The sequence below is a fragment of the Glycomyces sp. NPDC021274 genome (assembly GCF_040641195.1).
Classification (GTDB): domain Bacteria; phylum Actinomycetota; class Actinomycetes; order Mycobacteriales; family Micromonosporaceae; genus Glycomyces.
Window position 1 is genome coordinate 170,609 of sequence record NZ_JBFADC010000003.1, and the last position, 220,390, is coordinate 390,998.

186 protein-coding genes, 4 tRNA genes, 2 pseudogenes and 1 riboswitch (1 of these 193 only partly in view) are annotated in these 220,390 nt (G+C 70.4%); of the genes and pseudogenes, 84 read left to right on the plus strand and 108 right to left on the minus strand.

What is annotated here, in order from left to right; translation table 11 throughout:
• The 3 genes from AB0I03_RS08390 to AB0I03_RS08400 all read left to right on the plus strand — a co-directional run.
• Positions 1-359, plus strand: partial view of a hypothetical protein gene (locus AB0I03_RS08390; RefSeq protein ID WP_360408559.1) — the 3' end only. 682 nt of this gene lie to the left of the window's left edge; 359 of the gene's 1,041 nt are visible here — the last part of the coding sequence; the start codon falls outside the window, past its left edge; the stop codon is at positions 357-359.
• 92 nt (positions 360-451) lie between these two features.
• Positions 452-1,555, plus strand: a complete 1,104-nt coding sequence (locus AB0I03_RS08395; protein ID WP_360408562.1) for an LCP family protein — start codon at positions 452-454, stop codon at positions 1,553-1,555.
• Between the two features lie 85 nt (positions 1,556-1,640).
• Positions 1,641-2,747, plus strand: a complete 1,107-nt coding sequence (locus AB0I03_RS08400) for an LCP family protein (RefSeq protein ID WP_360408565.1) — start codon at positions 1,641-1,643, stop codon at positions 2,745-2,747.
• An 87-nt stretch (positions 2,748-2,834) separates the two neighbouring features.
• On the opposite strand, the gene AB0I03_RS08405 is transcribed toward AB0I03_RS08400, so the two are convergent.
• From AB0I03_RS08405 to AB0I03_RS08415, 3 genes are all read right to left on the minus strand, one after another.
• Positions 2,835-3,698, minus strand: a complete 864-nt coding sequence (locus AB0I03_RS08405) for a siderophore-interacting protein (RefSeq protein WP_360408568.1) — start codon at positions 3,696-3,698, stop codon at positions 2,835-2,837.
• 197 nt (positions 3,699-3,895) lie between these two features.
• Positions 3,896-5,863, minus strand: a complete 1,968-nt coding sequence (locus tag AB0I03_RS08410) for an FtsX-like permease family protein (protein WP_360408571.1) — start codon at positions 5,861-5,863, stop codon at positions 3,896-3,898.
• Complete coding sequence (locus AB0I03_RS08415; RefSeq protein WP_360408574.1) at positions 5,860-7,143, minus strand: ABC transporter ATP-binding protein; 1,284 nt, start codon at positions 7,141-7,143, stop codon at positions 5,860-5,862. The genes AB0I03_RS08410 and AB0I03_RS08415 overlap by 4 nt, the downstream gene beginning before the upstream one ends.
• Positions 7,144-7,366: 223 nt before the next feature.
• Between AB0I03_RS08415 and AB0I03_RS08420 the strand changes: the two genes are divergently transcribed.
• Positions 7,367-8,578 carry a histidine kinase gene (locus tag AB0I03_RS08420; protein WP_360408577.1) on the plus strand — a complete coding sequence of 404 codons (1,212 nt, stop codon included), beginning with the start codon at positions 7,367-7,369 and terminating at the stop codon, positions 8,576-8,578.
• A gap of 79 nt (positions 8,579-8,657) precedes the next feature.
• Here the strand turns inward: AB0I03_RS08420 and AB0I03_RS08425 are convergent.
• Positions 8,658-8,742 (minus strand) — tRNA-Tyr (locus AB0I03_RS08425).
• Between the two features lie 199 nt (positions 8,743-8,941).
• On the opposite strand from AB0I03_RS08425, the gene AB0I03_RS08430 reads away from it, so the two are divergent.
• Both AB0I03_RS08430 and AB0I03_RS08435 read left to right on the plus strand, forming a co-directional pair.
• A complete protein-coding gene (locus AB0I03_RS08430; RefSeq protein WP_360408580.1) occupies positions 8,942-9,433 on the plus strand; it encodes a YajQ family cyclic di-GMP-binding protein in 492 nt (163 codons plus the stop codon).
• Between the two features lie 10 nt (positions 9,434-9,443).
• Positions 9,444-9,581 carry a hypothetical protein gene (locus AB0I03_RS08435; protein WP_360408583.1) on the plus strand — a complete coding sequence of 46 codons (138 nt, stop codon included), beginning with the start codon at positions 9,444-9,446 and terminating at the stop codon, positions 9,579-9,581.
• A 1-nt stretch (position 9,582) separates the two neighbouring features.
• Here the strand turns inward: AB0I03_RS08435 and AB0I03_RS08440 are convergent, their stop codons facing one another.
• On the minus strand, positions 9,583-11,805 hold the full coding sequence (locus tag AB0I03_RS08440) for an ATP-dependent RecD-like DNA helicase (RefSeq protein ID WP_360408586.1): 2,223 nt from the start codon (positions 11,803-11,805) through the stop codon (positions 9,583-9,585).
• Between the two features lie 25 nt (positions 11,806-11,830).
• Positions 11,831-13,402 carry a sodium:alanine symporter family protein gene (locus tag AB0I03_RS08445; protein ID WP_360408589.1) on the minus strand — a complete coding sequence of 524 codons (1,572 nt, stop codon included), beginning with the start codon at positions 13,400-13,402 and terminating at the stop codon, positions 11,831-11,833.
• A 107-nt stretch (positions 13,403-13,509) separates the two neighbouring features.
• Here AB0I03_RS08445 and AB0I03_RS08450 point away from each other — a divergent pair, with 107 nt between their 5' ends.
• Positions 13,510-14,202, plus strand: coding sequence for an exonuclease domain-containing protein (locus AB0I03_RS08450; RefSeq protein ID WP_360408592.1), 693 nt, complete (start codon positions 13,510-13,512; stop codon positions 14,200-14,202).
• 211 nt (positions 14,203-14,413) lie between these two features.
• On the opposite strand, the gene AB0I03_RS08455 is transcribed toward AB0I03_RS08450, so the two are convergent.
• Complete coding sequence (locus AB0I03_RS08455) at positions 14,414-15,127, minus strand: hypothetical protein (protein ID WP_360408595.1); 714 nt, start codon at positions 15,125-15,127, stop codon at positions 14,414-14,416.
• Positions 15,128-15,544: 417 nt separating this feature from the next.
• Between AB0I03_RS08455 and AB0I03_RS08460 the strand changes: the two genes are divergently transcribed.
• The 4 genes from AB0I03_RS08460 (at position 15,545) to AB0I03_RS08475 (ending at position 18,624) form a co-directional block, all read left to right on the plus strand.
• Positions 15,545-16,042: a CarD family transcriptional regulator gene (locus AB0I03_RS08460; RefSeq protein ID WP_270118284.1), complete on the plus strand. Its 498-nt coding sequence runs from the start codon at positions 15,545-15,547 to the stop codon at positions 16,040-16,042.
• Between the two features lie 100 nt (positions 16,043-16,142).
• Complete coding sequence (ispF, locus tag AB0I03_RS08465; protein ID WP_360409954.1) at positions 16,143-16,601, plus strand: 2-C-methyl-D-erythritol 2,4-cyclodiphosphate synthase; 459 nt, start codon at positions 16,143-16,145, stop codon at positions 16,599-16,601.
• Positions 16,602-16,622: 21 nt separating this feature from the next.
• The gene (locus AB0I03_RS08470; RefSeq protein ID WP_360408599.1) at positions 16,623-17,474 is read left to right on the plus strand and encodes a tetratricopeptide repeat protein; all 852 of its coding nucleotides are present in this window, start codon (positions 16,623-16,625) and stop codon (positions 17,472-17,474) included.
• Between the two features lie 55 nt (positions 17,475-17,529).
• Entirely contained in the window at positions 17,530-18,624 is a 1,095-nt protein-coding gene (locus AB0I03_RS08475) for a fumarylacetoacetate hydrolase family protein (protein WP_360408602.1), read from the plus strand.
• Positions 18,625-18,715: 91 nt separating this feature from the next.
• On the opposite strand, the gene AB0I03_RS08480 is transcribed toward AB0I03_RS08475, so the two are convergent.
• Both AB0I03_RS08480 and AB0I03_RS08485 read right to left on the minus strand, forming a co-directional pair.
• A complete protein-coding gene (locus AB0I03_RS08480; protein ID WP_360408605.1) occupies positions 18,716-19,198 on the minus strand; it encodes a RidA family protein in 483 nt (160 codons plus the stop codon).
• Between the two features lie 2 nt (positions 19,199-19,200).
• Positions 19,201-19,359: a hypothetical protein gene (locus AB0I03_RS08485; protein WP_205325936.1), complete on the minus strand. Its 159-nt coding sequence runs from the start codon at positions 19,357-19,359 to the stop codon at positions 19,201-19,203.
• A gap of 122 nt (positions 19,360-19,481) precedes the next feature.
• On the opposite strand from AB0I03_RS08485, the gene AB0I03_RS08490 reads away from it, so the two are divergent.
• Genes AB0I03_RS08490 through AB0I03_RS08500 form a run of 3 tightly spaced genes read left to right on the plus strand, consistent with a single transcriptional unit; the run spans position 19,482 to position 22,163 of the window.
• Complete coding sequence (locus AB0I03_RS08490) at positions 19,482-20,063, plus strand: hypothetical protein (protein ID WP_360408609.1); 582 nt, start codon at positions 19,482-19,484, stop codon at positions 20,061-20,063.
• A 14-nt stretch (positions 20,064-20,077) separates the two neighbouring features.
• Positions 20,078-21,046 carry an ArsA-related P-loop ATPase gene (locus AB0I03_RS08495; RefSeq protein ID WP_360408612.1) on the plus strand — a complete coding sequence of 323 codons (969 nt, stop codon included), beginning with the start codon at positions 20,078-20,080 and terminating at the stop codon, positions 21,044-21,046.
• A complete protein-coding gene (locus AB0I03_RS08500; protein WP_360408615.1) occupies positions 21,039-22,163 on the plus strand; it encodes an ArsA-related P-loop ATPase in 1,125 nt (374 codons plus the stop codon). The genes AB0I03_RS08495 and AB0I03_RS08500 overlap by 8 nt, the downstream gene beginning before the upstream one ends.
• 660 nt (positions 22,164-22,823) lie before the next feature.
• Here the strand turns inward: AB0I03_RS08500 and AB0I03_RS08505 are convergent.
• Positions 22,824-23,090, minus strand: a pseudogene (locus AB0I03_RS08505) (WhiB family transcriptional regulator); the annotation flags it as partial.
• 343 nt (positions 23,091-23,433) lie between these two features.
• Between AB0I03_RS08505 and AB0I03_RS08510 the strand changes: the two are divergent.
• The gene (locus tag AB0I03_RS08510; protein WP_360408618.1) at positions 23,434-25,875 is read left to right on the plus strand and encodes a transglycosylase domain-containing protein; all 2,442 of its coding nucleotides are present in this window, start codon (positions 23,434-23,436) and stop codon (positions 25,873-25,875) included.
• Positions 25,876-25,966: 91 nt separating this feature from the next.
• Here AB0I03_RS08510 and AB0I03_RS08515 read toward each other — a convergent pair whose 3' ends face one another.
• The 4 genes from AB0I03_RS08515 to AB0I03_RS08530 form a co-directional block, all read right to left on the minus strand.
• The gene (locus AB0I03_RS08515; protein ID WP_360409957.1) at positions 25,967-26,686 is read right to left on the minus strand and encodes an ABC transporter ATP-binding protein; all 720 of its coding nucleotides are present in this window, start codon (positions 26,684-26,686) and stop codon (positions 25,967-25,969) included.
• A 225-nt stretch (positions 26,687-26,911) separates the two neighbouring features.
• On the minus strand, positions 26,912-27,850 hold the full coding sequence (locus AB0I03_RS08520) for an endonuclease/exonuclease/phosphatase family protein (RefSeq protein ID WP_360408621.1): 939 nt from the start codon (positions 27,848-27,850) through the stop codon (positions 26,912-26,914).
• A gap of 210 nt (positions 27,851-28,060) precedes the next feature.
• Complete coding sequence (locus tag AB0I03_RS08525) at positions 28,061-28,693, minus strand: dihydrofolate reductase family protein (RefSeq protein ID WP_360408624.1); 633 nt, start codon at positions 28,691-28,693, stop codon at positions 28,061-28,063.
• A 164-nt stretch (positions 28,694-28,857) separates the two neighbouring features.
• A tRNA-Ser gene (locus AB0I03_RS08530) sits at positions 28,858-28,948 on the minus strand.
• 107 nt (positions 28,949-29,055) lie between these two features.
• Between AB0I03_RS08530 and deoD the strand changes: the two genes are divergently transcribed.
• Entirely contained in the window at positions 29,056-29,763 is a 708-nt protein-coding gene (deoD, locus tag AB0I03_RS08535; protein ID WP_360408627.1) for a purine-nucleoside phosphorylase, read from the plus strand.
• Positions 29,764-29,805: 42 nt separating this feature from the next.
• Here deoD and AB0I03_RS08540 read toward each other — a convergent pair whose 3' ends face one another.
• Entirely contained in the window at positions 29,806-31,911 is a 2,106-nt protein-coding gene (locus AB0I03_RS08540) for an acyltransferase family protein (protein ID WP_360408630.1), read from the minus strand.
• A gap of 491 nt (positions 31,912-32,402) precedes the next feature.
• Between AB0I03_RS08540 and AB0I03_RS08545 the strand changes: the two genes are divergently transcribed.
• The 3 genes from AB0I03_RS08545 (at position 32,403) to AB0I03_RS08555 (ending at position 35,817) form a co-directional block, all read left to right on the plus strand.
• Positions 32,403-33,923, plus strand: coding sequence for an acyl-CoA carboxylase subunit beta (locus AB0I03_RS08545; RefSeq protein ID WP_360408633.1), 1,521 nt, complete (start codon positions 32,403-32,405; stop codon positions 33,921-33,923).
• 46 nt (positions 33,924-33,969) lie between these two features.
• Positions 33,970-35,097 carry an acyl-CoA dehydrogenase family protein gene (locus tag AB0I03_RS08550; protein ID WP_360408636.1) on the plus strand — a complete coding sequence of 376 codons (1,128 nt, stop codon included), beginning with the start codon at positions 33,970-33,972 and terminating at the stop codon, positions 35,095-35,097.
• A gap of 189 nt (positions 35,098-35,286) precedes the next feature.
• Positions 35,287-35,817, plus strand: coding sequence for a Rieske (2Fe-2S) protein (locus tag AB0I03_RS08555; protein WP_360408639.1), 531 nt, complete (start codon positions 35,287-35,289; stop codon positions 35,815-35,817).
• Positions 35,818-35,880: 63 nt separating this feature from the next.
• On the opposite strand, the gene nhaA is transcribed toward AB0I03_RS08555, so the two are convergent.
• The 3 genes from nhaA to AB0I03_RS08570 all read right to left on the minus strand — a co-directional run bounded on the left by nhaA (position 35,881) and on the right by AB0I03_RS08570 (position 39,899).
• On the minus strand, positions 35,881-37,764 hold the full coding sequence (nhaA, locus tag AB0I03_RS08560) for a Na+/H+ antiporter NhaA (RefSeq protein ID WP_360408642.1): 1,884 nt from the start codon (positions 37,762-37,764) through the stop codon (positions 35,881-35,883).
• Between the two features lie 43 nt (positions 37,765-37,807).
• On the minus strand, positions 37,808-39,262 hold the full coding sequence (locus AB0I03_RS08565) for an alanine/glycine:cation symporter family protein (RefSeq protein ID WP_360408645.1): 1,455 nt from the start codon (positions 39,260-39,262) through the stop codon (positions 37,808-37,810).
• Positions 39,263-39,476: 214 nt separating this feature from the next.
• Positions 39,477-39,899 carry a Fur family transcriptional regulator gene (locus tag AB0I03_RS08570; protein WP_360408648.1) on the minus strand — a complete coding sequence of 141 codons (423 nt, stop codon included), beginning with the start codon at positions 39,897-39,899 and terminating at the stop codon, positions 39,477-39,479.
• Between the two features lie 155 nt (positions 39,900-40,054).
• Between AB0I03_RS08570 and AB0I03_RS08575 the strand changes: the two genes are divergently transcribed.
• The gene (locus AB0I03_RS08575; RefSeq protein WP_360408651.1) at positions 40,055-41,524 is read left to right on the plus strand and encodes a catalase; all 1,470 of its coding nucleotides are present in this window, start codon (positions 40,055-40,057) and stop codon (positions 41,522-41,524) included.
• A gap of 324 nt (positions 41,525-41,848) precedes the next feature.
• Here the strand turns inward: AB0I03_RS08575 and AB0I03_RS08580 are convergent, their stop codons facing one another.
• Positions 41,849-42,442 (minus strand): transposase, encoded by a 594-nt coding sequence (locus AB0I03_RS08580; protein WP_360408654.1) that lies wholly within the window; start codon positions 42,440-42,442, stop codon positions 41,849-41,851.
• A 95-nt stretch (positions 42,443-42,537) separates the two neighbouring features.
• Here AB0I03_RS08580 and AB0I03_RS08585 point away from each other — a divergent pair, with 95 nt between their 5' ends.
• The gene (locus AB0I03_RS08585) at positions 42,538-43,320 is read left to right on the plus strand and encodes a TSUP family transporter (RefSeq protein ID WP_360408657.1); all 783 of its coding nucleotides are present in this window, start codon (positions 42,538-42,540) and stop codon (positions 43,318-43,320) included.
• A 12-nt stretch (positions 43,321-43,332) separates the two neighbouring features.
• Here the strand turns inward: AB0I03_RS08585 and AB0I03_RS08590 are convergent, their stop codons facing one another.
• Positions 43,333-44,430: an ionic transporter y4hA gene (locus AB0I03_RS08590; RefSeq protein ID WP_360408660.1), complete on the minus strand. Its 1,098-nt coding sequence runs from the start codon at positions 44,428-44,430 to the stop codon at positions 43,333-43,335.
• A gap of 162 nt (positions 44,431-44,592) precedes the next feature.
• Between AB0I03_RS08590 and AB0I03_RS08595 the strand changes: the two genes are divergently transcribed.
• A complete protein-coding gene (locus AB0I03_RS08595; protein WP_360408663.1) occupies positions 44,593-45,972 on the plus strand; it encodes an aldehyde dehydrogenase family protein in 1,380 nt (459 codons plus the stop codon).
• Positions 45,973-45,979: 7 nt separating this feature from the next.
• Here AB0I03_RS08595 and AB0I03_RS08600 read toward each other — a convergent pair whose 3' ends face one another.
• The 4 genes from AB0I03_RS08600 to AB0I03_RS08615 all read right to left on the minus strand — a co-directional run bounded on the left by AB0I03_RS08600 (position 45,980) and on the right by AB0I03_RS08615 (position 50,193).
• Complete coding sequence (locus tag AB0I03_RS08600) at positions 45,980-46,459, minus strand: MarR family transcriptional regulator (RefSeq protein ID WP_360408666.1); 480 nt, start codon at positions 46,457-46,459, stop codon at positions 45,980-45,982.
• 247 nt (positions 46,460-46,706) lie between these two features.
• Complete coding sequence (locus AB0I03_RS08605; RefSeq protein WP_360408669.1) at positions 46,707-48,788, minus strand: protein kinase; 2,082 nt, start codon at positions 48,786-48,788, stop codon at positions 46,707-46,709.
• 134 nt (positions 48,789-48,922) lie between these two features.
• Complete coding sequence (locus AB0I03_RS08610) at positions 48,923-49,957, minus strand: SAM-dependent methyltransferase (RefSeq protein WP_360408672.1); 1,035 nt, start codon at positions 49,955-49,957, stop codon at positions 48,923-48,925.
• 159 nt (positions 49,958-50,116) lie between these two features.
• Positions 50,117-50,193 (minus strand) — tRNA-Phe (locus tag AB0I03_RS08615).
• A gap of 235 nt (positions 50,194-50,428) precedes the next feature.
• Between AB0I03_RS08615 and AB0I03_RS08620 the strand changes: the two genes are divergently transcribed.
• Entirely contained in the window at positions 50,429-51,769 is a 1,341-nt protein-coding gene (locus tag AB0I03_RS08620; protein WP_360408675.1) for a glycoside hydrolase family 27 protein, read from the plus strand.
• A gap of 595 nt (positions 51,770-52,364) precedes the next feature.
• On the opposite strand, the gene AB0I03_RS08625 is transcribed toward AB0I03_RS08620, so the two are convergent.
• Positions 52,365-52,763, minus strand: coding sequence for a VOC family protein (locus AB0I03_RS08625; protein WP_360408678.1), 399 nt, complete (start codon positions 52,761-52,763; stop codon positions 52,365-52,367).
• An 81-nt stretch (positions 52,764-52,844) separates the two neighbouring features.
• Here AB0I03_RS08625 and AB0I03_RS08630 point away from each other — a divergent pair, with 81 nt between their 5' ends.
• Positions 52,845-53,591 (plus strand): TetR/AcrR family transcriptional regulator C-terminal domain-containing protein, encoded by a 747-nt coding sequence (locus tag AB0I03_RS08630; protein ID WP_360408681.1) that lies wholly within the window; start codon positions 52,845-52,847, stop codon positions 53,589-53,591.
• 241 nt (positions 53,592-53,832) lie between these two features.
• On the opposite strand, the gene AB0I03_RS08635 is transcribed toward AB0I03_RS08630, so the two are convergent.
• Entirely contained in the window at positions 53,833-55,689 is a 1,857-nt protein-coding gene (locus AB0I03_RS08635; RefSeq protein WP_360408684.1) for a YhgE/Pip domain-containing protein, read from the minus strand.
• Positions 55,689-56,801: an ATP-binding cassette domain-containing protein gene (locus AB0I03_RS08640; RefSeq protein WP_360408687.1), complete on the minus strand. Its 1,113-nt coding sequence runs from the start codon at positions 56,799-56,801 to the stop codon at positions 55,689-55,691. Before AB0I03_RS08640 ends, AB0I03_RS08635 begins: the two co-directional genes overlap by 1 nt.
• Positions 56,802-56,951: 150 nt before the next feature.
• Here AB0I03_RS08640 and AB0I03_RS08645 point away from each other — a divergent pair, with 150 nt between their 5' ends.
• Positions 56,952-59,036, plus strand: a complete 2,085-nt coding sequence (locus AB0I03_RS08645; RefSeq protein WP_360408690.1) for a S9 family peptidase — start codon at positions 56,952-56,954, stop codon at positions 59,034-59,036.
• Positions 59,037-59,121: 85 nt separating this feature from the next.
• Here AB0I03_RS08645 and AB0I03_RS08650 read toward each other — a convergent pair whose 3' ends face one another.
• The gene (locus AB0I03_RS08650; protein ID WP_360408693.1) at positions 59,122-59,325 is read right to left on the minus strand and encodes a hypothetical protein; all 204 of its coding nucleotides are present in this window, start codon (positions 59,323-59,325) and stop codon (positions 59,122-59,124) included.
• A gap of 186 nt (positions 59,326-59,511) precedes the next feature.
• On the opposite strand from AB0I03_RS08650, the gene fbaA reads away from it, so the two are divergent.
• Entirely contained in the window at positions 59,512-60,534 is a 1,023-nt protein-coding gene (fbaA, locus tag AB0I03_RS08655) for a class II fructose-bisphosphate aldolase (protein ID WP_360408696.1), read from the plus strand.
• Positions 60,535-60,593: 59 nt separating this feature from the next.
• Here fbaA and AB0I03_RS08660 read toward each other — a convergent pair whose 3' ends face one another.
• The 4 genes from AB0I03_RS08660 to AB0I03_RS08675 form a co-directional block, all read right to left on the minus strand.
• Positions 60,594-60,845 (minus strand): type II toxin-antitoxin system VapC family toxin, encoded by a 252-nt coding sequence (locus AB0I03_RS08660; RefSeq protein ID WP_360408699.1) that lies wholly within the window; start codon positions 60,843-60,845, stop codon positions 60,594-60,596.
• Positions 60,842-61,090 carry a hypothetical protein gene (locus tag AB0I03_RS08665; protein WP_360408702.1) on the minus strand — a complete coding sequence of 83 codons (249 nt, stop codon included), beginning with the start codon at positions 61,088-61,090 and terminating at the stop codon, positions 60,842-60,844. The genes AB0I03_RS08660 and AB0I03_RS08665 overlap by 4 nt, the downstream gene beginning before the upstream one ends.
• A 115-nt stretch (positions 61,091-61,205) precedes the next feature.
• Positions 61,206-62,795 (minus strand): glycoside hydrolase family 13 protein, encoded by a 1,590-nt coding sequence (locus AB0I03_RS08670; protein ID WP_360408705.1) that lies wholly within the window; start codon positions 62,793-62,795, stop codon positions 61,206-61,208.
• Positions 62,796-62,808: 13 nt separating this feature from the next.
• A complete protein-coding gene (locus tag AB0I03_RS08675; protein ID WP_360408708.1) occupies positions 62,809-63,807 on the minus strand; it encodes a LacI family DNA-binding transcriptional regulator in 999 nt (332 codons plus the stop codon).
• Positions 63,808-63,960: 153 nt separating this feature from the next.
• Here AB0I03_RS08675 and AB0I03_RS08680 point away from each other — a divergent pair, with 153 nt between their 5' ends.
• From AB0I03_RS08680 to AB0I03_RS08690, 3 genes are read left to right on the plus strand one after another with little or no spacing between them, the layout of a single operon-like run.
• A complete protein-coding gene (locus AB0I03_RS08680) occupies positions 63,961-65,196 on the plus strand; it encodes a maltose ABC transporter substrate-binding protein (RefSeq protein ID WP_360408711.1) in 1,236 nt (411 codons plus the stop codon).
• A gap of 50 nt (positions 65,197-65,246) precedes the next feature.
• Positions 65,247-66,794 carry an ABC transporter permease subunit gene (locus tag AB0I03_RS08685; RefSeq protein ID WP_360408714.1) on the plus strand — a complete coding sequence of 516 codons (1,548 nt, stop codon included), beginning with the start codon at positions 65,247-65,249 and terminating at the stop codon, positions 66,792-66,794.
• A complete protein-coding gene (locus tag AB0I03_RS08690; RefSeq protein ID WP_360408717.1) occupies positions 66,791-67,699 on the plus strand; it encodes a sugar ABC transporter permease in 909 nt (302 codons plus the stop codon). The genes AB0I03_RS08685 and AB0I03_RS08690 overlap by 4 nt, the downstream gene beginning before the upstream one ends.
• Before the next feature lie 108 nt (positions 67,700-67,807).
• Here the strand turns inward: AB0I03_RS08690 and AB0I03_RS08695 are convergent, their stop codons facing one another.
• The 4 genes from AB0I03_RS08695 to AB0I03_RS08710 all read right to left on the minus strand — a co-directional run bounded on the left by AB0I03_RS08695 (position 67,808) and on the right by AB0I03_RS08710 (position 69,185).
• A complete protein-coding gene (locus tag AB0I03_RS08695; RefSeq protein WP_360408720.1) occupies positions 67,808-68,248 on the minus strand; it encodes a hypothetical protein in 441 nt (146 codons plus the stop codon).
• A 12-nt stretch (positions 68,249-68,260) separates the two neighbouring features.
• Positions 68,261-68,440 carry a hypothetical protein gene (locus tag AB0I03_RS08700; RefSeq protein ID WP_360408723.1) on the minus strand — a complete coding sequence of 60 codons (180 nt, stop codon included), beginning with the start codon at positions 68,438-68,440 and terminating at the stop codon, positions 68,261-68,263.
• Between the two features lie 123 nt (positions 68,441-68,563).
• Positions 68,564-68,776 (minus strand): cation transporter, encoded by a 213-nt coding sequence (locus AB0I03_RS08705; RefSeq protein ID WP_360408726.1) that lies wholly within the window; start codon positions 68,774-68,776, stop codon positions 68,564-68,566.
• 49 nt (positions 68,777-68,825) lie between these two features.
• Complete coding sequence (locus AB0I03_RS08710; RefSeq protein ID WP_360408728.1) at positions 68,826-69,185, minus strand: metal-sensitive transcriptional regulator; 360 nt, start codon at positions 69,183-69,185, stop codon at positions 68,826-68,828.
• Between the two features lie 242 nt (positions 69,186-69,427).
• Positions 69,428-69,591: riboswitch (cyclic di-AMP (ydaO/yuaA leader) on the plus strand.
• An 8-nt stretch (positions 69,592-69,599) separates the two neighbouring features.
• Between AB0I03_RS08710 and AB0I03_RS08715 the strand changes: the two genes are divergently transcribed.
• Positions 69,600-70,544 (plus strand): NlpC/P60 family protein, encoded by a 945-nt coding sequence (locus tag AB0I03_RS08715; protein WP_360408731.1) that lies wholly within the window; start codon positions 69,600-69,602, stop codon positions 70,542-70,544.
• A 245-nt stretch (positions 70,545-70,789) separates the two neighbouring features.
• On the opposite strand, the gene AB0I03_RS08720 is transcribed toward AB0I03_RS08715, so the two are convergent.
• The 10 genes from AB0I03_RS08720 to AB0I03_RS08765 form a co-directional block, all read right to left on the minus strand.
• Entirely contained in the window at positions 70,790-72,454 is a 1,665-nt protein-coding gene (locus tag AB0I03_RS08720; RefSeq protein ID WP_360408734.1) for a beta-N-acetylhexosaminidase, read from the minus strand.
• A gap of 211 nt (positions 72,455-72,665) precedes the next feature.
• On the minus strand, positions 72,666-74,012 hold the full coding sequence (locus AB0I03_RS08725) for a cell division protein DivIVA (protein WP_360408737.1): 1,347 nt from the start codon (positions 74,010-74,012) through the stop codon (positions 72,666-72,668).
• A gap of 177 nt (positions 74,013-74,189) precedes the next feature.
• Positions 74,190-75,209, minus strand: a complete 1,020-nt coding sequence (locus AB0I03_RS08730; protein ID WP_360408740.1) for a hemolysin family protein — start codon at positions 75,207-75,209, stop codon at positions 74,190-74,192.
• Positions 75,206-76,576, minus strand: coding sequence for a hemolysin family protein (locus AB0I03_RS08735; protein ID WP_360408743.1), 1,371 nt, complete (start codon positions 76,574-76,576; stop codon positions 75,206-75,208). Before AB0I03_RS08735 ends, AB0I03_RS08730 begins: the two co-directional genes overlap by 4 nt.
• 161 nt (positions 76,577-76,737) lie before the next feature.
• The gene (locus AB0I03_RS08740) at positions 76,738-77,199 is read right to left on the minus strand and encodes a helix-turn-helix transcriptional regulator (protein ID WP_360409960.1); all 462 of its coding nucleotides are present in this window, start codon (positions 77,197-77,199) and stop codon (positions 76,738-76,740) included.
• Between the two features lie 53 nt (positions 77,200-77,252).
• Complete coding sequence (locus AB0I03_RS08745; protein WP_360408746.1) at positions 77,253-78,158, minus strand: hypothetical protein; 906 nt, start codon at positions 78,156-78,158, stop codon at positions 77,253-77,255.
• Positions 78,159-78,597: 439 nt separating this feature from the next.
• On the minus strand, positions 78,598-79,728 hold the full coding sequence (gene dnaJ, locus AB0I03_RS08750) for a molecular chaperone DnaJ (protein ID WP_360408749.1): 1,131 nt from the start codon (positions 79,726-79,728) through the stop codon (positions 78,598-78,600).
• Between the two features lie 40 nt (positions 79,729-79,768).
• Positions 79,769-80,542 (minus strand): nucleotide exchange factor GrpE, encoded by a 774-nt coding sequence (gene grpE / locus AB0I03_RS08755; RefSeq protein ID WP_360408752.1) that lies wholly within the window; start codon positions 80,540-80,542, stop codon positions 79,769-79,771.
• On the minus strand, positions 80,539-82,383 hold the full coding sequence (gene dnaK / locus AB0I03_RS08760) for a molecular chaperone DnaK (RefSeq protein ID WP_360408755.1): 1,845 nt from the start codon (positions 82,381-82,383) through the stop codon (positions 80,539-80,541). Before dnaK ends, grpE begins: the two co-directional genes overlap by 4 nt.
• Before the next feature lie 229 nt (positions 82,384-82,612).
• Positions 82,613-83,038, minus strand: a complete 426-nt coding sequence (locus AB0I03_RS08765; RefSeq protein ID WP_360408758.1) for a hypothetical protein — start codon at positions 83,036-83,038, stop codon at positions 82,613-82,615.
• A gap of 558 nt (positions 83,039-83,596) precedes the next feature.
• Between AB0I03_RS08765 and AB0I03_RS08770 the strand changes: the two genes are divergently transcribed.
• Positions 83,597-84,088: a DUF1349 domain-containing protein gene (locus AB0I03_RS08770; RefSeq protein WP_360408761.1), complete on the plus strand. Its 492-nt coding sequence runs from the start codon at positions 83,597-83,599 to the stop codon at positions 84,086-84,088.
• Positions 84,089-84,384: 296 nt separating this feature from the next.
• Here the strand turns inward: AB0I03_RS08770 and AB0I03_RS08775 are convergent, their stop codons facing one another.
• Positions 84,385-87,000: a glycoside hydrolase family 48 protein gene (locus AB0I03_RS08775; protein ID WP_360408764.1), complete on the minus strand. Its 2,616-nt coding sequence runs from the start codon at positions 86,998-87,000 to the stop codon at positions 84,385-84,387.
• Positions 87,001-87,518: 518 nt separating this feature from the next.
• On the opposite strand from AB0I03_RS08775, the gene AB0I03_RS08780 reads away from it, so the two are divergent.
• The 5 genes from AB0I03_RS08780 to AB0I03_RS08800 all read left to right on the plus strand — a co-directional run bounded on the left by AB0I03_RS08780 (position 87,519) and on the right by AB0I03_RS08800 (position 93,626).
• A complete protein-coding gene (locus AB0I03_RS08780) occupies positions 87,519-88,874 on the plus strand; it encodes an extracellular solute-binding protein (RefSeq protein ID WP_360408767.1) in 1,356 nt (451 codons plus the stop codon).
• 363 nt (positions 88,875-89,237) lie between these two features.
• Entirely contained in the window at positions 89,238-90,173 is a 936-nt protein-coding gene (locus AB0I03_RS08785; protein WP_360408770.1) for a sugar ABC transporter permease, read from the plus strand.
• Positions 90,170-91,099 carry a carbohydrate ABC transporter permease gene (locus AB0I03_RS08790; RefSeq protein WP_360408773.1) on the plus strand — a complete coding sequence of 310 codons (930 nt, stop codon included), beginning with the start codon at positions 90,170-90,172 and terminating at the stop codon, positions 91,097-91,099. The genes AB0I03_RS08785 and AB0I03_RS08790 overlap by 4 nt, the downstream gene beginning before the upstream one ends.
• The gene (locus tag AB0I03_RS08795) at positions 91,099-92,520 is read left to right on the plus strand and encodes a GH1 family beta-glucosidase (RefSeq protein ID WP_360408776.1); all 1,422 of its coding nucleotides are present in this window, start codon (positions 91,099-91,101) and stop codon (positions 92,518-92,520) included. Before AB0I03_RS08790 ends, AB0I03_RS08795 begins: the two co-directional genes overlap by 1 nt.
• Positions 92,521-92,552: 32 nt before the next feature.
• Positions 92,553-93,626, plus strand: a complete 1,074-nt coding sequence (locus tag AB0I03_RS08800) for a LacI family DNA-binding transcriptional regulator (RefSeq protein ID WP_360408779.1) — start codon at positions 92,553-92,555, stop codon at positions 93,624-93,626.
• Between the two features lie 242 nt (positions 93,627-93,868).
• Here AB0I03_RS08800 and AB0I03_RS08805 read toward each other — a convergent pair whose 3' ends face one another.
• The 3 genes from AB0I03_RS08805 to AB0I03_RS08815 form a co-directional block, all read right to left on the minus strand.
• Positions 93,869-97,417: a VCBS repeat-containing protein gene (locus tag AB0I03_RS08805; RefSeq protein ID WP_360408782.1), complete on the minus strand. Its 3,549-nt coding sequence runs from the start codon at positions 97,415-97,417 to the stop codon at positions 93,869-93,871.
• A gap of 203 nt (positions 97,418-97,620) precedes the next feature.
• Positions 97,621-97,977, minus strand: a complete 357-nt coding sequence (locus tag AB0I03_RS08810; RefSeq protein WP_360408785.1) for a VCBS repeat-containing protein — start codon at positions 97,975-97,977, stop codon at positions 97,621-97,623.
• Between the two features lie 220 nt (positions 97,978-98,197).
• Positions 98,198-101,782: a VCBS repeat-containing protein gene (locus AB0I03_RS08815; RefSeq protein WP_360408788.1), complete on the minus strand. Its 3,585-nt coding sequence runs from the start codon at positions 101,780-101,782 to the stop codon at positions 98,198-98,200.
• 216 nt (positions 101,783-101,998) lie between these two features.
• Between AB0I03_RS08815 and AB0I03_RS08820 the strand changes: the two genes are divergently transcribed.
• Positions 101,999-104,149, plus strand: a complete 2,151-nt coding sequence (locus AB0I03_RS08820) for a (Fe-S)-binding protein (RefSeq protein WP_360408791.1) — start codon at positions 101,999-102,001, stop codon at positions 104,147-104,149.
• Between the two features lie 121 nt (positions 104,150-104,270).
• On the opposite strand, the gene AB0I03_RS08825 is transcribed toward AB0I03_RS08820, so the two are convergent.
• The 6 genes from AB0I03_RS08825 to AB0I03_RS08850 all read right to left on the minus strand — a co-directional run bounded on the left by AB0I03_RS08825 (position 104,271) and on the right by AB0I03_RS08850 (position 112,903).
• Complete coding sequence (locus tag AB0I03_RS08825) at positions 104,271-104,831, minus strand: nucleoside deaminase (protein ID WP_360408794.1); 561 nt, start codon at positions 104,829-104,831, stop codon at positions 104,271-104,273.
• Between the two features lie 12 nt (positions 104,832-104,843).
• Complete coding sequence (locus AB0I03_RS08830) at positions 104,844-105,350, minus strand: tRNA adenosine deaminase-associated protein (RefSeq protein WP_360408797.1); 507 nt, start codon at positions 105,348-105,350, stop codon at positions 104,844-104,846.
• Positions 105,351-105,837: 487 nt separating this feature from the next.
• Entirely contained in the window at positions 105,838-107,190 is a 1,353-nt protein-coding gene (locus tag AB0I03_RS08835) for a PrsW family intramembrane metalloprotease (RefSeq protein ID WP_360408800.1), read from the minus strand.
• Positions 107,187-107,618 carry an STAS domain-containing protein gene (locus AB0I03_RS08840; protein ID WP_360408803.1) on the minus strand — a complete coding sequence of 144 codons (432 nt, stop codon included), beginning with the start codon at positions 107,616-107,618 and terminating at the stop codon, positions 107,187-107,189. The genes AB0I03_RS08835 and AB0I03_RS08840 overlap by 4 nt, the downstream gene beginning before the upstream one ends.
• Positions 107,619-107,897: 279 nt before the next feature.
• Positions 107,898-108,452 (minus strand): response regulator, encoded by a 555-nt coding sequence (locus AB0I03_RS08845; RefSeq protein ID WP_360408806.1) that lies wholly within the window; start codon positions 108,450-108,452, stop codon positions 107,898-107,900.
• A complete protein-coding gene (locus tag AB0I03_RS08850; protein WP_360408809.1) occupies positions 108,449-112,903 on the minus strand; it encodes a HAMP domain-containing protein in 4,455 nt (1,484 codons plus the stop codon). Before AB0I03_RS08850 ends, AB0I03_RS08845 begins: the two co-directional genes overlap by 4 nt.
• 252 nt (positions 112,904-113,155) lie before the next feature.
• Here AB0I03_RS08850 and AB0I03_RS08855 point away from each other — a divergent pair, with 252 nt between their 5' ends.
• On the plus strand, positions 113,156-114,166 hold the full coding sequence (locus AB0I03_RS08855) for an LPXTG cell wall anchor domain-containing protein (protein WP_360408812.1): 1,011 nt from the start codon (positions 113,156-113,158) through the stop codon (positions 114,164-114,166).
• A 198-nt stretch (positions 114,167-114,364) separates the two neighbouring features.
• A complete protein-coding gene (locus tag AB0I03_RS08860) occupies positions 114,365-116,392 on the plus strand; it encodes a SpoIIE family protein phosphatase (RefSeq protein WP_360408815.1) in 2,028 nt (675 codons plus the stop codon).
• A 98-nt stretch (positions 116,393-116,490) separates the two neighbouring features.
• On the opposite strand, the gene AB0I03_RS08865 is transcribed toward AB0I03_RS08860, so the two are convergent.
• Positions 116,491-117,456, minus strand: coding sequence for an NlpC/P60 family protein (locus AB0I03_RS08865; protein ID WP_360408818.1), 966 nt, complete (start codon positions 117,454-117,456; stop codon positions 116,491-116,493).
• 335 nt (positions 117,457-117,791) lie between these two features.
• On the opposite strand from AB0I03_RS08865, the gene AB0I03_RS08870 reads away from it, so the two are divergent.
• Positions 117,792-118,283: a cysteine dioxygenase family protein gene (locus AB0I03_RS08870; protein ID WP_360408821.1), complete on the plus strand. Its 492-nt coding sequence runs from the start codon at positions 117,792-117,794 to the stop codon at positions 118,281-118,283.
• Between the two features lie 217 nt (positions 118,284-118,500).
• Here the strand turns inward: AB0I03_RS08870 and AB0I03_RS08875 are convergent, their stop codons facing one another.
• The 3 genes from AB0I03_RS08875 to AB0I03_RS08885 all read right to left on the minus strand — a co-directional run bounded on the left by AB0I03_RS08875 (position 118,501) and on the right by AB0I03_RS08885 (position 121,111).
• Positions 118,501-119,973 (minus strand): NAD(P)H-hydrate dehydratase, encoded by a 1,473-nt coding sequence (locus tag AB0I03_RS08875; RefSeq protein WP_360408824.1) that lies wholly within the window; start codon positions 119,971-119,973, stop codon positions 118,501-118,503.
• A 28-nt stretch (positions 119,974-120,001) separates the two neighbouring features.
• On the minus strand, positions 120,002-120,373 hold the full coding sequence (locus AB0I03_RS08880; protein ID WP_360408827.1) for a holo-ACP synthase: 372 nt from the start codon (positions 120,371-120,373) through the stop codon (positions 120,002-120,004).
• Positions 120,374-120,484: 111 nt separating this feature from the next.
• Positions 120,485-121,111 carry a TetR/AcrR family transcriptional regulator C-terminal ligand-binding domain-containing protein gene (locus tag AB0I03_RS08885; protein ID WP_360408830.1) on the minus strand — a complete coding sequence of 209 codons (627 nt, stop codon included), beginning with the start codon at positions 121,109-121,111 and terminating at the stop codon, positions 120,485-120,487.
• A 49-nt stretch (positions 121,112-121,160) separates the two neighbouring features.
• On the opposite strand from AB0I03_RS08885, the gene AB0I03_RS08890 reads away from it, so the two are divergent.
• On the plus strand, positions 121,161-122,327 hold the full coding sequence (locus tag AB0I03_RS08890; RefSeq protein ID WP_360408833.1) for a DUF418 domain-containing protein: 1,167 nt from the start codon (positions 121,161-121,163) through the stop codon (positions 122,325-122,327).
• A 24-nt stretch (positions 122,328-122,351) separates the two neighbouring features.
• Here the strand turns inward: AB0I03_RS08890 and AB0I03_RS08895 are convergent, their stop codons facing one another.
• The 7 genes from AB0I03_RS08895 to sepH all read right to left on the minus strand — a co-directional run bounded on the left by AB0I03_RS08895 (position 122,352) and on the right by sepH (position 132,358).
• Positions 122,352-122,717 carry a hypothetical protein gene (locus AB0I03_RS08895; RefSeq protein ID WP_360408836.1) on the minus strand — a complete coding sequence of 122 codons (366 nt, stop codon included), beginning with the start codon at positions 122,715-122,717 and terminating at the stop codon, positions 122,352-122,354.
• Between the two features lie 122 nt (positions 122,718-122,839).
• Entirely contained in the window at positions 122,840-124,441 is a 1,602-nt protein-coding gene (gene dacB, locus AB0I03_RS08900; RefSeq protein WP_360408839.1) for a D-alanyl-D-alanine carboxypeptidase/D-alanyl-D-alanine-endopeptidase, read from the minus strand.
• 147 nt (positions 124,442-124,588) lie between these two features.
• Positions 124,589-126,457 carry a glutamine--fructose-6-phosphate transaminase (isomerizing) gene (gene glmS, locus AB0I03_RS08905; RefSeq protein WP_360408842.1) on the minus strand — a complete coding sequence of 623 codons (1,869 nt, stop codon included), beginning with the start codon at positions 126,455-126,457 and terminating at the stop codon, positions 124,589-124,591.
• 212 nt (positions 126,458-126,669) lie between these two features.
• Complete coding sequence (locus tag AB0I03_RS08910; RefSeq protein ID WP_360408845.1) at positions 126,670-128,601, minus strand: PQQ-binding-like beta-propeller repeat protein; 1,932 nt, start codon at positions 128,599-128,601, stop codon at positions 126,670-126,672.
• 155 nt (positions 128,602-128,756) lie between these two features.
• Positions 128,757-129,416, minus strand: coding sequence for an RNA 2',3'-cyclic phosphodiesterase (gene thpR, locus AB0I03_RS08915; protein WP_360408848.1), 660 nt, complete (start codon positions 129,414-129,416; stop codon positions 128,757-128,759).
• 348 nt (positions 129,417-129,764) lie between these two features.
• The gene (locus tag AB0I03_RS08920) at positions 129,765-131,057 is read right to left on the minus strand and encodes an MFS transporter (protein WP_360408851.1); all 1,293 of its coding nucleotides are present in this window, start codon (positions 131,055-131,057) and stop codon (positions 129,765-129,767) included.
• Positions 131,058-131,335: 278 nt separating this feature from the next.
• On the minus strand, positions 131,336-132,358 hold the full coding sequence (gene sepH, locus AB0I03_RS08925) for a septation protein SepH (RefSeq protein WP_360408854.1): 1,023 nt from the start codon (positions 132,356-132,358) through the stop codon (positions 131,336-131,338).
• A gap of 220 nt (positions 132,359-132,578) precedes the next feature.
• On the opposite strand from sepH, the gene AB0I03_RS08930 reads away from it, so the two are divergent.
• On the plus strand, positions 132,579-132,887 hold the full coding sequence (locus AB0I03_RS08930; protein ID WP_360408857.1) for a DUF2530 domain-containing protein: 309 nt from the start codon (positions 132,579-132,581) through the stop codon (positions 132,885-132,887).
• 128 nt (positions 132,888-133,015) lie between these two features.
• Here AB0I03_RS08930 and AB0I03_RS08935 read toward each other — a convergent pair whose 3' ends face one another.
• Positions 133,016-133,807 (minus strand): DUF3027 domain-containing protein, encoded by a 792-nt coding sequence (locus tag AB0I03_RS08935; RefSeq protein WP_360408860.1) that lies wholly within the window; start codon positions 133,805-133,807, stop codon positions 133,016-133,018.
• A gap of 140 nt (positions 133,808-133,947) precedes the next feature.
• Between AB0I03_RS08935 and mqnB the strand changes: the two genes are divergently transcribed.
• From mqnB to AB0I03_RS08970, 7 genes are all read left to right on the plus strand, one after another.
• Complete coding sequence (mqnB, locus tag AB0I03_RS08940; protein ID WP_360408863.1) at positions 133,948-134,562, plus strand: futalosine hydrolase; 615 nt, start codon at positions 133,948-133,950, stop codon at positions 134,560-134,562.
• A 30-nt stretch (positions 134,563-134,592) separates the two neighbouring features.
• Positions 134,593-135,411, plus strand: coding sequence for a 1,4-dihydroxy-6-naphthoate synthase (locus tag AB0I03_RS08945; RefSeq protein ID WP_360409963.1), 819 nt, complete (start codon positions 134,593-134,595; stop codon positions 135,409-135,411).
• Positions 135,412-135,542: 131 nt separating this feature from the next.
• On the plus strand, positions 135,543-135,941 hold the full coding sequence (locus AB0I03_RS08950; protein ID WP_360408866.1) for a cold shock domain-containing protein: 399 nt from the start codon (positions 135,543-135,545) through the stop codon (positions 135,939-135,941).
• Positions 135,942-135,980: 39 nt separating this feature from the next.
• Positions 135,981-136,892, plus strand: coding sequence for an ExsB family transcriptional regulator (locus tag AB0I03_RS08955; protein ID WP_360408869.1), 912 nt, complete (start codon positions 135,981-135,983; stop codon positions 136,890-136,892).
• Between the two features lie 379 nt (positions 136,893-137,271).
• Positions 137,272-137,718, plus strand: a complete 447-nt coding sequence (yidD, locus tag AB0I03_RS08960) for a membrane protein insertion efficiency factor YidD (RefSeq protein WP_360408872.1) — start codon at positions 137,272-137,274, stop codon at positions 137,716-137,718.
• 22 nt (positions 137,719-137,740) lie between these two features.
• A complete protein-coding gene (locus AB0I03_RS08965) occupies positions 137,741-137,974 on the plus strand; it encodes a hypothetical protein (protein WP_360408875.1) in 234 nt (77 codons plus the stop codon).
• A gap of 307 nt (positions 137,975-138,281) precedes the next feature.
• Positions 138,282-139,283, plus strand: a complete 1,002-nt coding sequence (locus AB0I03_RS08970) for a hypothetical protein (RefSeq protein ID WP_360408878.1) — start codon at positions 138,282-138,284, stop codon at positions 139,281-139,283.
• 131 nt (positions 139,284-139,414) lie between these two features.
• Here AB0I03_RS08970 and AB0I03_RS08975 read toward each other — a convergent pair whose 3' ends face one another.
• The gene (locus AB0I03_RS08975) at positions 139,415-142,267 is read right to left on the minus strand and encodes a BTAD domain-containing putative transcriptional regulator (protein ID WP_360408881.1); all 2,853 of its coding nucleotides are present in this window, start codon (positions 142,265-142,267) and stop codon (positions 139,415-139,417) included.
• Between the two features lie 166 nt (positions 142,268-142,433).
• On the opposite strand from AB0I03_RS08975, the gene AB0I03_RS08980 reads away from it, so the two are divergent.
• Positions 142,434-143,096, plus strand: coding sequence for a hypothetical protein (locus AB0I03_RS08980; RefSeq protein ID WP_360408884.1), 663 nt, complete (start codon positions 142,434-142,436; stop codon positions 143,094-143,096).
• A gap of 9 nt (positions 143,097-143,105) precedes the next feature.
• Here the strand turns inward: AB0I03_RS08980 and AB0I03_RS08985 are convergent, their stop codons facing one another.
• Complete coding sequence (locus tag AB0I03_RS08985; RefSeq protein ID WP_360408887.1) at positions 143,106-143,402, minus strand: DUF1330 domain-containing protein; 297 nt, start codon at positions 143,400-143,402, stop codon at positions 143,106-143,108.
• 102 nt (positions 143,403-143,504) lie between these two features.
• On the opposite strand from AB0I03_RS08985, the gene AB0I03_RS08990 reads away from it, so the two are divergent.
• Both AB0I03_RS08990 and AB0I03_RS08995 read left to right on the plus strand, forming a co-directional pair.
• Positions 143,505-144,020 carry a hypothetical protein gene (locus AB0I03_RS08990; protein WP_360408890.1) on the plus strand — a complete coding sequence of 172 codons (516 nt, stop codon included), beginning with the start codon at positions 143,505-143,507 and terminating at the stop codon, positions 144,018-144,020.
• Positions 144,021-144,066: 46 nt separating this feature from the next.
• A complete protein-coding gene (locus tag AB0I03_RS08995) occupies positions 144,067-144,771 on the plus strand; it encodes an NUDIX domain-containing protein (protein WP_360408893.1) in 705 nt (234 codons plus the stop codon).
• Between the two features lie 10 nt (positions 144,772-144,781).
• Here AB0I03_RS08995 and AB0I03_RS09000 read toward each other — a convergent pair whose 3' ends face one another.
• Positions 144,782-145,243, minus strand: a complete 462-nt coding sequence (locus AB0I03_RS09000; protein ID WP_360408896.1) for a GNAT family N-acetyltransferase — start codon at positions 145,241-145,243, stop codon at positions 144,782-144,784.
• 55 nt (positions 145,244-145,298) lie between these two features.
• On the opposite strand from AB0I03_RS09000, the gene AB0I03_RS09005 reads away from it, so the two are divergent.
• Positions 145,299-145,817, plus strand: a complete 519-nt coding sequence (locus AB0I03_RS09005; protein ID WP_360408899.1) for an NUDIX domain-containing protein — start codon at positions 145,299-145,301, stop codon at positions 145,815-145,817.
• Positions 145,818-145,897: 80 nt separating this feature from the next.
• On the opposite strand, the gene AB0I03_RS09010 is transcribed toward AB0I03_RS09005, so the two are convergent.
• The 3 genes from AB0I03_RS09010 to AB0I03_RS09020 all read right to left on the minus strand — a co-directional run bounded on the left by AB0I03_RS09010 (position 145,898) and on the right by AB0I03_RS09020 (position 147,814).
• Positions 145,898-146,113, minus strand: coding sequence for a hypothetical protein (locus tag AB0I03_RS09010; RefSeq protein ID WP_360408902.1), 216 nt, complete (start codon positions 146,111-146,113; stop codon positions 145,898-145,900).
• A gap of 202 nt (positions 146,114-146,315) precedes the next feature.
• Positions 146,316-147,482, minus strand: a complete 1,167-nt coding sequence (locus AB0I03_RS09015) for a hypothetical protein (protein WP_360408905.1) — start codon at positions 147,480-147,482, stop codon at positions 146,316-146,318.
• Positions 147,483-147,490: 8 nt separating this feature from the next.
• Complete coding sequence (locus AB0I03_RS09020) at positions 147,491-147,814, minus strand: hypothetical protein (RefSeq protein WP_360408908.1); 324 nt, start codon at positions 147,812-147,814, stop codon at positions 147,491-147,493.
• 203 nt (positions 147,815-148,017) lie between these two features.
• Here AB0I03_RS09020 and AB0I03_RS09025 point away from each other — a divergent pair, with 203 nt between their 5' ends.
• Both AB0I03_RS09025 and AB0I03_RS09030 read left to right on the plus strand, forming a co-directional pair.
• On the plus strand, positions 148,018-149,568 hold the full coding sequence (locus AB0I03_RS09025) for a hypothetical protein (protein ID WP_360408911.1): 1,551 nt from the start codon (positions 148,018-148,020) through the stop codon (positions 149,566-149,568).
• Positions 149,569-149,586: 18 nt separating this feature from the next.
• On the plus strand, positions 149,587-149,904 hold the full coding sequence (locus AB0I03_RS09030) for a hypothetical protein (RefSeq protein WP_360408914.1): 318 nt from the start codon (positions 149,587-149,589) through the stop codon (positions 149,902-149,904).
• Positions 149,905-149,994: 90 nt separating this feature from the next.
• Here the strand turns inward: AB0I03_RS09030 and AB0I03_RS09035 are convergent, their stop codons facing one another.
• The 3 genes from AB0I03_RS09035 to AB0I03_RS09045 all read right to left on the minus strand — a co-directional run bounded on the left by AB0I03_RS09035 (position 149,995) and on the right by AB0I03_RS09045 (position 151,698).
• A complete protein-coding gene (locus AB0I03_RS09035; protein WP_360408917.1) occupies positions 149,995-150,315 on the minus strand; it encodes a hypothetical protein in 321 nt (106 codons plus the stop codon).
• Between the two features lie 161 nt (positions 150,316-150,476).
• A complete protein-coding gene (locus AB0I03_RS09040; protein WP_360408920.1) occupies positions 150,477-151,286 on the minus strand; it encodes a hypothetical protein in 810 nt (269 codons plus the stop codon).
• Entirely contained in the window at positions 151,267-151,698 is a 432-nt protein-coding gene (locus tag AB0I03_RS09045; RefSeq protein WP_360408923.1) for a hypothetical protein, read from the minus strand. Before AB0I03_RS09045 ends, AB0I03_RS09040 begins: the two co-directional genes overlap by 20 nt.
• 138 nt (positions 151,699-151,836) lie before the next feature.
• On the opposite strand from AB0I03_RS09045, the gene AB0I03_RS09050 reads away from it, so the two are divergent.
• Positions 151,837-155,769, plus strand: a complete 3,933-nt coding sequence (locus AB0I03_RS09050) for a CHAT domain-containing protein (protein WP_360408926.1) — start codon at positions 151,837-151,839, stop codon at positions 155,767-155,769.
• A 97-nt stretch (positions 155,770-155,866) separates the two neighbouring features.
• On the opposite strand, the gene AB0I03_RS09055 is transcribed toward AB0I03_RS09050, so the two are convergent.
• The gene (locus AB0I03_RS09055; RefSeq protein WP_360408929.1) at positions 155,867-157,705 is read right to left on the minus strand and encodes an acyl-CoA dehydrogenase; all 1,839 of its coding nucleotides are present in this window, start codon (positions 157,703-157,705) and stop codon (positions 155,867-155,869) included.
• A 255-nt stretch (positions 157,706-157,960) separates the two neighbouring features.
• Between AB0I03_RS09055 and AB0I03_RS09060 the strand changes: the two genes are divergently transcribed.
• The gene (locus AB0I03_RS09060; protein WP_360408932.1) at positions 157,961-158,098 is read left to right on the plus strand and encodes a hypothetical protein; all 138 of its coding nucleotides are present in this window, start codon (positions 157,961-157,963) and stop codon (positions 158,096-158,098) included.
• Positions 158,099-158,199: 101 nt separating this feature from the next.
• Here AB0I03_RS09060 and AB0I03_RS09065 read toward each other — a convergent pair whose 3' ends face one another.
• Positions 158,200-159,273 (minus strand): PP2C family protein-serine/threonine phosphatase, encoded by a 1,074-nt coding sequence (locus tag AB0I03_RS09065; protein ID WP_360408935.1) that lies wholly within the window; start codon positions 159,271-159,273, stop codon positions 158,200-158,202.
• A gap of 437 nt (positions 159,274-159,710) precedes the next feature.
• Here AB0I03_RS09065 and AB0I03_RS09070 point away from each other — a divergent pair, with 437 nt between their 5' ends.
• Positions 159,711-160,181: a GNAT family N-acetyltransferase gene (locus AB0I03_RS09070; protein WP_360408938.1), complete on the plus strand. Its 471-nt coding sequence runs from the start codon at positions 159,711-159,713 to the stop codon at positions 160,179-160,181.
• 195 nt (positions 160,182-160,376) lie between these two features.
• The gene (locus AB0I03_RS09075) at positions 160,377-161,210 is read left to right on the plus strand and encodes a serine protease (RefSeq protein WP_360408941.1); all 834 of its coding nucleotides are present in this window, start codon (positions 160,377-160,379) and stop codon (positions 161,208-161,210) included.
• Positions 161,211-161,298: 88 nt separating this feature from the next.
• Here the strand turns inward: AB0I03_RS09075 and AB0I03_RS09080 are convergent.
• A tRNA-Gly gene (locus AB0I03_RS09080) sits at positions 161,299-161,369 on the minus strand.
• Positions 161,370-161,569: 200 nt separating this feature from the next.
• Positions 161,570-162,730, minus strand: coding sequence for a transposase (locus tag AB0I03_RS09085; protein WP_360408944.1), 1,161 nt, complete (start codon positions 162,728-162,730; stop codon positions 161,570-161,572).
• A gap of 176 nt (positions 162,731-162,906) precedes the next feature.
• Here AB0I03_RS09085 and AB0I03_RS09090 point away from each other — a divergent pair, with 176 nt between their 5' ends.
• The 4 genes from AB0I03_RS09090 (at position 162,907) to AB0I03_RS09105 (ending at position 168,017) form a co-directional block, all read left to right on the plus strand.
• Positions 162,907-164,187: an extracellular solute-binding protein gene (locus AB0I03_RS09090; RefSeq protein ID WP_360408947.1), complete on the plus strand. Its 1,281-nt coding sequence runs from the start codon at positions 162,907-162,909 to the stop codon at positions 164,185-164,187.
• A complete protein-coding gene (locus AB0I03_RS09095; protein WP_360408950.1) occupies positions 164,184-165,173 on the plus strand; it encodes a sugar ABC transporter permease in 990 nt (329 codons plus the stop codon). Before AB0I03_RS09090 ends, AB0I03_RS09095 begins: the two co-directional genes overlap by 4 nt.
• Complete coding sequence (locus AB0I03_RS09100; RefSeq protein ID WP_360408953.1) at positions 165,170-166,012, plus strand: carbohydrate ABC transporter permease; 843 nt, start codon at positions 165,170-165,172, stop codon at positions 166,010-166,012. The genes AB0I03_RS09095 and AB0I03_RS09100 overlap by 4 nt, the downstream gene beginning before the upstream one ends.
• Before the next feature lie 109 nt (positions 166,013-166,121).
• Entirely contained in the window at positions 166,122-168,017 is a 1,896-nt protein-coding gene (locus AB0I03_RS09105) for a beta-propeller domain-containing protein (RefSeq protein WP_360408956.1), read from the plus strand.
• Between the two features lie 178 nt (positions 168,018-168,195).
• On the opposite strand, the gene AB0I03_RS09110 is transcribed toward AB0I03_RS09105, so the two are convergent.
• The 5 genes from AB0I03_RS09110 to AB0I03_RS09130 all read right to left on the minus strand — a co-directional run bounded on the left by AB0I03_RS09110 (position 168,196) and on the right by AB0I03_RS09130 (position 174,847).
• Positions 168,196-169,572, minus strand: a complete 1,377-nt coding sequence (locus AB0I03_RS09110; RefSeq protein ID WP_360408959.1) for a hypothetical protein — start codon at positions 169,570-169,572, stop codon at positions 168,196-168,198.
• A gap of 191 nt (positions 169,573-169,763) precedes the next feature.
• A complete protein-coding gene (locus AB0I03_RS09115) occupies positions 169,764-170,651 on the minus strand; it encodes an arginase family protein (RefSeq protein WP_360408962.1) in 888 nt (295 codons plus the stop codon).
• Positions 170,652-170,799: 148 nt separating this feature from the next.
• Positions 170,800-172,518, minus strand: a complete 1,719-nt coding sequence (locus tag AB0I03_RS09120) for an ABC transporter substrate-binding protein (protein ID WP_360408965.1) — start codon at positions 172,516-172,518, stop codon at positions 170,800-170,802.
• A gap of 551 nt (positions 172,519-173,069) precedes the next feature.
• Positions 173,070-173,906: an ABC transporter permease gene (locus AB0I03_RS09125; RefSeq protein WP_360408968.1), complete on the minus strand. Its 837-nt coding sequence runs from the start codon at positions 173,904-173,906 to the stop codon at positions 173,070-173,072.
• Complete coding sequence (locus AB0I03_RS09130; protein ID WP_360408971.1) at positions 173,903-174,847, minus strand: ATP-binding cassette domain-containing protein; 945 nt, start codon at positions 174,845-174,847, stop codon at positions 173,903-173,905. Before AB0I03_RS09130 ends, AB0I03_RS09125 begins: the two co-directional genes overlap by 4 nt.
• An 86-nt stretch (positions 174,848-174,933) precedes the next feature.
• On the opposite strand from AB0I03_RS09130, the gene AB0I03_RS09135 reads away from it, so the two are divergent.
• Positions 174,934-175,698, plus strand: coding sequence for a TetR/AcrR family transcriptional regulator C-terminal domain-containing protein (locus AB0I03_RS09135; RefSeq protein WP_360408974.1), 765 nt, complete (start codon positions 174,934-174,936; stop codon positions 175,696-175,698).
• 30 nt (positions 175,699-175,728) lie between these two features.
• On the opposite strand, the gene AB0I03_RS09140 is transcribed toward AB0I03_RS09135, so the two are convergent.
• Entirely contained in the window at positions 175,729-176,928 is a 1,200-nt protein-coding gene (locus AB0I03_RS09140) for a DUF4253 domain-containing protein (RefSeq protein WP_360408977.1), read from the minus strand.
• A 143-nt stretch (positions 176,929-177,071) separates the two neighbouring features.
• Here AB0I03_RS09140 and AB0I03_RS09145 point away from each other — a divergent pair, with 143 nt between their 5' ends.
• Both AB0I03_RS09145 and AB0I03_RS09150 read left to right on the plus strand, forming a co-directional pair.
• A complete protein-coding gene (locus tag AB0I03_RS09145) occupies positions 177,072-177,308 on the plus strand; it encodes a hypothetical protein (RefSeq protein WP_360408980.1) in 237 nt (78 codons plus the stop codon).
• A complete protein-coding gene (locus tag AB0I03_RS09150; RefSeq protein WP_360408983.1) occupies positions 177,308-177,592 on the plus strand; it encodes a helix-turn-helix transcriptional regulator in 285 nt (94 codons plus the stop codon). The genes AB0I03_RS09145 and AB0I03_RS09150 overlap by 1 nt, the downstream gene beginning before the upstream one ends.
• Before the next feature lie 147 nt (positions 177,593-177,739).
• On the opposite strand, the gene AB0I03_RS09155 is transcribed toward AB0I03_RS09150, so the two are convergent.
• The 3 genes from AB0I03_RS09155 to AB0I03_RS09165 all read right to left on the minus strand — a co-directional run bounded on the left by AB0I03_RS09155 (position 177,740) and on the right by AB0I03_RS09165 (position 182,069).
• Positions 177,740-178,501, minus strand: a complete 762-nt coding sequence (locus tag AB0I03_RS09155; RefSeq protein ID WP_360408986.1) for an SGNH/GDSL hydrolase family protein — start codon at positions 178,499-178,501, stop codon at positions 177,740-177,742.
• 547 nt (positions 178,502-179,048) lie between these two features.
• Entirely contained in the window at positions 179,049-180,968 is a 1,920-nt protein-coding gene (locus tag AB0I03_RS09160; protein ID WP_360408989.1) for a beta-galactosidase, read from the minus strand.
• 270 nt (positions 180,969-181,238) lie between these two features.
• A complete protein-coding gene (locus AB0I03_RS09165) occupies positions 181,239-182,069 on the minus strand; it encodes a hypothetical protein (protein ID WP_360408992.1) in 831 nt (276 codons plus the stop codon).
• Between the two features lie 126 nt (positions 182,070-182,195).
• Between AB0I03_RS09165 and AB0I03_RS09170 the strand changes: the two genes are divergently transcribed.
• The 3 genes from AB0I03_RS09170 to AB0I03_RS09180 all read left to right on the plus strand — a co-directional run bounded on the left by AB0I03_RS09170 (position 182,196) and on the right by AB0I03_RS09180 (position 184,892).
• Positions 182,196-183,482, plus strand: a complete 1,287-nt coding sequence (locus AB0I03_RS09170) for an adenylosuccinate synthase (RefSeq protein WP_360408995.1) — start codon at positions 182,196-182,198, stop codon at positions 183,480-183,482.
• A 225-nt stretch (positions 183,483-183,707) separates the two neighbouring features.
• Positions 183,708-184,115 carry a hypothetical protein gene (locus tag AB0I03_RS09175; RefSeq protein ID WP_360408998.1) on the plus strand — a complete coding sequence of 136 codons (408 nt, stop codon included), beginning with the start codon at positions 183,708-183,710 and terminating at the stop codon, positions 184,113-184,115.
• Positions 184,116-184,271: 156 nt separating this feature from the next.
• Positions 184,272-184,892 (plus strand): hypothetical protein, encoded by a 621-nt coding sequence (locus tag AB0I03_RS09180; protein ID WP_360409001.1) that lies wholly within the window; start codon positions 184,272-184,274, stop codon positions 184,890-184,892.
• 30 nt (positions 184,893-184,922) lie between these two features.
• On the opposite strand, the gene AB0I03_RS09185 is transcribed toward AB0I03_RS09180, so the two are convergent.
• Positions 184,923-185,657 carry a nucleotidyltransferase domain-containing protein gene (locus tag AB0I03_RS09185; RefSeq protein WP_360409004.1) on the minus strand — a complete coding sequence of 245 codons (735 nt, stop codon included), beginning with the start codon at positions 185,655-185,657 and terminating at the stop codon, positions 184,923-184,925.
• 76 nt (positions 185,658-185,733) lie between these two features.
• Between AB0I03_RS09185 and AB0I03_RS09190 the strand changes: the two genes are divergently transcribed.
• Positions 185,734-186,321, plus strand: a complete 588-nt coding sequence (locus tag AB0I03_RS09190) for a DinB family protein (RefSeq protein WP_360409007.1) — start codon at positions 185,734-185,736, stop codon at positions 186,319-186,321.
• A 9-nt stretch (positions 186,322-186,330) separates the two neighbouring features.
• On the opposite strand, the gene AB0I03_RS09195 is transcribed toward AB0I03_RS09190, so the two are convergent.
• Positions 186,331-187,035, minus strand: a complete 705-nt coding sequence (locus AB0I03_RS09195) for a sulfotransferase domain-containing protein (RefSeq protein ID WP_360409010.1) — start codon at positions 187,033-187,035, stop codon at positions 186,331-186,333.
• Between the two features lie 196 nt (positions 187,036-187,231).
• Between AB0I03_RS09195 and AB0I03_RS09200 the strand changes: the two genes are divergently transcribed.
• The 5 genes from AB0I03_RS09200 to AB0I03_RS09220 all read left to right on the plus strand — a co-directional run bounded on the left by AB0I03_RS09200 (position 187,232) and on the right by AB0I03_RS09220 (position 193,641).
• Positions 187,232-188,608, plus strand: a complete 1,377-nt coding sequence (locus tag AB0I03_RS09200) for an extracellular solute-binding protein (protein ID WP_360409013.1) — start codon at positions 187,232-187,234, stop codon at positions 188,606-188,608.
• Between the two features lie 152 nt (positions 188,609-188,760).
• The gene (locus AB0I03_RS09205; protein WP_360409016.1) at positions 188,761-189,732 is read left to right on the plus strand and encodes a sugar ABC transporter permease; all 972 of its coding nucleotides are present in this window, start codon (positions 188,761-188,763) and stop codon (positions 189,730-189,732) included.
• Between the two features lie 146 nt (positions 189,733-189,878).
• Complete coding sequence (locus AB0I03_RS09210) at positions 189,879-190,700, plus strand: carbohydrate ABC transporter permease (RefSeq protein WP_360409019.1); 822 nt, start codon at positions 189,879-189,881, stop codon at positions 190,698-190,700.
• A 5-nt stretch (positions 190,701-190,705) separates the two neighbouring features.
• A complete protein-coding gene (locus AB0I03_RS09215; protein WP_360409022.1) occupies positions 190,706-192,058 on the plus strand; it encodes a Gfo/Idh/MocA family oxidoreductase in 1,353 nt (450 codons plus the stop codon).
• Positions 192,055-193,641 (plus strand): glycoside hydrolase family 13 protein, encoded by a 1,587-nt coding sequence (locus AB0I03_RS09220; RefSeq protein ID WP_360409025.1) that lies wholly within the window; start codon positions 192,055-192,057, stop codon positions 193,639-193,641. Before AB0I03_RS09215 ends, AB0I03_RS09220 begins: the two co-directional genes overlap by 4 nt.
• Here AB0I03_RS09220 and AB0I03_RS09225 read toward each other — a convergent pair.
• Positions 193,562-194,254, minus strand: coding sequence for a hypothetical protein (locus AB0I03_RS09225; protein ID WP_360409028.1), 693 nt, complete (start codon positions 194,252-194,254; stop codon positions 193,562-193,564). The two genes, AB0I03_RS09220 and AB0I03_RS09225, sit on opposite strands and share 80 nt — an antisense overlap.
• A 147-nt stretch (positions 194,255-194,401) precedes the next feature.
• Here AB0I03_RS09225 and AB0I03_RS09230 point away from each other — a divergent pair, with 147 nt between their 5' ends.
• Positions 194,402-194,995 (plus strand): hypothetical protein, encoded by a 594-nt coding sequence (locus tag AB0I03_RS09230; protein WP_360409031.1) that lies wholly within the window; start codon positions 194,402-194,404, stop codon positions 194,993-194,995.
• 223 nt (positions 194,996-195,218) lie between these two features.
• Complete coding sequence (gene disA / locus AB0I03_RS09235; RefSeq protein WP_360409034.1) at positions 195,219-196,298, plus strand: DNA integrity scanning diadenylate cyclase DisA; 1,080 nt, start codon at positions 195,219-195,221, stop codon at positions 196,296-196,298.
• A 13-nt stretch (positions 196,299-196,311) separates the two neighbouring features.
• On the opposite strand, the gene AB0I03_RS09240 is transcribed toward disA, so the two are convergent.
• Positions 196,312-196,974 carry a hypothetical protein gene (locus AB0I03_RS09240; protein ID WP_360409037.1) on the minus strand — a complete coding sequence of 221 codons (663 nt, stop codon included), beginning with the start codon at positions 196,972-196,974 and terminating at the stop codon, positions 196,312-196,314.
• Positions 196,975-197,101: 127 nt separating this feature from the next.
• On the opposite strand from AB0I03_RS09240, the gene AB0I03_RS09245 reads away from it, so the two are divergent.
• Positions 197,102-198,004: an A/G-specific adenine glycosylase gene (locus AB0I03_RS09245; RefSeq protein ID WP_360409040.1), complete on the plus strand. Its 903-nt coding sequence runs from the start codon at positions 197,102-197,104 to the stop codon at positions 198,002-198,004.
• 453 nt (positions 198,005-198,457) lie between these two features.
• Here the strand turns inward: AB0I03_RS09245 and AB0I03_RS09250 are convergent, their stop codons facing one another.
• The 4 genes from AB0I03_RS09250 to AB0I03_RS09265 all read right to left on the minus strand — a co-directional run bounded on the left by AB0I03_RS09250 (position 198,458) and on the right by AB0I03_RS09265 (position 201,471).
• The gene (locus tag AB0I03_RS09250; RefSeq protein ID WP_360409043.1) at positions 198,458-199,330 is read right to left on the minus strand and encodes a PrsW family intramembrane metalloprotease; all 873 of its coding nucleotides are present in this window, start codon (positions 199,328-199,330) and stop codon (positions 198,458-198,460) included.
• A 1-nt stretch (position 199,331) separates the two neighbouring features.
• Positions 199,332-199,859 carry a hypothetical protein gene (locus AB0I03_RS09255; protein WP_360409046.1) on the minus strand — a complete coding sequence of 176 codons (528 nt, stop codon included), beginning with the start codon at positions 199,857-199,859 and terminating at the stop codon, positions 199,332-199,334.
• A gap of 348 nt (positions 199,860-200,207) precedes the next feature.
• Entirely contained in the window at positions 200,208-200,429 is a 222-nt protein-coding gene (locus AB0I03_RS09260; RefSeq protein WP_205328228.1) for a BldC family transcriptional regulator, read from the minus strand.
• A 205-nt stretch (positions 200,430-200,634) separates the two neighbouring features.
• Entirely contained in the window at positions 200,635-201,471 is an 837-nt protein-coding gene (locus AB0I03_RS09265; protein ID WP_360409050.1) for a hypothetical protein, read from the minus strand.
• A gap of 150 nt (positions 201,472-201,621) precedes the next feature.
• Here AB0I03_RS09265 and AB0I03_RS09270 point away from each other — a divergent pair, with 150 nt between their 5' ends.
• Entirely contained in the window at positions 201,622-202,692 is a 1,071-nt protein-coding gene (locus AB0I03_RS09270) for a Glu/Leu/Phe/Val dehydrogenase dimerization domain-containing protein (protein ID WP_360409053.1), read from the plus strand.
• A 322-nt stretch (positions 202,693-203,014) separates the two neighbouring features.
• Positions 203,015-203,206 (plus strand): annotated as a pseudogene (locus tag AB0I03_RS09275) (DUF3073 domain-containing protein); the annotation flags it as partial.
• 332 nt (positions 203,207-203,538) lie between these two features.
• On the opposite strand, the gene AB0I03_RS09280 reads toward AB0I03_RS09275, so the two are convergent.
• The gene (locus AB0I03_RS09280) at positions 203,539-204,255 is read right to left on the minus strand and encodes a hypothetical protein (RefSeq protein ID WP_360409056.1); all 717 of its coding nucleotides are present in this window, start codon (positions 204,253-204,255) and stop codon (positions 203,539-203,541) included.
• Positions 204,256-204,445: 190 nt separating this feature from the next.
• On the opposite strand from AB0I03_RS09280, the gene AB0I03_RS09285 reads away from it, so the two are divergent.
• Both AB0I03_RS09285 and AB0I03_RS09290 read left to right on the plus strand, forming a co-directional pair.
• Complete coding sequence (locus AB0I03_RS09285; RefSeq protein WP_360409059.1) at positions 204,446-205,891, plus strand: aldehyde dehydrogenase family protein; 1,446 nt, start codon at positions 204,446-204,448, stop codon at positions 205,889-205,891.
• 188 nt (positions 205,892-206,079) lie between these two features.
• On the plus strand, positions 206,080-207,069 hold the full coding sequence (locus tag AB0I03_RS09290) for a hypothetical protein (RefSeq protein ID WP_360409062.1): 990 nt from the start codon (positions 206,080-206,082) through the stop codon (positions 207,067-207,069).
• Positions 207,070-207,212: 143 nt separating this feature from the next.
• Here AB0I03_RS09290 and pstB read toward each other — a convergent pair whose 3' ends face one another.
• The 8 genes from pstB to pdhA form a co-directional block, all read right to left on the minus strand.
• Complete coding sequence (gene pstB, locus AB0I03_RS09295; protein WP_360409966.1) at positions 207,213-208,034, minus strand: phosphate ABC transporter ATP-binding protein PstB; 822 nt, start codon at positions 208,032-208,034, stop codon at positions 207,213-207,215.
• 213 nt (positions 208,035-208,247) lie between these two features.
• Complete coding sequence (locus AB0I03_RS09300) at positions 208,248-209,099, minus strand: hypothetical protein (RefSeq protein WP_360409065.1); 852 nt, start codon at positions 209,097-209,099, stop codon at positions 208,248-208,250.
• A gap of 176 nt (positions 209,100-209,275) precedes the next feature.
• Positions 209,276-209,464, minus strand: coding sequence for a hypothetical protein (locus AB0I03_RS09305; protein WP_360409068.1), 189 nt, complete (start codon positions 209,462-209,464; stop codon positions 209,276-209,278).
• Between the two features lie 137 nt (positions 209,465-209,601).
• Positions 209,602-211,455, minus strand: a complete 1,854-nt coding sequence (locus AB0I03_RS09310; RefSeq protein ID WP_360409071.1) for an NHL domain-containing thioredoxin family protein — start codon at positions 211,453-211,455, stop codon at positions 209,602-209,604.
• 194 nt (positions 211,456-211,649) lie between these two features.
• Positions 211,650-213,203, minus strand: a complete 1,554-nt coding sequence (locus AB0I03_RS09315; RefSeq protein ID WP_360409074.1) for a hypothetical protein — start codon at positions 213,201-213,203, stop codon at positions 211,650-211,652.
• 435 nt (positions 213,204-213,638) lie between these two features.
• Positions 213,639-214,982: a dihydrolipoamide acetyltransferase family protein gene (locus AB0I03_RS09320; protein ID WP_360409077.1), complete on the minus strand. Its 1,344-nt coding sequence runs from the start codon at positions 214,980-214,982 to the stop codon at positions 213,639-213,641.
• A gap of 9 nt (positions 214,983-214,991) precedes the next feature.
• The gene (locus tag AB0I03_RS09325) at positions 214,992-215,966 is read right to left on the minus strand and encodes an alpha-ketoacid dehydrogenase subunit beta (RefSeq protein WP_360409080.1); all 975 of its coding nucleotides are present in this window, start codon (positions 215,964-215,966) and stop codon (positions 214,992-214,994) included.
• Positions 215,963-217,141, minus strand: coding sequence for a pyruvate dehydrogenase (acetyl-transferring) E1 component subunit alpha (pdhA, locus tag AB0I03_RS09330; protein ID WP_360409083.1), 1,179 nt, complete (start codon positions 217,139-217,141; stop codon positions 215,963-215,965). Before pdhA ends, AB0I03_RS09325 begins: the two co-directional genes overlap by 4 nt.
• Positions 217,142-217,331: 190 nt before the next feature.
• Between pdhA and AB0I03_RS09335 the strand changes: the two genes are divergently transcribed.
• On the plus strand, positions 217,332-218,072 hold the full coding sequence (locus tag AB0I03_RS09335) for a hypothetical protein (RefSeq protein ID WP_360409086.1): 741 nt from the start codon (positions 217,332-217,334) through the stop codon (positions 218,070-218,072).
• A gap of 150 nt (positions 218,073-218,222) precedes the next feature.
• Entirely contained in the window at positions 218,223-219,050 is an 828-nt protein-coding gene (locus tag AB0I03_RS09340; RefSeq protein ID WP_360409089.1) for a hypothetical protein, read from the plus strand.
• A 164-nt stretch (positions 219,051-219,214) separates the two neighbouring features.
• On the opposite strand, the gene ddaH is transcribed toward AB0I03_RS09340, so the two are convergent.
• The gene (gene ddaH / locus AB0I03_RS09345) at positions 219,215-220,063 is read right to left on the minus strand and encodes a dimethylargininase (RefSeq protein ID WP_360409092.1); all 849 of its coding nucleotides are present in this window, start codon (positions 220,061-220,063) and stop codon (positions 219,215-219,217) included.
• Between the last annotated feature and the right edge of the window lie 327 nt (positions 220,064-220,390).

Below are 220,390 nucleotides of genomic sequence, written 5' to 3' on the forward strand. Positions count from 1 at the left end.
AGCGGGAGGTGCGGGCCCGGGTGGGCGGGGACGAGCAGCACGTGCCGAGCATCGAGACCATGTACGCGGGGCTGGGGTACCGGCTGGTGCTGCTGCCGGTGTGGCTGGTGTCGTATGCGCACCGGGGGCGGCGGCGGATGGTCGCGGTGCACGGCGAGAGCGGCCGGGTGGTGGGCGAGCGGCCGCGGAGCGCGGCGAAACTGGTCGCCGCAATGCTCCTCGCGCTGGCTGTGGCGGGGGCCATACTGTATTTCCGGGGTTTATCCCTTTCCTCCCGTCTCGCAGTGCTACGGGACGGTAGAGGAAGCAGGTGCGCGGTGCTCATGATCTATGGTTCCTGGAGCGCACGCGCCGACTGAGCTGCGCGCCCCGGGACCCGTTCCTGGCAACCCCTCGCGTTTATCAAAGCGTTATGCGTAGTGAATAATGCAGTCCTGACGCTTGGAGGACCATGGCTGGCAAGAGCGGCGCCCCCTGGTGGGCACACGTAATGCTGTACGCGGGCGGCGTGACGATGGTCGTCGCCGGAGGCGCGGCGGCGGTGGCGCAGATCGGCGTGATGACCGCGAACAGCGCGGTCGAGAACGAGGACATCCTCGGCGACTCGCAGGCCGACATGGACGTCGAGAACATCTCCGGCCCCCTGAACATCCTGGTGCTCGGCGTCGACAAGCAGGGCGGCTCCACCCGCTCGGACACCATGATCATGGTGCACGTCAACGAGGACCTGACCGACGTGTCGATGGTGTCGCTCCCCCGCGACCTGTACGTCGAGATCCCCGACTGCGGCCCCGACTGGGGCAACGACACGTGCATGCAGAAGCTCAACCACGCGGCGTCGATCAGCGACGACTGGGACGTGACCCGCGCGAACGTGGTCGACACGATCTACAACCTCACCGGCGTCGAGTTCCACATGGGCGCCACGGTCGACTTCAACGGCTTCATGGACCTCGTCGACCTGGTCGGCGAGATCGAGCTCTGCCCGTGGGAGGACATCACCTCGATCCACGGCGACAAGCGCTTCTTCCCCGAGGGCTGCGCCTACTACGACAAGGAAGAGTCGCTCGACCTCATCCGGCAGCGGTACGGCTGGACCGACTGGGAGAACGGCCTGGGCGGCGACTACGGCCGCCAGGCGATGCAGCAGCAGGCCATCAAGGCGCTCATCAAGGAGCTGAAGGCCGACGGCTACCACAAGGACGTCGGGAAGCTGACCGACCTGTTCGAGGGCCTGCAGGGCAAGCTCACGCTCGACCTGCCCGAGGGCCTCACCGCCGTCGACCTGGCGATGAACCTCCGCGACCTCAACCCCGAGGACATCACGTCCATCCGGGTGCCGGCGACCTCGCTGGAGACCGAGGTGGGCGCTTCGGAGGTGATCGCCGAGGGCGAGCAGCAGATCGCGGCCGACGCCCTGTGGAGCGCGCTGCAGAACGACACCATGGACCAGTGGATCGCCCAGTACCCGCAGTGGGTCAAGCAGACCGGCAGCGCGGCCACGGAGACCGCCGGGGAGACGGCCGGCGAGACCGCCACCCAGACCGCGGACTGACAACACCACAGGGCGCGGATGCAACCGCCGGTGCCTGTTCGCGCGTGACTCCTTCGGCAATGCGTGTCTGACCCCTGGAGTGACCATGGCCGGCAAGAGCGGCGCGCCCTGGTGGGCGCATTTGATGACGTACGCGGGCGGCCTCACCATGGTCGTCGCCGGCGCGACGGCCGGTGTGGCGCAGTTCGCCACGACCACCGCGGAGAACGCCGTCCCGACCGAGAACATCCTCGGGGACGCGCAGGCCGAGGTCGAGGAGATCAAGGGCCCCCTGAACATCCTGGTGCTCGGCGTGGACAAGCAGGGCGATTCGACACGGTCGGACACGATGATCCTGGTCCACATCAACGAGGACCTGACCGAGACCACCATGGTGTCGCTCCCCCGCGACCTGTGGGTGGAGATCCCCGACTGCGGCCCCGGATACGACAACAACCCCTGCGAGAACAAGATCAACCACTCGGCGTCGATCAGCGGCGACTGGGAGGTGACGCGCCCGAACGTGGTGCAGACGATCTTCGACCTCACGGGCGTGGAGTTCCACATGGGCGCCACCGTCGACTTCGAGGGCTTCCTCGGCCTGGTCGACATGGTCGGCGAGATCGAGCTGTGCCCCTGGCACGAGATCCAGTCGATCCACGGCGACAAGCGGGTCTTCCCCGAGGGCTGCGCGATGTACGACAAGGACGAGTCGCTCGACCTCATCCGCCAGCGCTACGGGTGGGACTGGGACTCGGACTGGGAAGAGGGCCGCGGCGGCGACTACGGCCGCCAGGCCATGCAGCAGCAGGCCATCAAGTCGCTCCTCAAGGCGTTCAAGCAGAACGGCTACCTCACGGACCCGGGCAAGCTGACCGACATCCTGGAGGGCTTCGGCGACTCGCTGACGATCGACAAGCCCGAGGACTGGAGCATCACCGACCTCGCGGTGAACCTGCGCGACATCGACCCCGAGGGCATCACCAGCGTCCAGGTCCCCTCGACGGCCGACCAGACCACGCTGGGCGGCGAGGCGGTCTCGATCGTGATGACCCATGAGGGCGCCGAGCAGGAGGCCGCCGACGCGTTGTGGTCGGCCCTGCAGAACGACACGCTCGACCAGTGGATGACCCAGTACCCCGAGTGGGTCAAGACCCCGGGGAAGACGCCCACCGAGCCGGCCGACGAGACCGCGAGCGCGAGCACCGAATAAGACGGGCAGAGGGAAGGGGGCCGCGCACTCTGCCAATGCGCGGCTCGCAAGCGTCGCCGCGGTCGCGGCCCCTTCTCCCGTGTTCGCTTACCGCGCTGCGGCTCTGGCCTCGTCCTCGTCGTCGACCTTGCGCCACTCCGTCTTGCTGGACTGCCAGCCGTCCTCGTCGTGCCCGAGCCGCCAGTAGCCGGAGACCGACATGCGCTCCTTCGGGACGTCGTGCTCGAAGCGCAGGAGGCGCCGCAGGTCGCGGACGAATCCGGCCTCGCCGTGGACGAACGCGTGCACGTCCCCGGCGGGGAACTCGAAGGCGCGCACGGCCGCCACGAGGCGCTCGCCGACACGGGCGCCGCCGCGGTGGAGCCAGGTGACGTGGAGGTCGGCGGCGGACTTGAACTGCTGCTCCTCGTCGGGCCCTTCGACTTCGAGGAAGACGTGGGCGCGGGCACCGGGCGCGAGGCGCTCGACGGCGGCCGAGATGGCGGGGAGGGCGCTCTCGTCACCGGCCAGGAGATGCCAGTCGGCGTCGTGGGCCGGGGCGTAGGCGCCGCCGGGGCCGGCGAAGCGCACGAGCTCGCCGGGCTGGACGTTCGCGGCCCAGGGCCCGGCGACGCCCTCGTCGCCGTGGTAGACGAAGTCGATCGAGATCTCGCGGGCGGCCTTGTCCCATTTGCGCACCGTGTAGGTGCGGGTGACCGGCCACTGCTCGCGCGGGTACTCCTCGCGGATGCGGGCCAGGTCGAACGGCTCAGGGTAGGTGACTCCCGCGGCCGGGAACTGGAGCTTCAGGTAGTTGTCAGTGCAGTCGCCGCCGTTCGTGGAGGCGCATTCGAAATCCGCGAGGCCGTCGCCGCCGAGGACGACGCGGATCATGTGCGGGGTGACCCGCTCGGTGCGCACCACCTCCGCGGTGGTGACCCTGGGGGTCCGGCGTCCTTTGGCTTCAGCCATGTCTGGCTCCTCCGGTACTCGGCTCGCGTCGCGAACGGCGGCCCTTGCGGGTCGTCCGGCAACCTCATCGCGGGCTACTTAGGTTTCCCTAACTATCACATTCGGAAACCGGGCGGCGCCAGTGGGATGGGACACGGGCCGGGGCCGCCACACCCCCAGGGCTTGGCCCTGGCATGGCGGCCCCGGAGGATTCGGGGTCAATCGGGTCGCGGGCTCACGTCCTGCATGACCGAGCGCAGCAGCGGCCGCGACAGGGCCCCGGCCGCGATCACCGCGGCGACGCCGGCCGCCACGGTGGTGCCGAGGATGAGCGCGCCGCTCGCGTCGAAGCCCATGCCGCCGATGACCGGCGAGGTCAGGACCATCCCGGTGAGGATCGACGCGCCGCCGATGATGCCGAGCGGCAGCAGGGTCTCCTGGCGGCGGGCACTGTCCAGGACCTGCTGCTCGGTTCCGGCGAGGTGCAGGAGCCGGTAGGTGCGGCGGCGGTCGAGCACCGAACCGATGGCGCTGATCGCCGCCGAGACGGCAGCCGTCAGGAACACCACCGCGAGCACGACGGTGACACCGGTGCGGACGGAGCCGACGAGCCGGTTCGACATGATGCTCGAGTCGACCTCGCGTTCGGGCGGGTCGCCCGGCAGGGCCGCGGTCATGGTGCTGCGCACCGCCTCGAGCTGCGCGCCCGAGGTGGTCGCCTCAAGCACCGCCTGACCGTCGCCGCCGGTGAGGTACCCGCTGGACTCGACCACCGCGACCTCGGCCGCGTCGCCGAGCCTGTCGGAGAGGTCGGCCGCGAGGGCGTCCGCCTCACCTGCGGGGACCAGCACGGCCACCGACTCCGTCTCCTGCGCGCTCGTATCGGTCTGCAGCATCGGGAACATCGCGACCGACCCGGCCACGAACCCCGCGATCGCCACCCCGGCCACCGCACGCCACGCCGACTTCGGGTCGTCCGCCAGCCGCCGGGCCGCCAGCAGCCGCGCCGGACCCCGCGCCGTACGCGCCAGCATCCGGCCGAGCTTCTGCACGATCCACGGCCCGACCAGGTTCACCGCCGCGAGCGTCGCCGCGAACAGCCCGATGAGGATCACGACGGCGATCATGTCGCCGCCCACGAGGTTCGTGCCGACCATGAACGCCACCGCGAGCACCGCGAACACGACCAGGCGGATCGCCTTGAGGCCCTTCGTCTTCACGCGCCGCGCCACCCCGAGGGGGCTGATCACGACACTGCGCAGGCCGATGAGCGCCGAGACGGCCACCAGGACCGGCACCGCGGCCGCCACCGCGAGCATCCACGGGGCCCCGGCCCACAGGTCGCTCACGTACCACCGGCCGCCGTCGATGGGGATGAGCGCCACCAGGGGCGTCACCGCCATCCACGCGAGCGTGCCCGCGACGGACCCGGCGACGGCCGCCAGCGTCGTCTCGATCAAAGTGAGGCGCATGACCTGGCCCGGCGTCGCGCCGATGAGCCGCAACGTGGCGAGCCGCTCGTCGCGGCGGGCCACGGTGAGCCGGGCGGCGGCCGCGCCGAAGACCGCCGCGGGCACGGCCATGAGGATCGCGGCCAGCACCATGAGGATCAGGTAGAAGCCGTACACGGTGTCGGCACTGCCGACGGCGAACGAGTCGATCTCCCTGGGCGACACGCCGTCCGCGCTGGTCCGCTCGGCGGTCATCGCCGGGTCGGCGGCGTCGCGGCCGACCACGGCCACGAGCTCGTTCGGGTGGGCGAGCGCTTCGGGGCCCAGTTCACCGGCGATGTGCGCGTCGCCGTAGCGGGCGAGGAAGTCGGCGGCGGGGACGCCTTCGAGCAGGTCGGCGGCGGCCGGGGAGAGCCAGACCTCGCCGGGTGCCGGGAACGCGTCCATGCCGGGCGGGACGGGCGCGTCGCCGTCGAGTCCTGCGAGGTCCACGCGGTTGACCGAGTCGCCGCCGAAGTAGTCGGCGGCCGTGGCGATGACCGCCGCGCCGCTGCCGGACGCGGCGGCCGGATCGCGCCAGGCCGTGCGGTCGGCGCGCTCGTCGAACGCGAAGTTCCCGGCTACGGCGAACTGGAGCAGCAGCGTCGCGACGGCGACGGCGAGCGCGGTCAAGCCCGTGCTCAGGAGGGCGCTGCGGCCCCCGAGGCGGGTGAGCCGCCAGGCCAGCTCGGTCATCGCCACACCTCGACGACAGGCTCGTGACCGAAGTCCGGGCCCGCGGAGTACGACGACGACGCAGCGGCGCCCGAGCCGGGAACCGCCCCGCCACCGGACGCGACGGCGCCACCGCCCATCCCGACGGGTCGGGTCTTCGCCGGGGACGCGGCCGGGTCCGACACGGTGCTCAGCACGGCCCCGCCGGGAACGGCGGCGCCGTTCCCGCGAGCGGCGAAGGCGTCGCCGACCTGGCCGATGGGCCGAGTCGGCGCCAGGGACGCAGCCGGACCGGCCGGCGCCGCACCGGACGCGAACGCGTCACCGCCCCGCCCGACCATGCGGGCCTCCGTGCGGTCAGCGTCCGGACCGGGACCATGCGGCCCCGCCGAACCGGCGTCTCCGCCGGCCGCGGCCGGGACCGACCCCGCCGCGAACGCGACCGGGCCCGACTCCGAACCACCTTGCGCCCCAGACGAAACGGGCGAACCGACTGCTGCACCCGGAGCACCTTCGACGCCCCGCAGCGGCAGCACACCCGCGCCCTGCGGCACCGAACCGGCCCGCAGGCCGGCGCCGACCGGCTCGTCCACGAAGACACCGCCGCCGGCCTCCCCGCCGTCGCCGGTCCGCGGCGTGCCGCTGAGGCGGCCGTCGCGGATCTCGATGGTCCGGGTGCAGCGCGCGGCGATCCGCGGGTCGTGCGTGACCACGACGAGCGCCGCGTCGAGCTCCCTGACCGTGTCGAGCAGGATCCCCATCACCTGGTCGCCGGTGGCCCGGTCGAGCGCGCCGGTCGGCTCGTCCGCGAACACCACCGCCGGGCGCACCACGAGCGCCCGGGCGAGCGCGACCCGCTGGGCCTCGCCGCCGGACAGTTCGCCGGGACGCCGGCCCTCCTTGCCCTCCAAGCCGAGCCGCCGCAGCTCCGCGCGGGCCGGCTCCAAGGCGGTCTTGCGCGGCGTACCACCGAGCATGAGCGGCAGGGCCACGTTCTCGTCCGCCGGCAGCTCCGGCAGGAGCTGCCCGAACTGGAACAGGAACGCGAAGCGGGTGCGCCGCAGGTGGCTGCGCTGCCGTTCGGAGAGGGTGTCGATGCGCTCGTCGAACAGGCGCACCTCGCCCGAGTCGGGACGCATGATCCCGGCCAGGCAGTGCAGCAGCGTCGACTTGCCGGAGCCGCTGGGCCCGGTCACGGCCACGGACTCGCCGGGGCCGATCCTGAAGTCCACGCCGTCGAGGGCGGGGGCGGTGCCGAAGCGCTTGGTGAGAGCGCGGGCGGTGAGCATCGGGGGCCTCATCGGCGGGCCTTCTTCTCGTGCGAGATGAAGGGGAGGGCCGTGCCCGCGATGAGGAACGCGAGGGTGAGCACCAGGCTCACGACCATGCTGATCTGCAGGAATTCGTTCATGGGGCCAGCTTCGCCCGGAACGGGGGCCGGCCGCCTCGGCTCGCGGGCCGGTTTCGGGCGGCACGGGTCGGCCGTTCGACCGAGGGTCCTGGAAAGACGGTTACCGTCGTGGCATGACCTCGACGTCCGCCCGGCCCGCTTGGGGCAGCCGCCTCAACCGGCTCTCCATGCGCCTGCTCAAGATCGGCATCATCGGCACGCTGCTGTTCATGCTGGCCATGGAAATGGTCTCGCACCATCCGGACGACAAACCGCCGGCGTACTCCTGGGTCTCCTGGCTGGAGGCGGCGGTCTCGCTGTTCGTCATCTTCGTGTACTTCTGGTACCGGCCGGGCCGCAAGCACTGGATCGCGGCCGCCTCGATCGCGTCGCTCACGGCGACCATGCTCGACTTCTTCTACGACCAGGGCGTCCGCGGTGTCGGTACGGCCGAGCTGCTGGCGCTGGGCCTGCTCATGCTCTTCGCCGTCCGCCATTGGGACGCTGCGCCCGGGCGGTGGGTCGCCTATGCCACCGGCGCGGCGGCGATGCTCATCGGCGTGGCGCGCCTGTACGCCAACGACCTTCAGGAGGCCGCGGTCGGGGGGACGATGCTGACCGCCATGGCGTTGACCACGGTGATCGGCTTCGGCGCGTACCTGCGCAGCATGGACAAGCTGCGGCGGGAAACGCAGGAGGAGGTGCGGCAGGCCGAGCGGCTCGAACTCGCCCGGGAGATGCACGACTTCGTCGCGCACCACGTCACGGGCATGGTGGTGCTCGCGCAGGCCGCGCAGGTGACGAACACCGACCCCAAGAAGGCGTTCGCGGACATCGAGGAGGCCGGGCTCGCCGCGCTGACCTCGATGCGGCGCATGGTGAAGATGCTCCGCAACGACGACGCGGGCGCGGGCACCAACCCGCTCGGGGACCTGGCCCAGATCGAGGACCTCGTGGAGCGGTTCAACCGCGAGGGCACGGACACGACCTGCTTCATCTCGCCGGAGCTGGCGGGGAGCGCGGTCGCGCCGGAGATCGCGGCGACGGCGCACCGGATCGTGCGGGAGGCGCTGACGAACGTGCGCAAGCACGCGCGCGGGGCGACCCGCGTGCGCGTCGTCGTGGCGGCCGCGAGCGGGAACGGCCTCGAGGTGTCGGTGCGCGACGACGGCCGGGCCGCACGCGGCAAGCTGGCGGACTCGGGTGGCGGCATGGGCCTGCTCGGTCTCGGTGAGCGCATCGAAGCGGTCGGAGGCCAGCTCAGGGCTCAGCCGAGGCCCGAGGGCGGCTGGGAGACGGCCGCGTGGCTCCCGCGGGCGGCGGCCGAAGTCCAGCCCGCGCCCTAAAAATCCTATAGGATATATGCTGTAGGATCCGGGGATAGCAGGAAGGCCCGCGACCTGGTGGTCGCGGGCCTTCCGCTACTGGTGGCAGGTGCAGGATTCGAACCTGCGAAGTCGATGACGGCTGATTTACAGTCAGCTCCCTTTGGCCACTTGGGTAACCTGCCGTGGCTTGTAGCGAGAGCAAGAATAACCTCCCCGCCGGGGGCCCGCGCAAGCGGGTTATCCCCAGTTGAGACGGCGTTCACTGCGGCCGTGCCGCAATGCGCCCGCCCGGGCCGGTGGGGCAGGACTAAGCTTGGCGCTCGCGCCCCTCGCGCCACCCCCACGCTGAGCCTTGAAACCGCAAGGAAGGACCGGACTGCCATGGCTGACGCCTCGTTCGACATCGTCTCCGAGATCGACCTGGCCGAACTCGACAACGCGATCAACCAGGCCCAGCGCGAGCTGGCCACCCGGTTCGACTTCCGGGGCACCGGCGCGAGCGTCGAGCGCTCCAGTGACGAGGCGGCGCTGATCACGGCCGAGACCGAGGACCGCGTGAAGGCGGCCCTCGACGTGCTCAAGGAGAAGCTGATCAAGCGCGGGATCTCCCTGAAGGCCCTGGACGCGGGCGAGCCGCGCCAGTCGGGCAAGGAGACCAAGATCGACGTGACCTTCAAGCAGGGCCTCTCGACCGAGGACGCGAAGAAGATCGGCAAGATCATCCGCGACGAGGGCCCCAAGGGCGTCAAGCCCCAGGTCCAGGGCGACAAGCTCCGCGTCACCGGCAAGAAGCGCGACGACCTGCAGGAGGTCATCAGCCTCCTCAAGGGCAAGGACCTCGAGGTCGCGCTCCAGTTCACGAACTACCGCTGACGGCGCGTCCGTGAACCGCGACCCGAACGTCGCGATGGTCGCGCTGGTCCTCATGCTCGTGGCCGGGTCGGCCGCCGCGATCGTCGCCGCGCTGCGCGCGGACCGCCGGGCCCGGAAGGGGTCCGGCGACACCGCTGACGAGGACTGAGTCAGCCCGCGAGCCGGTGCGTCAGCCCGGTGTGGCGTTTGCCGGTCCCCTTGGTGCGCACGGCGACCGCGAGGGCCTGCTTCGAGCCGACGAGCACCACGAGGCGCTTCGCGCGCGTGATGGCCGTGTAGAGCAGGTTGCGCTGCAGCATGGTCCACGCGCTCGTGGTCACCGGGATGACGACGGCGGGGTACTCCGAGCCCTGCGAGCGGTGGACGGTGATGGCGTAGGCGTGCACGAGCTCGTCGAGTTCGGCGAACTCGTACTCGACGTCCTCGTCCTCGTCGGTGCGTACGGTCATGGTCTGCGCGACCGCGTCGATGGCCTGGACGAGCCCCACGGTGCCGTTGAAGACCCCGGCCTTGCCTTTCGTGTAGTTGTTGCGGATCTGGATCACCTTGTCGCCCAAGCGGAAGACGCGGCCGCCGTGGCGGCGTTCGGGCAGGCCGTCCTTCGCGGGCGCGAGCGCCTCCTGGAGGCGGGCGTTGAGGTTCCCGGCACCGGGGCCGCCGCGGTGCATGGGGGTGAGGACCTGCACGTCGCGCACGGGGTGGAGGCCGAACCGCTTCGGGATGCGGTGGGCGACGATCTCGACCACGCGGTCGGCGACCTGCTCATTGTCGTCGCACGCGAACCAGAAGAAGTCCGGGTAGCCCTCGAGTTCGGGGAGCACCCCGTGGTTCACCTTGTGCGCGTTGGCGACCACGCCCGACTCGGCGGCCTGGCGGAAGATCCGGGTGAGGCGCACGCGCGGGACGGCGGGCGCGGCGAGGAGGTCGCGGAGGACTTCGCCGGCGCCGACGCTGGGCAGCTGGTCGACGTCGCCGACGAGTAGGAGGTGCGCGCCGGGCGGGACGGCCTTCACGAGCTTGTTCGCGAGGATCGTGTCGAGCATCGACGACTCGTCGACGACGAGCAGGTCGACGTCGAGCGGGTTGTCGCGGTCGTAGGCGGCGTCGCCGCCGGGCCGCAGTTCGAGCATCCGGTGGAGGGTGCGGGCCTCGAAGCCGGTGAGCTCGGCGAGGCGCTTCGCGGCGCGGCCCGTGGGGGCGGCGAGCATGACCTTGGCGCCCTTGGCTTTTGCGAGGGCCACGATCGAGGCGACGGTGAAGCTCTTGCCGCAGCCGGGACCGCCGGTCAGGACCGCCACCTTCTCGGTGAGCGCGAGGCGCACGGCCTCGGCCTGCTCGGGGGCGAGTTCAGCGTCGGAGCGGCGGCTCAGCCACGCGAAGGCCTTGCCCCAGTCGACGTCCGCGAACGCCGGGAGCCGGTCCTCGCCGGTGCGCAGGAGCGCGGTGAGCCCGGCGGCGAGGCCGCGTTCGGCGTGGAAGAACGGTGCGAGGTAGCGGGCGGGGACTGTGGAGTCCTGCGCGGGCACCTCGTCGGCGATCACGTGCTCGCCCGCCGCCGCGAGCTCCGCGAGGGCCGCCGCGACCGGCGCCGGCTCGAGGCCGAGGAGTTCCACGGTGTCGGCGACGAGGTTCGGCGCGGGCAGGAAGCAGTGGCCGGCGTCCGAGGCCTGCGAGAGGGTGTACTGGAGGGCCGCTTTGATGCGCTCGGGGGCGTCGTGGGGGATGCCGACCGCGCGGGCGATCGAGTCGGCGGTGCGGAACCCGATGCCCCACACCTCGTTCGCGAGGCGGTACGGCTCGTTCTTGACGACCCCGATCGCCGCGTCCCCGTACTGCTTGTAGACGCGCACGGCGAGCGACGTGGAGACCTCCACGGACTGGAGGAAGACCATGACCTCCTTGATCGCCCGCTGCTCCTCCCAGGCGGCGGCGATCGCCTTGGTGCGCTTGGGGCCGAGGCCGGGGACCTCGACCAGACGCGCGGCGTCCGCGTCGATCACCTCGAGGGTCTTCACGCCGAAATGCGCGACGATCTTCGCGGCGGTCTTGGGTCCGACCCCTTTGATGAGGCCGGACCCCAGATACCGCTCGATGCCCTGGACGGTGGCCGGCAGCACCGTCCGGTAGGACCGGACCTCGAACTGGCGGCCGTACTTCGGGTGGCTCGACCAGCGGCCCTGGAGCGCCAGCGACTCGCCGACCTGGGCGCCCAGGAGCGGGCCGACGATCGTGACGAGGTCACCGCCGCCGCGCGCCGGGCTGGCGCGGGCGATGGTGTACCCCGTCTCCTCGTTCGCGTAGGTGACGCGCTCGAGGACCGCCGCTAGTTCAGCGGTGTCATGTGCACCGTCGCCGCCCCGGGGTTCCGCCATGGGACAACCGTAGACGGCAGGTGTGTCACCGCTTGTCGGGTTCCGACTCGCCCGCTTCGCCCGGCTCGTCGGCGAGCACCAGCCGGTGCGTCGCGGTCGGCGGGTCGTCGGTGCCCTGCACCGCGTCCGACGGCAGCAGGCGCCAGTCCGGCCGCGCGAAGAACGCCTTGGTCTCGCGGTAGACGATCGGGGTCAGGATCAGCAGGCCGATGAGGTTCGGGAGGGCCATGAGGCCGTTCGCGATGTCCGAAAGCCCCCACAGCAGGTCGAGGCTGGTGACCGCGCCCAGGTAGGAGACGAGCACGTACACGATCCGGTAAGGCAGGATCAGCTTCCGGCCCGTGTACCGCTCGAGGCACTTCTCGCCGTAGTAGGACCAGCCGATGATCGTCGAGAACGCGAACGTGGCGAGGCCGACCGCGACGATGAAGCCGCCGATCGCGCCGCCCGCAGTGCCCGCGCCGCCCAGGCCCTCTTCGAACGCGAGCCGCGTCAGCGCCGAGGAGGTGACCAGCTCGCCGTCGCCGTCGACCGCGCCGAGCACGCCCGTGGAGATGATGACCAGGCCCGTGAGGGTGACGACGATGATCGTGTCGATGAACGTCTGCGTCATCGACACCATCGCCTGGCGCACCGGCTGGTCGGTCCTGGCGGCGGCGGCAGCGATGCCGCCGGTGCCCAGGCCCGACTCGTTCGAGAAGATGCCGCGCGCGAAACCGATCTGGATGGTCAGCAGGATCGCCGAACCGGTGAAGCCGCCGACGGCCGCGCCGCCGGTGAACGCCTGCTCGAAGACCATCGCGAAGGTCGTGCCGAGCACGTCCCAGTTGAAGGCCAGCACCGCGAGCGCGCCGAGCACGTAGAACACGATCATGAACGGCACCAATGCCGCCGAGACGTGCCCGATCCACTTGATGCCGCCGAGGATCGTCACGCCCACGAGCACGAAGATCACCAGGCCGGTGAGGCTCGGGCTCCACCAGGAGTCGGCGGGCAGCTGCGCGTCGATGGCGCTCGTGACGTTCCCGGACTGGACCGCGTTGCCGATGCCGAAGGACGCGATGACGCCGAAGAGCGCGAACAGGAACGCGAGCACCTTCCCGACCGGCCCGCGGATGCCGTCGGACAGGTACCGCTGGGGCCCGCCCGACTGCTCGCCGTTCTTGTTGGTGACGCGGTACTTGACGCCCAGGAGCGCCTCGGAGTACTTGGTGGCCATGCCGAGGAAGCCGGTCACCCACATCCAGAAGAGGGCGCCGGGACCGCCGATCGCGATCGCCGCGCCCACACCGCCGATGTTGCCAACGCCCACTGTGGCGGCGAGCGCCACGGACAGGGCCTGGTAATGGCTCAGGTCGCCTTTGGAGTCCGAGTTCTCACTGCGCTTGAACAGTGCGAGCCACAGGGCGTAGCCCAGTTTGCTGAACTGGATGCCCCTGAGCACGATGGTGAAGATCAGGCCCACGGCGAACAGCGTGAAGATGAGGACCGGGCCCCACACCGCTTCGCCCACGGTCGCCACCGCGGAGCCGTACTCCTCGTTCAGCCCGTCCGCCCAGGACTGGATGGCATTCGTTACCGGGTCGAGGAAGTCCATGAAGTCCACATGCTCCTTTCAGGGATGGTATGCACGGGAAAGTCGGGGTGCTCCCGCGCCCGCAGAGCATATAGGGGATTGTCGGACCCTCCCGGTACGGTGTGGCCATGAGCGAACGATGGTTTGAGGGACCCCTCCTGGGCTTCGACACCGAGACCACGGGTGTCGCGGTGGACCGGGACCGGATCGTCCAGGCGGCGCTGGTGAGCGGCCCGCACCCGGGCGTGGAGACGGCGCGCACCTGGCTGATCGACCCCGGCGTGCCGATCCCCCCGGGGGCCACGCGGGTCCACGGGATCACCGACGAGCGGGTGCAGGCCGACGGGCTCGCGCCTGCCGCGGCTCTCGCGGAGGTCGCCGCCGCGCTGCGCGGCGCCGTCGACGCCGGGGTGCCGGTGGTCGCGTTCCGGGCCGGATTCGACTGCACGCTCCTGTCCTATGAGTTGGAGCGGCACGGCATCGAGCAGCCGGACTGGGTCCGGATGGCGATCGTGGACCCTTCGGTGCTCGACAAGCGCGTGGACCGCTACCGCAAGGGCAAGCGGACGTTGGGCGTCACGGCCGCGCATTACGGTGTGCCGCATGCGCAGGCGCACTCGGCGGCGGGCGACGCGATCGCGACCGTGGGCCTAGCGCGCGCGATCGGCGCGATGTACCCGGAGGTCGGTGGCATTACGGCACCGGAACTCCATGCGGCGCAGGTGCTGTGGCACGCCGAGGACGCCGCGAGCCTGGAGGCGTACTTCCGCCGCAAGGGCCGCGAGGAGGCGGTGGACCGCCGCTGGCCGCTGTGCCGCTGAAACGCTGAGGGCGGCGCTGCTGCGGCACGCGCGGCTCGGTTCGGTTCGGTTCGCGGTCGTTCTACCGTCCACAAACCCCCACCCACCACTAGAAGGGAAAGAACCCTGGCGCCGATCGTGGCAGCCGGCCCCGACAAAAAACCGGCCGAACGAACGCCTGAGGGCCCCGATTCACTCGATCGGGGCCCTCAGTGCAAGTGCGGTTCGCGTTCTAGTGGCCTTCGGCCGGCGCCTCGGGCTCGTAGTACTCGCGCTCTTCGGCTTCGAGCGACTGGCCGACCGGGAGGTCCGCGTCGAACGTCGTGCCGTCCGTGAACGTGAAGGTCACCGTGATGGTGTCGCCGGAGCTGAGCTCCTCCTGGAGGTCCTCGATCAGGAAGTAGGTGCCGGCTTCGGCGCCCTGGTCGAGGCGCACGTAATCGGCCGGGGCGATGCTGATCGGCTCGTAGACCTCTGCGCCGTCGAACTCCTCGGCCGCGGGGGCCTCGGTCGTCGCGTCCGCGCTCGGCTCCTCGGTGGACCCGGCGCCGGTGGTCTCCTCGCCGGCGGGGGTCTCGCCGGTACCCTCGCGGGCTTCCTCCATGGCCTCGGCGGCCTGGGCGGCGGGGTCGACGTACGTCACCGTGCCGGCCTCGGTCGTGATGCTCTGGAGGCTGATCTCCGCGTCGCCCTCGTTGCCGATCCACAGCCGCAGGGCCGCGTCGTCGCCGGCGGCGTAGCCCTCGGCGGAGCTGAACTCGACCTGGAGGTCGCGGAGCGCGATCGTGCCGTGGTCCATGTTGACGCCGGCGATCGCGCTGTCTTTGACCTCGGTCTGCGAGCCGAGGCTCGCGCCGCATGCGGACAGAGCGGTCGCAGCGGCCCCCGCGATCGCGATTGCGGCCGCGCGACGCACCGTGATCGCCGTGCTGATTCCCCTGACCACTGCTGGTCCTCCCTGAGTTCCGACAGGCATGCTGACGACAGCGTAGACGACGAGCACTCCTCGCTTCCCTTGGCCGGGCGCGAGGCGAGCCCTGGATCTCATCCCGGTCCTTTAGCGTTGCACCGCAACGATAGTGGCAACGCAAACGATCATCACGGCAGGTCGCCGCACCTGCCGGAAGGGCGGCGCCCGGCGGGCGCGCGCCACTGAGGAGCAGGCGGGCGACCCGGCCGGACGGGTCGGACACGAAAGAGGGACGCAGGCCTCATTTGTCTCCTCTGCCCGCCGCCCGGAAGCCCAAGGTGCCGTAGAGTAATCAGTCACATACCAATTGACCAGGGAATTCGCGGCGATCCGCTGTCGGGGAAACCCCCGATCCCGTGTTAAGCTGGACACAGCGAAAGGGGTTTCGATCCTATGGGTTTTAGTGTCGGCGAGACCGTTGTCTACCCCCACCACGGGGCCGCACTCGTTGAAGCTGTAGAGACTCGCACCATCGGTGGTATCGAACAGGAATACCTCGTGCTGCGCGTCGAACAGGGTGACCTCACGGTCAAGGTTCCAGCCAAGAACGTCGAGCTCGTCGGCGTCCGGGAAGTCGTCGGCGCCGAAGGCCTCGAAGAGGTCTTCGAGGTGCTGCGCGCCCCGCACACCGAGGAGCCCACCAACTGGTCGCGGCGTTACAAGGCCAATGTCGAGAAGCTCGCCTCCGGTTCCCCGCTGAAAATAGCAGAGGTCGTGCGCGACCTGTGGCGGCGCGACCGCGAGCGCGGACTGTCCGCCGGAGAGAAGCGCATGCTCTCCAAGGCCCGCGAGATCCTCACCGGCGAGATCGCCCTCGCCGAGGACTGCATCAAGACCGAGGCCGACAACATCCTCGACAAGGTCCTGCTCTCGGAGGCCCCGGTCAAGTAGCCGGTCCCCCGACCAGAGCCGCATCAACGTGAGCTTCGATCACACCGCGGACTCCCACGAACGCGCCAGCGTGAACGCGAGTCCCCATACGCCCTTCGTCATCGGGCACGGCAGCGACGTGCACCGCTTCGACGAGGGCCAACCATGCCGCCTCGCCTGCCTGCAATGGCCGGGCGAGGCCGGTTTGGCAGGACACTCCGACGGCGACGTGGCCGCCCACGCGGCCTGCGACGCCCTGCTCTCCGCCGCCGGCCTCGGCGACCTGGGTTCGAACTTCGGCACCGCCCGACCCGAATGGGCCGGAGCCTCCGGTGCCGCCCTCCTCCACGAATCGGCCCGCCGCGTCCGCGCCGCGGGCTGGCTCATCGGCAACGTGTCCGTGCAGGTCATCGGCAACCGCCCCAAGATCGGCCCGCGCCGCGCCGAAGCCGAGACCGCCATGGCCGACGCTGTCGGCGCCCCCGTGCGCCTCTCCGCGACCACCACCGACGGCCTGGGCTTCACCGGACGCGGCGAAGGTCTCGCCGCGACCGCGGTAGCGTTGCTGTACCAGCACTGACCGCCATTCGGAAGTTATCCCATGGACGCAGACCCCACCCGCCGCACCGTCGCGGAGTACCTCCAGCGCGCCGAGATGCTGTACGACCTCGGCCAGGTCGCCGACGCCCGCGCGGAAGTCGACGCCGCACTGCGCGTCGACCCCCTCGACCCCGATGCGAACGCCATGGCCGCCGCCTGCGCGCTCGCCGCCCACGACCCCGACGAGGCGCTCACCTACGCGGGAGCCGCCCTCGCCCACCAGCCCGGGCACTCCCGGGCGATGATCACCCGCGGCTACGCGCTCGCCGACACCGGCAGGCGCGACGAGGCCCTCCAGGCCGCCGCCAGCATGCTCGAACTCGACCGCGCATCGTGGCAGCACCACGTCCACTACGCGCTCATCACCCGCCGCGCCGGCGCCGCCCAGCCCGCCCTCGACGCCGCGTGGAACGCCGTGAACCTCGCGCCCTCCCAGCCCCGCACGCACCTGGCGCTGGCCGCGATCGCCGAGAGCCTCGACATGGACGACCTCGCGAAACGCTCGCGTCAAGCCGCTGAGGACCTCGAACCCGACCGCGCCGCCGGCGTCGAGGAAGTCCTGCAGGGCTTCGCGCCGGGCGACAGCCTGCCGCCGGAAGCCCGCCGCATCCCGCGCCGCTGGGTCGACGCCGACGCGGCCGACCCCGAGTGGCGCAGCAAGATCTACGGCAGCGGCCTCTTCCGCGGCGCGCTCGGACGCTCGGTGCTCCTCGGCATCGCCGTCGTCTTCGCCGTCCCGGCCCTGCTCGGCAGCGAGATCGACCCCGGCCCGCGGCTGTTCCTCGCCGTCGTCGCCGTCGCCGCATGGGTGGGATGGTTCACAGTTCTGCGCAGGCACCGCAACCCCGAGTGACCTTTCACGCGCGGCACTCGTTACTCCTTCACCACGATCTTTGGAGGACGAGCTAGTGACGACCTGCTGGGTTCCCGGGGCCGACGAGAGTCCCTACAACATCCACAACCTGCCGTTCGGGGTCTTCTCGACCGCCGACGAGACGCTGCCGCGGATCGGCGTCCGCATCGGCGACCAGATCCTCGACATGCACAAAGCCGTCCTCTCGGGCGACTGCCAGTCCTGCGCCGCCTGCACCGCCCTGCGCGACCCCGCCCTCAACCGGCTCCTGTCGCTCGGCAAGCCCGCCTGGAAGCAGATCCGGACCCAGACCCAGGAGGCCCTCACCGAATCGAGCATCCAGGACACCGCGACGAACTGGCTCACGCCGCTCAGCGACGCGATCATGCACGCCCCGCTCCTGGTGACCGACTACGTCGACTTCACCATGCGCGCACCCCACGCCGCCCGCATCCACCCGCGCGCCTCCAACGGCCGCGCCTCGACGATCATCCCCTCCGGCCTGGACCTCATCCGCCCCGCCGGGCACCGCCTCGGCGACGACGGCCGACCCGTCTTCGGGCCCACCCGCGCCCTCGACATCGAAGCCGAGGTCGGCTTCATCATCGGCGGCGAATCGCAGCTCGGGCAGCCGGTGTCCCCGGACGCGTTCGAGGACCACGTGTTCGGCGCCGTCCTCCTCAACGACTGGACCGCCCGCGACTTCGCCGAACTCGAGACCGACGGGCTCGGCCCGTTCGCGTCCAAGTCGTTCGCGACCTCCATGAGCGCGTGGGTGACCCCCATCGAAGCGCTCAACGCCGCCCGCACCACCGCACCCGTGCCCAACGCCGACATGGCGTCCTACCTGAAAGAATCCGACCGGTACGGGTTCGACCTGCACCTGAGCATCGAAGTGAACGGCGTCGCCGTCGCCGGGGCCGACTTCGCCGAGTCCTACTGGACCCCCGCGCAGCAGCTCGCCCACCTCACCTCCGGCGGCGCACTCCTGCGCCCGGGCCTGCTCTACGGCTCCGGCGAGGCCGTCACCGGCCAGTTCAACCTCGAGAACGGCGACACGGTCAAAGTCACCGCGACCGCTCCGGGCCCGCGCGGCACCACCATCGCCCTCGGCGAGGTCGAGACCCGCGTCCTGCCGCCCATCACCTGACGCACCGCCGTCGGTCACGACCGCGTCCCGGCAGCCCGGGACGCGAAACCGGCCGGTACCGCAATCGCGGTACCGGCCGGGAAACGAGTGATCAGACCAGGACGGTCTTCGCGCTCGGGGCGAGCTCGGCGATCAGCTCGACCTCGACCGGAGCGCCCAGCGGCAGCTCGGCCACGCCGACCGCGCTGCGCGCGTGCGTCCCGGCCTCGCCGAAGACCTCCCCGAGCAGCTCCGAAGCGCCGTTGAGCACCTTCGGCTGACCGGTGAACCCGGGCGCCGAAGCCACGAAGCCCACGACCTTCACGATCCGCACGACCTGGTCGAGCGGCGCGATCGACGCCACCGCGGCGAGCGCGTTCAACGCGCAGATCCGCGCCAGGTCGTAGCCCTGCTCGGGGTCGACCTCGGCGCCGACCTTGCCGGCCGCCACAAGCGAACCGTCGACCATCGGCAGCTGCCCCGACGTGTACACGTAGTCACCGGAGCGGACGGCCGGCTGGTAGGCGGCCAGCGGCTTCACGACCTCCGGCAGCGAGAGTCCCAGGCGCGCCAGCGCCTTGTCCACATCGGTCACCGCTACTGCTCCTTCTTGCGCTTGAAGTACGCCACGAGCTGCTCCGAGTTCTGGCCGGGCAGGACCGTGACCAGTTCCCAGCCTTCGTCCCCGAAGTTGTCGAGGATCATCTTGGTGTTGTGGATCAGCAGCGGCGCGGTGAGGTACTCCCATTTCTCCATGCGCCCACAGTACGGCGTCTTGATCCGGCGGCGTCGCACCGCTACGCTCAGAGTGCGTCGCCTCCCCCGAAGTCCTTACGGTGCGCCGTCACGGACCGCACCAGTCGAACCAGGGAGTTCCCGTGTCGTCAGACACCAGTGCGCCGTCCGCAGCAGCCGCGCCCCATGACGAACCGTCCAGCGGTGCGGCGGCCCCGCCGCCCGAGATCCCCGAGCAGCGGGTCCAGACCGCCGCGATGCCCGGCCGGCACGAACCGCCGCACAAAGAGTCGAACCGCTTGTGGACGTGGATCATCGCGGCCGCCGCCGCCGCGTTCTGCATCGCACTCGTCCTCGGCGCGATGCGCCTGTTCGTGGACGTCGGCGACGTCCACGACACCCCCGAACGCACCGTCGACGCGTTCCTCGGGGCCCTGCTCGACCAGCGCGACGCCGCAGCCGCCGCCACCTGGCTGTGCGCCGACAAGGCCGACCGCGACCTGAGCGAGGCCGTCACGGCCCTGTCGTTCATCGACGGCCCCGGCGACTTCGCTTGGGGCGCAGTCGAGGAGACCGGCCGCTCGGTCGGCGCGGCCACCGTCACGGCCGAGATCCGCGTCGGCGGCAACGACGGCGCCTACTCGGACCCGGCCACGTGGGAGTTCGCGCTCGTGGCCGAGGAAGGCGAGCCGCAATGGCTCATCTGCGGGATCACCGCGGAATGACTAGACTCCGATGAATGACTGCCTCAGCGTTCCCGGTGCCGCGCCTGCACATCGTCACCGGGAAGGGCGGCACGGGCAAGACCTCGGTCGCGGCCGCACTGGCCCTGGCGCTGGCCGGCACCGGCAGGCGGGTCCTGCTGGTGGAGGTCGAAGGGCGCCAAGGGATCGCGCCGCTGTTCGAGGCGCCGTCGCTGGGGTATGAGGAGCGGCATCTGGCCGCGGGGCTCGACGGCGGGGAGGTCTTCGGGCAGTCGGTGGACGCCGATGAGGCGCTGCTCGACTACCTGACGATGTTCTACCGGCTCGGGTCGGCGGGGAAGGTGCTGCAGAAGTTCGGGGCGATCGACTTCGCGACGACGATCGCACCGGGCCTGCGGGACATCCTGCTCACCGGGAAGCTCAAGGAGGCGGCGTCGCGCACCGAGTCGGGGCGGATGGCGTACGACGCGGTCGTGCTGGACGCGCCGCCGACGGGGCGGGTGGTGAAGTTCCTGAATGTGACCGTGGAGAGCGGGCGGCTGGCGAAGACGGGCCCTATCGGGAAGCACTCGCGGTCGGTGGCGCGGATGCTGCATTCGTCGCTGACGGCGGTGCATGTGGTGACGACGCCGGCGGCGATGCCGGTGCAGGAGACCGTGGACGCGTACAAGGAGCTCATGGCCGCCGACCTGCCGGTGGGGCAGCTGGTGCTGAACAAGGTCGCCGGCGCGAAGGCCGTGGAGGTCGATGCGGCGCAGATCAGGGCGGGCCTGGAGCGGGCGGGATTGCACCCGGATGACGCCCTGGTGTCGGGCCTGGTCGAGGAGTACGCGGCAGCGAGGGCCGAGATCGAGTCGGTGGACGCGTACCGTGACCGCCTGGAGCAGCTCGGCCGGCCTGTCGCCGAGCTCCCGCTGCTCCCTGAAGGCGTGGACCTTTCGGGTCTCTACCAGCTCGCCCGCGTCCTGCGGCCCGGCATCATCGGAGGACGGCGCAATGGCTGAGATCCCTGAGCTCGACATCGACGCCCTGCTGGGCGACGAGGGCAAGCATGTGATCGCCTGCTGCGGTTCGGGAGGCGTCGGGAAGACCACGACCGCGGCGGCGCTTGCGCTGCGCGCGGCGGAGGTCCACGGGCGACGCACGGTGGTGCTCACGATCGACCCGGCCCGGCGGCTCGCGCAGTCGCTGGGGATGGAGGCCCTCGGCAATGTGCCGAAGGCGGTCGAGGCGGTGCGCGGCGGTTCCCTGGACGCGATGATGCTCGACATGAAGCGCACCTTCGACGAGGTGGTGGCCTCGCATACGACCCCGGAGCGGGCGGCGGAGATCTTCGCGAACCCGTTCTACCAGGCGGTGTCGTCGACGTTCTCGGGCACGCAGGAGTACATGGCGATGGAGAAACTCGGCCAGCTCCGCGCGACCGGGCAGTGGGATCTCATCGTGCTCGACACGCCTCCCTCACGGTCGGCCCTGGACTTCCTGGACGCCCCCGCGCGGCTCGCGCGGCTGCTCGACGGCCGGGTCATCCGGCTGCTGTCGGCTTCGACGCCCGGCGCGCGGCGGTCGATGCTGTCGCTCATGGGCGCGAGCGCGGCGGTGTTCACCCGCGTGTTCAACAAGGTCCTCGGCGGGCATCTGCTCACGGATGTCGCGGAGTTCACCGCGAGCCTGGAGGACACCTTCGGCGGTTTCCGCAAGCGCGCGGAGGCGACCTTCCGGGCCCTGCAGGACGACCAGACCTCGTTCCTGGTGATCGCGGCCCCTGAGCCGGCGGCGGTGGGCGAGGCCGTGTACTTCACGCGGCGGCTCACCGAGGAGCGGATGCCGCTCGACGGGATGATCCTGAACCGGCTGACCCCGGTCGCGGCGGACCTGACGGCGGAGCGGGCCCTCGGCGCGGCCGCGGCCCTCGAGGAGTCCGACGCGGACGACCCGGTCGCGGCGGTCCTGCGGACCCACGCGGACCTGGCCCGGCGGCGCGCCGCCGAAGAGCGGGTCGCGGCCCGGTATGCGGCGGCGTGCCCGGAGGTCCCGCAGCGGCGGCTGCCGTCGCTGGGTGTCGAGGTCGTGGATCTGGATGACCTGCGTGCGTTCGGCGCGGTGGCCGCGGGCGCTTGACGGTCGTTTATCCGCCGATGGTCGGTGCGGGCGTTCGGCGGCGGCGTTCTCTTGCGAGTGTTCGTGGAGGCCGTGGCCGCGAGCGTTGGTCGTTCGGTTGCGGCCCGCCTCGCTGTGGGTTGGGCCGGCGATTTTTGTGCCGCTTTTTCCGGCGGGTTTTCAGGCGGCTGTTCGGCCGCGGGTTGCTGGGTGAGGTTGGTGCGGGCGCACCGGCGCCTTTGCCGGTGCTCCCGCGTATATCTCCTCGCGAGGTGTCCTGGCAGGAGCCGCGCGGGAGTGCACTCCCGCGCGGTCTTCGGGGGCGGCCCCCGGGGTTCCCACATTCGCCGCCAGTCCTGCCAGGACCGGATCGCCACTCCGCACTTCCACCACCACCGGCGAAGCAGCTGTTTTTGCTATCAACAATCACAGGTCCGGTACCGGATGCCAAGTACTCTTTTCCGACCTGTGGATAACTTTGCGAAATTTGCTTATTTTGCCTGTTCGTGAGGCGTAGAGTTATCCACAGGACCCGTGGTGGCACGAGGGCATGAAAAACGCGCCCGGACGGGGATGCCGTCCAGGCGCGATGCTGATGCCTTTCATCGAGAGGCTCGCCGGTAAGAAGTTCACGTCTACCGGTATCCGGCGCCGGTTGCCCTTGCGGGCGCTTCGCTGCTCCTCCTCAAGTGCGACCTCGAAGACCGCTCTCCAGGAGCGGACGTCTGCGTGCCTGCGCAGCAGTGCCCTCCGCTCCCGCTCGGTCATGCCGCCCCAGACGCCGAACTCGATGCGATTGTCGAGCGCGTCGGCGAGACATTCCAGCCGTACCGGACAGCCTCGGCACACTTTCTTGGCGTTGTTCTGCTCTGCCCCTTGCACGAACAGGGCGTCAGGATCACCTTCCTGACATAGCGCCTTGGTCGTCCAGTCGATCAGCAGTCCCATCCGCATGACCTCCCCGTGAGATCTTTCCCCTTCATACCCCCCGACGACTACATTCGAGTGACCTCTCGATCACTCAATGTGGCCGTCAGAACGGACCTTACACCTCTCGTAAGGGTTTGACTACTCTCCGAGACGAAAATCGGACGCCGTGGGACGGCTTCACCCCTACGGTTCACTACGCGATGGCAGCTCGCGATAATAACGATTCCGATACGAGCGCATCTCCCCTTCCGGATCGGGGCGTCTCAATTGCGGGCATAGATGTCGCCTTGCACGCGAGACGCCTTCCGGTTGGAGGAAGCTGCCGCTTCGCACTTCCCGACGTTCGTTCTAATCTGAGGCGGTGGAGACCTTGATACGCGACCGGAGTCCCCTGAGGGACGGCATCGCGCTGCTGATCTGCGGTGTGCTCGCCGGCGTGCTCGCGGCCGCAGCCGCCTTTCCCCTTGTCGGACTCGGCGGCCTCGTCGCCGAGAACAGCGTCAACTCGTTCGAGTCGCTGCCGACAGAACTCACACAACCCACCTTGCCGCAGACGACCTATGTGTACGCCTCCGATGGCGAGACGCTCATCACCTCCTTCTACGAGGAGAACCGCCGCGAGGTCTCCCTCGACGAGGTCTCCCCTGTCATGATCAACGCACTCCTGGCGGCCGAGGACTCGAAGTTCTACGAGCACAACGGAGTCGACTGGGCCGGCATCATTCGGGCCGCCGTGGCGAACCAGGGCGGCGACTCCCAGGGGGCGTCGACACTCACCATGCAGTTCGTACGCAATACCCTGATCTACTCGGCTTCAACCATCGACGACGTGATCGCCGCATCCGAGGACACGTACGAACGCAAGCTCCGAGAAGCCCGATACGCCATGGGCATCGAAGAGACGATGTCCAAAGAGGAGATCCTCGAGGGCTACCTGAACGTGATCTACCTCGGCAACCAGGCCTACGGCGTGCACGCCGGCTCGTACACGTACTTCAACAAGTCGCCCAGCGAGCTCACCGCCGCCGAGGCCGCGACCCTCGCCTCGCTGCCGAAATTCCCCTCGCTCGCCGACGGCCTCCTCGACGGCGAAGGCGACGACAAGGCGATCATCGACCGCCGCAACTGGATCCTCGACCGCATGGTCGGACTCGGCACCATCGAACAGGCCGAGGCCGACGAGGCCAAGACCCTGCCGCTCGGCCTGAACCCGCGCCCCGTCCGCAGCGAGTGCGTCGACGTCGCGACGCCCAACTGGGGCTTCTTCTGCGACTACTTCAAGGAGTGGTGGATCGACCAGGAGGCCTTCGGCGAGACCGAACGCGACCGCCTGAGCCTGCTCAAGCGCGGCGGCTTCAAGATCGTGACCAGCCTCGACGCGGAACTCCAGGACAAGGCGACCGAACGCCTCACCGAAGAGGTGAGCGTCAACAACTCCGCCGCGCTCGGGTCGGTCACCATCACCCCGGGCACCGGGCACGTGCGCGCAATGGCCGTGAACCGCAACTACAGTCTCGACCAGACCGAGAACAAACCGCGCACCGACGGCGACGACTCCAAGCCGTCGAACTACCCGAACACGACCATCCCGCTCCTCAGCGGCAACGACGAGGTCTCCGGCTACCCGGCGGGCTCGACGTTCAAGATCTTCACGATGCTCGCCGCCCTCGACGCGGGCTTCCCGCTAAAGACCGCGCTCCCCTCGCCCTCGCGACTCACCTCGCAGTACCTGACCGGCGAGAGCGACCCCTCCGCGTGCGGGAGCATCGTCAACCAGAACCAGCGCCACTGGTGCCCCACCAACGACGGCAACTGGTCCTCCGGGCCGATGAACATGTGGGCCATGTTCGGACGCTCCTCGAACACCGCGTTCGTCCAGCTGCAGCAGGCCGTGGGCACCAGCAAGGCCTACGAGGCCGCCGTGGCCTCGGGGATCGACTTCGCCCCCAGCAGCGAAGCGGCCAAGCGCGCCGAAGCCGGCGACCTCGACGACTACGGCACCTTCACCCTCGGATTCGACGCGACCACCCCGCTCGAGATGGCCGAGGCCTACGCGACCGTGGCCGCCGAAGGCCTCCACTGCGAGCCGCTGCCGGTGATGCAGGTGATCGGCGCGGACGGCAAGGAACTGCCCGATGCCGCTGCACCCCAATGCGACCAGGCCTTCCCGAAGGAGGTCGCGAACGCGGCCGTCAGCGCCGGGCGCTGCGTCGTCGGCCAGCGCCCCGAAGGCACCCAGTGCTCGGGCAACGGCACCGCGGCCTCGTACACCGGGGACTTCGGCCGGCCGCTGTTCGGCAAGACCGGTACCGCGGACTCGAACCGCTCGTACTGGTTCATCGGTTCGACGCCGAACGCGACCACGGCGACCTTCGTCGGCGACCCGGACGCCAGCTTCCGGTCCAATGTGGCCACTGACTCGTTGAAGGACTCGGTCAAGGAGGTCGGCGTCTCGATCCTGAAGTCGGCGGTGAAGGACCTCGACGAAGAGGACTGGAGCAAGCCGACCAAGGCGATGAGCACCGGCAAGAACCTGGTGTCGATCCCGTCCATCGACTGCATGGACCCCGACGACGCGCGGTCGCGCGTGGCGAACGCCGGGTTCGACGCGTCGATCGCGGCCGGCACGTTCGACTCCGACTGCAAGGAGGGCGAGGCGTTCTCGACCTCGATGACGGGTTCGGCGCCGAGCGGCAGCCCGATCTACATCCTCGTCTCCAACGGCAAGGACTACAAGGAGGAGGACGAGAAGCCCGAGGACGGCACGACGCCGCCGGACGGCACTCCCCCGGATCGGGACTGACGCGGTCCCGAGAGGGTCACCGCTGCAGGCGAACTGCGGGCCCGCGCCTTTCGGCGCGGGCCCGCAGTCCTTTTGGGAGGAAGGAAGTTCGTCAGGTGGCCTTGGGCATCACCAGGGTGCCGGGGGCGGCCCGGTCGGTGGGGGTGGTCTTGTGGCCGTCGTCGTGGAGGTGGTTGCCTTCGCGGAGTTGGCCGTCGCGGATGGTGACGGCGCGCTGGGCGCGCTCGGCCACTTCGTGGTCGTGGGTGATGATGAGGATGGTCAGGCCCTCGGCGTGCAGTTCGTCCAATGTGGCCATGATGGAGTCGGCGGTCTTGGAGTCGAGGTTGCCGGTGGGCTCGTCGCACAGCAGCAGGCTCGGCCCGGCCGCGAGGGCGCGGGCGATCGCGACGCGCTGGCGCTCGCCGCCCGAGAGGGTGGTCGGCAGGGCGTCGAGGCGGTGGGACAGGCCCACGAGTTCGAGCTTCTCGCGTGCGATCTGGCGCCGCTTGCGCTTGGGGACCCCTTGGTAGACCAGGGACATGGCGACGTTCTCGGTCGCGGTGCGGTGGGCCATGAGGTGGAAGGCCTGGAAGATGAAGCCGATCTTGTCGGCGCGCAGCTGGGTGCGGTGCGCCTCCTTCATCTTGGAGGTGTCGTGGCCGTCGAGCCAGTACGTGCCCGCGGTGGGGGCGTCCAGGAGCCCGAGGAGGTTCAGGAGGGTCGACTTGCCCGAACCGGAGGGTCCGACGATCGCGACGTACTCGCCGTCGTCGATGCGCAGCTCGACCGGCTTCAGGGCTTCGACGGGCGGCGGACCGGGGTAGGTCATGCCCACGCCGTCGAGCTCGATGAGCGCGCGGTCGCTCGCGGCGGGTCCGGCATCGGCGACGCGCGCGAACACCGCGGTGTCGTCGGCGGGGCCGTTCGCGGCTCCGCCGCTGACGGTCGGCAGGATCATGGTCGCGTCGTCTTCGGTCACGTCTCCAAGACGCCCGGACCGTCGCGAGTGGTTGCACGCCGCGGCGAGTTTGCGTTGCGGCAGGGCCGGCGGGTGCTAGGAGAACGCGAAGTCGGCCGAGATCGGGCGGTGGTCGGAAGCGGTCGCGTCCAGTACGTCCGAGCCCGTGGCCTCCATGCCGCGGTACAGGACCTGGTCGATTCGCGCCATGGGCGTGTCGGCGGGCCAGGTGAAGCCGAAGCCCTTGCCGGCGTCGGCTTGCGCGGAGTGCAGCTGGTAGGTGATCGGCGCGAGCGCGCGGTCCTGGGAGGTGCCGTTCAGGTCGCCGGCGAGGACGACGCGTTCCAGCTGCTCGTCGGCGAGGGCCTCGCCGAGGAGGCGGGCGGTCTCGTTGCGCTGGGCGGAGGTGAAGCCTTCGGAGTTGACGCGCACGGAGAGCAGGTGGGCGACGTAGAACGCGACGGGTTCGCCGTCGATCTCGATGGCGGCGCGGAACGCGCGGGCCCAGCCGAGGTCGAGGTCGACCTCGTTGGAGTCGACGACGGGGTGCGTGGACCAGAGGGCCACGGTGCCGTAGGAGACCGAGTACTCGTACTGGTCTTCGAGGACGTCGCTCCAGGCGTGGCGCTGGTCCTCGGTGAGTTCGACGAGGACGATGACGTCGGGTTCGGCGGCGAGGAGGGTCGCGGCGGTGCCGGCGGCGTCGGTGTTGTCGGCGTTGACGTTGTGGGCGACGACGCGGAAGTCGCCGTCGCCGCTGTGCTTGTCGGGGATGAGCGCGGCGTACATCTGGAACCAGACGAGGCCGGGCAGGATCGCGCAGATGATGGCCAGGGGCCGGCGGCGGATCGCGGCGAGGACGAGGAGGAGCGGGACGGCGAGGCCGAACCAGGGCAGGAACGTCTCGATGAGGCTGCCGAGGTTGAACCAGCGGTTGGGGATGAACCGGTGGAGGAGCAGGATCGCTGCGAGGAGCAGTGAGAGGACGATGACCGCCCCGCTGAAGATCTTCCCGCCCGTCGATGATCGGCTCACCCGCCGCCGCCTTTCTCCGTGTGAGCGGCGCTGCCGCGCCGGTCGCGCCGCCGGGTGGCGGCGCGGTCCCGACAGGTTAGCCGCCCTCGGCGAGCAACGGCGAATGCCGGGCTGCGGTCACAAGCCCGGCATTCGCAACGTCGGCGGCGGCAGTGGGAGGTGAAGCGTCGGCTGCACTCCATGCCGGCGGGCGGGCCGGGTCCGTGAAGCCTAGCGGCGAACCGGGTACCGGAGGTGGAGGGCGCGCTTGCCCTGGACGACGACCGGGTCCTCCAAGAGCACGTGCTTGCCGCCGAGGTTCGCGAAATAGGGGATGCCCTCGCCGAACAGCACCGGAACGAGGCTGACGCACACCTCGTCGACCAGGCCGAGCGCGAGCGCCTGCTGGGTCACGTTCGCACTGGCGATCGTCACGTCCTTGCCGCCGGCGATCTCCCTCGCGCGAGCGATCGCGGCCTCGACGCCGTCGACGAACGTCGTGGTCGGCCACTGCTCGGCCGCGTTCTCCGGAGGGTGATGCGTGACCACGACGACCGGCGTGCCGGCCGGGTGCTTGTCGCCCCAGCCCTCGGCGATGTCGAACAGGCGCCGGCCGGCGATGAGGGCGCCGGTGTTCTCGGTCATGTCGCGCAGGAGCTGTGCGCTGGCGTCGTCGACAGCGAAGGTGACGACTTCGTTCGGGTTGGGCACGTCCACCGCTCCGGCCGAATACCAGTCGAACAGCTCGCCGATCTGGTCGTCCGGCTGCGCGATGTAACCGTCCAAGGACATCGTCATGTGGCTGAAGATCTTGCTCATGGTGGATCCCGTCTGCGAGAGGCGCCGGTCGGTTCCGGCGCTCACGGTTATGACGATGCGGCCCTTCACAATTCATCGTCGCGTCTCCGATGGGGAATCGCCGGGGAATCCAGTCCTGAGCAGCCCTGACGTACCTGGAGCCGCAGGTCGGCGGGCAAGGAAAAATCCCAGCCCATCCGCCCTGTCGGGCGTCTGAACTGGGATTACGTTGGCGGTGGCGGTGGGATTTGAACCCACGGTTGAGGGTTACCCAACACTCGCTTTCGAGGCGAGCTCCTTCGGCCGCTCGGACACGCCACCGCCGAGAACACTACCGGATCGCGGGGGCGCGCACTGCGGCGGGATCGGCGATCCAGCTCACAGCCAGTCCTCGCAAATTCATGGGATGTTTATGAGAAGCTGGCGTCATGACTGCACACATCTCCGCCAAGCCGGGCGACATCGCCGAGAGCGTCCTCCTGCCCGGGGACCCGCTGCGTGCGAAGTGGATCGCCGAGAACTTCCTCACGGACGCGACCTGCTACACCGAGGTCAGGAACATGTTCGGGTTCACCGGCACCTACAAGGGCAAGCGCGTGTCCGTGCAGGGCACCGGGATGGGCCAGCCGTCCGCCTCGATCTACACCCACGAGCTGCTGGACGTGTACGGCGTCACCACGGTGGTGCGGGTGGGCTCGGCGGGCGCGATCCACGATGACATCGAGCTGCGCGACGTGGTGGCCGGCATCGGCGCCTCCACGAACTCCTCGATGAACCGGATCCGCTTCAACGGCGTCGTCGACTACGCGCCGGTGGCCGACTTCGGGCTGCTGCGCGCCGCCGTGGACGCCGCGGGCGCACGCGGGGTCAACCTGCACGTGGGCCAGCTGTACTCCTCGGACACGTTCTACACCGACGCCCCCGACGTCGAGGCGAAGCTCGCCGACTACGGCATCCTCGCCATCGAGATGGAGGCCGCGGCGATCTACACGCTCGCCGCGAAGTTCAAGGCCCGCGCCCTGGCGCTGTGCACCATCTCCGACCACATCCTCAAGGGCACCGAGCTGCCCGCGGCCGACCGCCAGGAGTCGTTCTCCGAGATGGTGGAGATCGCCCTGGACGCCGTCACCGCGTAACGCACCGCCTGAGGCCCGGCTCGGTCGAGCCGGGCCTTTCGCCTACCCCGCAGCGGGATCCGCGAGGACCGCGGCGAGCTCGGCCCCGAGGTAGGGGCCGAGGGTCGCGGCGTACGTGTTGGTGAGGTGCGCGTCGTCGCGGTAGACGAGCACGTTGCCGACCACCGGCGGGCAGGCGCCGCCGTCGCAGATGTACCCGGTGAGGTCGACCTTGTGGACCCCCGCGGGGACCTCCAGGGCCGCGAACGCGCCCTCGTCGTAGTAGGAGGCACGGTCGACGGTGCACTCGTTCGCGTTGGGCCCGTTGAGGTCCACGCAGAGCGGGATGTCGAAGCGGGGGCTCGGGGTGTCGCGCAGTGCGACGACGGCGGTGCCGGTCGCGAGGAGCTGCTCGTACCGGTCGGTGTAGTCGGGGAAGGTCTCGTACGCCTCGTAGCCGACCCGGGAGCCGTAGGTGAGCACCAGGTCGGGCCCGATGGCATCGATCTCGGCGACGACCGCGTCGTTCCAGGCGGCGCAGGAGCGGTAGCGCTCCTCGCCGAGGTCCGCCTGGCCGGTCTCGATGATGCAGGCGTTCTTGGTGAACGCGATGACGTGCCAGTCGTGCGTCGCGGCGGCGTCGAGCACCGCGGGGAGCCACTGCCAGATCTTGGAGCCGCCGTACATGACGACGGTGGCGGCGGCGCCCGCGCCGTCGGCCGCCCCGTCCTCCTCCAGGTCGCCGTCGCCGGGACTGAAGTCGCAGCGGATCGGCTCGTACCCCTCCATGGTCTGGTTGCAGCGGCCCGAGAGCGCCGGGTCGTAGTCCAGGGCGGCGTCGAGCGTCGAGGGCGTGAAGTCCGCTTCGGGCACCTCGACGCCCTCGGCGAGGACGGCCGCGCCGGGGTAGCGGGCCGGGTCGTTCGCGGCCTCGGCGAGCCGGTCGCGCTCGTAGGCGATGTACCCGGCCAGGGCGGCGCAGGCGGCGAGCGCGAGCGCCATGAACGCCGCGCCGAGGGCGAAGGCGCCGCGCCTGGTGCGCTGGCCGAGGCCGGTGGCGGGGAGGCGCCGCTCGAGGGCCCAGTGCGTGGCGGCCGCGAGCGCGGTCGCGGCGGCGAGGACGGCGAGGCCGCCGGGGAGGGTCGCGGTGTCGCGGCCGGTCGCGGAGAGGTAGCAGATGAGGATCGGCCAGTGCCAGAGGTAGAGCGTGTAGGAGAGGTCGCCGAGCCACTGGACGAACCCGGTGTTGAGCAGGCGCCCGGCGCCGGCGCCGGGGCTGAGGGACGCGGCGATGACGACCGCGCAGGCCCCGCCGACGGGCCAGAGCGCGGCGAGCCCGGGGAACTGGGTGCTCTCGAGGAAGAAGCCCGCGCCGAGGAGGACGGCGACGCCGGCCCAGCCGAGCAGTGCGGCCGTCCATGTCGCTTGGGGCGCTGCGGGGTCGGTGAAGGCGGTGCGCAGGCGCGGGAGGGCCAGGGCGAGGAGGCCGCCCGCGGCGAACTGCCAGAGGCGGGCGCGGAGGTCGAAGTACGCGAAGGCCTGGTTCGCGGCGGTCTCCCACAGCGCGAAGGCGAACGAGGCGGCGAAGACGAGCGTGAGGGCGGCGGCGAGGGTGCGGCGGGGGCTGCGTCCGGTGCGGGCGGCGAGGCCGACCGCGGCGGCGATGAGGAGCGGCCAGAGCACGTAGAACTGGGCTTGGACGCCCATTGACCAGTAGTGCTGGACGATGCTCGCGCCGTTGTTGGAGGAGAGGTAGTCGACGGAGTTGAAGGCGAGGTGCCAGTTGGCGTAGTAGAGGGCCGCTGAGAGGAGGTCGCCGAGCTGCTGGATCCAGGTGGCGCGCGGGAGCCAGAGGACCGTCATGGCGACGCTCGCGGCGACGACGACGAGGGCGGGCGGGAAGATGCGGCGGACGATGCGGGAGGCGAAGGCGAGGGGGGCGACCGAGCCGGTGCGGTCGACCGAGCGGAGGAGGCTCGCAGTGATGAAGAAGCCCGAGAGCAGGAGGAACACGTCGACGCCGCCGGAGACGCGGTCGAACCAGATGTGGTAGACGGCGATGACGACGATGGCGAGGCCGCGGAGGCCGTCGATCTCGCGCAGGCGCGGCGGCCGGGCGGCCGGTGGTGCGGGCGCGGGGGTGGCGATCGGGGTGTCGCTGGTGCTCACGCGGTTGCTCATCGAACTCCGGGGGAGGGGGCGTGCTGGGGGCACGGCGTTGGGGGCGCGGCGTCGGGCGCGGCTTTGCGGGCGCGCGCGGTGGTTCCCCGAGGGTAGCCGCGGCAGGTTGCGGGGGAACGGGGCGGTTGCGGCGGCGCGCGGGGGTGGAACGCGAGTACGGCGGTTCGCGGCGGATACCCGCAAATCGGGCATCAGGAGGCACCCCCGATTCCAGGGTGCCCGGCGGGTACGACATCGGCCTGAGGCCGGGAGCGATGCCGCAGGTGGACGGCTCGGGCTGTGAGCGGAGCGCCTGGTGGACGAGGCTCGGCGCCTCGGCGAGGAAGCAGGTGGACGACCTTCGCAACCGGCTGTGAACCCGCCGGTGAACAACTGAATTACCGGTGCGGCGAATGCGTTGACACGCGCGGATCGGCGGGACACAATAAGCTTGCCTTAACGATCGTTAAGGGACGCTGTTTCGGCAAGGAGGCCGTGACGTGGAATTCGGGGACTACCCGGCTGAGCGCGAGCGGATCGAGCGCGGTGGCGCCGAGAAGTACCACCAGGCCGCCGCGGCAGCGGGCAAGTACCACGCGCGCGAGCGCATCCGGCGCCTGTGCGACCCCGACTCGTTCCGCGAGGACGCCCTCTGGGCCAACCCGGACCCCCGACTCCCCGCCGACGGCGTCGTCGTCGGCACCGCCACCGTGCAGGGCCGCCCCATCCGGCTCGTCGCCAACGACTCCACCGTCAAGGCCGGATCCTGGGGCGCGCGCACCGTCGAGAAGATCATCCGCACCGTCGAGGCCGCCCAGCTCGAGCAGCACCCGATCGTCTACCTCGTCGACTCCGCCGGCGCCCGCATCACCGACCAGGTGCAGCTCTTCCCCGGCCGCCGCGGCGCCGGCCGGATCTTCCACGAGCAGGTCCGCGCCTCCGGAAAGATCCCGCAGGCCTGCGCGCTCTTCGGACCCAGCGCCGCCGGCGGCGCCTACATCCCCGCGTTCTGCGACATCGTCGCCATGGTCGACGGCAACGCCTCCATGTACCTCGGCAGCCCCCGCATGGTCGAGATGGTCACCGGCGAGAAGACCACCCTCGAGGACATGGGCGGCGCCCGCGTCCACTGCGAGCAGTCCGGCGTCGGGCACTTCCTGTGCCGCAACGAGGACGAGGCCATCGCCTCGGTCAGGCGCTGGCTCTCCTACCTGCCGTCGAACTGGACGCAGCCCGCACCCGTGCGCGCGGCCCGCCCGCCGCTCCCGGTCGACCTCGCCGCCCAGATCCCCGCGAGCGAATCCGCCCCGTTCGACATGCACGCGTTCCTCGACGGGCTCGTCGACCGCGACTCCGTGCTCGAAGTGCAGGCCCGCTGGGCCGGCGAGCTCATCACCGCGTTCGCGCGCCTCGACGGCCGCCCCGTCGGCATCGTCGCCAACAACTCCGCCGTGCGCGGCGGCGTCCTGTTCTCCGACTCCGCCGACAAGGCCGCCCGCTTCGTGTCCACTTGCGACTCGTTCAACGTGCCGCTGCTGTTCCTCGCCGACGTCCCCGGCTTCATGGTCGGCTCCGCCGTCGAGCACGGCGGCATCATCCGCCACGGCGCCAAGATGATCGCAGCCGTGGCCGAGGCCACCGTGCCCAAACTCTGCATCGTCGTCCGCAAGGCCTACGGCGCCGGCCTCTACGCCATGGCCGGACCCGCCTTCGGCTCCGACGCCTGCCTCGCCCTCCCGACCGCCCGCATCGCCGTCATGGGCGCCGAAGCCGCCGTCAACGCCGTGTACGCCAACAAGATCGCCGCCATCGACGACCCCGCCGAACGGGAGCAGTTCGTGGCCGACAAGCGCGCCGAGTACGAAGCCGACGTCGACCTGCGCCGCCTCGCCGGCGAACTCGTCGTCGACGACATCATCGAACCCGCCCGCCTCCGCGATGACCTCATCGCCCGATACCGCCGGCTGACCCACAAGGACCGCCGGTTCTCCGACCGCAGACACCCGATCACACCGGTGTAGCCGCCGCCGCGACGCCTGCGATCCGCACATCAACAGGGAGCCCACCATGCGACTCGACATCGAGCAGACCGAATTCGCCGCCGCCGTGCGCGCCTTCGCCCAAGACCGGATCAAACCGGTCATCGGCGACTTCTACGAACGCGGCGAGTTCCCCGCCGACCTCATCCGCGAGCTCGGCAAACTCGGCGTCCTCGGCGTCACCCTCCCCGAGGAGTACGGCGGCGCGGGCGCAGGCCTCTTCATGCTCGGCCTCGCCCTCGAGGAGATCGCCCGCGTCGACGCCTCCGTCGCCGTCACCGTCGAAGCCTCCGTGACCCTCGGCGCCGAAGGCATCGCCCGCTACGGCACCCCCGAACAGCGCGACAAATGGCTCCCGCGCCTCGCCGCCGGCCAGGGCCTCGTCGCCTTCGCCCTCACCGAACCCGGCGGCGGCACCGACGCCGGCCACACCGACACCAAGGCCCGCCTCGAGAACGGCGAATGGGTCATCGACGGCGCCAAGTGCTTCATCACCAACGCCGGCACCGAGATGACTGACCTCATCGTCACCACCGCCCAGACCGGCCCCGGCGAGGTCTCCTGCATCGCCGTCGCACCCGGCACCCCCGGGCTCCACATCGGCCCCGAGTACTCCAAGGTCGGCTGGCGCGCCTCCGACACCCGGCCCGTCTACTTCGACGGCTGCCGCGTCCCCGAGGCCAACCTCATCGGCCAGCGCGGGCGCGGGTTCGTGCAGTTCCTGGAGCTGCTCGACAGCGGCCGGGTCGCGATCGCCGCACTGGCGACGGGTTCGGCGCAGGGCTGCCTGGACGAGTCGGTGGCGCACGCGAAGGAGCGGGAGGCGTTCGGGCGGCCGATCGCGTCGAACCAGTCGATCGCGTTCATGCTGGCCGACATGCGGCTGCGGGCGCACACGTCGCGGCTGGCGTGGCAGGACGCGGCGCTGAAGGCGGACGCGGGCGAGCCGTTCAGCACGGATGCGGCGCTGGCGAAGCTGCACGCGTCGCAGGCGGCGGTGGAGAACGCGCGGGAGGCGACGCAGATCTTCGGCGGGTACGGGTTCATGAACGAGACGCCGGTGGCGCGGGCGTGGCGGGACTGCAAGGTGCTGGAGATCGGTGAGGGGACGAATGAGGTGCAGCGGATGCTGATCGCGAGGTCCCTGGGGGTCTAGGGCGGCTGTGAGCTTCCTGAGAACTTGATGAAGCTTCAACTAAAATGCTTGATCTGCGGCGCTACGGCGTGCCAAGCTCGGCATCCGGGCGTTAGCGTTGCGACCGCAGGCGTTGCAACGGCACACGGCCTCGGCTCGCCATGCGGCGGCGGTTCGCGGCGCCGCATCTGAAGCGCAAGGAGCTCAACGATGACCGACACCAGGACCGGATCCGATCCGGCAGTGCGATTGCCGGACAAAGGCACTGCGGCCGCAGCGCTGCGCGCAGGCCGGCAGTCGGCGAGCCGGCGCGGGGTGATGTGCGGGCTGGCCGGGCTGGGGGCGGCGGGTGCGCTCGCGGCCTGCGGCACGGCCGAGTCCCCGAACGGCGCCGACGCTGCGACGACGGGTTCGACCGGCGGCGCCACGGACGGCGGCACGACCGGTGAGAGCGGCGGGGGCGGCGGGATCGCGGCGACCTCGGACGTGCCGGTGGGGGGCGGCATCGTCGTAGACGAGACGCTGATCGTGCAGCCCGCGGCCGACGAGTTCCTGGCGTTCTCGGCGGTCTGCCCGCACCAGGGCTCGATCGTCGCGGCCCCTGACGCGGACGGCAACATCATCTGCCCGAGCCACCAGTCGACGTGGACGATCGACGGCGCGCTCGAGCAGGGCCCGGCCGAAGTGGATCTCTCGACAGTGGAGATCACGGTCGAGGACGGCCAGATCGCACTCGCCTAGGCGCACAGCGAAAGCGGCCGGGAAGCAGGTGCTTCCCGGCCGCTTTCGCGTTCGCGGTGCGGTCTACGTCAGGGCGTCGGCCGCGGCCGGGTCGGAGTCGCGCAGGAACTGCGCGCAGCGGGCGGCCTCGTCGGCTTCGCCGATGGCCGCGGCGGCGCGCGAGAGCTGGTGCAGGGACTTGAGGAACCCGCGGTTGGGCTTGTGGTCCCACGGGATCGGCCCGTGGCCCTTCCAGCCGCTGCGGCGCAGCTGGTCGAGGCCGCGGTGGTAGCCGGTGCGCGCGTAGGCGTAGGCGGCGACGTCGTCGCCCGACTCCAGGGCGTTCTTCGCCAGGCGGGCCCAGGCGGCGCAGAACCACGGGTAGCGGCGCACGGTGTCCTCGGGCGTGTGCTCGTCGAGGAACTTCCTGGCCTCGGTGTCCTCGGGCATCTTCGTCGCCGGAGGCTGGGACATGAGATTCTGCGGAGCCAAGACGGCGTCCCTCCAAAGGTCGGGTCTCACTCGAGGTTCGAGTCGCTGTGAACAGCAGTGGGCCAAGCCTAACCCCGCGTTCGCGGCGTCCTCCACAGCCCGCTCGTCCTCGTGGGCGGGCTCGGGCTGCGGGGTCTTCGGGGCGGTCAGGTGGACGGCGAGCGCGCCGATGACGGCGGCCAGGAACGAGGCGCAGAGAACGCCGATCTTGCCCTCGTCGGTGAGGAGCCGGGCGTCGCCGCCGCCGAAGGCGAGCTCGGTGATGAACAGGGCGACGGTGAAGCCGATGCCGGCGACCATGCTGATGGCGGCCAGGAGCGGCCAGGTGGTGCCGGTGGGCATGCGGCCCCAGCCGAGTTTCACGACGATCCAGGTGACGCTGGTGATGCCGACGAGTTTGCCGACGACGAGGCCGAGGATGATCCCCAGCGTCACCGTGGAGGTGAGTGCGGTGGCGAACAGGTCACTGGAGAGCGCGACGCCGGCGTTGGCGAGGGCGAACAGCGGGAGGACCACGAACGAGGAGAACCGGTGGTTGCGGGCCTGGATGCGCTCGGTGGGGGGCACGGCGTCACGGGCGAACTTGACGAGCTGCTCGGTCTCCTCGGCGGTGAGGCCGTCCTTGGCCATCTCCTGCGCCCGCGCGTGCGCGACCTGCGGGTCCAGGAGCGGCCTGGCGGAGATGATGAGGCCCATGACCACGCCGGCGATGGTGGCGTGCACGCCCGATTCGAGCATGGCGACCCACAGGAGCACGCCGATGACGAGGTAGACGGGCCCGGACCAGACGTTGAGGACGCGCAGGACGATCGCGAGGGCGATGATCGCGCCGGCGGTCGCCAGCCAGGCCATCGAGAGGTCCTCGGTGTAGAAGACCGCGATGACGGCGATCGCGCCGAGGTCGTCGACGATGGCGAGGGTGAGCAGGAAGATCCTTGCGGCCGAAGGGATGCGGGAGCCGAAGAGGGCGAGGACGCCGACGGCGAACGCGATGTCGGTGGCCATGGGGATGCCCCAGCCGCCCGCGCCCGCGGTCCCGGTGTTCAAGGCGGCGTAGATGAGGGCGGGCGCGGCCATGCCGCCCGCGGCGGCGGCGATGGGCGGGACGGCGTTGCGGGGGTTGGAGAGTTCTCCGGAGACGATCTCGCTCTTGATCTCCACGCCCACGACGAAGAAGAAGATGGCCATGAGGCCGTCGTTGATCCAGTCCTTGAGGGTGTGGTGGAGTTCGAAGTCGCCGAACGCGAACGTGACGTCGAGGCCCCACACGGCCGTGTACGAGGCGGCCCACGGCGAGTTGGCCCAGAGCATGGCCACGACCGCGCACGCGACGAGCACGACGCCCGCCGCCGGTTCGATCTGGAGGAACGCGGCGGCGGGGCGGCCGACGTAGCGGGCGAGCGGGCGGCGCGAGTAGAGGAACGCCGGCTCGGAGCGCCAGATCGGTGACTTCCAGGGTTCCTTCGACTGCGTCATGCGGGAGAGCCTATCGATGCGCCTGCGGCGGCTCGGCGAGTCGTCACTTTTCGGAGGCGCTCACGACCGGTTCCGTGTCCGGCTCCCACACCTGGAGTCCTTTGAGGCCGGGCACGGACTCGCGGGTGAACACCGGGTCGAGGCCGGCCTTGCGCTGCCGGTCGTAGTCGCGCAGGACCTTGACGGCGACGCCGGCGAGGCCGAGCACGGCGATGAGGTTGACGGTGGCCATGAGGCCCATGGTGACGTCGGCGATCGCCCAGACGTCCTCGAGCGAGGCGACCGAGCCGACCAGGACGAGGCCCACGACGACGACCCGCAGGCCGTGCACCATGTACGGCTTGTCGAGCATGTACTTGACGCTCGACTCGCCGTAGTAGTAGTTGCCGACCACCGAGGTGAAGGTGAACAGCACCAGGATGAGCGCCATGACCTGGAGGGCCCAGCCGCCGAGGGCGGCGTCGACGCCGCGGGTGACGAGGTTGACGTTCGCGTCCCCGTACACCGGGTTCGTGGTGAGGATGATGAACGCCGAGATCGAGCAGATGAACAGGGTGTCGAAGTAGACGCCGAACGCCTGCGTGAGGCCCTGCTTGACCGGGTGGCTGACCGAGGCGGTGGCGCCGGCGTTGGGGGCCGAGCCCATGCCGCCCTCGTTGGAGAACATGCCGCGGCGCACGCCCATGAGGATGACGGTGCCGACGGTCGCACCGGCGAACTGCTCGATGCCGAACGCGGAATTGACGATGTTCGCGATCGCCCCGGGCAGCTGGTCGGCGTTGATGATGACGATGGCCGCGCCCAGGAGCAGGTAGACCACGGCCATGATCGGGACGGCGAGCTGCGTGAAGTGGGCGATGCGCTTGAGGCCGCCGAAGACGACCGCCGCGGTGATGGCCGCGAGGACGATGCCGACGACCAGCGAGGTGCCGTCGCCGGTCTCGACGCCGAGCCCTGAGAGGGAGTCGTTCACTGCGCCGGTGAAGGTGTTGGCCTGCACCATGTTGAAGCTGAACGGGTACGTGAAGATGAGGATGATCGAGAAGACGACGCCCATCCACGGCAGGCCGAGGCCGTGCTTCATGTAGTAGGCCGGCCCGCCCTTGAAGCCGCCTTCGGGGGTGCGCTCCTTGTAGACCTGCGCGAGCGTCGACTCCGCGAACGCCGCGCCCGCGACGACGAGGGCCATGAGCCACATCCAGAACACCGCGCCGGGCCCGCCGAGGGCGATGGCGGTGGAGACGCCCACGATGTTGCCGGTGCCGACGCGGGCGGCCGAGGAGATCGCGAACGCCTGGAACGCCGAGATCTTCTTGGTGCCGTCCGGCAGGTCGCCCGGGTCCTCGCGCAGCCCGCGGAACATCTGGCCGAGCAGCCGGAACTGGACGCCCTTGGTGAGCACGAGGTAGAGCAGGCTGGTGATGACGATCAAGGGGATGATGCCCCAGGTCCAGAACTGGTCGTTGACCGTCAGCACCTGTTCGAGCAGGTCGTCCACGGCGGGCTCCTTGGGTCGGGCGGGCAGGCTCGTGACCTGAACCTAACGGGTGAGCGGGGTGCATGCCGCCGGTTCGGGGTCGCCGACGGCCCGCCGACGATAACGGAGCGGAATAGGACAAAGCAAGGCATCGGAGCGGTCGTGGCCGATTCGTCACCGAAGTGCGGCTAGAGCGCGACAGGAATGGCGCCCGGGGGGGCCGCGTCCGCGTCGCTTACGCCTCGGCGCCTTGGCAGTCCGGGCACAGGCCGCGGTACGTGATGGAGCCGCGCGTGACGCTGAAGCCGTGGCGCTCGTCGCCGGGGAGCCAGTCCACCGGGTCCGCCATGGCGTGCACGTCCTTCATGAGCCCGCAGCCCTCGCAGATGAGGTGGTGGTGCTCGTGGTCCGCGTTCGGGTCGTACCGCTTCGAGCGCCCGTCGAGGGTGAGCTCGAGGACCTCGCCGAGGGCGACCATCTCGTTGAGGGTGTTGTAGACCGTGGCGCGCGAGAGCTCGGGCATGCGCTCGACGGCGCGCTCCAGGATCTCCTCGGCGGTGAAGTGCACGTGGGAGCCCTCGAGCGTCTCGGCGATGACACGCCGCTGCGGAGTGATGCGCCAGTTGTGGCGCCGGAGTCGGGTAACGAGGTCGCTCATGCTGTTCTCTCACGCGGTCGGGGCATTGAATACCACTCTAGCAGGCGAAACACTGTGGCACTACTTACCTGGGACTGGTTCTTTGTTTAGACATAGTCTAAGCTAGGATCGAGTCTTAAACAAACAGAGTCGTGAATCGCTAGAAAGGCCTCCGCATGAGCGAGCAGTTCGACAACACTGCCGGGCCGCTGACCACCGAGTCCGGCGCGCCGATCTCCAACAACAACCAGAGCGAGGCCGCCGGCGTCGGCGGGCCCCTGCTCATCCAGGACCAGGTCCTGCTCGAGAAGCTCGCGCACTTCAACCGCGAGCGCATCCCCGAGCGCGTCGTCCACGCCCGCGGCGCGGGCGCCTACGGCACCTTCACCGTGACCGCCGACGTCACGAAGTACACGAAGGCCAAGTTCCTGTCCCAGGTGGGCAAGGAGACCGAGACGTTCCTGCGCTTCTCCACCGTGGCCGACTCCCTCGGCGGCGCCGACGCCCGCCGCGACCCGCGCGGCTGGGCCCTGAAGTTCTACACCGAAGAGGGCAACTACGACCTCGTCGGGAACAACACCCCGGTGTTCTTCATCCGCGACGCCATCAAGTTCCCCGACTTCATCCACACCCAGAAGCGCGACCCGTACACCGGCTCGCAGGAGGCCGACAACGTCTGGGACTTCTGGAGCCTCTCCCCCGAGTCGGTCCACCAGGTCACCTGGCTCTTCGGCGACCGCGGCATCCCCGCGTCCTACCGCCACATGGACGGCTTCGGCTCCCACACCTTCCAGTGGGTCAACGAGGCCGGCGAGCAGTTCTGGGTCAAGTACCACTTCAAGACCGACCAGGGCATCAAGAACCTCACCCAGGACGAGGCCAACAAGCTCGCCGGCGAGGACCCCGACTCGCACCAGCGCGACCTGCGCGAGTCGATCGAGCGCGGCGACTTCCCGTCCTGGACCGTGCAGGTGCAGATCATGCCCGCCGCCGAGGCCGCGACCTACCGGTACAACCCGTTCGACCTCACCAAGGTGTGGCTGAACGAGGACTACCCGCGCATCACCATCGGCAAGCTCGAGCTCAACCGCAACCCGGAGAACATCTTCGCCGAGGTCGAGCAGTCGATCTTCTCCCCCGCGCACTTCGTGCCGGGCATCGGCCCGTCGCCGGACAAGATGCTCCAGGGCCGCCTGTTCGCCTACGGCGACGCGCACCGCTACCGCGTCGGCATCAACGCCGACCACCTGCCGGTGAACCGCCCGCACGCCACCGAGGCGCGCAACGGCAACCGCGACGGCCAGGGCTACGACGGCCGCCACGGCCGCCAGAAGAACTACGAGCCCAACTCGTTCGGCGGCCCGTACGAGACCGGTCAGCCGCTGTGGGGCCCGACCCAGGTCAGCGGCCTCACCGGCGAGTGGGAGACCCCCAAGCACGCCGAGGACGACGACTTCGTGCAGGCCGGCAAGCTCTACCGCCTCATGAGCGAGGACGAGCAGGACCGCCTCATCGCGAACCTCTCCGGGTTCATCGCGAAGGTCAGCCGCGAGGACATCATCGAGCGCGCCATCGCGAACTTCGCGAAGGCCGACGAGAACTACGGCAAGCGCCTCGCCGTCGCCGTAGCGGAGCTGCGCAAGTAATAGAGGGCGGAGCTGCGCAAGTAGTGGAGCGCGGTGCTGCGCGAGCAGCACGGAGCCGCGCAGCCGAAAGCGAAGCTGCGCATGCAAGACGCGTTGAGAGCCGCGGGTGGGAGTAGCCGCCAGGCCCGCGGCTTTTCGACAGCGACCCGGTCCGGTGCGCCCGCGAGGGACACCGGACCGGGTCCGGCCGCCCGGCCGGGGCCTTGGGAAGGGCACCCCGGCCGGGCGTATCGCGTCCCCGCGAAGAAACCCGTGGTCGCCGACCCCGCGCCAAACGCGAAGCGGCCCGGCGTGCGCGACGCCGGGCCTGTCCGCTTCGCGGGGCTAGTCCTCCAGGACGCGCCCGCACTCGCCGCATTCCGGCGGTTTCTGGCGTGGCACCTCGATGAACTCCTCGGCCACGATCCACAGCTTCCAGCGGCCGTCGCTCTCGCGGTTCACGGTGATCGAGGTGATGTCGTCGCGGCTGGGCCGCTCCAGGCCCCACGAGATCGCCAGCGGCTCCTTGTGCTTCGCGAGCTTCACCTCCCGGCCCTTGAGGTAGTAGCCGGCGCGGGAGTACACGAGCTGCGTCTGCTCGCCGTGCTCCTTCGGCACCGGTTCGCGGCTGCGGCCGTTGAGGAACGAGTGGTACTCGGTGTGGAGCTGCCGGGCGATCTGCTGGAGCGGCACCGACGAATAGACCTTCACCCACCGGTTCGCGGGCTGGTTCTTCCATTTGGTGAGACGGGCCGAGATCTCGGCGTACGAGATCTTCTCCCCCTTGGCGCGCCATTCGCGCTGGAACACCGACAGCGACCAGTTGTACACGGCCCGAACCGCTTCCAGCGTCTCCTCCAGATTCCGCCGCTGCTGCTCATCGGGGTCGAACGTATACTCGTAGCCGCGTTTCACCAAGTGGGTCATAGGCTTCGTCATGTCCATGACCTGTTGATATCAGACGATTACACTCCGACACGTGTTCCTCACCTCATCGGCGTGTCTGCCAGCCGCGCGGCAAGTAACTTGGCGTGGTGCCCTTCGACCTTGATCCCGGCCTGTTCGCCCTGCTCATCGCCGCGGCAATCTTCGCCGGATGGGTCGACGCGGTCGTCGGCGGCGGCGGGCTCATCCAGCTCCCCATGCTCCTGGTGGCCTTTCCCACAGCGCCCACCGCGCTCATGCTGGGCACGAACAAGATGGCGTCGGTCTTCGGCACCACCACTTCGGCGATCGCCTACGCCCGCAAGATCAAACTCGAGCACCGGCTGCTGTGGCCCACCGTCGGGCTCGCGCTCCTCGGCTCGGGCGCGGGGGCGCTCGCCGCGCTCTCGGTCTCCTCGGACGCGTTGAAGCCCATCATCATCGCCGTCCTCCTGGCGGTGCTCGTGCTCGTCGTCGCGAAGCCGCAGCTGGGCCTGGAGCCGAAGCCGGAGCTGCACACCCGGTGGCGCGCCGCGGCCGTGATGGTCGTGTGCGGCCTGGCGATCGCCTTCTACGACGGGATCATCGGCCCCGGCACCGGGATCTTCCTGGCGGTGGCGTTCACGTCGATCCTCGGCATGGACTTCCTGGCCGCCGCCGCGCACACCAAGGTGGTCAACATGACCACCAACCTCGGCGCGCTCGTCGTCTTCGCGGCGCAGGACAACATCTGGTGGCTGCTGGGCGCCGTGATGGGCCTGGGCGCCATGCTCGGCGCGTGGTTCGGCGCGCACACCGCGATGTCCAGGGGCAGCAAGTTCGTGCGCGTCGTGCTGGTCATCGTGGTGCTCGCGCTCCTGGCCCGGCTGAGCTGGGACGTCTGGGCTCGTTGAAACCCGGGTCCGTCAAGGGTTGATCGCGAGGAACAGGTAGGCCGCGAGCAGCACCAGGTGGACGCCGCCCTGGAGGCGCGTGGCGCGGCCGGGCACGATCGTCAGGACGCTGACGACGACGGTGAGCCCGAGCAGCACGATCTCGGTCGAGCCCAGGCCCAGCAGCAGCGGGCCGTCCATGAAGAACGAGGTCACCGCGATCACCGGGATGGTCAGGCCGATCGACGCGATCGCCGAGCCGTAGCCGAGGTTGATGCTGGTCTGGATGCGGTTGCGCGACGCGGCGCGGATCGCCGCGATCGACTCCGGCAGCAGCACCAGCAGCGCGATCGCCACACCCACCGAGGACGCCGGGAACCCGGCCGCGAGCACCCCGGCCTTGATCGCGGGCGACTCGGCCTTCGCCAGGCCCACGACGCCGACGAGCGCGACCATGAGCATCGCGAGGCTCAGCAGCGCGGTCCTCCCGCTCGGCGGGTCGGCGTGGTCCTCCTCGGTGACGACCCCGTCCTCGGTGATCGGCAGGAAGAAGTCGCGGTGGCGCACCGTCTGCGTGAACACGAACAGGCCCCACAGCGTGATCGACGCGAGCGCGGCGAAGACCAGCTGCGACGCCGAGTACTCCGGGCCTGACTCGCTCGTGGTGAAGGTCGGCAGGACCAGGCCGAGGGTCGCGAGCGTGGCGACGGTGGCGAGGGCCGCGCCGCTGCCTTCGGGGTTGAAGAGCGTCGTGCCGAACTTGAGGGCGCCGACGAGGAGGGCGATGCCGACGATGCCGTTGGTGGTGATCATGACCGCCGCGAACACCGTGTCGCGCGCGAGCGTCTCGGCCTCGGAGCCGCCGCCGGCCATGACGGTGACGATGAGCGCGACCTCGATCACGGTGACCGCGACGGCGAGGACGAGCGAGCCGAAGGGCTCGCCGACGCGGTGGGCGACGACCTCCGCGTGGTGGACCGCGGCGAGCACGGTCGCGACGAGGGCGACCGCCGCGAGGATGACCAGCGGCGCGCCGAGCTCCCGGCCCCAGACCGCGGCCAGCACCGCCACCCCCAGGATCGGTGCGATCACGGTCCAGGAGAGGAGCGGGTTGCTCTTGACGGCGGCCATGGGCGCATGGTTTCACAACCGGGGCCACAGGTCGGTGCAGTTCACGGATCGGATGGAACCGCCCACAAACCGTTGATCGTCCCCATTGTCCCTGGCAGCATGGGAGGGTCGGGGGCGTGCGCGGTCCTCCCGCTCTGAGCGGAATCCGGCTAGGCTCATGGCATGACCGGCAACGAGATTCACTCCACGGTCGAGCGCCTGCGCTCGCACTTCGCCACTGGCCGCACCAAACCCCTGCCGTGGCGGCTCGAGCAGCTCAAGGGCCTCGACCGGATGGTGCGCGAAGCCGGGGACGAACTCGCCGACGCGCTGCGCGCCGACCTGGGCAAGGCCGCGCCCGAGTCGTTCCTCGCCGAGATCGACTTCGTGGCCGCCGAAGTGCGGGCCCTGCGCAAGCACCTGCGGACCTGGTTCCGCCCCAAGCGGGTCTACACGCCGCCGCACCTCCAGCCCGCGAAGGCGTACGTGCTGCGCGAACCGCTCGGCGTCGTCACCGTCATCGGGCCGTTCAACTACCCCGTGCAACTCCTCCTCGCCCCGCTCGCGGGCGCCCTGGCCTGCGGCAACGCGGTGGTCGTGAAGCCGAGCGAGGCCGCGAACACGACTGCGGCCGTGCTCGAGCGGCTCATCGGCGAGTACCTCGACCCGGACGCGGTCGCGGTGATCCAGGGCGGGCCCAAGGCGACCGAGGCGCTCCTCGCCGAGCGGGTCGACCACATCTTCTTCACCGGTTCGGTGCGCGTGGGCAAGATCGTCGCGAAGGCCGCCGCCGAGCACCTCACCCCGGTCACGCTCGAACTGGGCGGGAAGAGCCCGGCCATCGTCGAGCCGGGCGCGGACCTGGCGACGGCCGCGCGGCGCATCGCCTGGGGCAAGTTCATGAACGCCGGGCAGACCTGCATCGCCCCCGACTACGTGCTCGCCGTCGACGGCGTCGGCCCCGAACTGGAGAAGCACCTCGCCGAGGCGGTGCGGGAGATGTACGGGCACGCCCCGGCCGACAGCCCCGACTTCGGGCGGATCATCGACTCGGCCTCGTTCGACCGGCTCGCGCGGTTCCTCGAAGAAGGCCGGCTCGTGTGCGGCGGCGGGCACAACCGCGACGAGAAGTACATCGCGCCCACGGTCCTGGGGGACATCGCGCCCGGCGACGCGGTCATGGGCGGGGAGGTCTTCGGTCCGATCCTGCCGATCCTCACCGTGGACACACTGGACGATGCGATCGGCTTCGTCAACAAGGGCGAGAAGCCGCTCGCGCTGTACGCCTTCACGAACTCGGACCTGACGCGGCGCAAGCTCCTGACCCGCACCGCATCCGGCGCGGTCGGCTTCAACGTGCCGATGGCGCACATCGACGTGCCGGGCCTGCCGTTCGGCGGGGTCGGGCACTCCGGTATCGGCTCCTACCACGGGAAGGCCTCGATCGAGACGTTCAGCCACGCGAAGTCGGTGCTGGACAAGCCGTTGGCACCGGACACGATGCGCGTGGTGTACCCGCCGTTCACCCAGATCAAAGAGCAGGTGCTGCGGCGGCTGCGCTAGGCGGGCTTCAGGCGCCGTCCGCCGCGAGGTGGGCGTTGATGCGGCCGAGCAGCCGGAACAGCTCCCGGCGCTCGGTCTCGCTGAGCGGGGCCATGATGCGCTCGTTGACGCCTTCGAGGACCGCGTCGAGTTCGGCGAGGCGCTCGCGGCCGGCGTCGGTGAGGGTGATGACGTTGCGGCGCTTGTCGGCCGGGTCGGGGTCGCGCCGGATCTGGGCCGCGCCTTCGAGTTCGTTGAGGACCGCCACGAGGTCGCTGCGGTAGACGCGGGCGCGGTCGGCGATCTGCGACTGGCTGGAGGGCCCGCACTCGGCGAGCACGGCGAGCACCACGAAGTGGTCGCGGCGGGCGCCCACCGCGGCGAGCGCCGCCCCGGAGACCTTGCCCATCTGCGCGCCCGTCATGCCCATGAGGCGCTGGATCTGGCGCTTGAGGCGCTCGGGCGTCTCGTCGCCCCGGTCGAACCGCAGTTCAGCGTCGGTCTCCATCCGCACAGCCTACCGCAGCGGCGTTAGCAGGACTAACGATGCGTGTTGGTCCCGGGGTGAAGGAGCGCCGACGAAAACGGGCCCTGGCCGGCGGTGACGCCGACCAGGGCCCATACCCCTCGAAGACAAGCTTGGAATGATCATACCAACCCACTTGCGCGCGCTATAAGCGGGCAGGAGGGCATGGATGACCCACGCTCCCAAGCATTCTGTAGCGATCAGCGGACTCGATCAGTCCATTTCGGACTTACAGGTACCGCCAGCAGACGGTGTACGCGTGGTCGGGGAAGTCGTAGCTCTGCCAGGTGCTCCACCCGTCGTCGCCGCACCAGTCCAGGTTCTCGTACTCGTCGATGCGGCCCGTCACATACGTGTTCGCACTGTCGCAGTCGGCGAAGTGGAACAGCGCGGTCCCCGCGTCGGGGTCCCCGCTCATCGACATGCAGTCGTCCTGCGACGCGTACCCCATGTCGTCGGGGTAGATCATGCTCAGGCACAGCACCACGTCCAAATAGGCCTGCCCGGTGGTGAACGTGTAGTTCTGGTTGTAGTACGCCGACTCCTCGCACGAGCCCGGATCGCTCACGCCCTCAAGGCGCTCCAGCACCTCGAACGCGCCCTCCTGGCACTCGATCGGATACCACTCGGAGACGCTGTCGTTCGGACCGAACACGCACTCCCCGACCTCGGCGTGGTACGCCTCCCCGTTGGCGTGCAGGAAACTCAGGCACAGCACCAGGTTCGCCGCCGACGACGACACGCTCGTGGACAGGTCGTCGACCCCGTCGCACGAGGCCAGATCGGTCGTGTCGTGGTAGACCTCGACCACCTCGAAACTGCCGTCCTCGCAGGAGGACGGCTCGAGGTCGGCCGTGGTCTCGTCGCCGTAGTCCCAGAAGCAGTCGCCGACCACCGCGGTCGCGACCGGATCCGTCTCGGTGTCGACCGGTTCACTGGTCTCCTCGCCGCCCAGGCCCGAGTCGTCGCCGGTCGCTTCGGCGGTGCCGTCGCTGGCGGCGTAGTCCGGGTCCTTGCCGTCGTCCCCGCCCAGGTTCGGCAGGATCACGACCAGCGCGATCACGACCACGGCCAGCACCGCGAGCCCCGCGTACATGACCGTACGGTCCGGCTTCTGCCCCTGCGGCGGGTGGTACGGGACGCCCGGAGGCAGCACCGGCCCGCCCGGCTGGGACGGCGCGCCCACGGGCGCGTACCCCGGGCTCGGCGCATACCCCGGCGCGGACGGGACGTACCCGGGCTGCGCCACCGGCACCGGCGAATACCCTTGCGGCGCCGACATGTGGTACGACGCGGGCGGCTCCGGCGTGTAGTTGATCGTCGACGGCTCCGACAGGCCCGGCTGCGACGCCGCGGGCACGATGCCCGGGCCGAACATGACGACCGTGCGGTCGGGGCGCACCAACGTGTCCCAGCCGTGGCGGCGGGCGAGGTCGGCGACCTCGGCGCGCTGCCGCTGCTCGATCGCGGCCACGGCGGGCGGCCACGGCGCGGCGAGCGGCTCACCGATGCGCAGCACCAGCTCGGCGGCGCTCACGCGCTGGTCGGCCTGCTTGCGCAGGCACGGTTCCACGAGGTACCGCAGGGCCTCGGGCAGGCGCTCGAGGCCCGGATCGCCGTTGACGACGCGGTTCATGACCTCGTACAGTGCTTCGGCGTCGAACGGGTTCGCGCCGGTGCTCGCGGTGATGATCGTGGCGCCCAAGGAGAACAGGTCGGACGCGGGCCCGACGGCCTGGCGGGTCACCTGCTCGGGCGACATGAACGCGGGCGCGCCGATGACCGCCCCCGTCTGGGTGATCGACGCGTCGCCGCCGGCCTCCTCGGTGACGCGGGCGATGCCGAAGTCGATGAGGCGCACGCCGTCCTCGGTGAGGATCACGTTGGAGGGCTTCAGGTCCCGGTGCACCACGCCGTAGGAGTGGATCTCGGCGAGCGCGGCGGCGAGGCCGTGCATGAGCCGGCGCGTCGACGCCTCGTCCAAGGGCCCGTTGGCATGCAGGGCCTCGGCGAGGGTGGGGCCGTGGAAGAACTCGGAGGCGAGCCACGGCTCCGGGGCGTGCTCGTCCGAGGCGAGGACGGCGGCGGTCCAGCGGCTGGCGGCGACCTCGCGGGAGGTGATGACCTCGCGGCGGAACCGGTACCGGAACTGCGGGTCGTGGAGGAGGTGGGGGCGCATGACCTTGAGCGCCACCAGCTGTCCGTCGCCGGCGGCGGCGAGGAGGACGCGGCCCATGCCTCCCTCGCCGAGTTCGGCGAGGACCCGGTAGGGCCCGATCTCCCGCGGTTCGTCATCGCGGAGTGGCTTCATGCGACGGCTCCTGAATTCGGCGATTCCCAAATGATTCGCAACGCTAGAACCCCCCGTCACAACTCTGTCATGACGCGGGAGCGCCTATATCCCCAATTCAGGCCAGCATGCGCGGGCGGCTCGACCGCCGCGCTCTAGTCGAACCGGCGAACGACGACCGTGATCTCGTTCCGGTTGTGCCGCAGCTGGCGCGCGAACTCGATGTCGTACGCCGCGCCGAGGATCGCGAAGGACTCGTCGATCTGCTCCAGCACACGGTGGTTGCCGGTCTTCAACGTCGTGACGGCCACGCCGAAAGGATTGAGCAGCCGGGCGGAGTCGACCATGAGCCGGCTGGAACGGTCGGGGCTCATCTTCATGTCGTTGACGAGCAGATCGAACCGCTGCTTCGTCTCGCGCAGGAAGTTCCCCGCAGTCGTCCGCTCATGGACGACTCCAGGCAGCTTCAGGACGCGCGGGTCGAGATCCCCGGGGTCGACGGCAGTGGTCCGGTAGCCGCGCTCAGCGAGAATGCGCGTCCAACCGCCGGGGGCCGCCCCGTAATCGAGGGCCGTGCCCTTCGGCTCGACGCCCTCGTCGATCGGGTGCGCCTTGAACAGCTCCTCGAGCTTGAACTCGGCGCGCGACACCTGGTCGGCGGTCTTGGAGAGCCGCACCTCGCCCCCGGGCCAGGAGGAGAGGCTGTCGGCGACGCGGTTCACGCCGACGATCGCGGTCTTGGGCGTGAAGCAGATGGAGACGGCCAGGGGACTGCCGGTGCGGGTGACCTGGTAGCCGCGGTCAGTGAGGACCTGGGCGGCCTTTTCCCAGGCGTCGTGGCGGCTGAACTTGTAGGCGGTCTTGCCGCTCAGCCAGATCTGCAGCGAGATCTCGGCGCCCGCGCTGTACTCCCGGATCGCGGTGTCGAGGAAGTCGATGACCGAGTCGAGGCCCGCCGCGGCGTGGTCGTACTCGGCGACGACGTTCGTGAGGTGCCGCGGGAAGACGAGCGGGACCTGGCGGGCCAGCGCGGCGACGTCCTTCGCGGTGGTGTGCGCGGCCTCGAGGACGGCGGACTCCTCGCCCACACGGCGGATCTCGACGGCGTCCTCGACGTGGCGGAGCAGCTCCTCTTTGGCGACGGGCCAGGAATCGGCCGCCATGGAGAGCAGGGTCTTGCGTGTTGCCATGCCGGTTCCCTCAGTGTTCGGCGGACGCCCGCCGCGTGTCGGGGACATTCGCGACCAGTGTAGGCATCGCGGGCGTTCGCTCCCCGCGACGGCGGCATGTCCGCAGTCACAGGCGCATGAAAAATCCCCGTCCGCTGCTCGGCGGGCGGGGATTTCGGGTGGTGGCCAGGGCCGGGATCGAACCGGCGACCTATCGCTTTTCAGGCGATCGCTCGTACCAACTGAGCTACCTGGCCGGAGGTGCGTCGCGCGCACCGCCGTGAACACTGTACAGCACCCCCGGCCACCTGCTCCAAGCGGTATTGCCGGGGCCCGGACGGGCCCGGCCGCCCGTGCCGGGCCGCGCGGTACTGGCTGTTTCGCCTGCGCAGACGGGGCGACCCCAAGGGCTGCAACCCCTTCCGGAGCCGTGATCACGGGCGGCCGCGAACGCGAGTAGCGTAATGGGCCCCTACCCCCGAGGAGGTTTCTGTGACCCGACTCGCTGCCACGCCACCCATGGGCTGGAATTCATGGGACGTGTACGGAACTTCGGTGACCGAGGCCGAGATCCGCGCCAACGCCGCGTTCATCGCCGAGCACATGGCCGGACACGGCTGGGAGTACGTGGTCGTCGACATCCAGTGGTACGACCCCGCGGCCCGCGCCGGCGGCTACAACCTCGGAACCCGCCTCACCCTCGACGAGTACGGCCTCCCCCAGCCGGCCCCGAACCGCTTCCCCTCCTCCGCCGGCGGCGCCGGGTTCAAGCCGCTGGCCGACTACGTGCACTCCCTGGGCCTGAAGTTCGGCGTCCACATCCTGCGCGGCGTGCCCCGGCAGGCGGTCGCGGCGAACACCCCGATCAAGGGCAGCGAGTACTCGGCGGCGCAGATCCCCGACCGCGAGCGGGTCTCCTCGTGGATCGACGACAACTGGGGCATCGACCACTCCCACCCGGGCGGCCAGGCGTACTACGACGCGCTGGTCCGCCAGTTCGCGGCCTGGGGCGTGGACTACATCAAGGCCGACGACATGATCGCGCCCTACTGGGAGGACGAGGTGGAGGCGTTCTGGCACGCGGTCGACCGCGCCGACCGCGACATCGTGCTCAGCCTCTCCCCCGGGATGAGCCTCTCCACCGAGCACGCCCAGCATCTGCAGGAGCACTCGCACCTGTGGCGGATCTCGGCGGACCTGTGGGACCGCTGGCGCGACATCGACGCCCAGTTCGACCTGCTCCGCGACTGGGCCCCGTTCGCAGGCCCGGGCCACTGGCCGGACGCGGACATGCTCCCGCTCGGCCGCATGGGCCTCCGCGCGGAGGTCGGCGAGCCCCGGCAGAGCCTGCTGACGCCCGACGAGCAGCGGACGATGCTCACCCTGTGGTGCATCGCCCGGTCGCCGCTCATGGTCGGCGCCGACCTGCCCGGCTCGAGCGCTGAAACGATCGAACTCCTGACGAACCCCGAGGTCCTCTCGGCCCAGCGACACAGCGCGGGGGCCAAGGAGGTCTGGCGCGAGGGCCGGCACGTGGCCTGGGCTTCGACCGACGGCGCCTTCGCAGCGGTGTTCAACCGGGGCCCGGAAGCGGCCGAGCTGCACCTGCCCTGGTCGGCCCTCGGGCTGAATCGCCCGGAGCGGGTGCGCGACTGCTGGTACCGCTCGGACATCGTGCCCGGGGACCAACTGAGGGCAAAGCTGCAGCCGCACAGCGCGGCGCTGTTCCGGCTGTCGTTAGCGGCGCCCGCTCGACCGGCGCGGCCGTGTAAGCGGGGCACTTCGTCGACCGGCGTGAACAGCGCCGACTCGAACAGCCCCTGGAACTTGTGAAACATCGGGATGCCCGACCCGATCTCCGAGATGTCAGAGCCGAGCACCGTGCCGTCCCGCTTCACGATCAGCCGGCCTGACTTTGGGCGGCGGTGCGCGACGCGCATGCAGCCGAACGGCTTGAGGTCCTTGCCGTCCTCGGCGTTGCGCTCTCGGGCACGGGCGTGGCTGGTGGGCAGACATGTTGCGGGCGGCCGGGCTGGTGTGTCCGGCCGCCCGCTGGTGTTCCTCCGCGGTGGAGTGTGGCCCGTGCGGGGACCGCGCGCGGGCGGCTTCCCGCGCGCGGTCTCGGTATGGTGGCGTTCGCGAATCCCCTCTATCGCCGCCATCCCGCAAGGCCAGATGGCTTTTTTGCACCAACCTTGGCACGCTTCGTGATCGGTCGGCAACAGAAAGTTTCCGCCTGTGGATAACTTTCCGCGAAGATGAATCCACAGTGGATACCTGCTTGTGGATGGTGACATTGAGGGCGGCTGCGTCGCTGGTGGACAGGTGATTTCGATACATGCCGCAACGGTGTCACACCACGCAGTCGGTCGACAACCGTGAGCTTCCTTCTTGTGGATAACCCTGTGGATCGCGCCGGCGTCGCAGGTCAGGAACTCGCGGCAGTCGGGTCGGTGATCCACTGGACGAGCTGGATGATCACGCCGTTGGGGTCGGCGGTCTGGAAGTACCGCTCGCCCCATTCCTCGGTCTCGATCGGCGTGGTGATGGCGACGCCCTCGGCTTGGACGCGGGCGTATTCGGCGTCGATGTCCTCGACGACGAAGGCCAGGAGGAGGCCGTCAGCGTGCCCCTTGGCGCTCTCGGGCTTGAACGTGGACAGGCCCGTCTTGAGGAAGATGACGTTGAAGCCGGCGTCCGGGCGCGAGAGCGAGACGAAGCCTTCGGCGGCCATGTCCTCGGTGAAGCCGTAGTGCCGCTTGAGGAACTCGGCCGAGGCGGTCGGGTCGGTGACGTTGAGCGAGACGGCGGATGAGGTGATGCGCATGTGCGGCTCCTTTTCTTCGTACGTTGTATATTGTACAACGTACGTCGTACGGCGTACAAGTTCACACGTTAGGATCTTCTTGTGAGTGCCACCACTGAGACACCGAAGCCCAATCTGCTCGAACTCCTCTGGAGGGCCGCGCCGGAGAGCGGGCGCGGGCCCCGCAAGGGCCTGACCGTGGACGAGGTCGTCGCCGCCGCGATCGCGCTGGCCGATGCCGAAGGGCTGGAAGCGGTCACGGTCCGCCGCCTCGCCCAAGAGCTCGGGAAGGCCCCGATGACGCTCTACACCTACGTGCCGGGGAAGACCGAGCTCGTCGCCCTCATGCTCGACGCGCTCTTCCAGGGCATGGAGCGGCCCCAGGAGTCCGGCGCCTGGCGCGATCGGCTCACCGCCGTCGCGCGGGACAACTACCGGCTCTACCGCGAGCACCCCTGGGCGGCTGCGGCCTCGCCGAGCCGCCCGCCGCTCGGACCCGGCCAGTGCGAGAAGTACGAGCACGAACTCCAGGCGCTGGAGGGCTTGGGGCTCAACGATGTCGAGATGGACGACGCTTTGGCGTACCTGCTCGCCTTCGTGCGCACGGCCGCGCAGGACGCGGCCCAGTCCGAGGCCGAGCGCGCGGCCAGCGGCATGGACGACCAGGAGTGGTGGGAGGCCAACGGGCCCCTGCTCGCGAAGGTCCTCGACCCCGAGCGGTTCCCGACCGCCGTCCGCGTCGGCCAAGCCGCCGGCGAGGCGCACGACGCGGCGTACAACGCCGAGCACGCCTTCGCGTTCGGCCTGGAGCGGACGCTCGACGGCCTCGCGGCGCTCATCGAGCGCTAGGCATCGCAACGTTGCGCACCGAGCGGTAGGCGTCGAAAGGCAGCGCATCGAGATGCGACCGGCCCGGCAGCCGCCGGGCCGTCGCGTTTCGCGCGACGCGTGTCGCACGGCCGAGCAGCGCAGGTGCCGGATTACGGCGACGCCGCGTTCGTCGTCGCCGTCGACCGCGATGCGGCACACCGGACCCCGCCGAGCGCGGCGGTCCCGGGCCGATCGATCCCGGCCGAAGACCGGCTCGCGCTCAGACCTGGAGCGGCACGTTGAGGCTGTCGGGCCTCCATCGGCGGCGCGCGGCCACGACCAGGGACGAGAGCGCGAGCGAGCCGACCAGGTAGGCCGCCAGGACTATCAGTGCTTTGACCACATGCGAGGTCTCACCGCCGCTGATGGTCACACGCAGGGCGTCGACCACGTAGCTCATCGGCAGCAGCGGATGCAGCACCTGGAAGAACTTCGGCGTCGTCTCCACCGGGTACAGGCCGCCAGCGCTCGTCAGTTGCAGCATCAGCAGTACGACCAGCAGCAGGCTGCCGGCCGTGCCGAACGCGAGCTTCAGCAGGTGTGCCATGGCGGTGAAGGTGAGGATCACGAGGATCGACAGGCCGACTGTGTCGAGGGCGTCCTTCGGGTCGAGGTCGAGGCCGAGTTCCACTGCGAGGTAGAGGACGAGGGCCGAGAGGATGCCGAGGAACGCGCCGGGGAGCCAGCCGCCGATGGCGATCGGGACTGAGCGGAGCGGGCCGGCGAGCGCCCGACTGTTCACCGTACGCAGTACGAGGTAGCCCATGAGGCCGAAGACCCACAGTGCGATGGCGATGAAGAACGGCGCGAGGCCGCGCCCGTAGGTGCCGGCGGCGTGGAGGTTGTCCTCGTCGATGGTGACGGGGCTGCCGTAGGCCTCGGCGTTGTCCGCGTCGTCGGCCGGGTTGGTGCTCGGGACGCTCTCGGCTGCAGCGGAGAGCGAGGTCGCGAGCGTGGTCGCGCCGTCCTGGAGATCGGTGAGCCCGCTGGCCAGGTCGCCCGCTCCGGCTTGTGCGGAGGAGGCGCCGTCGGCCACCTGCTGTGCGCCGGTGGCGACGTCGGCGGCGCCGGTCTGCAGTGCGGTGAGGTCGCTGGAGGCCTGGTCGAGGGTGTCGGTGGAGGTGCTCTGGACGGTGTCGTCGGCGGTCTGGATGTCGTCGTTGACGGCGTTGGCGTCGTCGATGTACCCCTGGAGTTGCGCGCAGGCGTCCGGGTCGGCGGTGTCGGCGGCGCAGAGGGTGGCGTAGACGGTGTTGAGGTCGCTGTTGGCGCGGTCGGAGAGGTCGGCGGCTGAGGACGCGCCGGACTGGATCTGGCTCCAGTTGTCCGCGAGGGTCTCGATGACGGGTTGGGCGACGCCGACGGCTTGGTCTACGCCGTCGCTCACCTGGTCGGCGCCGTCGGCAACCTGCTGGGCGCCGGAGTTGAGGTCGCCGAGGCCGCTCTCGAGGGTTTCGGCTCCGGTCTGGGCGCTGCCGATGCCGTCGGCGAGCTGGTCGGCGCCAACGGCGGCTTGGGTGAGGCCCTGGTTGAGTTCGGTGAGGTCGCCGAAGATGGTGGTGGCGAAGGTGACGTAGACGGCGGTGTTGATCTGGTTGCGCAGCTCGGACTCGACGGTGGAGGCCATGATCCCGGCGACGTACCCGTTGGCGTCGTTGAGGTCGAACTCGACCGTGGCCTGCTCGGGGTCGGTGCCGGAGAGGCTGGCCAGGCGGGTGGAGAAGTCTTCGGGGACGGTGATGACCATGTAGTAGTCGCCGTCTTCGAGGCCGCGGCTCGCCTCGTCGGCGTCGACGAACCGCCAGTCGAAGATGCGGTCTTCTTTGAGCTGCTGTACGAGCTGGTCGCCGCCGTTGATGGCCGTGGTCTCGCCGTCCTGCTCAACCGAGGCGCCGGTGTCCTCGTTGACGACGGCCACGGGCATCTGGTCGAGCTTTCCGTAGGGGTCCCAGGCGAACCAGAGGTAGAGGCCGCCGTAGACGAGCGGGATGAGGACGATGGCGACGAGGGCGGCGGTGCGGATGGGGTGGCCGCGGAAGCGGCGCAGTTCGGCGGCGGCGAGTTTGAAGGGGCTCATCATCGGTGGCCTCCGTTTCGGTCGCTCGCGTGGAGCGCGCTGGCGTCGGGTGCGGGTTGGGCGCGGAGGTCGACGACGGTGTCGGCGGGCGGGTCGGAGCGGGTGCAGGCGGCGAGGACGAGCTGTCCGGCGTCGGCGACGGTGCGCAGGGCTTCGAAGACGCGTTCGGAGCCGCACCGGTCGAGGCCGGTGTCGGCGTCGTCGACGGCTATGGCGGGGGTGCGGCTCGCGGCGGCGCACGCGATGGCGAAGCGGATCTGGTCGATGCGCGGTAGGAATCCGAAGGTGTCGCCGGTGTCGACGCCGACGGCGAGGCGGTCGAGCCAGGCGTTGATGTTGGCGCGGGTCGCGGTTCCCTTGGAGACGGTGGTGGTCTCTTTGATGCAGGCGCCGACGGTGGCGTAGGGCTCGAAGCGGATCGGCGGTCCGGCTTGGGCGATGGTGAAGCGGCGGCGGATCTGGCCGGGCGTGGTCTGGCCGTCGACTTCGAGTTCGCCGCTGCGGTGCGGGAAGCGGCCGGTGAGCGCGAGGAGGAGTGAGGAGCGGCCGTCGCCGCCGTCGCCGCAGATCGCGACGAGCTGACCGAGGCCGGCGGTCACGGTGATGTCGGTGAAGATCGGGCCTTGCCGGCCGTGGGCGGTGAGCCCTGAGGCGGCGAGGAACGGTTTGCCGCCGGGTCGGTCGAAGACGGCGGTGTGCTGGAGCGGGCCGGCGGGCGGCTCGGCCCGGTCCGCCGCGATGGCGGCGCGTTGGAAGGCGGGTTGGGTTGCGGCGGGGGCGGGTTGGACCCGGGTCTCGTGGTCCGGCGTGTCGCCGGTCGGCAGTGCGGTGGTCTCGGGTTCGCGGATGGCCGGCGTGTCGCGGTCGCCGGTCGGCGGCCCGGCGCTGTCGTCGCTCGGGGGCGAGGGGGTCTCCTCGGTGGGGCGCGCGGTGAGGGCGTCGGCGGGGAGTGTGATGGTGTCGTCAGGGTGCGGGTCGGCCGTGTCGTCCGCGGGGGCGGGGGGCGGGGTTTCGTGGCGGGCGGACTCGGGGGCCGTTTCGCCGTGGGCGGCATCGCTTTCGCCGCCGGGCGTTTCGGGCGCGGGCCCCGTTTCGTCGCTCCTGTCGCTCATGGACACTATCCTCACAGGCCGGTGCGCCCGGTTTCGGGCGATTGCACGGGTTGATGACCACAAGAATGTTACTCACCGGTAACTTATGTGCGGAGCGAGGCGGCCCCGCTGTGACCGGCGCGTCCCGCTCGCGGCCCTTACAGTTGAGGCATGTCGGAAACGCAAGCAGCGAAACCAGCGGCTCCCCGCCGCGACCACCCGCGCACACACCACGGCGACACCGTGAACGACCCGTACGCCTGGCTCAACGACCGCAACGAGGAGAAGGCCCCCGAGGTCCTCGCCTACCTCAACGCGGAGAACGCCTACACCGAATCGCGCACCGGGCACCTCGCCGAGCTGCGCAAGACGATCTACGCCGAGATCAAGGACCGCACCCAGGAGACCGACCTCTCGGTCCCCTACCGCAAGGACGCCTGGTGGTACTACAGCCGCACCGAGGAGGGCAAGGACTACCCGATCCGCTGCCGCGTAGCCGCCACCGGCGACACGCCGCCCACGGTCGAACCCGGCGTCCCCGTCGCGGGCGAGACCGTCGTCATCGACGAGAACGAGCTCGCGGCCGGGCACGACTTCTTCCTCCTCGGCGTCTACGACATCTCCCCCGACGGGAACCTCCTCGCCTACGGCGTCAACTACACCGGCAACGAGACCTTCACGCTCAAGTTCAATGACCTGCGCACCGGCGAGGACTTCCCGTACGCGATCGAAGGCGTCCTCTACGGCGGGGCCTGGTCGGCCGACGGCGCGGCGTTCTTCTACACGAAGATCGACGACGCCTGGCGGCCGTACCAGATCTGGCGGCACCTCCTCGGCAGGCAGGACGAGGACGCGCTCATCTACCAGGAGGACGACGAGCGGTTCCGCGTCGGCATCGCCCTCACCCGCTCCGAGCGGTACCTGATCATCGGGTCCGGCTCCACCACGACCACCGAGTACCGCTACCTCGACGCCACCGACCCGACCGGCGAGTTCACGCTCTTCAACAACGGCCGCGAGCAGGGCGTCGAAGTCGAGATCGACCACCAGGGCGACCGGTTCTGGGTGCTCCACAACAAGAACGCCGAGAACTTCACCCTCGGCTGGACCCCGGTCGACGACACGACCCAGTTCAACGAGGTCATCCCGCACCACCCGGAGGTCCGGCTCGAATCCGCCGACGCGTTCGCCGAGCACGTCGTCGTGTCACTGCGCCGCGCCGGGCTCTCCCAGATCGCGATCCTCGACCGCGAGGGCTCGCTCAACGAGATCGCCTTCGACGAGCCGATCTACACCGTCGGGATCGGCGCCAACCCGGACTACGAGTCGCGGCACCTGCGCCTCTCCTACGGTTCGCTGATCACCCCGGCGTCGGTCTACGACTACGACATCGACAACGCGGCACTGCTGCTGCGCAAGCGCACAGCCGTGCTGGGCGACTTCGACCCGTCCGACTACCGGCAGTACCGCGAATGGGCGGTCGCCGAGGACGGCACGAAGGTGCCGATCTCGATCGTCGCGAAAGCCGACGTCGTGGCCGACGGCACCGCGCCCTGCCTGCTGTACGGGTACGGCTCCTACGAGGCCTCGATCGACCCGTACTTCTCCATCCCGCGCCTGAGCCTGCTCGACCGCGGCGTGGTCTTCGCGATCGCCCACGTGCGCGGCGGCGGCGAGATGGGCCGCCAGTGGTACGAGCAGGGCAAACTCCTGCACAAGAAGCACACGTTCACCGACTTCACCGCGAGCGCCGACCGCCTAGCCGAGACCGGCTGGGCCGCTCCCGACAAGATCATCGCCCGCGGCGGCTCGGCCGGCGGCCTCCTCATGGGCGCCGTCGCCAACCTGGCCCCCGAGCGGTTCGCGGGCATCCTCGCCGAAGTGCCGTTCGTGGACGCGCTCAACACCATCCTCGACCCGACCATGCCGCTCACCGCCGGCGAGTGGGAGGAGTGGGGCAACCCGCTCGAGTCGGCCGAGGTCTACGAGTACATGAAGTCGTACTCGCCGTACGAGAACGTCACCAGCGTGCGGTACCCGTCGATCCTGGCCGTGACCAGCCTGAACGACATCCGCGTGGGCTTCCACGAGCCCGCGAAGTGGGTCGCGAAGCTCCGCTACGAGAGCCCGGAGTCCGACGTGCTGCTCAAGACCGAGATGGAGGCCGGCCACGGCGGCCGCTCCGGCCGGTACGGCGCGTGGGAGGAAGAGGCCTTCAACCTCGCGTGGCTGCTCGACACGTTCGGCATCGCCTGACGCACGGCGAACGGAGGCCCGGTCCCGCGATCGACACGCGGGGCCGGGCCTCCGGCACGTCTGCGCTAGCTGCTGCGCGCCCGGGCTACTCCGGGCGCTCGTCCTCGTCCTCGGGCACCTCTTGGCGCTGCTCGGCCGCGTCGGCCGCGTCGACCTCCTCGGGGAGCGCCCCGTTCGGCACCTCGACCGCCTCCTCCGGGTCGTCCTCGGCCGGAGGATCGGCCGAATCCGCCAGGTCGAACTCGGACAACTCGCCGGACTCGTCCGTCCATTCCTGGTGATAGTTCATATAACCCACCGTAGACGCGCCCAAGGCCGCCCGGCCAGTGAACCACCAGGTAGCCTGAGTTATGCCTTCACACGGCTGTGGGCAATACTTCATCTCGACGCAATAGTTCGAGGCCATCAGACAGCGGCGTCTGAGTCCCGCCCCCGGTCGGGGAGCAATCAACGACTTGTCTAAGGAGCTGGCAGCATGCCTATCGCAACACCCGAGGAATACAACGAGATGCTCGACCGGGCGAAGGCTGGCTCCTTCGCCTACCCGGCCATCAACGTGACCTCGACCCAGACGCTCAACGCCGCACTGGCCGCGTTCGCCGAGGCCGAGTCGGACGGCATCGTCCAGGTCTCCACCGGCGGCGCGGAGTACCTCTCCGGCCCGACCATCAAGGACAAGGTGACCGGCTCGGTCGCCCTCGCGGCCGCCGCCCACGAGATCGCCAAGAACTACCCGGTCAAGGTCGCGCTCCACACCGACCACTGCCCGAAGAACCACCTCGACTCGTTCGTGCGGCCCCTCCTCGCCATCAGCGAGGAGCGCGTGGCCCGCGGCGAGCTCCCGCTCTTCCAGTCCCACATGTGGGACGGCTCGGCCGTGCCAATGCAGGAGAATCTGGAGATCGCCCAGGAGCTCCTCGCCCGCACCGCCAAGGCCAAGATCATCCTCGAAATCGAGATCGGCGTCGTCGGCGGCGAAGAGGACGGCGTCGAGGCCGAGATCAACGAGAAGCTCTACACCACCGTCGAAGACGGCCTCGCCACCGTCGAAGCGCTCGGCTCCGGCGAGAAGGGCCGCTACATGACGGCCCTGACCTTCGGCAACGTCCACGGCGTGTACAAGCCGGGCAACGTGCACCTGCGCCCGGAGATCCTCAAGGAGATCCAGGACGCGGTCGGCGCCAAGGTCGGCAAGGACAAGCCGTTCGACCTGGTCTTCCACGGCGGCTCCGGCTCGACCGCGCAGGAGATCAGCGACGCGGTGGACCACGGCGTCATCAAGATGAACATCGACACCGACGCCCAGTACGCGTTCACGCGCCCCGTCGTCGACCACATCTTCCGCAACTACGACGGCGTGCTCAAGGTCGAGGGCGAGGTCGGCAACAAGAAGGCCTACGACCCGCGCGCCTACGGCAAGCTCGCCGAGGCCGGCATGGCCGCCCGCATCGTCGAAGCCTGCCAGCAGCTCCGCTCCGCCGGCAACAAGATCAAGTAGCCAAGCGCCGCAAGGCGAACGAGAGGGCCCGGCCGCGATGCGGCCGGGCCCTTCGGCGTTCACTCCCCCGCTGGGACGACCGTCTGGCACCGGATGCCGGGCAGTTCGGCGAGCCGCTGCACGGCGAGATCCGCTTCGGCGGCGGTGATCTTCCCTGAGCGGCAGTGGCGGCGGTAGACCGACATGACCTCGAGGTCGAGGATCTGCGGTGCGACGAGTTCGTGCCCGGTGAGCTGGGCGCGGAGGCCTGCGCCGTCGGGGTCGGCGTCGACCAGGGCCGGGGCGAGAACGGAGGAGTCGACGACGATCAACGGGACTCCCGCTCGTCGCGGAGGATCGCTACGGTGTCGGCGCTCGACAGGTGGCCGGTAGCTTCGCGGTCGAAGCGGTCGAACACCTCTTTGGCGCTGGGGAGGCGGGCTTCACGGATGAGCTTCTGGAGGAGGTACTCCTCAAGGGAGACGCCGGCGATCGCGGCGCGCCGCTCCCAGTACTCGCGGGTCTCGGGCGGCAGTCCCTTGACGATGTCCATGGACTGAGCGTAACTCTCGATCATCCGGACAGGATAGGAAAAATTCGGCCCCAAAAAGCCGAACCGTGCCCGTGCGACGTGTCGGCGGTGTGAAGGCAGGGCGCGGCCGCTTTGCAGCCGCGCCTGCTGAGTCCTTGCGTTACTTGGTGAACCAGACGGTGGACCCTGCCGGGAGGGTGCCGTTCTCCAGCGGGGTGCTCGCCAGGAGGACCTCGGTGCCGTAGCCGGCCACGGGGACGGGCTCGTCGCTGAAGTTGACGACGCAGACGAGGGCGCCGTTGTCGAAGGCGAAGGCGTCGTCGCCGGGGTCGGCGAGCCAGGTCAGGCCGGTGACCCGGCCGCGCAAGGTCTTGCGGAGGTTGATCGCGGCCCGGTAGAACTCCAGGGTGGAGCCCTCGACGCCGTCCTCAGCCTCGACCGAGCGCTCGGACCAGTCGGCGGGCTGCGGGAGCCAGGAGCCGCCCGTGCCGAAACCGAGCGAGTCGCCCTCCCGCGTCCACGGGAGCGGGACGCGGCAGCCGTCGCGGCCGATCTGCTCGCCGTTGGTGCGGAAGAACGTCGGGTCCTCGCGGACCTCCGCCGGAAGGTCGAGGACCTCGTTGAGGCCCAGCTCCTCGCCCTGGTAGACGTACACGACGCCCGGCAGTGCGAGCAGCAGCTGCGTCGCGGCCTTCGCGCGGGCCAGGCCGATGTCGCCGCCGCCGTAGCGGGTCACGTGGCGCTGCACATCATGGTTGGAGAGCACCCAGGTGCACGGCGCGCCGACCCCGGCGTTGTTCGCGATCTCGGCGTCGATGGCCTTGCGGAAGTCCGCGGCCTTGAACGGCGCGAGCACCAGGTCGAAGTTGAACGCCTGGTGGAGCTCGTCGGGGCGCAGGTAGAGCGCGCGGCGCTCGGCCGAGTCCGTCCACGCCTCGGCGACGAAGATCCGGTCGCCCTCGTACTCCTCGATGATCGGCCGCCACGTGCGGTAGATGTCGTGCACGCCGTCCTGGTCGAAGAACGGGGCCAAGGTGGTGCCGATCATCTCGATCGTGCCGTCCCCGCCCGTGTCCGGCAGCCCCTCGGCCTTGACCATGCCGTGCGCGACGTCGATGCGGAAACCGTCCACGCCCCGGTCGAGCCAGAACCGCAGGATCGACTTGAACTCCTCGTGGACCTCGGGGTTCTCCCAGTTCAGGTCCGGCTGGGTCGCGTCGAACAGGTGCAGGTACCACTGCTCGCCGTCACCGGTCTTCGTCCATGCCGGGCCGCCGAAGATCGACTGCCAGTTGTTCGGCGGCGTGTCCGGGCGGGCCGGGTCCACGTCGCGGAACCAGTAGCGGGCCCGCTCCGGCGAACCCGGGCCGGCCGCCAGCGCGGCCTTGAACCACTCGTGTTCGGAGGAGGTGTGGTTCGGGACGAGGTCGGCGATGAGGCGGATGCCGTGCGCGTGGGCGGTCTGGAGCATCCGGTCGAAGTCCGCGAGGTCGCCGAAGCGCGGTTCGATGGCCCGGTAGTCCGAGACGTCGTAGCCGGCGTCGTTCTGGGGCGAGGCGAAGAACGGGGAGAGCCAGATGGCGTCGACGCCGAGTCGGGCGAGGTAGGGGATGCGGGTGCGGATGCCCTCGAGGTCGCCCATGCCGTCGCCGTTCGCGTCGGCGAAGGAGCGCGGGTACACCTGGTAGATGACCGCGTCGCGCCACCAGTGCCCGCGCTGCGGTGCTTCACTCACCGGTGCTTCAGTCATCGTGCAAAACCTTTCAGTCCTTGGGTGCCGCACCGGTGGAACCGCGTACGACGAGTTCGGGTCGGAAGAGGTATTCCGAGTTCGGGGTGGGTTGCCCGGCGATCTCGTCGAGCAGTGCCCGGGCGGCGGCGGTGGCGATGTCGCGCACCGGTTGCCGCACGGTCGTGAGTGGAGGGTTGGTGTGGGCGATGAGGGGGGAGTCGTCGTAGCCGACGACGGAGAAGTCCTGCGGGACGTTGAGCCCGCGTTCTTCGGCGGCGCGGATGGCGCCGAGGGCCATCATGTCGGAGCCGCAGACGACGCTGGTGGCGCCGCGGTCGATGAGGCGGGACGCGGCGGCGTGGCCGCCCTGCTCGCCGAAGAGGGTGAGTTCGATGAGTTCGGGGCCGACGCCCTGCATGGCGGCGCGGTAGCCGTTGATCTTGCGGCGCACGGGCCAGTAGCGGTCGGGGCCGGAGACGAGGCCGATGCGCCGGTGGCCGAGGCCGGCGAGGTGTTCGACGGCGATGCGGGCGGCGACGGCGTCGTCGCAGGAGAAGGAGGCCGCTTCGACGCCTTCGGGGTGGCCGGTCACGAACGCGACGGGGAGTCGCTTGTCCTTGAGCTCCTGGTAGCGCTCGGTGCTCGCGGTGGTGTCGGCGTGGAGGCCGGAGACGAAGATGATGCCGGCGACGGCGCGCTCGCGGAGCATTTCGACGAACTCGTCCTCGGAGACCCCGCCGGGGGTCTGGGTGCAGAGGACGGGGGTGTAGCCGGAGCCGGCCAGCACGTTGGAGATCGTCTGCGCGTAGAGCGGGAAGATCGGGTTCTCCAGTTCGGGCACGACGAGGCCGATGAGGCCGATGGCGTGCTTGCGCAGTGCCTGGGGCCGTTCGTATCCGAGCACGTCGAGAGCAGTGAGGACGGACTGTCGGGTCTGCTGACCGACGCCGGGTTTGTCGTTGAGGACCCGGGACACCGTGGCCTCACTGACCCCGGCCTGCCGGGCGATGTCAGAGAGTCGAAGCCGCATGATGACAGCGTAGCCTATCTGAAATTTGGCAACAGTTTGGTTGCAAGGGTTTCCTGTTTCTGAAACATCTTGCTAACCTTCGAGGAAGTTCGGGGCGCGAGCCCCCGGTCACCGGCCCCCGCCCCGGGGCCCCTCAATGAGGAGAGATCAGCCATGCGTAGAAGGACCCTGGGTATCACCGCCGTCTCAGCCGCCGCCCTCGGCGCGGCCGCCGCCTGCGGCGACGACAGCGCCGACAACGGCGGCGAGGAGACCGCCGAGTTCTCCGGCGAACTGGTCATCTGGGCCGACGAGACCCGCACCCCGGTCCTCAAGGAGTTCGTGAAGAACTTCGAGCAGCAGGTCGGCGTCAAGGTCACGGTCGAGGAGCACGTGGAGACCCTCCGCGAGGACTACCTCACCGCCACCGAGCAGGGCCAGGGCCCCGACATCGTCGTGGGCGCGCACGACTGGGCCGGGCAGTACGCCGGCGCCGGCGCCGTCGCCCCCATCACCCTCACCGCCGACCAGCAGTCCTCCCTCAACGAGACCGCCGTCAAGGCGTTCACCGTCGACGGCAACGTCTACGGCGTCCCCTACGCGCTCGAGAACCTCGGCCTCATCCGCAACACCGACCTCGCCCCCGACGCCCCCGCCACCTTCGAGGAGCTCATCAGCGCCGGCCAGGCCGCCGGCACCGACGAAGTCCTCATGATGGAGGTCAGCGTCAACGGCAACGCCTACAACGCCTACCCGCTGTTCTCCTCCATGGGCGGCTACCTCTTCAAGGACGACGGCACCGGCACCCTCGACCCCCACGACGTCGGCGTCGACTCCCCCGGCGGCATCGCCGCCTTCGAGAAGTTCGCCGAGCTCGGCACCGAAGGCGTCCTCAAGACCACCTACGACGCCACCAACTGCACGCCGTTCTTCGTCGAGGGCAAGACCGCCTTCCTCATCTCCGGGCCGTGGGCCCTCACCGACGTGCAGGGCGCCGGCCTCAACTACGAGGTCACCGCCATCCCCGGCTTCGAAGGCCAGGCCCCGGCCGCGCCGTTCCTCGGCGTCCAGGGCTTCTACGTCTCCTCCAAGGCCAAGAACGCCGTCTTCGCGCAGGAGTTCGTCGCCAACTACGTGCTCACCGAGGACCTCCAGCTCAAGCTCGCCGAAGCCGGCGGCCGCGTCCCCGCGCTCACCGCCGCCGCCGAGGCCTACACCGCCGGCAGCGCCGACGCCCAGGGCTTCGCCGCCGCCGGCGAGCACGCCGTCCCGATGCCGAACATCCCCGCGATGGACGCCGTCTGGGAGCCCTTCGGCCGCGCCCAGGCCGACGCGATCGACGGCGCCTCCACCGGCCCCGACGCCGCCAAGACCGCCGCGCAGACCATCCGCGACGCCGTCGGCGCGTAGCCCCGAAGCACCCCCGGTAATCCTCAGACGAGCGAAGGAACGAACACACGGTGCTCGAACAACGTTCCCGGACGGCCGGCTCCGCCACCGCCGCGGGCCTGATCATCAAGATCGCGGTACTCGCGGTGGTCGCCGCGCTGGCCGTCTGGGCGGCGTTGCCGCTGCTCAGCGCCGAGGCCTGGTGGGGCCTCGCCCTGGAGGCGGCCGTCGTGGGACTCGTCTTCTACGTCTACCTGCAGCGCCGCGCGATCCAGCTCAAGTACCTGGTCCCGGGCACGCTGCTGCTCATCGCCTTCCAGATCCTTCCGGTCATCCTCACCGTCGGCACGTCCTTCTCCAACTACGGGGACGGGCACCGGGTCGACAAGGAGCAGGCCACCGAGGCGATCATCGCCGCGGGCGTCCAGCAGACCCCCGGCGGCGCCATCTACCGGCTCGCCGTCGGCGAGTCCGCCTCCGGTGAGCTCACCCTGCTGCTCACCGATACCGAGGACGGCTCCACCTGGGCCGGAACGGCAGCAGGCCTCACCGAACTGCCCGAAGCGAGCGTCGACGCCGCCGGCCAGATCACCGCCGCCCCCGGCTACACCGTGTGGACCCTCGCCGAACTCAACGAGCGCCAGGCCGAACTCGCCCAACTCGCCGTCCCCACCGGCGACGACTCCGGCATCAAGGTCCAGGGCCTCTCCGCGTTCGAAGGCACCTCCACCCGCTCCTACGACGCCGCGTGCGACTGCATCACCGACTCGGCCACCGGCACGACCTGGTACGCCGACAACGAGCAGGGCAGCTTCCTCACCGAGGACGGCGACGCCGCCCTCGTCGGCTGGCGCGTCGGCATCGGCGCCGACAACTACACCGCGGTCCTCACCGACCCCGACATCCGCGGGCCGTTCCTCGGGATCTTCACCTGGAACCTCCTCTTCGCGGCCGGCTCGGTCCTCTTCACGTTCGCGATCGGCCTCGGCACCGCCATGGCCCTCAACAAGCCCTCGATGCGCGGCACGAAGGTCTACCGGACGCTCATGATCCTCCCGTACGCCATGCCGTCCTTCGCGATGCTGCTGGTGTGGGCGCAGATGTTCAACCGCGACTTCGGGCTCGTCAACGACCTGTTCAACCTCGACGTCAACTGGTACGGCGGCACCTGGTCGGCCCGCGCGATGGTCATCATCGCCAACACCTGGCTCGGCTGGCCGTACATGTTCCTCATCTGCCTCGGCGCCCTCCAGGCCCTGCCCTCCGACTCGCTCGAAGCGGCGAAGATCGACGGCGCCACCGGTGTGACGGCATTCCGCAAGATCACCCTCCCGCTCCTGCTCATCGCCCTCACACCGCTGCTCATCTCCTCGTTCGCGTTCAACTTCAACAACTTCAACGCGATCGAACTCCTCTCCGGCGGCAGCCCGTTCCGCGCCGGCGACGCCGTCGGCGGCACCGACCTCCTCATCACCTACGCGTTCCGGCAGGCCTTCGGCGCCACCACCGCCGACTACGGCTTCGCCAGCGCCATCAGCGTCTTCATCTTCCTCATCGTCGCCACGATGTCGGCGGTCATGTTCCGCTTCACCCGCAACCAGGAGGACGTGTACTCATGACCCAGGGTCCGCAAGGCACTGCCGCGGTGAAGCGCAAGGGCCGCAACCCGTTCGCGAAGTGGATGGGCGAGTTCGGGTGGCGCCACCTCGTCGCGGTCGCCGTGCTCCTCTTCGGCCTCGTGCCGATCGTGTACGTGGTCTCGGCGGCGTTCAACCCGAACGGGACGCTCTCCTCGACGAGCCTGCTGCCGACCTCGTTCGGATTGGGCAACTTCGAGAAGCTGTTCACCGACCCGAACGTGCCGTTCGGGCGGTGGTTCCTGAACTCGCTCATGATCGCCGTCCCGGCGGCGTTCATCTCCATCTTCATCTCCTCGCTGGCGGCGTACGCGTTCAGCCGCTTCAGGTTCAAGGGGCGGCGGCCGATGCTGCTGTTCCTGCTGCTGATCCAGATGTTCCCGGCGTTCCTGGCCGTCGTCGCGCTGTACCTGATCTTCGGGCGGATCGGCGAGTTCTACCCGGTCGCGGGCCTGAACACGAAGCTCGGGCTGATGCTCGTGTACATGGGCGGCGCGCTCGGCGTCTCGACGTGGCTCATGAAGGGCTTCTTCGACACGATCCCGAAGGAGCTCGACGAGGCCGCGACGATCGACGGGGCCACGCACGCGCAGATCTTCTTCGGGATGATCCTGCCGCTGGCGGCGCCGATCATCGCGATCTCCGGCATCCTCGCGTTCGTGGGCACCATGAACGACTTCATCCTCGCGTCGCTGTTCCTCACGGACCGGCCGGAGATGACGCTCGCGGTCGGGTTGAAGACGCTGACGGCGGACAACTCGCCGGCGAGCTACTTCGGGATCTTCGCGGCGGGCACGCTGCTGACCTCGGTGCTCACCGTGGCCGTGTTCATGAGCCTGCAGCGCTACATCGTGTCCGGTCTGACCGGCGGGGCAGTGAAGGGTTAAGACAAGCGACCACTGCCCGACACACCGGTGCCCGCCTCGGCGGGCACCGAAGGCCCGGGTCCCGGAGAGCCTCCCTCTCCAGGATCCGGGTCTTTGCGCGCGCGGGGCCTATTCCTCCGTCGCGGCGGCTTCGGCGATGAGGAGGCCGAGGGCGTCCAGGGGCGGGAGCAGTTCCTCGTAGGTCTCCGGGTCGATGATCGCGGCCTGGAGCTGCTCGAGGGTGAGCGGCAGATGCGGGGTGAGGCGGTTCGTGGGGCGTTCGAGGAGGGCGACGGCCTGGTCGACGAGGGCGATGGCGCGGTTGAGGATCGCGAGGTCTTCGGCGTTCTCGATGCGCGCGGTCGTGTAGGAGTTGATGGCGATCGACTGGAGCTCGTTGGCGTTGACGACCTCGTCCATCGTCGGCTGCCACATCTTGGCGAGGCGGTCGAAGTTGGCCTGGCGCTCGTCGCGGTGGTCGGCGAGTTCGGCGCGGAGCAGCACGGCCTCGGCGGCCAGGATGATGCGTTCGCCGGGCGAGTACGCCTCGCCCCGGGGGTCGTCGGTCATGGGGGGCGCTCGCTACCAGTGCGGGGGGCGCTCGGCCAGGAGGTCGAGGTCGCGGACCGAGTATGCGGACTTGCGGGGGCGGCGGACGGGGGCCTCGCCCCAGCCGCGGTCGGTGTCGTCGGAGGTCTGGTCCGGGAGCACCGAGAAGTCCTCGTCGAGCTCGACGGAACGTTCGTCGTCGGAGACTGCCATGCCTCCGACTTTATCGCAGCGGGTCGCCCGGGCGGCAACGACGAGGCCCTGAACACCCGGTGAACGGGTGTTCAGGGCCATAGCGCTGGACCGTGCGGCACTCGCGGCGATGCTCGCGAGCCGTTAGCCCGCGACGCCGACGAGTTCGTAGCCGGCCTCGTCGACGGCCTCGCGGACCGCGTCCTCGGTGAGGGCGGTCTCGCTCTTGACGGTGACCTTGCCGGTCTCCAGGACGACGTCGACGCCCTCGACGCCCGGAAGCGCTGAGAGCTCCTGGGTGACGCTGCCGACGCAGTGGCCGCAGGTCATGCCTTTGACGACGTACACGGTTTCCATGGCTACTCCTTAAGCGAGCTTGCGAGCCGGGTGGCGGCTCGGCGGGTGTTCAGGTTCTGAGCAGTCGGGCCACCGCGTCCGAGGCCTCTTTGACCTTGGCTTGGGCGGCGGTCGGGTCACCCGAGGTCTGCGCCTCCGCGACGCAGTGGGCCAGGTGGCCTTCGAGGAGGTTGAGCGCGACGGCTTGGAGGCCCTTGGTGGACGCCGAGATCTGGGTCAGGATGTCGATGCAGTACTCGTCTGCTTCGACCATCCGCTGGATGCCGCGGACCTGCCCCTCGATGCGCTTGAGGCGGCGGGTGAGCGCGGCCTTGTCCCCGTGGTACCAGTAGTGTCCGTCGTGGCCGTGCGCTTCCGGTGCCGGGGGCGTGTCGCCGGCGACTCCAGTGCGGTCGGTCTGCTCGCTCATGTCACACCTTTCGTGTGCTCGGTCCTCCGGCCGCCAGTGTATACCCCTCAGGGGTATCTCGGCAACTGCTCGTTAGCCTGGTGGAGCGGCCCGTAGTATTCCGTGCCATTGTGTGAAAAATTCTCCCCCCGCCCTTGTCAAGGGCCACAACGGCCTCTAACGTGAACCCGTCGCGTCGGAAACTCGGGGGCACCCCGCACCCGCCGCGCGGCACCGCCGAGTCGGCGAAGCCCAGTTTTGGCGAAGCTTGCGAGCCATCAATCGGTGCTGTTCGCTGAACCGGGGAACCAGCAGTCGGCGTTCCACGCAGAGCCGACGGGGTGAATCGCGTCCACGGCGCGTAGGGCGACCCTTCCTTCCGCCCGAACCCGACAGCTAACCCGGTAGGCGGCCAAAGGAAGGAGCGCCTCCCTGGTGCGTACCCGGCGAATCACTGCCGCCCTAGCTGCCGCAGCCCTGCTCCCGCTGACCGCCGCGCTGTTCACGTCGTCTTCGGCGAACGCGCAGTCGAGCGAGGAGATCCAGGCGGAGATCGACGAGCGGCACAACGAGCTCGAGAAGGTCATCGAGGACTACAACGCCAAGCGCGAGGAACTCGAGGACGCCAACGCGCTCATCGAGGACATCGAAGCGCAGCTGCCCGCGCTGGAGCTCGCCACCGCCGAGGCGAGCGAGGCCCTGGCCGACTACGCCGCCTCGGCCTACGCCGGCGGCGACTTCGCAATGGTCAACTCCGTGCTCGGCGGCGACCCCGGCGACTTCGCCGACCGCCTCATGTACCTCGAGAGCCTCACGGACGCAGAGAACGCGGCGCTCCAGGAGAACCTGGCCCAGGTCCAGGAGCTCGAGACCCGCAAGACGGAACTCGAGACGCTCAAGGCCAGCGCCGACGAGATCCTCGGCGAGATCGAGGACCAGCAGAAGGCGATCGAGGACGAGATCGAGGCCCTCGAAGAGGAGTACGACGACCAGTACGCCGAGGAGAACCCCGAGGAGTCGCGGGACTGGGGCGACTACTCCGGTTCGTCCGGGGTCGTGCAGTTCGCGTACGACCAGCTCGGCGACCAGTACGTGTACGGCGCCGACGGCCCCGACGAGTGGGACTGCTCGGGTCTGACGCAGGGCGCGTGGGGTTCGGTGGGCACCTCGCTCTCGCACAACACCGAGATGCAGTGGAACGAGACGGCGCGGATCTCCCGCGACGAGCTGCAGGAAGGCGACCTGGTCTTCTACAACGGGCTGAGCCACGTCGCGATCTACATCGGCGACGGGCAGATCATCCACGCCCCGAACTCGACCACCGTGGTGAAGATCGCGGACATCGACATCATGGGCATCGACGGCTACGGCCGTCCCTGACCGAGTGACGTGAGTGCCGCCCGGGCCTGGTGGGGCCCGGGCCGCAGACTCCCCGGCGGGGGCGCAGGCGAGTTTTTGATTGCTGACCTGCTGCTGACCCGGCAATGCGCCGGCGCCGCCGCCGGGGACCGAGTCGATGGCAGACGAGGCCCGTGCGGCCTGGGATCGGGATCCTATAGGAAATAGGATCTACGATTCCGGGCCGCACGGGCCTCGCCGCGCGTTAGGGCCGCGAGATAAGGCCGCTACTCGACCTCGGGCTCGGTGAAGTCCCAGTCGAAGCGGCGGTAGCGGCCGGTGCCGCCCTGCTGCCAGGGCTTCGGGCCTTCGAGCGGGCGGTAGCCGATGCCCATGGCGTGCAGGCGTTCCAGGTGCACCGAGAGCCGGTCGAGGACCGGGTCCGCTTCGCGCACATCGGGATTGGTCCAAGCGACCTCGGCGAAGACGGCCAGGCGCGGGAACGCGGCGTACTCGACGTCGCGCGGGTTCGGCAGGTACTCCGACCACAGCTGGCACTGCACGCCGAGGATGCGGGCCTCGTCGATCCCCGCGGGGGCCGGGTCCCACGCCGCGACCTTCTCGATCGGGGTCAGGCCGTGGATGCGCAGCGGTTCACTCGGGTCGTCGCTCTCGTAGTGGTCGAAGTAGACGTGCGTCTGCGGGCTGACCAGCACCTCGTGCCCGGCCTCCAGGGCCTTCTCGACATAGGCCTCGGTGCGCCACACCTGGACCGCGGCCTCGGCGGGCGCGCCGCCGTCGAGGATCTCGTCCCAGCCGATGACCCGCTTGCCCATCTTGGCGAGGTGGTCGCAGAAGGCGCGGGTGAACCAGGCCTGGACGCCGCGCACGTCCTCCATGCCCTCGCGCTCCATGAGCTCGCGGGCGACAGGGGACGACTCCCACTGGGTCATCGGGACCTCGTCGCCGCCGATGTGGATGAACGGGCCGTCGAAGACCTCGGCGATCGCCGTGTACGCCTCGAGCGCGAAGTCGAGCGCGGCCTGCGTCGGTTCGAGGACCTCTTCGAACACGCCGAACGTCGGGCAGACAGGCTTCGGCGACGCTTGCGAGCCGTCGATGTGCGCAGTGTCCTGGCCCGCACCGAGTTCGGGGTAGGCGGCGAGCACCGCGCGGGCGTGCCCGGGCAGGTTCACCTCGGGGACGATCATGATGTGGCGCTCGCGCGCGTACGCGGCGATCTCGCGCAGGTCCGAGACGGAGAAGAACCCGCCGTGCGGGGTGGGCTCGTAGCCGGCGGCCTCGTCGCGGGCGTGGCCGATCTTGGTCTCGGCGCGCCAGGAGCCGATCTCGGTGAGCTTCGGGCGCGTGGGCACCTCGAAGCGCCAGCCCTGGTCGTCGGTGAGGTGCAGGTGGACGACGTTGAGCCGGTGGAGCCAGGCCCGGTCGATCATCTTGAGCACGAAGTCCTTGGGCTGGAAGTGCCGCACGACGTCGAGCATGACGCCGCGCCAGCGCAGGCGCGGTTCGTCGTGGATCCTGACGAGCGGCACGACCGGGTCGGCGGCAGGGGCCTCGCGGAGGGCGTCGGCGGGGAGGAGCTGGCGGAGGGTGGCGATGCCGCGGGCGATGCCGGCGGGGTGGGCCGCGGTGAGGTCGACGCCTTCGGGGGTGACGTCGAGGCGGTAGGCCTCGGCGGCGGTCGTGAAGTCCTCGGGGCGGTCGCCGTCGAGGGCGAGGCGGAGGACGCGGCCTTCGACGGGGTCGTTCGCGGTGCTCTGCACGACGGGGAGGCGCAGGCCGGTGCCGCGGCCCAGGAGGTCCGACAGGAGCCAGGCCAGGGGGTGCAGCTCGGGCGCTGCGGCGATGGCGCTGAGGAGGCTCAGGTCGAGGTCGCCGTCTGCGGCGGTGAGCTGCTGCGGCTGCGGGATCAGCGAGATGCGGCGCTGCATGTGCGGGGGCTCCTGTGGTCTGGTGCTGTCCGGCTCGCGTGGCTTCGCGGGCCCGAGGGGGTGCGCGGGGGCGGTGTCGTGCCCCCACCGAATTAGTTCAGTTTATTTATAATATAGGGCCGCGCCGCGGTCGGCCAGTGCGGAGAGCGTTTTCGCTCCCTTCCCGGCCGACCGCGGCGCGCGGCATCGCCTATGCAGTTGACGCTCCGCCCTAGCGGACCACCGGCAGCTGCTGGGTGCGGTCCATGTCCGAACCGTCCCGCTGCTTGTTGATCGGCAGCGGCGCCGACTCCGACTCGAAGACCCCCAGCGACGACGGCGACTCGTACCCGCTGCCCGCCGAAGGCAGGTCGAAGCTCGACCCGCTCAGGGACGACGAAGGCGAGGACGACGCGAGCGTCGGCTCCTCCTCGCCGCCCGAGACCAGGCCGAGCTGGCGGCGCAGGTCCGTCAGGTTCGAGCCCGCGCTGTCGCGCTGGCGCGACAGCGCCTCGACCTCTTCGGCGAGGGGCTGCACGCGCTCGGCGGCGCGCTCCTCCGCGGTGCGGCGCAGGCGCTCCGCCTCCTTCGCCGCGTCGGCCTTGACGATCTTCGCCTGCTCGACCGCGCGGTGCAGCGCGTCCCTCGCCTGCTGCTCGGCCTCCTCGCGGCGCTCCACCGAGCGGTTCTCCGCGCTGCGGGCCCGCTCCTCGGCGAGCGCCAGCCGGTCCTCGGCCTCCGACACGATCCGCTGCGCGGTCGCGATGGCCTGCTGGTGCCGGTCGGCCTCCTCCTTCTGGGCGCGCTCGCGCCGGTCGGCCTCGGTCAGGATGAGCTCCTGAGTCTTCTTCTTGCGGTGCTCGGCGGCCTCCGAGAGCAGCCGCTGGGCCGCATTGCGCTGCTCGTCCGACTCGCGGGCGGCATGCGCCTTGAGCTCGGTGACCTCGCGTTCGGCCGTGGCACGCTGGACCGCGATCTCACGCTCGGCCTGCGAACGCAGCTTCTCGGCCTCGGCCCGCGACTGGCCCTGGGCGGTCTGCGCTTCACGATGCGCGTCGGCAAGGGCCAGATCGTGGTTGCGGCGGGCGTTCTCGCGCAGCTCGGTCGTCTCGTTCACCGCTCGGGCGCGGATCTCGGTGACGTCCTGGTCGGTGGTCGCGGTGATCTCGGCGGCCTCGGAGTGGGCGGTGCGCATCATCGTCTCGGCCTCGGCGCGCGCCTCGTTCAGCATCGACGCGGCCTGCCGCTTGGCATCGGCCTTCTGGACGCCCGCGTCCTGCTCGGCGGCGCGCAGGATCTTCTCGACGCGCGCGCCGAGCCCCGCCAGGGTCGGCGCCTCGGCCTCGGCTATCTGCGTCGCCCGGTCGGTGACGCGGCGCTCCAGAGCGGCGATGCGCTCCTCGGCGCGGCGCAACTGCTGTTCCGCGGCCTCCAATGCCCGCGACGCCTCGTCGCGGTGCTGCTCGTGGGCTTTGATGTTCTGGTACAGCCGGGAAGTGAACTCTTCGACCTGATTGCGGTCGTAGCCGCGCATGGCGACAGCGAATTCGGGCCCGGATTCCTCGAAGAATTTCGACATGGTCTTCCAGAGTCACAGGAAACGGTTGATGAGTCATCATCACGCCTGAAGCGCCGGAAACCGGAGATGAACACGCCCGCGCCGCGTGTCGTGCTGAAAACGTCTAGAAGCCTGTATGCGAAAGGGCCTCAACCGAAGTCGACGGCTCCGGTGAGGCCCTCTACTGTGTTCGAACCGTTAACGGGCCCGGTCGGTCTCGTCCTCGAAGTCGCCCATGATCTCCTCCAGCAGGTCCTCCATGGCGACCAGGCCGGTGACCTCGCGGTCCGGGCCCGTGACGAGCGCGAGCTGGGCGCGCTGGCGGCGCATGAGCGTCACGGCCGCAGCCACGGTGGTCGCGGCGTCGACCAGTAGCGGCGCGGCGGCCATGTCGGCGACTGCGGCCCCCGGCTCGGCCTGCACGGCCTCGCGCACATGGACGAGACCCACCGGGCGCTCCTCCGCGTCGACCACGACCAGCCGCGAGCGGCCCGTGTCGCGGCTGCGCTCCTCCGCCTGCACCGCAGTCGAACCGGCCGCGATCGTCACGACCTCCGGCCACGGGATCGACAACTCCCCCACCGGGCGGCGCTGCACTTCGATGGCGTGCGTGAGCATCTGGTGCTCCGGCTCGCCCAGCATCCCCGCCTCCGCCGAAGACCGCAGCAGGTACCGCAGCTCCTCGGGCGAGTGCGCCTGCGCCTTCTCGTCCGCCGGCTCGACCTTGAGCGCCCTGAGGATCGCGTTCGCACCGTGGTTGAGCCCCAGCAGGATCGGCTTCGTCGCCCACACGTACCCGGTGAACGGCCAGATCAGCGCCATCGCCGAAGCCTCCGGGTGGGTGATCGCCCACGACTTCGGCATCATCTCGCCCACGACCATGTGCAGGAACACGACGATGAGCAGCGCGACCGTGAACGCGATCGGATGCGCCGCCCCCTCCAGGCCGATGGCGTGCAACGGAATCTCGAGCGCGTGCGCCAGCGCGGGCTCCGCGAGCGCGCCGAGGCCCACGGTGCACGCGGTGATGCCCAGCTGGGCGCCCGCGAGCATGAGCGACAGGTTCCTGGTGCCGCGCAAGGCGGCCCGGGCCGCGCGGGAGCCGTCCTGCTCGAGACGGTGCTGCCGGGAGGCCACGAGGGCGAACTCCGCGGCCACGAAGAAGGCGTTGGCGGCCAAGAGCAGCAGGGAGATCAGCAGTGCGGGACCGGTGCTCACGCGTTCACCTCCACGGGCAGGGGCCGCAGCTCGATCGCTTGCGGCACATGGCGGGCGCAGGAGACGACGACCATCCGCACCCGGCGGGGCGCGTTCTCGGCGACCTCCGGGGCGTCGCCGAGCTGGGGCACGGTGTCCACGTCGACGGTGTCGCCCGGCTGGGCGATGCGGCCGAGCAGGGCCATGACGAGCCCCGCGATCGTCTCGTAATGCTCGCCTTCGGGAAGCTGGATGCCCGTGGCGTCGGCGACCTCGTCGATGCGCCAGCGCCCGGGGATGAGCCAGGCGCCGCCCGCGAGCGAGACCGGGACGGCCTCGAAGCGGTCCTGCTCGTCGCGGATCTCGCCCACGAGCTCCTCGGCGAGGTCCTCGAGGGTCACGATCCCGGCGAAGCCGCCGAACTCGTCCACGACGCACGCCAACTGGCGGTGCTGGCTCCGCATGCGCTCCAGCAAGGTGGGCAGCGGCAGGGAGGCCGGCACGAGCAGGGCCGGGTCGGCGATCTCGCCGACGCGGACCGTGCCGCGGTCCTCGCGCGGGACGCCGATGACCTGGTTGAGGCCGACCACGCCGCGCAGGTCGTCCACGTCGTCGCCCACGACCGGGAACCGCGAATGGCCCCCGGCGAGCGCCGTGACCGCTTCGGCCACAGTGGCCTCCGCCGAGAGGGTCTGCACGTTGACGCGCGGGGTCATGGCCTGGTCCGCGACGGTGGCCGAGAAGTCGAGGCCGCGGTCGAGGAGTTCGGAGAGGCCCCGGTCGAGCGCGCCCTCGTCGCGGGAGACGTCGATGATGCGGTGCAGGTCCTCCGGGGTGGCGTTGTGCTCCAGCTCCTCCACGGGCTGGATGCCCAAGAGCCCCAGGAGTTTCGTGGAGGCGGCGTCGAAGAACCGGATGACCGGCCCGAACACGGTGAGGTAGGCGTGGGTGGGCGCGGCCAGCGCGAGCGCGAGGGCTTCGGTGCGGGCGATGGCGAGGTTCTTGGGGCCGAGCTCGCCGAGGATCATCTGGACGACGTTCGCGAACAGGAACGCGAACGCCACGCCGATGGTGACGGAGACGCCCGCCGGGACACCGGCGACGCCGAGGAGGTCGGCGAGGCCCTGGCCCAGGTACGGCTCGGCGAAGAAGCCCACGAAGAGCGCGGTGACGGTGATGCCCAGCTGTGCGCCCGAGAGCGCGAACGACAGGGACGAGCAGATCTGGAGCGCCCGGCTGGCCCTGGCGGCCCGGCGGGCGTCGCCGTCGTTCGCGATGTCCTCGAGACGGGACCGGTCGACCGCCGTGTACGCGAATTCGAGCGCCACGAAGAAGCCCGTGGCCGTGGTGACGGCCAGGATGATGACCAGTCCGATGACTATGAGCATCGATCACACCTCAGGTGCGGGTCCGTGGCCCGGAGCGGTTCGCCCGCACCGGGCCGGGGACTTCGATGTCGGCTTCGGCGAGGCTTGCGGGCCGTGACCGAGCGTCGTCTTCTTCGTCGCATGGGCCCGATCTTAACGGGACGGAAGGGCGCGGCAAGCGGTCATCTTTGCTCGCCCCGCCACAACACGATGTCAGTGGAGCGGCCGAACGGCCCGGCCATCGCCTGCAGGTCCGCGAGCTGCGCGCGGGCCCGCTGGAGCTCGCGCGCGAGCTCCTCGACGGCGGCGCCGGCCTCGGCCCGCACGGCCTGGACCTCGCGTTCGAGGTCCATGATCCGCTTGATCCCGGCGAGGTTCACGCCCTCGTCCTGGGACAGGCGCTGGATCTCCCGCAGGCGCGTCACGTCCCGGACGGAGTAGCGGCGGCCCCCGCCGGGCGTGCGGGCGGGCTCGACCAGTCCGAGGCGGTCGTACTGGCGGAGGGTCTGCGGGTGCATCCCGGCCATCTCCGCGGCGGCCGAGATCGCGAGGATCTTGGCGTCGTAGTCGATCTCGTCGGCGCCGCCCCCGGGGAGGCGCTGGTGGTAGGTGATCTCGATGCGCACCTGGTGGCGGGCGCCCATGTCGGAACGGCCGGCAGCGCGATCGTCGGGGCCGCCGGTGCGGCTCGAAGCGGTCACGGTTCCCTCCCTCGCTCATTGCTCGTCGCCGCGTCCGTGCCGCGGGACGCACGCGGCGAACGCCGGTGCATCCGTTGCAACAACGTCGGGCGGTCGACTTCTTCCGGCCGGTCCGATGCAGCGGCCGTACCGCTCTGCGCCTGCGCGGGAACGGACGCCTCACTCGCAATACGGTCCGCTTCCGAGGCCGCGCCGCCACTCAGTGTCTGAGCGGGGACGGGTGCCGTGCTCGCGGAACGGTCCGCTTCGGAGGCGGTCCCGCTGGTCGCCTGCGCAGGAGCGGACGCCGACCGGGCGCGGTAGGCGGCCGGGTTCGCGTACCGACCGGTGTCGGCCACTGGATTCGCCGACCGGGCGCGATACGCCGCCGGGTTCGCGAACTTGCCGGCGTCGGCCGCCGCATTCGCGGGTTGCGCCGGGACGGCTGCCGGATCCGCAGGCAGCGCGGTGATGGCCGCCGGGTTCGCCAGCGTCGCCGGCGCGGCCCTGTCGTCGGTCTCGACGATCGGCTCTGCCGCGGAACCGAGTCCGAATTCGTTGCCCGCGTGAGCGATCGTGGTCGAATCGGGGCGGCTGCGCAGCGTCGAGACGACGTCGGTCGCCGCGGACTTCGCCTCTGCGAGGCGTCGCACCACCGCGATGGCGCTCGTCGCGGCGACCGCGACCTTCACGTACGGGCGCAGCACCGGGACGGCGCTGGCGGCGGTGAGCCCGGCGCGCACGATGTTCGGGTGCGCCGCGATGACGTTCGCCGCAGCGGTCCCCAACTTCACCGCGCGGGACTCGGGAATGGCGCTCGCGGCCGTGCCGACCGCCCGCGCGACGCGAAAGCGCACCGGGACCCGGTCGACATCGTCTGCTTCGCGCGGCGGGCGCGCAAAACGATCCCGCACGCGCTGCACTCCAGGCACCTTCATCGTCCCGCCCCCGCTCCACGGATCGGGCCGTCCGCCGACGGCGCAGCGACGGCCGCACTCGGGCGACCAGGCAAAGTGCCAACGCGCCGCGCCCGGCGCAGCACCGCCGAGTCGCGGTTCGCGTTCTGCGCCACCGACTTCTGCGGCGAGTCGGCTGCAATCGACCTCGCACGGTCGCTCACCTGGGGTGCAGCGCCGACCGCCGCCAGGCGCACCGCTCGAGCGACGCGTTGAAGCGTCCAGCCCAGCAGTGCCGCATCGCGGTTCGCGTGCTGCGCAGTCGTCATCGGCCCGTTGGCATCCTGCACCGGGCCCTCGTTCGCCTCCGGCGCAACGACCGGCTCCGGGCGGGCCGTTCGACCGGCACCCCGAGACTCCCGGCGCTCTCGCGCCGAGTCTCGGATCGTGTGCCGCGGCAGGGAGATCATTGGCCCGTCAGCTCTTCCAGCTTCGAGCGGTCGGGCGGCGGGGCGGTGGCCGCGTACTTCTCCAGGGCCTCCCGGGCCTCGGGCGAGAGTGCTTGCGGCACTTCGACGTCCACCGTCACCAGGAGGTCGCCCTTGCCCGGCACGCCGCGGCCCTTGACGCGCAGGACGCGCCCGGTCGGGGTGCCCTCGGGAATCCGCAGTGTCACCGGACCGTCGAGGGTCGGGACCTTCACCTTCGCGCCCATGGCCGCTTCGGGGAAGGAGACCGGCAGTCGCACGGTCACGTTGTCGCCGTCGCGCGCGAACAGCGGGTGCGTCCGCACCGCCACCTTCACGAGCAGGTCGCCCGCGGGTCCGCCGCGCTCGCCCGGGGCGCCGCGGCCCGCCAGCCGGATCGACTGGCCGTCGCCGATGCCCACCGGGACGCGCACGGTGATGATGCGCTCCTTCGTCGTCGCGCCCGTGCCGCCGCAGTCGGCGCACGGGTCGCTGACCACGGTGCCCGTGCCCTCGCATTCGGGGCAGGGCTGCGCGAAGCTGAACGCGCCCTGGTTCTCCGTGATCAGGCCCCGGCCGCCGCAGCGCGTGCAGGTGGTCGGCGCCGAGCCGGGCTTCGCGCCCGAGCCGTGGCAGGTCTCGCACTCGCCCGGCGCGCGCATGCGCAGCTCGGTCGTGGTGCCCTTCACCGCGTCGGCGAAGTCGAGGGTGATGTGGGTGCGCAGGTCGTTGCCGCGCTGGGCGCCGCTGCGGCGCCGGTGGGCACCGCTGCTGCCGCCGCCGCGGAACAGGTCGCTGAAGATGTCGCCGAAGCCACCCGAGCCGCCCGTGTTGCCGAACAGGTCCTCGAGGTTGACGCCCCCGCCGCCCGGCATGCCGCCGAAGCCGCCGCGGCCGGACTTCATCAACTGGATCTGGTCGTACTCCTTGCGCGCCTTGTCGTCGTGGAGCACCGAATAGGCCTCCGAGACGCCTTTGAAGCGCTCCTCGGCGGCCGGGTCGGGGTTGTGGTCGGGGTGCAGCTCGCGCGCGAGCTTGCGGTACGCCCGCTCGATGTCCTTTTTGGAGGCGTCCTGCGGCACGCCGAGCATGGCGTAGAAGTCCTTCTCAAGCCATTCCTGCGATGCCACGGGACGCCTCCTCTGCTTGCTTATCGTTCGGGCGGGGACCTCAGGAGTCCTTGTCGCCCTTGTCCTTCTTCTTCTTGGTCTTGCCTTCGGCCTCGTCGTCCCCGGACGCTTCGGCTTCGACCGTCTCGGCGTCCGCGTCGGCGGCGTCCTCGGGCTCGTCGCCCTCGGCTTCGTCCACTTCCGCGTCCACCGGCTCGGCCTCGACGACCTCGGGCTCTTCCGCCGCAGCGGGCTCGGCGTCGTCGGACGGCTCCGCGACCGCCACCAGGGCGGGGCGCAGGAGCTTGTCGCCGAGCCGGTAGCCCGAGCGCATCACGTCGATGCAGGTCGGTCCGTCGACCCCCGGCATCTGCATGTGCGCCACGGCCTCGTGGATCTGCGGGTCGAACGCGTCGCCCTTCGTGCCGAAGGACTCCAGGCCGTGCTTGGCAAGCGCGTTGACGAGCTGCTCCGCGACGGAACCGAAGGGGCCGTTGAGGTCCCCGTGGTCCCGCGCCCGGTCCATGTCGTCCAGCACCGGCAGCAGGCTCTGCAGCACCGCGGCCGTCGCGAGCTCGCCGGAGCGGGCCTTGTCCCGCTCGACGCGCTTGCGGTAGTTCTGGAACTCGGCGGTGACCCGCTGCAGGTCCCGCGTGCGCTCTTCGACCGTGGACTGCAGGACGGCCACCGTGTCGTCCGCGGCCTGGCCGTCGTCCGAAGCGGCCGCCAGGATGTCATCGACCGTGAGCTCGGCCTCGGCGTCGCCCGCGTCGGACGGCGCGCCGGAGTCCTCGGGGCGCTCGTCCTCTGCGTCCTTGTTGCCTTCGTCCGTCACTTCTGGTCCTTGTCGTCGTCGACGATCTCGGCGTCGACGATCGTCTCCTCGGCGCCCGGAGCGTCCGTGTTCGGCGCGGCGGAGGGCTGCGAGCCCTGCTCCGCCTGGGCCGCCGCGTACATGGCCTGCCCGGCCTCCTGGCTGACCTTGGAGAGCTCCTCCGTGGCGGTCTTGATCGCCTCGATGTCGCTGCCGCCCAAGGCGCCCTTGAGGGAGCCGGTGGCCTCGTTGATGCGGCCCTTGAGGTCCTCGGGGATCTTGTCGCCGTTCTCGGCCAGCAGCTTCTCGGTCTGGTAGACCAGCGACTCGCCCATGTTGCGGGCCTCGGCCTCCTCCTTGCGCTGCCGGTCCTCCTCGGCGTGCTCCTGGGCCTCGGCCATCATCCGCTGGATGTCGTCCTGGGCCAGGCTCGAGCCGCCCGAGATGGTCATCGACTGGGCCTTGCCCGTGGCCGAGTCCTTCGCGGAGACGTTCACGATGCCGTTCGCGTCGATGTCGAAGGTGACCTCGATCTGCGGGACGCCGCGCGGCGCCGGCGGCAGGCCGGTGAGCTCGAAGGTGCCGAGCTTCTTGTTGTAGGCCGCGATCTCGCGCTCGCCCTGGAAGACCTGGATGAGCACCGACGGCTGGTTGTCGTCGGCGGTCGTGAAGACCTCCGAGCGCTTGGTCGGGATCGTGGTGTTGCGCTCGATGAGCTTGGTGAAGATCCCGCCCTTGGTCTCGATGCCGAGGCTCAGCGGCGTGACGTCGAGGAGCAGCACGTCCTTGACCTCGCCCTTGAGGACGCCGGCCTGGAGGGTCGCGCCGACGGCGACGACCTCGTCCGGGTTGACGCCCTTGTGCGCGTCACGGCCGATGAGGCGCTTGACCAGGTCGGAGACGGCCGGCATGCGGGTCGAGCCGCCCACGAGGATGACGTGGTCGACCTCGGAGACGTTGATCCCGGCGTCCTTGACGGCCTGCTCGAACGGCTTCTTGCAGCGGTCGAGGAGGTCGGAGGTCATCTGCTCGAACTCGGCGCGCGAGAGCGAGACGTCGAGGTGCAGCGGCCCGTCGGGGCCCGCGGTGATGTAGGGCAGGTTGATCGAGGTGTTGGTGGCGCTGGAGAGCTCGATCTTGGCCTTCTCGGCGGCCTCCTTGAGGCGCTGCATGGCCATCTTGTCCTTGGACAGGTCCACGCCGTACTGGCCGTTGAAGGTCTTGACCAGGTGCTGGATGACCCGGTCGTCCCAGTCGTCGCCGCCGAGGTGGTTGTCACCGGAGGTGGCCTTGACCTGGATGACGCCGTCCGCGATCTCGAGCAGGGACACGTCGAAGGTGCCGCCGCCGAGGTCGAAGACGAGGATCGTCTGCTCTTCCTCGCCCTTGTCGAGGCCGTAGGAGAGGGCCGCCGAGGTGGGCTCGTTGATGATGCGCAGGACGTTGAGGCCCGCGATCTCGCCCGCCTCCTTGGTGGCGGTGCGCTGCGCGTCCGAGAAGTAGGCCGGGACGGTGACGACCGCGTCCGTCACGTTCTCGCCCAGGTACGCCTCGGCGTCCCGCTTGAGCTTCATGAGGATGCGCGCGCTGATCTCCTGCGCGGTGTAGGACTTGCCGTCGATGTCGACGGCCCAGTCCGTGCCGATGTAGCGCTTGACCGAGCGGATGGTGCGGTCCGGGTTCGTGACCGCCTGGCGCTTGGCGACCTCGCCGACGAGCACTTCGCCGTTCTTCGCGAACGCGACGATGGACGGGGTGGTCCTGGCCCCCTCAGCATTGGTGATGACCGTGGCTTCCCCGCCTTCGAGGACGCTGACCACGGAGTTCGTCGTGCCGAGGTCGATACCGACCGCACGTGCCATGTTGATCTCCTGACGTAGTCGAACAGATGCCTCCGGGATTGGAGGCGAGTCTCTGTCTCAAGCGGCCGGGCGGGAACCCCGAACCAAGTTGAGCCGGATAGACTCAATGTTCGAACGGCAGGTGTCGACTGTCAAGTGGATCACGGACATTGTGATGCATCGCACGAAAGTTGAGTCGGGTCGGCTCAACTTTCGGTCGGGCGGTGCCCGAGCGGGCCGCGGGCGGTGCCTAGCGGACCGCTCCGGCGGCTTCGCAGCACTCGGTGAGGAGGTCGTCGGCGATCTTCCACGTGTCGCACGGCCAGGCCTGGTTGCAGGAGGCGCAGTCGATGCCGAGCAGTTGCTCGGGCAGGTGGTCGCGCCACATCGCGGCGGCGAGCGACCAGCCCATGATCTCGGTGATCCCCTGGGGCGCTTCGAGCGGCGGCGGCTCCTCCAGCGAGAAGAGCTTCGAGGGCTCCTCGCGGCGGGAGCGGCGCGAGCGGGCGGGGATCGGCACCACCATCGAGGCCGGGTCGGGCGCGGCCGGGGCGGCTTCGGCGGTGTGACGCGAGCGGCGGGGCGGTGCGGAGCGCTCCTGGCGCGGCAGGCCGCGGCCCGGTTCCGGCGCGTCGGTGTCGTGCGGCGCCTGCCTCGCTGAATGCTGCATGCTCACGCTATCTCCTCATTCGCCTTCGCTTCCGTGCACTGCGTACGCCTCTCTCACGGGTTAACGGTCGAGCGGGCCGCAAGGACACGGGTATGAGCACTCGGCACTCTAGTCCGCCTGGCGCCTATGGATGCGGGGGCGAACTCGCGAGCCATTCCGGATCACACGCGACACGAAAGTCCTTTCACTTTCACCATTTGCATTCTCCCGCCTTGCAGGTAGCCTGGGGCGCATCGCCCGCGAATTCCCGGCGAAGTTCACGTACCGATTCGGGGTGGCCTGCGGGCCAAGAGTTTCGGCAGTGGGGGCTGTGGCCCCTGGGCGAGAGGCGTTCCGGCCCAAGGCCGGAGCGCTGGACACGCGTTCTCCAAGAAGCGTAACCGAGGCCGCACTCTGGGCTGCACATCCTGGTTGAGCTGGGATTTCAAGAATGTGACGGACTCGAAGACTGGATTAACTTTGGGTTACCACGTCCGTTTTGCCCGAAAACGCCCCGATGACGTGTGGCATCATAGGATTATGCAGTCTCCTTCAGAAGAAGTACAATGGACGGTTGACGGTGGATTGATCACTCCCTACTTCGAGATCAAGACCACCTTCAGTCGAAGCGCGGGCAGCGAGCACCTGCGCGAGCACGTCTACATCTACGGTCTCGAGCTCGAAGGCGACGGCGAGATCGCCATGCGCTTCCGCCCCGAGCACCGCCACCAGCACGCCGAGGCCTCCCTCACCATCCGCGTCGACGACTCCAACTGGATCAAGACCGGAGCCGAATACCTTGGGGGCCAACACCTCGTCTCCACGGTGACCACCCGGGAGCACACCCACTGGTCCCTGTCCCCTGTGGACACCGAATCGGACGAGATCTGGCTGCGGCTCATCCGCGCCGGCGGCACCATCACCGTGGCCCACGCCGACGACGGCGTCGACTACACCACCATCGCCTCCACCTACCTCCCCGGCGGCGTCCCGGTCATGGCCGGCATCGCCAGCGCCCGTCCCGTCTCCGAGAGCTTCTGGGACGCCGCGCAGGACCTGGACATCGACGTCGGTTGAATGCCCTGGTTCCGGACTGCCACAACTGAAATCAGCGCTCTGGCGGTGGGGGCCAGCAGGCGCTGAGCATAGAGGTCGGGCCCGGTGGGCCCAGCGATCCCCGTCCGGCGGACCCGACCTGTGTGCTCAGCAGCGGACCCGCGACCGCACGCGCAGCGGCGCAGCAAGGCGAACACGACGGCGCGATCGGAAGCTCATGCAACCGATCGCGCCGTTCACTGCGTATTGGTGGTTGCGGCGCCCGGCTTGGTCACCGGGCGCCGCTCATATATCGGTGCAGCCGAGGCCGCGTCGACCTACTGCTCGAAGAGCGCGGCGTAGGTCTGGAACGCCGTGGCGACCTCGACCTGGTGCCAGTAGCGGTGGTACTCGAACTCCGGAGCCGGGCCCGTGCAGCCGCCGTCGATGTAGGCCTGGACCTGGTCCCAGCCTTCGAAGTCCTTCATGAAGGAGCGGGTCTCGATGAACGTGACCCCGTTCTCCAGGACGTCGCCGTTCGGCATGGTGCCGGTCCAGCCCTCGGGGATGTAGACCTCGTCGCCGAAGCGGCAGTAGTCCGCCCGGCCCTCGGTCTGCGTCACGCCGATGCCGTCGTTGACCGACCACAGCGTGTCCAGCAGGTTCGAAGCCGCCGTCTGCGAGGCCGTGTCACCGGTGGCCGCCGCGTGGTACGACAGGATCTTCGCCACCGCACCGGCCACACCCGGGTCCTTGGACATGGAGGTCACCGTGGCGGACAGGCCCGCCCCCGGCTCGCCGTTCCACTCCAGGTCGCCGGGCAGGCTGTAGTCGGTCGCGCTGATGTCGCTCACGGACAGCACCCAGGCCACCCACTTGTCGAGCATCGCGCAGGCGCGCGCGTCCTCGGTCTCGTAGCAGAGCTGCGCCACACGGTCCATGCCCCACGCCTGGAAGCCGAACCAGCGGTTCGACGGCGGGTCGTGCCACACGGGCTGCTCGTCGTAGTACAGGCCCGCGTGCTCGGCCGAGGTCGTGGGGTTGCCGTAGTTGCCGCCCCAGTTGTTGGTCGCGCCGCCCGCGATGGCGCCGGCGCCCTCGGCCCCGGCCGGGACCTGGAGCCACTCCAGGAAGTCCATCTGGGCGTCGAGGCTCTTGGCCCAGTCGGCCGCCGCGGTGGGCGACTCCGGTGCGAGCCCGCCCTCGGAGAGGGCGTAAGCGGCCATCGGGTTCTGGTAGCCCTGGTGGACGCCGGAGCCGCCGATGCGGAACGACCAGTCGCCGTTCATGCCCGCACCCCATGAGTAGTACCAGCTCATCAGGTAGTGGAACGAGGACTTGCCGCTGCCGTCGGGGCAGCTGCTGATCCCGATGCAGTCGCCCGCGATCTGCTTGAAGTACTTGTCCGCCATGGCGTACCGCAGGAAGTCGCCCATCTTGGACGCCTTGTCGAGCGAGCCGGCGATGGCCGACTCCTGGCCCTGTTCGGCCGCCCACTGCTGGGCGGTCCAGGCGAGCTGGACGGCGCGCGCGTCCGCGTCCGGAGCCGCGGTGTAGCGCTCCTGCTGCGAGTACTGCGAGTCGCCGACGAACAGGTCGAGGAAGCCGTTCTCACCGCCGTAGTCGAAGGTCTCGCACGAGGGGTGCCCGATGGTCTCCCACGTCGACTCCTGCGAGCCGCGCTGGAAGGTGTTCATGTACACCGGCTCGGTCGTGCCGTCGCCGCATTCGCCGAAGCCGTAGGCGTTGTCGACGTCCAGCAGCCAGTGCATGCCGTAGACCTGGTTGCTGCCGTAGGTGTTGCGCAGCTCCGCCCCGAGCGGGTCGTCGCCGACCGGCGCGTTGAAGTCGAGCTGGGTCGGGTAGTCCGTGACGTCCCCCGACTCGGGCGCGTAGGAGGCCGGCGAGCTCGGGTTGTAGCTGGTCGGGTTCAGATCCGGGATCGCGTACTGCTCGGTGATCTCCCACGACTCGTTGTAACCCGACCAGTCGCCGGTGACCTGGCCGTAGGCGGCCTCGAGCCACATCAGGTAGCTCAGGGCCTCCGAGGTGGTCTGGTGCCCGTAGTCAGGCGCCTCGACGATGAGCTCCTCCACCGAGTGGTAGGGGACGCCCGTCTCGTGCAGGTACGGCGAGTCCGCCCCGGTGAGCTGGTCGTACATCGCGAGGAAGCGCTCCTCGTTCTCCGTGACCTCGCCCAGGTCGGCGATCGTGACGACCACCTGGACCGGCTCGAAGCCGGGCGCGGAGACCGTGAAGGTCGCCGAGTCGCCCGGGGCGGCGTTCGCGGTCGCGCTGAAGGTGACCGGCTTGGTCGCCGTGGCGCCCGCGGCGAAGCTGAGCGAGCCGCCGGAGGCGACCGAGATGGCTGTCGAGCCGGAGGTGCGCGCGGTCGTGACCGTGGCGGCCGAGGTGGTGGCGGCGGAGAAGCCGACGTCGATCGAGGCGGTGGCGCCGGCGTCGATCACGACGTTGGTGCGGGAGACCTCGAGCTCGGGCTCGACCGGGGTGACGCTGCCGCAGGTCTCACCGTTGACCTTGACGCCGGTGGGGGCGGTGGCCGCACCGGAGCCGATGAAGCCGAACACCTCCCGCTTCTGGCCGGACGCGACGGTGCCGTTCCAGCCCACGTCGCTGCCGCGGAACGTGGAGCCGCTCTGGCTCCAGTCGACGTTCCAGGCGTTGGCGACGGTGGTCCCGGCGGGGAACTGCCACTCGAGGTCCCAGCCGTTGAGGCCGGCGGTGCCGCCGGTGAGGCTCACGTTGGCCTGGAAGCCGCCGCCCCAGGTGGAGACGACGTTGTATTCGAAGCCGCCGCAGGTCGGATTGGCGAGGGCCTGAGGGGCGGCCACCGCTGCGAAGGTGCCCACGAGGGCGACCGGCAGCGTCACCGCGGCGGTGCGGCGCCATCGGCGCTTGGCACGCCGCGGCGGGGCCAGGTTGTCGAGATCCATTTGGCTACTCCTGTGGGTGGTGTGTCCGTTTTCGTGGGAGCGCTCATGCCGGGATGGCCCCCTTCGAACCGCATGAGTGGAACGAATCGGACCGGTTTGCGGAAGCGCTCCCAAGTCATGCTGCCAACCGTACGACCCAAATGTCAATACATTGACATCTCTAAATTTCTATCTGGACCACGGCATCCACCCCTGGTTGGCAAACATTTTTCCAGTTCAGGGGCCCGTTTTGTCGATTGCACAGTTATGGATCTGCGACCTTCGATTTCCTGGCCGTGGGCGGCGCTGTAACAACCGAGTAACGACCCTCACACCCGGACTTGCGCTGTGGAACACGCTCCCGTACGATCCTGGTATCGCTCCCAAGGGCGATCGCCTCGGCGGTTCAGTCGCGGGCCGCCGTGCACCCACGGCGGCCCGCGCCCCCGCCGCCACGGGCGCCAAGGCAAGAACGAGTCCCTCAAAACCCCTCTGGAAACACACAGCGCCGCCGAGGCGCCCGGAAGGAACCAGCAAAGATGCATTTCCTCAAAGGCCAGTACGGCCTCAATCGCAAGAACGGCAGGATCGCCCTCGCTGCCTTCGCCGCAGGAGCGCTCGCCATCACGGCCGCCTGCTCGGGCGACGGCGGCGGTGACGACGACTCCACCGGCGAAGACGGCAAGACCAAGCTCACCGTCGCCACGTTCAACACGTTCGGCTACGTCCAAGCCGGACTCGAGGCCAAGTACGAGGCCGAGAACCCCGACATCGACGTCGTCTTCGAAGGCGACGGCGTCCAGTTCGGCGAGTACCGCACCGCGCTGGAGACCGCGCTCGACGCCGGCGACGGCTTCGGCGACGTCGTCGCCATGGACGAGCAGGCCACCCCGCAGCTCTTCCAGAACGGCGACCACTGGTACGACCTCTCCGAGTACGCGAGCCGGGAGGGCGACTACCACCCGAACACGTGGAACCTCGGCCACACCCCCGACGACAAGCTCGTGGGCCTCGGCACCGACATCGGCGGCATGGCCATGTGCTACCGCTCCGACCTGTTCGCGGCCGCCGGTCTTCCGACCGACCGGGAAGAGGTCGCCGCGGCGTGGTCCGACTGGGAGGGCTTCAAGACCGTCGCCCAGCAGTTCGTCGACTCCGACGTGGACGCCGCCTTCCTCGACAACGGCACCCAGCTGCAGAACATGCTGCTGAGCCAGTTCGCGGGCCAGGGCGACGGACAGATGTACGTCGACGACGAGGGCAACCTGACCCTCGACTCGGCCGCCGCCACCCAATCCCTCGACCTGGTCTTCGAACTGACCGAGATGGGCGCCGTCGGCAACTTCCCGTCATGGGGCGAGGAGTGGAACGCGGCCATGGCCGCCGGCGGTTACGCCGTCATGCCGTGCCCGGGCTGGATGGCCCGCGCGATCATCGAACCCACCTCCGGCCCGGACAACGCCGACAAGTGGGACATGGCCGCCGTGCCCGGCGTGGCCGGCAACTGGGGCGGCTCGTTCCTGGCCGTTCCCGCCGAAGGCCCGAACCCCGAGAAGGCCGCCGCACTGGCCTCCTGGCTGACCGAGCCCGAGCAGCAGATCGCGGTCTTCGAGGCCGTCGGCAACTTCCCGTCCTCCCCCGCCGCGCAGGCGGACCCGCGGGTCGCCGACTACACCAGCGACTACTTCAACGACGCTCCCTCGAGCCAGATCCTGATCGCCTCGCTCGCCTCCTTCCCGGCCCTGGAGTACTCGTACTTCCACCCGCCGGTGCAGGGCGCGGTGGAGACCACGATCAACGGCATCGTGGACGGCTCCATCCCGATGGCGGACGCGCACAGCGCGATCGAATCCGCCGCCTCCGACGCCGTCGAACTGGCCGGCGCGGGCATGTGACCCCGGCCCGGTCCGGCGGCACCTGCCGCCGCCGGACCGGGTCCGGATCCGGCAGCGCGTGAGCGCCGCCGGATCCAGCGCCGCCGATTAGGACCGGCGTCGAGCGGTTCACCGCAACCGCCCGACGCGCCCCCCAGGACCGGTACCCGGCATCGGCGGCGACATGTCGGCCCGCCGCGCCCCAACCCGCGGCGGGCCGGCTCCCCCGAACCGCACGGCCGCCCGCGTACCGGATGCGCGGGCGGACCCGGACCGAGGATCCGCAGGGGTCCGCCGTGAGGGCCGCGAGACGGCTCGGCACGCACCGACCCGACCGTCCCTTCTCGGCGAAGCTCGCGAGCCGTGACTGCAAGGAAGGCCCCAATGACCACCCAGAACGCGGCACCGCGCCTGACCTGGCGCGAGCGGTTGTCCCGCGCCGACATCAAGATCACCCCGTACGTGCTGGTATCCCCGTACTTCCTGCTCTTCGCCGTCTTCGGCATCTTCCCCATGGCCTACACGCTGTACGCGTCGCTGCACGAGTGGAAGATCGGCAACGACGAGCGCACCTTCATCGGGCTCGAGAACTACGAGTTCCTGCTGTTCACGTACGAGCGGTTCAACTGGTCCGTGGTCAACACCCTCGGCATGTTCGTCCTGGCCACCGTGCCGCAGCTCGTGGTCGCCATGATGGTGGCCAACGCCCTCAACAAGCGGCTGCGCCGCCCCATGATGTGGCGGATGCTCATCCTCGCGCCCATCGTCACCTCCGTGGTCGCCGTCGGCGTCATCTTCGCCCGCATCTGGGGCAACGAGTACGGCATGGTCAACGGCGCCCTGGAGCTCATCGGCATCGAGGGCATCAACTGGCAGGGCGAGCGGCTCTCCTCCTGGTTCGCCATCTCGTCCATGGTGGACTGGCGCTGGATGGGCTACAACGCGCTCATCTTCCTCGCCGCCATGCAGACCATCCCCAAGAGCATGTACGAAGCGGCCACTGTGGACGGTGCCTCGCCCCGCCAGCAGTTCTGGAAGATCACGATCCCGCAGCTCAAGCCGATCCTCATCTTCACCGTGTTCGTCTCCTCCGTGGGCGGCATGACCATGTTCGTCGAACCGATGATGTTCGGCGGCGGGGCCCTCAACGGCGGCCCCGAAGGCCAGTTCCAGACCACCTCGATGGTCCTGGTCGACATCCTCCGCACCCACGGCAACTACGGCATCTCCTCCGCGGCCGGCTGGCTCCTGTTCGTCGTCATCGTCATCGTCGCCCTCGTCAACTTCCTCGTCGTCAACCGCATCCAGGGGAACAAATGAGCACCGCCACCGCCCCGCGCGCCGCCGCCGCGGCGCCGCAGCCCGCCGCGCCCAAGCCCCCGCGCCGCAAGCGCCGCAAGGGACCGGTCGAGTCCGACGGGGTGTTCGCCCCCACGGTCATGACCCGCATCGGCCTGGTCTTCGTCGCGATCCTCTCGATCTTCCCGCTGTACTGGATGATCGTCATCGCCTCGCGGACCACCTCCGACGCCGCCGGCTTCCCGCCCGCGCTCCTGCCCGGCGGCAACCTCGGCGAGCACATCCAGGCCGCGTTCGCCCACCCCGAGGCCGACCTGCTGCTGGGCCTGCGGAACTCGTTCATCATCACCGGCACCGTCACGCTCTCGGTCGTGCTCATCTCGACCCTCGGCGGCTTCGCCTTCGCCAAACTGCGGTTCCGCGGCTCCAAGCTCCTCATGGCCACCGTGCTGTTCTCCATGATGGTGCCGCTCCAGCAGCTCGGCGTCGTCCCGATGTACATCATGATGGTCCAGCTCGACTGGATCGACACCCTTCAGGCCGTGATCCTGCCGTTCATGGTCAACGGCTTCGGCATCTTCCTCATGCGCCAGTACTGCGAGCAGGGCATTCCCGACGAGATCATCGAGGCCGCCCGCATCGACGGCGCCTCGACCATCGGCATCTGGTGGCGCATCGTCCTGCCTGCCCTGCGCCCGGCCATGGTCGTCCTCGGACTGCTCACGTTCATGCTCAACTGGAACGAGTTCCTGTGGCCGTTCATCGTGCTCAGCGACGAGAACCCCACGATCCAGCTCGCGATCCGCCAGGCCTCGACCGCCATGTTCAACGCCGACATGTCGATGGTCTTCACCTGCACCCTGCTCTCGATCATTCCCATAGCGATCCTGTTCCTCGTCTTCGGGCGGCAGATCGTGCACGGCATCATGGAAGGTACCGGCAAGTGATGAGCAACGAAAACGAATTGGCCGCGCTCGCGGCCCGGTTCCCAACCGGGTTCACCTGGGGCGCGGCCACCTCGTCCTACCAAGTAGAGGGGTCGACCGGCGCCGACGGCCGCGGACCGTCCATATGGGACGCGTTCGTGAACGAGCCGGGGCGGGTCGTCGACGGCTCCAACGGCGACACCGCGATCGACTCCTACCGCAGCATCCCCGAGGACGTCGCCACCGTCAAAGCCCTCGGGCTCAGTGCCTACCGCTTCTCGCTGTCGTGGCCCCGGATCTGCCCCGACGGCGACGAGCGCGTGAACAAGGCGGGCCTCGCCTACTACTCCAACCTCGTGGACGCCCTCCTCGCCGAGGGCATCACCCCGTGGATCACCCTCTACCACTGGGACCTCCCGCAGGCCCTCGAAGACGCCGGCGGGTGGCCCGTACGGGCCACCGCCGAGCGCTTCGGCCAGTTCGCCGCCATCGCGCACGCCGCCCTCGGCGACCGCGTCAAGCACTGGATCACCGTGAACGAGCCGTGGTGCGCCGCGTTCCTCGGCTACGCCTCCGGCGAGCACGCCCCCGGGCGCCGCGAACCGGCCGCGTCCATCGCCGCCGCCCACCACCTCATGCTCGGCCACGGCCTCGCCGCCCGCGCCATCAAGGCCGCGGACCCGCAGGCCACCGTGAGCGTCGGGCTGAACTTCTACCCGATCCACGCCGCCACCGAGACCCCCGTCGACCTCGACGCCGCGCGCCGCGTCGACGGCGTCCAGAACCGCTGGTTCACCGAGGCCGCCCTGCGCGGGGTGTACCCCGAGGACATCGTCGAGGACTTCAAGGCGGTCACCGACTTCTCGTTCGTCGAGGACGGCGACATGGAGGTCATCAACGCCCCCGTGGACGTGCTCTCGGTGAACTACTACAGCCGCTTCACCGTTACCGGTAACGGGGGCGCGACCTCGGCTTCCGCCGCCCCCACGGGCGCCGGATCGGCCTGGCCTGCCAACGAGCACATCGGGTTCGTCTCCTCCGGGCTGCCCGTCACCGACATGGGCTGGGAGATCGACCCCGGCGGGCTCACCGAGACCCTCACCCGGCTGCACGCCTCCCACCCGGAGGTGCGGCTCGCGGTCACCGAGAACGGCTCGGCGTTCCCCGACAAGATCGAGGACGGCCGGATCCACGACCCCGAGCGGCTCGAGTACGCTCGCGCCCACCTGGCCGCGTGCGCCGACGCCGTCGACGCGGGCGTCCCGCTCGTAGGGTATTTCGCCTGGTCGCTGGCGGACAACTTCGAGTGGGCCTGGGGATACACGAAACGGTTCGGACTGGTGTACGTCGATTTCGAGACCGGCGAACGCACGGTCAAGGACTCCGGGCGCTGGTACGGCGACCTGGTGCGACGGGCCCGTGCGAACCGTGAGGCAGAATAGACCAGACCAACCGTTGCCCGAGGTGATGCACGATGACCGAGACCCAGCTTGAGGCGCCCGGCGAGCCCTTGAAGAGTGAACGCCGCCGCCGCTCCGGCGGCCGGCCGACCCTCGACACCGTCGCCCGCCACGCCGGCGTCGGCCGGGGCACGGTCTCGCGCGTCATCAACGGCTCCCCCAAGGTCGCCGAGGACACGAGGGCGGCGGTCCTGGCCGCGATCAAGGAACTGGGGTACGTCCCCAACCAGGCGGCCCGGACCCTCGTCACCCAGCGCACGGACACCGTGGCGCTGGTCGTGACGGAGTCGCAGGAGTGGCTGTGGTCGGAGCCGTTCTTCGCCGGCGTGCTGCGCGGCATCACCGAGCAGCTCGCCGAGGAGAACATGCGGCTCATGCTGACCTTCGCCCCGCGCGACGGCAGCCGGGCCGACCTCGAGGCGTACCTCCTGGGCCAGCACGTCGACGGCGTCATGATGGTCTCGAGCCACTCCGGCGACCCGCTGCCGGAACGGCTCGAAGACGCCGGCATCCCCATCGTCCTGTGCGGCACGCCCGCCGGATTCCGCCCGATCGCGTACGTCGACTGCGACAACCGCTCGGGCGCCCGGCAGGCCGTGGAGTACCTGGCCGAGAAGGGCCACAAGCGGATCGGCCTCATCGCCGGCCCGCAGGACATGGCCGTGGGCGTCGACCGCCTCTCGGGCTACCGCGACGGCCTCCGCGGCAACCGCCTGCCCGTCGAGGAGTCGCTCGTCTCGGTCGCCGAAGGCTTCGACGAGGCCAGCGGCATCAAGGCCGCCCGGCACCTCTTCGACACCGCCGGCGACCTCGACGCGGTCTTCGCCCACTCCGACCCCCTCGCGATCGCGACGCTCCGCGTCGCCCGCGAACGCGGCATCCGCGTCCCCGAGGACCTGGCGCTCGTCGGCTTCGACGACTCCCCGCTCGCCGAGGTCGCCGAACCGCCGCTCACCACCGTCCACCAGCCCACCGAGACCATGGGCCGCGAAATGGCCCGCCTCCTGTGCGGCCGCATCCGCGGCGAAGAGGCCGGACCGCTGGTGACGATCCTCGGCACGAGGATCGTCGTCCGCGAATCCGCTTAAGACACAACGCGGAAGGGCCCGGCTCCGAGTGGAGCCGGGCCCTTTCTCCTGCTTCGATCTCCGGACGCATTGCCGGGAAGCATGGCGGACTCATCGGCGGGCGGTGGAGCGTCGGGTCGGCGCGCCTTTTCGCTTCCTGGCCACGCCGATCGCGTCTGCCGCCACCCCGTGAACAACTCAGGCCGCGATCATCGGCGAACCGATGATCGCGGCCCTTGCAGCCCTGCGTTCGAGCGGCCTTGCTAGGCGATCATGTTCATCGCGTTCCAGCCGGTGCCGATCTGGGAGCGGGCACTGTAACCGCCGGTGCCGTTGCCCTTGTACAGGAACAAGGCCCCGTCGGACTTCCGCCGGGCGACCCAGTCGGCAAGGCCGTCACCGTTGAAGTCCCCCACGGCGGCGACCTGGTCATAGCCGGTCCAGTTGCAGCTCTGCTTCACACCCGGCTTCAGCGTGCCGTTGCCGCGACCGCCGTAGAAGTACATGCAGTTGTCAGCGCTGCGGATCGCCAGGATGTCGGCGTGCCCGTCATGGTCGAGGTCCCCGACCGCGGTGATCTCGCGCATCCCGTTCCAACCCGAACCGATCTTCACCCGCGAGCCCACGTACCCGTTCCCCTTGCCCGGGTACAGCCACAGGTAGCCCGTCGACTTCTCACGGGCGATGATGTCCACCTTGCCGTCGCCGTTGAAGTCATGCCCGGAGACGATGGCGCTCATCCCGTTCCAGCCCGTGCCGATCCTGCGTTGGTAGTTCCTGCCGTAGTTGAGGTAGAGATCGCCCTTCTGGTCACGGACGAGGAAGTCCGTGGTGCCGTCCGCGTCCATGTCGCCGGCCGTCTCGATCAGGGTCGCGTCGCCGACGTCCACGCCGAACTGGCCGCTGCCGAGGAATCCGCCCTTGCCGTTGCCGCTGTAGAGGTAGCCGGTACCCCAGGAGCTGCTGCGGGCGATGATGTCGGCGTAGCCGTCGCGGGTGAAGTCGTACACGCCGTCGAGCGAGATCAGCGGGAGCCGCATGGCCCCCCAGCTGGTGCCGACCCTGGTCACCGATGCCGCAATGCCGCTTTCATCGATCGTGGCCCGGTCGAGTTCGCCGGTGCGGGCATCGATGCCGAGGAGGTCGGCGGAACCATCGCCGTCGAGGTCTCCGGCTCCGATCACCTGGCTGTACCGCTCGGTGTGCATGGAGTCCCGCAGCGAGGTGTCGAGCCAGTTCAGCGCTTTGAAGCCGGCGGTGCCGGTGCCCGAATAGATCACGTAGTTGCCGCCATTGGCCCTCAGGGCCATGATGTCGGTGTGGCCGTCGTGGTCGACGTCACCGATCGTGGTGAGCCCTTCCATGCCCTTCCAGCCGGAGCCGACCACAGTCGGCCTGCTGAATGTCCCGTTGCCGCGACCGGGGTAGAAGTACAACTTCCCGTCGGACTTGCCGGTCGCGAGAAGGTCGATCGTGCCGTTCTCGTCGAAGTCACCGCCGGAGGTCAGCATGCTCATCGTGTTCCAGCCGCTGCCGGCGACGACGCGGGACTCGAGTCCGCCCGTTCCGTTGCCCGGGTAGGTCCACAGGTTGCCGTTCCTGGTGTCCCGGGCGAGCACGTCCGCGTTGCCGTCCCCGGTGAGGTCCCCTGCCATGACCAGGTCGAGGCCGCCCCAGCCGGTGCCCTTGGAGACTCCGGCTCCGAACGTGCCGTCGCCCTTGCCCGGGTAGAACATCAGCGCGCCGTCGGACTTCCGCACCACCATCAGGTCCTGGTCGCCGTCGCCGTCGAAATCGGTCTGGTAGTCCTGCGCGATCACGCTGGTCGAGGCCTCATCGAAGCGGCCGAGCTGGTCTTCGACCCGGACCGAGACGGTCGTCTCGGCTCCCAGGAGCGGCACCGTCACGTGGCTCGTGCCGCTCTGCGTCGCATAGTCGTCGTGGAACTCGCTGTCGCCGGAGGTCGCACTGTAGGAGATCCACCGGTAGTCGACGCCGTTCGGGAACGCGTTGTCGGACACGGTGATCGCCAACGTCACCGTCCCGCCGACGTTCCGCGGGCCGGGGAGCACTTCGATCGAGACCACTTCGGGGGCGGAGGTGTCGATCTCCGCGTAGCAAGCGAGGTTGAAGCTGCGTGAGGGGTCGTCGGCCACGAACTCGTACTCGGTCACGTAGCGTCCCTCCCCCGGAGCCGCGATGACGCTTCCGGCCGTCCATCCCGACACGACCGGGACCGGCTCGGTGGAGGCCAGGACCGCACCGGTGTCGCGGTTGCGGACCGTCGCAGCCCAGGTCATCCCAGACCCGAAGAGGTCGGGACGCCAGTTCCTCGCGTAGAACTTGCCGTAAGAGAGATTGACCGAATCGGTGACGTTGCGGCTGTCCGGGTCCGTGAAGCAGGGCGGCACGGGCGCCGTGAAGTTGCTGATCGAGAAGTAGGCGTCCATGCGGGCCGAGTCGCCGTCGAAGCGGGCGGTCTCGGTGCCGCCGAGCATCGCGAGGGTCCCGGGCAGGTTGGGACCCGACATCATGCGCGTGACGTCGTAGACGGCGGTGCCGTCTTCGCAGGCACCGGCGGCCGTTACCGCCGAAACCGACGGCTGGTAACCCCAATAGTGCGTCGGCAGATACGTGCCCGTCCGAGTCAGTGCGGGCGCAGTGCACGCGCTCGCCTCGGCGGCGTCGACGCGGAAGGTCCCGCGGACCGGCGCGAAGGACACGACGCCTGCCGCCTCGCTCGGGAGGAGTTTGACCAGCGCAGGGTTCCAGAAGCTCCAGTATGCGGCCGCACTGGCGGTGCCCTCGCAGTTCGGGTCGGCGAGGCCGTCGCAGTAGTCGCCGACCACGGCGGTGGCGGCGGCTCCGGCGGCCTCGAAGTAGGGCTGGTCGAGTCCGGCCCCGCCCCGGAAGAGGGAGAGGCCGGGCTGCGCGGAGGTGACCGCTCCCCACCATGCCGCACCGGTGCCGATGCCGGTCCAAGCAGTGGTGACGGCGAGCGGGAACTGCGCTTCACCCTCGGCCAGGATCACCCGGAGTGCGCCGTCCGCGGTGCGTGTGAGATCGGCGCGGATGGTGGTGCCGGCCGCGTCATGGACCGTGAACGGCGCGGAGACGTCCCATCTCGCTGCGCCGGCCCCGTCGGTGCCGGTGACGAGCAGCGAGTCGCCGGGGAGGGTGACCGTGCCGGCGGTGGTCAGCGACAAGCCGGTGTCGAAAGCGTCCCATGCCGTCTCGTCGGCGACGGTGAAGGTCAGATCGGCCCAGGATGCCGCGGTCTCGACGGTGAGGTCGAGTCCGGGCGCGAGCTCGTCGTAGACGGCGGTCGCGCCGTCGTGCACCGGCGCCGGCTGGGCGCCGCTCCAGTCGAACGTGACGCCGTCGGTCGCCAGGAGGGGGGCCGTGGTATCGCTGCCGCTCAGACGGACCGTCCAACCGGCATTGGCCTGCATGAGGACGCCGTCCGATTCGACCAGGGTCGGGTCGGCGGGCCCTCGGTCGAGGTTGTCCTGTTCGGGTGCGGCGGTGCCGACGTAGTGGAGCTGCCGGTCGGGGGTGGCGTACAGCGTGGCGTGGGGTGCGGAGCGGCTGTCGATGCGTACTTCCACGTCGCAGGCGATGGCGGCTTCGAGGGCGGCTTCGAGTCCGGCGGCGATCGGGTTGCCGCCGAGGGCGGCGCAGTCGATGCCGGACGCAGTCGCTTCCTGTGCTGTCGCGGCGCCGGGCACGGTGGCGAGCGCCGCACCGACCGAGACTGCGGTGAGGGCGGCGATGCGCTTGCGGAGGCGGCCCCGGGAGGGGATTCGGTTCATTCAGGTGTCCTGCGGGTCTTGGGGGGTTCGGGCTACGGGTAGGGCCGTGGGGGGCATCGGTGACACGCTCACCTTCCGCCACTGGTTGCACTCGGTTCGCAGCAATGCGGCGATGACCTGCGTTGCTGTTCAGCCAGGTGCTTGTTCGGGACGGTGAGGCCGCGACCGGAACCGGTCGCGGCCTCCGTCCTCGTTCGTCGGCGTCAGGCGATCATGTTCAGCGAATTCCATCCCGTGCTGATCAGCACGCGCGAGCTGTAGCCTCCCGCGCCGTTGCCCCTGTACAGGTACAGGGCACCGTCGGACTTCCTTCGGGCGAGCCAGTCAGTGTGCCCGTCACCGCTGAAGTCGGCGATCGCGGTCACCGAGTCGTACGCTTCGGCCAGGTCGAGTGCGGCGGCGATGCCGTCGGCCATGGGGCTGGTACCGGGTTCGGGGCAGGACGCGGTGTCCTGTGCGGCGCCGGTGCCGGGGGCGCCGAGGAGCGCGGCGGCGACCACGGCGGCGGTCGTGACCGCGGTGCGCCTGAGGAGACGGCCGCGGAGGGGGGTTCGGTTCATGCAGATGTCCTGGGGAGGGCGAGGGGTTGCGGGTCGTGGAGTTGCCGATGGGGCATCGACAACACGTCGTCGGGAGGCGACCGGTTGCAAGCGTTTCCCCAATGTAGGAAGCGGGAAGGCGATGCGGGCTTCGCCGGGAATCGACCCGCGGACGGAAAGCCGCCGGGCCCGGGTGGCCGCTGGGTGCGGCTTCCCGGGCCCGGTACTGCTTCACCGTCTGCTAGGCGATGGCGTTCGCCCAGGTCCAGCCGGACACGATCAGGGATCGCGAACTGTAACCGCCGGCGCCGTCGCCCTTGTACAGGTAGACCGCTCCGTCGGATTTGCGGCGGGCGATCCAGTCGGCGTGGCCGTCGCCGTTGAAGTCGCCGACCGCTGCCACCTGGTCGTAGCCGACCCAGTTGCAGCTCGTCTCGACCCCGGCCTTCAGGGTGCCGTCGCCGCGGCCGCCGTAGAAGTACATGCAGTTGTCGGAGCTGCGGATCGCGATGATGTCGGCGTGGCCGTCGTGGTCGAGGTCCCCGACCGCGGTGATCTCGCGCATCCCGTTCCAGCCCGAACCGATCTTCACCCGCGAGCCGATCGTGCCGTCGCCCTTGCCCGAGTAGAGCCAGAGGTAGCCCGTGGACTGCTCGCGGGCGATGACGTCGACCTTGCCGTCGCCGTTGTAGTCGCTTCCGGAGACGATGGCGCTCATCGAGTTCCAGCCCGTGCTGATCTGCTTCCTCGCGGCGTAGTCGTACGTGCCGTTCCCCTTGCCGGGGAACAGGTACAGCACCCCGGTCGCGTCCCGCCCGATCACGTCGGAGAAGCCGTCGCCGTTGAAGTCCCCGGCGGTCTCGATCAGGCTGAACTGCTTCAGGTCCGTGCCCCAGGAGCCGATCGGGCCGAAGCCTCCCGTGCCGTTGCCGGAGTAGAAGTAGAGCTTCCCGTCCGAACCGCGCCGCGCCAGCACGTCGGTCTTGCCGTCGCCGCTGTAGTCGTAGGCGCGTTCCTCGTTCACCGCGGCGAGGCGGATGGCGCCCCAGCCGGTGGCGATGACCTTGCCCGCGTGCACGGCGGTGCCGTTCCCGTTGAGCGAGTGGAGTTCCAGCTCGCCGGTACGGGAGTCGACGGCGACGAGGTCTTCCTTGCCGTCGCCGTCCGCGTCGCCGACCGCGATGATCTGGCTGTAGCGGTCCGTGCCCGTGCCGTCCAGGTTCGCGGCGATCGCGACCCGGCTGCCGAGGTTTCCGGTGCCGTCGCCCTTGTACAGGTAGTACTGGCCGGTGCGGGAGTCGCGGGCGAGGAGGTCGGCCTTGCCGTCGTCGTTCAGGTCGCCGACGGCCGTTATGACGTCCATGACGTTCCAGCCGCCGCCGACCGCGGTGCGCGGGTTGAACTTGCCGCTGCCGTTGCCCTGGCCGTCGTAGAAGTAGAGCACTCCGTCGGCTTTGCCCACGGCGTACAGGTCGATGTCGCCGTCGGCGTTGAAGTCCCCGCCGGAGGTGAACGCGCCCATGGCGTTCCAGCCCGAACCGACGGTGATGCGGGTGCCGACGCCGCCCGAGCCGTTGCCCGGGTAGGTGTAGAGCGTCCCGGTCTTCGTGTCGCGGGCGAGGAGGTCGGCCCTGCCGTCCGCGGTCAGGTCACCGGCCATGACGACTTCCATGCCGCCCCAACCGGTACCTTTGGCGACGCCGGACGCGAAGGTCCCGTCGCCCGTGCCAGCGTAGAACATCAGCGCGCCATCGGACTTGCGGACGGCAATGAGGTCTTCGCGCCGGTCGCCGTTGTAGTCGTGGAAGTCCAGGGTCGCGGAGACGGAGGTGCCGGTGATGGACTCGTGGCCCGCCCGGTCCTCGGCCTGGACCCACCAGTGGGTGAGCGGACCGGTCAGTTTCGCTTCGAGCACTGCCGTTCCGGCGGCGGTCAGCCGCTCGCTGTCGATCGGGTCGAGGCTGGTGGAGTTCTGCAGCCACACGTCGACCGAGTCGAACTCGGCGGCGAAGTCCTCTGTTCCGAGCGAGACTTCGATCGAGACGGTGTCGCCGATCCGGTGCGGTCCGGGCTCCACTTCGATCTCGGGCGTAGGCGTCGCGGTGTCGACGACGACGTAGCACGGCGAGGCCGTGTGCGTGAAGTCGCCGGTGCCGGACGCAAGGGTGTACTCGATCTCGTAGGAGCCCTGCGGCAGCCCCGCGATCGCGCCTACCGTGGCGCCACCGGTGGGCACCGCCGCCGGCTCGGTCGTCAGCACCGTCGCGCCCGTGGCTCGGTCCTGGGCTTTCGCGGTCCAGGTCAGGTCGAGGTCGAGGACGTCATCGCGCCAGGCTTCGACATAGAGTCCCCCGTCCACCTGGTGCGAGTAGAAGTCCGGGGAGTCCGGGTAGCGCGAGCACCACTCGTTGGTGTCGAAGCCGACGATGTCGAAGTAGACGTCGAGCCGGGCCGAGCCTCCGTCGAAGCGGGCGGTCTGCTCGGTCGCAGCGGTGCCGAGGGTGATCGGAGCCGCGGTCTCGGCATCGCCCCAGGCCTCGCCGATCGGCCCGGTCAGGTCGTAGACGGCGGCGCCTTCCCCGCACGAGCCGGAGGCGGCGGAGCCCAGGACCGCAGGGCGGTCGTTCCAGTCGACCGCGGTCGAGTACTCGCCGGTGAAGTCGAGGTCGGGCGCGACGCAGTCCGCGCCTTCAGCGGCGTCCACCGTGAAGACCGCTGAGGTCACCGGGTAGTCGAAGACGTGGCCGGCCGAGGGGTCCCGCATGCTGTTGATGGTCGCGTCGAAGTGCCAGTAGGCGACCGCTTCGGCCTGGGCGCACGGCGCGCTTGCGAGCGCGTCGCAGTAGCCGCCCGCGACCGTGTCGGCGTTCTGGCCGGCCGCCGCGAAATACGGTTCGTCAAGACCCGCTTCGCCCCGGTAGAGCGGGAGATCGGGCAACGCGGAGGTCACCGAACCCCATTCGTTGACCTCGTCCGAGCGGTTGGCCCATTGCGTGGTGAGCGTCAGCGGGAACACGGCTTCAGCGAGCGTCTCGTCGAGGAGTTCGGCCATGACGGCCCCGTCCCCGTCGATCGTCACGTGGGCAGGGTAGGTCTCGCCTTCGGCGTCCCGCACGATGAACGGGGTGGACCACTCGACGTAGAACCCGTCGCCGTGGTCGATGCGCAGGGAGTTGTCGACGGCCTCGACCGGAGCGCCGTACACGCCCTTGGCGCGGAGCCCCGTGGAGAGCGCACTCCAGGCGGCGTCGTCCGCAGCGGTGAACTCGAGTCCCAAGGTGGAGAGGCCGACGTCGACGGAGAGGTCGAGGCCCGGCGCCAGCTCGTCGTAGACGGCGGTGGCACCGCTGTAGGTGGGGACCGGCGGTTCCTCGGCCCAGTCGAGGGTCGCCGTCGGCGTCTCGATCATGGGGTAGGACTGGTCGGTGTGCTGCAGGAAGACCGACCAACCTGAGCCGGGCAGGGAGAGCGAGCCGCTGTAATCGGCCAGTTCCGCATCGGGGATGCCGAGGTCGCCGTACATCTGGACCGGCTCGGCGGTCGAGACCAGGTGCAGCTGCCCGTCCGGGGTCACGGACATCGTCGCGTGGTGCGAGGCGCTGCCGTGGACGCGGACCTCGATGCCACAGGTTTTGGCGATGTCCAGCGCGGGGCCGATGCGGACCGGGGCCGGGTTGCCGCCGAGGGCGGCGCAGTCGACAGGGGTCTGGGCGGTGGCGGAACCGCCGGGATACGCCAGCAGGGTCGCGGCGAACACGGCCGCGGTGGCGGCCGCCGTCCGGCCGACGACGCGGCGGCGGGGCTTCTCGGGGGAAGCTTCGTTCATTCAGATGTCCTGGGGGGAGTTCAAGGGGTTTATGGGTTTTCAACCGGGTACCGGCTTGTGGTACACGCGCGCTGGTAGCGAACGGTTGCAGTGCGGAGCGGGCCGGAAGCGGCGGCTTCCTCGACAGCGCTGTGGACCGGGTGATTACCGACGAGTAACATGTATCGTGATCGGGAACACCGCACTGTCGCTGAGACAGCACGTCGAGAGGTCGCCATGGGAGTCGTCCAAATCGTCACGGCCACGATCGCGTTCGCGTACACCGCGGTCGCCATCGGGCTGTTCACCCGAGCCTGTGTGGGGATGTTCGAGCTCATACGGCTCGGCAGGCCCGACAACAGCCGCAAGGGCGACCGCGAGACGCGGATCAAGACCATGCTGCGGGAGACGCTGGGCCACACCCGGATGCTGCAGTGGACCGGCGTGGGCCTCGCGCACTGGGCGGTGTTCTTCGGGTTCTTCCTGCTGGCCCCGGCCCTGGCGCAGTCGTACTTCGAGGTCCTCAACCCCGAGTGGGGCCTGCCGATCGTCGGGCACTGGGGGCCGTGGCTGCTCGCCTCGGAGATCCTCACCGTGCTCACGGGCGTGGCCATCGTCGCGCTCTTCGTCGTGCGCATGGTCCGGCAGCCCCGGGTGAACCCGGTGCCGCCGCAGGGCACCGCGTCGGAGGCGGGGCAGCGGCACTCCTCCTCCAGGTTCGAGAACTCCCGCCAGTGGAGGGCCTTCTACATCGAGGCGACGATCTTCACGATCGTCCTCTCCCACATGGCGGTCCGCACGTTCCAGATGGCGCTCGACAAGGTCCCGGAGTGGTCCTCGCCGGTCTCGTCGTTCTTCGCGAACGGCCTCAGCGGCGCGTCCGAGTCCGCCCTGCTGACCGCCATCACCCTCGCCGCGGGCCTCGACATCCTCGTCTCCTGGACGTTCTTCCTCATGCTCGCGCTCATTCCGGCGATGGGCATCGGCTGGCACCGCGTGACCGCGTTCTTCAACATCTACTTCAAGCGCAACGCGGACGGCGCGGTCTCGCTCGGCGCGGCCAAGCCGATGCTCATCGACGGCGAGCCCGCCGACTTCGAGACCGCCGACCCCGAGACGCAGCCGTTCGGCGTCGCGACCATCGGCGACTTCTCCTGGAAGGGCCTGCTCGACTTCTCCACGTGCACCGAGTGCGGGCGCTGCCAGTCGCAGTGCCCCGCATGGAACACCGGGAAGCCGCTCTCGCCGAAGACGCTCATCACCGACCTGCGCGACCACCTGTACGAGCAGGCGCCGTACCTCAAGGCCGCGGCGATCGCGAAGGAGCGCGGCGGGGAGGTCGCCGACCCGCACGAGAAGATCAACATCATCGGCAACGTGATCCACCCGGACGTGCTGTGGTCGTGCACCACCTGCGGCGCCTGCGTCGAGCAGTGCCCGGTCGACATCGAGCACGTGGACCACATCCTCGACCTGCGCCGCAACATGGTCATGATGGAGTCGGACTTCCCCGAGGAGGCGCAGACGATGCTGCGCAACCTCGAGAACAAGGGCAACCCGTGGGGCGAGAACCCGGCCCACCGCCTCAAGTGGGCCGAGCCGCTCGACTTCGAGGTGCCGATCGCCGAGGCCGGCGGCGACTTCGAGTACCTGTACTGGGTGGGCTGCGCGGGCGCGTACGACCCCAAGGCGCAGAAGACCTCCCGCGCGGTGGCGACCCTGCTGCACGACGCGGGCGTCAAGTTCGCGGTCCTCGGCGAGGCCGAGACCTGCACGGGCGATTCGGCGCGGCGCATCGGGCACGAGTTCATGTACCAGATGCTCGCCGAGCAGAACGTCGAGACGCTGAACGAGGTCGGCGCGGTCAAGATCGTCGCGACCTGCCCGCACTGCCTCAACACCATCGGCAACGAGTACGAGGACATCGGCGGCAAGTACGAGGTCGTGCACCACACCGAGCTGCTCAACGACCTCGTGAACGCCGGCAAGATCACGCCGGTGGAGGAGCACGAGGGCAAGCTGACCTACCACGACCCCTGCTACCTCGGGCGGCATAACCGGATCTTCACGCCCCCAAGGGAACTCCTCGGGTCGTTCGCGGAGGTCACCGAGATGCCGCGTACCGAGGAGCGCTCGTTCTGCTGCGGCGCCGGCGGCGCCAGGATGTGGCTCGAAGAGCCGCTCGGCAAGCGCGTCAACCGCGAGCGGGCGGATGAGGCGGTCGCGACCGGCGCGACCACGGTGGCGGTGGGCTGCCCGTTCTGCTCCACGATGCTCCGCGACGGCGTCGCTGACGCGGGCCGGGAGGACGTCGAGGTCATCGACATCGCCCAGCTGCTCGCGAGGACCCAGGAGAAGCGAGCGGAGAAGGCGGTCGCGGCGGAATAGCGCCTAAAGAGGCTGAGCGATGTCGGACCCCCGTGCCGCCCTTCACCTTGCGTAATTACGGCTCGCAAGCATCACCGAGGCCGGGGGTCCTTCGCATGTCCGTTTTGAAGGCTGGCGCCGCTCACCTGTTCGGGCTTCGCCCGAAATGCTCCCTCAGGAGGGCTGCGGATTCGGCTTCGAGGACGCCGCCGTAGACGTCGGGGTTGTGGTTGAGGCGCGGGTCGCGCACGACGTCCCAGAGGGAGCCGACCGCGCCCGTCTTCGGTTCCCAGGCGCCGAACACGATTTCACCCACTCGGGCGAGCACCGCCGCGCCCGCGCACATCGTGCACGGCTCCAAGGTGACCACGAGGGTGCAGCCCTCGAGCCGCCACCCGTCCCCATGGCCGATTGCCGCCGCGCGCAGCGCCAGCACCTCGGCGTGCGCGGTCGGGTCGCCCAGGGCCTCACGGGCATTGGCGGCCGCGGCGAGTTCGCTCCCGTCGGGGCCGATGACGACGGCCCCCACTGGCAGGTCCTGGCGGGGCGCCTCCGGGGTGTCGGGGTGCGCCGGGAGCGGAGTGTCGGCCGGGGGTGCCGGGACGCCCGGCCGGGGGTCGAGGTCCGCCGGAAGGCCCCCGGTGCGCGCGATGTCGAGGGCGCGGCGCATCCAGTGCTCGTGGACTTCGCGGCGGATCTGCATTGGGATCGGGCGCTAGGAGCCGATGGCGTCTTCCAGGGCCTCGGTAAAGCCGATGGTCTTGGCGACCTCGGCGACCACGTCGGTGGGCAGCATGCCCTCCTTGGCGCACAGGGCGAGCAGGGTCGAACCGGGCACGCCCAGGTCGCTCAGCACGTCCGCCTCGCCGACGGGCTCGGCGTCGAGCTCGGTCGGGCGGGCCGAGATCGACTCCTCGTCCTCAGTGTCGATCTCCTCGGTGCCCTCGGGCTCGAGGTCGCCCAAGAGGGCCTCGCCCAGGCGCGACTGCGACGCGTACTCGGCGTCAGAGCCGAAGGTGCGCAGGTCGTCCCCGTTGTCGAGGCGCATCACCGTCAGGTACTCGTCGTCGGCATCGACGAACAGCAGCGTCAGGTCGGCGTCAGGAAAAGCCTCACGCATGACCTCGGCAGCGTCCTCGACGTCGGCAACAGCGTCGAGGTCGACCTCGGAGGCCTCCCACTCGTCGCCCTCGCGGCCCACAGCCACAGCGAAATACGACACGATCCGTCCCCGTCTTCTCATTCAATGGAACCTGCGGCCCGATTGGGCAGCTGTTCGATACGACCTACTGAAGGATGTGGCGACCTGCGGTTGATGTAACCACAGGATCCAGTCGCCGGTCAGCAAAAGATACAGCTCGCATGAGAGCCCCGTGACGCCAGCGGCCGTCCCTGCGACCGCCGCTACGCCGACCGCGGCCCCGCGGTCACCGTAGCGCGCCAGCAGCGCGGCGGCGACCGCCCCGATCGTACTCGCGGCCAAAGTCACCCAGGCGAAGCCCGCCCCGGTGGGCAGGGCCTCTCCGGTGCTTCTGGCGTACGCCAAGAGCCACAGGAGCACCCACAGCCCGGACAGGACCGAGCCGGCCGCTACCGGGCCGACGCGGACTTGATGGGGCTCCCTCCAGCGGGGCCTGCCGGAGCGCGTCGGGGGCACTGTCGTGGACGGCTCAGCGGGGCCGTTCCAGGAGGTGGGCCCGATGGGTCCCTCATGCATACGAGACAGGGTACGCAGGCGGGGGCGCCACCGGTAGCGGCATCACCGGCTGCGCAGGCGCTTCGACGGCCCGCATCCGGCCGTCGGGGAACGTGATGTGGTACTGGCGGCCGTCCCAGAGCGCGGGGGGCAGGTACGGGTCGGCGCGGGCGTAGACGGCGCGGGCGGCGTTCATGCGGTGGACGGCGTACTCGATGCGCCGCTCGTCCCAGGGCCGGCCGATGGACGCCAGGTCGTACTGCTCGGCGAGATCGGACGCGGCCCTTTGGAAGTCCTTCATGGCCGTCTCACCGGGCTTCCCGAGCAGGCGGAAGGCCCAGGCGCGGGCGGCGGAGCGGCGCGAGAACGTGGCGAGGGACGCCAGCTCGGGCGGCGAGACCTGGCCGGCGGCCACCATGGGGGCGAGCACGGTCTGGGTGCGGCGGGCGTCGGCGGCGCGCAGCCACAGGGCCGCGCCGACCATGGTGAAGAACAGGGGCGCGAGGAACGCGGGATAGAGCGCGAACCACAGCGCGGGCATGTCGAGGTTGACGCCGAGCACGGAGGAGCCGTTCCACAGGGCGTGGAGCCCCATGCCGCACAGCAGCATCCCGATGATCCAGGTGGTCTGGAGGCCCTTGCGTCCGGGCTTGCGGGCGGCCTTGCCGAGGCCGATCGCGGAGAGGCCGGTCATGAGCGGGTGGGCGAACATGGTGGCGAGGCCGCGCACGGCCACGAGGAGGGTGACCTGCGCGATCCCGGCGGCGGCGTCGAGGTTCTCGGCGCCGTTCAAGTACGCGCCGGAGGCGTAGAGGACGTTCTCGGCGACGGCGAAACCGGCCCCGGCGAGTCCGCAGTAGACGATGGCGTCGAGGGTGCCGGTGAGGTGGCGGCGGGCGATCCAGTAGACCAGCAGCGGGCCGAGGAGCTTCGTGATCTCCTCGATCACGGGGGCGGAGAAGACGGCCGCGAGGTTCGGGTCGAGGTCGTTCCTGTCCAGGAGGATCGAGGTGCCGGTGTTGACGATCAGGGAGATCGCGGTGGCGACGCACGCGCCCCAGCCGAAGCAGAACGCGAGCACGAGCCACGGGCGGCGCCGGTAGCGGCCGAGCCACAGGAACGTGCCGACGAGGACCGGTGCGGGCAGGATCGCGGCGGCGAGGCCGACGGCGAACGCCTCGGCTCCGGCGCCTTCGACGATGGCCCAGGCGAGGACGGTCGCGCCGCCCGCGAAGAGCAGGGAGGTGCCGGCGATGAGGACGCCGGTGGCCTTGCGGGCCAGGCCGATCCAGGCGAGCGCTATGCCGCCGAGCGCGAGGATGGCGGCGGCGGCGAGGATCGCCTGCGCCGTGGTGGTGAGGTTCATCGCGGGGGCTCCTGGCCGGACTCCGGCCTGCCGAGGGTCTGGCCGCTGTCGGTGCCCGTCTCCTCGACGTCGCTCAGGCCCAGCTCGGGCCCGTCGGTCACGGGGGCGGGCTCGCGGATGACGAAGTGCTCGCCGATGCCGGAGACGGCGAGGAGGCGCTTGAGGAAGTCGCCGAGGTTCGCAAGGACGAGTACGGCCCTGGCGCGTGCGGCCGCGCGGGCGAGGACGACGAGCGTGCCCAGGCCGCGGGAGTCGCAGAAGGTCACGCCGCGCATGTCGAGGACGACCCGCACGGGGTCCTCCACGAGGGCGGCGTCCACGGCCGCGGAGAGCCGGGGCGCGGTGTGCAGGTCGATTTCGCCAGTCAGCACCACGATCGTCTCGTTCGCCTCGCGGTATACCGAGATGTCGAGCTTTTGGTGCGTCACGGGTCCAACCCTAGCCGGTTTACCCCGAAAGGAGGAGCCCGGCGCAGGATTCAACGCGAAACGTTGTCGCACTTGCGGTTCGAACACGCACCGGCGAGCGATGTCGTACCCACCGGTCAGGGTTGAACCGGGGGCCCAATCGGCGGTCGAACCTCTTCAGCATGCGCAGCGGCCGCGTTCGAACACGGTGGGAAACTGCGTTGTCACACCCGCATGTCAGGGTTTGAACCGGGGGCCCAATCGGCGGTCGGACCTCTTCAGCCTGCCGCCGCCCGAGCCCTAAGCCTGGCCCGGCTCCAGCAGCGCCAGGATCCGGTCGATCTCCGGGTCCGCGTCGCGGCCGTCCTGCCAGGCGGCGAGGGCGTCCCGCGCCTGGTCGAGGCGGCGCGTGAGGAGCCCTTCGCGCTCGCGCAGGTCCCTGGTGCGCTCCGAAGTCTGGCGCAGCGCCTGGCCCTGCGCCCACAGGTCGATGAAGACCTTCACCTTCGTGCGCAGCATCCACGGGTCGAACGGCTTCGTGATGTAGTCGACCGCGCCCACCGAGTACCCGCGCATCGCCAGATGCGCGTCCCGGTCGGCGGCGGTGAGGAAGATGATCGGCGTGTGCCGGGTCTTCTCGCGCTGCTTGATGTGCCGCGCCGTCTCGAACCCGTCCATGCCGGGCATCTGCGCGTCCAGCAGGATCGCCGCGTAATCCTCCGAGAGGAGCCGCTTGAGCGCCTCCTCGCCGGAGGTGACCGCGATCGTGTTCACCGGCAGCCCTTGGAGAATGGCTTCCAGCGCGAGGAGGTTCTCGGAACGGTCGTCAACGAGCAGGACGCGGGCGGTGCTCATGCGGTGCCTCCAACGGTCGGTCCGCCATTGTCGCGTTCGGACGCAGCACCGTCCCGCCCGGGGGCCGCTTCGTGTGCGCCGCCTCGCGCAGCGTGGCGTCCGTTCGCGCCCGGCCCGGTGACGATCCACTGCGACATGGTGTCGAGCAGCAGGTCGAGGTCCACCGGCTTCGTCAGGTACGCGCTCGCGCCGGCCTCGACGGACTTCTCGCGCTGCTCCGCGAGGGCCTGCGCGGTGAGGAACACGATCGGCAGGTCCGCGAACTGCGGCATGCGCCGGATGACGCGCGTGGTCTCATTCCCGTCCATGCCGGGCATCATCGAGTCCATGAGGACGATGTCGATGCCCGGGTGGTGCTGGAGCGCGTCGATGCCGTCCGCGCCGTTCTCGGCGTAGTGCACGTCGATGCCGTGCAGTTCGAGCGCGGCGGTGAGCGCGAAGACGTTCCGGATGTCGTCGTCGACGATGAGGACCGTGGCCCCTTCGAGATGCTGGGCCGCGGCCGAGGACGACGGCGTCTCCGGTGCGCCCGTCAGGATGCCCGGGGAGGGCTCGCGCACCGTGGGGATCTCGGCGTGGACCGGCGTGTAGTCGCCGTCGGTGTCGATCTCCACGGGCACGACGAACGTGAACTTCGAGCCGGCGTCGCCGGTGTGCTCGATGTACACGTCGCCGCCGAGCATGAGCGACAGGGACTTCGAGATCGAGAGCCCGAGCCCGGTGCCGCCGTACAGGCGCCGCGTGGTGCCGTCGCCCTGGTGGAACGGCTCGAAGATGATGCTCTTCTTGCCTTCGGCCACACCGATGCCGGTGTCGATGACGCTGAACGCGAGGCGTTCGCCCGCGGCGTTCAGGTGCGGGGCGTCGAAGCGCAGGTCCGCCGGGACCCGCCGCACCGCGAGCGTCACTGAGCCCTTGCGCGTGAACTTGACCGCGTTCGACAGGAGGTTGCGCAGCACCTGCTGGAACTTCTGGCCGTCGGTCTGCATCAGCTGCGGTACGCCGGTGCCGACGTCGACAGCGAACTCCAGGCCCTTGTCCTCGGCCTGCGGCCGGAACGCGGCCTCGATGTCGCCGAGGATCTCGGCGAGGTCGACCGGGTGCACCGAGACGTCCATGCGGCCGGCCTCGATCTTCGACAGGTCGAGGATGTCGTCGATGAGGGTGAGCAGGTCGGTGCCGGCGTTGTAGATGGTGCGGGCGAACTCGATCTGCCGCTCGGTGAGGTTCCCGTCCGTGTTCTCGGAGAGGAGGCGCGCGAGCAGCAGCAGCGAGTTCAGGGGCGTGCGCAGCTCGTGCGAGACGTTCGCGAGGAACTCCGACTTGTACTTGGAGGCCTGCGCGAGCTGCTCGGCCTTCTCCTCGATGTCCTTGCGGGCGGTCTCGACCTCTTCGTTCTTCAGCTCGATCGCCTTGTTCTGGGCGGAGAGCAGCTGCGCCTTCTCCTCGAGCTCGACGTTGGTCTCCTGCAGCCGGTTCGACTGGGCCCGCAGCTCCTGCGCCATGCGCTGGGACTCGCGCAGGAGCACCTCGGTGCGGGCGTTGCCCTCGATGGTGGCGAGGGTGACGCCGACGTTCGGGGCGAGCGCGTCGAGGAACCGCTTGTGCAGCCCGGAGTAGGTGTTGAACGAGGCGAACTCGATGACGCCGCGCACCTTGTCGCCGAACTGGACGGGCAGGATGATGAGGTCGGTCGGGGTGGCCTGGCCCAGCCCCGAGGAGATTTCGAGGTAGCCCTCGGGGATGTCGTGCAGGTGGATGGTGCGCTTGGACGCGGCGGCCTGGCCGACCATGCCCTCGTTGTCCTCGATGAGCTTCTTCTCGCCCGGGTTCGGGTGGCCGTAGACGGCGTTGAGCCGGTAGGTGACGTGCCCGGAGACGTCCTCGTGGCGGACGTAGAACGTGGAGGTCTGCGCGTCGATGAGCGGCGTGACCTCGTCGAGGACCATGCGGGTGACCTCTTCGACGCCGCGGCGGCCCTGGAGGAGCGAGGAGATGCGGGCGAGGTTCGAGTTGAGCCAGTCCGCGTCGGTGTTCTGGCGGGTCTTGTCGCGCAGCGCGGTGATCATCTGGTTGATCGACTCGGTGAGGTCGGCGATCTCGCCGGCGGCCTCGAAGTCGACGGACTGGGTGAGGTCGCCGCGGGCCACGGCGTGGGCGACGTTCGCTATGGCGCGCAGCTGCAGCGTCAGCGTCGCCGCGAGCGAGTTCACGTTGCGGGTGAGGGCGAGCCAGGTGCCGGAGACGCCGGCGACCTCCGCCTGGCCGCCGAGGTTGCCTTCGACGCCGACCTCGCGGGCGACGCGCGTGACCTCGGTGGCGAAGCTGGAGAGCTGCTCGACCATGGTGTTCACCGTGGTCTTGAGTTCGAGCATCTCGCCTTGGACGTCGACGGTGACCTTCTGCGTCAGGTCGCCGCGCGCGACGGCCGTGGTGACCGAGGCGATGTCGCGGACCTGGCTGGTGAGGCTGGAGGCCATCGAGTTGACGTTCTCGGTGAGGTCCTTCCAGGTGCCCGACACGCCCTGCACGTTGGCCTGCCCGCCGAGGACGCCGTCGGTGCCCACTTCGCGGGCGACGCGGGTGACCTCGTCCGCGAACTGCGAGAGCTGCGCGACCATCGTGTTCATGGTGGTCTTGAGCTCGAGCATCTCGCCTTGCGCGTCCACGGTGATCTGCCGGTTGAGGTCGCCTCGGGCGACCGCGGTGGCCACGGAGGAGATGTTCCGCACCTGCGCGGTCAGGTTGGACGCCATGGAGTTCACGTTGTCGGTGAGCGCCTCCCAGATGCCGGAGACGCCCTGGACGTTCGCCTGGCCGCCGAGGCGGCCGTCGGTGCCCACTTCGCGGGCCACACGTGTCACCTCGTCCGCGAACTGCGAGAGCTGCGCGACCATGGAGTTCATCGTCGACTTCAGCTCGAGCATCTCGCCGCGCGCGTCGACGGTGATCTGGCGGGAGAGGTCGCCGGTCGCGACCGCGGTGGCGACCGAGGAGATGTTGCGGACCTGGGCGGTCAGGTTGGACGCCATCAGGTTCACGTTCTCGGTGAGGTCCTTCCACGTGCCCGAGACGCCCTGGACGTTCGCCTGGCCGCCGAGGCGGCCTTCACTGCCGACCTCGCGGGCGACGCGCGTGACCTCGTCGGCGAAGCTGGAGAGCTGGTCCACCATGATGTTGACGGTGGTCTTCACCTCGAGGATCTCACCCTGCGCGTCGACGGCGATCTTCTGCGTCAGGTCGCCGCGGGCGACGGCGGCGGTCACCGTGGAGATCGAGCGGACCTGCTCGGTGAGGTTCGAGGCGAGCTGGTTCACGTTCTGCGTCAGGTCGCGCCACGTGCCCGACACGCCGAACACCTGCGCCTGGCCGCCCAGGCGGCCCTCGGTGCCGACCTCGCGGGCCACGCGCGTGACCTCGTCGGCGAAGCTCGAGAGCTGGTCCACCATCGTGTTGACCGTGGTCTTCACCTCGAGGATCTCGCCCTGCGCGGGCACCGCGATCTTCTGCGTCAGGTCGCCGCGCGCGACCGCGCTGGTGACCTTGGCGATGTCGCGCACCTGGTCGGTGAGGCTCGCGGCCATGTCGTTCACCGAGTCGGTGAGGTCCTTCCAGGTGCCCGAGACGCCGGGCACCGCCGCCTGGCCGCCGAGGCGGCCTTCCGTGCCGACCTCGCGGGCCACACGCGTGACCTCGCCCGCGAAGACCTGGAGGGTCGCGGTGAGGGAGTTGATGGTGTCGGCGAGTTCGGCGACCTCGCCGGAGGCCTTGACGGTGATGGTCTGGCCGAGGTCGCCGGCGGCGATGGCGCGGGTCACCGTGGAGATGGAGCGGACCTGCTCGGTGAGATTGGAGGCCATGGTGTTCACGGCGTCGGTGAGCGACCGCCAGGTGCCGGAGACGCCCTGGACGTCGGCCTGCCCGCCGAGCTGGCCTTCGGTCCCCACCTCCCGGGCCACGCGGGTGACCTCGCCCGCGAAGGAGCGCAGGAGCCCGACCATCTGGTTCACGGTCTCGCCGAGGCGGCGGAACTCGCCGCGGAGCTGCTTGCCCTCGATCTCGAGGACGGCCTCCTGCGTGAGGTCGCCGGCCGCGACGGCCTCGAGCACGCGGCCGAGCTCGATCGTGGGCCGCACGAGCTCTTCGACCAGGCGGTTGACGCTCGCGGCGCCCTCTGACCAGCCGCCGTCGAGGTGCTCGATCACGAGCCGGTGGTTCCAGGAGCCCTCCTGGCCGACGGCGCGGGCGATGAGCGCGAGGTCGCGGGTCTGCCGGTCGGCCTGCTCGACCACGGCGTTGAACCGGTCGACGACCTCCCCGGCGAGTCCCTCGCCGCGCGGGAGCCGCACCGAGAAGTCGCCCCGCTCGACGGCGCCCAGCGCGTCGGCCAGGCTTCGGAGCAGGTCCGACTCGTCGGTCGGGCTCGCTGTACGGGAAACGGTGTCCGTCATGGCGTGGTTCCTCAGCTGCGGAGACAGGCTTGGGTAGTACCAGGTTGTCACACGAACCGGGCAAACGTGAAGGCAGGTTACTGAGGGCATTGCGCTCGGTCACGTCCAGTTATCGGTAGAAAACTGAAAGAAAGTCGCAACCGCTCTCTCTTGTGGTGCGTGTGATTAATTGCAGCGCTCCCGCGGTGAGTCACGAGTCAGTGGAGACGCGAGAGCGCCGCACCCCAAACTCGAAGCATCAATAGGAGATACATGTCCTCCCTTAACAAGGCCGGTCTGCGCTTCGCCGCAGCCGGCGCCGCGGCGGCCCTCACGCTCGCGGTAGGCGCCCCCGCCTTCGCGCAGACGGAGAACCCCTCGCCGGAAGCCTCGGAGACCCCCGTCGCGGAGACCGAGACCCCGGTCACCGAGACCAGCGAGACCCCGGCTCCGGACACCTCCACTGAGGCGCCCGACGCGGAGAACCCCGGCGGCGACTCCGAGGTCGTCGACGAGAAGAACCCGGATCTCGAGGAAGTCCCCGAGAACGAGGTCCCCGAAGGCGAACTGCCCGAGGCCGGCGAAGAGGACGAGGAGGACTTCGGTTCTGCTTACTCGTACCTCTACATCGACGAGGTGCTCCAGGGAGCGGACGTCGGCGAGTCCGTCGAAGCGCACCCCGAGTTCTACATCGAGGCCGCGGCCGAGAACCCCGACGACGTGGCCGCCACGGTCCTCGTCTTCAACGACTCGATCTCGCTTGCGAGCATCGAGGACGAGTGGGAGCTCACCAACCACGCCTGGGCCTGGGCCCCGTACGACAACTGCACCGTCTGGGAGTGGGGCACGACCTGCGTCGTGACCGGCTTCGAGGGTGAAGGCGACACCACCTACGGCCTCGACGCCCCGCTGTACTTCGACATCATCGACGAGGTCGACGACAACGACATCGCCCCGTACTACGCGGTCGACGTCAACGCCGAAGAGCTCGAAGCGGTCCTCGAAGAGGGCTACTACGACCTCGAGACCGACAACCAGCTCGGCCTGACCGAGATGGAGCCCACCGAGGGCGACTGGTACTCCGGCTTCGGCGCGTTCTACTTCGAGGCCAGCGAGGGCATGCCGAACGTCCCCACGGCTCCCGCGCCGGGCGGTGGCGGCCAGCTGCCCACCACCGGTAACTCCTCGATCATCCTGATCAGCTCGGCGTCCGCCGCGCTGCTCGCGGGTGCCGTGGTGTTCTTCATGCTGCGCCGCCGCAAGGCCGCCGCGACCTGGGAGTAAACACACACTGATCCGGTGACGTACGAGAGCGCACGGATCGGCACTTGAGCGGCGGTCGCCCGGAAGGGCGGCCGCCGCTTCGCGTTCCCCCCTGCCGCGCAACGACACCGCGGCCCGCTCAGACGGCGGCTCCACGCGGCCCGCGGCACGGCGACGCGGTACCGCGGCCTGCGGGCCGACCGGCATAGACTGGGGCCCGTGACGTACCCCGAGAGGTTCGCCCGGCGGCTCCGGCTCCCGGCCGACGACCGCTCCCCCGCCGCCGCCCGCGCCGCCGTGCGCGCGGTCCTCACCGAGGCCGGGCTCACCGAGCTGCTCGACGAGACCCTGCTGCTCACGACCGAACTGGCGACCAACGGCGTCGTCCACGCCGGCACCGACATCAACCTCACGGTCGCGGCCGACCCGATCGGCGTGCGCGTCACCGTCACCGACTACCGCTCCGGCGGCATCGACCCGCTCGACACCGCGATGCCCGAGGTCACCGCCGAGGGCGGCCGCGGCCTGCTCCTCGTGGACCGGTTCGCGTCCTCCTGGGGCACCACGCACGACGCGACCGGCAAGTCGATCTGGTTCCGCATCGACCGCGACCCCGACGCCCGCCCGGCCACCCGGCCCGACCCGGACGCCGTCGCCGACACGCACCTGCCCGACCTGGCCCAGCTCGCCGCGCTCCTCACCGTCGCCCCCGCAATCCAGTCGCGGCTGCCGGTCGACCAGCTCGTCACCGAGCTCCTCGCCCGCTGCCACGACGCGACGTCCGCCGCGGGCGGCGCGATCGAGTACGACGCGGGCGACGGCGGCGGCGCGCAGATCCTCGCCAAGTTCGGCGACGTGGGTAGCGTCTCGGTCGCCGTCCCGCTTCCGCTCACCGCCCCCGCTTGCGGCAAGCTCATGCTCGCCGGCGAACCCGATCCGAGCTGGCGGCCCCTCGCCGAACTCGTCGCCGAGCGCATCGCGCTCGCCGTCCAGATCGACCGGATGCGCACCGACGAGCAGCGCCGCTCCGGCTGGCTCACTTACCTCGCCGAAGCCGGTGAACTCCTCGCGCACTCGCTCGAGGAGCACTTGACCGTGGCGCTCATCCCGCAGCTCGTCGTCCCGCAGCTCGGCCGCTGGGCCGCCGTGCACCTCACCGGCGACGGGGGCGACCTGCGGCTCGCGTCCCTCACGCACGCTGAGGAAGGCGAACTCGAGCACCTGCGCCGCAAACTCGACGGCGCCGCACCCGCGCTCGCCGCCGCGCTCGCCACTGACGGCTGGACCGGCATGGAGCTGCCGGTGCCGCGCGGCCTCGACGGCATCGCCGTGCCGCTCTCGGCGCGCGGCGCCACCATCGGAGTCCTCACCGTCGGCAAGCACGTCGAGCGCCAGCACTCCTCGGAGGAGCGCGCGGTCGTCGCCGACCTCGCCAAACGCAGCGCGCTGGCCCTGGACAACGCCCGCATCCACGCCGAGCGCCAGGCCGTCGCCAACGAGCTGCAGGCCGCGCTCATGCCGGGCTCACTACCCGACGTCGCCGGCGTCTCGTTCGCCGCCGAATACCTGCCCGCGACGGCCCGCCGCCTGCCCGGGTCCGGCCCGGGCCCGGTGTCGGGCACGGAGGTCGGCGGCGACTTCTACGACGCGACCGAGCTCGCCGACCACCGCCTGTGGGTGGCCATCGGCGACGTGTGCGGCAAGGGCGCGCAGGCCGCCGCCGTCACCGGTGTCGTGCGCGATGTCCTGCGGGTCATGGCCCGGGACGGCCGCCCGCTCCCGCGCGCCCTCGAACTGCTCAACGCCACACTGCTCGAGCAGCCGGGCGACATGCGCTACGCGACCATCGCCTCCGCGCTCCTCGAACGCGACCCGGACGGCTCGCTCAACGCGACGCTCTGCCTTTCGGGCCATGAGAAGCCGCTGCTGCTCCGCGCCGACGGCGAGACCTCCTGGGTCGGCCGCGAAGGCACCGCCGTCGGGCTCTTCCCGGACGTCAAGGTCAACCCCGTCGAGATCCGCCTCGAGCACGGCGACGCCCTCGTGTTCTTCACCGACGGCGTCACCGAGCGCCGCGACGGTGCCGCGATGTACGGCCACGAGCGCATCGAACGGGCCGTGCGCGACGCGGCGGGCAAGGGCGCCAAGCAGGTCGCCACCGCCCTGCTCGAATCGGTCGAGGCGTTCTCCCCCGAGTCGCCGCGCGACGACATCGCGATCCTCGTGGTCCGCTGCGACCCGAGCTGAACGGCCCGGGCTGACACTCGCGAGCGTCACCGTAAGCCCAAGCAGGACAAAGGAAAAGGCCCCGCGAGTGCACTCGCGGGGCCTTTCGACGTCGCTTGCTAGTGCAGGAGCGTGCCCGCACCGTAGTAGCTGTTGCCGTGGTGGAGGTCGACGACCTTCACGACGGTGGTCGAGTTCGGGGCGTGCACGACCAGGCCGTTGCCGATGTACATGCCCACGTGCGCGAGGCCGTTGTAGAACACGAAGTCGCCCGGCTGCAGCTCGTCTTCGCTGATGTGCGCGACCATGCCCCACTGGGCGGCGGCGTTGTGCGGCAGGTTGATCCCGATCTCGGCGTAGGCGCCGAGCATGAGGCCCGAGCAGTCCCACGAGTTCGGCCCGGCGGAGCCCCACACGTACGGCTCGTCGCGCTGCGCGAGCGCGAACTGGACGACGTCGTACTGGTCGCCCTCCATGTGGGGCAGGTTCATCTCGTTGAAGCCGCTGATCTCCTCGCCCGCCGCGGTCTTCCAGTCCTCTTCGAGGTCGGACATCTGCTCGGTGAGCGCGTCAGCGGCCTTCTGCAGCTCCGCCTGCTCGGTCTCCAGGTCGGCCTGGAGGTCGGTGAGGAGCTCGGACTGGGTCGAGTACTCCTCGGTGGCGGCCTGCAGGTCGTCCATGAGGTCGAAGTTGTAGAGGTTCGCCGAGTTCAGCCGGTCGAGGCGCTCGACGAACGCGTCAGGGGTGCCCGATTCGAGCAGCAGCGCCGTGTCCCCGACCCCTTGGTCCACATAGGTCTCGCCGATGAAGTCGGCGAGCTGGTCGCGCAGTACGTCCAGGTCGGCTTCGGCCGCCTGGAGGTTGGCCTCGGTCTCATCGATGAGCTCGCGGTTCTCGTCCACTTGGGAGGCGAGCTGGTTGTACTCCTCGACGGCCGCCGCGAGGTCGCCGTCGAGGGCGTCGATCTCCTCATTGATGTCGTCGGGCGAGTCCTGCGCCCAGGCCGGACCGGAGCCGACGGCGACGAGAAGGCCGCCGACCATGGCGGCTGACATCCACTTGCGTCGAACAGGCGACTGCTTCACGAGGAGGGTGCTCCTTCGGATGGGGAAGACGGGGTGCACTCAAGACACGCACGGGGCCGCCCGTGGGATGCGCTGGGACGCTGCCGGGAAGCCGAACATGAGCCTAGCGCGCGCGTTTCCGCGCGGGTAGACCCCGGGAGTGACAAATTCGCAGCGTAACGAGCATTCCACCGATGGTGTGTCGCTCCTGTGAGTTGACTGGGAATTGGTACCATTCCCCGCATGACCTTCCCGATGTGTCGCTGTCGCCGCTGTCACCAGCGCTGAGCGCTCTGTGCCGCTCGGCGCTTCTCCGCCGACAACCGTTCCGACACATCGAAAGCCGATACCTCCAGATGAGCTCCAGCCTGCTGCTGCCGTCCGCTTCCCTCACCACTGAGCGCCTCGAGGCGCTCGCCGCGTTCTACGCGGCCAACCTCACTCTGCACCCGCGCTTCACGAAGGGCAGCCGCTGGGCCCGCCGCGTGCTCGCAGGCCCCGGCCACGAGGCCTGGCTCCTCGCCTGGCTGCCCGGGCAGGGCACCGACCTGCACGACCACGGCGGCGCGGGTCGGCCCTCCGCCGCGGCGGTCGCGGTGGTCTCCGGCGAACTGACCGAGTTCATCGTGCAGCCGGGCGATTTCCCCGGCCTGCGACGCCGGCGGCTCGCGGCGGGGGACGTCTCGGTGGTCGACGACCGCACGGTCCACGGGATGCGGAACCGCTCCGAGGCCCCGGCGGTGAGCCTGCACGTGTACTCGCCCGGGCTCGAGGCGATGCGGACCTACCTGCTCGATGAGACCGGGCTGGCCCCGTCGAAGATCCTGCGCGCGGGCGAGGACTGGTAACGGCCCGAACGTGAGCGGAGGGTCTACCGCAATTCGGACACCGTTGGGCCCCCCGTGTCAACCCTGACAGGCGGGTACGACAGCGCGCGGTGTCGACGTATCGCTTACGGCCGCAAGGTGATCGAACGTGAAAGGTGAGCGGAGCGTCCGGGGCGAATCGGACATTGGTGGGCCCCCGGTATCAACCCTGCACCAGGGGTGCGACATTCGCGCCGGGTCAGGGGCGCTTCGCGGGCGTTTCGGCCGCGGTCAGGGTCGCGCCCACTGCGAGCGGGAGGGCCCTGGCCACGTCGGAGGCGGTCACCGTGCGGTGGCCCGCGCCGGCGATGCCGCCCGCGAGGCCGTGGAGGTACGCCGCTGCGACCGCCGCTTTCGCGCCCGGCATGCCCGAGGCGAGCAGTGAGGCCATGAAGCCCGCGAGCACGTCCCCCGAACCGGCGGTGGCCAGCTGCGGGCGGCCGGTGGGGTTCGCCCACACCTCGCCGTCGCTCGAGGCGACCACCGTGTGATGCCCCTTGAGCAGCACCGTGCAGTTCAACCGCTTCGCCAGCGCCGCCGCGGCGGCACCGCGGTCTTCGGCGGGCGGGGAGCCGTAGAGCCGCTCGTATTCGCGGTCGTGGGGCGTGAGCACCACGGGCGCTTCACGCTGGGAGAGGACCGACGGGTACTCCCCGATGAGTGTCAGCGCATCGGCGTCGAGCACGACGGGTGCGGGCGACTCGAGCACGTGCCGCAGTTCGGCGAGTGCCGCTTCGTCGGTGCCGAAGCCGGGCCCGGCGAGCCAGGCCTGGACGCGCCCGGCCTCTTTCACCTCGTGCGTGCACACCACTTCCGGGTGGCGGCGGCGCACGTATTCGGCGGCGGTGCCGGCGTACCGGACGTACCCCGAGGGCCCGGCGAGCGCGCCGGAGGTGGCGAGCACGGCGGCGCCGGGGTAGCGCTCGGAGCCGGCGGCGACGCCGACGACGCCGCGGGTGAACTTGTCGTCTTCGGGGCCGGGTTCGTGCCACCAGGCGGAGAGGTCGCCGTCGTCGGCGACGCGCACGGCCGGGTGCGGGTCGAGGTAGGGGCCGAGTCCGATGTCCACCAGGACGAGTCGGCCGACGAGGAGCGCGGCGCGGCCGAGCACGTGGCAGGGTTTGCGCGAGCCGAAGGCGACGGTGACGTCGGCGGTGACGGCGCTGCCGGGGACGGCGCCGGTGTCGACGTCCACTCCGGAGGGGACGTCGACGGCGACGATGGTGTCGGCGTCGATGGCGGCGAGCTGGTCGATGGCGCGGCCGGGGAGGCCGGGGCGGCCGCCGATGCCGAGGACGCCGTCGAGCAGGAGGTCGCAGTGGCGGGGCGGGGTGGCGACGAGTCGTCCGCCGGCTCTGGTGAGTGCGGCGGCGGCGACGGGGTGGACGCGTTCGCCCATGACGGGGACGGCGAAGACGCGGGCGCCGCGGCGGGCGAGGCGGGCGGCGGCGAAGAGTGCGTCGCCGCCGTTGTCGCCGGGGCCGGCGAGGACGATGACGGTGGCGCCGTAGACGCCTGCGGTGCCGCGTTTGCGGCGTTGGCTTCGGAGGATGCTCGCGCATTCGGTGGCGAGTCCCGCTGCGGCGCGCTGCATGAGGGTGCCCGGCGGGAGCTGGGCCATCAGCTGCGATTCGGCGCGGCGTACTGCCGCTGCTGACCAGGCACCGTCCATGGTGTTCCCTCTCAGGCCTGTTCGGCCGTCATGCCGTTTCGGCGATCACCACCGCTGTAGCGATACCGCCATCATGCGACAGCGACACGTGCCAGCGTGAGACGCCACGCTGTTCGGCCGCTGCAGCCACCGTTCCGGTGATGGTCAATGTGGGGCGGCCGTCGGGGAGGGAGAGCACTTGGCAGTCGGCCCAATGCATGCCGCCGGGGGCGCCGAGTGCTTTTGCCACGGCTTCTTTGGCGGCGAAGCGGGCGGCGAGGGATTCGGTGCGGCGGGGGTGGCCGTCGGGGGTGCGGCGCTCGGCTTCGGTGAAGAGCTTTTCGGCGACGTGCGGGGTCCGTTCGAGCACGCGCTCGAATCGGTCCACTGCCACTACGTCTATGCCCACGGCGACGATCACCCCCCAAGAGTGCCACGGGATCGGGCGTACCGCCTTCTTTCGGGACGGTTCACCGCCCCGGGTGACGTCTTGCCCGTTCCCGCTTGGGGTTCCGGCGGGCCGCGGCGGGGTTCAGCGGTTCGCGGGGTCGTGGCCGATGGCGGGGAGGATCGCCTGGTCCACGATGGCCTCGAGGTAGTCGTCGCCGGGGTCGGCGCCGAGGTCCATCATGCGTTTGGTGACGAGGGCTTCGCCGAGGTCGAGGACGACGGGGGTGAGGCGGGCGGGGTCGATCTGGCCGTGTTCGGCGTAGTGGCGCAGGACGGTCTGGGTGAAGGTGCCGCCGCGGGCGGCGAAGACGCGTTCGTAGAGGGCGGCGACGTGGTCGGCGTCGCGGCGGGGGTTGGCGACGATGGCCATGACGGCGCGTCCGGCGGGGCTGAAGGCCCAGTCGCACATGAGGCGGAGGGCGGCGACGAGGTCGCCGCGGAGGTCGTCGGCGCCGGGGTGGGGCTGTTCGACGGGGTGGAGATCGGCGAGGGCGTCGAGGAGGAGGTCGTTCGGGTCGGACCAGCGGCGGTAGAGGGTGGAGCGGGGGGTGGCGGCGCGTTTGGCTATGGCGTCCATGGTGAGTCGGCCAGGTCCGGCGTCGGCGGCTTCTTCGACGGCGGCGGCGTAGATGGCGTCGAGGAGCGCTTTGCCGCGCCTGCGCGTCTGTCCTTCGGCCATGGGCCGCCCCCGCTCGTTAGCTACAGTCATGTATCTTATTGTTTTAGATACAGCCGTGTACCTAAAACTTGGAGGCGAGATGACCCTCTCCCCGCCCGCCATTATGAGCACGCCACTGCGCGAGCGCTCGCTCGCACCCGATCTGGCCAGGGGCCTCATGCTCCTGCTCATCGCCCTCGCGCACGCCCACATGTTCCTCGCCCACGAGACCACCGGCTGGCGCGGGTACGCCGTCGACGGCACCGCCCTCGACCGCGCCGTGGCCGGACTCCAGGTCCTGCTCGTCGACGCCCGGGCGCTGCCGATGTTCGCCGCGCTCTTCGGCTACGGCCTCGCCCGCCTCGCCGACCGCCGCCTGCGCGCCGGAGTCCAAGCGCCCCAAGTGAAGCGGCTGGTCCGCCGCCGCAGCGCCTGGCTCCTCGCGTTCGGCTTCGCGCACGCGCTCCTGCTCTTCTTCGGCGACATCCTCGCCGCGTACGGCCTCATCGGCCTCGTCTTCGCCGGCCTGCTGTGGAGCCGCGACCACGTCCTGATCCGCACCGCGTGGATCGCCGCCGCCGCGCACGTCCTCGTCGTGGCGGCCCTCGGCGCCTCCGCCGAAGCGGCGGGCCACGTCAACTCGATGCCCACCATCGTCGAGGACCCGCTGGAGGCCGCGCTCTCGCGGATCATGGTGTGGAGCGCCCTCACCTCCTCGTTCTACATCGTCAGCGTCCTGCCCGCGTTCGCGTTCGGGATCTGGGCGGCCCGCCGCCGCATCCTCGACGAGCCCTCCGCGCACCTGCCGCTGCTGCGCCGCGTCGCCTTGTGGGGCATCGGGATCGGTGTGGCCGGAGGCCTGCCGCTCATGCTCGCCGACACCCAGCTGTGGCACCCCGGCGCGGGCGCGGGCATCGCCCTGTACGCCCTCCACTCCGTCACCGGCCTCACCGCCGGGCTCGGCTACGCGGCGCTCATCGCCCTGGTCGCCGCCCGCCCGGGGCGCGGCCCAGGAGCGGTCGCGAACGCCCTCGCCGCGTGCGGCCAGCGCTCGCTCACCTGCTACCTGCTCCAGTCGGTCGCGTTCGTCGCCCTGTTCACGCCGATGTTCGGCGGCCTCGGTGCGAGCCTCGGGGACGCCGCGGCCTCAGGGGTCGCGGTGCTCATCTGGGCCGCGACGGTGGCGCTGGCGGCGTGGATGGCGAAGGCGGGCCTGCGCGGCCCGTTCGAGGTGCTGCTGCGCCGGCTCACCTACGGCCGCAAATGACTCCGGCCGTCGCGGTTACCCGACTCAGCGTCGGTTCTCCAGATCGACGACCCCGCGCTCCATCGACGCGATGGCCCGCTGCAGCATTCGGCGCACTCGCCAGCGCTGCCACCGCGTCCGTTGCGGCTCTTCCTCTGCGACCCGCGCGATCGCGAGATGCATCCGCTCTGTCGCGGCAAGGACTTCCGTGGTGGCCGCGATCAGGGTGTTGATCGCCTTGACCAGTTCCGCTTCGACGGCGCCGGCGTCGTCGCGCAGGGGCTCCATCCTGCGATAGATCTCGTCGGCACTGGCCGCGGCCCGTCGCTCCAGTTCGCCTGCTCTGCGGACCAGCGCTTCGACGAAGGCGCGGTGGTGCTCCGGGTCGGCGAGACGCGGTCGTCCGTTCATGGCGTCCTGTCTAGCCGACGTCGCCGGGGACCGGTCCCGAGCAGGGCGCACTACGGTGACGCGATCCTCGAAGACCGAGGGCCCGGACGCATCCGCGTCCGGGCCCTCGTCGTGTCGTCGAACTAGCAGATCGCCGGTTCGTACCAGGTGCACTCGAGGCTCACCGGCATCTCGCCCTCGGCCGGGATCTCCTCGGCCTCGGCTTCGAGTTCGGCGAAGTCGGGCGTGTCGATCTCGGAGGAGAACGTGCTGATCTCGGCCTCGGTGGTCTCGGCGCTGTGCGAGGCGACGGCCACCGCGATCTTGTCCTCGATGTCCTTGACCGTGGACCACAGGAAGTCGTTGATGACGACGCTGAAGACGAGCTCGCGGCCGTCGGCGTCGGTCACGTACCCGGACAGGGCCGAGACGCTGGTCAGCGACCCGGTCTTGGCGTGCACATTGGATGCGGCAGGCGTGCCGCACATGCGGCTCGCGAGCGTGCCGTCCTCGCAGGCGACCGGCAGGGCCCCGTACCAGGTCGAGAACCACGGGGCGGTCTTGGCGCCGACGAGGAGGTCGGTGAGGGTGCTCGCCATGACCAGGTCGTGCCGGGAGATGCCGGCGCCGTCGGCGAGGCGGATCGGGCCGTTGTCGACGCCGTACTTCGTGAGGGCGGCGTAGACGGCGGCCTTGCCGGACGCGGCGGTGCCCAGGCCCGTGGCGTGGTAGCCGAGGGTCTTGAACAGCGCTTCTGTCATGGAGGCGTTGGAGGGCTTGAGGATGTCGGCGGTCAGCTCCGACAGGGGCGCCGAGGTGTGGGTGGCGAGCGTCTCGCCGCCCTGCGGGGTCGTCTCGCCGAAACGGAGTTCCCCGGTCAGGTCGATGCCCGCCTCCTCGAGGGAGTCGGCGAAGACGTCGGCGGCCAGGCGGGTCGGGTCGATGACCGCGCGGGTCGCGAAGGTCCCGTTCGTGCCGGCCTTGACCGTGCCGCTGATGTAGACGGTGTTCTCGTTGCGGGCGCGGTTGACGCTGATGTTCGTGGAGGTCCCGGTGGTCGCGGTGTTCACGATCTCGACGTAGTCGGTCTTGGGGATCGTGGTGATCACCGCGGGGTCGCCCGCGGCGGCGCCGGGCTTGACCTCGAACCGCACCGAGCCGGCGTTGTAGTCGGTCCCGGAGGCGACGGTGAGCGCCGAGATCTCGGAGCCGTACGTGAACTGCAGGTCCTCCCACGGCCACGCGACGCCGGACCGGACCGCGTCGAACGCGGTGTCGTCGGCGACGAGGTCGCCGTCGATCGTGGAGATGTCGCGGGCGGCGAGGTCGGCGGCCAGCTGGTCGTAGTCGGCCTCCAGGAGCGTCGGGTCGCCGCTGCCGCGCACGTAGAGGTCGCCGGCGACGACGCCGTCGACGGGGCGGTCACCGCTGACCTCGGTGACGTAGGTGAAGTCCTCGCCGAGGGCTTCGAGGGCCGCGGCGGTGGTGAAGAGCTTCTCGTTGGAGCCGGGGTTGCCGCGCTTGTCGCCGTTGCGGTCGTAGAGGACCTCGCCGGTGTTCGCGTCGGCGACGACGACGCCGGCCTGGGAGTCGGTGAGGCGCTTGTCGTGGAGGATCGCGTCGATCGCGGCGGCGAGCGCGTCGCTGCCGGTCTCCTGCGCCTGGGCGACGACGGTGCCCGCGATGGTGATGGCGCCCGCGGCGGTGACCGCCACGGCGCTTGAGATAAGGGTGCGTTTTCTCACGACGCGAGTCTAAGCACGAAGAATGTCGGACTGCTAGACGTGTGTGGGTGAAGTTCCGTATATCGCACGGTCGCAAGGCAACCGAATGATTTCAGGGACGCGTATGGCGCGCGCGGAGTCCGCGCGCGCCATAAAGGATGCAGTGCGTTATTCCACCGTCACCGACTTGGCGAGGTTCCGCGGCTGGTCGATGTCGCGGCCCAGGGCCGTGGCGAGTTCGATCGCGAACTCCTGCAGCGGCACCGTGGTCAGGAGCGGGGCCAGCAGGGTCGGCGATGCGGGCGTCTCGATCACGAGGTCCGCGTGGGAGGCGGTGATCGCGTCGCCCTCCTCGCAGATCGCGATGACCTTCGCGCCGCGGGCCTTGACCTCCTGGATGTTGGAGATCATCTTGTCGTGCAGGAGCGAGCGTCCGCGCGGGCTCGGCACGATCGCGACGACCGGCGTGCCCTCCTCGATGAGCGAGATCGGGCCGTGCTTGAGCTCGCCCGCGGCGAAGCCCTCCGCGTGCAGGTACGCGAGTTCCTTGAGCTTCAGCGCGCCTTCGAGCGCCACCGGGTAGCCGACGTGGCGGCCGATGAACAGGACGCGGTCCTTCCCGACGCTGTCGCGGGCCATCTGGCGGACCGGTTCGAGGTTCTCGATGACCTTCGCGATCTTGCCGGGCGCGGCCACGAGCTCGTCGAGGATCGCCGAGACCTCGTCGGCGTACTTGATGCCGCGCACCTGCGCCAGGTGCAGGCCCACGAGGTAGCAGGCGGCGAGCTGGGTGAGGAACGCCTTCGTGGACGCGACCGCGACCTCGATGCCGGCGCGCGTGTAGAGCACCGCGTCGGACTCGCGCGGGATCGTCGACCCCACGGTGTTCGAGATCGCGAGGACGCGGGCCTTCTGGTCCTTGGCGTGGCGCAGGGCCATGAGCGTGTCCATGGTCTCGCCGGACTGGGAGATGACGACGACCAGCGTGGACCGGTCGAGCACCGGGTCGCGGTAGCGGAACTCGCTGGCGAGCTCGACCTCGCACGGGATGCGCGTCCAGTGCTCGATGGCGTACTTGGTGACGAGCCCGGCGTGGTAGGAGGTGCCGCACGCGACGATGAAGACCTTGTCGACGTCGCGGAAGTCCTGGTCGGACATGCGGACCTCGTCGAGCACGATCTGGCCGGTCTCGTCGATGCGCCCGCGCAGGGTGTCAGCGACCGCCTGGGGCTGCTCGTGGATCTCCTTGGCCATGAAGGTGTCGAAGCCGCCCTTCTCGGCGGCGGCGATGTCCCAGTCGACGGAGAACGGCTTGCCTTCGGAGGGCTCGCCGTCGAAGCCGCGCACGGTGATGCCGCTCTCGCGGTTGATCGTGACGATCTGGTCCTGGCCGAGCTCGACCGCGTCGGTCGTGTACGCGATGAACGCCGCCACGTCCGAGGCGAGGAAGTACTCGCCGTCGCCGAGGCCGACCACGAGCGGGGAGTTGCGGCGGGCGCCGACCACGGTGTCCGGGTCGTCGACGGCCACGGCCAGGAGCGTGAAGGCGCCTTCGAGGCGCGCGCAGACGCGGGTCATGGCCTCGGTCAGGTCGCCGTCGACGGCGTACTCGCGGCCGAGGAGGTGGGCGGCGACCTCGGTGTCGGTGTCGGAGAGGAACTCGACGCCGTGCCCTTCGAGCTCGGCGCGCAGCTGCCCGAAGTTCTCGATGATGCCGTTGTGGATGAGCGCGATGCGCCCGTCGGCGGAGAGGTGGGGGTGGGCGTTGCGGTCGGAGGGCACGCCGTGCGTGGCCCAGCGGGTGTGCCCGATGCCGCAGGAGGCTTCGAGCGGGCGGTCCTGACCGGACAGGACCGCCTCGAGATTGGCGAGCTTCCCGGCCTTCTTGTCGAACGTCAGGTACGAGTCGGCCCCGTCGGGGTTGTAGACGAGGGCGACGCCCGCCGAGTCGTAGCCGCGGTATTCGAGACGGCGAAGGCCGTCGATCACGACGTCGACGACGCTGCGCGCCCCGACGTATCCAACGATTCCACACATGCGAAGAACCCTACAACAGTTTTGCGCATCACTCATGCGCGGATGACCTAGAACTGATCACACCGTTTGATCATTCTCGTCGTTCGCGGCCCGTTCACCGCCGGGACACCGAGCGTTCTCCCAGCCCCCGGGCACGGCATCCGCGAGCGTCCCTCGCGATCCCCGCAGTGCGCCCGTCGCGAATCACGCTCGCGACCACCGCAGTGCGCGGATCACTCCACGACGGCGATGCCGCGCGTCCCGTCCTCGCTCACGAAGCTCACGGCCGCACCGGTGCCGACCGGGCTGAGCTGCGCCTCATGGCACCAGTTCGCCGGGATCGGCGTGCCGTCGGCGCTCTCGGCCGCCAACGCGACCTCACTGGCCTGGCCTTCCGCGATCTCGTACAGGCGGCAGTCCGGGCGGTTCGGGTCGAGCGAGAGGTCGGCCGCGAGCATCGCCCGGTTGTCGGGCAGCACCGCCGCCCAGCCGCGCGCCACCTCCGGGTCCAGCGGCGTGAAGCCCAGCCGCACCGCCTTGCGGTACAGGCGCTCCCCGGTGTCCGCGTCGTAGGCCATGACCCCGAGCCAGGAGCCCTCGCGGTCCTTCGCGCTGAAGCACTCGATGATCTGCACCGTGCGCCGCTCCGACACCGGGACCTGCGCCTTCGATTCCCCGCCCGCGGTCACGCCCGACGCGTTCGCGGCCGTCGGCTGCGACAGGTGCAGCGTCCCGCCGCACGCCGAGGAGTTCGTGGACCCGAACGTCTGTCCGGCCACCCGCCAGCGCTCGGCGCCGTCACTGATCGCGTAGGCGATCAGCTGGTGCTCGAAGCGGCGCGCGGAGAACGGGCCGTCGGAGACGCGGTGCTCGATGCGGCTGTCGAGGACGATCGCGTCCTCGGTGACCAGGAACGACTCGGGGACGACCACGGCGTCCTGGTCGATCTCCTGCTGCCAGGCGGCGGCGCCGTCGTCCAGGTCGAAGGCGAGCACGAGGTCGCGGGCGACGGACCGGTCGGGCGCGGGCACGCAGTCGGCGAGCACGAGCGCGCGGCCCCCGGCGAGCTGCGCGGCGGTGCCTTCGCAGCCGTCGGGCATGGCCGCCTCCCACTGCAGGCCGCCGCCGAAGTCGTAGACGCTGAACGTCTCGCTCTTGTCCTTGGTGTAGAGCAGCCGGTCGTCGGCGACGGCGAGGAGGACGCCGGGCGAGCCGTCGAAGTCGGCGGTGCCGGCCACCTCGCCGTCGCGCGTGGCCAGGACGCGGGTCTGGAAGTCGCCGTTGTTGTCGGCGCGGGGACCGGTGAGCGCGACGAGGTCCTGGGCCTGGGAGAGGACCGGCGGCTGGGAGGAGTGCCAGTTCCAGCGGCGGTGGAACCAGACGGCGGCGCCGGTGGCCGGGTCGAGCATGGTGACGGCCTGCGGAGTCGGTTCGACGGGGTGGTCGGTGCGCAGGAGGCCGTAGGGGGTGTCGGTGAAGCGCCCGACGCCGGCGAGGTCGGCGAGGCTGTCGAGCCCGGGGTCGGTGGCGCCGCCGGTGGCGGCGGCGTCGCCGACGAACACGTCCTGGTTGGCGAGCTCGGCCCAGAGCTGCATCGCCGGCGCGAGGGCCGCGGCGAGCATGACGACGATCGCGGTCGCGAGCACGGCGACCTTGCGGCGCAGCTGCCTCGGCGCGGGCGCGCGGCCGCCCGAGTAGCCCTCGACGACGAACTCGGAGAGGGCGAGGAGGCCGCCGCCGATGACGCCGAAAACGTACGCGAGCGCGGCGACGCCCGCGCGGTGCGTGATGAACTGGCCCGGCCCGGCCTCGGGCATCGACGAGTAGACCGCCCAGCCGGCGACGGCGGCGAACACGGCGGCGAAGAGCGCCCCGATGATCGTGCGCAGCCCGGCGTGCGTGGCGGCGGTGGCGATGACGACGGCGACGAGCAGGACGGACCCGACCGTCCCGATGATCATGTAGGCGCCGGAGGAGCCCGAGCTCGCGCCCGTGCCGAAGGAGGCCCAGACGAGGAGCACCGCCCAGCAGACGAGGGCGGTGATCCCGGCGGCGCGGAGGAAGACCCGGGCGAGCGGGCGCCCGAACCGGGTCGTGTTGCCGCTCTGGGCCGCCGGGGACGCGACGGTACTGGAGCGGCCGGTGCCGCTGGCGCTGTGGGACATGCCCTCTTTCTACCGGTCACCGTTGCCCGGAGCGGTGCTTTCGCGCAGATCGCGAGGCGGTTTCTCCCCCGGGGAGCGGCCGGCGGATCCGCGGCGGCACCGGGCGGCAGCGGCCGGGCTCGCGGTGCTCCTCCCGCCCGGCGCCCCTTCGGGTTTCAGCCGAGGGGCGCGGCGGCGACCGGGGTGTAGAGCGGCTGGACGCCCACGGGGCCCTTGCCGAAGTCGGAGCGGTAGAGCACGACTTCGCCGGCGGTCCAGCTCGGACCGTAGTAGCGGCGCAGGGTCAGGAGGTCCTGGGCGGCCTGCTGGTTGGTGACGCGGTCGCCGGGGCGGGCGAGGGTCACGTGCGGGCGGTACTGCTTCTGGTCGACGGGCAGGCCGCCGGCGATGAGCCCGGCGCGGATGCGGTGCACGAGGTCCACGAGCGCGGCGACGTCGCCGTCGAGCCCGGCGTAGACCACGGAGTACCGGCCGCGGCCGAACCTGCCGCCGCCGGAGACGCACAGGCGCATCGGCTCGGACTCGCGCGCGGCGGCGGCGATGACCTCGGCGGTCTCGGCGCAGCGTTCGGCGGGGACCTCACCGAGGAAGGAGAGGGTCAGGTGCCAGTTCTCGGAGCGGACGAGCCGCGTCGAGGGCGTGCGGCGGCCGATCGCGCCGGGGCGGCTGGGGACGCCGCGGCGGGCGATGTTGAGGTCCGCGACGACTTCGGCGAGGTCGGCGACGGCGTTGTCCGGCAGCGGAAGCGCGGCGAAAAGGCGCTCGGTGCGCACTTGGGTCGCGGCCTGCGGGACCGCGGTGGCGGAGGCACTCACTGGATTCCCTCCAGGGGCTCTACTCGGGGTCAGTGACACGCGCTGCGGCGAGAGGTGTGTCGCGCGGCGCGGTCGGGGCTGTCACGATGTGACCTATCCTCGCAGCAAGCCCAGCGGTTAATTCAGTGAAATCCCACGGGACGGGACAGTAATTTCGTCGAAGTAACACTCCTGTTCACGCCTGAGGCAGTGGAGGCGCAGGAGGTTACGGGTACACAGGGAGCACTCGGACAACTCTAGGTGACGAGGAGGTCCGCTTCTTTTCAGGAAGTGGGAATCGCCGGATAAGAGTGAATGAATACTCGGGCTCGCACTATGGCGCGAACCTCCCGGCTGCGCCTTCGCCCGTCAGTTGGCCGCTTCGGGGACGCTCGTGAGCCGAGCGCCCGGAGTGACCGAGCCGGCCGCCGCGCGGCGCCTGACCTGCGCACGCTTGGCGAGGGCCAGCGCGGCCGGCGTCGCGATGCCGACGATGCCGCCGAGCCACAGGCCCGCGCGGGCCCCGTAGACCTCCATGAACACGCCGACGATCGGCGCGAACACGGCGGTGGAGCCGAGGAAGACCAGCATATAGAGGCTCAGCACGCGTCCGCGGAAGTCGGCGCGCACGCCCATCTGGACGCGCTGGTTCGCGGCCTGCGCGTAGTAGACCATCGCGAAGCCGGTGGGCGCGAGGAGCGCCATCGCCGACCAGATGGTCGGCGCGAAGCCCACGAGGAGCGTGCCGACGCCGAGCAGGGCCGCGGAGGCGAGCATCGTGTTCAGGCTCGGGCGGGTCGAGCGGCGCCCGGACGCGAGCGACCCGGCGAGCGCGCCGACCGCGAGGGCGGTGAGCAGCAGGCCGTAGGAGTCGGCGCCGGTCTCGAACTCGGTGCGGGCGAGCATCGAGAGGGTGAGCGCGAAGTTGAACGTGAAGCCCGAGACCAGGAGCGAGCCGATGAGGACGGCGATGATGTCGGGGCGCGCGGCGGTGTAGCGCAGGGCGTCGCGGATGCCGCCGGCGTCGGCGTTGCGGCGCACCGGGTTGGAGAGGCTGCGGCGCAGCAGTACCGCGCAGGCGAGGGACGGGCCGAGGAACATGAACGCGCACACCCAGATCACCGTGCCCGTGGAGGTGAGCGCGATGAGCAGCCCGGCGAGCGCGGGCCCGGCGATGCGGCTCATGTTGAAGATGGCGCTGCCGAGGCCGACGGCGTTCGGGAGCGCCTCGCGGTCGACGAGTTCGGAGTAGAACGCCTGGCGGGCGGGGCCTTCGATGACCGAGACGGAGCCGAAGGCGAACATGCCGACGTAGACCATCCACAGTTCGATGTGCCCGGTGAGCACGACCGCGGCGAGGCCCGCGGTGACGGTGGCCGAGGCGAGGGAGCAGAGGAGGAGGACGCGGCGCTTGTCGAAGCTGTCGGCGATCTTGCCGCCTTGGAGCCCGAAGAGGAGGAAGGGTCCGAACTGGAGGGCGAGGGTCCAGCCGAGGGCGGTGCCGGAGTTGCCGGAGAGTTCGAGCACGAGCCAGCTGATGGCGGTGGTCTGGAGCCAGAACCCGAGGGTGCCGAGCAGCTGCCCGGCGGAGTAGATGCGAAAGCCGGGGTAGGCGAGCGCGCGGAAGGTGCGCTGCAGCTGACTGAGGATGACCGGGGACATTGCATGCAAGGATATCTACTTACCGGTCGGCTAGCCAGTAACCGTGATCGAGTTCTCGCAATCCGGCGAGGCGGGGATTGAGGGCAGGAAAAACGGGACGGACCGTCGGTCCGTCCCGCCCATACGGGTGGCCCCGGGTACCCGCCCAGTCCCACCTTCACCACTACCAATGAAAAGGACACCGTCTCATGCGGGTACGACAAAGGCCCGCAATCGAACAGATCGCGGGCCTTCCTCGCGTTCGCTGAGGCGTCCAGCCGCCTGTCGGAGGAGCCGCTCTACTTCTTGTCGGCGGAGCCGAACAGCACATCATCCCAGCCCGGGAGCTGGTTGCGCGGCTTCGAGCCGGCCGCTGCGAGCGGCGGCGTGTTCATGTCGTCCTCGGCCGCCGAGCGCTTGCCCGGGCGCAGGACCGCGAGCGAGGGCACCTCGGGCGTCTCGCGCTGCTCGGGTGCGGACGTGCCGGGCAGGCCCAGCTGCGAGGTCCGCTTGCCGCGGCCCGCCATGTCGTCGAGCGGACGCTCCAGCACCTCGCGCAGGCGGTCGCGCCGGAGCGGGTCCGGGTGCGAGCCGTCGTCGTCGCGGTCGCGCAGCCCGTGCATCGGGTCGCGCGAAGGCCGCACCGGATCGCCGGGGCGCACCCCGAGCTCCGAGACCGTCTCATGGTGGCCGGGCATCTGCTGCGGGAGCGGCGTCGAGAGGAACTGCGCCATCTCATCGTCCGGCGTCACCGTCTGGCGGGCGCGGTCGAGCTTCCAGCGCGCCCGCGCGGTCGTCTTGCCCGACGACCACGAGGCCTGCACGAGCCACGAGCCGTCCTCGGTGCGCCAGGCGTCCCACGAGACCGCCTCGGGGTCGACCCCGTGCGTCCCGAGCTTCACATCGACCACATTGGACATGCGCTCGCCGCGCTCCGAGGTCGCCAGCCGCGAGCGGCGTGCGGCCTGGGCGAGCATCGCGCGCTCCTGGAGCACCGGCCCGGCGTAGCGCAGGACCCGGTCGACCGCGACCTGCGCGGACGCAGCGATGTCCTCGGCGCTCTCACCGGAGCGGATGCGGGTCTGGATGTCGCGGGGAGAGAGGCTGACGGCGGCGGGGCGCTGCGGCACGGGGCGGCGAGAAGTCTCGGGCCGGCTCGGCGCACCCTCTACTTTGGCCCGGAGCGCGTTGCCGCCCTCGGGGACGTCGACCACGGCGGCGACACGCTCGTCGATCGGCAGTGCGAGCAGCCTGCCGAGTTCGTCGGCGAGCACCAGCGCATGACCGTCCTCTGAGAGGGCTACGAACCGTACCGGCCTCATGCCTTTCCACCCCTCGCGTGTCGTCTGTCAGCGCCGCATCGCCAGCTCATCCGAGCGTACGCCCAACCCTACCGGCGGACCACAACCGGCGGGGTGCCGATAAAGGATCGCCTTACTGCAAGGAATCCCGCGGCGCCCCGGCCCGCTCGCGTCGACGCGACGTCGTTTCATGTCAGCGTGACCGATTGTCGCAGGCACTGACGCAGCGTACATTGGCAGCGTGTCCACCGACGGAACTTCCCAGCCACCGGCCTCGTCCGGCTCGTCGGCGTCCCCGCGCGAGGCCTACCAGCGCGTCAAGCGGACCCCGGAGCTGCCCGCTCCCGAAGCGGTGAAACTGCGCATGATGCCGATCGCCGCGATCGGGACTCTACTGTGGGCGGTCGCGCTGGTGCTGACGCAGATCTTCCGCGACGACCTGGCCGATTCGGGCCGCGAATGGTGGGGCGCCTGCGCCCTCGCCGGCGTGGTCATCGGCCTCCTCGGCACCGCCGGCATGGCCGTGGCCGATCGGAAGCACCGCAGCTAGAGCGGGCCGCGGCAGCGGAGCCGAACGGAAGCAGCGGGACGCTCAGTCAGAACGGCAGCGGACCGAAGCGCCGATCCACCACGCGACCGCGAATGCGTGGTGCGGCGCCGTCCGCGGGCCGCGCGCGGTCAGAGGAGCTCGGAGCCCTCGTCGTCGTAGATGACCTCGGACTTCTCGACGCCCTGCGGGGTCGTGTCGACGAACTCGCTGATCTGGGAGTGCGCGCCGCAGCCGTGGTCGGCGGAGACGACGCGGGCGTCCTCGGAGGAGTACAGGTTCGCGCAGGCCCCGAAGGCCAGGCGCATCGAACCGGCCAGCGGCAGGAAGAAGCCGCAGGTGCCGCAGCGCGCGGGGGCCGGAGCGGCCTCGGCGATCGGCGCGTGCGGGCCGCGGTCGCCGTCGTACCAGCGCTGCGCGGTCTCGGCGCGGCCTTCGCGGTTCATCACGCGTTCGCGGCCGAGGCCGAGCTCGAAGGTGATGTCCTCGACGGCGTCGTCGTCGGAGAGCTGGTAGGCGGGCATGAGGCGGTCGTCGTCGTCATCGGTCGGGAGGACTTCGCCGGTGCCGACCTCGCCGCCCTGGAGCCGTTCGGACCACGGCACCCACGCGGGCGAGCGGAGCGCTTCGGGGCCGGGCAGGAGCGCGGACTCGGAGACGGTGGCGACGCGGGCGCGCGGCGCGCGGGTGAGCACGACGGCCCAGCGCCAGCCGCGGTAGCCCGACAGGGTGCAGTCGAAGTAGTGGGTGACGACCCGCTCGGTCTCGGCTTCGACGCCGAGGTACTCACCGACTCCTTCGCCGGCCTCTTCTGCGGCCTCGCGGGCCAGGTCGAGGGCGTCGGCGAGGACCCGGTCCAGGCGCGGTTTGCGGCTGCGGGCCTTGGCGGCGGCGGTAGAGGTGTCAGGCACGCTTTCAAGCATAGGCCAGCTCGCGGCCGGACTCGGCGGACGGTGCGGCCGGTGTGCGGCGGAATGCACCACAATCCGCGGCGGGGCCGGGAGGTGTTCGCCACGGCTCCGGCGCGGCCCGCGGCCTCGGGTCGCCCGGTAGCGTTGAGGCCATGCGAATACTCGTCGTGTGCGCGGTCCCCGAGGAAGCCCAGGCCGTCGAGGCCGGGCGCTCGCTCCGCCATGAGCTGGACGTCCTCGTCTGCGGTGTGGGACCGGCCGCCGCGGCGGCGGCCACCGCCAGGACCATCGCCGAGAACAGCCAGATGGGCCGCGCCTACGACGTGGTCGTGAACGCCGGCATCTGCGGCGCGTTCCGCGGCAGGGCCCGGATTGGCGACCTCCTCATCGCGACCGACTCGGTGGCGGCCGAACTCGGCGTCGCCCTCCCCTGGCGCTTCCAGCCGATCGACGAGCTCGGTTTCGGCACCAACCGGATCGGCTGCAACACCGTCCTCACCGTCGCCGTCGAAGGCGTGCGCGGCGAGATCCTCACCCTCGCCTCGATCACCGGCTCCGACGGGCTCGCCGCGACCCTCGCCGACCGGTACCCGAACGCGATCGGGGAGGCCATGGAGGGTTTCGGCGTCGCCACGGCCGCGCAGCAGGCCGGGCTGCCGTTCGCCGAGATCCGCGGCGTCTCCAACTACATCGGCGACCGCGAGGTCGAGCAGTGGGACTGGGGCGCGGCCCTGAAGTCGCTCACGACCGGGATCAGGGAGCTGTAGCGCGTGGACGCATCGCAACCGGGCGCGCCGCTGCACCTGGCGCACTCGCCCTGCCCCAACGACACCTTCATCTACCACGCGTGGACCTCGGGCCTGATCGACGGCGCACCGGCGACGCGGCTGACGTTCGCCGACATCGACGTCACCAACACCGCTTGCGCGCGAGGGGAGTTCGACGTCGCGAAGGTCTCGTACGCGGCTCTGCCGTACCTCGGCGACGAGTGGCGTCTGCTGCCCGCGGGCGGCGCGCTCGGCCGCGGGTGCGGGCCGCTCGTGCTCACCGCCGGCGGGACCACGGTCGCCGACCTGGCGGGGAAGCGCGTTGCGGTGCCTTCGGACCGCAGCACCGCGTTCATGCTGTTCAACCTGTGGCTGCGCGATCTCGGTGCACCGGAGGTGACGTGGGAGGTCGTGCCGTTCGACCAGATCATGCCCGCGGTGCGGGACGGCCGCTTCGACGCCGGACTCGTGATCCACGAGGCGCGCTTCACCTACGGCGAGTACGGGTTGCTTTCGCTGGTCGACCTCGGCGAGTGGTGGGAGGGCAGCACCGGCTGCCCGATCCCGCTCGGCGCGATCGTCGCGAAGTCCCATCTCGACACCGGCGCGGTCACCGCCGCGATCCGGGCCTCGCTCGACTACGCCTGGGCGCACCCGGAGGCGAGCCGCACGTACGTGGCCGAGCACGCCCAGGAGATGTCGGACGACGTGTGCCGCATGCACATCGACCTGTACGTGAACGAGTTCTCGCGGGACCTCGGGGCCGAGGGCCGCTCGGCGGTCGAGCGGCTGCTGGGCGGCGCGGCCGAGCTCGGGCTGGTCCCGAAGCTGACGATCGACATCCTGTAAAAGGCTCGGGCCCGTAAGGGCCGCTTCGTAGCCGTCCCGTCACCCGAGCGTTCCATTCGGTGCAGTCCGTGCCACGCTAGGCTTGACGGACTCATTCAGTTCCCTGCAGACGAGAAGTTCGAGGTTCAGCGGTGCCCAGTGGTCGAGTGAAATGGTTCGACGCCGAGAAGGGATTCGGATTCGTCTCCCGCGATGACGGCGGCAAGGACGTGTTCGTGCACCGCGACGCGCTGCCCGAAGGCGTCGAGGAACTCGCCAAGGGCACCAAGGTCGAGTACAGCATCATCGACACGCGCCGCGGCGTCCAGGCGATGGGCGTGCACGTCGTGGCCACCCCGCAGGTCGGCGCGGCCCCCGCGGCGGAGACGCCGAAGCGTTCGCCCGAGGAGCTGAACAGCCTGCTGCAGGACCTCATCGGGGTGCTCGAGCAGCAGGTCATGCCGCCGCTCTCCCGCGGCCGCCGCCCCGACCGCAAGACCGGCGCGAAGATCGCCGAACTGCTCCGCGCGGTCGCCGGCGACCTCGAATGACACGGTAGCGAGTGCGCGCCTCGGGATAGTCTCTGTGAGGTGACCTCCCAGGCTCAGGCGACACCCCAGGCAACCGGCGCCACTGCTCGTTCCGGCGCTTCCCACGGCCTCGACGGCGTGTCCGCCGAACGGGTCGACGCCCTGCTCGACCGGCTCGCCTCCCTGCCGTCGCTCATGGTGGCGTTCTCGGGCGGCGCCGACTCGGCGTTCCTGCTCGCCGCCGCCGCGCGGGCGCTCGGACCCGAACGGGTCGAGGCCGCGACCGCCGTCTCGCCTTCGCTGCCGCGCATCGAACTCGAGCGCGCCCGCGAGTTCGCGGCCGGGCTCGGGATCGCGCACCACGCCCCGGCCACCGACGAGCTGTCGCGCGAGGGCTACCGCGCCAACGCCGGTGACCGCTGCTTCTTCTGCAAGACCGAGCTCATGAGCGTCGTCGGGCCGCTGGCCGCCGAACGCGGCATCGCCGCGGTCGCCACCGGCACGAACGCCGACGACATTCGCGCCGGGTTCCGGCCGGGCATCCGCGCCGCCGCGAACGCGGGCGCGCTCACGCCGCTGGCCGACGCCGGGCTCAGCAAGTCCGAGATCCGCGCCGCTTCGCTGGCGTGGGGCCTGCCGACGTGGGACAAGCCGGCGGCGGCCTGCCTCGCGAGCCGTATCGCGTACGGGGTGGCAGTGACCGCCGGTGGGCTCGAACGCGTCGCCGATGCGGAGTACGCGCTGCGCCGCGCACTCGACGAGGCCGCGATCCCGGTGCGCAACCTGCGGGTGCGCGACATGGGCGACGACACCGCGAAGGTCGAGATCGACGCCGAGCTGGTGGCCGCGGTGGCCGGGCGGCCCGAGGTCCTCGCGGCCGTCGAGGGCTTCGCCGAGGTGCGCCTGGACGAGCAGGGGTTCCGATCCGGGGCGATGAACGAGCTGCTGCCCAATCCCGAGCGCTACCGCTGAATCGCGGGCGCGATGCCCCGGGAGGCCGGACCCGCTTCGGTCATGGAGAGTGCCCGGTGAGACGGGCCAGCGGCGATCGTCAGTGGAGGATGAGTCCGAAGATCCGCCTCACCGGGTCCATAACCCCTCGGGAACCCCTCATTCCCCGAGGCCCCCACCGTGGGACATGAGGCTGAGCGCGCCCTGAACCGCCCCTGGCAATTCCCTGATATAGGGGTGTTCGGCTCATAACGGGCGGTGCATCTGCATCCATGACGGAGCCCGCCTAACCATCCCTAATCGACACTCGGACGCGCGACTCGCTTCACTCCCGCAACTGCCGCAACTCCTTCCGCTCGGCCGGTCGCGACCGGGGCGGCCCCACGTGTAGAACGGTCCTGTGGAGATCTCGGGCTGCGCCAGCGCCTACCAGCCGGGGTGCTCGGCCGGCTGCGGCGGGCCCCTGGACGCGGCCTGCGGTCCCGGCGGTCCCTGCAACGCGTGCGCGGCGGCGTGCGGCGGGGCGACCGATCCCGGTCCGTTCCATTCGTTCGCGTTGGCGCTCTTCGGGTTCGGGAGGCTCACGCCGGAGCGTCTGGCCGTCGCGCAGGAGCGGCACCGGCCCGGTCCGAGGCGGTTGGGGCTGCGGCTCATCGCGGGCTACCGGCGGTGGCTCTCGCCGCGCGTGCAGGTGCAGTGCCGGTTCGTGCCGACGTGTTCGGGCTTCGGCTTCCGGGCCGTGTCGCGGTACGGCCTGTGGGTCGGCGGGCGGCTCGCGCTGGGGCGGGTGCTGCGCTGCCGTCCGGGGGTGACGCCCGGCACCCGTGATCGGGTGCCCGGCCGCTGAGGGGACGGTTAAAATCCAGCGCATGAGTGACTCGAACATCGCCAGCCGCCGGTCCGACAACGCGGACCGCGACGCGGAGCAGACCCGCAGCCGCGCCGTCAAGCCCGGACACCTGGAGGTCGGTGAGTTCACGTCCGGCCACATCGGCGCCTCCTCGCCGTTCGGCAGCTCGGCGTTCCCGCTGCCCGCCCGCACCATCTACTACGAGTACTCCGGCCCGGTCGCCACGCGCATTCTGGAGGACGAGCGGCACTAGTGCGAATCGCCTGGGCGTACTCGCCTCACGGGGTGGGGCACGGTAATGGTTCGCTAACGAAACCGCTCTTGACAGGGCGGGAATACTAGGGATTAGTTTCGGATCCCTGAAGCCGGGGCGGGTGCGGTACCCGTCCCGGTTTAACGTCCGGACGCTCGCTTCGCAGTCGGTGCGCGGCGCAGCGCGGGCCGATCCGGTTCAATGCCGGTGCGCGTCGCCGACCGGGCCGAGGCGCCGCCCGCCGGGCCCGCCGAGGGGGGCAAACCTGTGGGGCGCGGAGGCTGCAGGTGCCGGATACGATCGGTCCATGACGTACCCCCCGCAAGACCCCGCCGGTCAGCCCGGCGGCCAGTACGGGCCGTCCCAGCCCGGCGCCCAGCCGCCCGCGGGAGGCTACGCCCCAGGCCAGGCCGGCGGCGAGGCGTACCCGGCCGAGCCCTACGTGACCGCGCCGCACCCGGGCCGGCCCCAGTACCCCGGCCAGCCCGAGCCGCACGCCCAGTACCCGCAGTACGACCCGGCCGCCGGCCAGCAGCTCCCGTACCAGCCGTACGGTCCGCCTCCGGTGCAGCCCAACACGAAGAGCAGCGCGGGCACCGCGTTCCTCGTGATCGGGGTCGTGCTGCTCATGGCGCTCGGCGCGTTCGGCGGGTACCACTTCCTCGGCAATGACGACGAGGGCGATCCGACCGCCGGGGACGGCACCGCGACCGCCGACGACACGCCCGGCGGCGGCGAAGGCGAGGACGAGGGCGGCGAGGAGCCGGAGCCTCCGGCCGGGCCCTCGGGGACGCACCTGGCGGTGCACTCGCTCGGCTCGGTCACGCCGATCCCCGGCGAGGGCTGGGCCCCGTACTTCGGTCCCGGAGAGGCGTACGGCCTGCTGGACGACTCCGAGGGTTACGCCCTGGACCACGGCAACCAGTGGATCTCGTTCTTCGGGGTCGGCGTCTACAACGGCGCCGTGGCCCCGTACGACCCGGCCGACCTGAACGCGAGCGCGGTCGGTGCCGCGGAGGCGTGGCTGGCCGACGGTTTCGACACCGTCGAGGGCTACCAGATGAGCGAGATCGTGTACACCGAGGTCGAAGTGGACGGGCGCCCGGGCGTGCTCGCCGAGTGGCGCAACTCCTGGACCGCGTCGCCCGATACCGCTGACCTGTTCGAGGACACGGCGATCCTGGTCGTGGACGTCGACGGCGTGAACGGCTTCATCGGGCTCGCCAGCGTCTCGGAGTCGGCCGAGCCCCTGTACGCCCCGGCGGTCGAGGCCCTCCTGGCGACCGACTTCGACGCCGACATCGCCTGAGCCGCAAGCACTTCGAGGGCCGCGCCGCAAGGGTGCGGCCCTTCGTCGCCGCTGCGGCGTGAGGCCGCAGCCGGACTGGATGCGTCGCGACCCGGCAGCCTCCCGGTGGCCCGCACTCCCCGCCGACGCGGCTAGCGCGGAGCGTCCTCACCGCTCGCGATGTCGACCGCGGCGGACGGCGTCGCCTTGGCGCGCACTCGGGCGGCCTCCGCGATGAGGCCGAACGCCTCGTACACCATCGCCGCCGCCGCCCATTCGCTTCGTGCGGCCGCCGACTCGCCGAGCGCCGCGAGTGCGTCGCCCAGGTTGTCGCGTGCGAACGCGGCGCTCACCTCGAGGTCGTTCTCCTCGTACCAGGCCAGCGCCTCGGTGAAGTGCCCGATCGCCCTGCTGAAGTTCCCTTCGGCGTGCGCGACATAGCCGAGGCCGAGGTCGGTGTTGGCCTTGGCGAGCGGCCTGCGTTCGGGCACGGCGTCGCGGACCACGCGCCCGAAGCACGCCCGCGCCTCGCCGAACTCGCCGAGTCGCGCGCTGTGCCAGCCGATCGCGTACTGCATCCGGTTCGCCCAGAAATGGTTGCCGTGCTCGATGAAGTACTGGTACCCCTGCATCGCGTAGCCGCGGGCCTCGGCGTCGCAGTCCTCCACCCCGGTGCCCACCGTGAGCGTGTAGCTCACCAGCGCCTTGGCCCCGGGGTTGTGGCCCCTCGCCGCTTCCTCGAACACGCTCGCCAACTGCTCGTGCAGTGCCGATTCGGTGCTGACGAGGAGCATCGGGCCCGTGAGGCTGCTGCCGGAGACGAGCCGCCCCAGCGTGTCCCCGGCTCGCTCGGTCGCGGCGATCGCCGCCGAGCGGGCCTCGGGCCGGCCGCGGGACGCGAAGCGGTACACGATGGACTCGGTGAGGGCCCACCGCAGCTGCCAGACCCTGGCGTGCAGGTCGCCGCGCTCGGGTTCGAGGTCCACGATGCCGCGGAGCACGGCGTCCTCGGCCTCGAGCCAGGCGGAGGCTGCGGCGGTGTCCCGGATCGGCTCGAGGACGACGCCGGGTGCGGGCTCGCCGAGGTCGAAGAATTCGCGGTGGTCGCCGTCGGCGGCACCGGTCGCTTCCGCGACGCGGGCGTTGAACAGGTAGTGCTCGATCATCCGCCGGGCCGCCGCCGTGTGCTGCTCTTCGTCGACCTCTTCGTTGAAGCGCTCTTTCGCATAGGAGCGGAGGAGGTCGTGCATGGAGAACCGGCCCTCGCGCTGCTGGTCGACGAGGTGCATGTCGGCGAGTTCGTGGAGGGCCGCTTCGGCGTCGGCGGGCGGCAAAGCCATGAGGCTGGCCATTGCTGGGACCGTGAGGTCGGGGCCCGGGTGGAGGCCGAACAGGCGGAAGGCGCGTGCCGCGCGGGAGCCGAGGGCCTGGTACGAGCAGGCGAAGACCGAGCGCGGGTCGGAGGCGGGGTCGGAGGAGGAGAGGAGGACCCGGAACACGTTCGTGGTCGTGTCGAGCCGGTCCGCGAGCGATGCGAGCGAGAACTGCGGGTGAGCCGCGCCCCACGCCCCGATCAGCGTGAGCGCCAAGGGAAGGCGCCCGCAGGAGGCGACGATGCGGAGCACGGCGCGCTCTTCGTTCATCGCGCGGTCCATGCCGATGCGGCGCACCAGGAGCGCCCACGCGTCGGCGTCGGAGAGCAGGTCGAGCGGCACGAGATCGGCGCCTTCGGTGGCGTCGAGCCCCGCGAGGCGGTCGCGGCTGGTGACGAGCGTGAACGAGCCGGGGGCGACGGGCAGCAGCGGCCGCGCTTGGGCGGCGTCCCTGGCGTTGTCGAGCACGACGAGGACACTGCGCCCGGCGAGCACCGTGCGGTACAGGCCGATGCGCTCGTCGAGCCTTTCCGGGACCTGGCCGGCGTCCACCCCCAGCGCGACCAGCGCCTCGCCGAGGACGGTGTGCGGGTCGGCCCCAGGGGCGAGCGGGTCGAAGCCGCGCAGGTTGAAGTAGAGCTGCCCGTCGGGGAAGCGGTGGGCGACGCGGTGCGCCCAGGAGACGGCGAGCGCGGTCTTGCCGACCCCGCCCATGCCGGCGATGACGGCGAGTCCGGCCGTGCCCGCCGCGGCGTCGAGCAGTCCGTCGAGGACGCGCATCTGGTCGGTCCGGCCGGTGAAGCGGGTGTTGGCGCGCGGGAGCATCGCGGGGGCGCGGCGCGGGAACGGCGGGTCCGGGGGGAGCGGCGGCGCGCTCAGGGCGGTGGCGGGCGGGCCTTCGCGGAGGATGGCGGCGTTGAGGTCGCGCAGGGCGGGGTCGGGGTCGGCGCCGAGTTCGTCGGCGAGGCGTTCCTTCAGGGCCGCATACGCTTCGAGTGCTTCGGCGGTGCGGCCGGAGAGGTGGAGGGCGCGCATGACGAGCGCGGTGAAGCGCTGCCTGGTGCCGTGGACGGCGACGATCTGACGCAGTTCGTCGACGACCTCTGCGGCGCGGCCGAGTTCGAGGTCGAGGTCGATGCGGCGGTCGAGGAGGGCGAGGCGGTGCTCGTCGTAGCGGCGGCGCATCGAGTCGACGGTGGCCCCGGAGAGGTTCGCGAGGGCTGGGCCGCGCCATTCGCCGAGCGCTTCGCGGAGCGCGGCGACGGCCTCGTCGAGGCGGCCTTCCATGCGCAGGGTGCGGGCCCGGTCCTCATTGGCTTTGCAGCGCAGCGCGTCCAGTTCGTCGGCGCCGATGGTGAGGCGGTAGGCGCGGCCGACGGTCTCGACCCGGTCGCGGGCGGCGCCGAGCTTGCGGCGCAGGACGCCGATGGTGTTCTGCACCTGCGTCTCGGGGTCCTGCGGGATGTCGACGCCGTAGACCGCGCGCACGATGTTCTCGAGCGGGACCACGCTGTTCGCCTCGTCGAGGAGGATCGCGAGCACCGTCGCGGTGTTGCCGCGGGGGATCGCGACGAGTGCGCCGTCGATGCGGATCTCCAGGGGCCCGAGCAGGCGCACGTCGAGGTGGGGCATGTGTTCCGCCTTCGATCCAGACCGGGACAGGGTCCTCCAGTGTCCCACAACGACATAAGTGACGCATTCCTCGAAACCGCGCGGGTGCGGGGGCATGACCGATCGGTGACCGATCCGTGAGCGCGGCGCCGACCATGTCGTTCACAGCGTTTGAGGAGGCACACCGATGAACCGGATCGAGATCCCCGAGGACTACGAGGACCGCCTGGCCGCGGGACGCCACGCCGCCGCCCGGCTCCCCGCCGGGGCGGTGCGCGAGGGCGTCGACCGCGCCTTGGACGCGGCCCCGAGCCGGGAGCGGTACGAGCAGGCGGCGGATCTCGCCGAGCGCGCCGAGGCGCTCGCGGAGGAGCTGACGCAGCGCGGTTTCGACGGCACCGACGCCGACCGGGTGGCGTGGCTGCGCCTCGACTACCTGGGGCGCCTGCAGTCGCTCGCGTTGAGTCCCACGATCGACCGCTTGAGCAACCCGGCGGTGGCCGACGCGATCCAGGCGGCCTGGACGGCGGCCGAGGCGGCCCGCTCGGAGTACGTGCTGCTCCTCGAACGCGCCCACGCCGACCTGGTCGCGGCCCGCGTGCCCGACCGCGCCGGAGACGAGCTGCGCGACCGCATCGCCCGCAGCGCGCACGAGCGCTTCGCCCACACCACGGACGACGACCTGTGCTCGGCGGAGGTCAACGTGGAGGGGCGGTTGACGGCGTTCAAGTTCCTGGTCCCGAACGCCACGCTCGACACCGAGTGCGAGGACCTGTCGGTCCAGGCGACCGCCACCATCCAAGCGGCGCAGGCGAAGGCGGTGGAGCGCCTCGGTGGGCTCCTCGCTTAGGGCGGCCGGTCAGGCGATGCGGACGGGGAACAGGACCGTGCTCGCGACGGTCCGGTCGCGCTCCTCGGCGAGCGCGAGGCGGCGCGGGTCGGCCATGTAGGCGTCGATGGCGGCCTGGTCCGGGAAGCGGTAGACGTGGACCTCGTGCGGGCTGCCGTCAGCGCCGTCGCCGATCGCGCGCGACACGAGCTCGCCGCCGTGCTCGGGAACGAGCGCGGTCACCTTGTCCTCGTAGGCGGTCATGGCCTCCTCGGCGCCGGGGAGGGCCCGGAGGAGGCAGCACAGTTCGATAGGCGCGTCGGTCATGGCGTCCATGATCCCCGGTCGCACCGCAGGCCCTCCTGGCGGGAAGATCCGAAGCGGCGCAAACCAGATGCGGCCCGGCCGCGCGGCCGCGAGACTGTGGCGATGGGTACCGAACTCGCACCGCTCTACGCCGTCAGCGGCGCCCCCGGGGCCGGGAAGACCAGCGTCCAGGCCGAACTCCTCGCAGCCGGGAACGGCCTGGTGGTCATGGACATCGACGAGCTGCTCGAGGACAGTGCGCTGCTCGGCGTGCCGATCGCGGTCCCGGAGGCCGCGCCGGTCTGGCCCGCGTACGACCGGATGTGGCGGCGGATCACCGCCATGACGCGCCGGTCGGGGCACCCGGTGATCTTCCTCAGCCCCAACATCCCGAGCGAGCTGCCGGGTGCGACGGCCTACCTGCTGCTCGACTGCGACGACGCAGTGCGCGCGGATCGCCTGCGCGCCAGAGGATGGGACGCGGCGCAGGTCGACTCGGCGCTCCGCGACGCCCGCGCGTACCGGCCGCTGTTCGACACGGTCGTGCGCACCGACGACACCGACCCGAGCGGCGTGGCGAAACGGATCCTCGCCTGGACGCACTCGATCGACGCGCCCCCGGCCGGGGAACGGACCTGACCGCGAGGATCGCGTACCGTCAGGGTTCGGCAAGGGAGGCAACGCGATGCGGCACGAGTACACCCAATCGGTCGAGGCCCGGCTCTGGCGGGAAGCCGGATCCGGGGGCGTTTCGGTCCGGCGGCTCACCGCCGGGCGGCCGTTCTGCGCCGGAGTGCTGCTGGTGGAAAACGGCAAGGTGCTCACGACGTTGCACGCCGACGGCATCGACGCGGCCGACGCGAGCGGCACCGACTGGCACGTCGGCGGTGTCGGCGGCGGCATGGAGCCCGGCGAGGACATCGGGGACTGCGCGCTCCGCGAGGCCCGGGAAGAGCTCGGCGTGCCGGTGCGGCTCCTGCCCTCGGAGCGGACCTACCTGCACGACATCGAGAGCGACGAGCTGCGCGAGTCGCGCACGGACGACGCACCGGCCCCGTTCATCGTGCAGCGCTTCACGAACGAATACCCGTTCACGCCGTTCCGGCCGGACCTGCCGACGGGCCCGTTCACCTACTGCTGCATGTTCCTCGCCGAATTCGTCGAGGAGCCGACCGCGTTCAAGTCCGACGACCCGGACATCGCGGCACTGGTCTGGATGCCGCTCAGCGCCTTCGGCGTGATCGAAGACGGCACCACGTTCGCCCGCCTGACCGCCGCCGGAGCGTCCGTCGCGGCGGGCGGATCCATCGCGGGCGAGGCCCGGATCCACTTGCCCCGGACCGAGACCCTTCGCGTCGCCGGACCGCTCCTCGCGGCCCGGCTCGGTTGAGCCGCCGCCCTCAGCGGCCTAGGTCGAACCGCATGTGCGGCAACGTCCTTCCGGGGATGGACGCGCTGGGGGTCTCGCCGATGCGGATCGCGCCGAACCTGGCGTAGAACGGTTCGGCGAACGGGTCCGCTTCGAGCGTGACCGATCGGGCGCCCAGCGCCTGCGCTGCGAGCAGCGCGCGTTCGAGCAGGGCCCGGCCCACGCCGGTGCCGATCGCGGGCGGGTCCACGAACAGGGATTCGAGGCGGCTCTCCGGGACGGCTCCGATGAGGCGGGAGAAGCCCAGGAGCCGGCCCGACCGCTCGGCCACGACCATCGTGCCGGAGGCGCACACCTCGGGCGAGTAGGTCAACTCGTCCCGGATCGCGTCCATGAAGTCGCCGTCGTAGCCCCAATGCGCTTTCGAGCGCATCGCGAGGGCGGAGATCAGCGGCGCCTCATCGGCGCGGGCGGAGCGGAATTCGATGTCCACCAAGCGGAGTCTACGGACGTGCGGGTGCGCTCGCTGGCCTGGATACGCTGGCGCCGTGAACGATCAAGCGTCCGAGAGGTCCGGTGCCGATGCACGAGCGCGCGCCGACGAGCCGCGGGTCAGCGCCCGAGCGGTGGTCGTGGACCAGGACGGCCGGGTGCTGCTCGTGCGGCACAGCGCCGAGGGCCGCGAGTTCCATGTGCTGCCGGGCGGCCGCGTCGAACCGGGCGAGACCGCCGCCGAGGCGGCCGCGCGGGAGGTGCTGGAGGAGACCGGGTTGCGGGTGCGTGTCGGTGCGCTGCTGTGGGTCCGCGAGTACCTGCCGGAGCGGCATCCCGGGAACCCGCACCACCGCACGCGGATGCAGCAGCTCCAGCTGTACTTCAGTGCGCGACCGACCGCCGCCGAGGCGGTCGAGGCGGCCGCGCCGGACGGCACCCAGTCGGCGGTCGTCTGGCATCCGCTGACCACGATAGGCGAGCTGGCCCTGCTACCGCTCGGATTGGCGGAACCGCTCATCGCACTCGGCGTCGAGCGCGACGGCGGACCCGTGTACCTCGGCGACATGCCGTAGTGCTGTGGCGGTCAGGGGGATTCGTTCGGAGCGCGCGTCGCTTCGCGGTCGCGCCCGTTGCGGTGCCCTGCACGCGAGGCCTAGCGGCCCTTGCCGCCGTGCTTCTTGTGGACCGCCTGCTTCGAGACGCCCAGGACCGTGGCGATCTGGGCCCAGCTGGCGCCGTTGTTGCGGGCCCGGCGGACCATGACCGACTCGAGGCGTTCGGCCTCGGTGCGCATGCGGCGCACGGCTTGCAGGCCCTGCAGCGGGTCCGGTTCGTCTTCGGCGAGCGCGGTGCGCTTGTCGTCTGCCATGCGTCAACCGTAGTTGACGATCCTCAGATCGTCAACTACGGTTGACGCTGTGCAGCGGAGGCGGACCTCGTCATCGCTCATGCGCTCGATGCCTCCGCCATCGCTTGCAGCTCCTCGATCGCGAACGCCCCGGGCTGGGAAGAGCAGGCTGACGCCGGCCTTCGCGGCCGGTCCGGTTCGGGATCGCGTGCCATGCCGTCGCCTACGTGTACGGGTTGTCGTCGTCTTTGCCGATGCCCCAGACGTCGTCGTCCGGGTCCTCGGTCAGGAACGACTCGCGCTCGACCTCGTTGTCCTGGTTCGCACCGCCGCCGCGTCCGCCGCCGCCCATCATGCCGCCCGCGCCGGCCTTGGCGCCGGCACCGGTCGGGGTGCCGCCGGCAGGAGCGCCGACCATCGCCGCGGCGCCCATGCCGCCGCCCGCGGGGGTCGCGGCACCGGTGAGGCCGCCCGACCCGAGGCCGCCGGCCCCGCCGCCCATACCGCCGCCGAGGCCGCCGCCACCGGAGGCGAGACCACCGGACGGGAGCTCAGGGTCTTCGAGTTCTGCAGCATCCCAAGGGTTGTCGAGTTCGGGCAGCTCCGGCTGCGCGAAGTCCTCCATGCCTGCGGGGGTCTCGGGCATCGCGGGCTGCTGACCGTCCTGCGGCGTCTGCGGCTGCTGCTGGTCCTGCTGCTGCTCCTCTTCCTGCTTCGCCTCTTCCTCCTTCTTTTCTTCTTCCTCCTCCTGCTCCTCCTCCGCGGGCTCCTCCTCGGTCGATCCCTCAGTGCCGGTGGCCGAGTGGTCCTCGGCGGCTTTGAGGGACTCCATGTCCTCGGCCGGGTTCGACTTGTCCTCCAACGGCTTCAGGAGTTCGGCCGCCTGCGTGAGGGCGGCACCGGCGGTCGCGTCCGCGGCGTTGATGAGGGACGTGAGGGTCTGGAGGCCGAGCGTCCCGGCCGTCGCCTGGGCCTGGAGGACCGCTTCGAGGATGCCGCCGAACGGCCCGGCCATGGCGATCGCGGTGCGCTGCGCCGGACCGAGCGTCACCATCGGGGCGGGCTGGATGTTGAAGCCGATCGCCTTGAGCGCGGCGTCCGCGGCCTTGAGGCCGGTGCACTCGACGAGCATCTGCGCGGCCGTCCCCGCGAGGCTGTCGGCCGTGGCAGTGACCTCGCCGATGACCTGGGTGATGTGGGCGTTGACGTTCCCGACCTCGCCGTTGAAGGCGTCGTTCGCGGTGTCGCTCCAGTGGCTGTTGATCTCGGCCACCTTCGTGCCGTAGTCGGTCTGCTGGGTCGCGAGATCCGTTGCGGCGGCGGTCATCTCAGAGGCGTAGGCGAGGAACTCCGAGGGCTGGGCCGAGAGCGCGTCCTGGTAACTGGGCATGGGTCCTCCTAAGGCTTCGGCGTGGTCGTGATCTGGCTCTGGATGCCGCCGAACCGGGAGCTCATCTCCTTGTCGGCGGCCTCGAGGTCGTCGGCGCTGCCGACGACCTGGTCGCCCTGCCAGGTGAGGCGGCGCTCGAGCCCGGTGGAGACGGCGGCGAGCGCGGTCTGCCAGCGGCGGCCCGCCTCACCGGTGGCGAAGCCGGCGTTGTTCTCGGCCGCGGTCGCCGCCGGGCGCTCCACCCGCCTGGATGCGGCCTGGCTGTCGGGGGCCAGGCCGCGCAGGCCGGTGCCGCCCGTTCGCACATCGTCAACGTCCATGTGCACGGTCATGGGCTCCTCCTTCTCGAGGTGTCGACGCCCTTGCGGGCGGACGCCCGGCGGCGTCCCGAGTACTGTCGCGCGCCCTGTCACGGCTCGGTCCCGGCGCGCACTTGATCAACCCATGACGGTTTCGTGACGACGCCGCCTTCCATTGGCGGCACACGCAAACGAGGCCCGGGATCCGGGCCGTCACGTGAGGAGGTGCGCCGCCGATGACCGATGCGCTTTTCGACGACGGCGGGGACTGGGCCGCTGCGACCGGTTCGGTGGAGCTGCCGACGTTCGAGTTCACGCTCAGTTTCGGCGACACTTCGGCGCTGTCCTCAGGGGATCGCGCCGGCTGCGCCGCGGCGCAGTGCCCGCATCCGACGGCGCACCCGGCCGAGGAGGCGTGGGTGCAACTGGCGTCGGCGGTGCCGGTGGAGGGGCAGCGGGACCGGTTCAAGCCGCGGTGCGAGGGCATGGCCTACCCGACCGAGGAGGACTTCCGGGCGGCGGTGACGGCGGTGCGGCCGGCGGACGCGGACGCGTTCTCGTTGCAGCGCTTGCGTTCGGGTTGGACGGACGAGATCGGGTCGCGGCTGGGCACGTGGCCGGAGCGGTTCAAGTCGAAGCTGGCCGTGCTCGCCGACGGCTGGGCCGGGGAGGACTTCGACGCGTTCGCGGCGCAGGCCGGCGAGGCACGGGCCCTCGTGGAGGGCGCGCTCGACGACATCGAGGCCACCGTGGGCGAGCTGGCGAGCCGGGAGGCGGCGATGTACACGCTGCAGGGCGGCGATTCGGGCGAGATCCCGTATCCCGCACCGATGGTGGGGACCGAGGGCGAGTGGTCGAGCCTGGTGGCGCTGCATGTGCGTCCGGCCTGGTGGCACGGCGACTGCATCACGATGACCTGCGAGGAGGCCGAGAAGGCCCTGGAGTTGGCGGGGGCCGACGCCGGGCTGGCGACCGAGGTGCGGGAGTTCATCGAAGAGCGTGTGGGGCAGCAGCTCTCGGGGCTCGGGGCGCTGGTGGCCGACGTGCGGGCGCTCGTGGGCGAGGAGGCGAAGGAGGTCTTCGCCGAGCGGGTGGCGGCCGAGCTGGCGGCGTACGTGGAGCGGCAGGCGGCGATCGACGAGGCCATCGCGCAGAAGCGGGACGGGCAGAGCGCGGAGCTGGAGGCGGTGCGGACCACGGGCGAGGACCGCCAGTACCCGAGCAGTGCTGATGCGTCCTATATGGATCTCGTTGCGCCGGAGGCGGAGCAGCCCGCTGCTCCGGTCCCGCCGCAGGCGACGCAGGACCCGAGCCCGGTCCCGCCGGGCGGGGACGGGACGGTGCAGGCGGAGGCGACGCCTTGGGAGGCCGAGGAGGCGGACGAGGACCAGGAGGTCTCGGGCGGTCTCGCGAGCGGCGGCGGCTTCGGCGGCGGGACCAGAGGCACTGGCGGCGGCTCGTTCGGCAGTGGCGGACGCGTGGGCGGCGCAGTGCTGCCCGGTGCGACCGGCGGTGTGCCGCAAGGGCTGTTCGGCCCGGCGATGACCTCGCCGACGACCGCCGCCGCGACCACGGGCGCGACGAGCGGCGCGAAGGGCGGCGGGCTCTTCCAGAGCCAGACCCAGGCGTCCGGTGGTGCGGCGGGCGGCAAGGGCGGGAAGCCTTCGGAGCGTTCGGATGCGGACAAGAAGCAGGACGACGACAAGGAAGGGCCGCAGGATCTGGCGCGGCGCGAGACCGGGAACGTGTGGGGCTACGTCAAACCGAACGAAGACCCCTACAACTAGGCGAGTGGAGGCGGGACCATGGCGGATCGGGTGTTCGACCCCGAGGCGATCGGCGAGTACCGGGAGTTCCTGGTGGAGCTGATCGAGGAGCTGGAGAACGAGCTGCTGCCGGTCATGGCGACCGGCACGCTGAGCCGCGCGCCCGCGTTCGGCACCGCGCCGGGGGCGGCGAACGCGCTGGGCCAGTACCTCGAGTTCCACGAGGCGATGTGGCGGAACCTGCAGTACCTGCGCGGGACACTGTACGGCCTCGACGCGGCGCTCGCCGAGATGACCAGCGGCGACGACCAGGCGGCGGTGTACTTCGAGTTCGGGACCTTCGACCCGACGCCTTAGACGGCGGCACCCGGGTGTACGAGACCGGTTGCAGGCCAAAGAGGAAGCCTCCCGTCGCCGCGGCGACGGGAGGCTTCCTCGAGCAACGGGCTAGTCGCGCCGCCCAGTGTCCGAGAGGCTGTTGACGATGGCGATGATGATGAGCAGGATGACCAGGCCGACGCAGCCGACGCCGAAGACCACGACCACTGTCGAACCGCGCGAGTCCGAGTCGGTGTCGGAGTTCGAGCCGCCTCGGCGCGCTTCGAGGTCGCCGTCGGCGGCGGCCTCGGTCCAGTCGACGCAGGCGGCGCCCGATTCGCAGGGGTTCCCGGCCGCGGCGGCGCTGATGCCCGAGAGGCCGAGCAGTGCGAGGGTGATCAGAACGAACGTGGTGATGCCGATGATGAAATGCTTACCACGGAGGTACATGGCGGTCCTTTCCGTGCGCGAATGAATGCGGACGGTCCGCCGGATCGCGCTTTTCGGAGTCGGGGCCCGTCTCCGATTCCGGCGGTGTCCACAGGATCGTGCAACCGCGGCTCACGGATTCATCCCAGGCGATCGGAAAAGGGGAAAGGACCGTTCCATGATCACGGTTCCGGGTCGAGGACCGCATACTCCCATTCGGGCCCGTCCTGCAGATGCAAGGTGAGCCGTGCATAGTCGGCCTTGATCGGCGGCGAATGCGAACCGAGACCGAATTGCGCGATGAGGTCAGGTGCATGGAGCAGTACCGCCGCATTGATCGCCCGCAGATAATCGCCCATGCCTGCCCGGCTGCGCGCGCGGCCGTTCCACAGCAGGACCGCGCCGATCAGCAGGCCCGGCCACCAGACCGCGCCGAGCGCCGCGTACATGAGGCCCCAGCCGATCATGACCGCGCCGCCTCGGAGACCGGACCGTGCCAGGACGACCTCGCTCCGTGACGCGTCGGGCAGCGAGAGCCACAGCACCGGCCAGACGGTCGCCAGGTCGATGTCCCTGTCGCGCTGGAGCCGGTGCCGTGCCCGGCTGAACATGTCGACCAGACGCTCGCGGCCGGGCGGCACCCGGCGCGGATTCGACCCGGAAGACATACGCCCCCAAGGGAAGAAGGTGCGCTGCGCCCCTTTGAACCAGTGCCGTTCAAGGGCCCGGCCGATCGCTTGCGAAGAGGCCGCGGCCGCCATCGCGGCACCGATCGCCCCCGCAATGAGCAGTAGGGCCGCGCCCGAGCTCAGATGCTCCAGCCCGGACGCCGCTTCCGCCATCGCGCGCAGCGCCGCGAAGTCCAGCGCCCCGCCGTGCCCAACCGTCACGGCGACCGCCGCCACCGCCAGGAAGACCAGGCCCGGCAGTGCCGCCGTCGCCGCCCAGCGTTCGCCCATGCGACCTGCGAGGTCACCCAGAAACGAGGTCACCGTCGCTCCAACCCAGTCGCCCGCTCCAGCGCATCTCCGCACCCGTCAGGGCGCAGCGCGGCCGCAGACCCTCCTCTCCGGACTGCGACGGAACCGAACGGGAGCAGCGTTCCCCCTCTGGACGCGGGCATGCGAAATACGGCCGCATGCGCGCGCCGTCCGCGTCGCGCGGGAACCCGCCCATCGGCTCGGGCGCCGTCTCATCCGGCCCCCGGCTCCCCCCGCCCGCCCAGGCCGTATGGGTCTTCAGTCCGAGATCGACTTCAATCCGCTCAAGTATCAGAGCCGTCTCCTCGGTGCCTTCACGCAATTGGGCGATCCAGTCCGTGGCGTCTTTCTGAAGGAGCTTCCGGCTCATCGAATCGGCATTGCCGCAGACGAACGCCAATCGTTCGGACAGCAGATCTTCCATATCGCTCATATTCGCTCGCATTCCGGGGGTGAGGGAATCTGCACATATGCTACCGCCGACGCGCGACATCACTGCGTACCAAGATCATTCGCATCGCCTGAGACCCGTCCTCTCGCCATCCGCGGCTATCGTGGATCAATGAACCCCTCATTCGAACGCGACAGGATCGTCGCCTCTCTCCGGGCCGAATCGACGCGTATCATCGCCGCTGCCAACGACGCTGCGGCGGATCGGGAAGCCGCGAGACTGCGCGAACAGCTTGAGTACTCCTCCCAGGACCAGCCCGCGCTCACCGCCCTCGCGTGGCACCACTGGCTGCGCGTGTGCACCATGTCCCAAGGTGCCGAAGGCGACCGCGACGCCGACTTCGCAGCCATGGCGACCGTGCTCCTTCCCTGCCTCCTGCTCGCCGAGGACATCGCCGACCTTCCGGCCGCCGCGCTCTCGGTACTCGCCGAGCGCATCCCCGACCCGATCGCGGCCCGCCGCGAGCTGGGAGCCCCTGTGGACGAATCCGACCCGAACGAGGTCGCGGCCCTGCACATGCGCATGCTCCAGGTGACCCCGCCGGCCTCCCCGCACTTCCTGCCTCGGTTGAAGGCGGTCCGCGACGCGCTCAAGCAGGATTTCGCCCGGACCCACGACCCGGAAGTCCTCGACCGGCTCGTGCTCGTCACCTCCGGCTCCATCGGCGCGGTCCCGCCGGGTCACCCGGGCAGGGCCGCTGTGCTCACGTTCGCGGCCGGTGCCGTGACGCAGCGCTTCGAAAAGGGCACCGCCCAGGACGGCGACCTCGACGCCGCCGTCGACTGGTCCCGGGAGGCCTTGGCGCACACCGAGACCGGTTCGCTTCAGCGCCACCGCACGCAGGCCGCGCTCGCCGCCGCGCTCAGCTACCGTGCCCAGCACACCGGGCCGTCTCCCCACGCTGCCGCCGACGCCCAGGAGGCGGTCCGCCTGTTCCGCGAGGTCGAAGCGTCCGAGTTCGAGAACCCGCGCCGCCTTCCTTCAATGCTCGTTATCGCGCTCCTGCTGCTCCCCGACAAGGACGCCGTATTGGACGAACTGCTCGACGCGCTCGAACGACTCGCGGCGGACGACCGCGACCCGGCCGGACCCGAGCTCGTCCCCGCCGCGGTCGCACAGATCGCCACCGAACTGACCGCCACGGGCGAGTTCGATGTCGCGCGAGTCGCCGCCTTCGCCCGCCGCGCACTCGACCTGCCCGGCCTGGACGAGGAGACCACGCAGGCGCTCCGTATGGCCCTGGAGCTCGCCGCGGCATATGAGTTCACCCGGCAAGTCGCCGCACCACCGCCCGGAACGACGCCCTCGCTGCCCGAGATCGGCGATCTCGATCGGCTCGGCGACCTCCTCGGCCGCTTCGGCGCCATGGTCGGTGACGACCCCGAGATGAGCGGCGAAGCGGCCTTGATGCTCAGCGAGCTCAACTCGCTCCGCGGTGTCCTCAGCGAGACCGACCCGGAGCGGCAACTCGACCTGTTGATAGCGAACTGCCGCTCGGCACTCGACGCCATGGGCGTCGAGGATCGCGTCGCTGGCCTCTCCGAGCTGGGCGACCTACTGCTGCTGCGCTTCGCGAGAGACGAGACCCGGTTCGCCGATCTTGACGAGGCCGTTGCGCTGCTCGGCGAGGCGATGGCGCTCGCCGCGACCCCTGAGGACTCCCGGAAGGTCGCCGTGAAGCTGGTGATGGCCTTGGTAGTCCGCTACCACCGGAGAGGCAACCCGGCCGATCTCGATCAGGCTTCGGCGCTCGGGAGGGAGTTCGGCGTCGACGGCCCGCTCGACGAGAACGCGGTAGCCGATCAGCTGGCGGCCTTCAGCAGGATCGAACTCCCGCCTCCCGGATTCATCCTGCAACCGAGCCCTTTCAGCCCCAACGCCGCTGCCGCGCAATTGCTCCCCGAGCATGCCGCGCACCTGGAGTCGCTGCTGGGCTTGGCGGGTTTCACCGCCCCCGCCCCGGATGACGACATCGCCGAGGGCCTGGGCATGGTGCCGAAGGACGTCCTCCAGGCGATGTTCACGGGTCTCGGCGACCTTTCCACCCTCTTCGAGGGAGGCGATGGCGATTTCGAGGAGTCCCTGGCAGTCATCGACCGCCGACTCGCGGAGTTCCCCGAGGACAGCTACAACTACCGGCTGATCGCGTTGGCCCGGTTCATGGTCGAGATGCAGCGGGCGATCGCAACCGAAGACCCCGACCGCATCGCGGCAATCATCGAGGCCGGCACCGAGCTGCTTGAAAACGGCAGTCTCCCCGAGAACGTCAAGCCCGCGCTCAAGCTGACGATGGCCCATGCACAGCGAATGCTGCTCCAGATCACCGAACGCGACGGCCTCGCCGATCGTCTCGGTCAAGCTCGCGAACCTGAAAGCCTCGCCGTCCACCTGAAGAACCAATACGACGTCGTGTCCAATCTCGCGATCGCACCCGCGCTGCGGATCCAGTCAGCACTCGCCGCCGCCAAGTTGGCCAAGGAGGCGGGCCGCGTGAAGTCGGCGGGGCCGTTCCTGGCGATGGCGGTGTCGATACTGCCGTTGGCCGCCGCGCGGCACGTCCGGCCCGATCGCCGCCTGGAGTACCTGCGGCAGTTCAGCGGCATCACCGCAGACGCGGTCGCTCTGGCGCTGTCCTCGACTTCGAAGAACGCCCCCAGCACCGCTGGAGTGCTGCGCCTGCTCGAAGGCGGCCGAGCGGTGCTGCAGAACCAGATCATCGGCTCACGTCGCGAACTGGACGACCTGCGCCGCACCGCACCCGAACTCGCGGCACGCTTCGAAAGCGTTGCTGCGAAGCTCAACTCCGATGATGCGGCGGCCTCGGCGCCGGTCGACCGCGAGTGGCGCCACCGCGCCGCGGAAGAACTCAGGGAGGTCACCGTCCAGATCCGGGCGGTCGAAGGGTTCGCCGATTTCGATGAACCGCCGACCGTCGAGCGGCTGCGCCAGGCCGCGGGCGAGGGCCCGATCGTGACGTTGAACCTCAGCCGGTTCGGCAGCCACGCACTGATCGCCCGGACCGACGGCATCGAGCGGCTGCCCCTGCCGGAAGCCGATCTCACCTCCTCCACCGCGATGGTGAACCTCTTCATCAGAGCTATCGAGGGGCTCTACGGTCCCGACGCGGAGGACTTCGAGCTGGCCGACCGCCACCAGCGCCATGTCCTGGGGGCCCTGACCTGGGTGCACAACGCGATCACCGGGCCGGTCCTGGACCATCTGGGGTCCGATCGGCAGGCTCCGGAGGACTGCCCGCGGCTGTGGTGGGCGCCGGGCGGATTGCTGGGCCTGCTGCCGCTGCACGCCGCGGGGGACTACGACGCGCCTGACCCGGTGCTCACCGCCGACCGGGTCGTGTCGTCGTACACCCCGACGATCCGGCACCTGCTGTATTCGCGTTCGCAGGCCGCCAAAGCCGGAACCGCAGGGCTGCAAGGCTTCGCGGCGGCCGTCGAACGCACGCCCGGCGGCGGGTACGCACCGCTGCCGTACGCCGGGGACGAGGTCGCGCGGCTGCGGCGTTCGGCTCCGGGGGTGTTCAGTGGCGTTCTCCTGAACGAACAGGCCGATCGCGCCGCCGTCTTGGAGCGCTTGGAGCACAGCGACATCGCGCATTTCATCTGCCACGCCCGCAACGACGCGGACAATCCCGCCGCCAGCGGGATCGTGCTGCACGACCACGGCACCGCCCCCCTGACCGTGGGCGACCTCTCGCAGCTGCGCCTGGAACGCCGCCGACTCGCCTACCTCTCGGCGTGCCGCACCGCGCAGGCGACTTCCGCAACGCTGCTCGACGAATCCCTGCATCTGGCGGCGGCCTGCCAGGTCGCTGGGTTCCCGTACGTGGTCGGCACGCTGTGGCCGGTGCTCGACCGGCATTCGCCCGAGTTCGCGGAGCGGTTCTACACAGCGCTCGGCGAAGGCGGCGGGTTCGACCTCGGTCGCTCCGCCACGGCAGTCCACAAAGCACAGGCATTGCTACGTTCCCAAGGGCTGGAACGGGCCCCGCACATGTGGGCGTCCTGGCTGCACTACGGGGCCTGAGCCGAACCGCGCGGCGAGCGCAGACTCGGAACGACGTCCGCCCGCGCCTTTCGGCGCGGGCGGACGTCTGTCGTGACCGGTGAGCGTGCGCTCCCGGTTAGAAGGCCTCGTCAGGGAGGTCCATGGCGGTGAGGTCCGCGGCCTCGACGACCTTGCGGTCGGCGGTGAGGCGAGGGAGGACCTCCTTGGAGAAGAACTTGGCCGCCGCGACCTTGCCGCGGTAGAAGTCGTCGTCCGCGCCCTCGTCCAGCTTGTTCTGGGCGATCTCGGCCTGCCGCAGCAGGAGCCAGCCGACCAGGAGGTCGCCCACGGCGAGGAGCAGTCGGCGCGAGTGCAGCCCGGCCTTGTACAGCTCGCGGGGCTCGTCGCCCATCGCGGCCATGAGCGCCGGCTGGAGCGCCTCGAGGATGCCCTGCACGTCGCCGAGCGCGCGCAGCACCCGGCCGCGCACCTCCTCGAGCTCCGCGTGGCCGTCCTGCGTGGACTCCATGATCTCGCCCGCGACGACCATGAGCGACTCGCCGTTGTCCTTGATGATCTTGCGGAACAGGAAGTCGAGGCTCTGGATCGCGGTGGTGCCCTCGTACAGCGTGTCGATCTTGGCGTCGCGCACGTACTGCTCGAGCGGGTAGTCCTGGAGGTACCCCGAGCCGCCGAAAGTCTGGAGCGACTCCTCGCTGAGGATCTGGTACGCCCGCTCGGAGCCGCAGCCCTTGACGATCGGCAGGAGGAGGTCGTTGACCTTCTTCGCGGTCTCGGCCGCCTCCTCGTCCCCGGCGATCTCGGCCAGGCGGGACTTGTCCTGCCAGGAGGCGGTGTACGCGACGATCGCGCGCAGGCCCTCGGCGTAGCTCTTCTGCATGAGCAGCGAGCGGCGCACGTCCGGGTGCTTGATGATCGGCACGCGCGGCGAGGCCTTGTCGGCCGACTTGAGCAGGTCAGGACCCTGGATGCGGCTCTTCGCATAGTCGAGCGCGTTGAGGTAGCCAGTGGAGAGCGTGGCGATCGCCTTGGTGCCCACCATCATCCGCGCGTACTCGATGATGAGGAACATCTGCCGGATGCCCTCGTGCTTCTCGCCGAGGAGCCAGCCCTTCGCGGGGGACTTCTCGCCGAAGGTGAGCTCGGCGGTGGCCGAGACCTTGAGGCCCATCTTGTGCTCGAGGTTGGTGACGTTGACGCCGTTGCGCTCGCCGAGCTCGCCGGTGGCCGGGTCGAACAGGTACTTCGGCACGATGAACAGGCTGAGGCCCTTGGTGCCGGGTCCGCCCACACCCTCTTCGCCCACGGGCCGGGCCAGGACGTAGTGGATGATGTTGTCGGTCATGTCCTGGTCGCCCGAGGTGATGAACCGCTTGACGCCCTCGATGTGCCAGGAGCCGTCGGGCTGCTTGTAGGCCTTGGTGGTGCCCGCGCCCACGTCCGAGCCCGCGTCGGGCTCGGTGAGGACCATCGTCGCGCCCCAGCCCTTCTCGACGAAGAGCTTGGCCCATTCCTGCTGCTCGGGAGTGCCCTCGAGGTGCGCGGTGTGCGCGAAGGAGGAGCCCGCGGCGTACATCCACAGCGCGGGGTTGGCGCCGAGCACGAGTTCGGCCAGCGACCACCAGAGCATGCGCGGCGCGACGGTGCCGCCGAGGACCTCGGGCAGGTCGAGGCGCCAGTACTCGGCGTCGATGAACGCCTTGTAGGCCTTCTTGAACGACTCGGGGAGCGTCACCGAGTGGTTCGCCGGGTCGAACACCGGCGGGTTGCGGTCGCCCTCTACCCAGCCGCTGGCGAGCTCGTCCTGGGACAGGCGCGCCAGCTCGGTCAGGATCTCGCGGGCGGTCGCCACGTCGAGGTCGGCGAAGGCGGGATCGTCGAGAATCTTGTCCGCCCCGAAGACCTCGAAGAGGTTGAACTCCAGGTCTCGAAGGTTGTGGCGGAAGTGCGTCATTGCGGGTCCTCCATTACTCGGTGGTAACCCTCATCATATTACCCGTCAGTAGCAACCTCAAGTATGCCGCGCCGAAACCCTCGGTGAAAGTGTCTTCAGCAGGAAAATCCAGTCCGATTTCCGACTGCCCCGGTCCGGCCCGTTCCATCGATCGGGTGAGCGTTGCGGCCTCCGGGCGGCACCGCCGTAACCTGCGCACCCGTGCCTCGTTGAACCTGGTGACCGACCGCCTGTGCGAACCCCCGGGAGCACCCCATGATCCGAGCCGTCGCCGACCGCATCGCCTCTCGCGCGCGACCCTCCTATATCGGACGCCACCGCCGCGTCCGGCCCGTCCTGCACCGCGTCTTCCGCGTCGCGGTCCCCGCGATCGCCGAAGAGGCGGCGCAGTGAACTTCCGCCGCCTCCCGCTCCGGTTCACCAAGCGCCGCAAGGCGATCTCCCGCATGCGGCACCTGCGGCGCTGCCGCCTCGTCAAGCCCGAATAAGCCCGCTCAGCCGGTGTCCGGCCGGTAGTCCAGGAGCAGCAGCGCGATGTCGTCGGTCAACGGGCCGCCCACCCACCGGCGCAGCGCCGACTCCAGGGACGCCAGGCCGTCGCCCACATTGCCGTGCCCGATGAGGCTCCAGGCCCGCTCGCGGATCGGGAAGAACTCCCCGTCCTTGCGCGCCTCCGCCAGACCGTCCGTGTACAGGAAGATCCGGTCCCCCGGCTGCAACCGCACCGTCAGCTCCCGCGCCGACGGGTTCAGCCCCAGCGGCGGCGCCATCGACTCCGGCTCGAGGTACGTGGCCACCCCGTCGCGCACCAGCATCGGCGGCGGGTGACCGCAGTTCATGATCTCCAGCGTCCCCCCGCGCTCCTGCATCAGGATCGCGGTCACGAAGTCCTCGTCCCCCGCGTTCCGCGCCACCGCGTGGTCCAGGTCGTTGACCATGCACCGCTGGTCGGAGCGCTCGAACGCCACATGCCGGTACGAGCCGAGCACCGTGGAGGAGAGCCGCACCGCGTCCAGGCCCTTCCCGCGCACGTCGCCGATGATGATCCGCACCCCGTAATCGGTGTTCAGGGCCTCGTACAGGTCCCCGCCGATCTCCGCCCCCGACCGCGCCGACACGTACCGGGCCGCGATGTCGAAGGGCCCCAAGCGCTCCCCGATCGGCCGCAGGATCGCCTGCTGCACGACCGACGCCAGCTGCGTCAGCCGCTTCATCCGCTCGTCGTCGCGCTCGCGCACGATCGCCACCGCCGCCGAGATCACCACGGCCACGGCCACGACCAGGAAGTCCACGCCGTGCGAGGCCACGCCGCTCATCGAGAAGTCGTACAGGATCCAGAGGTAGGCGAAGGCCGCCCCCATGCTCGCGAGCCCCACCCCGGCCACCCACCGCCACGGCAGGAACGCGGAGGCCGCCAGCGGAGGCAGTGCCAGCCACGAGACCGCGTGCGACTCGTCGCGCACGGTCAGGCGCAGCCCGACCAGGACCACCACGACCGCGAACGCGGCGGTGAACGCCGTCCGCACCGAGGGCGCCGACCAGCCGTTCCAGCGGTCAGCGCGGGCCATCTGGGCCCTCCGTCGCTGCACAGTGCGCATATGGGTGAATGCCTCCTTCCTACCGGATCGCGGCCGGGTGGCCCGCGCGTTCGCAGAAGCTCCCGCACGGATGCGGGCGCGGGCGGGCCCGAACCCCCGGGCGCGCCCGGCCGGGGCCGGAGGGATGCGCGCGCACGCGTGCGTTCGAAGGCGACGTGGTGCCCGGAACGCCGGACCCGATACGACCATCGCCGATGTGAAGATCGTAATGGTCGCGAGCGCGATACCGGCCGTGGAGGACGCCACCGGAACGGTGAGTGCGAAGTCTGTGCGTTCGGTCGGCCGCAGCCGCCGAACGGGCGGTTCGCGCCTCGGCCGATCGGCCGGTTTCCGCCCGCTTTGCACTGGGCTTTCGCGTGATGCACGGCGCTGGCACGGAACGAGTGCGCCATGTCAGAGTTGAACGCGTGCAGTTCACGCTTTCGAGGACCCGGTTCGACAGCCCTGTGGCGCAGTTGCTCTGCGCCGAGATTCAGCAGGAGTACGTCCGCCGATACGGTGGCGGCGACGAGACGCAGCTGGGCGAGGACGACTTCCACCCGCCGAACGGCGACTTCATCGTGGCCTACGACGAGGCCGGGGAGCCCGCCGGCTGCGGCGGCTGGCGCAGCCATGAAGAGGACGCCGAAATGAAGCGCGTCTATGTGCGTGAGAGCGCCCGGCGCCAGGGGCTCGCGCGCCTCATCGTGGCCGCCGTGGAGGCGTCCGCCGCGGCGGCGGGCCGCAAGCGGGTCATCCTCGAGACCGGCCCGCGCCAGCCCGAGGCCGTCGCGATGTACGGCGCGCTCGGGTACACGCCTGTGGACCCGTTCGGGTTCTACGCGTGCACTGACGGCTCGATCCACCTGGGCAAGGAGCTCCGCTCCGAGCGGCAGTAGGTCCGGTACTCGACGGCTCCCGGCCGGACAGGCGTTCGCCTGTCCGGCCGTTTCCGTTGCCCTGAGCGACTATTGCGACTATTCAGTGAAATATCTTCTTTAAGCCGCAAGCAACCGTGAATCTCTCTCACTGCGTCTTTCGGTCTAGGACGGCCAAACGGGCCAACCCTCACATCCACCCCGAAAGGATGCACAGTGGACAGAAAGAGGAAGCAACTGATCCGTCTCGGCGCAGGAGTCGCCGCAGGTCTCGGCGCCGCCGCCATCGCGTGGACCGGCTTCGCCGCCAACGCGGAGCCCGCCGCCCCCAACGGCGACTTCGAAGCCCAGATCATCGGCGGCGGCGACGTCGCCGAGGGCCAGTACCCGTGGCTGGTCGGCCTCGGCTCCCCCGGCGAGGGCACGGCGTACGAGCGCCAGTTCTGCGGCGGCTCCGTGATCGCCGAGGACGTGGTCCTCACCGCCGCCCACTGCGTCGAGGACGCCGCCGCCGCGGACCTCGTGGTCTTCTCCGGCGCGATCGACCTCGAGTCCGAGGACGTCGTCGAGACCGCGGTCGCGGACCTCCACGTCGCCGAGGACTACAACGACCCCATCGCGATGTCGAACGACTGGGCGCTGCTCAAGCTCGCCGAGCCGGTCGACGTCGAGCCGATCGCGCTCGGCACCGAGCCCGGCGAGTTCGACCTCCTCGAGACCGCGGGCTGGGGCAACACCGGCGAGGGCTTCCCGACCACCGCGCAGTGGGTCGAGGTGCCGTTCGTCAGCGACGCCGACTGCGAGGCGGCCTACCCCGATGAGGTCGACGCGCAGACGATGCTGTGCGCCGGCGACCTCGAGAACGGCGGGATCGACTCGTGCCAGGGCGACTCGGGCGGGCCGATCATGAGCCCCGCCGGTGAGGACCAGGTCCTGGTCGGCATCGTCAGCTGGGGCTACGGCTGCGCCGAAGCCGGCAACCCGGGCGTCTACGCCGAGGTCGCCGACTTCAACGACGCCATCGACGAGGTCCTGGCGGGCTGGGAGTAGCACCCGCCGCCACGTTCGGGCCGTGTGGCAGGCGGCCTGATCACGGCTGAGGGGGCCGGACGATTGTCCGGCCCCCTCAGCTCATCGGAGCGGATGACGGGAATCGAACCCGCGCTCTCTGCTTGGGAAGCAGAAGTTCTACCATTGAACTACATCCGCAAATCTCCTGGTCAGAGCAGTTTTCCAACCTAGCCGACCACAAGCATCGCCAAGTATAGTACGGCCTCCGGACAAGACCTGCCCGACCCTTCCGGCCGCAAAATCGCACTCTACCAGTCAAGCGCCTCCGGAACGCTCCCGAAAGCCTGTGCCTCATCCTCCGTCGCTGGCTGCGACGTGGCGGGCAGATCGCTGCCGCCTCAGGCGGAAGCTCCGGACCCTTGACTCACGGCCCAAGCCACACGCGCCCGCGCACGCACGTTCACGGCGGCTATGAGGTCTGCCGGGCCAGCGAGCCTGCATCCTCCACATTCGAACTGGTCTCTCGTCTTGCGGTTGCCTCGCCCGGTGTGATGGCAAAGCGGGCACATCTGACTCGTATGCCGTGCATCCACCTCGATCACCGGCACGCCGGCGATCTGCGCCTTGTAGGCGATGTACCGGCCAAGCTGGCTGAACGGCCAGTTGGAGATCCTGTCGCGCTGGGACCGGTTGAGCCGTACCCGTTCGCGGATGCCCCCGAGTTCTTCGAGAGCGATACCGCGGCCGGTGCGTTCGGCCTCCGACACGATTTCCTTGGCTATCCGGTGATTCACATGCGAGTTGTGGCGACGCTCTTTTCGGTTGCGCTGTTTGAGCTTGCGCTTCGCGGCCTTGCTCGACTTACGCTGCAGGTCAGCCCGTACCCTGATCTGCCTGCGACGGTAGCGCTCCAGCTCCTTCCCCTGGAAGTTTCGGCCGTCAGAGGTCGTGGCGAGATTGACGATCCCTCGATCCACCCCGACGAAGTCGACGGGCTCGATCGGCTTCGCCTCAGGAACCTCTACTGCTGCAGCCAGGTAGAAATTGCCGTCGCGCTCGATCAAGGCCGATTCTCCCTTGCGGCACTTCGACAAGAGGTCGATATCGCGCTTGGAAGCCGCGAACTTGATCCCTTTGCGACGCCCCTCCACAGTCCAGATCGACACGGTTCGCGCCGAGTAGTCCCATGAGAGGCACCGATCGTCGTAGGCCTGCGCAGCTCCGGAGCGGAACCGAATTGGCTTCGCAAACGCCCTGGCCTTGCGGCGGCCGCGCAACATCCCAGCGTCGACTTGGCCATACAAGGTGGCGTAGGCCCGGGTCACCTTGCCGATCACCCGCACCGCGGCTTGGGCGCCGAGACCGGCATGCCGCAGCTGTTCGTATACACGCGCGTGCAGTACAGCGAGTCGCTCGATCCGACCCGTGCCCCGATCGCGATGGCGGTAGGCGACATCGGCTACGAGACCTGCAAGTTCGTTGCAGCGGGACAACGTTTCGGCCAGGGTTGCCCGTTCGGCCGCCGTCGGCTGAAGTTTGACCATGACCGTCTGTTTCATGTCTCCAAGGCTAGATATGGGGTACGACATTTCCTTCACTCAGCACACGCGCGAGCGGTAACAGAGACCCTCTTCACATTCCTGATGGCCGCAGGTAGTATGACCGCATCGAAAGTTTCCGGTACTTCCTCCGAAAGTTTCGGTCAACCCTTCATCCCTTGAGAGGACGAGCAACGATGCGAAATCCCCTGATCCGGCCTCGAGCGCTGGTGGCGGCCGGTGCCGCGGTCGCGCTCGCGCTGACCGCCGCCGCGTGCGGCGACAGCGGCGAGAGCGACGCCGATCTCACCTGGTGGCACATCCAGAACCAGGACCCGCTCATGTCCACCTGGCAGGAGTTCGCCGACGACTTCGAGGCCGAGCACGACCTCACCATCGACGTGCAGCCCATCGAGAACCAGGCGTTCAAGGACCGCATGGGCACCGCCGCGCAGTCGGGCGACGTGCCCGACATCTTCCACACCTGGGGCGGCGGCGTCCTCGCCGAGCAGGTCGAGGCCGGCCTCGTGCAGGACCTCACCGGCAAGCTCGACTGCATCGACCAGATCAACCCGATCGCCCTGGAGCCCTACACGATCGACGGCAAGCTCTACGGCATGCCGTTCGACGCCGGGGTCGTCGGATTCTGGTACAACATGGACCTCTTCGCCCAGGCCGGCATCGACCAGCCCCCGGCCACGTGGACCGAGTTCCTGAGTGCCGTCGAGGCCCTGAAGGCCGCCGACATCACGCCGATCGCCCTCGCCGGCGCCGACAAGTGGCCCGGCCACTACTACTGGACCTACCTGGCGATGCGCACCGTCGGCCTCGACGGCCTCGAATCCGCCGCCGCGGCCGGGGACTTCTCCGCCGAAGGCTTCGTCCAGGCCGGACAGATGGTCGCCGACCTCGCCGCCCTGGAGCCCTTCCAGCCCGGCTTCGAATCCGCCGTCTACGGCGAGGCCGACGGCCAGTCCGCGATCATGGGCGAAGGACTCGCCGCCATGGAGCTGATGGGCCAGTGGGCCCCGCAGGCCCAGCGCGACAACTCCGGCACCGACGGGCCCGAGAACCTCGGGTTCTTCCCCTTCCCCACGGTCGAGGGCGGCGTCGGCACCACCACCGAGTGGCTCGGCGGCGGCAACGGCTACGCGGTCGCCGCAGACGCGCCCGACGAGGCCCTGGACTTCCTGTGCAACTTCATGGAGCCCGAGAACTACTCCCGCGCCATCACCGAGGGCAACCTGACCCCGGTCGCCGCCGACCCCGCGTCGGTCGCGCCCGAGCTGAACGAGGACAGCCAGAAGGTCGTCGACGCGCTCGCCGGCGCCACCGGCACGCAGCTGTACCTCGACCAGGCGTACCCGCCGGCCATCGGCGGCGTCATCAACGACGCCACCGAGGGGCTCCTCCTCGGCCAGCTCACGCCCGAGGACTTCGTGGCGATGGTCAACGAGGCCTGGGCGGCTGAAGGGTGACACTCAAGGAGCCCCTTCGGGACTCCCCGGTAACGGGGCGCCCGGACCGGCGCGCGGGCTTCGGCCCGCGCCGCCGGTCCGGGCGCCCCGGCGCGGGGACGCTCTCGTCGTTCATCGTGCCCGGCCTGATGCTGTTCCTGCTGTTCGTGATCCTGCCGGTGCTGTTCGCCGCGTACGTCTCGTTCTTCCGCTGGAACGGTCTGGGCGGTGTGCCGACCGAGTTCGTGGGGCTGGAGAACTTCCAGGCCCTGCTCAAGGACGAGGTCTTCCTGGGCGACCTGTGGCGCCTGGGCCTGATCGTGGTGCTGTCGCTGCTGGTCCAGCTGCCGATCTCGTTCGGCCTGGCGATGCTGCTGCACCAGCGGTTCCCCGGGCGCACGGCGTTCCGGCTGCTGTTCTTCGTGCCGTACGTGCTCACCGAGGCGGTCACGGCCGTGCTGTTCCGGCTGGTGTTCTCGCCGCGCCGCGGCTTCGCCGACTCGCTGCTGGGGAGCCTCGGCATCGACGCCGAGATCGGCTGGCTGTCGGACCGCGACATCATCATGTTCGTGGTGTTCGGCATCCTCACCTGGAAGTTCTTCGGCTTCCACATGATCCTGTTCCTGGCCGGGCGCCAGAACATCCCTGACGAGCTGTACGAGGCCGCGGCCATCGACGGCGCCACCAGGGGCCAGGCGTTCCGGAACATCACGCTGCCGCTCATGGGCCCGACCGCGCGGATGATCGTGTTCCTGTCCGTGATCGGCGCGGTGCAGTTGTTCGACCTGGTGTACGTGCTCACCGGCGGCGGGCCGTTCCACGCCTCCGAGACGCTCGCGATCACCATGTACGAGCAGGGCTTCCAGCGCAACCAGATCGGGTACGCGTCGGCGCTGTCGATCGCGATGTTCGTGATCAGCCTCGTGTTCGCGCTGCTGTACCAGCGATTCGTCCTCAACCGCGACCTCCAGGGCTCGCTCACCACCTCCGGGGGGACCCGCTCATGACGGTGACCATCCGCAGCGCGCGGATCCTGCGCCACACCGGTTTCTACATCGCCGCGTTCCTGACGACGGCGTTCGTGGCGACGCCGATCCTGTTCGCGCTCCTCGGCGGTTTCAAGGACAACCAGCAGCTCCGCGAGAACGCGCTGGGCCTGCCGAACCCGTGGAACACCGGGAACTACACGGACGTGCTCGGCTCGGGCACGTTCTGGCAGCAGCTCTTCAGCTCGGTGTTCATCGCACTCGTGACGACGTTCATCGTGGTCATCTGCTCGGCGATGATCGCGTTCGTGTTCGCGCGCTTCGCATTCCGGGGCCGGGAGGGGCTGTTCACGCTGTTCGCGGCGGGGATGATGTTCCCGTTCGCGGTGGCGGTGCTGCCGCTGTTCATCATCCTGCGGACGTTCGAGCTGCTGAACAGCCCGTTCGGGGTGATCCTGCCGCAGGCGGCGTTCGGCCTGCCGCTGACGATCATCATCCTGCGCACCTTCTTCCGGCAGATCCCGGGCGAGGTCGAGGAGGCGGCGACGATCGACGGTGCGGGGCCGTGGCTGTTCTTCACCCGGATCCTGCTGCCGATGTCGCGGCCGGTGCTCGCCACGGTGTCGGTGCTGGCGCTGGTGGGCTCGTGGAACTCGTTCCTGCTGCCGCTGGTGGTGCTCCAGAAGTCGACGTGGTGGACGCTGCCGCTGGGTGTCACCCAGTTCAGCGGGCAGTTCGCTTCGGACACTGCGAGAGTGCTGGCGTTCGTCATGCTCGCGATGCTCCCGGCGCTGGTGTTCTACGCCTTCGCCGAGCGGCATCTCATCAGCGGCCTGACCGCGGGCGGCACCAAGGGGTGACTGACCGGTTCCAGACGGGCCCGGGGTGTTTCGACACCCTGGGCCCGTCGCCGTTTTTCGGCAGACCAGCGGCGGGAACCGATCCGCGGGGCGCGGCGTCCGAATAGGCATGAAGACCAGACTCCTCATTACATGCGCCTCGGCGGCGGCACTCGCCGCAGCGAGCGCGTGCACCGAAACCCCTGACAACGAAGCGGCGCCCATTCCCTGGGTGCCCGTATCCGCGCAGCTCGCCGCGTTCGACTCCTGCGACGACGCGCTCGAAGGCATCCAGGACGCGGCGATCACCGCATTCGAGCACTACGAGTACGACGCCCTGTACGCCACCGAGGAGTTCGCCGCCGGCGACTCGGCGCGCGAACCCGGGGGCACCCCTGAAGGCGAGGCGCAGTCCACTGGCGACGACGCGTTCTCCGAGACCAACAATGCCGTTGCGGGCGTAGATGAACCGGACGTCGTCAAGACCGACGGCACCTTCATCTACACCGTCACCGACTTCGACGCCCTGCGGGTGGTCGACACCCGCTCGAGCGAGGTCGTGGCCGAGCGGCCGACCGAGGACGACGCCTGGGGCCACCAGCTGTTCCTCGGCGACGACGAGCTGCTCGTCATGTCCGCCTTGAGCATCGAGCGCGGCGACGAGTGGGTGAGCGAGTTCCGGCTGGAGCGCCTCGACCCGCGCACACTGGACGTGCTCGACACGTTCACGATGGAGGGCGCCATGGTGGACGCCCGGCTCGTGGACGGCCAAGTGCGCCTGGCGATCGGCACCGAACCGCAGATCCAGTTCGTGTGGGAGCAGCTGCACACCGACGACCCCTCGGACGAGGACATCGCCGCAGCCGTGCGCGACACCGAACTCGCGGACTGGGTGCCGTCCTATGAGGTCAACGGCGCCGCTCACGAGGTCGACTGCGGGTCGATCGCCCACCCCGAGCGGTTCACCGGCTCCTCGGTGAGCGTGCTCGCGCTGCCCGCCGACGGCGCCTGGACCGAGGCCGCGCCGCAGACGGTGATGGTCGACGGCTCCACGGTTCATGGCACGAGCGACAGCCTCTACCTGGCGCACTACGACTACGCGTGGAGCGAGGACGGCGACGAGGCGGCGCAGGCCGAGAGCGAGATCTACCGGTTCACGTTCGCTGACGGCGAGGCGCGCCTGGTCGGCGAGGCGGCCGTGCCGGGGACCCTGCTCAACCAGTACTCGCTGAGCGAGTACGACGGTCACCTGCGGGTGGCGACGACCGAGCTGCCGTCCAGCGGCGGCTGCGGCCCGTTCGACTGCATCTGGGGCAGCGGCCAGACCGAGGAGGGCGAGCCGTCGAAGTCCACCGTCACCGTTTTCGCGGTCGGCGACGACGCCCTCGAGGAGACCGGTTCGGTGACCGACCTCGGTGTGGACGAGCACATCTACGCCGTCCGCTTCCTCGGCGACACCGGCTACGTGGTGACCTTCCGCCAGACCGACCCGCTGTACACGATCGACCTCTCCGACCCCGAGAACCCTGTCGTCACGGGAGAACTCAAGATCACCGGCTACTCCGGCTACCTCCACCCGGTCGGCCCCGACCGGCTGCTGGGCGTCGGCCAGGAGGCCGACGAGCAGGGCCAGACGATGGGCCTGCAGGCGAGCCTGTTCGACACGGGCGCCGACGAGGCCGCCGTCCTCGACCAGTACTTCCGCGCCGACGCCGAATCCTCGGTGCAGTGGGACGCCCACGCGTTCCTGTACTGGGCTGACGCCTCGATCGCGGTGGTCCCGGTGGAGAACTGGGACATCTACGACGGCGAGATCGGCGCGGTGGTGCTCGACATCGGCGACACCACCCTGACCGAGGCCGCCTGGATCGAGCACAGCGAGGCCGAGGACGACGCGTACGGCTACGGCGCGCAGATCATGCGCACCATCGTGATCGGCGATCAGCTCTGGACCCTCTCCAACTCCGGACTCCAGTCCAACCAGCTCGGCGGCTCCTACGAGACCACCGCCTGGGTCGCCTGGTAACCCGACCTTCCTCCGGAGCCGGGGGAAAGAACAGGGCCCGCACCGCTCATTCGGGTAGCGGTGCGGGCCCTTTCGCGGCCGATGCGGGCGGCGGGCCGTGCCGCCGCCCGCATCGGTCTCCGTGCGTTTCGGGAAGTGCAAGACCGCGTTCGCAAGCGCCCGGGGAATCGCCTGCCGATCAGTTCGATCGGGCGTTCCTGCCGACCTTCACGTACCGGGGGGCGTGGAGCGCGGGGCCGCGCTTGGCGCGCAGGACCTGGCCTTCACCGCCGGCCGACCAGGTGGGACGCGTGGGCCAGCGGCGCATCAGCGCGTTGCGGAGGTCGCGGCCGCGCACGTTGGCGATGCCGTTGCCGAGCAGCGCGGCCGCGAACAGTCCCACCGAAATGGACATCACGATCAGTGAGGCGGTGCTGTAGCGGGCGAACACGTCCTCCGAGCCCAGGCCCTTGCCCTGGCCGACCATGTAGGCGGACAAGCTGAACACCAGGCCGATCCCCGAGAGGGCCGCGCCGATCAGCGCCAGCGGGTGCATGCGCCGCTGGGCGTGGTGGGCGAGGAGTGCCTCGTCCGGGCGGCCGGCGCGCGGGTCGGCCAGCTTCTCGAGCAGTTCGGCGCGTTCGGCACTGCGCTGCCGCCAGTCGAGCAGGACGCCGACGACCGCGAGGATCGCGGCCAGGGGCAGGAGGACCGCGAAGATCACGAAGCCCCCTGCGAGGAGGCGTTCGATGAACGAGTTGTAGGTGACCTCGTCGCACTCGCGGCCACCGCTGCCGGGGACGGTGCCGCAGCGCATCGACACCGACGCCTGCATCGCGACGAAACCCAGGACGAGGAGCAGAGTGGCGCCGTAGAGGAACCGGTCGGCGAGGGTGAAACCGTGGAGCTTGGACCGGCCCGGGCCCCGGAAGGAACGCTTCCAGGCGGCGGCTTCGTCGCTGGAGTTCCAGTTCGCGGCGATCAGGGCCTGGCGGCGTTCGTGGGCGGGCGTGAGCCACTTGGGGCCCGCGAAGCCGAGCAGGGCCATGAGCACGGCGTAGGCGATGAGGAGCCAGAAGAGGCGGAGGTCTTGGGAGTTGCCGCTGCCCTCGGCGATCTCCATGCCGAGCCCGATGATCCCGAAGAGTCCGGCCGTGCCGCCGGTGCCCCAGGCGAAGTACGTCAGGTGCTTCGCCGGTTCGCAGGTCACGGAGGCGACCTGCTCGGGAGGGGGGACCTCGTAGCGGGACGCGCCGTGCGCGGCGGCCTTGACGAGCGCCCGGGACGTGGTCAGCTCGCGCAGAAAGCACGTCAATGCGAAAGCGCCCCATGCGATCAGCGCGAACACCATGAGATTGCCGGCGCTCATGCGGGAGAGGTCGTCGATGGCGTGCTCGAGCCCGGGATCGTTGAACAGGTGCTCCTCGGCGAGGATGCCGCCGATCATGATCAGGCCGAAGGCCGAGGCCAGACCGATCATGAATGCGATCAGCGCGCGAACACCGGCGCGTGCGACCTCGCCGCCGAGTCCGACGGAGTATTCGTGCCAATGCCACGACCGACTTTCGTCGCTCACCGAGGGCTCCTTATATTGAGGCGATTCACGCCGCATCGTACGGGAGGAGCGCCACCGGGAGGCGGCTGCAAGAGCCTCGTTCGGGTGACGCGGTGGCACGTCCGAGGCAGGCCTGCTGAGCTTGGAATCCGCGCCTTGATTTCGAGGAGTGCGGTTCGGAACTGCATCAGAAGGACGCGCGCCGCCGCCGGTCACGGCAGGACGCGGTCCAGCAGATCGAGTATTCGCGCAGCATGTTCGCCGGTCGGGTCCAGGTCGGCTCGGAAGTCCGCGACGCTGACGCCGAGGAGCCGCGGGGACCGCGCGAGCGGCTCCATCACCGCCGCGAGCTGGTCCCAGTCGAGGCCTCGCGACTGCGGATAGCTCACCGCGGGAAGCGCCTCGCCGTCCAGCACGTCGAGGTCCAGATGCAGCCACATCCGCAGATCGGGGTCGGGCGGCAGGGCGGCGGCACGCCGCCCCGCAGCCGCGGGGTCGACCGCGACGGCCGCGGCATCGATGCGGTGCAGCGCTTCGGGAACCCTGGCGAGCTCGCGAGCCGAGGCCGCGTCCAGGCCACTCGTGCGATGCCCGAGCATGACCACCGCGTCCGCCGGCACCATCGGCACCACTTCTGCCAACTCGACGAGCGGATCCGCGCCGTCGCCGGTGAGCACCGCGAGTTCCATGTCGGCCGTCTCCCCCGTTTCCGAACCCGCCCCGTCCGAGAAGTCCGGATGCCCGTCCAGGAACCACAGCCCCACCGGTCCCACCGATCGGCGCAGGGCCGGGACGATCCCCAGCAGGATGGAGCAGTCACCGCCGACCACCAAGGGCCGCTGGGCGGGCAAGTCCCGCATAGCGCGTTCCAGGTCTGCGGCGAGCGCGTGCGCCGCGTGCACCGTCTCCCGGAGGGCCAGCACCCCGGTGCGCACGTCGCGTTCGACGCTGTCGATCGCGCAGGCGGCATCGCCCAGGTCTCGTTCCACCATGGCGGCCAGGCCCGCCGCGCGCAGCGCCGCCGGAGCCGCCTGCTCGCCGCGGCCGGACCCCGAGCAGTCCCATGGCGCGCCCAGCAGGAACCAGTCATCGGTGATCATGATCGTCGCCCCTAGCGGTGTCGGGTCGGCGCTCAGGGTTTCCGCCCGATGACCTCCTAAACGGCGCTAGGCGGGATCGCTCAGGCAGCGGCCCGCACCGCTCGGTCGGTAGCGGTGCGGGCCCCTCACGGACGGCTGCTTCGGGTCGCTATTCGGCCCTGCGGATCTCGGTCAGGAGGCGGACGCTGCCGAGGCCCCACATGTGGCCCCAGAAGCTCGGGTAGACGCCGGGCGCCGCGGAGTCGCCGGACGGCCAGCCGGTCCAGACCGCGTTGCACGCCTGCGACCACGCGCCGTTGTACCAGATCGGGATGGCGGGCAGGTCGCGCATGGCGATGACCTGGAGTTCCGCGATGACCTCGGGGTAGCGCGGGTCGTCGGAGGGGAGCGTCGAGAGCTCCTGCGTGAGCTCCCAGGCGTGCTCGTCCTCCCAGCGGGAGAAGTTCGCGCGGTTCTGGTCGTCGCGCACCGGCAGCTCGAAGAGGTACTGGAAATGGCTCCACGGCGAGTTCGTGACGCCGCTGGCGTTGTTGATGAGCATGTCGAAGTCGCCGTTCACGCGGACGGCGTCGACCTCGGCCGCTTCGATGAAGCTCGTGGTGACGTTGATGCCCACGTCGTTCAGGTCCCTGGCGATCGCGGTGGCCGCGTCCTCCCAGTCGGTCCAGCCGGCCGGGACCACGAGCTGCAACGCGATCGGTTCGCCGTCGAGGGTCTCGACGAAGCCGTCGCCGTCCTCGTCCTTGTACCCGGCGGCGGCCAGGAGGTCGAGGGCGGTGTAGGGCTCGAACACGAATCCGTGCCGGCTGACCGCCTCCGCATCGTAGTAGCGCTCCCAGATCGGCAGCAGGCCCGTCGGGTGCGCCTCGCTCACCATGCCGCCGTAGACCTCGTCGACGATCTCCCCGGGGCTGATCGCGTACGCCATCGCCCGGCGGAACTCGGGGTCGTCGAGCGGCTGGCGCGTCGTGTTCGGGATGAGCATGGCCGTGTTCACCGGGGCCATGAACGGCGGCTTGTCGTAGAAGGTGCTGAGCTCCGGTTCGCCCTTGAGGAAGTCGTCGATGCCCGGCATGAAGTTGTTGGCGAGGTCGATCCGGCCTTCGATGAGGAGGTTGAGGATCTCGGCGTGGCCGGTCGTCACGAAGTCCACAATGTATCGCGGCTGGACCTCGAGGCCGAGCGCCTCGGTGGCCCACCAGCCGTCGCGCTTGACCCAGGTCACCTGGGTCTCGTCGAAGCTGTGCACCGAGTACGGCCCGGTGACCACCGGGTTCGGGTCGAGCGGGCCGGTGAGCAGCTCCTCCTGGGTGTACGCCTCGAACACGTGCTTCGGCACGATCTCGTTGGTGTACAGGAAGTTGTCCCACTCCTGCTGGCGCGCTTCGGAGAAGCGGAAGAGCACGGTCAGTTCGTCGACGGCTTCCGCCGAGTCGAGCCAGTCCCAGATGTTCGCGTACGGCACGCCGTCGATCTTGCCGAGCTCGAAGGTGAACACGACGTCCTCGGCCGTAAGGGGCTTCCCGTCGCTCCACTTGACGCCGCTGCGCAGCTGCACGCGGAACTCGCGCTCGGCGATCCACTCGCCGGCTTCGGCGAGCCAGGGGACGATCCGCTGCTCCACGGTGTCGAAGATGAACAGGTGCTCGTAGCCGAGGCCGTTGAGGCCGGTGACCTCTCCGGCGGAGATCGGGTTGAAGTCGCCCGGCGGGCCCCAGGCCGTGCCGGTCGAGTACAGGGTCTCGCCGCGCGGAAGGTCGCCGTTCGCGTAACGCCCGACCTCCGGGGCCTCGTCGTCGGTGCAGCCGGCGGCGGTGGCCAGGGCTGCCGTGGCGAAGAGTGCGGGTAGATGTCGCCTCTTGGTCATTTTCAGTGCTGCTTTCGATTCGAGGGATGACGCGCCTCGTCTGTCGCGATGGTTCGGTTCCTGACAGAGATCGAAGGCCGGAGCGGGGATCGAACACCGGGAGGGACGGCGTTCGCGTCCGGTCGGCGACGCTTGGGAGGCGCGGTCATTTCTAGGCCGGTCTGACGAAGGTCGGGTTCCGACCACAGACCGTGAGGAGCCTTCCCAGCGAGAACGCTCCGGATGCCGGTGCGCGAGGACGCGAGCACGTGCGGGATCGCCGCGCCGGAGAGCGCGGCCTCGCGATCCTCTCAAGCTATCGCAGGTCGCCAGTGGATACAGAACACCGAAATCCGGAATGACCGGCTAAGGCGCCCATGCAAAAGGCAGATAACGTGCAAGGTGGTGGAATCGCTCCCCCACGTCACGCGACTTCGATATGAAATTGAGACAGGCGACACTTTCGATGCCCGGAGTTTCGCGGAGATTGCACCGATGAGTCCGAATGCGAGCGGGGCCCGCGCCGTCGGCGCGGGCCCCCTTCCTGTTTCCCTCAGGTCTGCGGGTCTCGGCTAGCGGCCGAGGTTCTGGAACTTCCGGACGGCGAGCGGCAGGAAGATCGCGGTGATGATCACCGGCCAGATGATCGCCGCCATCAAGGCGTGCTGCTCGGGCCAGGAGTCGCCGACCGCGCTCGGGTTGCCGAAGAGCTCGCGGATCGCGGTCGCGGTGGCGGACACGGGGTTCCAGGCGGCGATGGCCCCGAGCCAGCCGGGCATGAGCTCGGGCGGGGTGAAGACCGAGGAGATCATGCCGAACGGGAAGGCGATCGCGAAGAGGTTGCCGGCCTGCTCGACGCTCTTGACCAGGAGGCCGAGCCAGACGCCGACCCAGATCAGGGCGAAGCGCAGCCAGAGCAGGATCGCGAAGGCGCCCAAGGTCTCCCAGAACGTGCCGTCCGAACGCCAGCCGATGACGAGGGCGATGAGGAAGAGCACGAGCAGGTCGATCGCGGCGTGGATGGTGTCGGCGATGTTGCGGCCGACGACGACCGCGGAGGAGGCCATGGGCATCGAGCGCACGCGGTCGATGAAGCCCTTGTCCTTGGCTTCGGCGACGGCCCAGGCGGTGTTGGTGAAGCCGAAGGCCATGGTCATGGCGAACATGCCGGGCATGGCGTAGGCGACGTAGTCGACGCCGGCGCCTTCGCCGGTGACGTCCATGGCCGAGCCGAAGACGTAGACGAAGAGCAGGACCATGACGATGGGGAAGCCGAGCTGCCAGGCGAAGTTCACCGGCTGGCGCACGAGGTGGGTGAACTCCTGGCCGACGATGGCGCGGTAGTCGTGGAGCGTCCATTTGAGCCGCCCGGCGAGGGTCTCGTCGGGGAGCGGGGCGAGTGTGGTCACTGGTCCTCCTTGGCGATGAGTTCGAGGAAGGCCTCGTCGAGGGTGGGTCGGCGCAGGCCGATGTCGGCGACGGTGAGGCGCTGGTCCTGCACTGCGGTGGCGGCGGCGGTGAGGGCGGGGACGGGGTCCTTGACGGGTGCGGCGACGCTGGAGGCGCCTTCGTCGACGACGGTCTCGCCGTCGGCCACGACCGCGATGATCCGCTGGAGCGCGGGGAGGTCGGCCGGGTCGGCGGCGATGATCTCGAGCCGGTCGGCGCCCATGCGGCGCTTGAGGCCGGCGGGGGTGTCGTCGACGAGGTTGCGGCCGTGGTCGATGACGGCGATGCGGTCGCAGAGGCGGTCGGCCTCGTCGAGGTAGTGGGTGGTGAGGACGACAGTGGTGCCGTCGGCGGCGAGGCCTTCGACGGCGTCCCAGACTTCGCGGCGCCCGGCGGGGTCGAGGCCGGTGGTGGGTTCGTCGAGGAAGAGCACCTGCGGGGCGAGGATCATGCTGGCGGCGAGGTCGAGGCGGCGCTTCATGCCGCCGGAGAAGCCTTTGGCCTGGCGGTTCGCGGCCTCGGCGAGGCCGAACTGGTCGAGGAGCTGGTCGGCGCGTTCGCCGGCGCGGGTCTTGTTCAGCCGGAAGAGCTTGCCGAAGAGGATCAGGTTCTGGCGGGCGGTGAGGAGTTCGTCGACGGCGGTCTGCTGGCCGGTGAGGCCGATGCGGCGGCGCACTTGGCGGGCGTCGCGGGCGACGTCGAAGCCGGCGACGGTGGCACTGCCGGTGTCGAAGCGCAGCAGGGTGCTGAGGATGCGGACGGTGGTGGTCTTGCCCGCGCCGTTCGGGCCGAGGAGGCCGAGCACCGTGCCGGCTTGGGCGGTGAGGTCGAAGCCTTCGAGCGCGGCGGTGTCCTTGAATCGTTTGCCGAGGTTGGTCGCCTCGACGGTGGTGGTAGGCATTGAATGTTCCCCTTCAATCGGGTACGCTGTACCCAGTAATAGCATACACCGTACCCGATTAGCAAGCGCGATATCATGAGGCCCCTATGGCGACACCACAGACGGGGGCGGGCGACCCCAAACGAAGCCTGGAGCTGCTCTGGCGCGAGTTCGGCCCGCAGCACAGCAAGCCGGGTCCGAAGCCCAAGCTCACCGTCGACCGGGTCGTGGAGGCCGCCATCAGGGTGGCCGACCGCGAAGGCAGCTGCTTCGGGATGCGCAGCGTCGCCGCGGAGCTCGACGTGGGCGCGATGACGATCTACCGGTACGTCCCGGGCAAGCGCGAACTCATCGACCTCATGGTCGACCGCCTCTCCAAGCTCGGCCCCGACGCGCCCGACCTGGACAGGTTCGACTGGCGCGAGGGCCTGGAGATGGTCGCCGAGGGCACCTGGCAGGCCTACGGCGACCACCCGTGGCTGCTGGAGATCAACCAGCGGCGGCCCGTGCTCGGCCCGGACTCGTTGGAGGGGTACGACTTCGTGCTCGCCGCGTTCGAAGGGCACGACCTGCCCGACAAGGAGATCAACCTGGCCGTGACGGCCGTGATGAACATCGTCACGGGCACCGCGCGGCAGTACCTCATCCGCGACAGCGCCGACGAGGAGCCCGCGACGGCCGAGGACGAGTGGTGGCACGCGCAGGCGCCCTACCTCGAGCGCGCGGTCGAGTCGGGCCGGTACAAGAACATCGCGCGGTTCACCTCGGAAGAGGCCTGGGACATCACCGGGCACGAGGCGATGCGGTACGCGGTCGACCGGTTCCTGGACGGCCTGGCCCCCCGTATGGAGGCCAGCCGCAGGGCCGGGTGAGCGCTGGGCGCGCCACCGGTTCCGATGGGCCTACGCCCAGCGGAAGTACCAGGCCTTCGACCTGATCATGTGCTCGGCGAGGTCCTCGAGGGTCGGGACGCCGGAGTCGAGCAGGTCGGGGCAGTACGCGTAGACCTCGCCCGCGATCGCAAGGGCCTCTTCGGCACTCGGCGGATGCGGGACGTAGAGCTCGATCACGTCGTAGGTCATGGCGACCAGCTCGGCCTCGAAGCGGCGGTGCCAGCTGTGCAGGACCGCGGCGTGCTCGGCGCCGTAGAGCTCCCAGTTCGTGGAGCCCTTCCACGGGAACATGGCCGGGATCTTCCAGCCCGCGTCGGTCCTGACGAGGCCGAGGAGTCCGTGCGCCTCGTGGGGCGTGGCGAAGTCGGTGTCGCCGCGGCGCGGCAGGATCGGGACGCCGCGCGCGGGCTCGCCGGCTTCGGCGGCCTTGTCGTGCAGGAGTTCGGCGGCGTCGATCTCGTCGGCGCGGGTGAGCTCGTCGTCGCCCTCGTGGATGATCGCCTCGCCGTTGTCGCGCCACTCCTCGGCCGAGCCGAGGAGGACGGGCATCCAGCCGGTCTGCTCGGCCGACTGGCGGATGTCGAGCCACCAGCGGAGGGCTTCGGAGGACCGGACGGCGAAGGCCCACATGGCGGTGTCGCCGCGGCGCACCAGCTGGTGCATCTTCGGCACGGCGAGCCCGGCGGCGCGCAGCTCCCCGCGGGGGGAGCCGACGATGTCGAGGGACTCGTCGTCCTCCATGCGCGGCATCATCTCGTCGCGGCCGGTGGTCGGCGCGCGCGGCGGGACGGGCTTGTCCAGTGTGAGCAGTTCGCGGCGGGGCCGCTCGGGCACGAAGATCGCCGCCTCTGGTTCCGGTTCGGGCGCTGTCGCGCCCGCGGGTGCCTCGTCCGGTTCGGGATCCGGTGCGGTGTCCGGCTCGAAGTCCTGGTCGGGCTTTGCTTCCTCATCGGGCTCGAGGTCCGGCACGGCCGTGAGGACCGGGCCCGCGGGCTCGGGTTCACGCTCGTATTCGGGTTCGAGTGCGGGTACGAGCCGCAGGCCGGTGAGCGGCGCCTGGGTAGCGATGCTGTCCTCCTCCGCAGCGTCCGGCGAGGGGTCCGGGCTGCTCTCGGGGGCGGCATCGTCTAGGGCGCCAGAGGAGGCGACCGGTTCGGGCGCGGCCTCCGGCTCGGAGGCAGGTTCAGGTTGGGCGGCGGGATCTGGCACTGAATCTGGTGTGTCCCGGCGCCCCAACAGACGCTGGAGGAGTCCCACAGTTCTCCATGATGCCCTGTCATGCAGACAGATGAAACCCCGCCCCGGCGTTTCGTTTCCGAGTTATGCTTTCAAGTGCATATACCGTCGAATGCATGGAGGAAGGATTTTCGATTGAGCTCGAACCGGAGGTCCGCGACTGGCTGGGCGACCTGCCGCGTCGCGAATACGATCGCGGCGAGTTCCGCCGCGTGGTGCTGTCGACCGTCTTCCCCAAGACCCGCTCTCGCGAGCGATTCGAAGTCGACCGGGCGCGGCGGGCGCAGTTCGAGTGCGAGTCGCGGCATCCGCACGCGACCGCCGTTTACGATCGAGACAAGGAGGAGATGTGATGCGCAGGTCCGGAGAACACACGGTGTGGCGCCGCAGCGGCTCGCACTCCGATGAATACGAGGCGGCCAGGCGCGCATTCCTGCTCGGGAAGATGGTCTATGAGCGGCGGCGCGAGCTGGGCCTGAGCCAGGTCGAGCTGGCCGCGAGAGCCGGCATGACCCAGCCGCAATTGTCGCGACTCGAAGGCGGCGGCGTCACCCCGACGATTCCGCTGCTCGAGCGGCTGGCCGCAGCGCTCGAGGTGGACCTCGTCATCGATTTCCAGCCGCACGCGGCCGCCTGAACCGGGATCGCGCTCGCGCGCTACTTGCCGCGGCCCTTTCGGAAGAGGATGCCGAAGAAGAAGGCGCAGGTCATGATGATGACCATGACCGCCAGGAGTTTGAAGAGCAGGCCCATCAGGGTTCCTCGGTTCGGGTCGGGCTTCGCATCATTTCACCTTGGTCAGCTCGGGGCGCTTGGGGTCGACGGTGTCGCCGCTGGACTTGCCGGTGAGGCGGCGCTTGACCCAGGGGGCGAAGTGCTTGCCGGCCCACTTGACGCCGTTCATCTCCCGGCGCGGCCGGGGCAGGTGCGGGAGCGGTTCGGACCAGGCCGGGTCGGGGTCGACACCGAGGGCTTCGCACACGTCGTAGGCGACGCGCCGGTGCCCGTACGTGTTGAGGTGGAGCCGGTCCTCCGACCACAGGCGCGGGTCCTCGAACGCCTTGTCGTTCCACAGGTCGATGAGGATCGCGTTGTGGCGCTTGGCGACGCGCTTGTACGCGTCGTTGGTGGCGACGAAGCGCTTGCGCAGGACCGCGATGCCGGGGATGTGCGGGGTGATGTCGGCGCAGGTGAAGAGCACGACCTCGGCGCCGGAGGCCTTGAGGAGGCGGACCACTTCGTGCGCGCGGGTGGAGAGCTGCACGGGGTTGAAGCCGGGGCGCAGGGCGTCGTTGCCGCCGGCGGCGAACGAGACGAGGTCGGGGCTCTGCTTGATCGCGGGGACGACCTGCTCGTCGACGATGCGGTCGAAGAGCCGCCCGCGGACCGCGAGGTTGGCGTAGGCCAGGCCGGGCCACTGCTCGGCGGCGCGGTGGGCGAACAGGTCGGCCCAGCCGCGGTAGCGGTCCCCGCCCGGATCGGGGTCGCCGACCCCTTCGGTGAAACTGTCGCCGATGGCCACGAAACTCGAGTACTCCGCTGCCATTGCACCCCACCTCCGTCTGAGCCGTTCCGCTGAACACCGCCCAGCCGCGGTGACGGCGCGGGCGCTGACCAGCTTGCCTCACCCAGATAACGATCGGATTTCGATCAGGTGGCGAGCACGGCCACAGCCGTTCAGTCGGGAGGCGGGACGACGGCGCGAGGGAAAGCGAAAGTCCTTCGGGCCCTTGAGGTCTCGCGGACGAACATGAACGGAGGGTCCCGGCAAATCGGACATCCGGGGACCCCCCATTGCAACACTACGCAAGGAGTCCGACACCGGTTCGCGGTCCGATTCGGTCACGCGTGTTCGAGGGATCGAAGCATCGCGGAGGTCCTCGCCAGAAGCGCCGACGCGCTCACGTTTGCGAAAGCAAGAGTGCGATCGCGGGGGCTCCTCACCAGCGTCCCGGCACGCGTTCGCGAGGGTGGATTCGCCGCAACGTGTTCAGAGCGGCGGGAAGCCGTCGGCACCGAGACCGGCCGACGGCTTCCCGTCGCAGCGGTTCGCCCGGTCGAACCGGGCGCGCTCGCGTGCGCCGAAGTCGCGTCTACGCGTGCTCGCGGTGCACGACGACTTCGCCGGCGGGCACGTCGATCACCGCGTCGGCCGCCTTGACCTGCGCGTCAGTGTCCGTGTGGTTGATGCAGAAGAGCCAGCTGCGGCCGTCCTCGTGGGCGCGGCGCACGACCTCGACACCGACCGGGGCTTCAGCTGCGGGCGCGACGCCCGCGTCCTGGGCCGCGGCGGCGATGATGCGGTCGAGCGTGGCGTCGTCCGGGAACGTCGTCAGGTAGTGCGCGGTGCCCTCGCCGAAGCTGTTGACCAGCCACGCCGGGGTGCCGTCCGCGTACGTGTCGCGGACTTCCGCTCCAGCCGACTGGGCGGCCTCGCTCCAGATCGTGCCGTGCCCGCCCGAGGCGAGTTCGACCCTCCCGCCGATCAGCGGGTAGAACTCCTCGCTGCGCACGCCCAGCACGTCGCGGATCGCGCCCGGGTAGCCGCCGAGGTAGACCGTGTCGGTCTCGTCGGCGATCCCCGAGTACGGGGTCACGAGGATGGTGCCGCCGCCGTTCACGAACTGCCGCAGGTTCTCCGCGCCCTTGCGCGAGAGCAGGTAGACCGCGGGGACGACCACGAACTTGTACTTCGAGAGGTCGCCTTCGGGCTCGGCGACGTCAGCGGTGATGCCCGCCCGCCACAGCGCCGCGTAGTAGGTGTCGAAAACCCCCTGGGCCGTCAGCTCGTTCGTCGGGCGCGCCTCGTGCTCCTGCGCCCACGAGTTCGGGAAGTCCCACAGGATCGCGGTCTCGGCGCTCACGGTCGAGCCCTCGACCTCGGCGAGGTCGCCGAGGCGCGCGCCCAGTTCGCAGACTTCGCGCCAGATCTTCGAGTCGGTGCCCGCGTGCGGGACCATCCCCGAGTGCCACTTCTCGGCGCCCTGCTTGGAGGCGCGCCACTGGAAGAACATGATGCCGTCCGCGCCGCGCGCGAAGTGCTGGAACGAGTTGCGGAGCAATTCGCGCGGAGCCTTCGCCCGGTTGCGGCCCTGCCAGTTGACGGCGGAAGTGGAGTGCTCCATGAGGATCCACGGCCTGCCGTTGCCGAGCGAGCGCGCGTAGTCGGCGCCGAAGCCGAGCTTGACGTGGGCGTTGTCGCCGACCAGGTAGTGGTCGGTGGTGACGACGTCGACGACGTCACTGAACTCCCACAGGTCGATGTCGGGGTGCCCGCCGGCCATGAAGTTCGTGGTCATCGGCTTGTCGGAGTACTTGCCGATGACGGCGGCCTCGGCGAGGTAGTTCTGCTTCAGCCGCCAGGACGAGTAGCGCTTCCAGTCGAGCACCTGGCCCGGGTTCGCGATCGTCGGCGTCGGGAGCGGCGCGTACACCTGGTCCCACGAGGAGTAGGCCTGCGACCAGAACGCGGTGCCCCACGCGGCGTTCAGGCCGTCGAGGTCGCCGTAGCGCTCGCGCAGCCACACGCGGAACTTCGCGGTCGCGGCCTTGGTGTACGAGCGGGCGTTGTGGCAGCCGTACTCGTTGTGGATGTGCCACAAGGCGAGTGCGGGGTGGTTCGCGTACCGCTCGGCCATCTTCTCGGCGATCGCGAGGGCCTTGGCGAGGTAGACGTCAGAGGACGGGTCGAAGCCCTGGCGGGAGCCGTGCGTGAGCTGGCGTCCTTCGGCGTCGACCATGACCGCTTCGGGGTAGGTCGCGGCGAACCACGGCGGCGGGGACGCGGTGGGGGTGGCGAGGCAGGCTTCGATCCCGTTGGCGGCGAGGAGGTCGAGGACCTCGTCGAACCACGCGAACTCGTAGCGGCCTTCTTCGGGTTCGAAGAGGGCCCAGGAGAAGATGCCGACGCTGACGCGGTTGACGCCCGCCTCGCGCATGAGGCGCATGTCCTCGGCCCAGGTCTCGCGGGGCCACTGTTCGGGGTTGTAGTCACCGCCGTAGACGATCGCCATGCAGGGGTGCTCCTTCACTGGGGGAGGTACGGGTGCGCACTCCAGGCTACGGGAAGCCGGGACACTCATCAACCCCATGACCAGCTTTTTCGCCCCGTTTGACTAAGTCGTATGAGGCAGTGGCAAAGGTCTCGAAACGTTTCAATCGAAAGCCTGTGAGCAGCCGAAACCGACCTCCGGACTGTGCGCTGTCGCACCGCCGTGCCAGGGTTGTTGCCGGGGCTGCTCCGGATGTCCGTTTTGAAGGCTAGCGCCGCGAAACGCCCAAAATCACGCGGCGGTGTACCAGCCCGCCGCGCCCGGCTCGATCCACCAGGTGCGCTTGCGCCCGAGCTCGCCCACGAGCCCATCTTGAATGAAGGTGACGGAGTCCTCGGGGTGCACCGCCACGGCCCGCCCCCGCGCCCGCCGCACCTCGATGCGCAGGCGCTTGCGGAGGCGCCCCACGGTCACGGGCACTGCGACCGCGACGTCGATCTTCCCGTCGGCCGGATCCGGTTCGGCCAGCACCATGTCGTCGGTCGCCGCGTACCCGTCCGCGTTCGCGACCACGCACGCCAGGATCTGCTCGCTCCCGTCGGCGAGCACCACGTCGTCGAGGTTCACGACCCCGCGCCACGGCCGGTCCCCGCCGCCGAGCCGCACGCCGTCGACGGTGACGCCGCCGCCGTCATGGCGCAGCAGATCAGTGCGTTTCACCACTCCCTCGGCGACGGCCGCGGCGACGCCCACGGGTGTCTTGGGCAGGCCGAGCCGCGCCACGATCCCGGGCGCGGTCGCCAGCGGAAGGATCGCGATCGGCGGGAGGTCGGGGATCGTGCGCCCTTCCGGCAGCCCCTCGGGCCGCTTGCTCGGGGCCGGCACGGCCTGGCGCACCAGCCGGGCCATGACGGCGTTGACCTGCTCGTCCGTGTCCGCGGCGAGTACGATCCGCTCGTCCGGGTCACTGAGCGCCGCGTCGACGTCCTCGGGTTTGTCGGCCTCGGCGGTGCGCACGACGGCGCCCCGCGCCTTCAGCTCGTCCACCAGATGCAGGGCCTGCGTGCGCGGTCCGGGGTTGGCGCAGTTGGCTTCCACGAGTGTCAACACGACGACGTTCACAGCCGCCACCTTACGGTGTGACGGGGACCCGATTCATAGTGCTTAGGCCTGGTGAGACCCCGCATAAATGAATGCAAGTAGGCTTACCAGGTAATCGGGTGATCAACTTCCCGGGAGGATGGGCAGATGCCAGCGATCGCGGTCGTCGGAACGCAGTGGGGCGACGAAGGCAAGGGCAAGGTCACCGACCTGCTCGGTGCCGAGATGGACTACGTCGTGCGCTACCAGGGCGGCAACAACGCCGGGCACACCGTCGTGACCCCTGACGGCACGAAGTACGCCATCCACCTGGTGCCCGTGGGCATCCTGACCCCGGGCGTGGTCCCGGTCATCGGCAACGGTGTGGTGGTCGACCCGAAGTTCCTCATCTCTGAGCTCGACGAGCTCACGACGGGCGGCGTCGACGTCTCCAACCTGAAGCTCTCGTCGGACGCGCACCTCATCATGCCCCACCACCGGGCCCTCGACCGCGTGGTCGAGCGGTACCTCGGCGGGGCGCGCATCGGCACCACGGGCCGCGGCATCGGCCCGGCGTACGCCGACAAGGTCGCGCGCCAGGGCATCCGCGTGCAGGACCTCCTCGACCCGAAGATCCTCTCGATCAAGCTCGAGCAGATCCTCCGCGAGAAGAACCAGATCCTCGTGAAGGTCTACAACCGCAAGGCCATCGACCCGCAGGCCGTGGTCGAGGAGTACCTCGGCTACGCCGAGCGGCTCAAGCCGTACATCGCGGACACGCGCCTGCTGCTCAACCAGGCCCTCGACGCCGGCAAGAACGTGCTCCTCGAAGGCGCGCAGGCGACCATGCTCGACGTGGACCACGGCACCTACCCGTTCGTGACCTCTTCGAACCCGACCACGGGCGGCGCCTGCGTCGGCACCGGCATCGCGCCGAACAAGATCACGACCGCGATCGGCATCATCAAGGCGTACACGACCCGCGTGGGCTCGGGCCCGTTCCCGACGGAGCTGTTCGACGAGTTCGGCGAGTTCCTGCTCAAGAAGGGCGGCGAGTACGGCGTCACCACGGGCCGCCGCCGCCGCTGCGGCTGGTTCGACGCGGTCCTCGGCCGGTACGCGGTGCGGGTCAACGGCATCACGGACCTGTTCGTGACGAAGCTCGACGTGCTCTCCGAACTCGAGCGCGTCCCGATCTGCGTCGCGTACGAGGTGGACGGCGAGCGCGTCGAGGAGATGCCGATGACGCAGACCGATGTGCACCACGCGAAGCCGATCTACGAGTACCACGACGGCTGGTTCGAGGACATCTCCCACTGCCGCAAGTTCGACGAGCTGCCGGCGAACGCCCAGAGCTACATCGAGCGCCTCGAAGAGCTGTGCGGCGCCCAGGTGAGCGTCGTCGGCGTCGGCCCGGGCCGCGAAGAGAACATCATCCGCCACCCGATGATCTAGGCGTACAAGCAGAACGAAGGGCGCCGGCCACAGGCCGGCGCCCTTCGTCGTGCCTGTCATGGCCCGTGCTCGCCGAGGAAGCCGGGGCCGAACATGCATCGGGCCGGGCGAAGGTCGAGCCGCGTCAGCGGCCGTGTCAGGTCGATGTCAGCGCCATGCAAGCCGGGAGACCGATAGTTGCTCCATCAACAAGGAACGCACTAACGGATCTCCAAGGAGCACAACATGAACACCACCCTCTCCGCCCAGGACCAGACCACCGTCCGCATCGCCGCCTACGGCGCCGTGAGCCTCATGTCCGCTGCGGGCATCGCGGGCTCCGCCCACAAGATCGGCACCGACGGCGCGCTGGCGCTCAGCGCGGCCACCGGCACCGTAGGGCACGTGCTCGCCGGAGCGAAGGCGAAGGAGCTGAAGTTCCCGGGCAAGTCGGCGGCGGCGCTCGCCGAGCAGGTGCTGCCCGCGATCACCGAGTCGGTGCAGCTGCTCAAGGCCCACGACGAGGCGGAGGCCGAGAACTTCCGCGCGACGATCCGCATCGCGATCGAAGCCGCCACCCGCGCCCACAAGGGCGCGCCGAGCCCCGTCATGGCCGAGATGAGCCGCAAGATCAACGAGGCCCTCGACGCTTAATCCCATATCAACGCCGCCGCATCACACTCCACTGTGGTGCGGCGGTGCTGTGCGTGCCGCATGCCGTCGCGGTCGGGACCCCTCCCGGTGCAGCCCTGGTACAACGGGTTTCGGAAGGTCCTGCCCCGAGGGGCCTCGTCTGTGCAGGAGCGCATCATGAACCGTCCCGCCGACCCTTACCTGCCCCGCATGCCGGGCTCGGCGATCCTCGCCGTCGTCTTCCTCGGGCTCCAGGCGATCGTGGCCCTGATCGTCGGCGTCGCCCTGCCCTCACTGATCCCCCCGGTGCTGGCGCTGCTGCTGATCGCGGGAGGCGTGCTCCACGCGGCCCTCGCGATCGGCGTCGCGATGCGCAGGCCCTGGGCGCGCATGACGGGGATCGTCCTGTGCGGAGCGGCGATCGTGCTCACGGTCCTCGAAATCGTCCTCGCGGCGCAGGCGGGGACCACGAGCACCGGCGGCGCGGGGCTCGGCATATCGATCCTGCTGCTCTACTTTCTCGCCCACCGGAACACGCGCGCCTGGTGCTTCGATCGCAGCCCTCGGGAAACCGTCCTGGGGCCTGCCGTACCGGAACCGTTCACGTATCACGACCGGGTCGAACTCCTCGAGGGCATCGACAAGATCGGGCTGCGGGCGCGCGCCGTCGGCACGGTCGTCGACCTGCCCGCCGAGCCGCGAACGGTCGTCGTGGAGTTCGACGACCATCCGGACCGGGAGCCGATTCAGGTCACGCTGCACGTCGACGAGATCAGGCTCGTCGACGAGGACGAATGAGGCCTGCCCGCTCCGGTCGCGGACGGGACGTCAGATCCTGAGCTTGCCGAGGGCCGGTTTCAGCCTTTGTGCCAGCGCCGGGTCGTAGGCGGCGACTTCTGCGGCGAAGCACTCCAGCAGGGCCGTGTTCGATCGCGCGAGCTCCTCGCGGTCGAGTGCGGCGGCCCGGGCTGCGGCGAGGGCGTCGAGGACCTCGGGCGGGAGCAGGTCGGCTTCGCGCCCGTGGTGGTGGTTGCGCCCGAGGCGCACGCAGGCGAGCGCGAGGACGGTGTCGCGCAGGTGGTCGAGCATCATGGCGGCCTGCCAGTGGCGGTCGCGGGCGATCGCGGAGCGGGCGTGCAGGGCGTAGAGCCAGCCCATGCCGATCAGGTGCGTCACGTCGGGCGCGTTGGGTGCCGTCGGCGGGTTGGGGGTGCCGAAGAGGAGTTTGAAGCCCGGTTCGGTGGCGCGGAAGCGGTCGCGGGGCCAGAAGGAGACGTCGACCTGGAGCGAGGATTCGAGCAGGAACACCCGGTAGAGGACGCCGTCGGCGATGACGTCGAGGTGGTGCACCGCCCCGTGGTCCGCGTAGAACGCGGCGGTCCAGCGTTCGGCGACCGTGTCGGGGTCGCCGTCGATCTGGAGCATCAGGTCGATGTCGGACCAGGCGTCCTCGCGGCCGGTGGCGGCGGAGCCGACGAGGGCGGCGCCGACGACCTCGCCGTCGTGCTCGGCGGTCGCGATGAGGGTGTCGCGCAGTCGTTCGCGGTCGGCGGTGGTGAACATGGGGCCGAGCCTATGACGCGGAAGCCCGCGCCTGTTCGCGGGCGCGGCGTCGTACCCGCGTGGCACGATCGCGGGCATGACCGACGCGAAGGCGCGACTGCACCATGAGCTCCGGGGCTGCCGCGAGAGCCTGCTCTGGAAGCTCGACGGCTTGGGGGAGTACGACCTGCGCCGCCCCATGACCCCGACCGGCACGAATCTTCTCGGCCTGGTCAAGCATGTCGCCGGCATTGAGTCGGGGTACCTCGGCGAGGTCTTCGGCCGCCCCGTGAGCGATCCTCCGCCCTGGTTCGAGCACGACATGGACGAACCGAACGGTGACCTCTGGGCCCGCGCGGACGAGTCCAGTGCCGCGGTCACCGCGTTCTACCGGCGCGTCTGGGCGCACTCCGACGCTACGGTCGATGCGCTCGGTCTCGGTGCCGTCGGCCGCGTCCCGTGGTGGCCCGCCGAGCAGGCCGAGGTCACGCTCCACCAGATGATGGTCCTCATGATCGGTGAGACCAACCGCCATGCCGGCCATGCCGACATCGTGCGCGAACTCATCGACGGCGCGACCGGGCTCCGGCACGACTTCAGGTTCGTGCCCGAGGAGGACGACGCCTGGTGGGCCGCGTATCGCGATCAGCTCGAGGCGACCGCCCGCGAAGCTGCGGGACGCTGAACGTCGACTTCACCGATACCCGTTGCGCCGCATGGCCACCGCGTTGTCCGGCTGGTCCCAGAACAGGTCGTGCAGGTCGGACGGGAGCTCGCTCCGGTGGGTTCCCGTGGTGCCTGAGCGGAAGAAGCCGGGCTCGCGGCCGTGGAGCTCGCCGAACGAAGGGATCTCGGCCCGCTCGTCGAGTACGAAGTCTGGGGCGGCCTCGGCGACGGCGGCCACGACCGCGGCTCGAGGGTCGGCGATGAGGTCTTCGAAGCGGACCCGGACCGGGTCCGGGCGCGCCGAGCCATGCCAGGAGAGCACGTTCTGGCCCCAGCCTCCCGTGCCGCCGGTCCGGCGGGTGATGATCGCGCGGGCCTCCGCCGCGAACCGGTCCTCATAGTCCGCCGCGCCCGCGAGGCCGGCGGTGTTCAGGCGGGCCCAGGAGACCACGCTGTCGCGGCCGTCCCGCACCAGGTAGACGGCCCGGTCCTCGTCGGCGATCACCGGGTCGTCGCGCCTGCGGTGGGTCTTGACGAAGTACACCTCGTCGGAGGCGCGCATCTCGTCGAAGGTGCAGGGCCGCGCGCGGGCGTCCATCAGCTCGGGGCCGATCTGGGCTGCGACGCCGTCGACGTCGTAGACCACATAGGTCGGTACGCGGTAGAGGCGGTGGAGCGCGATGCGGAAGAAGGTGTTGCCGGAGCGGGGGAAGGAGGCGAGCCAGACGATCACCGCGACAGCCTAGGCCCCGCCTGCGACACTGCGCCTGAGACACCGCGACGGCCTCGACTCCGTTCCCGCGGCCCGGGGATACGAAAGCGGGCATTCTCCGCGATTCGCGGCCACGCAGGGGTACCGCTCGGCCACGCTTCGCCGCTATAGTGCGGAATGGACGCTGTTCGCGCCGATTCGCCCCTTAGGAGCGGCTATGAGGACAATGACGACCTGCGTAGCGGCCGCGATGCTGCTGCTCGCCGTATCCGCCTGCAGCCCAGAGGAGTCCGAGGACGGCGACGGCTCGATCGTCTTCTGGACCCCGTACACGACGCCCGAGCGGATCGCGGCGCAGCAGCCCGTGATCGACGCGTTCACCGAGGCCACCGGCATCGAAGTCGAGATGGTCCCGCTCGAACCCGACCAGGCCGGGCAGACGCTCGTCACATCAGCCGCCTCCGGCGACGTGCCCGACGTGATCGCCCACAACCCGTCGAGCACCGCCGCGTGGGCCGCGCAAGGACTGCTCGATGACGAAGCGCCGCAGGCGATCGTCGACGACCTGGGCGCCGACACGTTCAGCCAGGCCGCACTCGACATGGTCACCGTCGATGGCCGCCTGCACGCCGTGCCGTCCGACGGGTGGGGCCACACCATCGCCTACCGCACCGACCTGTTCGAGGACGCCGGGCTCGAGCCGCCCGCATCCGTCGCGGACCTCGTGGCCGCCGCCGAGCGGCTCGACGCGGACGGCTTGGCGGGCATCGCGATCGGCACCACCCCCGGCGACGTGTACACGCAGGAGGGCATCGAGTCGATGCTCCTCCCGTTCGGCTGCCGTCTCGCCACCGACGGCGCGGTCACCATCGACTCCCCCGAATGCGTCGACGGCCTGGCCCACTACCAGCGCCTCGCCGCCGCGGCCGGACCGGCGCAAGTGGACGTCGAGGCCGCGCGGGCGGCCTACCTCTCGGGGTCCGCTGCGATGGTGCTGTTCTCCTCCCACATCGTCGACGAGGTCGCCGGCCTCGACGTCGACAACCCCGTGACCTGCCCCGAGTGCGCCGAGGACCCGCGGTTCCTCGCGGAGAACACCGCGTACCTGACCACGTTCACCGGCACCGGCGCCGAGGCCCCGGTCGAGTACGGGCAGACCACGAACTACGGCATCCCCGCGGGCGCGAACACCGCGGACGCCACGGAGTTCGTGAAGTACATGCTCACCGACGGATACGTCGAGAATCTCGCCTCCGCGACCGAGGGGCGCATCCCGGTGCGGCCGGGCCCCGAGGCAGGGTCCACCGAGTACCTGGACGCGTGGTCGAAGTTGCCGTTCGGCAACGACCAGACCCAGGAGGTCTCGATCGAGCAGATCTACGGGCCCGCCCTGGTCGAGCGGCTCGCCGCGGGCGCCGAGCAGTTCACCCGCTGGGGCTGGGGCACCCCCGACGCCGAACTCGCCGGGATCGTGTTCTCCCAGACGATCCTCGCGACCGAGGCCGAAGCGCTGTTCGACGGCGCCCCGCCCGCCGAGGTCGCGGCCGCGATGGCCGCGAGCGTCGAAGCGGCGCAACAGGACCTGGGCGGATGAGCGCAGACGGCGCGAGGCGGGACGACGGGCTGCCCCCGGGGCGGGGCCGCGGACGCTCCCCGGATTCGAACAGCGGCGCCCAACCGGTGTCGGACCCCGGTGGCACGCTTGAAACCGGGGGCCCTTTCCCAGCGGTCGGCAGCGCTGTCGGCGTGCGCACCGACGAGCGGCCCGTCCCCGAACCGCCGCGCGGGCGCCGCCCGAAGCCGCTGACGATCTCGCAGCGCGAAGACCTGCACGGGCGGCTCCTGGTGGGCCCCACCGTGATCGTGGTGCTGCTGTTCGCGGTGCTGCCGTTCCTCGCGGTCGTCCTGTTCGCGTTCCTCGACGTGCGGCTGGTCGACATCCCGCGCCTCTACCTCGACAACCTCGTGTTCACCGGCGACAACATCGCGACCGTATGGAGCTCGCCGCGGTTCTGGTCGGCCGCGGGGACCACTGCGGTCTACGCGGGGGCCTCCGCCGCCGGGGCAGTGCTCTGGGGGCTCGCGGTCGCGCTGGCGTTGCGGCGGCCGTTCCGGGGGCGCGGGCTGATCCGGGCGCTGGTGCTCGTGCCGTATGTGCTGCCGGTGGTCGCGGCCGCCACGATCTGGAAGACGCTGCTCAATCCGGGGTACGGGCTGGTGAACGCGGTGGGCGTCGAATGGCTCGGGTGGGCCGAGCCGATCGCGTTCCTCACGACGACGAGCCGCGACCTCGGGCCGTTCGCGGTGCCGGTGGCGCTGCTGTGCGTGATCGCGTTCGAGGTGTGGAAGACCTTCCCGCTCGCGTTCCTGTTCATCACGGCGCGGCTGCAGGTGGTGCCGGAGGACGTCGAGGAGGCCGCGCAGATCGACGGCGCCGGGAAGACGCGGATCTTCCGGCACCTGCTCCTGCCCGAGCTGGCGGGGGTGATGGCGCTGCTCGCGGTGCTGCGGTTCCTGTGGTCGTTCCAGAACTTCAACGACATCTACCTGCTCACCGGCGGCGCGGGCGGCACCGAGGTGCTCGCGGTGCGGGTGTACTCGGAGCTGGTGGTGCGCGCGAACATCGGCACGGCGAGCGCGACCGGCCTGCTCATGACCGGGATGCTCCTGGTCGTGGTCGCCGTGTACGCGTGGATGATCAGGCGGAAGCGGGCATGAGCGAGACTCGCACGGGAAACTCGGGTCACCCGATCGTGTCTGAGGCGGGCGAAAATGTCGTACCCCTCGGCGACTCTGGAAACCGGGGGCCCAAACCCAGAGGTGCAAGGCGTCTGCGGCGTGCCCGCCGGACCGCCGAGGACCGCGTGCTCGGCGTCCTCCGCTGGGCCGTCATCGCCGTCGCGGTGACCGTCACCGCCGGGCCGCTGCTCTACGGTGTGCTGCTCTCCTTGCGGTCCTTCCAGTCCGTGGTGTCCGAGCCGCTCGACCTCGTCCCGTCCCTGGACGAGCTCACCTTCGACTCGTACCCGACCGCGATCGCCGAATACGGGCTCGGCGGGAACATGTGGAACTCGCTGCAGGTCGCGCTCGCCACCGCCGCGCTCGCGATCCTCTTCAGCGTCCTCGGCGCGTACGCGGCCGTGCGGCTGCGCTTCTTCGGCCGCGACACGGTGAACGTGGTCTTCCTCGGCGTGTACCTCCTGCCCGGGATCGTGCTCGCCGTGCCGCTGTTCGTGCTGCTCAGCCGGGTAGGCCTCACCGGGACCCTCGTCGGCCTCGTGTTCGTGTACGTGGCGCAGACCGTGCCCGTCGCCCTGTACATGCTCCGCACCTACCTCATGGCAGTGCCGTCCTCAGTGGAGGAGGCGGCGATGATCGACGGCTGCGGGCGCCTCGCCCTGATCCGCCGCGTCGTGCTCCCCCTCGCCCTCCCCGGCATCGCCGCGACCGCCCTCTACGTCTTCATGATCGCCTGGAACGAGTACCTGTTCGCACTGCTCTTCCTCGTCGCCGACCGCGACCGCTGGACGGTCTCGCTCGGCATCGCGCAGCTCACCGAGTTCTCGGTGCCGACCAACGTGCTCATGGCCGGGTCGATCGCGATCACGGTGCCCGTGGTCGCCGGGTTCTTCCTGGCGCAGCGGCTGCTCGTCACGGGACTCACCTCCGGCGCAGAGAAAGGCTGAAGCGCATGGCGATACGACTCGGCATCCTCGGCGCGGGCGCGCGCGGCTCCGACACGTACGGCCGCTGGGCGCTCACCCGGCCCGACCGCGCCGCCGTCGCAGCCGTGGCCGATCCGGTGCCGCACCGGCGCAATCAGCTCGCCGACGCGGGCCGCGTGCCTGACGAGCACCGCTACCCCGACTGGCGCGACCTCATCGCGGACGCCGCGGCGATCGGCCTGGACGCCTTCGTGATCGCCCTCCCCGACCGCCTCCACGTGCCCGCCGCGCTCGCCGCCCTCGAGACCGGCCTGCCGATCCTCCTCGAGAAGCCCGCCGCGACCATCCCCGAAGACCTCGAAGCGCTCGCGTCCGCCGCCCGCGACCGCAAGGCCCGCATATGGATCGGGCACGTGATGCGCTACCAGCCGTTCTGGCTCGCCATCCGGCGGCTCGTCGACGAGGGCGCGATCGGGCGGCTCGTGACCATGCGCGTCGAGGAGCACATCGGGTTCTGGCACTTCGCGCACTCCTACGTGCGCGGCAACTGGCGCAACCTCGCCGCCTCCAGCCCGATGGTCCTCGCCAAGACCTGCCACGACCTCGACATGATCCGCTGGTTCGCGGGCGAGTCCCCCGCCTCCGTGTCCAGCGCCGGGAGCCTCGCCTACTTCCGGCCTGAGAACGCGCCCGAGGGCGCGCCGGGCCACTGTCTCGACGGGTGCCCGGCCGCCGGCTCGTGCCCGTTCTACGCCCCGCGCTACTACGTTGAGGCCCTTGCCGACCGGGACGGCTGGCCGGTGGCGCTCCTCGGCGACGACGCCAGCCCGGAGGGCCGTTTGGCGGCGCTGCGGCGCGGGCCGTACGGGCGGTGCGTGTTCCACTCGGACAACGACGTCGTGGACCACCAGCAGACCGTCGTCGCGTTCCCCGGCGGCCTGACCGCGACCCTCTCGACCTCGGCGTTCACCGGGCAGAACACGCGCACAGTGCGGCTGACCGGGACGGCGGGGGAGATCGCGGGGAACCTGCGGACGGGCCGCTTCGAGGTGGACCTGTTCTCGCCGACCGCGGCGCTGCCGGAGCTCCCGGAGGCGCGGATCGGGGCGCGCTTCACCCGGCCCCCGTTGGGGCACCGGGTGTTCGAAGTGCACGCCGGCCCGGCCGAGGCGGACACGCCGGTCGACGGCTCGCCCGAGCCGGACCACCGGGGGCATTCGGGCGGGGACGAAGCGCTGATCGACGCGTTCATCACCGCGCTCGAAGGCGGCGAGGCCGCCGCCCACGACCTCGAGGCCGCATTGGACAGTCACCGGATGGCGTTCGCGGCCGAGCGGGCGCGGCTCGAGCGGCGCACGATTCTTTGGGAGGCGACATGACCTGGTGGCGGGGCGCGGCGATCTACCAGGTGTACCTGCGCAGTTTCGCGGACGGCAACGGGGACGGGGTCGGCGACCTCGCCGGCCTCGAATCGCGGCTCGAGTACCTCCGCGAGCTCGGCGTCGATGCACTGTGGATCAACCCGTGGTACGTCTCCCCCATGGCCGACGGCGGCTACGACGTCGCCGACTACCGGGACATCGACCCGTCCTTCGGCACCCTCGCGGACGCCGAGCGGCTCATCGACGCGGCGCACCGGTCCGGACTGCGGATCATCGTCGACATCGTCCCGAACCACACCTCCGCCCGGCACCCCTGGTTCGAGCAGGCCCTGCGCGACGGCCCCGGTTCGCCTGCGCGCGAACGGTTCCACTTCCGCGACGAGACCAACAACTGGCAGTCGCGCTTCGGCGGCCCCGCCTGGTCGCGAGTGGACGACGGGCAGTGGTACCTCCACCTCTTCGACTCCTCCCAGCCCGACCTCAACTGGGAGCACCCGGAGGTGCGGGCCGAGTTCCAGTCGATCCTGCGGTTCTGGCTCGACCGGGGCGTGGACGGCTTCCGCATCGACGTCGCCGCCCGCCTCATCAAGCAGGCCGGGCTGCCGGACAAGCGCGGCCGCTTCGAAGGCGTGCCGACGTTCACCGACGCCGACGAGGAACCGGACAAGGACCGGCCGGAAGTGCACGAGATCTACCGCGACTGGCGGCTCCTGCTCGGCGAGTACGGGCCCGAGCGGGTGTTCGTGGGCGAGATCTGGGTGCGCGACCCCGAGCGGTTCGCCCGCTACCTGCGCCCCGACGAGCTGCACACGGCCTTCAACTTCGAGTTCCTCAAATGCGCGTGGGAGGCCGGGGCGCTGCGGGCCGTCATCGACCGGACCATCGCGACCCACGCCCAGGTGGGCGCCCCGCCGACCTGGGTGCTCTCGAACCACGACGTGACACGGCACGTGACCCGCTACGGCCGCAGCAACAGCATGTTCCTCAAACGGGAGCACGGCGTCCCGACCGACCTCGCCGCAGGCACCCGGCGGGCGCGGGCCGCCGCGCTGCTCACCATGGCACTCCCGGGCGGCGTATACGTCTACCAGGGCGACGAACTGGGCCTGCCCGAAGTGTTCGACCTGCCTGACGAACTGCGCGAGGACCCCGTGTTCGCCCGCACCGGCGGGCTCGACCTGGGCCGCGACGGCTGCCGGGTGCCGCTGCCGTGGGGCGGCGACGCCCCGCCGTTCGAGTTCGGCACGGGCGCCGCGTGGCTGCCGCAACCGCCGCAGTGGCGCGACCTGACGGCCGCCCGGCAACTGGCCGACGCGGACTCGATGCTGGCGCTGTACCGGCTCGCGCTGCGCCTGCGCCGGAGCGACCCGGCGCTGGGCGACGGCGAGATGCGCTGGCTGGACAGCGATCCGGGCGTGCTCGCGTTCGAGCGCGACCCCGGCTTCGCGTGCGTGGTGAACCTGACCGACCACGAGATCGACGTCCCGGCCGGCGAACCGCTCATCGCCAGTGCAGCACTCGAAGGGACGCACGGGAAGCGGCTTCCGGCCGACGCGGCGGTGTGGCTGCGCACCGGTTGACCTGGGGCGCGGCTGCACGCCATCTGAGGTCAGCGGGGTCGGGGGCCTCGAGCCAGAGCTCGGGCACGCGCGCCCGGACGGCGGCCATCGCGTCGGCGTGCGTGCCGCGCGGGAGCCGGATCATGTACCGGGGCGGGTCGGCGGGGAGGACCAGTCGCTCGATGAGCGGGTCGCCCTGCTCGATCGGCTCGTGCAGGCGCAGCTCGATGCTCCAGCTGCTGAGGGAGCACCCCTGGGAGGTCTGGACGTACTCGTGGAGGCCGATCGCGGCCACGTCGTTCCAGGGGACGACGACGGCGCGGGCGTCACCGTCGACCAGCCACAGTCCCGCGTGGTCGGTGCTGATCACGAGGTGGCGGCGGTGTTCGGCGGTGCGGAGGCAGAGGAACGCGAGCGTGCCGCAGAAGAGCAGGAGGAGCGCGCCTCTCGCGAATGAGGCGAACGGGACATGGACCAGGTTCAGGCCCAGGGCCTCGTGAGCGGCGAGGAACGCGCCGCATGCGGCGGGCAGGGCGGCGACGACGCCGAGGCACGCCCAGGTGAGGGCGATGCGGCGGCCGATGGGGACCGGTGTCGCGTCCGGGGCGGGGGCCGAGGCGGGAGACGGGTACATGGCGGTCCAGCCTAGGGCCGGTCGGCCACCGGGCCGGACCTGGCGCACGCCGCAGGCGGGGCCTGGCGCACGGGGTGCGGCCGCGGTCATTTCGGTCGTGGCGTGAGTCGCCCCGTCTCGCTAGAGTTGCCGCCGAGGAGGTGAGCCGTGCGCAGGAGCTCGGAATGGGTGGCCATCGAGCGCAGTTCGCCGACCCGTCGGATCTCCTCGCTGGTGCTCTACTCGCTCGTCTGCGCCGCGTTCATCGTCGGCCTGTACCTGCTCGTGCGCACGGAGCCGGACACGCTCGACTCCGGCGAGCCGAACCCGGTGGCGGCGCTGCCGGGGTTCTTCACCGTGATGGCCGTGCTGGGCGCGACGAGTTTCCTCCTGCCGCTCGTGCGGCCGCCGAAGCTCATGGTCAACCATTTCGGGCTGCGGGTGCGGGCCGGGTTCGGCAAGAGCCTGCTCATCCCGTGGAGCAACATCGAGGAGCTGGCCGCGATCCACGTGGGGTCGAAGCGGCGGGGCGCCTCGTACCTGCTGTTCGCGGCCGACAACTACCTCGGGCGCGGCGGCTCCGACCGTCCCGGGTTCCTCGGCCGCTCGGTGCTGCGCGAGGCGAACCGGGCCACCGAGGGCCTGGTCGCCGGGTTCGACCTCGCGGTGCGCTGCAAGGACTTCGCGCTCGAGCCGCAGCAGCTGCTGGCGCGGCTGGCCTCGTTCGCGCCGGGGCACGTCCAGGTCGTCGACCGGCTCTGAGGCCCGACGCGCCGGGGTGTTCGCCCTGAGCGAAATCAGGCCCGGCCGCACGTCGCGGCCCTGGCCATCCGGCGCGCCGGTCCGGGATGCGCGGCTCGCCCCAAATGCCGCTCCCTGACCCGTGCTGGTGATCCGTACACTGGAGGCGACCTGACGTCCCGCGCCCCTGGAGGGAAGGTCGCCTCAACCGCCCGGCCACTCTCGCCGGCGGCCCGTCCAGCATTTGGGGGTACCCGTGGCGTCGATCCCGGACGAGGGCCTGCGCGCGACCCTGGCCACCATGGCGCCCGGCACCGCGCTGCGCGACGGCCTGGAGCGCATCCTGAGGGGCCGCACCGGCGCCCTCATCGTCGTCGGCTGCGACAGCCAGGTCGAAGACATCTGCACCGGCGGCTTCGAGCTCGACATCGAGTTCTCGGCCACCCGCCTGCGCGAACTGTGCAAGATGGACGGCGCGATCGTCATCACCACGGACGGCTCGCGCATCGTGCGCGCCGGCGTCCACCTCATGCCCGACCCCTCGATCCACTCGAACGAGTCGGGCACCCGGCACCGCACCGCCGAACGCGTCGCCATCCAGACCGGCTTCCCCGTCATCTCGGTCTCCCAGTCGATGCACACCATCGGGCTGTACATGGGCTCGATCCACCACCTGCTCGAACCGTCCACGCAGATCCTCTCCCGCGCCAACCAGGCCCTCGCCACGCTCGAGCGGTACAAGCTGCGCCTCGACGAGGTCGCCGGCAGCCTCTCCAGCCTCGAGATCGAAGACCTCGTCACGGTGCGCGACGCCGTCACCGTCCTCCAGCGCCTCGAGATGGCCCGCCACATCGCCGACGAGGTCGAAGGCCACGTCATCGAACTCGGCACCGACGGGCGACTCCTCGCCCTCCAGCTCGACGAGCTCATGGCCGGCGTCGACGCCGACCGCGAACTCATCGTCCGCGACTACCTGCCCGACGGCGTCGACTACCGCAAGGCCCTGCACGCCGTGGACGGCATGGGCTCCCCCGAGCTGCTCGACCTCATCGCCGTCGCGCGCTCCCTCGGCTACCCGAACTCGCCCGACGTGCTCGACCGGCGGGTGAGCCCCCGCGGCTACCGCATGCTCGCCAAGGTCCCGCGCCTGCCCGAAGCCGTGATCGAACGGGTCGTCGGCCACTTCGGGGCACTGCCCGAACTGCTGGGCGTCACCGTCGAGGAACTGCAGGACGTCGACGGCATCGGCCCCGGGCGGGCGCAGAGCATCCGCGAGTCCCTGACCCGCCTCGCCGAGGTCTCGATCCTCGACCGGTACCTCTAGCCGGGTCGGGGAGCTACGTCAGGCGCAGGTTCGTCGGCGCCGACACGGCCTCGCCCAGCCGCGCCCGCAGCTCGTACTCGCCCGCGGGCAGCTCCCGGCGCGCACCCGCGCACGCCTCCTCCGACGCCAGGCCGTCCACCGTGAACTCCACGGTCTGGCCCGCGCCGTCGCTCAACTCGACCTCCTCGCCCTGCGGGGTCTCGCAGTGCGCGGTCGAATAGACGATGTCCGCGCCGGCCGTCAACTCGACCGCGACCTCGCGCAGGTCCGCAGTGCACGCGGTGTCCGCGCCGCTCGCGACCAGGACGCTCACCGGCACCTCCGAACCCGACCGCACCTCGTCGAACGCGGCCACCACCTGCAGCATCAGGTCGTCGGGCGCGCACGCCACCACCGCCGGCTCCGTCGGGGACGGCGAGCCGCTCGGCTCGGCCGCGGCCGGCGTCTCGCGTATGTACGGCCGGTTCAAGGTCGACGACGGCGACGGCGGCTGCCACTCGTTCTGGGCCGCATCGCCCTTCGTCTCGGGCTTCCCCTCACCGCCGCCGAGCGCACTGAGCCCGAGCACGACCAGGACCACCAGCACGAGCACGGCCCCGGCCACGATCGCCCGCCGCTTCCAGTAGACCGACTCCGGCTCCGAGCCCTTCACGAACTTGCCCTTGAAACCCTGCACGCCGGGACGCTAACGCAGCGGAGCCGCATGCGAGCGGAATTACACGCGAGTCCGCCCGAGCCGAACCCGCCGCGCCCCGCCGGACCCTCCCGACCGGATGTCGGACCCCGCACCCACAATGGGAGGCATGCGCGCCGCCGACACCCCGCCGACCCTGCCCGCCCCCGAAGCCGTGAGCGGCCGGCTGCTCCCCTGGTTCGACGCGCACCACCGCACCGAACTGCCCTGGCGCCGACCGGGAACCACCGCCTGGGGCGTCCTCGTCTCCGAGGTCATGAGCCAGCAGACCCAGGTCGCCCGCGCCGCCCCCGTGTGGGAGGCCTGGATGGCGCGCTGGCCGACCCCGGCCGACCTCGCCGCCGCCCCGACGGCCGACGTCCTGCGCGAATGGGGCCGCATGGGCTACCCGCGCCGGGCCCTGCGCCTGCAGGAGTGCGCGCGGATCGTCGCCACCGAGCACGGCGGCGTCGTGCCCGCCGACCCGGTCGAGCTCGTGAAGCTGCCCGGCATCGGCGTCTACACCGCGGCCGCGGTCGCGGTCTTCCACTACGGCCGCCGCCACGCGGTCGTGGACACCAACGTGCGCCGCGTCGTGGCCCGCCTCGGCGGGCAGAGCGACGCCGGGACCGCGACCACCCGCGCCGACCTTGCCGCCGCCGAGTCGCTGCTGCCCGCGGACGCGCCGACGGCGGCCCGCGTCTCGGTGGCGCTCATGGAACTCGGTGCGCTGGTGTGCACGGCGCGCGCGCCCGAATGCGGCGCCTGCCCGGTGAGCGACGTGTGCGGGTTCTCCGGCCAGGAGGTCCCGGCCGGGCCGAGCCGCAAGCGCCAGAAGTACAAGGGCACCAACCGGCATGTGCGCGGTGAGGTGATGGCCCTGCTCAGGGACGCTGAGGAGCCGGTCGAGCGGGCGCGGATCGACGCGGTGTGGCCGGACCGGAGGATGCTCGACGAAGCCGTCGCGCAGCTCATCACCGAGGGCCTGATCGGCACCGACGAATCGGGACGATTCGAACTCCCGAGTCGGTGACAAAGCCTCCGGGGGCTGGTAGCGTCGGATTTGAGAGAACTTCACGATGCTCGGTCGGCGCTGATTCTCAGGAATCGGCGGCCCTGGGTCGAACCTCACTCGTCACCAAGTGAGGCGCCGGAAGGACCAACGGGTCCACTCACCGCCGGTGCCAGGACCGAATCGCCTACCGCAGGGCCGCCCCCGAGCGGCCGGCCAGGAACACGACGACGCGGCTCGCGCCAATCACGTCGCGTCGACCGCGGACCGGACGCACGAATTGCGGGCCATGCGGGAGCGGACGCCTTGAGCGACGGACGCGACCGAGCAACGACAATGCCGTTCCGGTACCGCGCGCTCAGACCGGGGCGGCATTGTTACGTTGCCGAGCACATTTATGGCTCGCAAGCTTCGCCAAGACCGACAATGCAGTCCTGGTATCGCGCGCTCAGACCGGGACCGCATTGTTACGCCTCAGGCCGTCTCCGCCTCCGGCTTCCTCGCCACCGGCGCTTCCGCCCGCTTCGCCCAGCGGACCAGCCACCACACGATGAGCACCGCCGGCAGGCCCTTGAGCATCACCCCGGCCAGCACGCCGAACGCGCCCAGCCCGAGCCCGTCTCGCAGCAGCGGCGAGTTCCACAGCGCGTGCAAGGCGATCACCCCCGCCAGCGCCCCCGCCGCGACCCACACCGACCGCATCGTGCGCCGCGTCGCCGCGTACGCGACCCCGGCGCCGACGATCGCCGTGAAGACCGCGTGGCTCCACAGCCCCGCGAGCACCCCGCGCACGATGAACACCGCGATCACCGGCTCGACCACGTCCCCGGCCCGGTTCAGGACCGTGCTCGACATCGCGAACGCGTAGCCCTCCACGATCTGGAAGCCCACGCCGCAGAACGCGCCGAGCACGATGCCGTCGAGCACCCCGTGCACGCGCCCCCATGCGATCGCGACCACCAGGACCACGCCCGCGGCCTTCACGACCTCCTCGACCACCGGCGCGGCCAGCACCGGCGACCACCGCTCGGCCCACGCCGGGCCGTTCGCGGTGGCGAGCAGGCCGTGCATGGCGCGCGAGCCGAACAGGGACGTCATGACCGCTACCGTGGCGCCCCAGACGAGGCCGATCGCGAGTGCGGCGGCGGGGAGGGCGAGCCGGTCGGCGACGCGCCCGCGCAGCCACCAGAACGGGACCGCGAAGAGCGAGAAGAGGACCAGCGCGGTCGTGCCCGCGCGCGGGTAGGCGAGGGCGACCGGGAGGGTGTTGTACAGGAGCAGGATGCCCGACGCGCCGATGAGCAGCAGGGCCGTCCACTGCACGGGGGAGGCGGGGTCGATCCGCATGTCAGGCGGTCCCGAAGGACAGCTGGCCGATGAGCGCGTCGATTCTGTCCACAGTGGCCGAGTCTAGTGAGGCGCCCGTAGCGGTGACCTCAGCGCGGACCGTGTCGTGCACGAATGCGCACGCGAAGCCCGCGCCGGTCTCGGTCACGAAGCTGCGACCCGCGCCTTCAACGCCGTCCGCGGCGCAGTCGCGCGGTTCGGTGAGCTGGACGCCGGGCTGGACCTCGAGGAGCCGCGTCATCTCGTCGGCCAGGTACTCGGCGTCGAAGTCGTAGGGGCGGGCGACGGCGATGTCCACTTCCGCTTCGCCCACAAGGAATTCGACGCGGCCGGAACCGGGCTGGTAGTAGCCGGGGCGCATCCGGACCTCGTCGGGGGCGGTGAGGGTGACGCCGGAGAGGGTGAAGGTCTCGCCGCCCACATCGATCGTGGGGGAGACGGCCTTGTTCAGGAGCGGCACGGCGAGCGCGAAGGTGAGGACCACCGCTGCGACGGCGGTGGCGATGGCGAGGCTCTTCGTGGGAGTCACGGTTCAAGCGTGGCACGCGCTCCCCGGCGGCGCATCGGGAATGCCCGCGTACGGGAGGGCCGGGCGCGGCCGGTCGGTGCGGGGCGCGGCCGGTCGGTGCGGGGCGTGGCCTGTCCGGTGCGGGGAAGCGGGCCCTGAGGGAGGGCCCGCGTCCTCGATCGTCGGAATCCGCGGCGCCGACGTCCGCGGCTTCGATGGGGCATTGCGGGTTCACGGCTCGCATGCTTCGCCGTGGGTGGCCGGAAGGGTGGTCCGGCCTTGGTTCCTTCACCGTGCGGTCACGGCGCTACTTGCTGCTTGCCAGTGGCGGTGCCTGGTCGGTGGCACCTCCGCTGCTCGATACTGCGACTACTCCGCGGCGACGCGCTGAGCGGGGATGTCGCCGTTGATCAGGGCGCGGATCTCGGACTCGCGGTAGCGGCGGTGGCCGCCGAGGGTCCGGATCGCCGAGATCTTGCCGGCCTTCGCCCAACGGGTGACCGTCTTCGGGTCGACGCGGAACATCGCGGCGACTTCGGACGGGGTCAGCAGGGCCTCGGATTCCACCGGAAGGTTCAGCTCTGTCGTCATCGTTCTTCTCCTCCACAGACGGGCTACGAATCACCGGCGCCGAGCCTTGATTCGTTCCTTCTGCAATCGTCCGTCCTGTCGTAGATGTCCGACATAGGCCGAACGGCCGATTTTGCTTGGACATTCCGCTCGGTTCCCTCATCCGAGTGATCACTCCACATGCGAATGCCCTGGCAACGAGCTTGCCGTGCCGGTGCGTCCGAAGTCAGTTCAATCGCTCCGCGAGACGACGATCACGCCATCGGTCAACAAGGCGGGCATAGCAGTCCTGCGCCTCTTCCGGCTCAGAGGCACCGAGGTGGTCGAGGGCCTGCCAGGTGAGGTCGACCGAGTCCTCGGCCCGCAGCTCCTCGGGGTCCATGCGCGCGGCGAGGCCGCCGTAGTCGAGCTCCACGACCGAGTCGCGGTGGAAGCCGTCGAGCCAGTCGCCGGTCTCGGCGAGGGCCTCGGCCAGTTCGGCGCCCTCGCCGAACTCGGCCCGCACGAGGTTGCGGGCGACCACGAGCCCGGTGCGGGCCTTGGCGATCGGGGTGCGGTAGCGCAGTTGGGCGACGCCGCGCTGGATCACCAGCTCGCGGTCCTCGGGCCGCACGCACGCGAACCAGCGCAGCGGCACGGACCAGGACGCGACGTGCTCGTGGGCGTCGGCGGGCGCGTCGTGGCGGTCGGCGCCGTCGTCCAGGGCGACGACCTCGGCCGCGGAGGAGAGGAAGTCGGGCGGGAACAGCGCCTCGGCGACGGCCTCGGGGGTCAGGCGCCGCACCTCCAGTGCGGAGGCGGCGATCCGGTAGCGGAGGTTCCAGGGGCAGATGAGGGGGTCGGCGTCGCGGCCGCGGTCGATGACGTACGCGTCGCGTGCGAAGGAGGGGACGCCGCGCCAGGGCCACCCGATGCGCTCGTACAGTGCTTCGCGGCGCAGCTTCGGCCCTTCGAGGGGGTCGACCGCGCGGCCGGACGCGGCGTACGCACGCCAGTAGTCGGCGTCGACGAACGCCCCCGCCGGCTCGTAGACGCGCAGATAGGACGCGTTCGGTGCGTACACGAAGCGAATACTTCCATAGTCATATGCTGGTGGCGTAGGCATACCCGCGCTACGACACGAGTGTCGGCCGAGACCCGGCCGCCCCCTGGGTGGTGCCCGCAGCGACGGCGGCGCAGGGACACCCCCGCGAGAAGAACTGGAGAGCAAGCCATGAGCATCTTCGACGGCAGCGGCCACGAGCAGGTCGTGTTCTGCCACGACCCCGATTCGGGGCTGCGCGCGATCATCGCGATCTACTCCACCGCCCTCGGTCCGGCCCTCGGCGGCACCCGCTTCTACCCCTACGCCTCCGAGGAGGAGGCCCTCCAGGACGTGCTGCACCTCTCGGAGGGCATGGCCTACAAGAATGCGATCGCGGGGCTCGACCACGGCGGCGGCAAGGCCGTCATCTGGGGCGACCCGGCCACGGACAAGAGCGAGGCGCTGCTGCGCGCCTACGGCCGCTTCGTGGAGTCGCTGCACGGCCGCTACGTGACCGCCTGCGATGTGGGCACGTACGTCGAGGACATGGACCACGTCGCGCGCGAGACGCGGCACGTGAGCGGGCGCAGCCCGGAGGCCGGCGGGGCGGGGGACTCCTCGATCCTCACCGCGTTCGGCGTGTTCCAGGGGATGCGGGCCGCGGCCCAGCACCGGTGGGGCGCAGTGGACCTGGCCGGGCGCACTGTGGGCGTGGCCGGGCTCGGCAAGGTCGGGCGCCACCTCATCCCGCACCTGCTCGAGGCCGGGGCCGAGGTCGTCGCCTGCGACGTGAGCCAGGCCGCGATCGACTGGGCGAAGCACCACCACCCACAGGTGCGGATCGTCGCGGACGCCGACGAGCTCATCGCCTCGGGCATCCACATCTACGCGCCCTGCGCCCTCGGCGGGGTCCTCAACGAGCGGTCGCTGAAGACCCTCGACGCCGAGATCGTGTGCGGTGCGGCGAACAACCAGCTGGCCGAGGCGGGCGTCGCGGCCGAGCTCGACCGGGCCGGCATCCTGTACTGCCCCGACTACGTGGTCAACTCGGGCGGGGTCATCCAGGTCGCCGACGAGTACGACGGCGCGTTCGACTTCAAACGGGCCGAGCGGCGCACCGCCGGGATCTTCGCGACCACCTCGCGGATCCTGGAGCGGGCCAAGGGCGAGGGCACGACCCCCGTCGCCGCCGCGGACGCCATGGCCGAGGAGCGCATGGCCGCCGTCGGCCGCCTCCAGCGCGTAAGGCTCTTCAACTGAACGGGCGCTGAACCGGTTCCGGCAGTCCGGCGCCGATCAACCGGTTGCGGTCCCCCCGGCGCGCACCAGTGCGCGCCGGGGGGACTCGCAGTCACGAGACGTGGTCGGACGCCTCCGCAAAGCGAGAACGCGTCTCACGATTCGAGCGGTCGTTCGTCCCGGTCTGGTGGTCATCGCCGGTAATCTGTGGCACCCAACTCATGGGCCGGGATGCAGTCCTGCGCTCCAAGGTTGTACCGTAGGAGCCACGAAGAGATTGCAAGCATTCCGGGGCACCTTATTGGCTGCCCCGATGATTTCTGTGCGAGGGGGTCGAGCCAACATGGGGCGAGGCCGAGCTAAGGCGAAGCAGACCAAAGTGGCCCGCAAGCTCAAGTACCACACGCCTAACACCGACATCCGAGCGCTGGAGCGCGAACTCGGGGGCGGTCGTCAGGACGAGGTGGACATTGAGCCTCCTGAAAAGGAACCGGACCCTTACGCCGCTTACGCCGACGATCGGTACGACGGAGACGAAGACGAACTCCGTGAAGATGACTGGCTCCCGCCTAAGAAGCAGTTAGCCGGACGGCTCCGACGAGCCGACCAGGCGGGCCCTCCCGACCGTTACCGCAATCTCCATATCCAGTGAGCGCAGCCGCCTCGGCGACCCCTGCGCTCGACCCGAAGGTCCGCTCCCCCACGAGCCGGTCCCCAGGTGCTGGAGCAAAGACTTCGGATACCGGACCACGTGTTGAGTGTGGACGATTTCTGGGTCTGCAACTTCGGGATGCACAGCCAAAGAGCACGACAAGAAGAGGCGGCGCGACCAGTGGTCGCGCCGCCTCTTCGGCTGCTTTCGGGCGGTTACTGCTGCGGGGCCTGCGGCCACGGGTTCTGCTGGGTCCCCGGAGCGGGCTGCGGGGCCTGCGGCTGCACGGCGGGCTGCTGCCCGGTCGGGTAGCCCTGCGGCGCGGCGGGCGCCGGGCCGGCGGGCTGCGCGGCGGCGGCGGCCGAGCCGGGGACCATGACCGCACCGGCGGCGAACAGGCCGTAGGCGGCCACGAGGAAGAACGTGCCGATCCAGGCCGAAGGGTCGGAGGCGGAGTCGCCGTCGCCGAGCGCCAAGATCGTGTACAGGAGCTTCGCCAGGAAGAGCGTCGCACCGGCCACGGTGAGCGCCTTCCAGAGCATCCGCAGCTTCTCACCGGCGAACAGCGTCAAAGCGAACAGGGCGATGACGGCCACGAGGATCGAGAGGACCCCCGAGCTGAGTTCATCGTGCACGAAGCCGGAGAGCACCGTGCCGTCGCCGAACTCGTCGGAGCCGCCGGAGCTCGTGCCGGCGATGAGCCCGGCCAGGACCAGCGCGCCCAGGCCCGAGAGGCCGAGGATCGCGGGCATGGACGGCACGCCGAGCTTGTCGAACAGCGACGGGGCCGGGGGGGCGTAGGCCGCATACTGCTGCTGTGCCTGGTACTGCGCCTGCGGCGAGGCGTAGGGCGCCTGGGGGTACGCCTGCTGTTGGGGCTGGCCGGAGGTCGGCTGCTGCGGATACCCCGCACCTTGTTGCTGTTCACTCATGTCCTCATCATGCCTTGAGCGGGCAAATGGACGCACCCGGGTTGCGAAACGCGGACGCAGCGCGGCCGAGACGGTCGACGCGGGGCGCGACCCGGTCCGGTCGCTTTCGATCACGCGGCCCAGCAGTGCGATCCGGATTCGCGGGCCCCAACCGCAGCGCCGCACACGCTCGAACCCGTAGGCTGGAAGCATGTCGCAACGTCTCCGTCCCGTTTCGCCTATTTGGGTGGCAGGCCGTCCGCAGCACGGCGAGGAGGAGTTCTTCGTCACCCACCCCTACGACGAGTCCCCTGTGGGCGCCACCTCGTGGGCGACCGCCGGGCAGGTGGAGGCCGCCGTGGCCGCCGCCTCCGGAGCCGCGCGCGAATGCGCGTCCCTGCCCGCGCATGTGCGGGCCGAGGCCCTCGAACACGTGCGCCGCCGCCTCGACGAGGAGGCCGAGACCTGCGCGGAGCTCATCACCGCCGAATCGGGCAAGCCGATCGCGTGGGCGCGCGTCGAAGTGCGGCGCGCGGTCTCCACGTTCCGGTGGGCCGCCGAAGAGGCCCGGCGGTTCGTCGGCGACGTGCAGCGGCTCGACACGGACGCGGCCGCCGAAGGCCGGATGGCGCTCGTACGACGCTTCCCGCGCGGGCCCGTGCTCGGCATCTCCCCGTTCAACTTCCCGCTCAACCTGGTCGCGCACAAGGTCGCCCCGGCCATCGCCGCCGGCTGCCCGATCGTCGTCAAGCCCGCCCCCGCGACCCCGCTCTCCGCGCTCCACCTCGGGGCCCTGTTCTCCGAGACGGACCTGCCGCCCGCGATGCTCTCCGTCCTGCCGGTCCCGAACCACCGGGCCGAGCAGCTCGTGGACGACCCGCGCCTGCCGGTCGTCTCGTTCACCGGCTCCGGGCCCGTGGGCAAGCAGATACTGCGCCGCATCCCCGACAAGCACGTGACCCTCGAACTCGGCGGCAACGCCGCAGTCCTCGTCTGCGCCGACTACCCGAAGCGGGACTGGGCGGCCGAGCGGATCGCGATGTTCGGGAACTACCAGGCCGGGCAGTCGTGCATCGCCGTGCAGCGCGTGTTCATCGAGGCGCCCGCCTACGCGGACATGGCCGCCCGCATCACCGAGCAGGTCAAGGCCCTGCCGTCGGGCGACCCGAACGACCCCTCGTGCAAGGTCGGGCCGCTCATCAGCGCCGAGGCGGCCGAGCGCGTCCAGGCGTGGATCGAGGAGGCCGTCGACGAAGGCGCGAAGGTCCTGTGCGGCGGCACCCCGCGCGAAGGCTCGCTCATCGAGCCCACCGTGCTCGCGAACGTGCGCCCGGACGCGAAGGTCCTGCGCGAGGAGGTCTTCGGGCCGGTGCTCGTGCTCGCCAGCGTCGACGGCTTCGAAGACGGGCTCAACGCCGTGAACGACTCGCGCTACGGGCTGCAGGCCGGGGTCTTCACCGAGAACCTGCCGCAGGCGATGCTCGCCCACCGCACCCTCGACATGGGCGGCGTCATCATCGGCGACGTGCCCTCGTTCCGGGCCGACCAGATGCCGTACGGCGGGGTCAAGGGCTCAGGGGTAGGGCGCGAGGGCGTTCGGTCGGCCATGGAGGACTACACGGTCGAACGCGTGCTCGTCCTTCCGGACACTCTTTGAGCCGCTGATTCGGGCGGCCGGGCACCGGCGGCCACGGCCGGGCCCGAAACCGCCGCCGGGGGCTGGACCTCGCACCGGTGACGTGCGGGTCCGTTCGGCCACAGGGGTCGCCGCTGAGCTGCGACATTCCTTACTCGTCGCCGACCCCGAATCGGCGGAAGGTTGACAAGCCCCTATAGCGTGGCAACATGACTGTCCCTCCGAACTACGGTCCTCCCCCGGAGCAGCCGCAGACCCCCGGCTACGGATACCAGTCGCCCTACAGCGGCGGCCAGAACCCGTACGGCAGCCAGCCGCAGCAGCCGTCCTACGGCGCCGGCGGCGGACAGCCGCCCTACAGCGGCGGCGGAGGGCAGCCCCCGCACGGCCAGGACCCCGGCTCCCCCTACGGCGGGCAGTTCCTCCCGCCCGAACCGCCGAAGCGCAACCTCGGGCTCATCGGCAGCATCGTCGTCGGCGTCACCGTCCTCGTGCTCGGCGCCGTCCTCCTCGTCACGATGAACTTCCAGGACAAGAAGGACGACGACACGGCCGAAGGCGGCGGCGACACCACCCCGTCCGCCTCCGAGAACGACAACACCCCCGACACGGACGCGACCACGCCCGCCGAGGAGACCGGTTCCGAGGTCGGCAAGTGCCTCCCGTACGAGTCGGACGTCGACGGCAGCGGCCTCGGGCCGCTCGTCGAATGCTCCGACGCCACGGCGTTCTGGGAGATCACCGCCCAGTCCTACGACGTCGCCGACATCGCCGTGGACGAGGAGGGCAACATCATCGACACCGCGCCGGTCTACGCCATGTGCGGCGACGGCTGGGGCACCAACGTCCTCGGCGAGGCCTGGACGAAGTTCGACTACGTCTACCTCCCCGGCAACCTCGACTCGCTCTACTGCCTCAAGGCCGTCGGCAACCCCGACCCCGAAGAGCCCGGCCACATGCCGATCATGCCCGACATCGGCGACTGCTTCGACGACAGCACCAGCTGGTGGTCCGTCGACTGCAGCTCCGACCTGGCGCTCTACACCGTCGTCGACACCATCATGTTCGACGAGCCCGTCGCCGACATGAGCGACGAGGACGCCGAAGCGCAGGGCACGAACTGCGGCACCGACTGGTACTGGGAGATGATCGACGGCGAGGGCCGCACCTACGGCATCCTCTGCGGCAACGACGTCTAGACACAGCGCAGCGGGGCGGCCGGTCGGCCGCCCCGCTGCTTGCTGCACTGATGTTCACTGCGCTGAGCGCTCACTGCGCCCGCCGGGTACGGGAACGGCGGCGCGAACCCCTCGAACGCGCCGCCGTAGGTACCCGTTCCGGCCTAGCCGAAGCGGCCGGTGATGTAGTCCTCGGTGCGCGAGTCGGACGGATTCGAGAACAGGCGCTGGGTCTCGTCGAACTCGACGAGGAAGCCGTAGCGCTCGCCCGCGTCGTCGACCGCCGCGGAGAAGAACGCCGTCGAGTCGGAGACGCGCGCGGCCTGCTGCATGTTGTGCGTGACGATCACGATCGTGTAGTCGCGCACCAGCTCGCTCATGAGCTCCTCGATGCGAGCGGTCGCGATCGGGTCGAGCGCCGAGCACGGCTCGTCCATCAGCAGGACCTCCGGCTGCACGGCGATCGCGCGGGCGATGCACAGGCGCTGCTGCTGCCCGCCCGAGAGCGCCAGGGCGCTCTTCTTGAGGTTGTCCTTGACCTCGTCCCACAGCGCGGCACCGCGGAGCGCCTGCTCGACGCGGTCGGCCAGGTTGTCCTTCATGCCGTTGATCCGCAGGCCGTACGCGACGTTGTCGAAGATCGACTTCGGGAACGGGTTGGCCTTCTGGAACACCATGCCGATGTGGCGGCGGACCGCGATCGGGTCGACGCCCGAGGCGTAGATGTCCTGGCCGTGGAAGGAGATGCTCCCGGTGACCTTCGCGCCCGGGATGAGGTCGTTCATGCGGTTGATCGAGCGCAGCACCGTGGACTTGCCGCAGCCGGAAGGACCGATCATCGCGGTGATCTGGTTGCGCGCGACGGGCAGGGAGACGCCGCGGACCGCGTGCGCCTTGCCGTAGTGGATGTCGACGCCCTTGATGTCGATGACCGTCTCGGTCTGCGTGGGGGTGCCGACGCGTCCCTGCGGGGCGAGGCCCGTCAGAGGCGCCTTGGCGCGGGTACCAGTCTCGTTCACGGTCACGCGAACTCCTATCACCGAATGTCAACCGCCGTTAACGTGTTCTGTCCTCATGGAACGCCATGGAGGTGCACGCAGGTGAACGTGAAGGTGAACTGAGAGTGAATGCAGTGCGGGCCCGGTCGCAACCGTCCAGATAACGTTCAAATACGGCGCTGAACGGCCGGAACGGGCGGATCAGGCGTGTTCGGGCGGCAGCAGCTCGTCGTTCGGGTAGCCGCCGAGCAGGTCGTCGGAGGCGGTGAGCGTGAACTCCTCCGCGACCCCGACCTGGCCGAGGTCCACCGAACCGGCCACGTCCCCGTCCTCGGCGAGCTCCATGAGCATCCCGCGGATCACCGGGGCCGGGACGCCCGCGTCCTCCGCGAGCGCCGCCAGACTCACCTGCACGGTGGCCGACTTCGCGCCGCCGGGCAGGGTGAAGCGCCCTTCCTCGTCGAACTCGTAGTCGATCCCGCCGACGCGGCGGATCGCGATCGCAGTGAGCTCCTCGAGGTCCCCGCGCTGGTCGGCGGCCTCCTCGATCGCCTCGACCTTGTCGAACGCGAGCACGTCGAACGGGTTGATGTACAGCAGCGGCGCGACGTACAGCTTCCCCTCGCGCATCTCGGAGCGGTACAGGCCCAAGGCGAGGAGGAACTCCAGCAGGTCGCGCACGGTGTGCGGCACGGGCAGGCCCGCGCGGCGGCAGTGGGTGGTGAAGGTGTCGATGCGCTCGCTGCGCTCGGCGGTGGCCCGGTCGTACTCCTCGCGGGCCTCCTTCTCGATGACCTCCTGGGACGCGCCCAGGTGGTGCTCGGAGGCTTCGGCGATCCAGTCGTCGACGTCGCCCGGGTCGCACCAGACGGGTTCGTTCCAGATGTCGTCCTCGGGGAAGGCGTCCGCCCACCAGCTCGCGGGGAACGGATTCACGGAAGGAACAGTGCGGAACAACTCGATGCTGCACGGCATGATGCGGATCCACGCGGGGTGCATCGGGGCTTGGACGGGGCCGGACTCGTCGCCGAAGGGCCTCTCGAAAGATTCCACCCATCGACGGTATCAGCGCGGTGCGACGCCGCCGCGCCGCTGGGGCGCGACTTCGCTTTCAGCGTACTGGTGCGGAGGGGCCGTCCCGGCGCGGTGACGCCAGGAGTCGCTCAGTGCCCGTTGCGTGCCCGATTGCGGCGTGCTCGCGCGAGCGTGCGGCGCCGGGACGGCCCTCGCTAGCCGTTCAGGCGGGTGAGGTCGGGCTCGAAGTCGGCGAGGCTGCCGGCGTACTCGGGGGTGAGGTACTCGAGGGTGCGGACCTGCTGCTCCAGCAGCTTGCCCACGGTGACGATCTGATCGGCGGCGTTGAGCACCAGCCAGTGCTCGTACTCGGAGTAGCGTTCTTCCACCGGCGCCAAGGTCACAGCGGTTTCCTCCCTGATAGGACGTGCATCGAGTGCGATCCGAACAACGTAATGCGCAATGAGCGAAGCACGGATTCATGACACGCGACGGGCAGGCGAAATACCTGCTGCCGCAGCAGATCACACCCGTCCGGGGGTCAGGCGCGGAGCACTAGGCGCAGTGTCGAGACGCCGTCCTCGGCGATCGCCACGGGCACGCCCCAGTCCTGGCGGGTGAGGTGGCACGCGGGGTGCTCGGCCTCGGCGTCGCAGGTCGCGGCCTGGGCGACCACCTGCAGGACGCCCTGTTCGATGCCGTCCGCGAGCACGAGGTCGCGGCCGAGCTCCTCGCCCTTGCCCGCGCCCGCGGCGAGGAGCTGGGGCGGGTCGGCCGAGACGGTGACCTGGATCGGGGAGCCGAAGGTGTAGTCGAGCTTCTGGCCCGCGGCCGGCGCGAACAGCACTTCGAGGCGCAGTGCGCCGGGGGCGACCTTGGTGCGCTTGCGGGTGACGCGGTGGTGTTGCCCGGAGACGGCGGCCTCGCCGAGGTCGGGGGCGGTGAGGCGGTGGGCGGCCGATTCGACCACCCAGACCGTTCCGTCCAGGACGAGCACGTCGCTGGGCTCGGCGAGGCCCGCGGCGAGCGTGGACACGGTCGCGGTCTGCGGGTCGTAGGCCCGCAGCGCGCCGTTGTAGGTGTCGGCGACGGCGATGCGCCCGTCGGGGAGCGCGGCGAGGCCGAGCGGGTGCTGCATGAGGGCGTCCGCGGCGGGGCCGTCCACGTGCCCGAAGTCGAAGAGCCCCTGGCCGACCGCGGTGTGCATCGTCCCGTTCTCGACGTAGCGGAGGGCGGAGGTCTCGGAGTCGACGAGCCAGAGCCGGTCGCCGGCGGCGGCGAGGCCGGAGGGCTGGGCCATCCAGACCTGCTCCAGCGCGCCGTCTTTGAGGCTCTCGACGGTGGTGCCGGCGTAGACGCCCGCGGTGCGGGCGAGCGGGTCGAAGTACCAGAGCTGGTGGATCCCGGCCATGGCGACGACCAGCTTGTCCTCGAACCAGGCGAGGTCCCAGGGGGAGGAGAGGTCGACGTCGAGGGCGGCCGTGGTGCCGTTGTCCATGCGCCACTGCCTGCCGGTCCCGGCGACGGTGGTGACCGCCCCGTCGGCGAGGCGGACGCCGCGCAGGAGGTGGTTCACGGTGTCGGCGACGACGAGGTCGTACCCGGCCTCGGCCGCGACCGCGGCGGGCAGGAGCGCGAGGCCCTGGGGTTCGTTGAACTGCGGTTCGACGCCGTCGGCGCTGCCGCGCGTCCCGGTGCCGATGGCCTGGACGACCGTTTCGAGATCCGGCGCGAGGCGGACGAGGCGGTGGCGGGCCGAGTCGGCGACGAGCACGTCGCCGCCGGGCAGCTCGATCGCCTTGCCGGGGAAGCGGAGCAGGGTCTCGGCGGGCGGGGCGGCCACGTACGGGCTGCCTTCGGGTTCGAGGGTGCCGCGGGCGGTGTGGGTCGCGACGAGGTCGCCGATGATCGCGTCGAGGGCCTCCACGTGGCCTTCACCGGCCATGGTGGACACGACGTAGCCCTCGGGGTCGATGACGACGAGGGTGGGCCACGCGCGGGCGGCGTAGGCGTCCCAGGTCTTGAGGTCGGGGTCGTCGAGGACGGGGTGCTCGACGCCGTAGCGCTCGACGGCCGCGGCGAGGGCCTGCGGGTCGCGCTCGTGCTCGAACTTCGGGGAGTGGACGCCGATGATGACGAGCGCGTCGCCGTACCGCTCCTCGAGCGGGCGGAGCTCGTCGAGGACGTGCAGGCAGTTGATGCAGCAGAAGGTCCAGAAGTCGAGGACCGCGACCTTGCCGCGGAGGCTCTGGAGGTCGAGGCTCCGGCCGCCGGTGTTGAGCCAGCCGCGGCCGACGAGTTCGGCGGCGCGGACGCGGGACTGGGCTTTCGGCTGCGCGGCGCTCGCCTTCGGTGCGGCGGTGCCGGATGCGCTGGAAGCGGTGCCCTGGTCCATCGGGCGAGCGTAGCTCGACCGGGGTGCGAGGGACTGGCGTGACGCCCGGATTTGAAGCGGCCTCACATTACGAATCGGGCCGACGGGGTCACCCCGTCGGCCCGGAAATCGTGTCGTACCCCCGGCGTATTTTTGTGCCAGGGGTCCCTTAGACCGGATTTATCGTGATTTAACGGTCCATCGGGCGTTCTGTCCTAAGAAGCTTCGTCGGTCGGCTCGCCGCCGCCCTCGCCTTCGGCGGGGGCGCCGAGGAGGGACAGGCAGTAGACGTCCTCGCCGACGGTGAGGGTCTCGCGGCCCGCGTCGGCGCATTCCTGGCCATCGCTGACCTTCTGCACGATCTCGTAGTCCTCGCCGTTCGTGGCGTCGGCGCATTCGATGGCCTCGGCCTGGTCGCCGCTCGTGTGGCGGACGCAGCCGCCCTCCTCGAACGTCGGCGGAGCGAGCACCAGGAACCACACGGCCACGGCGGCCCCGGCCAGGACCAGCACGCCGACGATCGCCAGGATCGGGATCATCACCTTGTTCTTCGAGCCGCCGCTCTGCGGCGGCGGCGTCGCGAACTGCCCGGGCGGGACCGAGCCGGGCGGCATGCCCGGCTGCGAGTACGGTCCGGCCTGCGGCTGCGACTGGTTCGGGTCGTAGCCCGAGCCCATCGCGGGCGGCGGTTCGCTGTACGGGTTGTGCGCGCCGATGATGAGCTTCTGCGTGTCGTCCGACTGCGCCGACGGCTGCGGAGCGGCCGGCGGCGGGGCCTGGTAGGCCGACTGCGGCTGCGCGTACGGGTTGGCCGGCGGCGGGGGCTGCATCGCGTTCGGCTGCTGGTACGGGCTCGGCGCCGGGGCCGGCGCGGGAGCCTGCTGGGCGGCGTTCGGGTCGGCCAGCGGGTTCGGCGGCGGCGAAGGCCACGCCGAGGCGGGCGACTGCGCGGCCTGCTCGCCGTACGGTGCGGGCGCGTTGAAGCCCGAGGCGCCTTGGGGCGGCAGCACCTGCGTGCGCTCCTCGTACGGGTCCGCGGCCGGAGCGGGCGGCGCCGCGGGGGAGGACGGCTGCGAGGGGCCCAGGCGCAGGATCTGCGTGCCGTCGTCATCGAACTGGGCACCGCCGGATTGCGGGCTGTCAGACTGAGGACGGTCGAACTGCGGTGCCGACGGGGTCGCCTGCGCGGCAGGCGGTTCCGGGGTGGCGGGGGCGATCTGCTCGGGCGCATTGTCCGCGGCGGGAGCGGCCGGGATGTCGATGCTGATCGACCCGGAGGTCGGGATGGCCTGCGTGGCACCGTCGTCGACCGACGGGGCTTCAGGGGCCGCCTGCGGCGCTTCGGGTTCCGGCGCGGGAGCCGGCGTGTCGGCGGCGGGAGCGGCCGGGATCTCGGCGTCCGCGAGCGCGGACGTCGGCATGGCCTCGGTGGCGCCCTCGTCGATCGAAGGGGCCGCGGGGGCTTCGTGAGCGGCGGGTTCGGCCGGTGCCGGGGGTTCGGGAGCGGCTTCGGCCGGTGCCGGCGGTTCCGGAGCGGCTTCGGCGGCGGGGGCTGCGGGCGTCTCGGCGGGAGCGGTCTCCTCGGCCCGGGGCGCGGTCTCGGCCTCGCCCTCGTCGGCAGCGGGGCTCTCGGGTGCGGCGCCCGCGGTGTCGTCGGCGGTCACCGGTCCGGGGGTCGCCTGGGCGTCGGTCTCGGGGACCGGCCCGGCGGCGTTCTGGTCTTCGCTGCCCTCGCCCTTTTCAGGCGGGTTGCCTTGCTCGGAGGTCACGGCTGCTCCTCAATGCTGCTTCCGGCCTGGCGTCTTGGGGGCACGCCAGACGCGTCACACGGTACCGCAGCGGCGCTCGCAGTCACTCGACAGGGTTACTGAGCGGGCGTGCGTGGGCGGGGAGGAAGCGGGCCTCGCGAAAGGACGGCCGCAGGGAGGGCTCGGGAGTGGAGGGTACGGAAAAGGCCGGGTGCCGGCGGTTGCCCACCCCTCATGGCAATCGCGGCACCCGGCCGGTGTGAGAACCCCCTGGAGAGGGTCTCAATGGTGCGGGGAACTCGGCGCTGTCCGCCGCACCAATGGGAGGAGATAAAGTTCGCGGCCCCAGTTGCCTGAAGCGGTCGGAAGCTTCGAAGATATGTTTCCCCGTTGTTTCCGTGCCTCAATTACAACACCGAACACCGGGATCTGCCAACGATTCATCGGTGCCCTTGATCACGTCCAGGCGAGCAGTGTTTCCCCAGGGTGCTGCAGGAACGAGCCGACGTCGGCGAGGAACTGCGAACCGAGTTCCCCGTCGATGAGCCGGTGGTCGAAGGACAGTCCGAGCGTGGTCACCTGGCGGACGGCGATCGCGCCCTCGTGCACCCACGGCTGCGGCCGGACGGCGCCGAACACGAGGATCGCCGACTCCCCCGGAGGGAGGATCGGGGTGCCCGTGTCGATGCCGAAGACGCCGACGTTGGTGATCGAGATGGTCCCGCCCGACATGTCGGCGGGCGAGGTCTTCCCCTCGCGGGCGGTGCGCGCCAGCGCGGTGAGGGCCTCGGCGAGTTCGACCAGGCTCAGGTCCTGGGCGGCCTTGACGTTCGGGACGACCAGGCCGCGCGGGGTGGCGGCGGCGATGCCGAGGTTGACGTCGTGCTTGACGACGATCTCCTGGGCCGCTTCGTCCCACTGGGCGTTGATCATCGGGTGGCGGCGGGCGGCCAGGAGGACCGCTTTGGCCACGAACAGCAGGGGTGTGACCTTGACGTCGGCGAACTCCTTGCGGCCCTTGAACTCCTTGACGGTGTCCATCATGCCGGTGACGTCGCAGGTGAGGAACACCGTGGCGTGCGGCGCGGTGAACGCGGAGGCGACCATGTTCTGCGCCGTGAGCTTGCGGACGCCCTTGATGGGGATGCGCTGGTCCTCAGCCGAGGCGGTGGTCTTCGCCGGTGCGGCGGCCACCGCGGGGGCGCTGACTGCCGCTTCGACGTCGGCCCTGGAGACCGTGCCGTTCGGCCCGGTGGGGACGAGTGAGGCGAGGTCGATGCCGAGGTCCTTGGCGAGCTTGCGCACCGGGGGCTTGGCGAGCACCGGTCCGGACGGTGCCGCGGGGGCTGCCGGGGCGGGTGCGGGAGGCGCGACCGGCGCAGGTGCCGGTTCGGGAGCCTCTGCCGATTTGCGGCTCGCAAGCGCCGCCGAGGGGGCCTCTGGTGCCTCGCCGGAGCGGCGCTTGCGTCGCTTCGAGCCGGCTTCGCGCGCGCCGTACCCCACGAGGTTCGGTGTGCGCTCGTCCTTCTTCTTCTCGGGCGGGGGCGCTACGGCGCCTTCGACCTCGAAGCTCGCGAGCGGCTTGCCGACGTCGATGGTCTCGCCCGCTGCGGCGTGGTGCTCGGCGAGCACCCCGTCGTAGGGGCTGGGCACCTCGACGAGGGCCTTGGCGGTCTCGACCTCCACGAACGGCTGGTTGAGCTTGACTTCGCCGCCCGGCTCCACGAGCCATGCGGCGACCTCGCCCTCGGTGAGTCCCTCACCGAGGTCGGGCAGGTTGAACGTGATCCTCTGACCCATGTCCGCTCCTCAGTACTCGAGGGACCGGTCGACTGCGTCGAGCACCCGGTCCAAGTTCGGAAGGTAGTCGTCTTCGAGGCGGCTCGCCGGATAAGGGACGTCATAGCCGGTCACCCGAAGAACGGGGGACTCCAGGGAGTAGAAGCACTCCTCGGATACTCGGGCGGCGACTTCGGCGCCGAGGCCGATGTTGCCGGGGGCCTCGTGGACGACGACGGCGCGGCCGGTCTTGCGGACCGAGGCGAACAGCGGCTCCCAGTCGATCGGGGAGAGCGAGCGCAGGTCGATGACCTCGAGGTCCAGGCCCTCTTCGGCCGCCGCGGCGGCGGCGTTCGCCGCCACGTCCACGGTGGGGCCGTACGCGATGAGGGTCGCGGTGCGGCCTTCGCGGAGGGTGCGGGCGCGGTAGAGCTCGAGTTCGGACCGCTCGGTGTCGACGTCGCCTTTGGCCTGGTAGCGGCGTTTGGGTTCGAAGAAGATCACCGGGTCGTCGCCGGCGGCGGCCTGCTGGATCATCCAGTAGGCGTCGTTCGGGTTCGCGCAGGTGACGACCTTGAGGCCGGCGGTGTGCGCGAAGTACGCCTCGGGGGATTCCGAGTGGTGCTCGATCGCGCCGATGCCGCCGCCGTAGGGGATGCGCACGACCACGGGCAGGCGCACGCGCCCGCCGGAGCGGTTCGGGATCTTGGCGAGCTGGGAGACGAGCTGGTCGAACGCGGGGTAGACGAAGCCGTCGAACTGGATCTCGCAGATCGGCCGGTAGCCGCGCATCGCGAGGCCGATCGCGGTGCCGATGATGCCGGACTCCGCGAGCGGGGTGTCGATGATGCGCTCGGACCCGAAGTCCTTCTGCAGGCCGTCGGTGACGCGGAAGACGCCGCCGAGGCGGCCCACGTCCTCGCCCATGACGAGCGACTTCGGCTGGACTTCGAGCACGCGGCGCAGGCCCTCGTTGAGCGCCTTCACCATGGTCATCGTCGTCATCGGACCTCGCTCCCCTCGGTGGCGTCGTCGTTGGCGGCATCGTCGAGGGAGGCCTGGAATTCGAGGGCCTCCGCGCGCTGGGCCGCGATGCCCGGCGGCATCTCGGCGTAGACGTTGTCGAACATCTCGGCGACCTCCGGGTCGGTCAGCGCCATCACGCGGGCGCGCAGCTCGCGGACGAGTTCGCCCGCCTCGGTGTCGATGGCGGCGAAGTACGCCTCGTCGGCAAGGCCCTCGGCGTCCAGCCACTTGCGGTAGCGGACGATCGGGTCCTTCGCGCGCCAGAAGTCCAGTTCGGCCGCGTCGCGGTAGCGGGTGGCGTCGTCGGACGTGGTGTGGGGCTGCATCCGGTAGGTGTAGGCCTCCACGAGGCTCGGGCCCTCGCCGCGGCGGGCGCGGTCGAGCGCCCACTTCGTGACGGCGTAGGTCGCGAGGACGTCGTTGCCGTCGACCAGGACCCCGGGGACGCCGAAGCCCTCGGCGCGGCGGTACGGCGGCAGCCGGAACTGGCGGGCGTTCGTCTCCGAGATGGCGTACTGGTTGTTCTGGCAGAACAGCACCAGCGGGGAGTTGAACACCCCGGCCCAGATGAGCGCCTCGTTGAAGTCGCCTTCGCTGGTCGCGCCGTCGCCGTGGTAGACCACGACGGCCTCGCCGTCCTCGTTGCCGACCGCGCCGTCCATGGCGATGCCCATGGCGTAGCCGGCGGCGTGCAGGGTCTGGGAGGCGATCACGATCGCGTACATGTTGAAGCGGTCGGCGGCGACGTCGCGCCCGCCGAGGTCGGTCCCGCGGAAGAGCGCGAACGACGAGATGAGGTCGACGCCGCGCGCCCACTGGACGCCGAGTTCCCGGTAGGCCGGGAAGACCGTGTCCTGGGGTTTGAGGGCCCGGCCGGAGCCGACCTGGGCGGCCTCCTGGCCGAGGAGGCTCGGCCAGAGGCCGAGCTGGCCCTGGCGCTGCAGGGCGGTGCCCTGGGCGTCGAGTTCGCGGGTGATGACGAGGTCGCGGTAGAGGCCGCGGTACTCGTCGTCGGTGAGGGAGAGGTCGTAGTCGGGATGCTTGACGCGCTGACCCTCCGGAGTCAGCAGTTGCACGAACGCTGGTTCGTTCGTTGAGGCGGGTTTCGGACGGCTCTTGGCCGTCTTCTTGGCAGGACGCTGTGTGTCGCCCATGTATGCCTCCTCATATTCGTATTCCGGTGTATCCAAGCATCCCAAAGTCTTGGGTGGTGCGCGCCATAGCCGCCGCCCCATTACTATTCGAGGCGGAAGACTGACGCAGAGTAGTGATCGGTCGAGCCATCGACATCATCGGTCCTGAACGGCCGTTTCGTCGCACGGGGGTGGCGGGAAGGAGCGCGCGTTGCGCGGCAGAGGCAACGACCAGGGGGGACGCTGGCCGGTGGGCATCTGGTTCGCCATGGTCGGCGTGAGCGCCGGGACCGTGGCGTCCTTCTCCCTCATCGGGTGGACCTTCGCGAGGGACCTCTACGGCGGCGGCGACGGCGCCGAACCGCTCGACTACGAACCGCAGACCGTGGTCATCGAGGCCGATGAGCTGCCCGATCCCGCGGGCGGCGCCGGCGGCGACGGACCGGTCGGCCCCGCCGATCCCGACCCCGGCGCCGAGCCGCAGATCGGCATCAGCGCGGCCGAACCCCGGGCCGAACGGCTCCAGGACGCCGAGGTCGAAGCGTTCGAGCCCCCTGAAGTGCCCCAAGACGATCCCGCCCCCGAGGCGAGCGCGCCGCCGCAGCTTGTCCCGGTCGGCGAGGACGAATGCGGCCGCGATGAGGCAGACGAACCCGATGGGCCGCAATGGGACGGCGGCTGGGAGGAACACTGGGACTGTGGCTGGGACAGCGGTCACGGCCGGGACGACGACGATGACGATGACGATGAGCGCGACGACGACCACGGCGACCGCGCGCGCGGCGACTACGAGCTGCCCGAGATCGAACTGGACATCGAATTCGACGATTCCTCCATCGACCTGGAGCTCGAACTCGAATCCGCCTCGCCGGCCGCCGCCGACGACCCCGAATCCGCCCCTGACCTCGCGTCGGACCACGAATCCGGTCCCGCGCCCGGCACCGAGAACTGAAGTCCGCTCACTGAGCCCGACTCGCCCGAAGGAGTGAGTTGTGGGGAAGGCCACCTCGTAGCCGTAACTTGCATATGCGGATTGCCGTTACTCCTTCCGAGAGCGCGTCGCAGTGACGAACGCACACGGATTTCTGTGGGGTACAAGCATATGGACCTTTTCTCCCGCACGATGCTCGCCTGCTCGGCCGAGGCGGGCCTGACCTCGACGGCACTGACCCGGCACGTCTCCCTCCTGCGCCGCAACATCGGCTCCGGAGACCAGGTGTCCCTCCTCAGCCGCTGCGTCGGCTCCGACGGACTCGGCAGCGGCGACCACGTCCTCATGCTCACCGGCGAGCGCATGGTCGTCACCCGCCAGTCGCGGCTCCTCGGCCGCGTCCGCCTCTGCCTCGACGCACCCGTCGCCGCCATCGAGAACCTCCGCTGGTCGGCCGACCCCGCCGGACCCGGCGTCGAACTCAACTTCACCGTCCTCGAAGGACCCGGCGCCACCGAGCCGCACCGCTGGCACTTCTGGCTGCCCGCGACCCACGCCAAGCGGGTCTGGCGCATCGACGCCCTGCTCGCGCGCGCTTTCCGCCGTCCCAAGGCCGACGCGCGGCCCGCGGCCGACCGTCTCGCCACTTCGTCGGTGTTCGCCGACCTCGACCTGGTCGAGGACACGGCTGCCCTGGAGCGCACCGAGGACACCGTCTCGCTCGTGAGGACCGCACTCGTGCGGACCGCCCTGGCCGAGGTGATGCCGGTCGGCGCCGTCCACCCCACGAGCCCGTTCCCCGCCCCGAACCCCCGCTTCACCGCCACACCGGAGCGCCTCCAGCGGACTTCGCAGCGCTCGTTCCTGCCGCCCGTGGTCGCGGCCGACGAGCTTCCCGTGCGCGACACCGCGATCAACGCGAACCGGCCGCGCCTCGCGCCGACCCGGCCCGCCGGCTTCCAGCCGACGGGCCGGGAGACCACCATGGCCGCCGCGTGAACCCCTGCTGAGATCCGGATGCGGGCGGCGCGGGCGACTCGCACGCCCCGGCAGGACGCGGCTCGCATCCTCGACTTGATCCCCCCGAAGTCCGAGGGGCCGGTGAACCAGCGCTTGCTGGCTCACCGGCCCCTCGGTCGGTTCTCGGCGTTACGGCCCGGTCGTCACTGGCGCAGTTCGGCAGTGCAGCACTTGACGGAGCCGCCGCCCTTCTTGAGCTCGGAGAGGTCGACCGGGACGGTCTCGTACCCGGCGTCGCGCAGCTTCTTGGCGAAACCGGTGGCCTCGGCGTTGATCACGACGTTGCGGCCGTCCGAGACGAAGTTCAGACCGAACCCGGCGGCGTCCTCGGCGTCGGCGATCACCGCGTCGGGGAAGAGCCGTTCGAGCAGCAGGCGGCTGCCCGGGGCGAAGGCCTCGGGGTAGTAGGCGATGCGCTCGTCGTCGAGGGGCGCGAGCGCGGTGTCGAGGTGGTAGTAGCGCGGGTCGACCAGGCGCAGCGAGACGACGGGGCGGCCGAACACGTCGGCGGCCTCGGCGTGGGCGCGGGCGTCCGTGCGGAAGCCCCAGCCGGCGAGGATGAGTTCGCGGGCGGGCAGGTAGGTGAAGTCGCCTTCGCCCTCGTTGATGAACTCGGGCTCGGCGAAGGTCCAACCGGAGGTGCGGTACCACTTCTCGTGGGCGTCGGCCTCGGGGCGGCGTTCGGGGTGGCGGAAGCTCGCGCCGTAGGCGATGCCGTCGACGACGAAGGCGCCGTTGGCGGAGTAGACCATGTCGGGGAGGCCCGGCTCGGGCTCGATGGTGATGACCTCGTGGCCGAGGGCGGTGTAGGCGTCGGCCAGGGCTTCCCACTGGGCGCAGGCGAGCGTGGCGTCGACGGGGGCGGTCGTGTCCATCCAAGGGTTGATGGCGTACTCGACCGCGTAGTAGGCGGGGCGGCACATGAGGTACGTGCGGCGGCCGGGCGACCGGGTCGCGGGCGCCGCGGCAGGTGAAGAACGGTGTTTCTCCATGGCGCGAGTTTAGACAGCCCGAAGCCCCCGCACACCACCCGCGGGCCCAGGACACACCGGAGTGTGACCAACACGCCTCACCAGGCACGTCGCAGCGGCCGAGGCGGCAGCTCCAGCGGCGGCTGCGCCGCCGCCTCGGCGCCCGGGCGGTCTTGCCGGGCGGGGGTCTCGGATCGCTTGCCTGACGGTCGCTTCAGAGCGCTCGGTCGGTGCGCATCGCTGCGGCTGCGCTACCGCCGATGCGCCTCGGGGTGCTTGCCTGCGATGAGCGCGGGAGATTCTGATCGTGGACATTTCGGGCCCCTCGCCAAGGTTCCCGGCGGGCTT

Excerpts from the sequence above, each read along its gene's own strand:
- AB0I03_RS08395 (WP_360408562.1), top strand. The coding sequence starts at position 452 with ATGGCTGGCAAGAGCGGCGCCCCCTGGTGGGCACACGTAATGCTGTAC.
- AB0I03_RS08400 (WP_360408565.1), top strand. The coding sequence starts at position 1,641 with ATGGCCGGCAAGAGCGGCGCGCCCTGGTGGGCGCATTTGATGACGTAC.
- AB0I03_RS08405 (WP_360408568.1), bottom strand. The coding sequence starts at position 3,698 with ATGGCTGAAGCCAAAGGACGCCGGACCCCCAGGGTCACCACCGCGGAG.
- AB0I03_RS08410 (WP_360408571.1), bottom strand. The coding sequence starts at position 5,863 with ATGACCGAGCTGGCCTGGCGGCTCACCCGCCTCGGGGGCCGCAGCGCC.
- AB0I03_RS08415 (WP_360408574.1), bottom strand. The coding sequence starts at position 7,143 with ATGAGGCCCCCGATGCTCACCGCCCGCGCTCTCACCAAGCGCTTCGGC.
- AB0I03_RS08420 (WP_360408577.1), top strand. The coding sequence starts at position 7,367 with ATGACCTCGACGTCCGCCCGGCCCGCTTGGGGCAGCCGCCTCAACCGG.
- AB0I03_RS08430 (WP_360408580.1), top strand. The coding sequence starts at position 8,942 with ATGGCTGACGCCTCGTTCGACATCGTCTCCGAGATCGACCTGGCCGAA.
- AB0I03_RS08440 (WP_360408586.1), bottom strand. The coding sequence starts at position 11,805 with ATGGCGGAACCCCGGGGCGGCGACGGTGCACATGACACCGCTGAACTA.
- AB0I03_RS08445 (WP_360408589.1), bottom strand. The coding sequence starts at position 13,402 with ATGGACTTCCTCGACCCGGTAACGAATGCCATCCAGTCCTGGGCGGAC.
- AB0I03_RS08450 (WP_360408592.1), top strand. The coding sequence starts at position 13,510 with ATGAGCGAACGATGGTTTGAGGGACCCCTCCTGGGCTTCGACACCGAG.
- AB0I03_RS08460 (WP_270118284.1), top strand. The coding sequence starts at position 15,545 with ATGGGTTTTAGTGTCGGCGAGACCGTTGTCTACCCCCACCACGGGGCC.
- AB0I03_RS08470 (WP_360408599.1), top strand. The coding sequence starts at position 16,623 with ATGGACGCAGACCCCACCCGCCGCACCGTCGCGGAGTACCTCCAGCGC.
- AB0I03_RS08485 (WP_205325936.1), bottom strand. The coding sequence starts at position 19,359 with ATGGAGAAATGGGAGTACCTCACCGCGCCGCTGCTGATCCACAACACC.
- AB0I03_RS08495 (WP_360408612.1), top strand. The coding sequence starts at position 20,078 with ATGACTGCCTCAGCGTTCCCGGTGCCGCGCCTGCACATCGTCACCGGG.
- AB0I03_RS08500 (WP_360408615.1), top strand. The coding sequence starts at position 21,039 with ATGGCTGAGATCCCTGAGCTCGACATCGACGCCCTGCTGGGCGACGAG.
- AB0I03_RS08515 (WP_360409957.1), bottom strand. The coding sequence starts at position 26,686 with ATGACCTACCCCGGTCCGCCGCCCGTCGAAGCCCTGAAGCCGGTCGAG.
- deoD (WP_360408627.1), top strand. The coding sequence starts at position 29,056 with ATGACTGCACACATCTCCGCCAAGCCGGGCGACATCGCCGAGAGCGTC.
- AB0I03_RS08550 (WP_360408636.1), top strand. The coding sequence starts at position 33,970 with ATGCGACTCGACATCGAGCAGACCGAATTCGCCGCCGCCGTGCGCGCC.
- AB0I03_RS08555 (WP_360408639.1), top strand. The coding sequence starts at position 35,287 with ATGACCGACACCAGGACCGGATCCGATCCGGCAGTGCGATTGCCGGAC.
- nhaA (WP_360408642.1), bottom strand. The coding sequence starts at position 37,764 with ATGACGCAGTCGAAGGAACCCTGGAAGTCACCGATCTGGCGCTCCGAG.
- AB0I03_RS08570 (WP_360408648.1), bottom strand. The coding sequence starts at position 39,899 with ATGAGCGACCTCGTTACCCGACTCCGGCGCCACAACTGGCGCATCACT.
- AB0I03_RS08575 (WP_360408651.1), top strand. The coding sequence starts at position 40,055 with ATGAGCGAGCAGTTCGACAACACTGCCGGGCCGCTGACCACCGAGTCC.
- AB0I03_RS08580 (WP_360408654.1), bottom strand. The coding sequence starts at position 42,442 with ATGACGAAGCCTATGACCCACTTGGTGAAACGCGGCTACGAGTATACG.
- AB0I03_RS08590 (WP_360408660.1), bottom strand. The coding sequence starts at position 44,430 with ATGGCCGCCGTCAAGAGCAACCCGCTCCTCTCCTGGACCGTGATCGCA.
- AB0I03_RS08595 (WP_360408663.1), top strand. The coding sequence starts at position 44,593 with ATGACCGGCAACGAGATTCACTCCACGGTCGAGCGCCTGCGCTCGCAC.
- AB0I03_RS08600 (WP_360408666.1), bottom strand. The coding sequence starts at position 46,459 with ATGGAGACCGACGCTGAACTGCGGTTCGACCGGGGCGACGAGACGCCC.
- AB0I03_RS08605 (WP_360408669.1), bottom strand. The coding sequence starts at position 48,788 with ATGAAGCCACTCCGCGATGACGAACCGCGGGAGATCGGGCCCTACCGG.
- AB0I03_RS08610 (WP_360408672.1), bottom strand. The coding sequence starts at position 49,957 with ATGGCAACACGCAAGACCCTGCTCTCCATGGCGGCCGATTCCTGGCCC.
- AB0I03_RS08625 (WP_360408678.1), bottom strand. The coding sequence starts at position 52,763 with ATGCGCATCACCTCATCCGCCGTCTCGCTCAACGTCACCGACCCGACC.
- AB0I03_RS08635 (WP_360408684.1), bottom strand. The coding sequence starts at position 55,689 with ATGAGCCCCTTCAAACTCGCCGCCGCCGAACTGCGCCGCTTCCGCGGC.
- AB0I03_RS08640 (WP_360408687.1), bottom strand. The coding sequence starts at position 56,801 with ATGAGCGACAGGAGCGACGAAACGGGGCCCGCGCCCGAAACGCCCGGC.
- AB0I03_RS08645 (WP_360408690.1), top strand. The coding sequence starts at position 56,952 with ATGTCGGAAACGCAAGCAGCGAAACCAGCGGCTCCCCGCCGCGACCAC.
- AB0I03_RS08650 (WP_360408693.1), bottom strand. The coding sequence starts at position 59,325 with ATGAACTATCACCAGGAATGGACGGACGAGTCCGGCGAGTTGTCCGAG.
- fbaA (WP_360408696.1), top strand. The coding sequence starts at position 59,512 with ATGCCTATCGCAACACCCGAGGAATACAACGAGATGCTCGACCGGGCG.
- AB0I03_RS08665 (WP_360408702.1), bottom strand. The coding sequence starts at position 61,090 with ATGATCGAGAGTTACGCTCAGTCCATGGACATCGTCAAGGGACTGCCG.
- AB0I03_RS08670 (WP_360408705.1), bottom strand. The coding sequence starts at position 62,795 with ATGACTGAAGCACCGGTGAGTGAAGCACCGCAGCGCGGGCACTGGTGG.
- AB0I03_RS08675 (WP_360408708.1), bottom strand. The coding sequence starts at position 63,807 with ATGCGGCTTCGACTCTCTGACATCGCCCGGCAGGCCGGGGTCAGTGAG.
- AB0I03_RS08680 (WP_360408711.1), top strand. The coding sequence starts at position 63,961 with ATGCGTAGAAGGACCCTGGGTATCACCGCCGTCTCAGCCGCCGCCCTC.
- AB0I03_RS08690 (WP_360408717.1), top strand. The coding sequence starts at position 66,791 with ATGACCCAGGGTCCGCAAGGCACTGCCGCGGTGAAGCGCAAGGGCCGC.
- AB0I03_RS08695 (WP_360408720.1), bottom strand. The coding sequence starts at position 68,248 with ATGACCGACGACCCCCGGGGCGAGGCGTACTCGCCCGGCGAACGCATC.
- AB0I03_RS08700 (WP_360408723.1), bottom strand. The coding sequence starts at position 68,440 with ATGGCAGTCTCCGACGACGAACGTTCCGTCGAGCTCGACGAGGACTTC.
- AB0I03_RS08705 (WP_360408726.1), bottom strand. The coding sequence starts at position 68,776 with ATGGAAACCGTGTACGTCGTCAAAGGCATGACCTGCGGCCACTGCGTC.
- AB0I03_RS08710 (WP_360408728.1), bottom strand. The coding sequence starts at position 69,185 with ATGAGCGAGCAGACCGACCGCACTGGAGTCGCCGGCGACACGCCCCCG.
- AB0I03_RS08720 (WP_360408734.1), bottom strand. The coding sequence starts at position 72,454 with ATGCAGCGCCGCATCTCGCTGATCCCGCAGCCGCAGCAGCTCACCGCC.
- AB0I03_RS08725 (WP_360408737.1), bottom strand. The coding sequence starts at position 74,012 with ATGTCGAAATTCTTCGAGGAATCCGGGCCCGAATTCGCTGTCGCCATG.
- AB0I03_RS08735 (WP_360408743.1), bottom strand. The coding sequence starts at position 76,576 with ATGCTCATAGTCATCGGACTGGTCATCATCCTGGCCGTCACCACGGCC.
- AB0I03_RS08740 (WP_360409960.1), bottom strand. The coding sequence starts at position 77,199 with ATGGGCGCCCGCCACCAGGTGCGCATCGAGATCACCTACCACCAGCGC.
- dnaK (WP_360408755.1), bottom strand. The coding sequence starts at position 82,383 with ATGGCACGTGCGGTCGGTATCGACCTCGGCACGACGAACTCCGTGGTC.
- AB0I03_RS08775 (WP_360408764.1), bottom strand. The coding sequence starts at position 87,000 with ATGGATCTCGACAACCTGGCCCCGCCGCGGCGTGCCAAGCGCCGATGG.
- AB0I03_RS08780 (WP_360408767.1), top strand. The coding sequence starts at position 87,519 with ATGCATTTCCTCAAAGGCCAGTACGGCCTCAATCGCAAGAACGGCAGG.
- AB0I03_RS08785 (WP_360408770.1), top strand. The coding sequence starts at position 89,238 with ATGACCACCCAGAACGCGGCACCGCGCCTGACCTGGCGCGAGCGGTTG.
- AB0I03_RS08790 (WP_360408773.1), top strand. The coding sequence starts at position 90,170 with ATGAGCACCGCCACCGCCCCGCGCGCCGCCGCCGCGGCGCCGCAGCCC.
- AB0I03_RS08795 (WP_360408776.1), top strand. The coding sequence starts at position 91,099 with ATGAGCAACGAAAACGAATTGGCCGCGCTCGCGGCCCGGTTCCCAACC.
- AB0I03_RS08800 (WP_360408779.1), top strand. The coding sequence starts at position 92,553 with ATGACCGAGACCCAGCTTGAGGCGCCCGGCGAGCCCTTGAAGAGTGAA.
- AB0I03_RS08805 (WP_360408782.1), bottom strand. The coding sequence starts at position 97,417 with ATGAACCGAATCCCCTCCCGGGGCCGCCTCCGCAAGCGCATCGCCGCC.
- AB0I03_RS08810 (WP_360408785.1), bottom strand. The coding sequence starts at position 97,977 with ATGAACCGAACCCCCCTCCGCGGCCGTCTCCTCAGGCGCACCGCGGTC.
- AB0I03_RS08815 (WP_360408788.1), bottom strand. The coding sequence starts at position 101,782 with ATGAACGAAGCTTCCCCCGAGAAGCCCCGCCGCCGCGTCGTCGGCCGG.
- AB0I03_RS08820 (WP_360408791.1), top strand. The coding sequence starts at position 101,999 with ATGGGAGTCGTCCAAATCGTCACGGCCACGATCGCGTTCGCGTACACC.
- AB0I03_RS08825 (WP_360408794.1), bottom strand. The coding sequence starts at position 104,831 with ATGCAGATCCGCCGCGAAGTCCACGAGCACTGGATGCGCCGCGCCCTC.
- AB0I03_RS08835 (WP_360408800.1), bottom strand. The coding sequence starts at position 107,190 with ATGAACCTCACCACCACGGCGCAGGCGATCCTCGCCGCCGCCGCCATC.
- AB0I03_RS08845 (WP_360408806.1), bottom strand. The coding sequence starts at position 108,452 with ATGAGCACCGCCCGCGTCCTGCTCGTTGACGACCGTTCCGAGAACCTC.
- AB0I03_RS08850 (WP_360408809.1), bottom strand. The coding sequence starts at position 112,903 with ATGACGGACACCGTTTCCCGTACAGCGAGCCCGACCGACGAGTCGGAC.
- AB0I03_RS08855 (WP_360408812.1), top strand. The coding sequence starts at position 113,156 with ATGTCCTCCCTTAACAAGGCCGGTCTGCGCTTCGCCGCAGCCGGCGCC.
- AB0I03_RS08870 (WP_360408821.1), top strand. The coding sequence starts at position 117,792 with ATGAGCTCCAGCCTGCTGCTGCCGTCCGCTTCCCTCACCACTGAGCGC.
- AB0I03_RS08875 (WP_360408824.1), bottom strand. The coding sequence starts at position 119,973 with ATGGACGGTGCCTGGTCAGCAGCGGCAGTACGCCGCGCCGAATCGCAG.
- AB0I03_RS08885 (WP_360408830.1), bottom strand. The coding sequence starts at position 121,111 with ATGACTGTAGCTAACGAGCGGGGGCGGCCCATGGCCGAAGGACAGACG.
- AB0I03_RS08890 (WP_360408833.1), top strand. The coding sequence starts at position 121,161 with ATGACCCTCTCCCCGCCCGCCATTATGAGCACGCCACTGCGCGAGCGC.
- AB0I03_RS08895 (WP_360408836.1), bottom strand. The coding sequence starts at position 122,717 with ATGAACGGACGACCGCGTCTCGCCGACCCGGAGCACCACCGCGCCTTC.
- glmS (WP_360408842.1), bottom strand. The coding sequence starts at position 126,457 with ATGTGTGGAATCGTTGGATACGTCGGGGCGCGCAGCGTCGTCGACGTC.
- AB0I03_RS08910 (WP_360408845.1), bottom strand. The coding sequence starts at position 128,601 with ATGTCCCACAGCGCCAGCGGCACCGGCCGCTCCAGTACCGTCGCGTCC.
- AB0I03_RS08920 (WP_360408851.1), bottom strand. The coding sequence starts at position 131,057 with ATGTCCCCGGTCATCCTCAGTCAGCTGCAGCGCACCTTCCGCGCGCTC.
- sepH (WP_360408854.1), bottom strand. The coding sequence starts at position 132,358 with ATGAGGCCGGTACGGTTCGTAGCCCTCTCAGAGGACGGTCATGCGCTG.
- AB0I03_RS08935 (WP_360408860.1), bottom strand. The coding sequence starts at position 133,807 with ATGCTTGAAAGCGTGCCTGACACCTCTACCGCCGCCGCCAAGGCCCGC.
- mqnB (WP_360408863.1), top strand. The coding sequence starts at position 133,948 with ATGCGAATACTCGTCGTGTGCGCGGTCCCCGAGGAAGCCCAGGCCGTC.
- AB0I03_RS08965 (WP_360408875.1), top strand. The coding sequence starts at position 137,741 with ATGAGTGACTCGAACATCGCCAGCCGCCGGTCCGACAACGCGGACCGC.
- AB0I03_RS08970 (WP_360408878.1), top strand. The coding sequence starts at position 138,282 with ATGACGTACCCCCCGCAAGACCCCGCCGGTCAGCCCGGCGGCCAGTAC.
- AB0I03_RS08975 (WP_360408881.1), bottom strand. The coding sequence starts at position 142,267 with ATGCCCCACCTCGACGTGCGCCTGCTCGGGCCCCTGGAGATCCGCATC.
- AB0I03_RS08980 (WP_360408884.1), top strand. The coding sequence starts at position 142,434 with ATGAACCGGATCGAGATCCCCGAGGACTACGAGGACCGCCTGGCCGCG.
- AB0I03_RS08985 (WP_360408887.1), bottom strand. The coding sequence starts at position 143,402 with ATGACCGACGCGCCTATCGAACTGTGCTGCCTCCTCCGGGCCCTCCCC.
- AB0I03_RS08990 (WP_360408890.1), top strand. The coding sequence starts at position 143,505 with ATGGGTACCGAACTCGCACCGCTCTACGCCGTCAGCGGCGCCCCCGGG.
- AB0I03_RS08995 (WP_360408893.1), top strand. The coding sequence starts at position 144,067 with ATGCGGCACGAGTACACCCAATCGGTCGAGGCCCGGCTCTGGCGGGAA.
- AB0I03_RS09010 (WP_360408902.1), bottom strand. The coding sequence starts at position 146,113 with ATGGCAGACGACAAGCGCACCGCGCTCGCCGAAGACGAACCGGACCCG.
- AB0I03_RS09015 (WP_360408905.1), bottom strand. The coding sequence starts at position 147,482 with ATGCCCAGTTACCAGGACGCGCTCTCGGCCCAGCCCTCGGAGTTCCTC.
- AB0I03_RS09020 (WP_360408908.1), bottom strand. The coding sequence starts at position 147,814 with ATGACCGTGCACATGGACGTTGACGATGTGCGAACGGGCGGCACCGGC.
- AB0I03_RS09025 (WP_360408911.1), top strand. The coding sequence starts at position 148,018 with ATGACCGATGCGCTTTTCGACGACGGCGGGGACTGGGCCGCTGCGACC.
- AB0I03_RS09030 (WP_360408914.1), top strand. The coding sequence starts at position 149,587 with ATGGCGGATCGGGTGTTCGACCCCGAGGCGATCGGCGAGTACCGGGAG.
- AB0I03_RS09035 (WP_360408917.1), bottom strand. The coding sequence starts at position 150,315 with ATGTACCTCCGTGGTAAGCATTTCATCATCGGCATCACCACGTTCGTT.
- AB0I03_RS09045 (WP_360408923.1), bottom strand. The coding sequence starts at position 151,698 with ATGGAAGATCTGCTGTCCGAACGATTGGCGTTCGTCTGCGGCAATGCC.
- AB0I03_RS09050 (WP_360408926.1), top strand. The coding sequence starts at position 151,837 with ATGAACCCCTCATTCGAACGCGACAGGATCGTCGCCTCTCTCCGGGCC.
- AB0I03_RS09055 (WP_360408929.1), bottom strand. The coding sequence starts at position 157,705 with ATGACGCACTTCCGCCACAACCTTCGAGACCTGGAGTTCAACCTCTTC.
- AB0I03_RS09060 (WP_360408932.1), top strand. The coding sequence starts at position 157,961 with ATGATCCGAGCCGTCGCCGACCGCATCGCCTCTCGCGCGCGACCCTCC.
- AB0I03_RS09065 (WP_360408935.1), bottom strand. The coding sequence starts at position 159,273 with ATGGCCCGCGCTGACCGCTGGAACGGCTGGTCGGCGCCCTCGGTGCGG.
- AB0I03_RS09085 (WP_360408944.1), bottom strand. The coding sequence starts at position 162,730 with ATGAAACAGACGGTCATGGTCAAACTTCAGCCGACGGCGGCCGAACGG.
- AB0I03_RS09090 (WP_360408947.1), top strand. The coding sequence starts at position 162,907 with ATGCGAAATCCCCTGATCCGGCCTCGAGCGCTGGTGGCGGCCGGTGCC.
- AB0I03_RS09100 (WP_360408953.1), top strand. The coding sequence starts at position 165,170 with ATGACGGTGACCATCCGCAGCGCGCGGATCCTGCGCCACACCGGTTTC.
- AB0I03_RS09105 (WP_360408956.1), top strand. The coding sequence starts at position 166,122 with ATGAAGACCAGACTCCTCATTACATGCGCCTCGGCGGCGGCACTCGCC.
- AB0I03_RS09115 (WP_360408962.1), bottom strand. The coding sequence starts at position 170,651 with ATGATCACCGATGACTGGTTCCTGCTGGGCGCGCCATGGGACTGCTCG.
- AB0I03_RS09120 (WP_360408965.1), bottom strand. The coding sequence starts at position 172,518 with ATGACCAAGAGGCGACATCTACCCGCACTCTTCGCCACGGCAGCCCTG.
- AB0I03_RS09130 (WP_360408971.1), bottom strand. The coding sequence starts at position 174,847 with ATGCCTACCACCACCGTCGAGGCGACCAACCTCGGCAAACGATTCAAG.
- AB0I03_RS09135 (WP_360408974.1), top strand. The coding sequence starts at position 174,934 with ATGGCGACACCACAGACGGGGGCGGGCGACCCCAAACGAAGCCTGGAG.
- AB0I03_RS09145 (WP_360408980.1), top strand. The coding sequence starts at position 177,072 with ATGGAGGAAGGATTTTCGATTGAGCTCGAACCGGAGGTCCGCGACTGG.
- AB0I03_RS09150 (WP_360408983.1), top strand. The coding sequence starts at position 177,308 with ATGCGCAGGTCCGGAGAACACACGGTGTGGCGCCGCAGCGGCTCGCAC.
- AB0I03_RS09155 (WP_360408986.1), bottom strand. The coding sequence starts at position 178,501 with ATGGCAGCGGAGTACTCGAGTTTCGTGGCCATCGGCGACAGTTTCACC.
- AB0I03_RS09160 (WP_360408989.1), bottom strand. The coding sequence starts at position 180,968 with ATGGCGATCGTCTACGGCGGTGACTACAACCCCGAACAGTGGCCCCGC.
- AB0I03_RS09170 (WP_360408995.1), top strand. The coding sequence starts at position 182,196 with ATGCCAGCGATCGCGGTCGTCGGAACGCAGTGGGGCGACGAAGGCAAG.
- AB0I03_RS09175 (WP_360408998.1), top strand. The coding sequence starts at position 183,708 with ATGAACACCACCCTCTCCGCCCAGGACCAGACCACCGTCCGCATCGCC.
- AB0I03_RS09180 (WP_360409001.1), top strand. The coding sequence starts at position 184,272 with ATGAACCGTCCCGCCGACCCTTACCTGCCCCGCATGCCGGGCTCGGCG.
- AB0I03_RS09185 (WP_360409004.1), bottom strand. The coding sequence starts at position 185,657 with ATGTTCACCACCGCCGACCGCGAACGACTGCGCGACACCCTCATCGCG.
- AB0I03_RS09190 (WP_360409007.1), top strand. The coding sequence starts at position 185,734 with ATGACCGACGCGAAGGCGCGACTGCACCATGAGCTCCGGGGCTGCCGC.
- AB0I03_RS09200 (WP_360409013.1), top strand. The coding sequence starts at position 187,232 with ATGAGGACAATGACGACCTGCGTAGCGGCCGCGATGCTGCTGCTCGCC.
- AB0I03_RS09215 (WP_360409022.1), top strand. The coding sequence starts at position 190,706 with ATGGCGATACGACTCGGCATCCTCGGCGCGGGCGCGCGCGGCTCCGAC.
- AB0I03_RS09220 (WP_360409025.1), top strand. The coding sequence starts at position 192,055 with ATGACCTGGTGGCGGGGCGCGGCGATCTACCAGGTGTACCTGCGCAGT.
- AB0I03_RS09225 (WP_360409028.1), bottom strand. The coding sequence starts at position 194,254 with ATGTACCCGTCTCCCGCCTCGGCCCCCGCCCCGGACGCGACACCGGTC.
- AB0I03_RS09245 (WP_360409040.1), top strand. The coding sequence starts at position 197,102 with ATGCGCGCCGCCGACACCCCGCCGACCCTGCCCGCCCCCGAAGCCGTG.
- AB0I03_RS09250 (WP_360409043.1), bottom strand. The coding sequence starts at position 199,330 with ATGCGGATCGACCCCGCCTCCCCCGTGCAGTGGACGGCCCTGCTGCTC.
- AB0I03_RS09260 (WP_205328228.1), bottom strand. The coding sequence starts at position 200,429 with ATGACGACAGAGCTGAACCTTCCGGTGGAATCCGAGGCCCTGCTGACC.
- AB0I03_RS09270 (WP_360409053.1), top strand. The coding sequence starts at position 201,622 with ATGAGCATCTTCGACGGCAGCGGCCACGAGCAGGTCGTGTTCTGCCAC.
- AB0I03_RS09280 (WP_360409056.1), bottom strand. The coding sequence starts at position 204,255 with ATGAGTGAACAGCAACAAGGTGCGGGGTATCCGCAGCAGCCGACCTCC.
- AB0I03_RS09285 (WP_360409059.1), top strand. The coding sequence starts at position 204,446 with ATGTCGCAACGTCTCCGTCCCGTTTCGCCTATTTGGGTGGCAGGCCGT.
- AB0I03_RS09290 (WP_360409062.1), top strand. The coding sequence starts at position 206,080 with ATGACTGTCCCTCCGAACTACGGTCCTCCCCCGGAGCAGCCGCAGACC.
- AB0I03_RS09310 (WP_360409071.1), bottom strand. The coding sequence starts at position 211,455 with ATGGACCAGGGCACCGCTTCCAGCGCATCCGGCACCGCCGCACCGAAG.
- AB0I03_RS09320 (WP_360409077.1), bottom strand. The coding sequence starts at position 214,982 with ATGGGTCAGAGGATCACGTTCAACCTGCCCGACCTCGGTGAGGGACTC.
- AB0I03_RS09325 (WP_360409080.1), bottom strand. The coding sequence starts at position 215,966 with ATGACGACGATGACCATGGTGAAGGCGCTCAACGAGGGCCTGCGCCGC.
- pdhA (WP_360409083.1), bottom strand. The coding sequence starts at position 217,141 with ATGGGCGACACACAGCGTCCTGCCAAGAAGACGGCCAAGAGCCGTCCG.
- AB0I03_RS09340 (WP_360409089.1), top strand. The coding sequence starts at position 218,223 with ATGGACCTTTTCTCCCGCACGATGCTCGCCTGCTCGGCCGAGGCGGGC.
- ddaH (WP_360409092.1), bottom strand. The coding sequence starts at position 220,063 with ATGGAGAAACACCGTTCTTCACCTGCCGCGGCGCCCGCGACCCGGTCG.